The organism is Lactobacillus panisapium (assembly GCF_019469265.1).
Lineage (GTDB): Bacteria > Bacillota > Bacilli > Lactobacillales > Lactobacillaceae > Lactobacillus > Lactobacillus panisapium.
The window spans coordinates 815,471-1,046,156 of sequence record NZ_CP048268.1; the positions used below are offsets into that span (position 1 = coordinate 815,471).

Genomic DNA, 230,686 nt, shown 5'->3' on the forward strand with positions numbered 1-230,686 from the left:
CGAGGCCAATAACCGTACAAAAGGCCATCAAGGTCAGTACGGGCCACGAGATAAATTTCTGATTAGAATTTATTTCCTCCACAAAAGTTCTCTCCTTTAAATTAAACTAACGTTTCCATTTTACTAATTAAAAGTGAGAATGACTAGGGTAAATCACGAAATTATTGCAGGCTATCCTTCTAAAAATGCGTAATTATATAAATTAAAGAAAAAATTTCCTTAACTAGTTGCTAGTATTGAATTTTCCGTGTCTGTGCGGTAAGATTATATCGTTAATAATTTACCAAAAGAAAGAAGGATTCTTATGTCAGGACATTCAAAATGGCACAATATTCAAGGCCGCAAGAATGCGCAAGACGCAAAGAGAGGTAAAATTTTCCAAAAATTATCTCGTGAAATATATATGGCTGCAAAGAATGGTGGTCCTGATCCCTCTGGGAATCCTAACTTGCGAATGGTGATGGACAAGGCTCGGGCCAACAACATGCCTAAGACAAATATTGATCGGGCTCTTAAGAAGGCTGAAGGAAATTCAGACGAGCATTATGACGAGATTACCTATGAAGGTTATGCTCCTGGTGGTATTGCTGTTTTTGTTGAGGCTTTGACCGATAACAAGAACCGGACCGCTTCAGCTGTTCGAGTTGCTTTTACTCGTAATGGTGGTTCACTTGGTGCTACTGGATCAGTTGCCTATATGTTTGATCGCAAAGGTTACATTGTTATTGATCGGACAACAACAGATGCTGATGAAGATCAGATGTTGTTAGACGTAATGGACGCCGGTGGTGATGATTTGCAAACCAGTGACGATGCCTTTGAAATTTACACAGATCCAAAGCAATTCGCTCAAGTTCGTGATGCACTGGAAAAGGCTGGTTACAAGCTTGCTAATGCTGAACTTACAATGATTCCAGAGAACACGACGCCAGTTCCAGAAGAAAAGAAAGATCAATTTGCTAACCTAGTTGATGCACTTGAAGACGATGACGATGTCCAAAACGTCTACACTGCAGCAGCTGACGAAGATTAGTACTATGTTGATTTTTGCTTTGATTTTAAAACAAAAAAATATTTAAAATTAACCCTTTAGATTAGTTTGAAACTTTTCTAAAGGGTTTTTATTTTAGCTGATTTTTCAACGTGTAGTGCAAATTAATGATGAATAACGAATATTTTTTACTAAAAATAGATATATTTTACGTGATTTTTAGAATATAATTTGAAATAAGTACTAGATTGATGGTCTTACTACCATAAATTACGTACTATTAATTTTCATCATAAACTTATTGATTTGAGCCATAGGAGGATATGGTAATGAGTAAACCCATTATTTTAAGTACGGATCCCGGTATCGATGATGCCGTTGCTTTGGCAATCTTATTGTTTGATCGTCAGGTTGACGTCAAACTAATTGCAGCCGCTGCCGGAAATGTCGGAATTGAGCAGACTCTAACAAATGTTTTAAAACTAGAAAAATTTTTGAATAAAAAGGTTCCAGTTGTTCAAGGATGTAAAAGGGCCATCGTCAAAAAGCCAATCGACGCGGCCAGTGTTCATGGCAAGTCGGGAATGGACGGTTATAAGTTCCCAGAGCCAGATAACAGCCTTCTTTTAGAAAATCAAGTTGCACCGGAAGCAATTCATCAAGTTGTTGCTAATTCACCGGAAAAAGTGACTTTGGTTGGCATAGCACCACTGACGGATTTTGCCATGTATATTCGGCTTTATCCCGCTGATCTAGCTAATATCGAGGAACTGGTAATGATGGGTGGCTGTATCGGAAGAGGAAATTACGGCGTTTTATCAGAATTCAATATTGCGGGTGATCCCGAGGCTGCTAAGATAGTGTTTGAAAGTGGCTTAAAAATTCGTGTGGCTCCGTTAGAATTAGGCTTTCAAGCAAAAATCAAACCTGAAGTAAGTGAACAAATCAAGTCTTTAGGTAAAGTAGGTGATATGTTTTATAGCTTGTTTAAACGATACCGGGGTGGTAGTTTCAATACTGGTCTTAAAATTTATGACGCGTTGGCTGCTGGTATCTTACTTAAGCCAGAAATGTTTGAGTTTGAAGAAACGCATGTCGAAATAATAACAGATAGTGGCTATACTTACGGTGCTTCCTTGATGGATTTCAATGATAAATTGCACCAATCTCCTAATGCAATAATTGGTAAATCAGTCAATGTCGCAGAATTTGTTGAATGGTTCGTTAGCGCTATTAAACAGGCTAGCTAAACAGAAAGAAGTATTTTAAATGAGTCAAACAATCGCAATAATTCTTACATTGCTTTCCGTAGGCATTTTAGTTTATATGTTATCGAAAAAGATGGATATTAAAATCGTCTTATTTGCCTTAGGCTTGTTGCTGCTATATTGTGCCGTTTTTATGGGCAATAAAGTGACCGTATTGCAGCCTGTCTCCAGCCAATTTTTAAAACCAATTCAAGTAATGATCGATCAGTTCACGACGACATTGTCGCAAGCTGGTTTTGTAATTTTATTATTGGCAGGCTACAGCGCTTATATGAGTCACATCGGTGCAAATGACATTACGGTTACCGGACTAACTTCTTCAATGAAGGGGATTAAGTCGGTATATTTATTAGTCCCAATTGTCTTTTTGATGGATAACATATTATCATTAGTAGTTCCGAGCGCTTCAAACTTAGCAATTATCTTGCTAGCGACTTTATATCCAGTCTTGCGTTCAACGGGAATGAGCAGACTAACCTCAGCGGCTTTAATTGCCACATCGGCAACAATTATCCCTACGCCACTTGGCTCCGATAATGTTGCGATGGCAAATGCATTGCACATGTCAACCACCCAGTATGTCTTTAATTATCACGCCTTAATTTCTATTCCAACTTTATTATTAATGGCGTTAGTGCAGTATTTTTGGCAAAAACATGAAGATAAAAAAGATGGTCCAGAAATTAGTTATGAGCAAGAACTAAAAGAATATGGCATTGAAGATGAAAGTGCTAAAACGACAAAAGCGATTAATGGCAAATTTATGCGCTTTATTTATGGTGTATTACCGTTAATGCCAATCATTATTCTTATCGTCAATTTTATCTTTAATATTGCTCAAGGAAACGACTCAACAATGAGTGTTCAGGCAGTAACACTAATTAGTTGGATAATCGCAATCATTATTGAGCTAATTAATTGTAGGGATGCAAAGCAAGTTTTAAAGGATACCAACGTCTTTATTAAAGGAATGGGCAATGCAATGGGAATAGTTGTTTTGTTAATTGCTGCTCAAACTTATGTCCAAGGATTAAATGCGATTGGTATCATGTCAATGATCCAGAATGCGATGCTTCATGTTAAAGGAGCAGGAATATTGCTACCATTAATTATGGTTGCCTTTACTGCAGTAATTGTTATTCTTAGTGGTAGTGGAATTGCTCTAATTTTTGCGATGATCCCATTAATTGTTCCGTTAGCTAAATCGGCGGGCATTGCACCACAGCAATTATCAGTCCCAATCCAACTGGCTGGCAATTTATTAAGAGCCGTCTCACCAGTAGCTGCTGTCGTATTAATTGTATCTGAGGCCACACACGTGGAGCCTGGACAGATTATTAAGCGAACCACGGTACCGATGATTAGTGGTGTAGTAATAATGTTAATTTTGTCATTCATTTTGCTTTAATGCAGGATATAAAGTAACAATCTTTAATTAAAATAAAAAAACAAAAAGGTCCTAAGTAATCCTCTGAATTAGTAATAAGCTATTATCAGAGCTAAGCTTAGGCTTTTTGTTTTGTGGTAATGTTCTTTTAAATATAAATTGATTATTTAGTTGTGTTAGTGCTTGTCTTTTGGGCTCTTTTCATGAATATCTTCTTCCATGAGAAAGCCAAGCATTTTAATGTATTTATCTGGAATAGGATGACCTTGATAAAATAACGGCATAGTTGTATCCGCTAGATCTATCCCTTTATTGTTATCCTGTCCGAGTAAAAAATCCGTCGAAACGTGAAGAACTTTAGCTACTTTAGTTAAAGATTCAATCGAAGGTTTAATTACTTTCCAGCGATAAATACTATTTTCCCCAATATGGGCTTTTTTTGCTACTTCTTTAACGGACATTCCGTGCTTTTTGGCAGTTTTATAAATACGAGTATAGACATTCATGGCAACTCTTTCCTTAAAAAAAGTATCACAAATGATTGTCTTTTTCGCTTGACCGCTATCAAAGGTGGTATTATAATAAAACCATCCACAAGATGGACTGCGTAAAGACTTTTCATATTGTGTAACGTTTGAATTAAGTAGTCATTATTTGGGATTGGCTACTTTTTTGCTATATCTAAATAGTATCACTAGTGATAGCAAAAAAAACAATATTTTGTATTATGTTACGTCCACAAAAGTGTCCGTGTATTATTAACTAACAGCATAATGTGCCAAAATTTGGCAAGGACCATAAAAATATTCATTACTACGTTTTGTATTATTATATGAATTTATTTTTGTAAGTCAATTATTTTATTCTAAATACAAAATTGCTTAAAGATAGTTAAGCGTATTACTATTCGTGAATAGTGATATGGGTATAGTATTTGTTTAGTAAAACAATAAATCTTGTAAAATCAGTGATATTTGTAGATTACTTAAGAGGGTTTAGTGTATACTCATAAATTGACTTAAAAATAATACTGATATTTCGAACAGTTGACTGAATTATAAAAAGTTAAATAATTATTTTATTTTTTTAGCATACGACCAGAAAGGAGAGTGATGCCTTGGGAGTAGACGCATTAAATACTAATCAAATCGGAGCAAAAGAGTTAAATTCGTTTAAGTTTCCTAACAGAACACCTATTCGACAAATACAGCAAATCTCTTATGCAAACAGATGAGTAAGAGGAAAACATACTAAATTTATTCTTTTCTAGGGATTTTATTAATTACATAATATTCTATACAAATCTATACAAATACAAACATTATCTTTTAGAGTGAGAGACTGTTTTCCACCCCTTCTAAGCGAGCTTGATTGGGGCGATTGGTATTTAAGCGCAAAAAGGGCAGCATGCAAATGCTGCTCTTTTTGTTTGCTAAAAATTTTTCTTTTTAAAAAATAAAATCGTTTTTTTGCGTAACTAATACTGGTGACAAAAATAAGGGGGTATTTATGCGAGTTAAAGAAACGGTTAATTCACTGATTGAACAAGCGATTCAAAAACATGCAAGTGATATTTTCTTTTTAATTCAGAATCAAGAACTGATTATCAACTTGCGCACAATAGCTGGTATTAAACGGCAAAGATCATTTTCTGTAAATGAAGGAAGGGAAGTAATTAATTTTTTGAAATTTGCGGCACAAATGGACATTGCCGAACATCGCCGGCCGCAAGTTGGAGCGCTTGAATATCAATTTAACCACGAAAAATATTATTTACGTTTATCAAGTATTGGTGACTATAACGATAATGAATCACTTGTTATCAGGATAATTTATCGAATTGGTGCAAGTAAGTTTTTTTACAGTAAACAACTGCAGCGTTTAGAAAAATTAACGCAAAAAAGAGGGCTTATTCTAACAAGCGGTCCCACTGGTTCGGGAAAAACAACTACGATGTACAAATTGGCTAAGCGCATGAGCAAGAGCCAAATGGTGATGACAATTGAAGATCCAGTGGAAATCCAGGAAAAGTCATTTTTACAAACACAGGTTAATTTTGAGGCTGGCATCACATACACTAAACTTCTTGAAGCTGCAATGCGCCATCGCCCAGATATTTTAATTATTGGTGAAATACGAAACAGCGCGACTGCACGGCTGGCAGTTGATGCTGCTTTAAGTGGCCATTTGGTTTTCGCCACTGTGCATGCAAAAAGTACACTGCAGACACTATCAAGGTTAGAAAGTCTTCATGTTAATGCCAATGAGTTAAGTAATTGCCTTACCGCTATTTGCTATCAACGGTTATTACCGACTGTAAATGGTTCGTCCTGCTTAATGGATATTGCAGCAGAAGACGATCTAACAAATGCACTTAGTCAGAGTATCCGTTCAGATTTTATTAACTGGCCCAGTAACTTAACTAAATTATGTGAGGGAGGACAGATCAGTGCGCAGGTATATGAACGGTTTAAAAAAGGATAAACTGACTAATCAAGAGCGGCTTAATTTTTTAGATTATTTACAAAATAGTTTAGCAAATGGTTTTTCGCTCAGTGTTAGCTTGGAATTAATGCCAATTTTATGGCCCAAGCGAAAAGATTTACTCGTTCAAGTAAATAAAAATATTCAAACTGGTACCAGTTTGAACAGTTTAATGTTGACATTAGGTTTTTCAAAAACAATTGCAACACAAGTTGCATTAGCTCTGAGGCAAGGTAATTTAGTTGAATGCTTATCGCAACTGGCAACTTTAAACCGGTTAAAAAATGATCAAATTAAAAAACTAAAAGCAGAAATGTCTTATCCGTTTGTTTTAGCGCTAATGATGATCTTTTTATTGTTTTTTATGCAAACCTTTGTTTCCAATCAATTTGCTGATACTAATGAGCACACGGGCGATATCATGTTACTCATTTTATTATTTTTGAGTCTATTAGTTTTATATTATCTGGTTAAGATAATGAACCTGCTAAAATTGCAGGATTACCATTCACTAAATAAATTAGCTCATTTCCCTGTTATCGGAAACTTGATTAGTTTGTACGTTAAATATTTGTTGATATACGATATCGGAATGCTGCTTGCGAGTGGCTTTTCATTACAGAAAATGTGTGAATATGCCGCAATTCAAGAAAAAGGTTCGCTGCAACAATTTATCGGTGAAAAAATTAGGCAACAATTACTAGCTGGAAAGAGTTTAGAGGAAATTATCAAACATGAGTATTTTTTGCCGAATGAATTACTACTTTTAGTTAAAGCGGGTTCCAAAAAAGAAGATCTCAGTAAAAGATGTTTGCTATTAGGTCGGACACTTTTTACTGATTTGACCAATAGAATTACTAAGCTGATTGTTAATGTCCAGCCGGTTTGTTTTATTTTAATAGGATTATGCATTATTGGGATGTATCTTAAGTTGCTACTACCAATGTATGCAATGATGCAAAGCATCTAGAAGAAGGAAAAATGAACAAGAATTTAATTACGAAAAATATTAAAAAGAAAAAAGCAAAAGGATTTACCTTAATTGAAATGGTTATCGTTGTAGCAATTATTGTTATGCTCCTAGTGATAATTGCACCGAACTTAGCTAAGCAAAAACAAAGTGCCAATGAAAAAACAAATGATGCTTTTAAAACCACATTACAGACACAGGCCAACTTATATGAGGATGACAAAGACCGTGACGGTAAGGAGATTAACTTTAAAAATATGTTTGATGATGGTTATTTGACTAAAAAGCAGCTTGAAAAGGCTAAAGGTTATACGGTTGTAGACGGTGTTGTTCAAAAAGCTACCGAATAAACTAAAAAAATCGGGCTTTACTCTTATTGAAATGATGATTACTTTAACCATTTCAATTAGTCTGGTGATGCTTGGAACAGTCTACCTAAAAAAATATGATGAAAAGTTAATTTTGGATAATACTGCTAGAGAAGTTAAAAGCTCAATTGAGCAGGCTGCAAGAATATCAACTATTGAGCATGAGCCAACCATAATCAGTTTTTATCCAGAATCGAAATACTTATCTATTAAAAGAAGTCATGATTACCGCAAGATTAAAATCAACTCTCAAATCGAGATATATAATCTTGCCAACTTTAAAATATCTGCCAAAGGTTCAATGGCACCGCATACGGTCGTTATTACTAATCATCATGAAACAAGACGAATTCGATTACAAATGATGTGGGGACGTGCAATAAATGGTAAAGACTAAGCTAACAGGATTTTTAATAGTAGAAAGCATTGTAGCATTGCTGATAACTATTTCTGGGGTTGTAATTATGGCGCTAATCGTTGGTCAAAGTCGTGCCTTGGAGCAAAAAATGGAAGAAAAAACTGATCGTGTTTACGCCTGGCATGTCATGAAAAAATGCGATTTAGCTCAGATTACAGTTCATAGTCACGTTTATCAATTAGTAGGTAATAAAAAAGTTTATGACACAAAAGATAAAAAAACTTATCAGATCACGAAATAACGGTTTTTTAATAGCAGAAGCCATCTATTCAGTTATGGTGACACTTTTAATTGTAGTAACTCTGCAAGGGTTAATAAAAACAATTACTGTGTCTAATCATTTGCAGCATCATACCGATGATATTGTCTTCAGTTATGTTCAATTTAATCAGTTTTTAGCGGATGAAGATGTTAAGACGGTCTTCGCATTTCCAGAGGCGTCAAATTCACGGCAAGCCGCTGTTGAAAAAGTTACTAAAGACGGCGAATCAAATATTTATCTTTTGACGCATTACAAAAATATGATTCGTGTCACTACCCCCGAGGGCGGGCACATGCCACTTCTTTTAAATATTAAAAGAGCCTTTTTTGTCACTAAAAATCGGCAAATTAAAATAACGATAACTGAAGAAGATGGTCGTAAGTCAGAAATTTATTTTAAGCTTGATCCTATTCCGAAAAAGAAGGAAAAAAATGCTAATAAAAAGATTCACCAAGTTTAAAGCAAGTGCATTACTTAGTAGTGTGTTAGTTTTAAGTACTTGTTTAATTTTTGTCCAATTTTACCAGTTGATCTTTCGTGATTGCATGCAAAATAATTTATTACTAATCCAATACCTACTAAATAATTGATTTGCTTGCTTGAATTGCCTTCTTTCTATTAAAATGTTTAATGAAATAGAAGGGGACACGAGATGAACAATATAGAAGAACTGTTTAATAAATTTTTAGATTGTATTAATTGCTTGCAAGAGGCATTGAATGTCTCTTTTGGTGAAGCTCTAACAGAAACATTTGATAATTTGGAAAACAACCAGATCAAGGTTGAATTAGGAGCACCTGATAAGGAAACTGTGGCTAAATTAAGTAAAAAATACGCTGATCTGCATTATGATGAGCTGACTCAACAAGTTAAAGTTCAGCTGTTTACGTATTTAACACTTAAGGCGATTAATGAAGATGGACTAGATCCTAATCAAATGCCAACACCACCAATTATCGCAACAATTATTGCAATGTTTATGCAAAAACTTTTGCCAGATAAAAAACAGGTAATTGTGGATCCGGCCATTGGATCAGGCAATTTATTATTTTCAATAATTAACCAACTAAAAAAAGCTAATCATTCACGGAGCAATTTTCAATTATTTGGAATTGATAATGATGAAGAAATGCTCAATTTTGCGGATATCAGTGCACATTTGAATAAGATTGATATTGAGTTATTCTGTCAGGATGCTCTTACACCTTGGCTTTTTGCCAAGCCAGATATTGTTGTAAGCGATATTCCAATTGGCTACTATCCAGACGATGACAATGCTGCAAATTTTGCTACTGAAGCTGAAAAAGGCCATTCATTTGCTCACTTCTTATTTATTGAACAAATTATTAAAAGTTTGCGGCCAGATGGCTATGCTTTTTTGGTTGTACCGCAAGCAATACTTTCTGGTAAAGGTGGAAGTGACTTTATGCCTTGGTTGTCGGAGAAAGTATATCTCCGGGCAATAATTGAGCTACCCGATAATCTCTTTCAAAATAAGTTTAACCAAAAGTCAGTGTTAGTATTTCAAAACCACGGAGAGCAAGCAAAAAATTGTGAAGTATTTCTCACAAAGTTGGACTCTTTTAAAAACGAAGAAGACCTAATCAAGCTTAATGTTAAACTAAATGAGTGGTATACTAAAAATATTCATTAATTTGTGAAAAAGTCTAAATTATGTGTATGGAGGAATATCATTTATGAAAAAAGTTTTAGCAATTAACTCAGGCAGCTCTTCTTTTAAATATAAATTGTTTGCTATCCCAGAAGAAAAAGTGTTAGCAGAAGGAATTGCCGATCGAGTTGGAATTGATGGCTCTTCTTTTGAAATTAAATTAGCAAACGGCGAAAAGCATACGCAAGAAATTGCTATTCCAGATCAAGAAACTGCTGTTAATCTGCTATTAAAGGCTTTAAAAGACTACCATGTAGTTGACGATTTAAGTGAAATTGTCGGAGTAGGTCATCGAATAGTTGCAGGGGGAGAAGATTTTACTGATTCTGCCATCATTGATCAAGCAAAATTGCAAAAGATTTATGATTTAAAAGAATACGCACCGTTACATAATCCGGCTGAAGGTAAGGGAATTGAAGCTTTCATGAAATTACTACCTGATGTACCGGAAGTTGGTGTCTTCGATACTTCTTTCCATCAAACTTTAGATCCAGAGCATTACATTTATTCAATTCCTTACGAATACTATGAAAAATATGGTATTCGTAAGTATGGTGCTCATGGTACTTCAGTTCGTTATATTGTTGGCCGTGCCGGTCAAATGCTTAAAAAAGATGTCGAAGACTTAAAGTTAATTGTTTGCCATCTTGGCTCTGGTGCGTCAGTAACGGCTGTAAAAAACGGCAAGTCATACGATACATCAATGGGCTTTACCCCATTAGCTGGAATCACCATGGGTACTCGTTCAGGTGATGTTGACCCATCTGTTTTACAATACATTATGAATAAAGATCATCTTGATATTAATGAAATGATTGATATCTTAAATGATAAATCAGGCTTATTAGGAATTTCAGGAATTTCTTCTGATATGCGCGATCTTGAAAACAATTCTGCGCAAAGAGCAGCACTTGCACGTAAAATTTTTGTTAACCGGGTAAGACAATATGTTGGATCTTATATTGTTGAACTTAAAGGCGTTGATGCCATTATCTTTACTGCTGGAGTTGGCGAGCATGATGCTGGTATTCGAGAAGAAGTAATGAAGTCATTTGAATTTATGGGCTTAGAGCCTGATTATGAGGCTAATAAGTCCAATGGAGAAAAATTTATTTCAAAACCAGACTCGAAGATTAAAGCACTCGTCATTCCAACTGATGAGGAATTGATGATTGAACGTGATGTCGTTCGTTTGGCACATTTAAATTAAACTTCGGAAAAACCGTTAAGAAAAAATCTTAGCGGTTTTTTTGTATAATTTTTGTTATGATAAATGAATAGGTTAAAAGGGAGATAATATGAGGGATTGGCGTGATGACAGAATTGGTTCTGCAATTAATGGCACTAATTCAATGGTTATGACCAAATTACCTGGAGGATTTGTAGCTTTCGGTGACACACAGTTTTTACCAGGGTATCTTATTGCCTAAAAGAAAAGTTTCTCCTTTAAACGACCTAAAAATGTAAGAAAGAGTGGCTTTTTTACATGATATGAGCATAGTAGGAGAAGTGCTTTTAAAAGTTTGTTCTTGTCAAAGAATAAATTATGATATTTTGGGCAATACTAAGCAATTCTTGCATGCCCATATTTTTCAACGTTATCAATTGGAAGAATCAGTAAAAATACTCAAACCAATTGGGCTTTATGATTCTTCTTATTGGACTAACGCGAAATATCAATATGAAGTAGGAAAGCATAGAAAGTTGAGAAAAGCGATTACCAAACAGTTAAATAAAATCGCTAATGAGGAGAAATAGATGATTAAACTTGTCGCAATTGATGTTGATGATACTTTATTAAATAGTAATGGAAAGTTATTAGAATCAACAATCACCACTATTAAAAAAGCAGTAAGCCAACAAGTAAAAGTGGTTTTGTGCTCAGGACGGCCTTTGGCGGGAGTTAAGCACTTTTTACATGAATTAGATATTGTAACTGATGACCAATATGTGATTACTTTTAATGGTGCTGTGATTGAGTCGGTTACAGGTAAATTAATAAAAAAAGCAGGGCTAGATTTTGCCACTTATCAGAAAATTGATCAATATTCATATGATCACAATGTTTCATACAATATTGTGGATGCTGATAGCAATATTATTACCAGTAACTTGGATGTCAATTGGATTACGGTGGTTCAGGCATGGGAAAATAGTGCTGGGGTCTTGGTAAGAAAGCCAGCAGAATTGACTAAAGATCACCAGATTATTAAAGCTGTTTTTGGTGATGAAAAAGAAAAATTAGACCAGATTGAGGATGATGTCATTAAAGAATTTGGTCAAAATAACTATGTAGTTCGAGCACATCCTTATTTTTTAGAAGTTATGCATCAAAATGTTAATAAGGGCGCAGCTTTAGAGTTCTTGGCCGAAAAACTAGGAATTAAGACTAGTGAGATTTTGGCGATTGGTGACGAGCAAAACGATATTCCGATGTTTAATGTTGCCGGAACCGCTGTAGTAATGGGTAATGGATCCGATGCTGCCAAAAAACACGCCGATTATGTTACATCAACCAATGATGATGATGGTATTAAGCAGGCGTTTGACAAATTCGTTTTTTAAAATAGTAAAATTGCTGATAATAGCTGCCAGTAGTAATGCAATCACCTTTATGCTATAATAATGTCGTCTTAAACGGGGATGTTTTGGGATTCGACAGGCGTAGATTCGCATTGACTGCGGTTCGTAGGTCACGTCTACGTAAAAACGTCACAGTTTTATAACTGCAAATAAAGAAAATTCTTACGCATTAGCTGCTTAATTTAAGCGCATGTGTTGCTTGTTACCGAATTACTCACGTTTGGTTTCAAGTATCAACTTAGTGAGTTACGTTTAACTACCTCATCTGAATAGTTAAAAAGAGTCATTACAGGTTAGCTAGTCCATTCTAGCCCTGTTATATGGCGTTTTGGGCTAGTGAAGTTCAAATAATATAACTATAATCGTAGATGTCAGTGACGGGATGCGTTTGGACAGGGGTTCAATTCCCCTCATCTCCATATTAAAAAGCTTGTAACAGCAATTGTTACAAGCTTTTTTATTTTCTTACGGTAAACGCACGGCATAAATAATTTTTTTGAATAATTATTAGATTAAGTAGTGATATTATTACTTATTTCGCGGTTATACTTTGACTTAGAATACGGGTAATTGCCGGATCTTTATAAATAGCGACAACATCATATTGAAGGAGGGGCAAATTGGGTAAATATCTTATGTTTTGATCATTAATACCGGGAATTGCCAGTTCTTTAGGGTAAATTGCCATTCCTTGGTTTAATAAGACATTCGAAAGTGCACCATCAAAGCTATTGAGGTAGATAATATCGCTATAGTCAATTTTCATCTTGGCCAAGATTTGGAGAATTTTTGTTTGCACATCATTGTCTTCTGTTGCAGTCCATTTTTGTAAAAAAAGTGGCTGCTTTTTTGTTTCTTCCTTTTTAACTTCTCCGCGTTCATTTAAACAGTTTTGATTGACTAAAATACTAAAGTTGGCTGTTCCAATCTTTTGAGAATGAATATTTTTAATTTTACTAAGAGCCGTTGAGAAGCTCACCAAAATATCATAGTCGCCCTGGTCTAACTTGGTAATACTCTCTGAAAAGTTTTCGGTGTCTAGTTGTAAAGCCAGAGAAGCATGATGTGTTTTTAAAAGCTTGGCTAAGTTAATTGCCCAATAGTTAAACCCCCGTAAATAATGGATACGCAGAGTGTGGTAAGAGTTGTCCAGCTGGCTTACTTGAGCATTGAATTCATAGTAATTATTCAAAATCTGGATAACATAGTGATAGAGCTTTTCGCCAGCAAAAGTTACTTTAAAGTGTGAAGTAGAGCGGTCAATCAGTTTGACATTTAACTCTTTTTCCAGGTTTTTGATGGAATTGCTAATAGCTGTTTGGGAAACAAAATTTCTTTTCGCTGCCGGAGTAAAACCCTGAGTCTCAACGACATCAACAAAATACTTGAATGATAATAAATTATATTTCATTAAAAAGCTTCCTTTGCTTATAACTTCAAGTGATAAGTTATCACCATTATATGTTAGCGCTTACTAAAAAGCGAGGGTAAAATTTAATTGTAACGATCGTTATTTTCCTAAGACAAATACTAAAAAAGGAGTAGTGGACAATGCCTAAGAAATATATTTTGGCAATTGATGAAGGTACAACCAGTACCCGGGCGATCATTTTTGATCATGCAGGGAAAAAAGTGATTGACTCGCGTAAAGAGTTTAACCAATATTTTCCTAAACCTGGTTGGGTAGAACATGATGCAAATGAAATCTGGAACTCAGTTTTATCAACGATTGCTAACTCATTCATCAATTCAGGAATTAAGCCAGACCAAATTGCCGGAATTGGAATCACTAATCAACGTGAGACAACGGTCATCTGGGACAAAAAAACCGGGTTACCTATTTATCATGCAATTGTTTGGCAATCGCGGCAAACTTCTGCAATAGCAGACAAGTTAAAAGCTGGTGGCTATCAGGAAATGATTCATGAAAAAACCGGGCTAATACCAGATGCTTATTTTTCCGCTACTAAGATTCGGTGGATTTTAGATCACGTTGAAAATGCCCAGCAACGTGCTGAAGATGGTGAGCTCTTATTCGGAACAATTGATTCTTGGCTGGTGTGGAAGCTAACTGGGGGCAAGGTTCATGTAACGGATTATACTAATGCTAGCCGTACGATGTTGTTCAATATTACTAAATTGGATTGGGACGACGATATTTTAAAGCTGCTTAACATTCCACGTAAATTGCTTCCTGAAATTAGAACTAATTCGGAGGTATATGGTAAAACTGCTGAATATCATTTTTACGGTAGTCAGGTGCCAATTGCTGGCATGGCAGGTGATCAACAAGCAGCCCTAATTGGCCAATTGGCGTTTGAGCCAGGAATGGTCAAAAACACTTATGGTACTGGTGCTTTTGCCGTCATGAACACGGGCGAAAAGCCCAAATTTTCGGCAAATAATTTGTTGACTACAGTTGCATACGGTCTTAATGGCAAAATAAATTATGCTCTTGAAGGAAGCGTCTATGTTGCTGGTTCCGCAATCCAATGGTTACGTGATCAGTTGGGAATAATTGAGGATGCACCGCAATCTGAAGAAGAGGCCCGGAAGTCGAAAGACCATAATGAAGTATTTGTTGTTCCAGCTTTTACCGGTCTAGGCGCGCCATATTGGGATTCAGACGTGAGAGGCGCTGTTTTTGGCTTAACTAGAGGAACAACCAGCGCAGATTTTACTAAAGCTACGCTTCAATCGCTGGGTTACCAAAGCCGTGATGTTATTGATACGATGCATGCAGACACTAAAATTAAAATTCCTAAACTTAAAGTTGATGGTGGGGCTGCCAATAATGATTATCTAATGCAGTTTCAAGCAGATATTCTTGGTATAGAAATTGAACGGGCAGCTAATTTGGAAACCACTGCACTTGGAGCAGCCTTTTTAGCTGGCTTGGCGATTGGCTTCTGGGAAAACCTTGGTGAGATTAAAAAAATTCAGAAAAACGGGCGCATTTTTAAGCCGCAGATGTCAACGGCTGAACGTGAGTCCCTGTATTCCGGATGGAAGTCGGCGGTTAAGGCAGCGCAAAGTTTTTCTTACGTTCCTTTTCAAAAGAAGTCCAACTAAAAAGAAAGGAGCTAGAAAATGACATTCTCGCTTGCAAGTAGAAAAGATGAAATTGAACGGTTAAAAAATGAACAACTTGATTTGCTAGTCATTGGCGGAGGGATAACGGGAGCGGGAGTAGCGCTCCAAGCTGCTGCAGCAAAAATGAAAACTGGTTTAATTGACATGCAGGATTTTGGTGCAGGGACTTCCTCACGTTCAACTAGGTTAGTCCATGGCGGTATTCGCTACCTAAAAACCTTTGATGTGCAAGTCGTTTCAGATACAGTTAAGGAGCGTGCAATCATCCAGCACATTGCCCCGCATATGACACGTCCTGATCCGATGATGTTACCGATTTATGATGAACCGGATACCACGTTTACAATGTTTTCGGTCAAAGTTGCAATGGACCTTTATGATCATTTGGCTGGAATTGAGGGTGATTCTCCCTTGAAAAAGTATGCAAATTACACCATCGATAAGAAAGAGGCATTAAGACGAGAGCCACAGCTAAATTCGCAAAACTTGCTAGGTGCGGGCATTTATCTGGATTATCAGAATAATGATTCTCGGCTGGTGCTGGAAAATGTTAAAAAAGCTCATGAGCTGGGATGCTTAGCAGTTAGTCATCTAAAGAGCGTAAAAATCCTTCATGACAAAGCAAAGCGTGTTAATGGCGCCCGCGTCCATGACAATTTAACCGGTGAAGAATTTGATATTCACGCCAATGTAGTAATCAATACTTCTGGTCCATGGTCTGACATTGTCCGGCAAGAAGACAAAGCTAGTTACCGGAAACCTCGCTTACGGCCAACAAAGGGCGTTCACTTAGTTGTCGATCAAACACGCTTAAAAGTTCCCCAACCAACTTATTTTGGTTCCGGAACAGCAGATGGCCGGATGATTTTTACCATCCCAAGAGAAGGTAAGACCTATTTTGGGACGACAGATACTGATTTTACTGGTAACCTTGCCGATCCAAAAGTAGAGAAAGGAGATGTTGATTATCTACTAAATATTATTAATAAAAAATATCCGAGCGCTCATTTGAAAATAGCCGATATTGAGGCTAGTTGGGCAGGTGTTCGTCCGCTAATTGAAGTTGACGTCGAAAAAAACCAAAGTGCGGCTGCTGATGCAACAACTGGAGCAAGTGTTTCCGATAGTACTTCTGCACCTTCAGCGGTTTCTCGTGGCAGTTCTTTAACACAAGCAGAAGATGGCTTAATTACCTTGGCTGGTGGAAAATTAACTGATTACCGCATTATGGCAGATGGTGCAATCGCTAAAATTAGGGCCGTTTTAAAAGATCGGTTTAACAGAGATTTTACGCTGCAAGATTCAGCTACTATCAAAGTGACAGGAGGTGATTTTAATTCCGATAATGCCGAAGAGGAGTTGGCAAAAATCGCTGACTACGGAATTGCGGCTGGGTTGACGAAAGACGATGCCACAGAAATCGCACACTTATTTGGTTCTGAAGCCGTTAAAATATATGATCATGCTAAAGAAATTGAACCGGAGGATGGTCTGAGTTTAGGCGAAACAGCGGCCCTTGATTATTCAATGGCAGAAGAGATGACTTTAACTCCTGTAGACTATCTATTACGCAGAACTTATCATATTTTATTTAAAAATGATACTTTAGACCGAGTTAAGGTTGGCGTAATAAATCATATGGCGAAGTTTTATGGCTGGGAGCGAGATAAAAAAGATGAATATGTACATGATTTAAATCAAGAAATTTCGGAATCACGATTAGAATATTTAAAAAAATAAAAGTAAGAATTTGAACTAAAGTAGTAAATTATTTCCCAAAAAAAATCTATCAGAGCATATTCTGATAGGTTTTTTGTCTGTAATCATTTAAAATAAAAGAGACCGGTCTTTTAAATGGTAATTAAAAAATGAATATTTAATAACCTGTTAGATCTGGTTTTAGATCAAGTTTTCATATTTGAAAAAATGGTTTTAATTTTAGAGAGTAAAAGTTTAAACTTATATATGAGGTGAGACAGATGGAACCAATTTTTTTAACACCATACTTTAGACCCAAAATTTGGGGTGGCCGTAAGTTAAAGACTATTTTTAATTACGATATTCCTGAGGGCCAGATTGGTGAAGCATGGGTGATATCAGGCTATAAGGATGATGCTTCAACCGTTGAGACAGGTGATTTAAAAAACAAGAGCTTACGGACAGTTTATCATGAACATCCTGAACTTTTTGGTAATCCCAAAAGTAAAGAATTTCCATTATTAGTAAAATTTTTGGACGCTAATGATAATCTTTCGGTACAGGTTCACCCTGACGATGAGTATGCTCGCAAAGTCGAAAATGATAGTGGCAAAACCGAAAGCTGGTATGTCTTACAAGCTGATCCAGGTTCTTACCTAATCTATGGTCATAACGCAAAATCACGCGCTGAATTAGCCGATATGATTAATAAAGGTGAATGGGATAAACTCCTTCGCAAAGTACCTGTTAAAAAAGGCGATTTCTTTTATGTACCTGCTGGAACAATTCATGCCCTAACAAAGGGGATTGTTGTTATTGAGACGCAACAATCGAGTGATGTAACTTATCGTTTATATGATTATGACCGAGTAGATCAAAAAACTGGTCAAAAACGAGAGTTACACACGCAAAAGTCAATTGATGTTACAACGGTACCGCATGTTGACCCTAAGCTTAATGTTCAGGTTAAAAAAGAACAAGATGCTGTCATTAAAACCTTGGTTTGTCCGCCTGTTTCACCTCACTTTTACCTCTGGCAAATTACTCTAGATGGTAAATGGGAGACTGGCTTAAATGATAAACCTTATTTACTGGTAACAGTTATTGAGGGCTCAGGAAAGCTTGAAGTTAATTCGAAGATTTACGATTTAAATATTGGTACCAATTTGATTATTCCTAATCAGATGAAGAATTTTACATTCACTGGTAAAATGAAAATGGTTATTTCTGCACCAGGAAATGACGACTAATTTTTTCTGTTAAAAAGGGGAGACAGTATGATTTATATAGCTTGTGGGTCGATTATTTTAGTTGTGGGTATCTTATGGTTAATTAACCCACCTAAAAAACCTTGCCCATTTTATGGTTATTATTCATACTTAGCTCAGGTTAATAAAGCCAGTTTTAGATTTGCTCAAAAAAAGGCAAGCCTTTACTTTATTATTTTTGGCGGAATTCAGTTAGTATTAGGAATTGGGATTCATTCTTTAAATTGGGATCGCTATTTTTTGCTTTGGCTACTTACATTTTATCTTTTTCTTTTGTTTCCAATTATGGCGACAGAAAAAAGTTTGAAGCAGTTTTTGCTTGAACGTCATGAATTACCGCGCGATTACACGGATCCTGACAAAATAAAAAGGGTAAAAACTAAAGGATTTAGGGACCGAAAATGAAACCAGAAAAAAATTTGAGAATTTTAATGGTTGAGGATGATAAATCAGTTGCTGAAATGATGGACATGTTTATTAAAAAAGAAGGATGGACCATGGATGTGGCTACTGATGGTGATCAGGCTGTCAAAATGTTTGCCAAAAATCCTGACCAATATGATTTGATCACTTTAGATTTAAATTTGCCTAAAAAAGATGGTATTCAAGTTGCTAAAGAAGTTTGTGCCATCTCACCGACAATTCCAATTATTATGTTAACTGCCAGGAGTAGTGAGGCTGAACAGATCTTAGGACTGGGAGTTGGGGCAGATGATTATGTCTCAAAGCCATTTAGTCCGCTTGCCCTGATTGCTCGCATTAAAGCGTTGCAACGCAGGATTATGATTGAAGATAATCAAAGCAAGGCTATTTCGGATAAACGTGACGAGACTTTTGATGTTGAAACCCAACATATGAAAATCTCGAAAAAAAGACGAGAAGTATTATTTGATAATAAAGAAGTCGACTACATTACTCCAAAAGAGTTTAATTTACTGTATACAATGGCTCAAAAGCCAAAACAAGTATTTTCACGTGGACAATTACTTGAATCTGTTTGGGGCTATGATTATTTTGGCGAAGAGAGAACCGTTGACGCCCACATTAAAAAACTAAGACAAAAGTTAGAAAAGGTTGGCGCTAATGTCATTCAAACCGTGTGGGGCGTCGGCTATAAATTTGATGATTCGCAGGTTTAAAGTTACGATATGAAATTAATTTATCAGCACATGCTCAGCTTTTTGCTGATTATTCTGACCACAGTAGCGATTATTGGGTATTCTGAAATTTTATATGTTACCAATCAATCTTATTCTCAAAATTACCAACGAATGGAAGATTATGCGTCTGCTCTGGGGTCACTTGCAACTACTGATAAGAAAAATGGCACTTATTTGCTCAATTCCGAATTTTTGCATCAACTAGAGTTTATTTTGCATGGAGATGATCTCCATATTCGCGTTTTTGATTCAAAAAGTAAGCAAATATACCCTAAGACTTCTGAAGATTTACATTTAGCCTCAGACGTTTTAGGAATCCTGAAACAGGGACAAGAAATTCGCATTAAAAATAACAATGATTCGCATACTTACTTAGGTCATACTAAAGATTCATGTACTGGCGTATTGGTTCCTTGGATTAGTGATCATCAGTTTATTGGTGCTGTTTGGATTGGTGCACGTGTCAAAAATGTTGAGAAGCCCATTACGATGGCGAAACAAAACTTGGTCAATGCCTTAATCATTGCACTAATGGTCGGACTAGGGCTAAGTTTCGCTTTAGCATATTACACCACGAATAAAATTAAGCGCTTAACACGTGCTACGCAAAAAGTGGCTGCTGGCAATTTTGAAGTTCAATTAGAATACACTGGTCATGATGAAATTGATCAACTAGCTGCTAATTTTAATCAAATGGTCCGAACATTGAAACAATCAGATAACGAGATTAAAAAGCAGGAAAAAAGACGTGATCAATTTTTGGCTGATGCGGCTCACGAAATGCGCACGCCACTGACAACAATTAATGGTATTCTAGAAGGATTACAGTATAATGCTATTCCTGAGGAGTCAAAACCGAAGTCAATTGAATTAATGCAGCGTGAAACCAAGCGCTTGATCAGATTAGTTAACGAAAATCTTGATTTTGAAAAAATCAGAAATAATCAGATTCTTTTGACTAAGACGGAATTTAACGCGACGCAGATCTTAAATGATGTGTCCATTCAACTTTCGCATAATGCCGAAAAAGTAAATGATAGAATCAAGGTTAGCGCTCCAAGTGACTTACCAATCTATGCCGATCAAGATCGTTTTACCCAAATAATCGTTAATCTCGTTCAGAATGCTATTCAATTTACTAAGAAGGGTAAAATCATGATTTGCGGTAAAAGAGTAGATCATGGAACAGAAATTAGTGTTAGTGATAACGGGATTGGAATGAGTGATGAGCAGATGAAATATATTTTTGAAAGATTTTTCAAGGCAGATCCTTCTCGTGTTCGTGACGGGTCGGGAGAATCAGGTCTTGGCTTGTCCATTGTTTCTTCACTCATTAAGCAGCACGGAGGTAAGATTACGGTTAAGTCTCACCCAAATCAAGGAGCAATATTTACAATTACGATTTTTGATAAGGGTTACGAGCAATACATTACTGACTAACGAAAAAAGACGCTTTTGATTAAGGCGTCTTTTTTGTTTACTAATTTATCGTTTATAGTAGATTATTCGTTCTCAATCGATTTATTCCAAACTTTAGCAGTTGCTGGAATTGAACCCAAATTGGTCATATCGTCTTTATCAACTACAATCATGTTGTTAGGACCTGTGGCAAGCTTATTGAAACTATCCAAACTCTGATTTTTAAAGTAGCCGTCACTGGCTGCAGCTAAGCTACTTTGCAATTTACTAATTCTGTATGCCTCAGCATCGGCTTCGGTTTTAACGGCCTCAGCTTTTGCTTTCGCCGTAGCAATTAAAGCATCGTTTTTAGCTTTTGTAGTCAACTCAATATTTTTAGCTTCACCTTCAGCTTTTTCAATAGCAGCAATTTTTTCACGATCGGCAGTCAATTGCTTATCCATGGCTTTCTGAATTTCAGCACTTGGTAGCAACTCATCGATATTGACCCGTACAACCCGGATGCCATAAATATCGGTTAAATCACCGATAGCCTCAGATAATTGGGTATTAATTTTACTGGTTGATCCAAGGGCTTCATTTAAGTCCATTCGACCAATGATGTCACGCAGGTGCCCTCTAATTAGTTCTACCATCGATTTAACTGAATCAGTATTATTGTAAAAGTATTTATAAGAATCAGTTACCAAATAGTTTAAGGTTAAGCTGGTGGTAATCTCAGCATTATCTTTGGTAATGATAGAATATTTTGAAATTTCTGCCGGAAACATCGCTAAAGAAACGCGCCGCATTTTCTGAATAATTGGAATGATAACAACTAGACCGGCTTTAACGGTTCTAGAATACTTGCCCAGAGTCTCAATAAGTCCTTCGTTATTTTGCGGTACAACGCGAAAAGATGATAATACTAGTAGAATAACCAGGATAGCAATTATTGCTTTAAACATAATTAAGGTAACCTCCATTCAAATTGAAATTTTTCTGATATCCTTAATTTTTAATTATAAAACTTTCTGCTTTTTTTACTAGGCTTATTTTTCTTTTCAACTAAGTGATTACCCGAAACCGAATCTGGAATATCCGTGATTTCTTCATGCCGGCCTGACAATTCGGCGGCATCTGTTTTGTACAAACTAGTAGTGGATTTATGGTGTTTAGTTATTAGGGCGGTTGAATGTCCTTTTAACTTTTCTCTTATTTCTTCCATTTGCTGAAAATTGGTTAAATAATCGAATTGTCCCGGATCAACCGGCTTGAAGCCAGTTGGGGTGTAAAAGCGCAAAAGATTATGATTGTTTAATAGGTCAGAATACTTAAGCGATAATTTACCTTTTTTGGCTAAAGCAGCAATCTCAATTTTTTCTTGTTGGGTAAAATTGATAATTTGCTTGCCAGATTGACGGTCGTAAACAACACCTTTTTGCCCCTTGCCACCAATGATGACGTATTTTTGACTAACGATAGTGCCATTGCGGAAGACAATCCAAGGCTTATATTTGGGTGATAATAAGTCATTTCCGAATTGAACATAATGGCGATTAGAAATACCTAATAAATGAAGTAAAGTTGGTAAAACATCAATTTCACCGGCTACTTCGTGTTTGATTGCTCCCTTTATTTTAGGTGAATAAATCATGAAGGGAACTCGCTGCATTTGGACATTGTTATAACTGTTCCAAGTATCTGAACTTTCTCCAACAATTGGAGCCAAGGTTTCATTTTCCGAATTGCTTAAACCATAATGATCACCATATATGACAACCATCGTATTTTTACTTAAGCCAGAACGATCTAAGTAGTTAAAAAATTCGCGGACGGCTTGATCAAGATAATGGGCAGTTTCAAAGTAATTATTAATTGATTTATCCGTCGTGTCAGCAGTTTTGAAAGATGGATCTAAGTCTTCTTCGTCCATATCAAAGGGAGTGTGATTAGTTACGGTAATAAACTTGGTATAAAATGGCTGCTGCATTCTTTCCAAGTACTTAACACTTTCCGCAAACATAATTTTGTCTTTAATACCATAACCGATTCGATCACTGCGGTCATAACTGAAGTAATTTTGATCAAAAAAGTAGTTATAGCCCATATTTTTGTAAACATCGTCACGATTCCAAAATGAGCCCACATTACCATGAAATACGGCAGACGTGTAATTGCCGTGTTCACGTAAGATTTGTGGTGCGGCTTGAAAGGTATTAGAACTACCAAGGGCAGTAAATAAAGAGCCATCAGAAATACCGAAGGTACTGGTTTCAAGCATATTTTCCGCATCACTAGTCCGACCAATGCCAACTTGATGGTAGAAATTAGCGAAGCTAAGTGAATGCCGGTTATGATAGATTGAATTGAGAAATGGCGTGACTTCCTTGCCGTTAACCTTTAAATCAATTAAAAATTGCTGGAAGCTCTCTAAATGGATTACAATCACATTCTTGCCCTTGGCTACACCATAATATTGGGGATTAACCGTTAATTTGCCTTTTTTGGTATAAGCCAAAATTTTATTTAAATCGGCAGTATTTGCGTTGCGGTTAACTTGCTCAGTTTGCTCGTTTTTTACGCCATCATAGATCGTAAATGTATTAATACCAAGGTATTTGACAATGTATGATCGATCAAAAGTTGTCCCTAACAAGCGTGGCCGAGAAGATTCAGCCATGAACACGTTTAGTGACAAAACCACTGCACCAAAAGAAGTGATGGCAAACGGTGTTAGCAGGCCATAAGATTTTTGATCAATTTTAATTTTGCGTGCAAGTAATAAGCCGATAATTACTATTAGATCAAGCCAAAGAAATAGATCGGAAAACTGTAAGAGGGCGACAGCACTTTTACCAAGTCCGGGTGCAACTTTACCGGCATTAGCGATTGTTTTTACCGTAATAAAATCGGAAAATTGCCGATAATTAAGAATATTGGCAAAAAGCAAGCCGGTATCGGCAAAATCCATCAATAGCATCACACAATACGAAACTATTGGTTTAGGAAAATAAAATCCAATGCCGATTAACAAAATTGTCGTGCCAATCGGGCTCAACCACATAATAATATGTTGGTAAGGATCAGAAATGCCCAGGTTAAAATCGTGATACGCTGCGAAAATGTATTTCAGTGTGAATAACACCACTAAAAGGCAGAAAAAGCCTGTTCTTGTCTGAATGAACTTAATCAGATTCTTTTTTTTCAAAGTGAACTCTCCTTATTTAATTATTTTAAGATTTTCAGCAGTTTTAGACAATCTTTTCTGCATTGTTAGTCCTTTTTTAAGAATTAACTGGTCAAGATTGAGTATAATTTAAATGAATACTATTATGGGACTGAACAAAAATGATATTTTTAGGACCGCTATATAACCTAATTGCTCAAATGTATGCAACACAAATTAACCATTTTGCCTTGATCAAGTTAATTGTGCTAGCGTTTGATAAAACTATTTTTTACTTTTTAGTTTTTATGGTGCTGCGTTTGTTGTGGCTAATGGCGATAAGGCGACGTCGAACAATCAAATCCGAAGCCTCTGTGTGGCTGTTTGCATTTTACCTAATCTTAGTGTTAATGCTAACAACCTTTCGGGGAACATACTTTCCGTGGCAGCTTTCTTTTAACTTTCACCGGCCGTTAAGCGACATTAACTTGGTATTTATGAAAGAAACTTGGAAAATGTTTTATGCGCAAAGCCGCTTAGATTTTGTCTATAATTCTTTTGGTAATATTGTTTGTTTTCTGCCTTTTGGCTTTTTGGCACCATTTGTTTTTTCAAAAAAGCAAACATTTATTAGGGTATTACTAAGCGGAATGATGTTTTCGATATTTATAGAGGCAATGCAATTTTTACTAGCAACTGGCGTGAGTGATATTGACGATGTCTTTTTTAATAGTTGTGGTACAGCCTTGGGGTACCTGCTTTACTGGCTAGTGCAAAGAGTTCGGCAAAAGTTATAAAACTATTCAAAAAGCTCTGGTATTTATAAAATAAGATTGCTAAAATGGTTTTGTGAAATAGATATTTAATTCAATAAGGGGAGCGTATTGTATGAATTTAATTAAATTCGATAGCACTAAATTAACACCGTTTGTTCATGAAAATGAATTAGGCGAAATGCAGGCCATGGTTGACGCTGCGGCTAAGGAATTAAAAGACGGAACCGGTGCAGGTAGCGATTTCCTCGGCTGGGTTGATTTACCAGTTAATTATGATAAAGATGAATTCGACCGAATTAAAAAAGCTGCTAAGAAGATTCAAGACGATTCTGAGGTATTAATCTGTATTGGAATTGGTGGATCTTACCTTGGCGCACAAGCAGCAGTTGAATTCTTAAATGGTGCATTTTACGGAAAGGGCAAAGAAAAGTATCCTACAATTGTCTTTTGTGGTAACTCACTTTCTGGCTCATATCTTCATGATTTGATTGAATGGCTTGGTGACAAGGACTTTAGTGTCAATGTTATTTCTAAGTCAGGAACAACGACTGAACCGGCTGTTGCTTTCCGCATTTTCAAAGATAAGTTGATTCAAAAATATGGCAAAGAAGAAGCACAAAAACGCATTTTCGCTACAACTGACCGAGCAAAGGGTGCTTTGAAGACTGAAGCAGATGCTGAAGGATACGAAGAATTTGTTGTTCCTGATGATATCGGTGGTCGTTTTAGTGTTCTTTCAGCCGTAGGTTTATTGCCAATTGCTGTTTCTGGTGCTGACATTGATCAATTGATGAAGGGTGCAGCCGATGCACGCAGTGATTACCAAGATACTGATGTTACTAAGGCTACGCCATATCAATACGCTGCTTTGCGCAATATTTTATACCGTAAAGGTTACACGACAGAAATTGTTGAAAACTATGAACCAACATTAAGAATGTTTAGTGAATGGTGCAAACAATTGATGGGTGAATCTGAAGGTAAGGACAACAAGGGAATTTGGCCAGCAAGTGCTAACTTCACTACTGATCTGCACTCACTTGGGCAATATATCCAAGAAGGACTTCGAAACTTATTTGAAACTGTTATTAGAGTCGAGAATCCTGCAAATGATGTTGAAATTCCAACAGATGACCGTAATTTAGATCAATTGAACTTCTTAGCAGGTAAGAGCCTCAATTTTGTTAATGACCGCGCATATGAAGGTGTAGTTTTAGCTCACACTGATGGTGGTGTCCCAGTGATGACTGTTAACATTCCAGATCAAACTGAGCATACCTTAGGCTACTTGATTTACTTCTTTGAATTAGCAATTTCAATCTCCGGTTATTTGAATGGTATTAATCCATTTAACCAACCTGGTGTTGAAGAATACAAGCGCAACATGTTTGGTCTTTTAAACAAACCTGGTTATGAAGACTTACACGATGATCTTTCAGCTCGCTTTGAAAAAGAATAAGACTATTTATTTAAAAGCTAATTGCGTTTTTTGCGAAAAAGCAATAAAATAGTTTAAGTGTATTTACTAACATTATCTTTAATAGCATTGTTTTATCAATCATATTGAGAAATTAGGTAAATTGGAAAAACAAAATTAGTATAGTTCATCCTGTACATGTTAAATTATTGATATTTAGTCAATTATGGAAAGGGTAAAAGTTAATCGCTTTTTACTCTTTTTTTATTATTAAAGATAAGGAGTTTATTATGAAAGAGAAAACAGAAACGCCCAAACACGTTTTGGCAATCATTAGCTGTGCTTTAATGGCCTTTGTCTCAATTTTGACGGAAACTAGTTTAAATGTTACCTTTCCGACGTTAATGAAACAATTTCATATCGGTTTAGGGCTAGTGCAGTGGACAACTACAGGCTATTTGCTAATGATTGCTGTGATTATGGTTTCGAGTTCTTATTTGAATGACCGTTTTTCGGCTAGGCAGTTATTTTTAACTGCTGCCATAGCTTTTATTGGCGGCTCGCTTGTTGCCGGGTTTGCCCAAAATTTCTGGGTTTTACTAGCTGGTCGATTGATTTCATCAGTCGGGGCAGGTTTATCAATTCCATTAATGTTTAATCTGGTTGTTGAATTGATGCCACAAGAAAAGTGGGGCTTTTATATGGGCTTAACGGGCTTGGTCGTCATTTTGGCACCATCACTAGGCCCAACCTTTGGTGGAACAGTTGTATATTACTTTGGCTGGCCATTAATTTTTCATATTGTTTCCGGTATCGCTTTGTTGGTGTTATTACTTGGATTTTTTACGGTTGAACAGTATCATGAAAAAAAGCACCCAAGTTTTGACTGGCTAAGTTACGGTGTTATTGCGGCAGCAATGGTTATCTTTAATATTGGCTTTAACCGCATCAGCAATGGCTTAACTGATCTTGGGTTTTGGCTTAGTATGATTGTTGTCGCAATTCTGGTGTTCATTTTTATTAAATTATCTAAGACGAGCGATAAGAAGCTCATTAATTTAGCTATTTTCAAGAATAAACCATTCATCTTTGCGATGATCTCATACTTGTTATTACAGTTTATTAATATTGGTACAAGTTTTGTTTTACCTAACTACGTTCAGATCGTTAATCATGCTAGTTCTTTGGTCGGCGGCTTGGTCTTATTACCTGGCTGTATTTTAAGTGGTATCTTGAATCCTTGGTTTGGCCATATTTATGATGAAAAAGGCCCAAAGATTCCATTTTTGACGGGAACATTGTTCTGCTTCAGTGCCAGCTTATTATTTACCATTTTTGGCCTAAAAATTTCTACGCTTTTAGTCGGTGTTTTTTACGGCATTATGATTATTGGTCGGCAAATGGCCTTTAATAATACAATGGCGGAGGCTTCGAAACTGCAACCAGATGAACTGCATACTGATGCAACCGCGGTATTTCAAACAGGGCAACAATATGCTGGTTCAATGGGCACGACAGTGATGGCAACAATTATTTCAGCTTGGCAAAAAAGGCCGGGTAATTATGCCGTGTTAACTGCTCAAGGTAGTCAGGTAGCTTTTTTGGTCATGACTGTCATTAGTGTAATTATTTTTCTTAGCTATTTAAATTTATTTAGATTAGAAGCGCAAAAATAGAATAAATTCCTATTTTTAATTATTAAAGTCTTACCGTAAGGTAAGGCTTTTTTGCTTTGTTTTCTACCATATTTGAACTATGAAAAGAGTAATATTAATAAATTATTAATTAATTTATTTACTTTTTCATTTTTAATGTTAAAATATTTAACTATATTTATTTTTAGGAGGAAGAATCATGCAAGAAGTCATTACTAACCAAGATTTGTTGAAAGTCATTTTGAAAGGTAGGGTACATGTAAAGGCAAGAGTAAAAAGTAAAGGAGTATTCTCATGGCAGATGCAACTAACAGCAAATTAACCGTTAAAACCTTTTTTAACAATATTCTAGCAGGAACTGCTACTGGCATTATTGTCGGCTTAATTCCGAACGCCGTAGTGAGTGCCATTTTAAAATTATTTGGTCAAAATCAAGTTACAGCAGGAATAGGTCAGGCACTTTTGATTTTTCAATGTGCCACCCCTTTATTAATTGGTGCCCTCATTGCTATTCAATTCAAGATGGCACCTTTAGATGTAGCGATAGTTGCGGCAGCAGCTTATGTCGGTTCGGGTGTAACCAAATTTGTTCCTCAGATTGTCAATCCAGCAACCAAAGCTCCTGGTGTATTTATTTCCGCAGGAACAGGGGATTTAATTAACACAATGATTACAGCTGGATTGGCTACCAGCCTGATCTTACTCGTTGGCAACCGTTTTGGTTCGGTTAAAATCGTTGCAGCCCCAATTCTAATCGGTGGGGGTGCTGGCTGGATTGGCCTGTTGATATTACCGTACGTAAGTAAAATTACGACGTGGTTAGGGACTGTTATTAATTCCTTTACTAATTTACAACCAATTTTTATGTGTATCTTAATTGCTTGCATGTTTGCAATTTTAATTATTTCTCCTATTTCAACTGTAGCAATTGGAATGGCTATCCAATTAAATGGTCTTTCAGCTGGGGCTGCAGCAATGGGTGTGGCCGCAACAACAATCGTCTTAGTTGTTCACTCATGGCGGACAAATAAATCCGGTATTACCTTGGCAGTGGCTCTGGGGGCTATGAAGATGATGATGCCTAATTTATTTAGACATCCAATTATTTTACTGCCAACCCTGATAACTGCAATTGTTTCTGCCATTCCGGTAGCCTTATTCCATGTTAGCGGAACGCCGGCATCAGCTGGTTTTGGGTTAGTCGGATTAGTTGGTCCGCTTGCTTCAATTGATGCGGGCAAGGCTAGCATTAGCGTCATTCTAGCATTAGTAGTTTGGATTGTTATTCCGGCTGTGGTAGCAATTATTTGCCGCTTTGTTTTTGAAAAAATCTTTCATGTATATGATGAAAAAATTGTTTTCGCATACTTAGGTGAATAAAGCTATTGCCGAAGTTTATATCAAAATAAAAGGATCCAGCCTCAAGTTAAAGAGGTTGAATCCTTTTTTGTTTGTTTAAGTTTTTTTCAATTTCAAAGGGTCGATTAAGCTACTTAAATTCTTCCCAAGCAGATTCTATTTGGTCATAGTTTAGGGCTGAGGTATCAGGAAATAGTAGTTTTGCTTCACTCAACTCATTTTTAGCACCAACGCCAACTGAAAGTGCACCGGCTTTATTAATTGCTTTAATACCGGCAATTGAATCTTCAATTCCAACACAGTCTTTAGGATCGACATTGATTGCAGATGCTGCTGCTAGGAAAATATCCGGAGCAGGTTTACCCGCTGCCACTTTGCTTGGATCAGCAATTGCATCAAAAACAGAATTTAATTGTAGTTTCTCTAAGATATAAGGGCCATTAAGGCTGGCTGAAGCTAGTGATAATTTAACATCATGTTGTTTAAATTGGGAGATTAAATCAGATATTCCTGGAAGAATATTTTGTGGTGTTAAACTGGCAAGTAATTCACGAAAGACTTTATTCTTTTCGTCAGTCATTTCTTGAAAATCCGCATCACTAACTTTGATATCGAGATAGTTTAAGATTGCTGTTAAAGAGTCTTTACGACTAACTCCTTTAGTTTGCTTTTCTAATTCGTCAGGCAAATCGCGGTTAAAATGATCTTTAATTAATTTGCGCCATGCCTGAAAGTGGTAAACGGAGGTATCGGCAATTACGCCGTCAAGATCAAACAGTACGCCTTTCATTTAAGAACTTCCTTTCACTTGCTAATGGTGTTTGTACCATGATTTCTTTGATTTTTGCAAAATCATCATCTGAAATATTAATAAATGGGAGCATCACGTTCATCTCGGTTAAAGAACTACCACCAAAAGTTTCCAGATTCTTAGGATCTTTCAAAAAGCCAAATACGTCATTGATTGGTTCTAATTTTTTAACTAATTCCTGGTCAGCCATAAGTTGCTTGGCAGGCATTGCTAAATTGTAATATTCAATGTAACTAGTTACTGGTTGGTAGCTAATAGCATATTTTCCGCCGGTAAGGGTCAATGGTAGGCTTTCACTTACGCCATTGACTTGCACTTGTCCGTTAGTCCGAGGCAATTTAACCGTTACTGTTTGTCCAAATGGAATAGTTAAGTTAATTTCAATCGTGTGTTTTTCGTCTTTTTCAAGTTGATATTCAATTTGCAGGTCACCATATGAGCTTTCATAATGGCCCTGAACATGTTTAAGACGATAATCAAATTGTGGTGCAAACTCAACTTTTTGGTAGCCGTTTTCTTGATGATGAAGACCGAGAACTTGCTGATAAACCCACTGCATGATTGCTCCGATGGAGTAATGATTTAATGAATTCATTCCTTCAGGGTTCATTGAACCGTCAGGTAAAACTGAGTTCCAACGTTCCCAAATGGTAGTAGCTCCAAGGTTAACGGCATAAAGCCAACTTGGAAAATCTTCGTTTAAGAAAATTTGGGTAGCTAATTTATGCTCACCGTTTTCTGACAATACTTGACAAATTAATGGGGTACCCACGAAACCAGTCTTTAGATGATTATTATCCTTACCAAGGCGTGTCACTAAATCACTTACGACACGCTTTTTCTGTTCTTCAGGAATTAAGTCAAAGCGCAGTGCTAATGCATAAGCAGTCTGGGTGTCAATTGCTAGACGCCCGTTGTTCGTGATATATTCAGCTCTAATAGCCTGCTTGATAGCTTTAGCCTGTTCAGCGTATTTTGCTGCATCTTCTTGATGACCTAAAACTTTAGCAGCGGCAGAAACGATTGAACTTGAATAGTAGTAGTAAACGGAGGCAATGAAGTCTTCATCAGTTTTACCAGTAGGCATTGCTGGATTTTCACCATCAAGTGATAACCAATCACCAAACTGGAAGCATCCTGTCCAAAGATTTGGTGTTGAAGTCGATTGACTAATCCAGTCAACCCAAGCCTTCATACTGGAATAGTTTTGCCTTAAAATTGCTGGATCACCGTATGCTTCATAAACTGTCCACGGAATGACGGTTGCAGCATCACCCCAAATAGCGGCTCCACCACTGTCATTACCCATTGCTGGGGCATACATAGTGAGCATGCCATCGTGATTGTTTTGCTCAATTTGCATGTCACGGGCATACTTCTTAAAGAATGCGTATGCATCCATGTTTAAGACAGCAGTACTTGAAAAAATGTCTGCGTCTCCAGACCATCCAAGACGTTCATCACGCTGCGGACAATCTGTTGGTACATCAAAGAAGTTGCTCTTTTGACTCCACATTACGTTAGCTAACAGGCGATTAACCTTGGCATTATCTGTCTTAATAGCCCCAGTAGTTTTCATGTCTGAATAGATCACTGCTGACCTAAAATCTTCCTTAGTTAGTGGTTTAGTATTGCCAGTAACTTTGACATAGCGGTAGCCGTAATAAGTGAAGTGGGGACGAACCCATTTTTGTTCACCATTTGAAGTATAGTGGAATGCTGCCCGAGCCTCTCTCAAATTGTCACGGTAAAAATTACCATTTTGCAGAATTTCGCCAACCTGTAATTTAAGTGTAGTGCCGCTATTTTTCCGGTTAAAGAATTCTGGCCATCCAGCATGATTTTGACCAAAATCTAAGACCGTTTCACCAGCAGGTGTCGTAATTATTTCTTTAACTGGAAGGTATTCGTTAACTTTAAGAGGTAAGCTCAAACGATCATGTAGAATTTCTTTAGGATGATCGAGTACGGTTACCGGCTCCCAGTCAGCTATTACATGAGTATCATCATAATCCTCACCATAATAGATAGCCGACTTAGTGATTTTACCGGAAGTAGTTTTCCAGGAGGAATCACTTAAAATTGTTTCTGTTGAATTATCATCGTATTGAACATGTAATTCAGCAATAGCCATTTGGCGATCGCCATAGATATTGTCTTGGCCGCCATCAAAACCAAAATTGCCTTTATACCAACCATCACCAAGTGAAATTAATAATTCTTGGTCAGAGGATTTTTGAAGAAGTCTGGTTACGTCATAAGTTTGCACTTGAACCAATTGGTCATAGGCGGTTACACCGGGGGCCAATATTTCATTGCCAACTTTTTCCTTATTCAGGTAGGCTTCATAAACTCCTAGACCGGTCATGTAAAGACGAGCACTTTTTACCGGCTTTGTTAACGCAAAGTTCTTTAAAAGCAAAGTATTTTGAAGATCTTTATTAGAATTGCCAATCCAACTTGCAGTGAATGGCTCAGCCATTTTACCCGTTTCAAAGAAACTATTTTTACTGCTTTCATCGTTAGCATTTTTTACCGAAACGGTTAATTCATAGCGCGTTCTAGGCTGCAAGTTAATCGCAAAATCAAAAAAGTTATTCTTGTAATCTTGCCAGTCTGAATCGTAAATTTCTTGATCAGCTTTAACTACGACTCTTTTCTTTGTGTTCTGCATAGCGGCAGAACTAGTAAGATTAAAGTCAACCCGTAAATGATTATCTAAATCATAACCAAGTGGTTCGGTTAAATGATTAATTGTAATCTGATTAATTTCAATCATGATTTTACTCTCTTTCTATAGACGGGTATCGAAGCGACCGCAGAAAGGATCTACTGGGTTTTTACCGAGAAATTCTTCTTGACCCATCATTTTCTTTAATAAAGCATCAATAGTAACATCGTTGCCAGTATATGCATTGACGTAAGTTGAAACCATTGGGATATCAAAGAGGTGGTAAGGGTTGCAAGTGGAAACAAAGACAGTTGGGATGTCCTTCATGAACCATGGTGCATCTGCGGCCATTAAATGAATCCAATCTAATCTAGTGGTGGTTTGGTTACTTGCAGTTTCAACATTGGCAACGTAAAAGGCAAGGTCAAAGCGATCTTTTTCAAATTGGACGCCACCTTCAAAAACTTCTTGGAAGTCTAAGTGCTTTCGGTCAAAGACGGAAACCTGGAATCCTTTTTCCTCAAGTTTTTCTTTAAACTTGGCAGTTACTTTACCACCTTCTTTAAAGCCGCCATCATCCGTATCACCTAAAACGACAAGACGAACTCGTGGATATTTCTTCGGTGTTATTGGCAGTAATTGATCACGATCCTTAACAAGCGTTACTGATTCTTCAGCAACCTTAGCAGCAAGCTTTTCGTGTTCTGCTAGCTTTAAGTCGAAATTACTTGATGAAGGTTCACAAAGTTCACCTGCGGTATTCATTACGCCTTGTGCTACCTTAGTTGCGATAATTCTCGTAACAGCTTCATCAACGCGTGACATTGGAATAGTTCCGTTAGCTACGGCATCAGTAATAAATTGATAATCTTCGTCAATATCTTTATTAAAGAGAATCATGTCAATACCGGCATTGATTGTTGCAGGTAAAGCTTCTGAGCGCTTCATGATTGCGTTATAACCAATCATTGGCGTTGCGTCAGTAATGGTTAAGCCGTTGAAGTTCAAAACTTTCCGAAGTAAGCCGTTAATTAAAAGCTTAGAAGTTGAAGCCGGTCGTAAATCTTTATCTTCAATTCCTGGCTCAAGTCGGCGTTCCCAAGCAGGCTGCATAATATGAGCAATCATGATACTTGGTAAACCATTATCAATTAAGTGATGATAAATTTCTCCGTAGGATTTCATCCATTCATCAGCCGAAAGCGAATTAATCGAACTCAATAAGTGCTGGTCACGTTCATCGACACCATCACCAGGGAAGTGCTTGGCAACAGGAATAACGTGGTTAGCATTTAATCCGGCAATTTGAGCATCAGACATTCTAATTACTCGTTCCTTATCACTCCCATAAGTCCGGACATTCATAATTGGATTACGGAAGTTTTGGTCCAAGTCGACGATTGGTGCAAATGACATGTTGCCACCAACTTGTTTTGCTTCGTAACCAGAGACATCTCCTAAGTTATAAGCGTTTTGAGCATCATCAGTTGCAGCAATCTGTAATGGGCGGCCGAACCATGTACCGCCATTAACAAGTCCATTACCACCAGCTTCAAGGTTAGCTGCGATTAAAAGTGGAATGTCACTTGCTTTTTGTGAAGTTGCAATTTCGTGTTGCAGTTTTTTGGCATCATCGGGACGGTACATAATTCCGCCTGGTTGATATTTTTCGACAAATGCTTTCAAGTCCGTGTTTTCTTCGTCTTCACCGATAACAAAGAAAAGTTGACCGATTTTGGCATCGGTTGACATGCTTGCTACTTTTTGCTTGACAAAGTCAATTTGCGCAGCAGACAAGTTATAAGGTTTTTTAGATAGGTCTGTCATATTTTTCCTCCGTGTGCTATAAATATAAATTGATTTAAGATTTATTCTAATCTAGCGTTAGCGGTTTCGCTATTGCCAAAAGTCATAAATATTGTGTTGATTTCACAGATTTTATTTTTAAACAGAGATTAAAGTTTAAATAAACAGCACACTACCAACAAAAGAAAGGAGTAAGCAGTTTGAAAGAAGAAATATTGCGTCTATTGCGAAAAAATAATTCACCCCGAAATTGGTCGGATGTTCTCGCTACGGTTGAAAAAAACGGTAATCTAACAAAAAAAGTCGGACAAATTGGGGATGAACCAATCTACCGCTTTTTTGACACTTATTCGGATGACCTAACACTTAACAGCAGTTCTATTTCAATTGCAGCACAACCGACTAAGTCTTTTATTCCATATCATATTCATGATTATGTTGAAATAATGATCCCATTAATTGAAGACTGTGTGGTGGTATTAGAGCATTCCGAAATTAAAGTTAAACAAAACAACTTAATTTTTATGGGAAATAGAACTATTCATAAAGTTAAGCCAATAAGTAAAAAAGGAGTGGTTGTTAACATTGCATTACGAAGTTCAGCCTTTTCTTTAAATGAGCTTGACTATTTAAACCACCGCGAAAATGGTTCTAACATTTCCAATATTTTATTTTCCCTTTTATCCAATGAGGAATATGGTGAGGGACGTTATAGCCTATTTGAGGTTAACCATGATGCTAAGATCACTAATTTGATCTATGACATTATTTCAGAATATTACCACCCTGATATTCAGTCCGATCAGTTAATTCGGCTGGAAATGCTCACGTTATTTTCACTGCTAATTAGGCAAGCGGCTAATGCTGAAATCAAGGTGAAGGATTTTCGCAAGAAAAACAATAACTTACTGTCACTTCTTTTATATATTGAAAAACACTACAGTAACATTACATTGCAAAAGATGGCCACCCACTTTGGCTTTAATCCCAATTATTTATCCGACTATCTAAAAAAGCATACTGGTAAGACCTTTATTCAGTTAGTGCATTTACAGCGAATCAATGTTGCAGCTGAATACTTAACCTATACGACAGCGCCAATTGAAAGGATTGCAACTAGGGTAGGTTATGAAAATCCTTCGTATTTTTACAAAATTTTCAAAAAGTATTTTGGGATTTCACCAGCTGAATACCGTCAAAAAAATAGTTAAAAATATGACTAGTAAGACAACTTACTGATCATTTTTATTTTCTTGTTATTTATTAAAAACTGGGAAATGGATATAGTTTCTCTGTTTTTTGAATATGGTCACAACTCCTTCTGGCTAATATACTTTTAAATGAAATTTGAAAGCGAATCCAAGTAAGGAGAAGAATCAATGAATAAAAAACAAATATCTAAAGCAATAGGTATTTTGAGTATGAATCTATTGCTAATGCTGGCTACAGCAGTTACTTCCGCTATTGCGGCAATTGCTAGGTCATTTCCCAAGGAGCCTATTTCTAAAGTACAGTTAATTGGCTCGATTCCACAATTAGGTCAGATTATTGCTACGGCATTATTTGCATATTTAACTTTTAAGATGACCAGAAAAAATTTAGGACTTTTAGCAGTTGCTGTTGTCGGAATTGCCGGCGTTTTACCAGCAATCTATAGTAGCAGCTTAAACTTAATCCTAGCTTGTATGGTGCTAGTTGGTTTTGGTACTGGTACCATTACTAACGTTGTTCCTGTATTATTGCAAGAAAACTTTGAAGGTGAAGCAAGAGCTACAGCAATGGGTTGGGCAACCGGTGTAACTAATATCGGAATGATGATTTTTACTGCTTTAGGTGGTGTTTTAGGTAGCACTAACTGGAGAAACCTTTTCTGGGTTTATGCATTAGCTCTAGTTGTTTTCATCTTGGCATTTATCTTAATTCCACAAGATACCAAACTGCAAAATACTGATAAAAATAAAGATGGCGGCAAGAAAGAAAGCTTTTGGACTCTGTTAAAGCAAATGAACAACCTAGTATATGTTTTATACCTAGTTAACTTCATGCTTTCTTTGGCAATGATGACATTCTTGTCTAACCAATCAATTGTTTTGGCTGCACAAGGAAAAGGAACTGCTTATGTTGCTATGGTAACTGCTTTAGGTAATGTAGGTGGTATTATTACTGCGACATTCTTAACTTACATCAGAAAGTTCACTAAGAAAGATACAATTGCTTGGGGCTTTATTGCCTTTGCACTTTCATTTATTTGTATTGTCTTTTCATCAAATATTGTGATGCACATCATTGGTAATGCCTTTTCAGGAATGGGAATCGTCTTAGTTAATGCCACCGCACCATTTGAAATGTCACTTTTAACAGACCAAAAGCAATTCCCATTAGCAATTTCAATCAACACTTTGTTAGGTTCGATTGCTGGTATGATTGTGCCAATGTTATTAGCAGCTGTTAAAATTGCACCAGGACGTGATTCATATATTGCCGGAATAGTTATTTCTTTAGTAACTGCTGCGTTATTATTTATCACTCGGTTTGGTTCTAGAGTTGAAAAAGAACAAGGTAAAAACAAATAATTTTTAGTAGAGAATAAAAGATTCGGGGATGTATTATGAAGGTTGAACAATATAACTTAGATGAAGATAACCCTAATGTTACTCTGACTACCTATGTTTTGGATGATTCACCAGAAACACTAAAGGGCAAGCCAAGACCAGCAATTATTATTTGTCCTGGTGGTGGTTTCTTTAGTTGTACTGATCGTGAAGCAGAACCCGTCGCAATGTATTTTGCATCAATGGGCTATCATAGTTTTGTACTGCGCTACACAACTTACTTTAGTCATGGCTTAGAAATGCCTGACTTATCCAAGCCTTTGCCATTAAAAAAGGAGACAATATATCCTAAGCAAATTCGACAATTAGGCCAGGCAATGCTTTTGATTAAAAGAAATGCTGAAAAATGGCATGTCAATCCTGATCAAATAGGTGTGTGTGGCTTTTCAGCTGGTGGTCATGTTGCGTCGCTCTATGCTACCAGGTATAACGAGGCTGTTTTAACTGATTATTTGAATGCAAGTAGTGAACAATTGCGACCAGCATTTGCAATTATTGGCTACGCTCTTACTGATTATCATTTGTTAGACCAGCAATTGCGTGCTAAGAAAGATTCACCTGGTGAATATGCCTTTATGAAAGCTTCTAACGTGGCTTATGCTGGTGTTGAGTTTCCAGATAAAGAATTGGAAAGTGAGATCAGTCCAGTTGATCACGTTGATAGTGAAACACCACCATTCTTTATTTGGACAACAGCAACTGATCCATTAATTTCTCCACTTAGTTCATTACATATGGCATCCTGCTTAGCAGAAAATAAAATTCCGTATGAAATTCACGTTTTTGGAGAGGGAACTCATGGCTTAAGCTTGGCAACGCAAGCTGTGGCTGATTCCAAGTCACAAATTGAACCAATTGTTGGCCAATGGACAACTCTATGTACAAAATGGTTAGAAAAACGCTTTGCCTTAGACTTGCCCGCAAAGAGTCCTTTTGAGGAAATGAAGGATAAAGAAGAAAGCAACGCTAAAAATTAAGAAAATTGCTCCCACTAGCTAGTGAGTGTCATAAAAAATAGAATTTTTTCGGATTGCGAAAATAATTCGATGCCACTGCGAAAAACTATGCTAAAAAGCCATATTTGTTCATCACTATCTCGAATTATTTTGTCCACTATTGGATTAACGTCGTAAATTAATGGCTGATTAATAAGATAAAACCAACTTTGAACTGCAGGTCAAAGTTGGTTTTTTATATAATTTTGTAATACCGATAAGAAATTTGGGGTCATATATTAAAAACGTTCATACTTTCTGCGATATGAACTGGGAGTGAGCTTGCATAATTGGCGAAAATTTCTTTCGAAACTGTTAACTGAACTAAAGCCTGTCTGTTCGCTGATGCTACTAATACTGTCATCAGTGTATTTTAATAAATTACAACTTCTTTGTATGCGGTAATAATTGCGCAAATAATTAAAAGAATAACCGGTCTTTTTAGAAATTAACTTTCCTAAGTAGGCTTTATCATAGTTATATCGTCGAGCCAATTCCTTCAATTTGACGGTATCACAGTCCATCTTAATGGTATTAATGATTTTGGAAAAGTTATTAGTATGGACATCATTATAAGTTTTAAAATTATTTGTCTCGCTTAAACTTCTGAGAGCATAGGATAATAAAATAGAAATAAGGTTACAACAAATTTCATTTGATTGTGGTAAGGAAGAATAAGATTCAACAAATATATTTTGAATTATTTGCAATATTTTTTTGGTGATTTGAACGTTAAAGGTTAAATAATTTTCGGTGGAACTATAAAGACATTTATTAAAAAAATCCGCCAGTATGTTATCAGCTTTGATTAAATTAAAAAATGAATCATCAAAAGTACTTTTTTTCATCACAATACAGATAACGATACTTCTCTCAATGACTTCTATTTTATGAGCAGTACCAGGGGAAATTATTACTAAACCGCCTTTTTGTAGGTTACAGACTGAATTATTAGTAAAAAACTTAGTTTCTCCTTCTAAAACAAGATCTATTTCAAAATAATCATGTTCATGAAAGTGTACTAATTCATTTTGAAATTGTAGTAAAATTTTGGCGTCTTTTTCTGCAAACATGAAATAAGACTCTGACACATTTTTGTATATCTGTTGAGGTTTTTGAATAATTGGTGTTACATCAACAGTTAAATTTTGCAAGCCTTGATAGAGTGAAAAACTATCATGAGCCATGGTTAATGAATTTACATTTTTAGGCAATTTATACGAATAATTGCTTTTTTGGTATAAATGAAAAATTGCATCTAACAAAGAAATTTTTTGATGTTTTGTTAAAAAACAGAAAGACAAGTACTTTTGAATTGCATCGTAAGACATATAAATTCGACGATTCATTTTTTCTCCTAACACTAATTTTGTTAAATTTACCACTAAAAAGTATATCTGGTTAGTTTATGAAAGCGCTTATAATTACGCTTGAAAGTAAAAATGGAGGCAAATATGAACGAATCTATTTCATTAAATTATAACTGGAAATTTCATTTTGGTGAAATCCAAAAGCCAAAATTATTGGCAAAAAAGTCTTATGCTTTTGGAGGATTAACGGCACCACTTGAAAATGAAACTGGCAATATTCTACCAATTGGTCCCGGAGGCAATCACTTCTTAAGCTTAATATCTAATGGCGATGTTAATAAGGGCTTACAAAATTTAGCTGGGACGGAATTTGTTAAATCTTTAGATAAAACTTGGCAGGCAATAAACATCCCTGATGATTGGAAGAGACGGGAACCCTATCAAAATGATTCAAGTACTTTGATGACAGGGTCTAAGAATAACGGAATAGCGTATTACCGTAAGACGTTTAACCTAACAAAAGAATCGCTAAAAGAAAAAGAGTATTTGCTACACTTTGATGGCATTATGGGGTCAAGTGATGTTTGGTTTAATGGTTGTTATTTAGGACATAACGATAGTGGTTATGTGGCAATCGATTATGATATTTCAGCAATAATCAAATTTGCGCGTACTGGTGACAATGTTATTCTTGTGCGCACGGATACTACCACTGGTTCAGAAGGATGGTGGTATGAAGGAGCCGGAATTTATAAAAATGTTTGGCTTGAAGTTAGAGATTTAGTCCATTTAGAAAGCGATGAGTTTTACTTTAGGACAGTGGAAATAAATGAGCAAAATGCCAAGATGATGGTCAACTTTGCTGTCAAAAATGATCTGGATCATCCCGTTTCTATCAGGCCAAAAATAAAAATTAATCAAAAGATTCAACTTGATTTTGAAACTGTAACTTTACAATCACGGTCCGCAAGACAGTTTAATAAAATATTTGCGATTAAAGCGCCAAAACTGTGGTCGCCTGAGCATCCCAATTTATACCAAGCAAGATTGGAAATTGAAAATGACTTTTTAGAACGAAGTTTTGGTATTAAAACAGTCAGCTATGATGTCAACGGATTTCATTTAAATGGATGTCTTTATCAATTGAAAGGTGTATGTGAGCATCAGGACTTCGGTGGAGTGGGAGTTGCTTTGAATCAGGACATTATTGATTTTAAGGTCAAAAGGCTTAAGAAAATGGGGGTTAATGCCCTTAGGAGCGCACACCATTTTGCTTCAGAAGAATTGTTAAATGCATGTGACCGCCTAGGAATAGTTTTAATTGATGAAAACCGGCTTCTAGAAGCTACGCCATGGCGATTAAATAATTTAACCAAAATGATAAAGAAAAGTCGTTGCCATGTATCTATCTCATTTTGGTCAATTGCCAATGAAGAAATTATTGGCAACACAGAGTATGGCTGCCGCTCAGTAAAAAAGATTACTGAAATTATTCGTAGTTTATCTCCGGATACTTTATTAATTTCTGCAGAATTGTTAAATCCTGAGGGAAAAGTAAATGACGATTATCTTAAGTATTTTGACATATTAGGTGTTAATTATCCTGAAGCCGGCGTCATGGGCAAAGGAGCTGAACTTATTCATCAAAGTCATCCGGGCTTGCCTATGATGTGTACTGAAAATGCGTCATACTTTTCAACTCGTGGTATTTACAAAGATGATGCTGTAAACTGTCACACTAATAATTTTGGCTCTTTGTACTCAATGGTTTTACCCGGTAAAAGAAAGCCTGGTGATCCGGGAGTAGGGGGCACTGCACGCCCTGAAACTGTGATGTCTTATATACATGAGCATGAATATATGAGTGGGGTATTTTTATGGACTGCTTTTGATTATTATGGCGAACCATCACCTTTTGGCTGGCCGGGGATTAGTTCTCAGTTTGGAATTATGGATTTAGGTGGCTTACCTAAAGATTATTTTTACTATTATCAGGCTCAGTGGCAGCATCAGCCGGTACTTCATTTGATGCCTTCATGGAATAAGACTGATTTAACAATTGAAAATGGTCAAACTAGGGTTAGAGTTTTTTCAAACCTTGATGAAGTCGAACTATTTATCAACCATAAAAGTTTAGGTAAAAAAGTCGTTAAAAACTATGAATGTGATTGGCTAGTTGAATATGAACCGGGAGAGCTTTTAGCCAGGGGATACGTGAAAGATAACGTTTTGCTAGATGATAAAAAAGAAACCAGTGGCAAAATAAGTAAAGTAGATACTAGTGTTTTGTATCATGGTAAAAAATGTACTTTATTTCAATTGAAAGCAATTGATAAACAAAATAACTTTGTTCCTGATGATAATCACTTGTTAAAAATTAAAGCGGAAAATGGACAGATCATCGGATTAGTCAACGGCAATCCTTCAGATATCAGTGAATATTCCTTAAGCAAAATTAAACTTTTTTCTGGTAAAGCAGTTGTAATTGTCAAACATGAAGAAAATGTTTTGCCGCAAGTTTATGTGGAATTTAACTAAGAAATGAAGGTAACTTTGATGACTAAAAGACAAATTTTAAAGGCAATAGGTATATTGAGTATGAACTTGCTGTTAATGTTGGGTACAGCTGTCACGTCAGCAATTGCAGCAATAGCAAGGTCATTTTCTACAGAACCCATTTCTAAAGTACAACTGTTAGGTTCAATACCGCAACTTGGTCAAATTATTTCTACAATATTTTTTGCATATTTAACTTTTAAAATGACCCGTAAAAATCTAGGTTTAATGGCGATTTTATTTGTAACAATTGGTGGCTTAATTCCGGCAATTTATAGTAGCAGTCTTAACTTGATTTTGGCCTGCATGGTCCTAGTTGGCTTTGGTACAGGGACTATTACTAATGTTGTACCAGTTTTATTGCAGGAGAATTTTACAGGAGAAGCACGTGCCACTACCATGGGGTGGGCTACCGGTGTTACGAATGTTGGCATGATGATCTTTACCGCATTGGGTGGCATTTTAGGTAACAGCAATTGGCGCAATCTGTTCTGGATTTATGGTTTAGGCTTGGTAGTTTTTGCTCTTGCATTGTTCTTAATTCCACAAGATCAAAAACTTGCCAGCACTAATCAGAATGAAAGTAATGATGCTAAAAAAATGGGCTTTTGGTCTTTATTAAAACATCTTAGTGGCTATGTTTATGTTTTGTATTTGGTTAATTTTATGCTTTCAATAGCAATGATGACTTTTTTATCCAATCAATCTATTGTTTTAGCAGGACAAAATAAGGGTACTGCTTATGTAGCAATGGTTACGGCGCTAGGTAATATTGGCGGTATCATCACTGCAGCATTTTTAACTTATATTAGAAAGCTTACTAGGGATGATACGATTGCCTGGGGTTTCATTGCATTCGCATTATCTTTCATCTGCATAATATTCTCATCTAACGTTATTTTGCATATTATCGGTAACGCCTTTTCAGGCATGGGAATCGTGTTAGTTAACGCAACTGCGCCATATGAAATGTCAATTTTAACTGATCAAAAACAATTTCCACTAGCAGTCTCTATTAACACCTTAATTGGTTCATTGGCAGGGATGTTTGTGCCAGTGTTACTGGCAGCTGTAAAAATAGCACCGGGCCGCGATTCTTTTTTAGCAGGAATAGCTGTTTCAGTAATTACAGCGTTAGTTTTATTACTGACTAGGTTCGGATCAAGAGTAAAAAAGAGGGCAGAAGATAATAATTGATTTATTGTAGGAGAGAAACAAAATGTTAAATTTTAAAATAAATTCAAATTCAAAAAAATCGTTTTCACATTATTGGGAAATGTGTGTTGGCAGTAGTCACGCTTATACTGCGTTAAGAGCAGATTACCAAGAACAATTAACCAAGGTACACCAAGATATGGGTATAAAATACGTCCGTTTTCACGGCTTATTTGACGATGAAATGAGTGTCTGCGTCGAAAACTTTGATTTTACAGGTAAGTCAGAAGGCATCACCTATAATTTCGTTAATATTGATAAAATTTATGATTTTTTAATCAGAATTGGGATGAAGCCATTTGTAGAATTAAGTTTTATGCCAAGCTGTTTAGCTTCTGAAAAAAATAAAATCTTTCCGTATGGTGGCAATAATTCGATGCCTAAATCTGATGAGTCATGGGAAAAGTTAATTGCCAAATTTATAGAGCATATCCTTGAGCGTTATGGTAAGGATGAGGTTGAATCATGGTACTTTGAAGTATGGAATGAGCCAAATTTATCCCGCTTTTTCTCAGGTACAAAAGAGGATTACTTCCACTTGTATGAAATAACAGTAAGAACGGCTAAGAAGATTGATGAAAAACTGCGCTTTGGCGGACCAGCCACATCTTACAATTCATGGATACCTGATATGATTGACTTTTGTCAGAAAAATAATTTGCCTCTGGACTTTGTTTCGACACATCATTATCCAACAGATGATCCTTTGTGGGAAAGTGGCATGGATATTGATGAATTTTTTAAAAAGACTAATGGCGTTCCACAAGATTATCCTCGAGGAATACTCAAAGTTATGACTTCTAAGACAAGAGATGAAGCCAAAAACTACCCACTATTTTACACAGAGTGGAGTGTTTCAGCGATGGTTGGCGATTCCGCTCATGATACTCCTTATGGAGCAGCGATGGTGGCTAAAACTTTAGCTGACAATGATGGACTAGTTGAAGGATATGATTATTGGGCATTTTCAGATATCTTTGAAGAAGAATCTCAAAAGCCGGGAGTATTTCATGGTGGTTTCGGCATGCAAACAGTTGATGGAATCGAAAAGCCGGTTTATAGGTTGTTTGAAATATTCCACAATCTCGGTAATCAAAGAATAAATGTTGAAGATAATAATAATGCTACTGCTGAAATCTTAGCTGTCCAAAAGGAAAATAACTTACAAATCGTGGCGTATAACCATAATGTACCAAAAGAACCAATTAAAACAGAACAATTGGAAATAGATCTAGATAAAACGATAAGTGGTATATGTGAAATAGAAAGAATTGATGAAGATCATGCTAATCCTAAGAAATTGTGGCAGAAAATGGGAGAACCAACTTATGTTAGTCAAGACCAAGTTAAAGATTTGCGTGTCGCTTCGCAGCTAAAACCTGAAAGTATAAAAATACAAAATGGCAAGATTAACCTAGAACTAATGCCACAATCATGCGCATTGATTACTATTCCTGATTATTTTGAATAACCATAAAAAGAGTCTGGAGAAAAAACTATTCTCTTTGATTAACAAAAAGTGTTGAACTTGATGGTTCAACGCTTTTTAGCATGCGAAAATACGGTTAAGGAAGCATGCAAAAGTCGAAAATAATCTAAAAAAGAAGCTTATAACCTTGAATTTGTAAAGAGTGATAAAGAGCCAGACTTAATAGTCAATTTGGTGAGGTAAGAAGAAAAAGGCAGGTAAAACATCATTTCTGGGGCTTTACTTGCTTTTTTCGTTAAAAGAATTAGTTTCTTCTCGGACTCATTCTGTCTCATATAAATGAAAGATTTAATGATGATTCATTACTTAAAAAATAAGATCTATAAAAACTATATTTCAATTGATTTATTCTTTTGCCTGAACTGCTTAGGTGTTTCACCAAATTCTTTATAAAATTTATTATAGAAGAAAGTAGTATTCTTTATACCTACATTTAACATAATATCTGTAATTGACATTGATGTTTCTTTTAAAAGTAACTTTGCTTTTTCTAACTGTGCACTAATTTTAATTTGTGTAAAGTTTTTACCAGTTGTATTCATCAATAATTTATAAATTGTACTGGTTGAAAAGTGAAATTTATCTGCTAGTTCATTTAGAGAGCAGTTGCCATCACAATACTCAATTTCCTGAAGTATCATTAGAACGTTCTTGTCATTATCGTCAATTATTAAATTCTGGCTAACATCGCTAACCAAACGACTTAAATAAAAAAGCAATACTGAACAGTAGCTTTCAATTACATGGATACTGTTTGCCTTTGGAAAATAATGCTCTCTCAAAATCATGTCAAATACAACAGCAAATTCCGGCATTTTAGAAGTATGAAAGATTAAGAAATTGTCAAAGCACCGTTTTCCTATAACTGCATTTAATAAAAACTCACTTAATACATTCGAACCATTAAATTGCGATAGAAATACTGACGAGAAAAATTCCTTTTTAAAAATAATATTGAAAACAATATCGTCCTTGCTTTTATATTCCGCACTGTTCACAACGTCAGTATCTAAAATGCAAATATCGCCTTTTTTTAAGGTTATCCTCTTACCATTAATTAAAAATGTGCATTTGCCTGAATATACATAATTCATTTCCATATCTTTATGTAGATGAGGAGGAATGATAGTATATCTTGTTTCTCTGATCATACCAACATTACAACCTTTTAGTGTATTAATAAAATCAAAAAAATACACTTTTTTACCATTATAATTTTTAGTTTTCAATGATTTATAAAAGGGACTTAGCTTATTTTTATTCTGTAAATGCCATTTTTCACTATCAGTAGTTTGATAAATTTGTTTATTTAGTATTCTGTTCATAATTCTTTTATTGAATATGATAAGACTCTTAAGCAATTATGATATTTAAAAAGATATTTACTGCTTATATTATAGCATTGTAAGCGTTATATACAATGGATATAGGAAGGGAAAAATATATGATAAAAAGAGATTATGATAAAAGATATTTACTAGGTGGTGCAATTGCATGCTCTCAGGCTGATGGAGGATTTCGAGAAGGAGGTAAAGGAATCTCCACCCAAGATTTACGGTATTTAAATCCAGCATGGACTCCAGAGCAAATTGAAGAAAAGCACCAAAAAGACCCGTTTTCAAAAAAGGAATATGATACTGCTTTAAAAAGCGATGGCACAAAATATTATCCATTCAGACGGGGAATTGATTTCTACCATCATTATAAAGAAGACATCAAACTTTTTGCTGAACTAGGTCTACAAATTTTTAGAACTTCAATTAGTTGGTCACGAATATTTCCAAATGGAGACGATGCTGTGCCTAATGAAGAAGGTATCGAGTATTACCGTGACATGTTTTCAGAATGCCACAAATATGGTATTAAAGTATTTGCAACAATGGTTCATTATGATATTCCGGTTAATTTAGTTGAAAAATATGGTGGTTGGAAAAACAGAAAGATTATCAAATTCTTTGAAAGATATGTAACTGTTTTATACAAACGTCTCGGTGATTTAGTCGATTTCTGGCTTCCATTTAATGAAATTAATGCAGCTAAATTTTCTCCTTGGGATGGCGTCTGTCTTATACCAGGAGAAGAGGAAAATATGGATCAAAAAATTTTTCAGTGTCTGCATCACCAATTTTTATGTAGTGCAAGAGCTGTTCAGTTAGGCAGGAAACTGGTTCCCGGAAAACCAGTTGGTGCAATGATTGCTCGCTTTACAACGTACCCAGCTACATCAAAGCCAGAAGATAACTTACAAGCAATACAAGATGATCAATATTCGAACTGGTTTTATCTAGATGTACTTGCACGCGGTTACTATCCAGAATACATGAAACGGTATTTTGATAAGATTAATGTTCACATTCATTTCGAATCTGGTGATGCCGAACTATTAAAAAGCGGAACCGTGGGATTTGTTTCCTTTTCTTATTATTTTTCACAAGTATCTACAAATGAAGCAAATTGGGAAAAAACAGCCGGTAATTTAATTATGACAAAGAAAAACCCTTATTTAAAGGAATCAGAATGGGGCTGGCAAATAGATCCAATCGGCTTGCGCTTCACCTTAAATCAAATTTATGATCGATATCACTTACCAATTATTGTTGCTGAAAATGGTTTAGGTGCTCATGATGTACTAACTGAAGACCATAAAGTTCATGATGATTACAGAATTGCCTATTTGAAAGCACACATAGATCAGCTTGACGAGGCTGTTAAAGATGGCGTGGATTTAATTGCTTACACAATGTGGGGGATTATTGACATAGTCTCATGTGGGCCTTTAACAATGGACAAACGTTATGGTGTTATATACGTAGACTTAGACAATGCCGGTAATGGAACTGGAAAGCGTTACAAGAAAGACTCTTTTTATTGGTATAAAAATAGAATTAAGCAACACAAGAAAACAAATTTTAATAAGTAAAAAAGAGCAATGGAGGTACTAATATGGAAAAAAGGGAGCTAGCAGAAAAAATTATTGATTTTCTTGGTGGGCCAGAAAATATTAATAATTATTGGCATTGTGTTACCAGATTAAGATTTACAATCAATAATGATGAGAAAGCACAACTATCTGAAATTGAAAAATTACCTGGAGTTTTGGGAACAACAATTAAAAATAATCAATATCAAGTTGTTATCGGTCCCGGCGTGGATACACTATTCTCAGCAATAGAGCAAATTTTAGGTGTTAGTAAAAATGAGGATAACGATTCTAAAAAAGAAACTTCGCATAAAATTAGTGGAAAGTTGATTTTGGATGTTATTTCTGGCGTCTTTCAACCTATTCTGCCCGCATTAGTGGCCGGTGGTATGTTAAAAGGAATTTTAGCAATTGTTTTAGCTATCTCTCCAAGCCTTGAAAAAAATACCACAATGGCATTATTTAACTTAATTGCTGATGTTCCTTTTTACTTTTTACCTTTTCTACTGGCAATTTCTTCATCAAGGAAGTTCAAACTAAATGAATTTTTAGGTATTTGTATGGCGGGGGCACTACTTTATCCAACATTTGTAGCTAAGATAGCTAGCGGAAACTCCGGATTAACACTATTTGGGTTAAAAATTCCAGTTTTTAATTATGCTACATCGGTTTTTCCAGTAATTTTAGGTGTCGGGCTTATGGCCGTAATATATCATTTTATTGATCGCTTCATTCCTGATGTCTTAAAGCTAGTTGTTGTTCCTGCTATCACTTTAATTATAGCTGTTCCGCTTGCAATGTGGATTTTAGCACCATTAGGTGCTTATGGTGGTCTATATTTAGCAAAGGGTATAGTATGGCTGTTTAATAAAGCTGGGTTATTGGCTGGATTCCTATTAGGTTTTTTTATGCCACTGATCGTTTTAACAGGCATGCACCAATCAACTTCACCAATTCAGATACAAAATATTGCAACTCTAGGCTATGATTACTTATTACCTGTTTCTTTCGTGCATAATATGGCTGAGTCTGGAGCAGCATTAGGAACTTCTTTAAGAATGAAGGACAAGGAGTTAAGGGCAGCTGGACTGTCTACTAGTTTTTCTGCGTTTATTGGTATTTCAGAACCGGCCTTATACACAGTGAATGTTGTCCATAAGACATCAATGATAGCAGCAATGTGTGGTTCAGGTTTTGGAGGCATGTTAACAGTCCTATTAGGGGCCAAATGTTATGCTTTTGTTATGCCTGGTATTACTTCTTTACCGGTTTATGTAAAAGCTGGTCAAGGATTCGCAAATGTCTTATTGATGATTGTTTGTTTAGTAGCTTCTTTTTTGGTAAGCGCACTAGTAGCATTAATTTTAGGTGGTAAAGTTGACAAAGAAAATAAAGCAAAATCTGCAAGTAAGAGTCGCGTTGAAATTGTTTCACCTACTTCAGGTATGATCGTGTCACTTGAAGATGTTAATGATCCAGTTTTTTCTAAGAAAACAATGGGTGAGGGCTTTGCTATTAAGCCTACTTCTGATGAAATTTATTCTCCAGTTTCAGGAAAAGTTACTATGCTTGCAGTAACAAAACATGGAATTGGTATTACAACAAGTGAAGGGGTGGAAGTTCTTCTACACTTGGGAATTGATACGGTTGAATTAAAAGGGGAACCTTTTCAATTATTTGTCCATAAAGGTGATCATGTTGCAGCTGGTCAAAAAATTGCATTAATGGACATTAAACAAATAGAAAAAGACGGAAAGGATCCAACCGTTATTTTTGTAATTACTAATTCAAAAGATAAAATCAAAAAAATAGATTTTGAATATACCAAGGGAAATATTTCCTTTGGCAGCAGTGTTATGTCAGCAGAATTAATATAGAATAAAAAGAGTCTGGAGAAAAAACTATTCTCTTTGATTAACAAAAAGCGTTGAACTTGATGGTTCAACGCTTTTTAGCATGCGAAAATACGGTTAAGGAAGCATGCAAAAGTCGAAAATAATCTAAAAAAGAAGCTTATAACCTTGAATTTGTAAAGAGTGATAAGGATTCTGACTTAATAGTCAATTTGGTGAGGTAAGAAGAAAAAGCAAGTAAAACATCATTTCTGGGGCTTTACTTGCTTTTTTTTGTTAAAAAAATTAGTTTCTTCTCGGACTCATTTGTTTACTGTTAGAATTGCTTGCAAAAATAACGGAAAAATGTTGGTCAGAAAACCTGTGAAATCGACATACTTTTTCTGGTTTTTCGCTATAGCAGAGAAAAAATTTAACTCATATACTTAAATTATTGATGTAAGCGTATTAATCGGTGCGATAAAGATAACTTGCATCTTTTTTACTAAGTAATTCAATCTTTGGAACGAAAACAGCAAAGTGAATTTTACTTGGCAAAGGCTACTAATCGCACGTAATTCAATTATTTTGACAAAATTAGAAAGGGCAAAAGTATGCTGAACTTTAAAATAGAGAAAAGTATTCAAACTCCATTTCCGCATTATTGGGAAGTTTGTGTAGGTAGTTGTCACGCTTATACAGCTCTGCGTGAAGATTACCGGCAACAATTAACCAAGGCTCATCAAGAATTAGGGTTCAAATATGTCCGTTTTCATGGTCTGTTTGATGATGAGATGAGTGTTTGCATTGAAAATTTTGACTTTAATGGTCAATCCCAAGGCATTACCTATAATTTTGGTAATATTGATAATATTATCGACTTTTTGTTGCGCATTGGTATGAAGCCATTTCTCGAATTAGGTTTTATGCCAACATGTCTGGCTTCCGGCGAAAATAAAATTTTTGCCTATGGCGGCAATAATACTATGCCTAAATCTGATCAAGCGTGGGAAGAATTAATTGAGAAGTTTATTACTCACATCATTGCCCGCTATGGTAGGGAAGAAGTTGAATCTTGGTTTTTTGAAGTTTGGAACGAACCAAATCTGCCTCTATTCTTTGCCGGCACTCAAAAGGATTATTTTCACCTTTATGAAATAACAGTTAAAACAGCTAAGCAAATTGATGAAAAACTACAATTCGGTGGCCCAGCAACTTCATATAATTCTTGGGTACCAGAAATGATTGCTTTTTGTGAACAAAATAATGTGCCTCTTGACTTCATTTCAACGCATCATTATCCAACAGATGATCCACTATGGCAAAGCGGAATGGATATTGAGGAATTCTTTAAGAAGACTGGCGGTAAAAAGACAGACTATCACCGGGGCATTTTAAAAGAAATGACGAGTAGGACTAAGAAGCAGGCGGGAAAATATCCGCTGTATTATACTGAATGGAATGTTTCAGCCATGCTGGGTGATCATATTCACGATGAGCCTTATGCGGCTGCAATGGTCGCCAAAACCTTAGCAGATAATGATGGTTTAGTTGATGGTTATTCATTTTGGACTTTTAGTGATATTTTTGAAGAGCAATCGCAAAAGCCGGGAGAATTTCACGGTGGCTTCGGTCTTCAAACTGTTGATGGAATCGAAAAACCTGTCTATCGCATTTTTGAAATCTTTCACCAATTAGGAACAAGCCGGGTTAAAATTACTGCCAATCAGGAAAAAACAGCAGAAGTATTGGCTACTAGAAAGGCTAACGACTTGCAACTCGTAGTCTATAACCACAATGTTCCAAGCGGGAAGATTCAAACTGAAAAAGTAGCAATTGATCTTGCTTCTAGCCATTCGGACACTTGTTTAGTGCAGAGAATTGATGATGATAATGCCAATCCAATTAAAGAATGGGTTAAGATGGGAAGTCCGGAATATCTTAAGCAGGATGAAGTAGAACAGCTTAAGCAAGCAGCGCTATTGCAAAATGAACAGCTGACTATTTCAGATGGACGACTGGAACTGGAAATGCCGCCACATTCATGTGCATTTGTCACTGTTAATAATTATTTTAATTAAGAGTAAAAGAGAAGGTCAGACGAAATTTACCTAGTCTGGCTTTTTTGGTGCATTTAATTATTAATAAAAAAAGAATCTGTGAAACCGCCATAGTTTCTCTGGCTTTTGGCTATGGTTATATTACTAAATTGCTAATATACTTGGTAAGAAATGAAAGCGATTAAGCGATTTAAGGAGTATAGAAAATGAAAAATTTTCAAAAGTGGTTAGAGAAATATCTCGTTCCATTTTCAAATAAACTGGGCCAGAATAAGGTTCTGCAGAGTATCTCTTCTGGGATGGTGATGACTCTGCCAGTGACGATTGGAGCCTCTGTGTTTTCAATCTTCGCTAGTTTTCCAATTAAACCAGTAGCGGATTGGTTCAATCAAGTTGGCATCACGCCTTCAATGACGGCGATTGTTAACGGAACAATGAATATCTTGGCTGTTTTCATTGCATTTACAATTGCGTATAATTATGCACAAAAATGTAAAGCTAATGGGGTAGTTGCTGGATTATTCAGTTTGGCAAGTTTCTTTATTTTAATGCCGCAATCTATTCCTGGGAAAAAGCCAGTTAACGCCTTCCAAATTAACTACTTAGGTAGTGAAGGAATTATTGTTGCAATTCTATTGTCAATTTTAATTGGTGTATTCTACGTTAAATTGAGTAGAAATAAAAAGTTAATAATTAAATTACCTGACTCAGTTCCAAGCATGGTTAGCTCATCGATTGAGCCGCTGATTGTTGGTATCATTATTTTTACCGTTGTATTTGTTGTTAGAGCAATCTTTGACTACTCACAATTTGGCAATGTTTTTGACTTTATCAATAAATTAATTACGACGCCATTGATGAACGTGGGTGGTTCACCAATTACCCTAATTTTAATTATGGTTTTATCAAATGTACTGTTTACTTTTGGTATTCACCCAGCAGCTATTCAATCCGTCATTATTCCGATTGTGATCTCAATGATGGTCAGCAGCACTCCTGCCTATCAAGCAGGAAAAACAATTCCATTTTTGAGTAACTTAGTTGTGTTTGCCTTTTCAAATAATGATGCGGCTGGTGCTACTTTGAGTTTAGTGTTAATTGCCCTAATCTTTGGTAAATCCAAGCGTTATAAAGAGTTCTTCAAAGTTTCAGCTTTACCAAACATCTTTAATATTAACGAACCAATTATTTTTGGGATGCCAATTGTTTTAAACCCATTAATGTTTATTCCATTTATTTTATCAAGCTTTGTTTCTAGTGGAGTGGCATTATTAGCTGTTAAAATTGGCTTTATTACCAACTATAATCCTAGCCTTGGAATGGGAATGCCTTGGACAATGCCTAAGTTAATTGCGGACGCAATGATTATGGGTTGGCAAGGTGCTGTCGTTTGGCTAATCAATTTTGCCTTAATGTTTGTCATTTACCTCCCATTCTTTAGAGTAGCCGACAAGCAGGCTTTAGAGGAGGAAAATAGCAAGAATGACTAATCAGTTTCATCTAAAAGAAGATTTTCCGCAAGATTTTTTGTGGGGTGCCAGCACATCTGCTTTTCAAGTAGAAGGAGCTGCTAATGAGGATGGCAAGGGACTAACAGTTGCCGATCTTCGTTCACAAAAAAGCAAGTATTTGGATACTTCAGTCGGTGTGGATCATTATCATCACATTGAAGAAGATGTGGCACTAATGGCAAAACTCGGTCTTAAGAGCTACCGGTTTTCCATTTCGTGGGCCCGAATTTTTCCTAATGGCAATGATCAAGAGCCTAATCAAAAGGGGATTGCTTTTTACAATAAGTTAATTAACCTTTTGGTTGAGAATAAGATTGAACCAATAGTTACCTTATTTCATTTTGATTGTCCGGTTGGCATAATTAAGGAGTATGGTGGCTGGTCCAATAGACAGGCAATTTCTGATTATTATCGTTATGCTAAAACAGTTCTAGAATTATTTGGGGACCGTGTTAAATACTGGCTGACGATTAATGAGCAGTCTCTGATTGCTAATGTGCCAGCGATGAATGGTATAACGGATTCAGATAAGCATCAGCTTCGGCAAAAAGGGGAAAATTCCAATTATTACATGTTTTTGGCTCAGGCTAAAGTTTATGCGTTATGTCATAAATTATATCCTGAAAGTAAAATTGGCCCTGCTGTTTCTTATATGACTAATTTTCCTTATGATCATACGTCTGCCAACGCATTAAAAAGTAAATCAATGGAAGATATGATTTCTTTTATTGATATGGATGTCGCACTACGAGGCGAATTGCCGTCATATTACAAACGCTATTTGCTGGATAGTAATATTGAGCTTGACGTGCAGGATGGCGACGAGCAGATTTTACAAAATGGTAAGGCTAACTTTTTAGGCTTGAATTGGTATTCAACTTCAGTCTTTAAATTGAGCCAAGAACAAAGTCCTAAAATGCTTGATGGGGTCATTTCAAATGTTGAAAAAGTTAGGGATGATCGCCTGATGAATTCTGAATGGGACTTTTCGTATGATCCAGTTGGATTACGTTTTGCTTTGCAAAAAGTTAACGACCGTTATCCTAATATTCCAATTATTATTACTGAATGTGGTTGGCCGGAACGGGAAGAATTAGAAGAGGGCAAGGTTCACGATACCAAGCGAATTAAATATTTAAATGGTCATATTTATGAATTGCGTGAAGCAATTAAAGATGGCGTCAACGTCATTTCCTTTAATCCGTGGTCATTTTTAGATTTATTAAGTGTGAATGATGGTATGGACAAGCGCTATGGCTTAGTTTTCGTTAACCGCGATAATTATGCCGAAAAAGATTTGGTACGTTACCCGAAAGATAGTTATTATTTTTACCAAAAGGTAATTGCAACTAATGCCCAAAATGTTGTGAAGTTAAACATTGATGAAGATAAAGAGGAGATTTAAAAATGGCTGAAAAAACCATTATGCTGTGCTGTTCCGCAGGAATGAGTACAAGTTTATTAGTAACCAAAATGAAAAAAGCTGCAGAAGAACAAGGTAAAGATGTTGAAATCTTTGCTGTTCCAGCAGCTGAAGCAGATGACAAAATTGCGCAGGGCAATATTAATTGCATTTTGCTCGGACCGCAAGTTCGTTATATGGAAAATGAATTCAAGCAAAAAGTAGAAGGGAAAAATATTGGTTTAGCCGTGATTGACATGCAAGCGTATGGCTTAATGGATGGTGCCAAAGTTCTTGCTCAAGCATACCAATTGATGGGTAAATAACGATTTTTTATTCAGTATTGGCGGTAATTAAATTACATAACGATAAAATTGATTAAAATCGACAAATGTAGCCGATTGCTTTTACAAAAAAGTTTGTTAATGCTTACGATTGTAAACATTTTGGAATAATAACAAAATTTCACATTGGATTTTAAAAAAGCTTATTTTTGCAATTAAATAACTTGAAAAAGCCCCATTTTTGGCTTAAAAAACGGTATAATTGGCAGAGAAACGAAGGGAGCTTTTTTACCAATGATGTGTGATAATTTGTTTTTTAAGATTGTTTGGGTAATAGTTTACGGCATTACCGCTTACTTTACATTTACTAACCAGATGATGATGGCAATGTACTGGATGGCTGGAGGCATGTTTGCTCAAGCTGTTGTTGATCTTGTTTATCATTTTTGGCCAAAGCAACGCAAATGCTAAAAAAGACAGTCAGAAGACTGTCTTTTTTTATTGGTCATTTTCTTTTAAAAAACTTTGGATGATTTTTTCTCGCATAGTCAGAAAAATTTGATTATGACCGGTGGGATGAATTCTATTAGTCAATAAAATCAACCCGGATTTGCGCACGCGATCAAGCAAAAGCAAGACGCCTGTAAAGCCAGTGTGCAAAATCAAAGGATAGTGCAATTCAGGATCAAAACGAAGGTCCCAGCCCCAAGAACGGGGCTGAAGTCCTGCAGGATTTTTATTATCAAAGAGCTGGGCAATAACTTCTTGATTAAGCGGTAAGACGTCTCGCTCGATTCCCAAGTAGCCCTGACAAATTTTGATTAAGTCAAGCATTGATGAAAAAAGTCCCGCAGAACCGCAATCACTGCCTAACTGGCGGGCTTTGGGATCATGAGGTACGCCTTGAAGCAATTGATCATTGAGCCAGACGGTTGGCACACAGTTATTTTTAACAGGGGAAAAAGTCGTATCTGGCAAATCCATTGGCGCAATAATTTCTGACATCCCCACATCTTGGACTGGGCGACCGTAGATTTTTTTAACGACCAAGCCTAACAAAATAAAATTGGTATCCGCATAGCGCATCTTATGTTCAAATTCGTTTGTCACTGGAAGATGAATGATTGCATTGAGCAGCTCGTCATGATTTAGCTGATCGCGGTGATCAATCCAACCGCGAATGCCGCTAGTATGTGTTAAGAGGTGAAAGAGCCTAACTCTTGGATCCTTAAATTCGGGAATAAAATCAGTCAATGGCTCGGTAAAATTAAGTTTTCCATTTTGATATAGTTTTAATAAGATGTTTTCAGTAATCAAAACTTTTGTGAGGCTGGCTAAATCGTATTGGGCAAAGGGACTAAGTTGGGTCACTTTGGGATATGTACTAGCAAAACCAATGGTTGAGGTAAATACTTGCTTGTTTTTAATAAAAGCATAGTTGACGCCAGGAACAATTCGCTCCGTGACCATCGATTCAATTAAGCTTTGAGTGGTTGAATAATCAATCATAAAATTTGTCCTTCGGTAAAATGTTTCTCATTCTATTATATACAATTACAAGGCTATTTTATGGTTTAAAGTTATTAAATCTAGGCAAAAAGGTTAAGACTTATATTTGTCTTAAGTTGCTAATTTGTTAGTAAGATTAACCTTAACTTATATATGTTAAAAAAATTGTTTTATGGTGTTTTTGATAAAAGCGCTTGCAGCTGCTTATTGATGATGCTATATTAGCTTTAATAAAAGAAACACGTGATTTTGACGCGTTACTGGTAGAGCAGGCGAGATCAAATGTACGAAAGATAACCATCATTGATGGTGTTATTTTACGTACGTTTGATCTTTTTTATTAGAAAAAAGAAGGGTTAATATGAATGAGCATCAGGTTGCTGAACAAATCCTAAGTGAAGTTGGTGGCAAAAATAATGTGTCTGGACTAACGCACTGTTTTACTCGGCTGAGATTTGTGTTAAAGGACCAGAAAAAAGCGAATAAAGATGCGCTTAGTCAGATTGAAGGGGTAATCCAGGTTGTCGAGGCAGGAGGACAGCTTCAAGTTGTTTTGGGTAATAAAGTCGAACAAGTTTATGACCAATTAATGCCTTTATTAGCTGAACATGTCAATGACGATCAATCTTCGCCAAAAGTTGGTTGGGGCACCAAAATTCTCAACGTGGTCACCGCGATTTTCACCCCGACAGTGCCAGCCATTGCGGCTTCAGGGATGCTTAAAGGTATTCTAGCAGTTGCAGCTTTAATTGGTTTAAATGTATATCATACCGATATCAAAAATTTTAATACCTATATTATCTTAAACGCTGCTTCAGATGCACTTTTCTACTTTATGCCAATTATTTTGGCTCGTTCAGCTGCTAAAGTATTTAAGACAAACGATTATATTGCGATGACTTTAGGTGCTACACTTTGCTATCCAACGATTGTAGCTTTAATGACTGGTAAAACCAATGTGACTCTTTTTGGCATTGGCATTACCAAGGCCAATTATGTTTCGTCTGTTGTTCCCATAATTATCGCCGTTTTTGTCTTATCATATGTCGAAAAATTTATTAAAAAAATTATGCCGGATGTTTTAAAAGTGATTATGGTCCCAACGTTGTCACTTGTAATCATGGTACCGGCAACTTTAATGCTTTTTGGTCCGATTGGGATTTACTTTGGTGACTTCATTAATTGGGCATACCATTGCATTATGAATTTGAGTCCAATCTTACTTGGTGCATTTATTGGTGGTATTTGGTGCATCTTGGTCATTTTTGGCGCACACCGAGCTATTATCCCGATTGGGATTAACGATGTTGCCAAAACTGGTCGCCAGAATCTTTTAGCCTTTGCAGGAGCAGCTAATTTTTCGCAAGCTGGAGCAGCACTGGGCGTGTTTTTAAAAACTAAAAATAAAAATCTGAAAACTGTAGCAGCTTCAGCCACAGTCACGGCTTTGTTTGGCATCACGGAACCAGCTATTTATGGGGCTAATTTACGTTTGAAAAAGCCAATGGTTTATGCTGTTATTAGCGGCGCGCTAGGCGGCGCTCTAATGGGCTGGGGTGGCTCATACGGCAATGCTTTTGCCAACCAAGGAATTTTAACCATTCCTGTCTATGCCGCAGCTGGGACTAAAGCTTTCATTTGTTACGTTTTAGGTTGTTTAATTGCGTTTGGTGGAGCATGTTTAATGACCGTTATTTTTGGCTTTAATGATTTACCGGAAAAAGATCCTGGAAACACAGGTAAACAGGCAATAAATAATCATGAGGAGGCCACAGCAACGAAACAAGAGAAGTTAACAACTATTGATCAACAGCTCGTTTTACAAGATTGCGATTTAAAGATTACTTCACCGGTCCAAGGAAAAGCAATTCCGCTTGCCCAAGTAGCTGACGAAGTATTTGCTTCCGGCGTTATGGGGAAAGGGATTGCGGTGTACCCTGATAAAGGAGAAATAGTTGCCCCCGCGGCCGCAACTATTAGTGTTTTATATCCGACAATGCATGCATTAGGGTTGATGCTAGATAATGGTGTTGAAATGTTAATTCATATTGGAATTGATACGGTTAAGCTGCAAGGTAAGTATTTTAATAAGCATGCTGAAGTGGGTGACCATGTCGAGAAAGGCCAAGTAATTATTACTTTCGATCAAAAAGCAATGGAACGCGAAGGATATGATTTAACAACATCAATCATCATTACTAATTCCAAAAAATACGCTGCAATAGGAGCAACGAAAAAGGATTACTTAAAAGAAGATAGTCCTTTGCTCTATCTCTTAACTAATGATTAACATGCTACAGGTTTTAATTTTAAAAAGGAGAAACGAATGAAAAAATTTGCGAAGGATTTTTTATGGGGCGCATCATCTTCTGCCTTTCAAATTGAAGGTGCCTGGAATGAAGCGGGTAAAGGTGAATCGATTGCCGACTTTAACTCTTTTAAACACTCAACAGAACAAGCAGATACTAAAATTGCTAGTGATTTTTACCATCACTATCGTGAAGACATTAAATTAATGAAGGAATTAGGATTAAATGTTTATCGTTTTTCTATTTCCTGGTCAAGAATCATTCCTGATGGTGATGGCGAAGTGAACCCAGAAGGAATTAACTTTTATAATCAAGTGATCGATTGTTTACTAGAAAATGGTATTACACCTTTTGTTACGCTATACCACTTTGATTTGCCCTATGCGTTAGTTTTAAAGTATAATGGCTGGCAAGATAGGGCGTGTGTTGCCGCATTTAGACGGTATGCCCAGATTTGCTTCAATGCTTTTGGGGACCGAGTAAAAAATTGGCAGGTAATCAACGAGCAGAATTTAATGATTAGGGTTGACGAGCGCATGAACATGGATCATGTTCCGGTTAAAGATAGGGAACGGATTAGGGCGCAAATGGATTATCATATGTTTTTAGCAAATGCATATGCGGTTAATGATTGTCATGCAATCATCCCAAATAGCCAAGTAGGTCCAGCTGTTTCGGCTACCATGACATATCCGATTTCCAGCAAGCCCAAGGATGTATGGGCTGCCAAAATGAATGATAATTTCAAAACTAATTATGCTTTGGAAATGTACTGCTTTGGCCGCTATCCTGGATATTATTTAGAATACTTAAGTAAACTAGACATTTTACCGGACTTTGAAGCTGGGGATCTGGCACTTTTGGAAGAAGCCAAGCCAGATTTTATTGCAGTAAATTATTATCGTACATTAGCTACACGCTATTTTCCAGCTGACGAAAAGCATCCCTTAGGCAGTCGCAAACATGATGTTGACTTTGATTTAGTGGGCTATTTTAAAACTGAGCAGAATCCTAATCTTAAATCAACTGAATATGGCGCACAAATTGATCCATTAGGGCTGAGAATGGTTTTAAACGAATATTATCATCAGTTTCGATTGCCACTAATTATTACTGAAAATGGTTTGGGTACAGGCGATCATTTAAGTGCTGATGGCAAAATTCATGATCAATATCGGATCGCATATTTACGAGATCATATTGCTGCTTGTTACGATGCTATTCAAGATGGCGTAGAGCTAGTTGGGTATTGTCCGTGGTCAGTGATGGATTTATTAAGCTCACATCAAGGATTTAAGAAGCGTTATGGCTTTATTTATGTCAATCGGACTGATGATAACTTAAAAGACATGCAGCGCATTCCTAAAGACAGTTTTTATTGGTACCAAAATGTTATCAAGAATAATGGTTTAACAGACTAAAAAAGATAAGGCGCAAGGTTAATGCAAGTATTGAAAGTCCTGAATAATTCACTTATTTTGGCGCTCGACCGGTCAGGTAATGAATGTATCTTAATGGGAAAAGGAATAGGTTATCATAAGGCCATCGGTTGTCCTATTCAAAAAAAGGAAATTCAAAAAGTTTTTGTTCTTACTGATAATAAGAAGTTAAAAGAATTTGTTCAGTTGGCAAATAATATTCCTGATCAGTATTTGACTTTAGTTAAGGAAATCATTGATTTTGCCGCCAGTCAATATCAGATCAAAGTGCGTGATTACCTCTATTTGTCACTAGCAGATCATCTATCGTTTGTCGTTAAGCGGGTAAAAGCAGGTAAAAGTGGGCCAAATTTTGATTATCCAGATGTAATGGTACACCATCCAGAAGAGTATGAAATTGGCAAGTTTGCTTTAAGCTTAATCAAAAAGAGACTAAAAATTGAATTACCTAAAAGCGAGGCGACAGTTATTGGGCTGCATTTTATTGATGCCGAAATAACTATTTCAAAGTCCAATAAAAATAATAACGTTGCTCAACTAGTGTCCAATTTAGAAAAAATAGTTAAAAGGTCAATTGGTAGACCGATTGACACTGACACAATTACTTACACACGCTTTTTGACTCATCTTAATTATTTTGCCGAGCGAGTTTATGATCATAAATTATTTCCTGACGAAGATCGAGAAAATTTGTACCAAGACCTTGCTAATAAAATGCCGTTAGAAGTTGAAATTATTAATCATATTGCTAGTTTTATTGCGCAAAATTATCATCTGCAAATTACCAAGCAAGAAAAAATTTATTTGTTAATTCATTTGCACAAAATTGTTGCTGAAGAGATAAACGAACAGTAGTTTAATTTTGGCGGGTCATTAAGGCGATTAGTTTTATTGTTTCACTCCAAAATAAGCTGCTTATTTTATTGCGCATTTTGAGATTGGTCAGGGAATGGGGAGAATTTTAAGAAATGACATATTAAAATTAAAAATCATACTTTATACGAGAAAATCTCTTGACATTAGCCTCGCCTTCAAGCATAATAATTAATGTTGATTTTGCCCGTTGGTCAAATGGTTAAGACGCCACCCTCTCAAGGTGGAGTTACGAGTTCAATTCTCGTACGGGTGATTTAACACTGGGATATAGCCAAATGGTAAGGCACAGGTTTCTGGTTCCTGCATGTTTCGGTTCGAGCCCGGATATCCCAATAATTGTGATTTGTCTTAGTTTCAACTAGCTTAAAACGTTGATACTAAGGCATTTTTATTTTCTTAGATTATTCTATTAAGGTTAAAGAAAGTATATTTTAACTTATATAGTTACTTTAAAATAAGATTTTCTGAGTTAACACTATGGCAAATAAATTCTAGGATTAAGAAATAAAAAAATTATATCTAATCTTAAAACAATAATAAGAAGCGTAAAGAAAACAATTTCTAAAATATTGGAATATTTGTTGTAATTATCGGATAAATAAAGCATAAGCGGTAATCCTTAAAATCTATTGTAAACAATAGGATAAGTAATTAGAAAACAAAAGACTAACATCTTCAAAATATCCGAAGTTAGTCTTTTATTATGTATGAGTGTATAAATAAACATAGTCTAGTTTTTAAAATATAAACCACGTTGCTTTAAAGCTTCTGCAGCAACATCATCGGCTGGTCGATAATGTTGTGAAAGTAGATCAGAAATGTACCAATCATTATATTTTACACAGCCTATGATATCAATAATTAATCCAACTATTCCGAAAGTCATGCAGCCGATTACGAAAAATATAAAAAATATAATAAAAAATTTCCAATCAGCTCTGAAAAGTGGAACAAAAAAGCCAAAAAATAAAGCAGTCCAACTAGGTCCAATTTTAACTTGTTTTATAACTCCAGTATCATCATTTCTAAGATTTATTTTCACAAAATTCTCCCCTTTTTTTAAATCATATTTCACCTTAGGTTTATTGTCACTGGTGTGATGGACACATTATAAAAGTTTGTTTTTTAATATTTTGACTGTCTAATTAAAAACAGTAAATTAAAGTCTTTAAAGAAATTTAACTTGTATTATTTGTTTGATAGTTTAAGACATAAAATAAATGAGTAATTTTCTTGGTTAGTAAATTGTATATTAATGACTATCTTTAACTTTTTGTCCACATTGTATTCTAGATTTTTTTAAATAAATGTCAATAAAGTTATTTCTAAAATAATGCAAGATTTACGTCATTGAATTAAAATTCATAGTAAAATAAAAGCGCAAAGTTGTATGTTCATAATTTAATTTGTAAAAAATTTAATAAAAATAATATTTATATGGGTATGCTAATTTATTTAGCTTGGTTTTTATTCCTCCAATATAGATAATAATAAATTCATAGTTTTTTATTATTATCTTAATCAGAAATTTCCGAATTTCATATAGATTACAAGCAAAAAGTGCTATAATATCAACAACAGATTAAGGTTAAGCATTTCCTTAAAAAGTTCATTTTTCTTTTTCTGGTTAGTAATGATTTTTGATATTTCATGGTAAGCAAAGAAGAAAAGGTTTGTTGAAGAGATGTAATAATTTGAAGTAAAAACTTGGAGATGAAATTATGAAAAGAACACAAATTGCAAATAAAAAGATTAAGGCGTTATTAGTCACTGGTATTTCATTTGCAGCATTAACATTCGGCTATGCTAACACGTCTAATGTAGTTAAGGCTGATACTGATACAACTACCACTGCCGCTACAACCTTGGGTAGGTCAACTGTGATTGCTCACTACCAAGATGAAAATGGTAATAAACTTGCGGAAGACCAAGTAATTGATGGTCGGACAGGTGTTGGCTACGGTACAATGCGGAAAGCTATTGATGGCTATACATTAAAGGACTGGCAAGGTCCAACAGAAGGCTACTTCCAAGACCAACCAACAGAAGAAGTAACTTATATTTACTCTAAGGGTAATGTTGCGGTAAATAATGAGCAGACTCCTGTAGTTAATAATGGTGAACAAACTGGTGCGGATAATAACCAACCCGAAGCACCAGCTGGCGATAGTCAAAATGCCGAAAAGCCAGGTGATAATAAACAAAATAATACTGGTAAAATAGATAAACAAGCTCAAGTTGCTTCAAGCAAGACTGAGCAAGGAAAGACTAATGTAGCAGACCCTAATGGTAAAGGTCAGTTACCACAAACTGGTTCTGCTAAAAATGCTTCATTAGGTATGATTTTGTCTGGTGCTACTGCACTATTAATTTCTTTCTTAGGAATGGTTGGTATTCAGAAAAAGCAAAATTAATTATTTGTGCTTAATAAGACTTGACTTATAGTTGAAATAATATAAAATTTATGTAAAGACCAAATTTTTCCTATTGGGCTAGTTCTGTTATGAATGCAGAACTAGCTTTTTTTATCAATTTAACTAACGGCTCTTTTTTGAGTTAGCAAAACCAGTTAATCTGTTTGATTGTGCAGACTAACTGGTTTTTAATTTTAATTTCTTAATTACGTTATTAGCAATAATATTTTTGGATCAATTAAATGATTTTGAGCGACAGTGTCAAAGTAGTAGTTCTATCATCATTTTTGATAACGGGGATAAAACCATATTTTTAGCCATTTTTCTTGTGTTAGCCGAATGCATCCCCCAAAAGAAAATCAATAGAAAAGTTAATTGCTTTTTCTCATGTCAGCCAATGAAAATACCGGATCATCAATAGTTACTTTTTGTTTGGTGGTAAATGTTAAAGCATCGTCAGCTGTATTTAATGATATTAAAAGAACAGTTGGATCATAACCCGCTGCTTTGATTTTGGCAAAATCTACCTGAACTAGTGGATCACCTTTTTGAACATCCTGTCCTTTAGAAATCATGACCTCAAAGCCGTTACCTTTCATGTTAACTGTATCGATACCAATATGAATTAAATATTCAGTGCCTGAAGGTGAAGTAAGACCGATAGCGTGGCCAGTTTTGTATGTCATGGTTATTTTACCAGTAATGGGTGATGTAATTAAATCAGTTGCAGGATTAATTCCGATACCTGATCCAAGCGATTTTGACGCAAAAACCTCATCATTAACTTGATCCAGGGGAATAACCTGGCCGTCTACCGGCGCATAAACAATTTCTGTTGTAGCAGTATGATTGGCATCTTTATCGCCATCTAATGTTTTTGCAATTTGCTTTTCTGGTTGGTCAGTTTTAACAATTAAAAAAGTGAAAACGAAACCAAGGATAAATGCAATGATAGCGGTAATAATTGCATTCATAAAGTTGCCGGGTTTTCCGATAAAGTTAACGATTGTAAAGATACCAGGCGAACCAAAAGAATAACGAACAACTTGCGTAATCCCAGCATAAAAACCAGCAATACCACCAGCTGCCATTACAGCGTAAAGGGCACGTTGATATTTCAGCGTAACACCATAAAGTGCAGGTTCAGTAATTCCAGATAGGGCAGTTACACCTGCAGAAACCGCAATCTGGCGATTTTGTGGTCTTTTTTCTTTTAAAGAAATGGCAAATGCACAACCAGATTGGGCTATATTTGAAGCTAACATTCCGGGGCCAAGAATGTTTTCGCTTCTAGCTGGGCTAGCAAAACCGAGTGATGCAATTGGAGTTAAAGCAACGTGCATGCCGACCATAACTAATAATGGCGAACAAGCGCCCATGATCGTTGGAACTAGCCATGGTGCAACTTTATTAAGTGAATTAATTAAAAGGGCGAGCAGGTCACCAAGCCATGAACCGATTGGTCCAATCAATAGTAGGGCCAACGGAGCCATGATAATAAAGATAAGTAGTGGCTTCAGCATCGTTTTAATGACGTTTGGCGAAACTTTTTCGGCAAATTTTTCAACGTAGGATTGAATCCAGACACAAAGAATAATGGGAATGACAGTACTGCTATATGATGCTAGTGTGATCGGAACGCCAAATAGTGCGACTGGCTTACCAGCTAAAACCATTGCTGCCCAATTAGGATGAAGGAGGACACCGGCAGTTGCAATTGCAAGAAACTTATTAGTCTTAAAGTGTTCAGCAGCGCTTACGGCCAACATCATCGGTAAGAAGTAAAAGACCGCATCGGTCATAAAGCTCAGGATTGCGTAATTTTGCGATTTAACGGATATGAGATTGAAAGTTGTTAAAAGTGAAATAACGACTTTGAACATCCCACCAGCAATTAATGGCGTAATAATCGGTGCCATAATTGCAACGATAATATTGATGAATTTGCGAATTATACCAACGTGGTCGTCATTAGGAGTGGGACTTTCAGTATTATTTGCTGCAATATCGTAATCTTTTTCAATTTGGTTAAAGTATTCACCGACCTTGGCGCCAATAATTACTTGGGATTCATCTCCGGCTTGAACAGCACCCAATATTTCCGGTTGCTGTTTTAAAAATTCAGCATTAAATTTACTTTTATCTTTGAGGGTAAAACGGATACGAGTTGCGCAATGATAAAAACTAATAATATTAGCGGCACAGCCAACATTCTTAATTATCATGTCCGTAACTTCTTTATTACTTCTCATGAAATTCTCCTTCTAAAAATATAACTAATTAAATATTACTGGTTTACTTGTGTCGAGATAAATGGTCAGGACGTGCTCTAAAAGTTTGGAGTCGACTGCTAACATTTGGCACTTTTCTAATTAATTTTTGGATTACTACATAAAAAATGCAGGTAGAGCAACATAAATAACTAAATTGAAAAAACAACAAGTTAGCTATTAGTGTAGTCTTGCCTGCATTACCAGTAACATGCGCTATCATTAACGATTATAAGAATAACAGATTAGGTCTATTTATGCAAGCGCTATCCAAAAGATTCTTGATAAATATCGGAACAAAAAAATTAGCAAGAGCCAAACAATACTTCAGGAATGGCCTCGTTTAAGGGTAATTATTGATATAAAACTGTAAAATTTATTTATAAAAGCTAAAAATGATTACTGCAATAAAAAATTTCCTCAATTGATATTACTAAAATTAGTCTTTTAGTGCAGCAGAATTAAAAAAGCACCAAGGATTAACAGTCTTGGTGCTTTAAAATTGCTAATTAAGCTCGCATTTCTTATTAGGTACAAGTTACATGCCAGCTTTAATGATTTTTTGTTCAGCCATTGTTTTACGCAAAGAAAGCAGTGCGGTATAAGTTGATAAAATATAAACTTTTTCTGTTGGCAATTTAGCGATTTCATTGATGACAGACTCATTGTCAGGGCAGGTAGTCATGATACTTGGGTCAAAACCGGCAACATTAAGACGAAAGCCCATATCGTGCCAGCGCTCGCCCCCAACTAAAATCTTTTTAATTTGCTCATGATTAAGATCCTCAAACTGACCATCCCATATCCAAGAGGTATCGATTCCGTCAGCATGGTTGGCGTTAAGAAGAGTAACAAGTGAGTAATCATCTTTTTCAGTATTTAGCATGTGTAATACTTCATCAAGTCCGACCGGATTTTTTACCAAAATTAAGTTAATCTTTTTTCCGGCGTAATCAATCAGTTCTTGGCGGCCAAAGACGCGTTTGTTTTTAGCAAAAGCATTAGCTACTTCATCATCACTCAAGCCAAAATGTCTGGCAACCGAATAGGCGGTCAACGCATTGTAAATATTATAGGTTCCACCAACATTGATGCTATAATTTTTAGAGCCCATTTTAAATTCTAAATGATTTGGGCTTTGTGCAACGATCTTGTTAACGGAATAAGTTAGTTCTGGACGATGATAGTCGCAGTTGGGGCAGAAAAAATCACCTAAATTAGCGTAAATCCGTTCGTGGTAATGTAAAATATGATCACATTTCGGGCAAAGAACACCATCAGTGTTGACCGGCGCTTTTACATCGTTTTTTGCTTGGTCACTGGCAAGCTTGAAGCCATAAAAAATCTTCGGATTTGGTAAGTCAACGGATGAGAAGATACTTGCATCACCATTAGCGATAATAGTTGCTTGGGGCGCAAGCTTGATTCCAGCAATAATTTTTTCGTAAGTAGTATAAATTTCACCGTAACGATCCATTTGGTCACGAAAAATATTGGTCAAAACAAATACACTTGGATGAACCAGTTGTGTAACCATTTTAACGTTAGCTTCATCAACCTCAAGAACTGCGATTTTCCGGCGTGCTTTTTTATTTTTATGAGCTAAAAAGGCGGTAACAATTCCTTGCTGCATATTAGAGCCGGATGGGTTGGTAAGGACATCACCATATTTTTCCCGCAGTGCTTCAACAATGAGAGCTGTGGTCATGGTTTTACCGTTTGTTCCCGTTACAATTACTGTTTCGTAATCCTTAGCTAACGTGTTCAAAATTTCTGGATCAAGATTCATAGCCAGCTTACCTGGAAAGCTGGTCCCGCCTTTTAAAACATTGTGCAGAAACCAGTAGCTTGATTTTCCGGCAAATTTTGCAATTCCAGATTTTACGTTCATGTTTATCCCTCGCTTTAAAATCATTATCAACTATAGCATAGGGAGCAAATGAAAACGAGTTTTTGACAACGATTTAAATGCATAGAATTTATTTTTCATCTATACTAGATGAGTTAGGTGAATTTAATTAGACAAAGGAGCAAAAATGGCACAATTATTTTTTCACTACGGGACAATGAGTAGTGGCAAAACACTTGAAATTCTCAAGGATGCACATAATTATGAAGCCCAGGGGCGCAAAATTGTGCTGATGACAAGCGGAATTGATAATCGTAGTGGGGTTGGAGTAATTGCTTCGCGAATCGGACTGCACCGCGAGGCAGTTCCAATTGAACGTGAAATGGATGTTTTTGCTTATATTAAAAAGATTAATGTCCAAGAAGAAAAACGTGGTGATGGCCCGATTGCCTGTGTTTTCATTGATGAAGCGCAGTTCTTAGAGCGGCATCATGTTTTTGAATGCGCCAAAATTGTTGATGAATTAGGCATTCCGGTGATGACTTTTGGGTTAAAAAATGACTTTCAGAATAATTTGTTTGAAGGCACTAAGAACTTATTGATTGTAGCTGATAAAATTAATGAGATTAAAACAATTTGCCACTATTGTGGCCGTAAGGCTACAATGAATCTACGGATTCATAATGGCAAGCCTGTTTATGAAGGTGAGCAGGTCCAAATTGGTGGAGATGAAAGCTATTACCCGGTTTGTCGTTTTCATTATTTTCACCCAGATAAGCAAAGATAGAGAGGGATTGAGAAAACATGGATAAGATTATGGCACAGCTTGAAGGGCTTGTGGCTCACTATGATGAGTTGCAGGAAATGATGGCCGATCCAGAAGTTATCAATGATACTAAGCGCTACATGGAGATATCTAAAGAAGAATCTGACTTGCGCGAAGTAGTCGAAAAGTATCGTAAATATAAAGCAGATAAAAAAGAAATTGCTGAAAATAAGGAAATTATCTCCAATGAAAGTGATTCTGACTTAGTTGAAATGGCTAAAGAGGAAAACAGCGACTTAGAAAAAGAAATCTCGGATTTGGAAGACCAGATTAAAATTTTGATGCTGCCCAAAGATCCTAACGATGATAAAGATATCATTATGGAAATTCGGGGCGCTGCTGGTGGAGATGAAGCTTCTTTATTCGCCGGTGACTTACTTAGAATGTATGAAAAGTATGCTGAGCGGCAAAACTGGCAAGTTTCAATTGTTGATAGTGAAGCGACTGAAGTGGGCGGTTATAAGCGCGTCGCAGTTATGATTACTGGTGATAAGGTTTACTCTAAGCTTAAATACGAAAATGGTGCTCATCGGGTACAAAGAATTCCAGTTACTGAGTCCCAAGGTCGTGTTCATACGTCAACTGCCACTGTGGCCGTAATGCCCGAATATGAACAAGTTGATTTCGAACTTGATCCAAAGGATATTCGCGTTGACGTTTACCGTTCAAGTGGTGCCGGTGGTCAGCACATTAACAAGACGTCCAGTGCTGTTCGGATGACGCACTTGCCAACTGGAATCGTAGTTGCGATGCAAGATCAGCGTAGCCAGCAGCAAAACCGGGAAAAGGCAATGCAAATTCTAACTTCTCGTGTCTATGACTATTACGAAAGTCAAAACAGGGATCAATATGATGCCAAAAGAAAAAGCGCTGTTGGGACAGGTGATCGTTCCGAAAGAATTAGGACATATAACTATCCGCAAAATCGGGTGACAGATCATCGCATTGGTCTAACCTTAAATAAATTAGACCGAATTATGAACGGTGAACTTGATGAAATTATTGATGCACTGATTTTATATAATCAAACTAAGCAGTTAGAGGAGCTGGCTGAGCAAAATGTCTAAGATTGTCACTTTAAGTGATTTACGAATCTGGTCTTCTGAAACAGCGCCTGATGAGCGCCCAGAAGATATTGCTTTTCTATTGGCCGAGCGGCTAGGATTGAGCCCCAGTGAATTTCAATTAAAACAGGATTTGCAATTAACTACTGAGCAGATAGCCCAAGCAAAAAAAGATATTACTAAACTGGCCAAAGGTATATCACCGCAATATATCTTGGGTTACTCTTGGTTTTACGGCTATAAAATAATGGTTCAGCGGGGAGTGCTAATTCCGCGCTTTGAAACTGAAGAACTAGTAAGTTGGGCTTTGGCGCATTTAGCAAATGAGCAAACAATTCTTGATTTGGGCACTGGTTCAGGCTGTATTACGGTTGCTTTGGCTAAACAAGCGGAAGAAAAGGGGATTAGTAACCTGAATTTTTATGCTTCAGATGTTACTGATGCTGCCCTTAGAATTAGTGAGGAAAACTTTTTACTTCATGACATCGATGTAACCGTAAGAAAGGCTAATATTTTAATTGGATTAGAAAAATTTGATGTGATTGTTTCTAATCCTCCTTATATTAAGGAAACAGAAAAAGATGTCATGGATCAAAATGTCCTGCAAAATGAGCCAAAAGAAGCGCTGTTTGGTGGTAAAGACGGAATTGTTTTTTATCAAAAATTTGTCAAGCAAGTTCGGCAGCATTTAAATCCTGGTGGAAGATTCTTCTTAGAGTTTGGCTTTAGTGAAAAAAAGCAGCTTGAAGAATTGTTTGCTAAAGAATTGCCTGACTTTACGATTGAATTTAAAAATGATTTGGCTAATAAGCCCCGTATGGTAAGTGGAAAGTGGAATAAGTGATGGAAACAAAGATTTTTGATCAAGAAAAAATCAATGATGCAGTTGAACTTTTAGCTGCTGGGGAACTGGTAGCTTTTCCGACCGAAACGGTTTATGGCTTAGGCGCTTTGGCAACTAATGAAACAGCTGTGAAGAATGTTTATGCTGCCAAAGGTCGCCCTAGCGATAATCCATTAATTGTCACAGTTTCTGATGAAAAAATGATGGCTAAATATGCTAGGGAAATTCCAGAAAGAGCCCAGAAACTGATTAAACATTTTTGGCCGGGTCCATTGACTATTTTGCTTTTTGTCAAACCGGGCAGTTTACCGTCCGCTGTGACTGGCGGTTTGGAAACAGTTGCGTTTCGTTGTCCTGATGATAAATTGACCCATGAACTTATTGCTAAACTGGGAGAGCCAATTGTGGGTCCGTCGGCAAATACTTCGACCAAGCCGAGTCCAACGACTGCCCAACATGTTTACCATGATTTAAATGGCAAAATTGCTGGAATTATTGATGGCGGACCAACAAAGGTCGGTCTTGAGTCAACAATTATTGATTTATCTGTTAAAACACCAGTTGTTTTACGTCCTGGTGAAATAACTCCTGAAGAATTAAGCCAAGTTTTAGGTGAAAAAGTACTGATTAATTCAGGTAAGGTAGCTGAAAAGGGTGTACCCAAAGCTCCTGGAATGAAGTATCGGCATTATGCACCAAGTGCTCCCGTCATTGTGGTTGATCACTCTGAGGATTTTTTGCAAATTGATTTCAATGATACGATTGGGGTTATGGCAGTAGAAGATATACTCGCAAAGATTAAATTACCAGAAGAAAACAAGTTTAATTTAGGTAATTCCTTACAAGAAGCTGATCATAATTTGTTTGGTGGCTTGCGTTATTTTGATGATAAACCACAAATTAAACAAATTTTTGTCCAGGGATTTAGCGGAAGTGAGTCTTCGCTTGCTTACATGAATCGGTTAGACAAAGCCGCTGCGGGGCATCACTATATGACAAAATAAAAAAACGACAGCAAAGGACTTTAAACCCTTTGCTTTTTTGATTAAAATAAGCGAGAAGTATTATTTATTTTGTAGGAGGAAAAAAAGATGGGCAAATTTACGGTTTTAGATCATCCGTTAATTCAACATAAGTTAACAATTATTCGCCGTAAGGAAACAAGTTCCAACGAATTTCGACAAATTGTTGGTGAAATTGGGGGACTAATGACTTATGAAATTACTCGCGATTTACCGTTAAAAGATGTTGAAATTGAAACACCTATTGGCAAAACCACGCAAAAAGAGATTGCTGGCAAAAAGATGACTATTGTCCCAATCTTACGTGCAGGAATCGGGATGCTCAATGGTGTGATGGAAATGATTCCGTCAGCCAAAGTTGGCGTAATTGGAATGTACCGTGACGAAGAAACATTAAAGCCACATGAGTACTTTTGCAAAATGCCAAAGGATATTGCTGAACGTGAATGCCTAGTTGTTGACCCAATGCTGGCAACTGGTGGTTCTGCTAACATGGCCATTGGTGCTTTGAAAAAGCGTGGCGTTAAAACAATTAAGCTAGCAGTTTTAGTTGCTGCTCCTGAAGGTGTTAAAGCAATTCAAGAAGAAAATCCTGACGTTGACATCTATGCGGCTGCTGAAGACGAAAAACTACTGCCAAACGGTTACATCACACCAGGTTTAGGTGATGCTGGTGATCGTTTATTTGGTACAAAATAAGCGTCTTTAAGCAAATAAATCGGTGGAATTCGCTTACAAATTTTCACAAAATTCTTGATTGGTGTTAATATTGTATGAGTGTTCTATAATTTTGAGCACGAGAAGGGAGGTCACGAAGTAATGGAGAGACCATTTGTTTTTAAGTTTTTGGGTTTAAACTTTGATCTTTCAGGGATGATTGGTTCAACTTTAATGGCAGCTGTAGTTCTATTTGTCTGCATCTGGCTTTCGCAAAAAGTTGAAATGAAGCCTAACAAAAAGCAAAATGTGATTGAGTACCTACTTGATTTTACTGATGGAATTGTTAAAGACAATGTCAGTGATTCTGATGCACGTAAGCACCTTTCTTTGTATGCTTTTGTTTTATTTCTATTTATCTTTTGCATGAACCAATTAGGTCTTTTCTTGGAAGTCAAGGCTGGCGATAGCGTTTTCGTTAAGTCCCCAACGGCTGATCCAGTAACGACAATGTCGTTTGCAATGATGACCTTGCTTCTATCATTTACATTTGGAATGCAAAAATTCGGTACTTCTGGTTATTGGCGTAATTACGCCGAACCTGTTAGTTTCCTATTCCCGATTAATATGATTGAGGAAGTAACTAACTTTTTAACTCTATCTTTGCGTCTATATGGTAATATTTATGCAGGTGAAGTTTTATTAACATTAATTGGTAATAGTTTAGCTCCTAGCTTTGGTATTACTACATTAGTCTTAGCAGCACCACTTGCTATGATATGGCAAGGTTTCTCTGTCTTCATTGGCTCTATCCAGGCATATGTTTTCGTAACTTTATCAATGGTATATATTGGTAAAAAGGTTACAAAAGAATAATTTTTCGGAGGTTTAAATATGTCACAAGCATTTAAATATATTTCTGCGGCGATTGTAGCTGGTATTGCTGCTTTAGCTGCTTCTTGGGGTAATGGTAAAGTTATCACAAAGACGGTCGAAAGCATGGCTCGTCAACCTGAAAGTGCCGGCAACTTGAGATCAACAATGTTTATCGGTGTTGGTTTGATCGAAGCCGTTCCTATTTTGGCGATTGTTGTTGCTTTCCTGATTCTCTTCCTTTAATTTTTACTATTAAGTATTTAGGTTAAAAAGAGAGAAGGGCAGTAAATGACATTTCAAACTTTATTTGCAGCCTCTGCAGGTCATATTTATCTCGGTAATACCATTTGGTATTTAATTGTTTTTGCGATTTTGCTTGTTTTAGTAAAACATTATGCTTGGGGACCAGTCTCCGACATGATGGAAAAAAGACGGCAAAAGGTGATTAATGATTTGGATTCGGCTGCTGACAACCGTAAAAAAGCTGAGGTTTTGGCTAATGAACGTGAAGCTGCCTTGAAGAATTCAAGACAAGAGGCAACGCAAATTCTCTCTGATGCAAAGGCAAATGCTCAGAAAACTAGCAGTCAAATTGTTGCTGAAGCAAATGATGATGCTGCTTCTATTCATGAGAAAGCTAAAGCCGATGCTGTTCAAGCTAAAGCTGACGCTTTAAATGAAGCCCGCGCACAGGTCGCAGATATTTCAGTAACAATTGCTGAAAAAGTAATTGCAAAGAACTTGTCTGCAGATGACCAAAAAGATTTAGTCGATCAATTTATTAAGGGGCTGAATGAATAATGGCCTTGACTAGAGAAGAAATTGCTGCACGTTATGGTACTGCACTATTTGATTATGCGCAGGATATGAACGCTTTAGAGGAAGTTCATGCAGACTTACAGGAATTGCGTCAAGCAGTTTCTGCAAATCCAAAGATTTTAAGTGTTTTTAGTGATCCAATTTTTAATAGCACTGAAAAGAAAAAGTCATTATCAATAATTGAAGAGGGCTTTACTAAAGAAGTTCAGACTTTTTTGAATTTGCTGTTAGATTATAACCATTTTTTACAATTAGTTGACATTATTGATTGCTTTAATGAGCTATATAATGACAACAAGAAAATTATGGTTGGTACGGCAGTTACTGCTGTTGAGCTTGATGATGCACAATTAAAAGCTTTAGGACAAAGTTACGCAAAAAAGTACGATTTAACTAGTGTTAATCTAAAAAACGAGGTTGATAAGAGTATAATCGGAGGCGTAATTCTTAAAGTTGGCGATTGCGTTATTGATGGCTCAGTTAAAAACAAACTGAAAAAAATTCGTGCGCAGTTAATTAGTAAAAATTAAAAGAGGTGAAACCATTGAGCATTAAAGCAGAAGAGATTAGCTCTTTAATCAAGCAACAGCTTGAACACTATGATGACAAACTCGACATCAACGAAGTTGGGGTTGTAACTTACATAGGTGATGGTATCGCCCGGGCTCACGGATTGAATAATGTTCTTGCTAACGAACTATTGGAATTTGACAATGGTTCTTATGGTATTGCCCAAAACCTTGAATCTAATGATGTTGGTATCATTATTTTGGGTAACTTTGATGATATTCGTGAAGGTGACCAAGTCAAAAGAACCGGTGAAATTATGAGAGTGCCGGTTGGTGATGAGTTAATTGGTCGGGTCGTAAACCCATTGGGTCAGCCAGTTGATGGCTTAGGCGACATTAAGACCTCAAAGACTCGTCCAATCGAGGCTTCAGCACCGGGTGTTATGCAGCGACAATCAGTTAATCAACCACTGCAAACTGGTATTAAAGCGATTGATGCTTTAGTTCCTATCGGTCGTGGTCAGCGTGAGTTAATCATTGGTGACCGTAAAACCGGTAAAACTAGTCTGGCAGTTGATACAATTTTGAACCAAAAGGGACAAGACGTAATTTGTATTTATGTCTTCATTGGTCAAAAGGAGTCAACTGTTAGAACACAAGTAGAAACATTAAAACGTTTTGGCGCAATGGACTATACCATTGTTGTTGAAGCAGGACCAAGTGAACCAGCACCAATGCTATATATTGCACCATATGCTGGTACAGCTATGGGTGAAGAATTTATGTACAATGGCAAGGACGTTCTGGTGATCTTTGATGATCTATCCAAGCAAGCTGTTGCTTACCGTGAACTTTCTTTGCTACTTCGTCGTCCGCCTGGTCGTGAAGCTTATCCTGGTGATGTTTTCTATTTGCATTCACGTCTGTTGGAGCGTAGTGCAAAGTTGAGTGATGATCTTGGTGGCGGTTCGATGACTGCCATTCCATTTATCCAAACTGAAGCTGGCGATATTTCGGCTTATATTCCAACCAACGTAATTTCTATTACAGATGGTCAGATTTTCTTACAAAGTGATTTGTTCTTTGCGGGAACTCGGCCAGCTATTGATGCTGGTAACTCAGTTTCTCGTGTTGGTGGTAGTGCCCAGATAAAGGCTATGAAGAAGGTTGCTGGTACATTGCGTACAGATTTGGCAGCCTACCATGAATTGGAAAGTTTCGCTCAATTTGGCAGTGATTTGGATCAGGCAACCCAGGCTAAGTTAAACCGTGGACGCAGAGTTGTTGAAGTATTGAAGCAACCTTTGCACGACCCAATTCCAGTCGAAAAGCAAGTTATTTTATTGTATTCATTAACTCACGGCTATATTGATTCTGTTCCTGTTGAAGATATCGCACGGTTTGAAAAAGAACTTTACGATAATTTTGACAGTAATCATGCAGATCTCTTAGATCATATTCGTGAGACTGGAGAACTGCCAGATGAAACTGAGTTGAAATCTGCAATTTCACAATTTGCTGATAGTTTTTCACCAAGTAATAAATAGGAGGTAGCTTATGCCTGCATCTTTACTTGAGTTGAAGAAAAAAATTGCTTCAGTTAAGCAAACCGGTAAAATCACAGAAGCCATGAGAATGGTTTCTGCTTCAAAACTTAATCAAACTGAAAAGCGTGATGAGGGCTACACGATTTATAACGATCATGTAAGACAAACTTTGTCTCGCTTGATGAGTGCAGAAGTCGTTCGACATTTACAAAAAGAAAATGTTACTGTTGACGAAGATAGTATTGGAAAAATCGATTATGAAAATGTTTTTGGCTTAGGAATCGTTTCTGATATGGTTCAAGCAAGAAAGAAGGTCAAATCAACTGGTTATTTAGTTGTAACTGGTGACCGTGGTCTTGTTGGCTCATATAATAGTGCCGTCATTAAAAATATGATGGGTCTTGTTGAAGATTCCAAAGCTGAAAATAAAGATATTAAAATTTTAGCAGTAGGTTCTGTAGGAGCGGACTTTTTTAAAAAGAACAATTTAAATGTTGTGTATGAAAATGCTGCTATTTCTGATGTCCCAACATTTGATGAGGTTTTACCAATCGTCTCAACAGCGATTAAAATGTATTTAAACGGTGTTTATGATGAACTGTATGTTTGTTATACGCACCACATTAACTCTTTGTCTTCTGCATTTAGAGTTGAAAAAATGTTACCGGTTGTCGATATTGATATTGGAATCAAAGAAGCTGAAGCACACAGAGATTTAGAATATGATATTGAACCAGATGTTAACGCAGTTTTAACCACTTTAATTCCACAATATGCTCGTTCAACTATTTACGGAGCTATTTTGGACGCAAAAACAGCAGAGCATGCAAGCTCAATGACTGCTATGCAGAGTGCGACAGACAATGTTAATGACTTGGTTTCAAGTCTGACAACTAAATTAAACCGTGCAAGACAAGCAGAAATTACCACTGAAATCACTGAAATTGTCAGTGGTGCTAATGCTTTGAAATAAATTGAGAAAAGGAGGTAGATGTTTTGAGTGAAGGTGAAGTTGTTCAAGTAATCGGCCCCGTTGTCGATGTTAAATTTCCACTTGATAAAAACCTACCTGATATTGACAATGCTTTGCGTGTAGTTAAATCAGAGGATGAAACTATTGTCCTTGAAGTCACGCTAGAGCTTGGGGATGGCGTTTTAAGAACAATCGCCATGGAATCTACCAATGGTCTCCGTCGCGGAATGAAAGTCGAAGATACCGGCGGTCCAATATCCGTTCCTGTTGGTAACGATACTTTAGGACGTGTGTTTAATGTTCTCGGTGAACCAATCGATAATGGTCCAAAATTTGATAAGGATCATGCTCGTAATAGTATTCACCGTAATGCACCAAAGTATGATGAATTAACAACTAGTCAAGAAATACTTGAAACTGGAATTAAGGTTATTGACCTGCTAGAGCCATATGTTCGTGGTGGTAAAGTTGGGCTATTCGGCGGTGCCGGTGTTGGTAAAACAACTATTATTCAAGAGCTAATCCATAACATTGCGCAAGAACACGGTGGCATTTCCGTTTTCACTGGTGTTGGTGAAAGAACTCGTGAAGGTAACGACCTTTATTTTGAAATGAAAGCATCTGGCGTTTTGAGTAAAACTGCCATGGTTTTCGGACAAATGAATGAGCCGCCTGGTGCCAGAATGCGAGTTGCATTAACTGGATTAACCTTGGCAGAATACTTTAGAGATGTTGAAGGGCAAGATGTGTTGCTCTTTATCGATAACATCTTCCGGTTTACCCAAGCTGGTTCTGAGGTTTCAGCTTTACTTGGTCGAATGCCAAGTGCCGTTGGTTATCAGCCAACTTTGGCAACTGAAATGGGCCAATTGCAGGAAAGAATTACTTCGACAAAGAAGGGTTCAATTACTTCAATTCAAGCCGTTTATGTGCCTGCTGATGACTATACTGACCCAGCACCTGCTACTACTTTTGCTCACTTGGATGCGACTACTAATTTGGAGCGTAGCCTGGTTGAGCAAGGTATCTATCCAGCAGTTGACCCCTTAGAGTCAACATCAAGCGCTTTGGATCCTGAAGTAGTTGGTGAGGAGCATTATGATGTTGCAACTCGTGTACAACATATTTTGCAACGTTACCATGAACTGCAAGATATTATTTCTGTTTTAGGTATGGATGAATTATCTGATGAAGAAAAAGTAATTGTTAGTCGTGCTCGTAAGATTCAGTTCTTCTTGTCACAAAACTTCTTCGTTGCTGAACAATTTACTGGGGTTCCCGGTTCATATGTTCCAATTAAAGAAACAATTAAAGGCTTTAAGATGATTCTAGATGGTCATTTGGATGATCTTCCTGAAGATGCATTTCGTAGTGTAGGCCCAATCGAAGATGTTTTGCAAAAAGCAAAAGATATGGGTGTAACAGCTAGTGATCCTGAAGCTAAAGCATTGTTAGAAAAGTAGGGTGATGTCACATGGCAGATCCAGAAAAGCTTTTTAAGGTTAATGTTGTAACTCCAGATGGGCTAATTTTTTCACATCATTGCAGTATTGTGGAAATGCGAGCAATAGATGGTCAGCGCTCAATTATGTACAATCACTTACCGATTTTAACGCCTCTTGCAATTGGCGAAATCAAAGTGAAACGTAGTCGGCAGATGAATAATGCTGTCAATCATATTGCTGTTAGCGGCGGTTACTTTGAATTTTCGAATAACGTCGCAACCATTATTGCAGATAGTGCAGAGCGTTCTAATAACATTGATGTTTCGCGTGCTGAAGCGGCACGGAAACGTGCGCAAAATGCGATGAAAGAAGCTAAGGCTGCGCATGATCAACGATCATTAGAAAGAGCCCAAGTTGCATTAAGAAGGGCTGTAAACAGAATTAGTGTTTACAATTCAAGTAAATAGTATTAAAGTTTTAACGGACGCACAATTTTGTGCATCCGTTTTTATTTAATTGAAGAAATGTGAGAAGAAGTATGTTTCAACTTGGTGTTCACGCCCTAATTAGTATTGTAATTTACTTGATTACAATAGGCTTATCGTTTCAAATTATGAAAAGCGTTCAAGTAGAGAAAATTATTAGAAAAAACAAAATTTTTGAGGCTCAGCTTTTGCTGATTTTTGCTGCAATTGCTTTAGGCTTCCTAGTTGGCAACTTTTTCATTACTCTAATTGATACATCTTTGCAATTGAGTAATTTCTTTTAAGACTTACTTAAACGAATGAAGCTAACAGCAAACTTGTTATCTTTATGGTAAAATGTACAATGAATATTTATGGAGGATTATTGTGGCACGAGATATAGGAATAGATTTAGGGACAGCCAATGTGCTTATCAATGTTTCTGGTAAAGGAATAGTTTTGAATGAGCCTTCAGTTGTCGCCGTTAATACAAGTACGAATAAAGTTGTAGCCGTTGGTACAGAAGCTTATAAAATGGTTGGACGGACACCTGGTAATATTCGGGTAATTCGACCATTAAAAAATGGTGTCATTGCCGATTTTGATATTACAGAGGCGATGCTGTCTTACTTTATTGAAAAGTTAAATGTCAAAGGCTTTATGTCAAAGCCTAACATACTAATTTGTGCGCCAACAGGAGTTACGTCAATTGAGCAAAAGGCGATAATTCAAGCAGCAGAAAAATCCGGTGGCGGTAAGGTCTATTTAGACTTTGAACCTAAGGTTGCTGCTGTAGGTGCTGGCCTTGATATTTTTAAGCCGCAAGGAAACATTGTGATTGATATTGGTGGTGGAACTACTGATATTGCTGTTTTGTCGATGGGTGAAATTGTGACTAGCCAGTCTCTACGCTATGCCGGCGATCATATGAATCAAGCAGTTGTCTCTTATATTAAAAATAAGCACAATCTTTTGATTGGTTCACGTACAGCTGAACAAATTAAAATTGAAATTGGTAGTGCTTTTGAACCGGATAAAGAAGAAACGATTACAGTTCGTGGTAGAGATGTTGTTGATGGTTTACCAAAACAAGCTACTGTTTCAGCTCCTGAAATTCAAGAGGCTCTTCATGATGGTTTAATGACTATTATTGCAGCTACAAAAGATGTTTTAGAGAAAACACCACCAGAACTATCGGCTGATATTATTGACCGTGGCATAATGCTTACTGGTGGTGGAGCGCTACTTAAAAATATTGATAAGCTTATATCGTATTACCTTAAAGTTCCCGTATTAACTGCTGATCATCCGTTAGAAGCTGTGGCATTGGGAACTGGTATTTTACTTAAAAATATTGAAAAGCATCAACGTCATTAGCAGAAGTAGGAGGTTGACTTGCGTAAGTTACTGATTTTTCTAGTTAAAATTTATCAAAGGGTTATATCACCGGCTTTACCTAGCAGTTGTCGATATTATCCAACATGTTCAACCTATATGATCGATGCACTAAAGAAATTTGGCCCGGTTTTAGGGTTAGTCATGGGAATTTGCCGAATTTTTCGTTGCAATCCATTTGTACGAGGTGGTGTAGATCCCGTGCCAGATAAATTTACTATTTTTCGTAATCCTCATCCAGAAAAATATGAGGATGAAATTATTGCTAAAAAATTTCATCCGTATGTGAAGTAGGAGAAGTTATGTCAAGAAAACCAGAGAATATAAACGTAGAAATAAACGAGTTAAAAGGAAAGGAAAATCCAACTTGGGAAGTCGTAATTCCTAATAAAAAGGCGATTGGCTTGATTGAAAAAATTTCTGGTCGCTATCGCGCCACAACTGGAAAAACTAACAGTGTCTTGTATTCCAAGAGCTTAGAAAGTAGTATCAATGATCTGCTTTCTTACTTTGCTTTACACGAAAAATAGTTAGCAGTATCGGACAGTGATAATTAATGGTAAAAGTACAAAATAAAACAGATCTTTTTGATCAGATAGCATGGAACATTGTGATTCCAGTTTTAATTCTTGCCGCAATTGGACTTTATTCTATCTATTTTGCTGCAGTTGATGATCCTAGTCATATGGGTAGTCCACTAAAGGCCGTATTAATGCAGGGATTATGGTATGTTATCTCGTTAGTAATTGTTGTCTTTGTGATTCAGTTTGACGCAGAGCAATTGTTTAGAATTGCACCATACGTGTATGGCTTTGGGATAATACTTCTCATTGCAGTTTTATTCTTTTATAACCGTAGTATCGCGGCTGATGCGGGGGCAAAGAGCTGGTTTAAGCTCGGACCAATTTCTTTTCAGCCTTCGGAGGTTATGAAGCCAGCATTTATCTTAATGTTGGCACGAGTTGTTCATGAGCATAACCAAAAGATGGCACATACAATAAAAAACGATTGGCTACTCATTGGTAAAATGATTGCCTGGCTTTTTCCAATTGCAATTTTGCTAAAATTACAAAATGACTTTGGAACTATGTTAGTATTTATTGCTATTGTTGGTGGCGTTATACTCGTTTCAGGAATATCGTGGAAAATTATCACGCCCATGTTTGTAGCCGTCTTTATCTTAGGAGCAGTAACTATTTTTATGGTTACTACTGCTGGGGGACAGTCTTTTCTTAGCCATTTCTTTCAGCCGTATCAGTTTAGGCGGATTATGTCTTGGCTTAATCCTTCTACTGATACTTCAAAAGCAGCCTATCAGTTGTGGCAGAGCATGCAGGCAATTGGTTCTGGACAGATTTTTGGCAATGGCTTTGGCAATTTAAGCGTATATGTTCCAGTTCGCGGCTCCGATATGGTTTATTCTGTTATTGGTGAATCCCTTGGCTTTGTAGGTAGTGTTGCAGTTATATTATTATACTTATATTTGATTATTCAAATGGTTCGCATTACTTTTGATACTAAAAATGCTTTTTATTCTTATGTTTCTACAGGGGTGATTATGATGATCTTATTTCACGTCTTTGAGAACATTGGGATGAGCATTGATTTACTGCCCTTAACCGGTATACCTTTACCATTTATTTCGCAGGGAGGATCAGCCTTAATTGGCAACATGATTGGAATTGGAATGATTCTTTCAATGAAATTTCATAATAAGGATTACATGTTCAGCCAGGCTGGTGACTTTTAATTAATTTGTTTATTGCATAAAAAAACACTTCAAAATTTTTTGAAGTGCTTTTTTAGTTTAAATTAAATCTTGATTCTCTTTTGAACGGCAAACAAGAACATCACAGTCAGCAGTTCTAGTAACATATTCGGTAACACTACCAATTAAAATTCGTTCGACTGCATTTAAGCCAGTAGCACCAACGATGATTAGATCAATTTGATGCTTCTTTGGAAATTCGTGAGCGATGATTGATTTTGGAGAGCCAAATTCAATTGAAAAGTGTACTTCTTCAACGCCAGCTTCCTTAGCTTCGTCGTAATATTTTTGCAGTTTGTCTTTAGCGTCATTTGATACCTGTTCGACCATTTCCGAATCAAAACTCGAAACATTTTGAAATGAACGCGTGTCAATGACATGTAAAATTTCAAGTACAGCTTCGTTACGCTTAGCTGCAGCAACAGACTTTTTAAAAGCTAAATCCGCTTCTTTTGACCCATCAACGGCCACCTGAATACGGTGATATTGTTTCATCATATAAAACACCTCTCTTACATCCATTTTAACAAATTTTTGTCAGATTAATCATTCTTTTGATTAATTAAAAGGCTAAAAATTAAAATGGTGACAGAACTGAGGATCAACGTTACCAGGTTTAAATACTTATTTGACTGAAATAACAGATAGCAGCCAAGAATACATTCTATTGTAAGGATGATTGCAGTCCAAGACATGATTTGTGTAAAACCAGTATTACTTTTTTGACTATAAATTAAAAAGTGCCGTTTACGATTACTCCATAAGTAAAGAGCAGTCGCCAATATAATTACAAGGTATACAGCTATAACAAATTTAAGAATCATTAATTTCTCCAAATAAAAAAACGGTCAACAGACCGTTTCGTAATATTCTAAAGAAATCTGAGTCTGCTAAAGTAGCAAAACAATGCTTGTTGAACCCGCAGTGTTCAAAAAAATGAGACGTATCGCAACGAATATGGATCCTATCAAAAGATAGTATTCCGATTCGAAAGTTATTTACAATCTCGCATGTCTTATGTTTGACCGGTCAACTATAAATAATTAAGCCATTAGTCCGACTCAGATCATCTATAATACTACTCAATGACATAATGTTTGTCAAGGATTTAAAAATTAGCAAAAGCTAGAAGAGACGTATCTAATACGCATTTTAATACTATATTAGATTAACATAAGTTGATTGAATCAATTATAATCAAAGTCATATTATTTATAAAGCAAAAGATAATAGTGGCAAATATTATTATTACGAAATTTATTAGTACATGGAATTACCAATTTTTATTTTTGATATTAATGCCACCTTGTTCCTTATAAGAATCAAATTATCAGCTTTAGTGAATAAATTAAATAAGTACTTAAGTAATTGTAATTAACGCTTGTGAAGTATTTATTTTTTAAAAGAAAAATGATTTTTCTACTGCATTAATGAATTGAACTTATTAACTTGAGCATCTATTTTTTGCTAAAGACTAGCAACTAATACTTTGTTCTAGTCAAAATTGTAAGTATTAGCAATTCAACTCATACCAGCTAAAGTATCACTAGGTTATTGCATAGCAATACAGAACTGAAGTGGTGCTTTTTTATTTTGGTTATGGTCTTCATTAATCATGTATGTATAAAAATGCTATTAATATGTATATCTATAATAATATCTTAAAGCGTTTACTGTTATATAATTGATATTTACTAAATTGATTTACCTTTAAATTACAAATTATTTAACTAAAAGATTTCGAAGGCTTCTAGCATGACTAAAATAAAATAGTTTTAAATAATGTAGGAAGCTTATAGGGATTAATTAAAAATAATTGTATTTGGTTTAGTTTAATGGTTAAAGAAAAATCCATCTAATGTGTTATTTTATTTAAGCCAAAACCTTTAGGGGTTTACGGGGAAAAAATTATTAAAGACTAACAAAAACATTTAAAAAAATTCTGATTGAAGTTTTTTATAAAAGCACATAAAAAATAAATTAAATATTGACATTAGTATAATTTGGGACTATCTTATTTTTGTATAGTATTTGTCAATAGGAAAGGATGTTTGTATGTTAGGAAAGAATAATTACAAAGAGCGGTTGAAAAGGATGGAAATGCAATCTAAGCAAGACCATTTTTCAATACGTAAATTAAGTATTGGAGCTGCCTCTGTGTTACTCGGATTTACTTTCTTTGGGTTAAATAGTCAAACGGCAAAAGCTGATACTGTTGATCCAAAACAGGAAGTTAGTGAAAATGTAAACACAAAGTCAGTTCAATCCTCTTCGACTAGTTCTGGTAAAAAAACTGAAACCCAGGACACTCAATCTGACGCTACAAAAGAAAATGACTCCAAGCTGTCTACTTTTACTGGCTTAACTTCATTTTTTAAAGGTACTGATAAGGTAACTGTGAAAAATGCTGATAATAAGACTGTAACTGAGACTGAGCAGAATAAAGCTAATAGTACTTCTGATGAGCCAACAAGCAGCCAGGATTCTTCTACTGCTGATCATGAAAAAACTGATGAATTAATTACAAGTGACAATCAAAGTCTCGCCTCCTCTAATCAAGAGCAAAAAGTTCAGACTAAGGTTAATGCATCAACAGCGCAAGTTTATAACTGGGATGATTTTAAAAAAGCATTTCAAGATGTCAATATTTCAGAAATTGATATTATGAAAGATATTGCTAACCCTAATGGTAACGATCAAGAAACAGGTTTTAACATTCCCGGAAGAACACTATTAATTACATCAGGTGGTAATACTAGGCATATTATTGATTTTAAGGGTTCACATCCTAATTTAACTGGTAGCGAAAAACTCCAGATAACTTATCGTAACTTAACAGTTTGGTGTTCAGATTGGTACGGTATAATTAGAACCTACGAATACAATTATGATGCGGCTAAGCAAAATACAGCGATTATTACACTGGATGATATTGATTTCCATGGTTCCCAAATGTTATATGTTGGTAGCCATAACGAAATTCACTTGAAGAATAACATTACTGCAGAAACAATTAATTATAGTTATACCAGTCCTGTAGATGGCGGCACAGCAGGTGGTAAAGATAATAAACAACAACTATTTGAATTTACTTCTGACTATAATAATATCTATTTCGATAAAGGCTGTACTTTCACAGGTACAACTTATGGCGGTAATGTTATCCAGATGTCACAAGGCAACGGCAATATCCATATTGAACAAGGTGCCACTGTTACATTAAATCCATTAGGTAATGCAGATGGTTCTTTAGGTAACAATCCTGGTGAAACTACTGGTACTACATATGGCATTTACCTAGCTGGTTCAGGAAAGATAGACGTTGAAGGTGCTTTAAACATTAACGTCGGCAAGAGCAAATCTAATGCCCCTCAGGCTATTTATAATGGAACACGAAATGCTGTGCAAGCAAAGGCTATTGGACTTTATGATGCTAATTCATCGTTTAATATTGGATCCGGCGGCAGTGTTAACATTACTACTAACGGTAATATTTCTAATAATACTAATACCAGCTTAATTTTCGACGGCGGTAATTTCATTATTAATCCCAATGGTTCTTTGAAAATAACCGGGGAAGATATGGGCGACTATAGCGGTACATTAGTTGCAATTGCCAGCAGTGCAGACATTGAAAATGGTACTTTTGAAATTCGCTTGAAAAATGGTGGATCGACTAATGCAGGTAATGGAGCCATTACACTAATTGATGCGACTGGTAATTTGACAGTTAATAACCCCGAATCCTTAGTTCTAGATGCACATCTTAACAAGAATCCCGCTACCAGTCTCATCGGCAATAACCAGGTTACCATTACCAACGTACGGCAAAAGTTAAATCTTTCTAGTATTGTTCCTAGTCTCAAAGATCTAACATTGCCACCATATCACCTGTTAAAGGTTAATAAGGACAGTAATGGAAATATCCAAGTTGCTCCAAATGGTATTGAAGTATTAAACGGTCAGCAAGTTTTTGATACAGCTACTCTTCAAAAAATCCAGGATGATAAAGACTTAGGCCCTATATTTAAAAATTTACCAGATAATATTCTAAGTGAATTAAAGCAGCTTGCCGGTAGTGGCAGTGCCACATATGATGATGTCTTTAGTGGAATTATCAATTACGCCTTTAGCGATCCTTCAAACATAGGCTATAACGATATTAGCTTTATTCCAGCCAACCCAAGTGGCTTTTTGGATATTGATCCTGCTAATGTTAAAGTATCGTATAACGAAGATGGCACTAGCACTATCACTGGAGCAATTTTGAATTATACAGAGGCAACAGATGGTGTGAACAGTGACGGCCTATTTAGTAAGATTCTTCCAGGTGGAACCAATGCTTATGTAAGAGCTTATGTCAAAGATTCATCTGGTAAAGAAACAGCTATTAAGGCTAACAGCGGAATAGATGATCCTTATAATCAAACAGCAGATTCCGGTAAGACTTTGTCTCATGACTTTACTGCTATGGCTAAGTATAATGAACAAACTGGCCGTTACGAATTTAGTTTTAACATTCCAGCTGAAACAACCAAAGCCCTGAAAAAAGGCGATAAAATCGAATTATATCCTAATGCTAATTTTATCGAATATAATCCACTGGCAACTAAATTGCCTGAATCAGATTCAAACCACAGACCAATTGCTGTTGACGTTTTAGCAGCGGCTCAAGATACAGCAGCCCAGGAAATCAATGATGAGTTACAAAAGATTAATAATGATCAATCAATAAAACATAATAAAGATTTAGACGATGCTATTGCCAATGCAAAACAGGTTGCTGCTAAGTCAGATTCAAGCAACTATGATTCTGGCAAATCAGTTTATGGTGCTGATAATATTCCAGAAGTAGAAAAGAGAAAGAAAGATGCTTTAAGTGATTTACAAACAGCTTATGAGACGGCCCAGAAGGAGTCGCAAGCTTTAAGTGACCAGGTAAAAGCTTCTAAGACAGCGATTACGAATGCTGCAAAAGAAGCTGAGAATAGAGTACGTAGTACCAGCCTTACTAATGATGAGCAACAAACATATATTGATGCAATTGAAAAGGCCAAGGATGAAGCTTTAGCAACGAAAGATGACGCTAATTTCGATCCTGCGAAGTCGATTTATGGCAGTGACAACGTTGATGACGTTAAGAATAAAGAGACTAAAGCTACTAACATTTTTAACAAGGAAGCTGCCAAAGGTGAACTTGACGGTTTTGCCAAAGACTGTGAAACAACATTAGGCTTAGACTCAACAAATAATAAGGGTGTTGAAGATGCTAAGACAGCTGCAATTACTGCTATTGATAACATATCTGATAGTGCTGTGCCTGCTAGTGATAACACAACAGAAGTAAACAACAGTGAAAATGATGGTAAAACTAATATTTTAGATGCCGTTAAAGCCGCTGCTAAGGATCAGCTATCTAATAGTAATACTTCTGTGCAAGGTGCTATTGGTAAAATTGATGGTCTGTCTGAAAAAGAGAAAGCCGATTATAAAGCTCAAGCAGATGAGCTAGTTACAAACGATAAAAAAACTGGCTATGCAGATTTAATTGATCAAGATCCAACTGCTGCTGATATCAAAGGTCACTTAAATGATGGAATAGCAGCGCTAAATGAACTGGAAACTAAAGCAAAGGCTATTGGCCGTATTAATGACGCTGCAACTAATGCAAAAGCACAGATTGATCAGAATAACGACTTAACTGCTGCGCAAAAAACTAAATATGAAGGTGATATTAGTACTTTAGTTAGCGAAGGAACGCAAGCTGTTAAGAATGCTAAAAGTGCAGATATTGATACTACAGCACAGGAATATATTGATCAAATTAATAATGTTCCGAAAACGGCTGGAAGCGATTTATTAGATGCTCAACGTAATACTGCCAAAGAAGCAGTTGAAGCTGCAGCTAAAAAGGCAAGTGATGCTATTTCTGCAATTTCTGATGATTTACTTGATCCAGCAACAAAGACTAAATACAACAAGCAAATTACAGATGCTGAAAATGCCGCAACATCAGCTATTGATGCCGCTACAACTTCAGACGCAATTACTTCTGAACAAACAAAAGGTATAAACGATATTAACGATATCTACCAAGACGCCTTACTTGCCAAAGAAAAAGCTAGCGCATTAACTGATTTAGCTGCTGCTAAGGATAAAGATCTTGGTCTTATAGACGCTGACCTTAAGGATGGCTCCATTGATGATGAAACAGCACAAAATGCAAAAGCTAATATAAATAGTATTTATACGCAAGCAGTTGTTAAAATCACAACCAAGGATAATGATATCAAGACAGTCGATGATGATAAAAACAAAGCCATCGATGACATGGATAAGATTGCAGAAAACATCAAGGGTAGTCAAGAAGAACAAGATGTAAGAAAAGCAAAAAAGACTGCAATTGATGAACTAGCGGGATTAGCTGATAAAGTTAAGACTGAGATTGCCGCTGATAAGAACTTATCCCAAGTCGAAAAAGATGGCTATACAGATCAAGTTGATCAAGCTTTAGCTGATGCTAAGAATAAAATCAACGCTGCCACAACTACAGATGAAGTTACAAAGAATGAAGCTGCGGGTAAAGCAAATATAACCCAAGTTGAAAATGATGCATCACTTCAATCTGCTAAAGATCTAGGCTTAGCAGATATTCAGAAGGCCAAGAAGGACGCTCTTGATCAAGTTAAGAAATTAACTAATGTTGATGACGATACCAAGAATCAGTTAAATAATGAAATAAATGATGCTTATGATGCAGCTAAAGACAAGATTGAAAGTCCCGACCCAGCAACAGCAGACCAAGTTAATAAGAACGCTCAAGAAGGCGTGACAAACATCAACAACGTGGTTAGTGATCTTAATGTTGCCAAAGCGGCAAATAAACGGAAACTTGCCAAATATGCCGAAAAGGCAATTGATCGCATTGATGCCAATACGGATTTAACTGCTGATGATAAGACAAAAATAGAACAAGCAATTAACGATGCTCGCGATAAGGGCATAACTAATATTGATGCAGTTACAACCACGGTAGCTGATGTTGAGGCAGCAGAAAAAGAAGCTGAGGAAAACATTGATGTTGCGGCAACAGCTGGAGACAATTTATTAAATACTCAACGTAATACAGCAAAACAAGCAGTTGAAGATGCAGCAACAAAGGCCAAGAATGCCATTGAAAACAATAAATTTCTTGATGCTGACAGCAAGACGAAATATGAAGATAAAATTGAGGCTGCTCAGAAAGCCGCAGAAACAGCTATCGATGCCGCTACAACCGCAAACGCAATTACCTCTGCACAAAACACCGGTATTAATAATATTAGTGATGTCTCACTTGCTGCAGAAAAAGCCAGTGCATTAACTGAATTAGTTACTGCTAAGAATAAAGATCTTGATACTGTAAATGCTGCTCATGATAGGGGTTCAGTTGACGATTCAAATTGGAAAGATGCAGTAAATGAGATAAATAGTATTTATGATGCTGCCGTTAAGAAAATTACGAACGATGATGATATTACTACAATCGGTACGGATAAAACCAAAGCCATCGATGACATGGATAAGATTGCAGAAAACATCAATGGCAGTCAGGCAGAACAAGATTTAAGAAAAGCGAAAAAGAATGCAATTGATGATCTAACGGAATCGGCTGATAAAGTTAAGACTGAGATTGCCAATGATAAGAACTTATCCCAAGTCGAAAAAGATGGCTATACAGATCAAGTTGATCAAGCTTTAGCTGATGCTAAGAATAAAATCAACGCTGCCACAACTACAGATGAAGTTACAAAGAATGAAGATGCGGGTAAAGCAAATATAACCCAAGTTGAAAATGATGCATCACTTCAATCCGCTAAAGATTTAGGCTTAGCAGATATTCAGAAGGCCAAGAAGGACGCTCTTGACCAAGTTAAGAAATTAACTAATGTTGATGACGATACCAAGAATCAGCTAAATAGTGAAATAAATGATGCTTATGATGCCGCTAAAGACAAGATTGAAAATCCTGATCCAGCAACAGCAGACCAAGTTAATAAGAACGCTCAAGAAGGCGTGACAAACATCAACAACGTGGTTAGTGATCTTAATGTTGCCAAAGCAGCAAACAAACGGAAACTTGCCAAATATGCCGAAAAGGCAATTGACCGCATTGATGCCAATACGGACTTAGCGGCTGACGATAAGACAAAAATAGAACAAGCAATTAACGATGCTCGTGATAAGGGCATAACTGATATTGATGCAGTTACAACCACGGCAGCTGATGTTGAGGCAGCAGAAAAAGAAGCTGAGGAAAACATTGATGTTGCGGCAACAGTAAGCCTTGATACCAATAAGACTGCTGCAAAACAAGCAGTTGAAGATGCAGCAACAAAGGCCAAGAGTGACATTGATAACAATAAATCTCTTGATGCTGTCAGCAAGAAGAAATATGAAGATAAAATTGAAGCTGCCAAGAAAGCCGCAGAAACAGCTATTGATGCCGCTACAACCGCAACTGCAATTACTTCTGAACAAACAAGAGGTATTAACGATATTAACAATATCTACCAAGACGCCTCGCTTGCTGCAGAAAAAGCCAGTGCATTAACTGAATTAACTGCTGCTAAGAATAAAGATCTTGATACTGTAAATGCTGCTCATGATAAGGGTTCAGTTGACGATCCAAATTGGAAAGATGCAGTAAATGATATAAATAGTATTTATGATGCTGCCGTTAAGAAAATTACGAACGATGATGATGTTACTACAGTCGGTACGGATAAAAATGACGCTATCAGTGCCATGGATAAGATTGCAAATGGCATTGATGGCGATCAGGATGCACAAGATTTAAGATCTGCGAAAAATAAGGCGATTAATGAATTAGCGGGATTAGCTGATCAAGTTAAGAATGAGATTACCAATGATAAGAACTTAACCCAACTTGAAAAAGATGGCTATACAGATCGAGTTGATCAAGCTTTAGCTAATGCTAAGAATGAGATCAACGCTGCTACAAATATAGATGAAGTTACAAAGAATGAGGCTGCGGGTAAAGAAGACATAACCAAAGTTGAAAATGATGCATCACTTCAATCTGCTAAAGATCTAGGCTTAAATAACATCCAACAAGCTAAGAAGGACGCTCTTGACCAAGTTAAGAAATTAACTAATGTTGATGAAGATACCAAGAATCAGCTAAATAGTGAAATAAATGATGCTTATGATGCCGCTAAAGACAAGATTGAAAGTCCTGATCCAGCAACAGCAGACCAAGTTAATAAGAACGCTCAAGAAGGCGTGACAAACATCAACAACGTGGTTAGTGATCTTAATGTTGCCAAAGCAGCAAACAAACGGAAACTTGCCAAATATGCCGAAAAGGCAATCGATCGCATTGATGCCAATACGGATTTAACGGCTGATGATAAGACAAAAATAGAACAAGCAATTAACGATGCTCGCGATAAGGGCATAACTGATATTGATGCAGCTACAACTTCTGCAAACGTTGAGACAGCAGAAAAAGCTGCTGAGAATGCAATTGATGTTGCGGCAACAGTAAACCTTGATACTAATAAGAATTCAGCCAAGAGTGCTTTGGATACTACAGCTGCAAATGCTAAGACTGATCTTAAGAATATTTATGATAAGTTAACTACTGACTATCAAAAGTTAACTGATGATCAAAAAGCAACAGCAAAAGCTGATTATGATAAAGCAACCCAAGCTTATGAGGATGCTACTAAGGATGGTGGTACAATCGATCAGGCTTGTGCTGCTGCAAAAGCAAAAGTTGATTCAGCTAAAAATAAAGATGAATTAAACAAGGTAATAACTGATGGAAACTCCAGCATTTTAAATGAAGAGTCAACAGCTTCCTTGGCAATAATTAAGGCTCAAGCTAAGCAAGACATTCAAAAAGCGGTGGATGAAGCTAAAGCTGAACTTAAGGACAAGAATAATGAAATTAATCTAAGTGATCAGAGTGCCTTAGACGAAGTTCAAAAACTTGGTAATTCAGATATTGATGCAGAAACTAATGCAGAAACCGTTTCAACAATCAGAGATAATACGATTAAGGGCATTAATAACATTGTCACTAATGCTAAGGCAACAAATGCAGATCAAATTAGAAAAGATCGCGACGATGCCATCAAAGAACTTGATAAGGTCCTTAAAGGTGATAAAGATGCTGGCATTTCTGGAGTACTAGACAAGATTGATGCTCTTGAAGATGATACTGGTAAAACCGGCTTAACAGCTGATGAAATAACTAAGTTTAAAGAACAAGCTCAAAAAGCTCATGATGAAGCCGTAGCAGCAATTAGTGGCGCTACTGATGATCAAATCAATGATTTGAAACAAAAGGGAATTGATGCAATAAATCAAGCTTTAATTGATGCACAAATCCAGGCGGCTAAGCGTAAGGGCAATAGTGATCTAGATACTGCTGCCAAAGAAGCTAAAGACAAGATCGCACAATCTAATAATCTTACAGACACTGAAAAAGCTGAAGCCAACCAAGCAATCGATGATGCTACAACTACAGCTAAAAAAGATGTTGATGCAGCTACTAGTGTGGACGAAGTTAATAAGGCTGTTTCTGACGGTAAGGATGCAATCAATGATGCTGTTACAAAGGCAAATAGCGCCAAGGACTTGACTTCTAAAAAGAAAGATGCCAAAGATGCTATTGATGCTGAAGCGGCAGTAATTAAAAAGAGAATTAATAGTGATGCCAACTTATCTAGGTCAGAAAGACTTAGCCAATCTGCAAATGTTGATCTTGAAGCAGGCAAAGCCAAAAATGCAATTGATCGTGCTGATAACGTTGCAGATGTAATTAAGCAACGTGATACTGGTGTAAATGCAATTGATGCGCAATACGTATCTGGTAAGCCACTTGCTGATCAAAAGACTGATGCTATTAAAGAAATCACTAGTGTTGCCACTGAAGCTGCAAATAAGGTTGACAAAGATGACTCGAAGTCAGCTAACGAGAAAGATAAAGAAAAGAAAGCGATTGCTGATGCTGCAGCAGAAGCAAAAGATGCAATTAATAGAGCAAAAGGAGCTGAAGGTGTTAATAAAGCCAAGGTAGATGGTATTGCAAAAATTGAAGCTGCACAAAAACCAGTCATTACTCTTGCTGATCAAAAGAAAACAGCAAAAGATGCAATTGATGATGCTGCTAATAAGGCCAAGAATAAGATTTCTCAAGATCCAGGATTAACTAATGATGAAAAAGCTACTGCTAATAAAGAGATTGATAGTCTAGCAGATGATGCTAAAAATAATATTGATCAAGCAACAAATATTGATGAAGTTGAAAAAGCAGAGGCTGAAGGAACTGCGAATATAACCCAGGTACAGAGTAAAGTTAATATTCAGAAGAAAAAGGATCGCGCCAAGAAGATTATTAATGATGAAGGTATTGACGCTAAGAAAGATATTGATCGTGCTTCTGTAAGTGATAGTGAAAAGCAAGCCGCAAAAGCTAAAGTTGATCAAGCAGTTAAAGATGAACAGGCTAAAGTTGACAAAGCTAATGATGGAGACGAGATCTTAGATATAATTGATGAGTCCCAAGAAATCATTCATTCATTTGTTCCTGAAACAAGTGGCTCCGGCAGCAATGGTTCTGACTCAAACGGTTCAGGCTCGAATGGTTCAGGCAGCAACGGTTCTGGTTCAAACGGTTCAGGCAGCAACGGTTCTGGTTCAAACGGTTCAGGCAGCAATGGCTCCGGATCAAACGGTTCTGACTCAAATGGTTCAGGCAGCAACGGTTCTGGTTCAAACGGTTCTGACTCAAATGGTTCAGGATCAAATGGTTCAGGATCAAATGGCTCCGGCAGCAATGGTTCAGATTCCAATGGCTCCGGCTCTAACGGTTCCGACTCCAATGGTTCCGGCTCAAACGGTTCAGGATCAAACGGTTCAGGATCAAATGGTTCAGGCAGCAACGGCTCTGGCTCAAATGGTTCAGGCAGTAACGGCTCAGGTTCAAATGGTTCAGGCAGCAATGGTTCCGGCTCTAACGGTTCAGGCTCAAATGGCTCCGGCTCTAACGGTTCAGGATCAAATGGCTCAGGCTCTAATGGTTCAGGCAGCAATGGTTCTGGCTCAAATGGTTCCGGCAGCAACGGTTCTGGCTCAAATGGTTCCGGCTCAAATGGTTCCGGCAGCAACGGTTCTGGCTCAAATGGCTCAGGATCCAATGGTTCCGGCAGTAACGGCTCTGGATCAAATGGTTCCGGCAGCAATGGCTCAGGCAGCAATGGTTCAGGCAGCAACGGCTCGGGCTCAAATGGCTCAGGCAGCAATGGTTCCGGCAGCAACGGCTCCGGCTCAAATGGTTCCGGTTCAAATGGTTCAGACTCCAACGGTTCAGGCAGCAATGGTTCCGGTTCAAACGGTTCCGGTAGCAACGGCTCCGGTTCAAACGGTTCTGGCAGCAATGGTTCTGGCTCAAATGGCTCAGGCAGCAATGGTTCCGGCAGCAACGGCTCGGGCTCAAATGGTTCCGGCTCAAATGGCTCAGGCTCTAATGGTTCAGGCAGCAATGGTTCAGGCAGCAATGGCTCTGGATCAAATGGTTCAGGCAGCAATGGCTCTGGATCAAATGGTTCAGGCAGCAACGGCTCAGGTTCAAATGGTTCCGGCTCAAACGGCTCAGGCAGCAATGGTTCTGGCAGCAACGGCTCTGGATCAAATGGCTCCGGCTCGAACGGCTCTGGTTCAAATGGTTCTGGCTCCAACGGTTCCGGCTCCAACGGTTCTGGCTCTAATGGCTCCGGCAGCAACGGTTCAGGCTCCAATGGCTCCGGCAGCAACGGTTCCGGCTCGAACGGCTCCGGCAGCAATGGTTCTGACTCCAATGGCTCAGGCTCCAACGGTTCTGGTTCAAATGGCTCAGGCTCCAACGGTTCAGGCTCAAATGGTTCAGACTCCAACGGTTCCGGCAGCAATGGCTCAGGATCAAATGGATCAGACTCCAACGGTTCCGGCAGCAATGGTTCCGGTTCAAATGGTTCAGACTCCAACGGCTCCGGCTCAAATGGTTCAGGCAGCAACGGCTCCGGCTCCAATGGTTCTGGCTCGAATGGCTCCGGATCAAACGGCTCCGGTTCAAATGGTTCAGGTTCAAACGGCTCAGGCAGCAACGGCTCCGGTAGCAATGGCTCTGGTAGCAATGGCTCAGGCTCCAATGGTTCTGGATCAAACGGCTCCGGCAGCAACGGCTCCGGCTCCAATGGCTCCGGCAGCAACGGTTCCGGCTCGAACGGCTCCGGCTCGAACGGCTCAGGCTCCAATGGTTCCGGCTCGAACGGCTCAGGCAGCAATGGTTCCGGTTCAAACGGCTCCGGCAGCAATGGCTCCGGCAGCAATGGTTCTGGCAGCAACGGCTCAGGCTCGAATGGCTCTGGATCAAATGGTTCCGGCTCGAACGGCTCAGGTTCTAATGGTTCTGGCTCCAACGGTTCCGGCTCGAACGGCTCAGGTTCTAATGGTTCTGGCTCCAACGGTTCCGGCTCGAACGGCTCCGGATCCAACGGTTCTGGCTCGAACGGCTCCGGATCCAACGGTTCTGGCTCGAATGGCTCAGGCTCCAATGGCTCCGGCAGCAACGGTTCCGGCTCGAACGGCTCCGGCAGCAATGGCTCCGGCTCAAATGGCTCAGGCTCAAACGGCTCAGGTAGCAACGGCTCCGGATCAAACGGCTCAGGCTCAAATGGTTCTGGATCAAATGGTTCCGGCTCGAACGGCTCAGGTAGCAACGGTTCCGGTTCAAATGGCTCAGGCAGCAATGGCTCCGGATCAAATGGCTCCGGCAGCAACGGCTCAGGTAGCAATGGCTCCGGCAGCAATGGTTCTGGCTCTAATGGCTCAGGTTCTAATGGCTCAGGCTCCAACGGCTCCGGTTCAAATGGTTCAGGTTCAAACGGCTCAGGCAGCAACGGCTCCGGTAGCAATGGCTCCGGTAGCAATGGCTCAGGCTCCAACGGCTCAGGCAGCAACGGCTCCGGTAGCAATGGCTCAGGCTCCAACAGCTCAGGTTCTAATGGTTCAGGTTCAAACGGCTCTGGCTCGAATGGCTCAGGTAGCAATGGTTCCGGCTCAAACGGCTCAGGCAGCAACGGCTCCGGTAGCAATGGTTCTGGCTCTAACGGTTCCGGCAGCAATGGCTCTGACTCAAATGGTTCAGGCTCCAACGGTTCTGACTCCAATGGCTCAGGCTCGAATGGTTCAGGCTCAAATGGCTCAGGCAGCAATGGTTCAGGATCAAATGGCTCAGGCTCCAACGGTTCTGACTCCAATGGCTCTGACTCCAACGGTTCAGGTTCAAACGGCTCAGGCAGCAACGGCTCCGGTAGCAATGGCTCCGGTAGCAATGGCTCCGGTAGCAATGGCTCCGGCTCCAACGGCTCCGGCAGCAATGGTTCAGGTTCTAATGGCTCCGGCTCAAACGGCTCAGGTTCCAATGGTTCCGGCTCCAACGGCTCCGGCTCCAATGGTTCTGGATCAAACGGCTCAGGCAGCAACGGCTCCGGCTCGAATGGTTCCGGCTCCAACGGCTCCGGTAGCAATGGCTCAGGTAGCAATGGCTCAGGCTCCAACGGCTCAGGCTCCAACGGCTCAGGTTCTAATGGCTCTGGCTCGAATGGCTCAGGTAGCAATGGTTCCGGCTCCAACGGCTCAGGTAGCAATGGTTCCGGCAGCAATGGTTCTGGCTCCAACGGCTCCGGCTCAAACGGCTCCGGCAGCAACGGCTCCGGCAGCAATGGTTCTGGTTCAAATGGCTCCGGCTCAAACGGCTCGGGCTCAAACGGCTCGGGCTCAAACGGCTCAGGTTCTAATGGTTCCGGCTCCAACAGCTCGGGTTCCAATGGTTCCGGTTCAAATGGCTCAGGCAGCAATAGTTCCGATTCTCAGGGCACTGGAACAGCTGGTAATATTGCCGGCAATGGTGACATTAACAGCAATAATGCTACAAATAAGAATCCTGGAACTAGTGGCTCAGAAACTGGAAGTTCAACAGAAAATGTTGATGTTGATTTGAACAACAGCAAAGAAGTAAAATTAATGCACAATGCCTATGTTTACGATATTCATGGTAATCGGGCAAATCAGATTACATTAGGTGCTGGTTCAATTATCAGATTTTATGGCATCAAGAATATTGCTGGTGTAGACTACTATATTGTTGTTGACCAAGGAGAAGATAATGAGAAGCTCTTCGTTAAAGTTGCCAATGCTGAAGCTGCAAAACTGAAGCTAAAGCATAATAGTTATGTTTATAACAAGCATGGCAAACGAGTAAAGAAAGACGGTGTTCTTAAGAAGGGTGTACTTGTTAATATCTACGGTGGCGCAGTTAAAATACGTGGTAAGAAATACTATATTATTGACAGCAATCGTTACATTAAAGCTGCTAACGTTACTGTAAAATCAAGCTCAGCCAAGACTTCTAAAGCTGAGGTAGTACCAGTCAACTTGCCAACTAATACCAATACTCAAAATATCGTTGAAAAGGATATCATTCATAATTCATATTTGTATGATGACAAAGGCAAAAGAGCAAATAAATTAATCTTTTTAGGTGGCTCAATAGTTAATACGACTAGTCAAAGAATGATTGATGGCAAGTTATACTATGAGCTAGATGATGGCCTTTACATCAAGGTAAACAATATTGATGGTAAAAAGAGTAAATTAACCCACAATGCGTTTATCTATAGTAAACACGGTAATAGAATTGGAAAGAAGGTCTTGAAGAAGAATAGTTTGGTAAAAACTTATGGTGCTGCTGTTAAGATTAATCATAAGAAGTTCTATCTTATTGACAAAGATAAATATGTAAAAGAGGCTAATTTCTAATTAGTAATTTTACTTAGTTAAATAAAAAAATGTCACAAGTTATTTTTGTAATAGCTTGTGGCATTTTTTTGTTTAAACTTTATGCATATATATAATTCGCTCTTATTATCTATATAAATATATAAAATAAAAAAGATATAATATATTTTTATTAAATAAACTTAATTTTTTCAAAAATATATTATCTTCTATTTGCTAAATTGATGGTTGGACTTGTTTCCTAGTGTTTTCAGGAAATTAAGTTATTGTGCAAAATTTTTAAAATATAAAAATGATTATTTAAGATAACAATAACTACTGTATTTTTAATATAATAACAAGCAATATATTAGCATTTATTAGCCGTGCCAATAAAATGAAAGATATAAGGTGTCTTTATAGGGAGGCTAATTATGTTAGGAAAAAATAATTTGAACGAAAAGAAAAGAAAAATGAACATGCAAAATAAAAAGGAGCGATTTTCAATTAGGAAATTCACTGTTGGCGCTGCTTCTGTTTTGCTTGGTTTTACTTTTTTTGGAATGAATACTCAATTTGTAAAAGCCGATAATATTAGTTCAGAACAGGAAGAAAAAAAAGAAAATATTGATACAACCCAATCTGATACAACGTTAAATAAGACAGATCAAAATGTAAAGCCGGATTTATCTACATACTCCGGACTGACCTCATTTTTAAAGGCAAGTACTGTTCCTCAAACTGGCTCAACCAAACTTCAAACTAGTTCGTCAGGTTCAACTAGTAGCGAAACAAACAAAGATAATCACGTTAATAATGATCAAAATAGTCAAACACAAAATTCAAATGGCACTAATACTTCAGATCAAACGGACAAATTAAATCAGAATGGTTCGAATTCAGACCAAACGGATAAAACTAATTCAAATGGTTCGAATTCAGATCAAACGGATAAAAATAACTCAAAAGGTTCGAATTCAGATCAATCCTCTGATATTACTGGATCAGGTGATAATAGCAAGGATAATGGTAAACTACCAGATAATTCAAAAGACAATAATGATCCAGCAAATACTGGTGATCAATCAGGAAAAACTCCTGACAGCATTAAGAAAAAAGACACTGACTTAACTGCAAACGATAATAAAACCGGTTATCTGCCAACAATTGTTAATGGTGCAGCTCACGTATATAATTGGGCACAATTTAGAAATGCATATCAAAATAAAACTATTAATGAAATCGATATTATGCAAAATATTGTTGCTGATAATAACATCAACTGGGTTGGATTCGACTTTGATGGTAGAACCCTACTTATTAAGAGTTATGATGCTGATAAAAGAACGGATAAATATACAATCAATTTCAAAGGTAATCACCCTAATTTAAATGGATATACTTCTTTGGACTTAACTTATGAAAACCTGAACATTTGGAGTGCTGACTTTTATGGTATTGCAAGGGCATATGATTTGATAGGTAATAATTATGCTAACATCACTTTTAAAAATGTTGATTTTCATGGTTCTCAGATGATATATACCAACAATAATACGCATATTTTCTTTGTCGGTAATAACACTGCAGAAACAGTTAAGACACCATATGATGTCAATGGTCCTTCCGATGGTAATAACCAGCAATTATTCCAATATACTGGTAATAACAACTCAATTACTTTTTCAGGAACATTTGTTGGTAAAACATATGGCGGTAATGTAATTGAAATGTCTGGTGATTATAACAAGGTCACTATTGATAAAGGAGCAACAGTTAGCTTGTATCCTCGTGGTAATAGTGACGGTACTAGTTGGATTAGTAATCCTGCAGAAACGACTGGAACCATTTTCGCTATTGTTTTAAGAGGTAATAATGAATCCGTTGATGTTAACGGGACGCTTAATATTGTAGTTCAAAATGATAAATATAAAGGGCAATATGATAATAACCAGGCTACTGCCATTTACATAAATGATAGTACAACTTCGACCTTTAATATTTTAAATGACGCCACGGTAAATATAAATACTAACGGCGATATCGCTGATTTTAACTATAGAAGAAATGTTATTTACGATGGTGGTAATTTTAATATTCGGCCAAGAGGGACACTGAATGTTACTGGTCAAAATATGGGTAACTATTCAGATACATTGGTTTATATCAAAGGTAAAGCTGATATCGAAAATGGTGCTTTTAATATCAGATTGTTGGATAATGCGGGTACTGGTGCTATTACTCTAGTTGATGTCCAGGGTGGTACTTTAATTGTTAATAACCCGACTTCTTTAATTTTGGATGCACACTTAAATAAAAACCCTAATACCAGTATTATTGGTTCAATGCCAATAACTATTACTAACGTTAGACAAAAATTTGATTTAAGTGGATTAGGCATTAATATTAATGAGCTTCAGTTGCCACCATTCCATGTTTTAAAGGTTAGGAAGACTAATCAAACAATTTCTGTTGATAATATTGAATTACTGAATGGACTTCGTAAAATTACCCAAAAGGATTTGACTGATTTAAAGGACAAAATGGCCAATTCTGGGATTAAGTTCGAAGCTTTACCACCAGACGTAATCACTTCTTTACAAACGGCTGCAAGTACTAATGCCACTTATGACAGTCTTTTTAAAGATATCATTCAGAAGGCCTTTAATAACCAAAATAATTTCGGTTATAACAACATTAGTTTTATTCCAGCTAATCCAAGTGGATTTTTGGATATTGATCCAAGTAAAGTTGATGTTGTTAGAAATAATGATGGATCCCAAACAATTTCAGGTAAGGCAGGAAGCGTAATTAATTATGATGCTGCCTTGGACGGGCCAGATACTGATTTGCAACATCCAAAAAACATCTTTAGTTTAGTTTTACCTGTGGCTACTAAGGCTTATATCACAGCAAACTTAGTTGACGGTAATAAAAATAAGTCTGTTTGGTCACCAAAAGATGCGAACGGTAATGAACTAATAGCCAATCCGTATGCGGATACAAATGATTCATTACGAGATACAGGCAATAGCTCTCTTGATCCATTACCTACACAATTTGTTGCTGTTGTTAATGATGATGGTTCCTTTGAATTTACGATTCCAGCCGAGCAAGTACTTAAGTTGAATAAAGCATATTCAGTAGAACTATCTCCAAGTGCCAACTTTATTGGCTATGATCAAACCGAAATTAATTCAGGAAGTAGGCCAATTTCTAAGAACTTAAATATTCAAACTCTTAACGAAGCGCGTAATCATGCAGCTCAAGAAATTAACGATGCTATTAATAATGCAAAAACTAATCTACCGAATAATCTGACTCCAGAACAAAATGCAGCATTTAATGATGCCATTGCTAAAGCAGCTGCAGCAGCTTCACAAACAATTACGGATGATAATAAAACTACCTCGGTTTACGATCCAAGTGCAAATACCTATGTTGAAGTTAATAATCGGAAGCAAGCAGCTATAGATATCATTGAGCAAGCACTAAAAAATGCTAAGTCATCTTCAGAAACTGAAACTAATCGTGCAGATGCAATTAATGAGTTAAATGATGCTGCCAATAAACAAATCAGTTCTTATCCATCTCAAACCACTGCAATAAATCAAGCGCGGGATAATGCCATTAACCAAGTTAAAGCTGCAAAAACTCCTGAAGAAATTACCAAGGCAAAGGATACGGGTGTTGATACAATTAATCATGTAGCACAAGAATATAAAAATGCTATTAAGGCAGATTTAAATAATCAAATTAAGCAAGTTAAATCGGCTTTGCAAGGTATTGCAGAAGATACAAATCTAGATCAAAAGCAAAAAGATGATATCTTAGCACTGGCTGATCGACTTAATCGACCGCAGGCAATCATTGCAGATAAGGGTGACATTGATAAAGATGAAGATCAGTCGTCCGTTGAAAGTCATCAAAAAGAGGCACAAGATGCAATTACTGCTTTACAAAATACAATTAATGCAATAACCAAGCTTGAAAATTCTGCTAAGGATCAAATTACAAAGCATACCGATAAAGCTGAACAAATAAAGGATGCACTAAATAAGACGGTTCATGACGTCATAACAGGGGATGATCCTGATGGCTCTAAAGGTCTAGAGGTAATTGATAAGGTATATGCTGACCAAGAAGCAGAAAACATTATTAATGCTGCACAGGCAGCTAAAAAGCGTGTGCAAGAATCAGGGTTATCAGCTGATGATCAAGCTAGCTATTTAGCCGAAATTGATAATGCAGTTAAATTAGCTACAGCACAGCCTGGAACTGATGGTTATGATGCTAATGAATCTATCTATGGCACTTCGGATGAAAATGCTATCAAGCAGAGAATTACCAAGGCACAAAATGCTTTTGCTAAAGCGGCAGCTAAGGCTGAATTGGTAGGATTTGGTCAAACAAGTAACACCAATATCGGTGTTACTACGACTCCTGCAATTGACCAAGCAATTAAAGCTGGCTTGACTGCTATTGATCAAGCAACTGATATTGATGCTGCAGAAGAACAAGCAAAGAAAAATGTTTTGAAAGAAATTTCTAAGAAGAAGTTAAATGATGCTGAATCAGATTTCGAAAATCAACTAGATAATGTTACTGGCTTGACTGCAAAAGATATTGATGATGTCAAAGAGCAGGCAAGAAAATTAATCAATAATGAGCAAAAGCCAGTTGGCTATAATCAAAAGATTGATCAGGCAGATAGTTTAGAAGCAATTGATTCTGTCAGAAACGATGGAATTGACGCTTTAAGCAAATTGCTAGCTGCTCAAACAGAAAAGGGTCAACTTAATAAGCAAATCACTGAAGCTACGCAAAAGCTTCGTCAAAAGCAAGAGCAGGCCAATCAGGCTATCGATAATATTAATTCTTTAACTGACGAACAAAAAGCCGCATATCATAAGCAGGTTAATGATTTAGCCGATCAAGGAGTTAATGATTTAGCAACGACAGAAAGTTCTAAGATTGATGATTTGGTAAATACAGTTAATGGCAACATTGATAACGTGGTAACCAAAGCTCAAGGTAAAGCTAATGAAGTAGTAGAAACTGCTAAAACTTCAGCTAAACAAAAACTTGCAGATGAAGCAACTGCTGCTAAGAATGCAATTGACCAAATTCCTGATAGCCAACTTAGTCAAACAAGTAAGGATTACTACAAGGACTTAATTGATAAGCATGTTAAGGAAGCTACAGATAAAATTGATGCGACTACAGTTGTTGATGCAATAGCTTCAATTCAAAAAGATGGTGAAGCTAATATTAACCGTGATTTGAATGATGCTCAGATTTCGGCTGCTAGGTCAAAAGCTATTAAAGATTTACGTGATGCCAAAGAAGCAGCTAAAAAAGTGCTCAATGACGCGCATGATGCAAAATCAATTAGTGATAGTAGTTGGCAAGATAAGCTTAATCAAATTGATAAATACTATGATCAAGCCACCGAGGCAATAGCTGTAGATTACCAGCTTGGAGATATCACCAATCATGCTACAAAAGGAATAGCAGATATTAAGAGTGTAGCCGATAGTATTTCATCCGATATTGAATCGCAAAAATTAGCACAACAAAAGCAAAATGCGCTTAATGATTTACAAAAAGCGGTAGACAATGTCCGGAATCATATTACAAATGATCCTAATTTATCACCTACAGAAAAGACTAAATATTATAATCAAATTACCGAAAAGTTTAATAATGCTCAATCTGCTATTCAAGCGGCTGGTAAGGATCAAGTACAAGCAGCTTTAAACGATGGTAAAGCGGAATTAAATAAAATTCAAGAAGATGCTGATATTCAATCAGCCAAGGATAAGGCAATTTCTGAATTATTAGCTGAGAAAAACACAATTTACCAAAAGATCGGTAACTTGGATGAAGTCACAAGCGCAAACAAAGATCAGCTGCGGAAAAAAGTTGATGCTGCATATGATGCTGCAATAAGTAAAGTTAATAATCCTTCTCCTGCAACAATTGACCAAATTACCTCGGAAAAAGAGCAAGGTAAAAAGAATATTGACGATGTTATTACAGATTTAAATATCAACAAGATTATTAATCAACAAAAGCTTGATCAGTATGCTGAACAAGCTATTAATCGGATTCAATCTTCAACGGACATTTCGCAAGATCTTAAGAGTCAAACAATTACCGCAATTCAGTCAGCTCGTGACAGTGCGAAAGCAAAAGTAACTAACCAAACTGATATCGCTTCAGCTAATAGTGCTGAAAAAGACGGTGAAAAAGCAATTGATTTGGCTGAGTCACAAGGTAATGGCTTAGATACTCTTAAAAATAATGCAAGTAAGCAAATTGATGATGCCGCTGATTCGGCCATTAAGCGCTTAAATGATTTATATAACTCCTTAAGTGATGAGGCTAAAACTGAACTTAAATCTACTTTTGATGACGTCACTAATAGTATTAATACAACTGCGCAAAATGCAAAAGCTCAGATTAAAAAAGCCACGAACAAGCAGAATGTTTCTGATATTTATAATGACGCAATTAATTCTATTGGAAACGCGGAATCAAAGGCCAACCTGTCAGCAACTAAATCGCAAGCTAAAGAAGCTATTCAAAAAGCAGCAGACGAAGCTAAAAAGAATCTATCTGATCCCAAAGATCAAGATGCTATCGATGTTGTTGCCAAGCTGGGAGTATCTGATGTTGACGCAGCGCAAGATATTGATACTGTAAACAAGATAAAAGGTAATGCTATTGATGGCATTAAGAATATCACATCAATTGCTCAATCAAGTGATGCAGAAAACACTCGGAGATTAAAGCAAGAAGCAATCGATGCTTTAAATCAAAAACTAGGAGACAAGACACAAAATACTGGTGCATTAGGTGATGTTGGCAATCTGATAGACTTAACTGACCAGCAAAAAGCAGACTACCAAAATGCATTGCAACAAGCGCATGATCGTGCAGTTGCAAATGTTGAGGGTGCTACTAAGGAAAATATTGATACTGAAAAGAACACCGGATTAAAGAACATTGATGACATTGTCACAGCGGCAAAATTGCAAGCAGCAAAGAATAGGGCAAAAGCTGATTTGGATCACCTTGCTCAAGATGCTGTTAATAAAGATAAGAAAGATGAAACTACAATTAATGCTGAACGTGACAAGGCAAAAGCAAATGTTGATAAAGCTCAAAACCAAGATGAAGTTAAGACAGCTAAAGATAATGGGACAACCACAATAACTAATATTGTTAATACAGCTGATAACGAACAGCTTACTGCTAATAAAGCAGCAGCTAAATCTAGTTTTGAAGAAGCAGTAAATAAGTTGCAAACTCAGCTTAATAATGATTTAGCGAATAAAAAGATTGGTCAAGATCAGTTTGATGACTTAAAGAGCAAGCTTGACAAGGTACGTAGTGATGGTGAAACCAGAATTACTTCTTCTACAAAGCAAACAGACCTGGATGATGCGATTGCTAAAAATACATCTGATTTGAATGGCATCAGCTCTGCAATCACCAGCGCAGAGAACTTAAATGAAGCACTGGCAAAATTACAAGATGCAGTTAATAAAGCAACTGCTTCCGCTAATAAGATCGCTAACGATGATCCTGATTTAGCTGGAAGAATGAGAGAACAGATTGAACAAGAACGTTCTAAAGCTGCTAAAAATATTCAAGCTGCTAAAAATAGTTCCCAAGATGCTAATGTAGCCATAAATGAGGCAGCGGCTGATGGTGTTAATGCATTAAATCATTTAACCGAACGCTTTGAGCAAAAGAATAAGGTAATTAATGATTTAAAGCAGTATTCTCAATCTGCTAAAACAAGTTTACAAGATCCAAATTTATCTTCGACAGAAGTTGCTACTGGTGAGCAAGCTATCAACCAAGCATTACAACAAGGAATTACTAATATTTATCAAGCAACAGATACTGATGATTTAGCTAAAATCGAAGATACAATTAAGCAAAACATTGATAATGCTAAATTACCAACTAGTTTATTAGCAGAGAAGAATAAGCAGATTAGTGCATTAGATCAATATGTAAAAGATAAGGGCGATATCAATAGTATTGCCAAAGATCTAAGCGATGAGCAAAAGCAAGACTTACAAAATCAGGTTGATCAGGCAATTAAAAAGGCAAAAGAAAAGATTCAGGCAATTAATTTACCTGAAAACGCGCAGGCTGCTGACTTAGAAACTGCAAAGAATAAGCTTTCGAATGCTGAAAAAGGTATTCCAGAAAACGGAGAAACCGCCGACTTTGGTGAAGCAGGTGTTGACAAAGTTTACACTTTGGCAAAGACAAAAGAAGCAATATTCCAAGCTAAACAGGAGGCAATTGCTGAATTACAACAAAATAAAAATGCAGCTAATGAAGCCGTCGAAAAATCAGGGTTGTCTGCCAGCGATCAAGCAAAACAAAAGCAAAAGATTCAAGATATCTTTGACAGCAGTAAGGATAAAATTAATAATATTTCTGATAAAAAGCCAGATGGAACTGATAAGACCGTAGAAGAAGTTATCCAAGAAGCAAAGGCCATTGTTGATGCCGCTTCTAAGGGTTATCAAGGACCAAATGGTGAAAAAATACCAGGATTTGATCAAGTCAAAAATGATGCTGATCTTGCGGGTGCCAAGACTACTGCTGAAGGAATTCTGCAAAATAAACAGACTCAGGCTAAGCAAACAATTGATCAGTCACAGCTGACCCAAGAGCAAAAGACTGCTGCTAAAAATGCAGTAGATACTGCCTATGAAAATGCCAAAACTGAGATTGAAAAGCAAACAGATATTAGTAAAATTCCAACTGATGAAGCACAAATTGGTCAAGAGATTGATAACATTATTAAGAATTCATCTAGTTGGGTTAAAACTGATCAAACCAATGCATTGAATGGTACTGAAGGTATTGATGGTTTGCAAGAGCAATTTGACAAGTTAACTGCCGAACAGAAAGCAAATCCTGAATATAGTGGCAACATTAAGGACATTACTGATAGCATCACTGCAATTAAGCAAGCTGACAACATTCAAGCAATCAGTGCAGCCTATGACAAGGGAATAACTGCCTTGAATAAGCTCAAGGGAATGGAAACTATCAATGAAAGCCTTAATAAAGCTAAAGCTAATATTAATGCTAACAATGATTTGGATCAAGATAAGAAAAATGAGCTTATTCAGAATGCAGAGAATCATGCTAAGGAAGGTAAGCAAAATATCGCTAACGTAACTGCTCCGACTGGTGATCCTGAAGCAAAGAAGAATCAGATTTCGCAGGCAGCTGCCACTGCGGTAAATGATATCCAAAGTGAAGTTAACAAAGCAACTGATGCAAGTAGAACTAAAGCTGATGATGAACTAAAACAAAAGTATCAAGAAGCAATTGACAAGCTTCACAAGGAATACGGTACGCAAGCTATCACGAGTGCAACCGATAGTGCTTGGAATACTCATCAACATGTTACTGGTGATACTCCTGAAGAGATTCAAAAGAGTAAACTCGATGCAGAAAAGGCAATTGCCAAGGGTGCAGTAGATGATGCCGCTGCCAATGCCAAGAACAAGCTTGATAAAGATGAGACCAAGAAACCGGATGGTTCAAAATACACTGACAAAGAAAAGCAGGATATTAAGGATCAGATTGATAAAAATTCTAAGGATGCTAAAGATAAAATAGATCAAACTACAGGTAAGAAAGACGATAAAACCGGTAAAACTGATACTGATGATGCCCGTGATGAAGGAATTACCATTATTGGTGGATCTGAAGTTGGAATTGATAAGGCTGCTGCGCAAACTAAATTTGATCAAGACACTGCTAAATTGCAAAAACAAATTGACGATGATTTAGCTGCTAAGAAGTTAAGTCAAGATCAATATGATCAATTAAAGGAACAGATTAGTCAGGTCAAACAAGATGGTACAAAACGGATTAGCGAGTCGACTACTGCTGAAGAATTAACTAAAGCACAGGAAAACAATCAAGCAGATTTAAGTAATATAAGTTCTGCTATTACTAGAATTGAAGCAATCAATCAAATCAAGCAAAATGCAATTAATGAATTGCAAGTAAATAAAGCTGCTGCTGATCAAGCTATCGAAAAATCAGGATTGTCTGCTAGCGATCAAGCCAAACAAAAGCAAAAGATTCAAGATATCTTTGACAGCAGTAAAAGTAAAATCAACAGTATTTCTGATAAAAAGCCGGATGGAACAGATAAGACGATTGATGAGATAACCCAAGAAGCAAAGGCCATTGTTGATGCCGCTTCTAAGGGCTCTCAAGGATCAAATGGTGAAAAAATACCAGGATTTGATCAAATCAAGAACGATGTTGATCTTGCGGGTGCCAAGACTACTGCTGAAGGAATCTTGCAGAATAAGCAGGCTCAGGCCAAGCAAATAATTGATCAATCACAGTTGACTCAAGTGCAAAAGACAATTGCTAAAAATTTAGTAGATACTGCCTGTGAAAATGCTAAAACTGAGATTGAAAAGCAAACAGATATTAGCCAGATACCAACCGATGAAGCACAAATTGGTCGAGAAATTGACGATATTATTAAAAATTCTTCTAAGTGGGTCACTATTGATAAAAATAATGCGCTGGTTGGTGACGGTGATGTTGCAGGTCTGCAGACGGGTCTTGACGAATTAGCTGATAGACAAAAATCGAATCCAGATTATGCTGCTGATATTAAAGATATTACAGATAGCATTGAAGGAATAAAAAATGCTAGTGAAATGGAAAAGGTCACTGCCGCATACAATAAGGGTATGACAGCCTTGAACAAGCTTAAGGGTAAGGAAACTGTCCAAGTTGCTTCTGATAAAGCAATCAGCGAACTTATTCAAAATGATGATATTGACGAAAACACGAAAAATCAGATGATAGCTGCGATTAAAGACCAAGCCAAAAAAGGTAAGGAAAACATTTCTAACATTTCTAATTCAGCTAGTGATCTAGAAACGATAAAAGGTCAAATTAGCGATGCTGCTAACAATGCGGTAAATGAAATTCAAAGCATAGTTAACAAAGCTACGAATGAAAGTAGAACTAAAGCTGATCAAGAGCTGCAACAAAAGTATCAAGAAGCAATTGATAAACTCCATAAGGAATACGGTGCTCAAGCTATCACGAGTGCAACTGATAGTGCTTGGAATACTCATCAACATGTTACTGGTGATACTTTCGATGAGATTAAAAAGAGTAAGCTCGATGCAGAAAAAGCAATTGCCAAGGGTGCAGTAGATGATACCGCTGCCAATGCCAAGAACAAGCTTGATAAAGATGAGACCAAGAAACCGGATGGTTCAAAATACACTGACAAAGAAAAGCAGGATATTAAGGATCAGATCGATAAAAATTCTAAGGATGCTAAAGATAAAATAGATCAAACTACAGGTAAAAAGGACGATAAAACCGGTAAAACAGATACAGATGATGCTCGTGATGAAGGAACCAAACAAATCAAAGATACTCTGGATAATGGTTCATCTAATAATTCTAATTCGGGTGGCTCTGGAAGTTCATCAGACGGTTCTGGTAATTCACAAGTACCTGTAGCAACTAAGCCAGGAACTGATGGAGATAAGGATGTTGATACCTCTGTAGCCAATGCCGAGGAAGTTACCTTAATGCATAATGCTTATGTTTATGACCTTGACGGCAAGCGGTGCAATAAGATTATTCTTGGAGCCGGGTCAATTGTTAAGACTTATGGTATAGAAAATATTAATGGCAATCAGTACTACATTTTGATTGATCGAGGTGATAATAATAGAAAATACTATTTGGCGATTGGCAATGTTAAGTATTTGGTACAAAAACTAAAGAATGATGCCTCAGTCTATGATAAGTACGGCAATAAGATTAAGAATCAGGGCGTTATTAAGAAAGGTGAGACCGTTCATACTTATGGCGATGTAGTCAACATTCGTGGTGAAAAGTACTTTATCATTGGTACAAACCAATACATTAAGGCAAGCAAGGTTAATATTGAGAAGATTGTTCCTAAGACAGAAAATGCTGAGGTTACGCCAGTAAGCGTTCCTGAAAGCACGAAAGAAAACGCAACTGTCGAAAAAACAATCATGCATAATGCTTATCTATATGATGAAAAAGGTGTGAGATGCAACAAATTGATTTTTGGAGCCGGTTCGATCATTGATACGGTTGGCATTAAGCGCATTAATAATAAGCTCTACTATGGTTTGGCTGATGGAATGTATATAGCTGCTGGCAATATTGATCCGAAGCAATTGAAACTAAAGCATAATGCCTTTATTTACGGTCAATATGGTAATCGCATAAGTAAGAGAATTCTACGCAAGCATAAGAAAGTAAGGACATATGGTGCACCAGTAAAAATTAAAAATAAGCTTTATTACATTGTTGCTAAAAACAAATATGTAAAGAAGGCCAATTTTTAAAAGCTAAATAGATAAAATAAAAGTGGTACAACTTGTTGAAGATACAGGTTGTACCATTTTTTTATATTTGATTTAGTTTTGTCTTATATTATATGTATACATAGATACGTATAAACTAGATTTATTAATAAAAAAATAGGAAAAATAGGCCTATGATGATAATAATTTTAGCGTTCTAATAATTACTTTTACTATAATCTTTTATAAAATATATTAAAAAAGCTTTAAAATTGACTTTAATAATTACAGATATTACGGTATAGATGTATAGGCTATGGTTAATAGAAAGGATATCTGTATGTTAGGTAAAAATAATTTTCAAGAACGATTGAAGCAAATGGAAATGCAAGATAAGCATGACCAGTATTCAATTCGTAAATTGAGTATTGGTGCAGTTTCTGTTTTATTAGGCTTTTCATTTTTCGGTATAAATGCTGAATCTGTTAAGGCAAGCGAAATTAGTCCTGAACAACAAACAAGTCAGGTTGCCACTGATTCGACTACCAAAACGGCAAATAATGTAGTAAAAGAAAATAATCATACTGACTTAAATGAAGAAAAAAGTAATAAGCCAGATTTGACAACATATTCTGGTTTAAGCTTGTTTTTTAAAGAAAGCAATGTAGATCAATCTTCAGCTTCTCAAACAAAGCAGGACAGTAAGGTGTCGAAAGTCACCCAAAAAGCTATTAATGATTCATCTGCTCCTAACCATGAAGAGACAGAAAAGAGCAATTCTTCTACTGAAGTGGCCGACTCTAAGGAAAATAATGATACAAATGACAATGCTTCTGCTAACTCTGGAACTAGTAATAGTAACCAAAAGCAAGATAAGCAAAATAAAGACGACCAAACTAATAATGATTTAGAGCAAAATAAGCTGCCAGATGATTCTTCCAATAAGCAACCGACTAAGCCGGCCAAACAACAACCTAAAGCTAACCAAAATCTAGGCTTGGTGGATATAATAGGTGATACACCGCAAGTAGAAGGCAATGTTGCTAAGGTATATAATTGGCGTCAATTTGTTAATGCCTATCAGCAAAAAAAGATTCCTGCTAATACGACAATTAACGAAATCGATATTATGAATGATATTTCAGCTGACCAAGATAATGGCACTACCGGTTTTGATTTTACAGGAAGAAAATTGCTGATTAAATCGTCTGGTTTGGGTAGACACAAAATTGATTTTAAAGGCAACCATCCTAACTTAACTTCTGCTAATTCTCTAGACTTGACCTATGAAAATTTAGAGTTATACAGTGCTGATTTCTTTGGTGTTATTGATACGGCTAATGTTGGTAATCAAAAAGAAGCAGTAATTACATTTAAAAACGTTCTTTTCCATGGTTCACAGATGGTTTATTCAAGTTCTAGAACGCACATCCATTTTGTTGGTGACCAAAACGTGGCGGAAACAATTCATTGCCCATATCCTGGTACTACTGCTTCCAATGGAGATAACCAGCAATTATTTGAGTTTACCAAATCTGATAACACAATTGATTTTGACGAAGGTAACTTTATCGGCAAAACAATTGCGGGTAACATCATTCAGATGGATGGTAGCAATAATACCGTCAACGTAGCTAAGGGTGCAACAGTCACCTTAGATCCTCGTGGTAACGCCGATGGTATTAATGCGACTAAAGCTAATCCAGCAGAAGGTACTGGAACTGTTTTTGCAATCGTAATGCGAGGCGATAAAGAAACGGTTAATGTTCAAGGCGATTTGAATATTAATATTGGTTCAGGTATCTTTTCAGATTACGATTACAAACAGGCTTCTGCCATTTATATTAATAAAACCACTAAGGGTAACACTTCCGCCTTTAATATTCTAAATGGCGGAAATGTCAAAATTAATACTAATGGTGATATTGCTGCTTTTAATAAGAGAAGAAATTTATTGTATGATGGTGGCGACATTAATATTCGACCAAGAGGTTCTTTAACCATCATTGGCCAGAACATGGGCATATATAACGATACTTTGGTTCTGATTGAAGGAACTGCTACTGTTCAAAATGGTAGTTTTGAAGCTCGACTAGAAGGAGTAGATACTGGTAGAAACGCTATTATCTTGGTGGATACTGGCCAGGGTGGTTCAATTATTGTTAATAACCCTCGTTCCTTAATATTGGATGCACATTTAAATAAGAATCCAGGAACCAGCATTATCGGGAACAATAAGATTTCAATTACTAACGTCCGCCAGGCACTTGATCTAGGTGACTTACTCAATGGGATTGGTCTTACGGGATCAATTGCGCTTCCGCCATACCATGTTTTGCAGGTTCAAAAGGGTAGTGACACACTCAACGTTAATAAAATTGAAATGTTAAATGGTAATACCAAGATTACATCTGATTATGTAAAAGAGTTAGAGAAAAAACCTGTTGTTTCAGCTATTTTAAACCAGATACCGTTCTTAAAGACAATTTTAGAAGATGCAGGTAAACAAAATTCAACTTTTGATACAGTCTTTGCTCAGGTAATTTCTAAGATTTTTGCCAATAGCTTACTTCCCGGATATAACAACGCTCGCTTTATTCCAGCTAATACAAGTGGTTTTTTGGACATAGATCCAACTAAAGTTAGTGTTGTCACCAATGAAGATGGCTCAAGAGAAGTCGTTGGTGCTCCTGGATCTGTGCTAAATTATCAAGAAAGCAAGGATGGACCCGAAAGTGATGGCTTATTCAATAAGATTCTTCCGGGCGGAACTGATGCCTATATTTTAGCTAGCCTAAAGAGTCCTAGTGGCAAAATAACTAGCTGGTTCCCGAAAAACGAACAAAATGGCAATATGATTGAGAGCCCATATGGTAAAACCGCAGATTCCGATGGAAGTCTTAAACAAAAGCAATTTGCTGCCAAAGTCAACAATGACGGTTCCTTTAGGTTAGTTTTACCGACATCAACTACAGCTAATCTTGATGAAAAAACCCAAATTTTATTGACACCGCATGCTAACTTCGTTGAATATGATCCGCTCGCTCTTGATGAAGGATCACGGCCAGTTGCAATTGACTTGAAAATTGCTTCATTAGCTAATGCGCAAAAAGAAGCGGCACAAGCAATCAAAGCAGCAATTACCCAAGCCAAAAATAATTTACCGGCAAGCCTAACTCCAGAGCAGGCCGCTGCTTTCAACCAAGCAATGGCCCAGGCAGATGCTTACACGAAACAACCAACCGAAAAGGGTTATGATGAAAATACTTCTGTATATGGGGCAAAAGATCATTTGTCCGTAAGTAGTAGGCAAAAGAAAGCGCTAGCAATAATTCAAGCGGCAATTGATACGGCTAATGCTCATGATAATTTACAAACCCAAAAGTCTAAGGCAATTGACGAATTACAATCATTAGCTAATGATCAGTCGGCTGCTTATCCATCAATTAAAGACAAAATTAACCAAGCGTTGGTAACTGCTACAAACAATATTAAGTCATCTACTACCACTGCAGATAATTTAGCTGACATTTTGGCTAGTGAAAAAGAGAATATTAACGGAGTTGTAAAATCTTATAAGAATAATTTTAAACAAGAACTGAGTGAGTCGTTAAGCAGTGTTAAAGAAGATTTAAAAGCTGCAGGGGGAGATAATAATTTAACTGAAACGCAGCAAACTGCAATTAATGGATTGATTGATGGCCAAGAAATTACTGCGGTCAAGGATGCTATCAAACGAGACGGTGCCATTGATCTAGCTCAAAATGAAGACCAAGTTAAGACCGCAGATGAACAAGCCAAAGGTAATTTAAAATTAATTCAAGATAAAATTGCGGCTATAAAATTAGTTGAGCAAGAAGCCAATAAGCAAATTGAGCAGCACAGCCAAGATGCTAGTGAGATTAAGGACGCTTTGAATCAAGCTGTTAGTGCAATTCTTGCTGGTAGTGATCACGATGGTTCTGCAGGAAGGGATGCTATTGCCAATGTCCATAATGAAAAGACACTTGCCGCTGCTAAAATCGAAATAGCTAATGCTGCCAGTGCTGCTAAACTGAAATTGCAAAACAGTGGCTTAAACGTTGATGAACAGCAGAAGTACCTAAATGCAATTGATCAAGCTGTTTTAGTTGTGACTGCTCAAAAAGATTCTCCTTCTTTTGATGAAAATAAATCAATTTATGGTAGTAACAATGATCAAGAGATAGCAAATAAAGTTATGCAGGCCAAGAATCTCTTTGAAAAGGAAGTTGCTAAAGCTGAACTTGCCGCTTATGTTAATGAGATTGAGCAGGCATTAGAAACAACTACTGCTGAAAATGACAAAATTAGCACCGAGCAAAAAAATGGTACTGCCAATATAGAATCAGTAAGCGACAAGAATGAGGATGGTTCTATTGCTGATATTGCCGAAAAAGTTTCTGCAGCCAAAGCAACTGCAAAAGAAAATATTTTAAATGAAGTTAAAATTCTCGCAAAAAAGAGACTTGAGGACAAACGTGATACTGTCTTAGATAATATTAGAAATATTTCTGGTTTAACAAGTGAGAATATTGCTAATAACGAAAAAGAAGCTAATAACTTATTAACTTCACAAGACAAAACTGGCTATAGCGATTTAATTGACACTAGTCAAGACTTTAGTGAAATAAAGACGCATATTAGTGAAGGAATTAAAGCATTAGCAGATTTGCAAGCAGCTGCTAATGAAACTGCTCAGCGCAATAATGCCATCAGTAACGCCAATAATGCAATCGTTGCTAAGCAAAATGAAGTCAATAAAAAGATTGACGAGTTAGATGTTTTAAATGATCAAGAAAAGCAGAGCTTTAAAGATCAAATTGCTGCTGCAATTGTTAGTTACAATAATGCGGTAGAAAAAACGCCAACTTCTGCTATCAGTAAGTTAGCAGATGCACTGGTTTCACAAATCGATAACATTCTTCAGGATGCAACTGGAAAAGTTTCTACCGAATTTAAGGCACAAAAAGAAGCTGCATTATCTAGTATTAGTAAGCAGGCACAAGATGCACGTGATCAAATTAGTAAAATTAGTGATGAGCAATTAAGTTCCACTAATAAAGAATATTATAATGACCTAATTAATCAAGCTGAACAGTTGGCAACAACCCAGATTAAGGCCGCACAAAATACTACAGATTTAAATGCGGCTGCAAATCAAGGAAAAGTTGATATTCAGGATGCTCTTACTAAGGCGTTAGTTGAGGCTGCAAGATCAGCAGCAATCAATGATTTGTTAACTGCCAAAAAGAAAAATGTTGCAGTAATTGAGCAAGCTTCAACTGATCATAAGATAAGTAAGGAAAGTGCACAAAAATACATTGATTCAATTACGGGCTATTATGATAAGGCTGTTGGTCTAGTTAAAAATGATACCAGTATTGTTGACATCAATTCAGACAGTACGCTGGGTATTAGTAGCATGAACAATGTTGCTAATAGTATTGCCGATGATGAAGAAGTTCAGCAACTAGCAAAGCATAAGCAAGATGCTTTGGCTGAACTTGACCGGTTGGCTAATTCTACATTAGCCGAAATTAAGGCTAATGCCTCACTGTCTGGCGTAGAAAAAGATCAGTATGAAAGCCAAATTACAGATGCACTTTCTCAAGCTAAAATAGCAATTGAGGCAGAGACTGCTATTGATGGAATTGATCGCCAAAAAGATGTTGCTAAGGCAAAATTAGCTAATATTGGTACGACAGCAGCATTCCAAGGAGCTAAAGAGGAAGCTTGGAACAAGTTAAATACTGCTAAGAGCATTGTGACTGATCAAATTAATAAGCTTGATAGCATTGATCTTCCAACTAAGAATAAGTTTTTGAAAGAGGTTCAAGATAGCTATGATAAGTCATATGCTGCAATAAAGGACCCTAATCCGGAAACGATTGAGCAAATTAAACAAAGTGCCGATGATGGGGTAACAGAGCTTAAAAACATTGTTAGTGATGTCAATGTTGCTATTGCCATCAGTCAGCAGAACTTAAATAATCACGTTGCCAAGGTAATTCAGGAAATTAATAATTCTAGCGCTCTAACAGATGATGCTAAGAAAGAAACAATTGCAAAGATTGAAGATGCTTCGGCAACTGCAATCCAAAATATCGGAAAGGCTACTTCCGAACAAGATGCCAAAAAGGCGGAAACTGACGGAGAAAATGTAATTGATAAAATTGCTGCAGAAAGTTTAGACCTTGCAGGCTCAAAAGAACAGGCGAAAGCTTCAATCGCAACAGCGGCTAATAGTGCTAAGAGCGATCTAAAAACTCAATATGATCAGTTTATTAAAGACTATAATGATTTTATTCAAAATAATCCTAATTTGACTACTGCTGAAAAAGCAGCAATTAAAGAAGATTATGATAATGCAAGTAGTGCTTACGAAAAAGCGACAAATAGCGGACAGTTAATCGATACAGCATTAACAACTGCTACGACAAAAATTGATAAAGCTAAGAATAAGTCTGAAGTAAGCGATGCATTAGTTGATGGCAACCATCAAATTACAACTATTGAACAAGAAGCATCACTAGCAATCAATAAAGCACAGGCAAAACTTAATATCAGAAAGGCCAGCGCTGATGCCCATACTAAATTAACTGATGAAAAAGATATAACTGCTTTAAACGATGTGGTTAACCAAGGTTTGGCTAACATTGATGCTGAAACTGATGCTGGACTTGTTGCTAAAGATGAAAAAAATGCGCTTAATGGCATTAACAACGTTATTTCGATTGCTAATTCTGAAAATACTAAGAAACAGCGAGAAGCTGCTTTAAATGAATTGGCTGCTATTTTAAATGGTGATCCTGAAACTGGCACGGAAGGAATTCTTAAGCAAATTGCTGATCTTTTAGATGAGAATGGAAAACAGGGATTGACTCCTGAACAAGTAGCTGCTTTCCAGCAAAAAGCACAAAATGCTTATGATACTGCAAAAGGTATTATTAGTGGTGCTGATGCAAAAGATATTGCCGGTTTAAAGGCAGAAGCAATCGCAAATATTAATCAAGCATTGATAGATGCTAAGTTGCAAGTTGCTAAAAATAAGGCAATAAATGAGCTCAATAACATTGCCGATCAGGCGCGCGATGATGCTCCCAAGGAGAAGGATGCAATTGAGCAGAGCCTAAAAGATGCAATAGCAACTATCAATCAAGCCACTGATGTCAATTCAGTTGATGCTGCTAAGTCAGCTGGTGAAAAGGCGCTTAACGGTATTGTAGCCCAAGCCAAAGATTCGGCACTGAAAAATGAAAAAGTGGCAGCTAGGGATGACCTGACTAAACAGGCCGGTAAACTCAAAGATCAAATTAGTCAATCGTGGCAAAATCATTTGATTGATCAAACACAATATGATCGCTTAACCAATCAAGTTAACGAAGCACTTACAGCTATCAATTTGGCTCTTGATGGTGCAGGCAGTATTGATGAAGTAAGACTTGCTAAAGGAAATGGGCAGACAAGTTTGGATCAGATTAAGACAGATCTTGATCAATCTGAAGCGTTAAACAAGGCCCTGAGTGATTTGGATAAGGCAAGTCAGAATGCATATCAAATCGTTGATCAGGTGGCAGCTCAAATTGGTAAGACCCCTGAAGAAATAAGTCAAATAGCTAATACAATGAAGGGTCTGATTGACAAGGAGCACGATAAGGCAGTTAACGATGTGAAGACGGCTCAAACCGGCGTAAAGCCAATTTCAACCATGAAGCAAATTGTTAAAGATGCCCAAGATGCTGTTACCAATTTGACTGATGGCTTCCAGCAGAAAAATGAGTTGATTGGCGAGTTAAATAAACATGCGGATGAAATTAAAGCAGCGCTGTCTGATCCGAGTTCCAAACTTGATCCACTTCAAATTACAGCTGGTGAAAATAAGATTGATCAGGCACTGCAAAATGGTATTTCTGCTATTCTAAAAGCAGATAAGACTGCTGATTTGCAATCATTAAAAGATAATGCAATTACAGCAATCGATAATGCTAAATTACCAAGTGATCTTTTGACTGAGAAGAACACTGCGATTGCAGCGATTAATGATTATGCCGTTCAAGCTAAGAAGACCATCGATCAAAATCAAAAATCTGATGAAAATCCGAATGGTTTGGCAAAAGAATTGATTGATTCGCTAAAAGATCAGGTTGAACAGGCTAGAAAGAAGACCATTGATCAGATTAATAACGTTAACTTAACTGCTTTAACTCCAGACAGTTTGAATGACGCCAAAGCTAATATTAGTGCAGCTTTAAACGGTAGTGTACCTGAAGGACAAGTTCCTGATTTTGGTAAAAAGGGAATTGACGTTATTGTTAATTTGACGAAACAAAAAGCAGGAGTTGTACAGGCAAAGCAAGAAGCAATTGCCAAGCTAGAAAATGAAAGAGCTGCTGCTTTAACTGCTATTATTAATTCTAATCTGTTGCCAGATGAGCAAATACCATTTAAGAATAAATTGCAACAATTATATGACAGCAGTAAGCAAGCTATTAATGATCTTACCGATTCAGATGAACAGGAAGTTAAGAAGAAGGCAGATGACATAATTGCTAATGCTGGTTTTGCCGATTTAATATCGCAGGCAAAACAGCAAGGCAATAAGTCAACTGCTCTGCGTGACCTTGTTTCTAAAAAGGCCAAAGCATCTAAAATTATTAATGCTTCTCAACTATCGCCGGATGATAAAAAAGATGCATTAGCAGAAATTGACCAACTATTTACTGCTGCTAGTGATAAGGTTAATGAAGGTAAAGACATACCAGAAGATGTTGGTAAGGAAATTGATGAATTATGGCAAAGTGGTCATAAGCCAAATGACTGGTTTGCCAAAGCAAAAGAAAATGCTCTGAGTGGATCAGATCAGATTGGCGGCTTGCAAACCGAATTTAATAAATTGACTGATGATCAGCGTAATAATGAAGCTTATAAACAATATCTTGCGGATATCAATGACGGTATTAGTGCATTTGGTCAAGCTAATACGATGGAAAACATCAATGACGCTTACGACAAAGGAATGACTGCAATTAACAAGCTTAATGCGCAGGAAGAGATTTCACGGAATCTTGAACGTGCTAAAAATGAAATTAACTCTCATCAAAGCTTGAGTCAGCAGGATAAAGATAAATTAATTGAGAAAGTAAAGGATCATGCAAAAAGCAGCCGGAATGAGATTGATAACATTGTGGCTCCAGTTGGCGATACTACAGGTAAAGCTGAGCAGATTAAATCTGCAATTGATAATTTTAAAGCCAACATTGAAAGTTATATCAATCAAGCTAAGACTCTCGCCAAAAACAATGCTGACCAAGAAATCAAGGAGACGTATCAACATGCATTAGAGCAACTGAATGAAAAGTTTGGTTCACACTCAGTTACTGCAGCTACTGCTAAAGCATATAACGATCATGAACATGTAACAGGTGACACACCTGAAGCAATTGAGGCTGATAAGCTAACTGCAATTAAGGAAATAGCTAATGCAGCAATTACGGACGCAATCAGTAGTGCACAAAAAGTTGTGGCTGAACTCAAGCATAAGGACGGATCTGATTATTCGGCTGCTGACAAGGCAATTCTTACTAAGGAAATTGCTAAGCAAGGAAAAACTTTAACTGATAATCTTGCTTCGATATCCGATCCTGAGCAAATTAAAGCACTAATTACGCAAGCAGTTAGTCATTTATCCTTAATTAGTTCTGACCCTAAGACTATTTCTGAGATTTTGCAAAACAATTATCCAAAAGATAGCAATATTAGTAATCCTGTTGTTAACCCAATAACTAATTCGGATAATAATAATCCTGAGAATAAGACAGAAGAAGTAATGTTAATGCACAATGCATACTTGTATAATGCTAATGGTCAGCGTGATAATCAAATTATTTTAGGTGCTGGCTCAATCGTTACCAGTCATGGCATTACCCGAATTAATGGTCGCGATTTCTACATTTTGGTAGATCAAGGTGCAAAACAGAAGAAGTATTACTTAGCTGTTGGTAATGTGCAATCTACTAGCCGGATTTTACGTCATAATGCATTTGTCTACAATAAGCATGGCAAACGAATTATGAGTGCAGGTATCCGTTATAAGGGCAAGCAAATTAAAACTTACGGCTCTCAAGTTACAATTAAAGGCAAGAAATACTATATTATTGCCCATAACCGCTATGTCAAAGCAGCAAATGTTGGCAGTAAGCTTATTCAAAATGCTCAAACGGCTAATGTTGCCGCATCCAGCGCTTTAACTAGCCAAAATATCATTGAAAAAAGAGTTATGCATAATTCATATCTGTATGATCAAAGTGGTATTCGAGCTAACAGATTAATTGTTTTGGCAGGCTCAAAGCTTAATTTTGAAAAACAAACGACTATCAATGGTCGTCCATTCTATCGTTTGAGTGATGGCTTGTATATTGCTGCCAACAATATTGATGGTCAAAGTGTTGCGTTAAAGCACAATGCATATATTTATAATCAACACGGAGAGCGTCAAACTAGAAGAATGCTAAGAAAGAGTCAGCAGATAAGAGTTTATGGTGATCCAATCAAGATTAATGGTCACAAATATTATATTTGCGATATCAATAAATTCGTGAAAGCTGCTAACTTCTAGTTTTAAATAAGCGATAAAAAAAGAAGTCGTAAACCGATAAAGTCGGTTTACGGCTTCTTTGTATTATAAAAATGCATGACTGGACTTAATTATGAGACTTTTTACGTAAGCCTTCGTCTTGCATTTGTCGTAAAATCTCGTATTGCTTTTTAAGGGCTTTTTCTATTTTTGAATTTCCTTTGGGCGCAAAATATTGTTTACCAGTTAATTTGTCTGGCAGGTATTGCTGAGCCACCCAGTCGCCGGAGTATGAATGCGGGTATACATAGCCAGTGCCATGTCCTAATTTTTTTGCTCCAGAATAGTGTGCATCTTTTAAATCATCAGGGATACTGCCGTAATCAGTACTTCGAACATCGTTTAAAGCGGAATCAATTGCGCTAATCGCACTATTACTTTTGGGCGATAACGACAATTCAATAACCGCACTGGCAAGAGGGATTCTCGCTTCGGGAAAGCCTAAACTTTGCGCAGCTTGAATGGCTGTAATGGCATGTTGGGCAGCAGCGGGGTTAGCAAGACCAATATCTTCATAGGCAATTACGCTAAGCCGGCGGCAGATTGAGATTAAATCGCCAGATTCAATTAAACGCGCTAAATAATGTAAAGCAGCGTCCGTATCAGAGCCGCGAATTGATTTCTGGAAAGCGGAAACTAAATCATAGTGTCCATCACCATGAGCATCAAAATTTTGACTACGCATTTGAATTGAATTAGCCATCTCGTCTTGGTTAATAGTAAAACCTTTTTCGGGATCTTTTTTAGCCATAATGAGTTCTTGCTTTGTAGAACGCACAGCTAATTCAAGTCCATTCAGGGTAGAACGAAGGTCGCCATTTCCTTTTTGAATTAATAATTGCTTGGCATCTGCAGTTAGCTTAACTTTATATTTGCCTAAGCCTTCGGTCTGATTGCTTAAAGCACGGTCAATTGCTTTAGCAACATCAGTTTCAGCAAGCGGTTTAAGTTCAAAAATTTGGCAACGTGACCTAATGGCAGGCGAAATCGAGATATAAGGATTTTCAGTTGTAGCACCAATCAAAATGATTTGACCGGATTCTAATAATGGTAAAAGAAAATCCTGCTTAACTTTGTCTAAACGATGAATCTCATCGAGCAGGAGGATTACTGTTCCGCTCATTTTACCTTCAGCTGCAACTTGTTCAAGCTGTTTTTTACTATCAGTTGCTGCATTAAGTTTACGAAAAGCGTATTTGGTTGAACCAGCAATTGCACTAGCGATACTTGTTTTACCTATGCCTGGTGGCCCATAAAGAATCATTGAGGAAAGAAGTTTGGCCTCAACCATTCGGCGAATTATCTTGCCGGGCCCGGTTAAATGTTGTTGTCCCACAACTTCATCTAAGTTTTGTGGTCGCATTCGATATGCTAAAGGTTTCATTATTTGTCTCCATGAAAAATCCGTTTCCAAAAACCGACTTTTTTAGGTTTAGTTGGTTGGCTCAGCTCCGTTTTAGGTATTTCTGGTGGATAAACTTGCGCAATTTCGATTCGCATTTTATTAATTGCTGTTTGCGCAACTACCAAAATCGCCGTATCATCTGGGCCAGTTTTAGCAGTTTCGTCACTGACAATGGTAAATGGAATGTTATTTTGACTGCATTGGGTTTCTACTTGACTTAAAAAGTCATCATTTACATTGCAGTTAATTAAAAGTGAATATTTAAGATAGTCCTGAAAGTGAGCTAAAAATAGGTCAGTTAATTTTTTATTTTCAACTTCCGCATTTGTCATTCTGACAAAAACCCGCTCACGTAGTGATCCTAAGAAGCGCCTGCGTTCATCAGGCTTTGTCTGGGGGGTGATTCCTTGTGCTGCATTGGCAACTCTGGTATTTAAATCATCGGACATTGTTTGCTTGTTCCTTTCGAGTAACAAAAAACCCTTTCCATGTAGGAAAGGGGATTTGCGGATAAAAAATTAAAGTAACTTGTTGTAGTATTCAACAACTAAAGCTTCATTAATTTCTGGTTCCATTTCATCACGTTCTGGAAGACGTACAAGTGAACCTTCCAATTTGTTGTCATCAAATGAAACAAATGATGGACGGGATGCAGCTGCTTCAAGTGCATCTTTAACTTGTTGTAAGTTCTTTGACTTTTCCTTAAGGCCAATAACTTGACCAACTTTAACTTCGTAAGATGGAATGTCAACACGTTTGCCATCAACAGTAATGTGACCGTGGTTTACTAATTGTCTAGCTTGTTCTCTAGTAGTAGCTAAGCCTAGACGGTAAACAAGACTGTCTAAACGGCATTCAAGTAAAATCATGAAGTTAGTACCGTGCTCACCTTCACGGATTTTACCAGCGCGCTTGAACAAAGTTCTAAATTGACGCTCGTTTAAGCCGTACATCCAGCGCAACTTTTGCTTTTCGTGAAGTTGCTCACCGTATTCTGACAAACGACCACGTGAATTAGGACCGTGTTGACCAGGAGCATAGTTACGACGGCTAAGTTCCTTACCAGTACCTGAAAGTGAAATACCTAATCTTCTTGAACGTTTCCAACTTGGACCTGTATATCTTGACATAAAATCCTCCAATAAAATCTGATAACAGTTTTTGGAGTAAAATATTACGTATAAGTTCAACATTCGTGCATCTTAATTTTCATTTTCGCCTGTTGCAGCGTCGGTTACTCGTTCACTTAAACGTATTAAGATGTTGACGTTCTTGTCACTTATAGCTGCAAATATTTTACAACCCCTACATTATAGCGAGCTGTTCCTACTAAATCAAGAAAAAAGTTAAATGAATACTAATTCTGTAGTAAAGTCGTCAGTACTAAATTTTTACTTGTAACGAAAATAATCGCAAAAAACTATTATATAGGTAAAATTTAGTAAAGAATTAGCTCTGATAATTCATGAACTAGATACTTCTGGCACTTCTTGAAATCAGGTTCCCACACTGGTAAAGAAGTTTGGTATAATTGGAAGTAGTTTTGGAGGAAAAATATGTCATCAACTCAGTCAATTATTGTAATAATTGCAATTTTAATCATCATTCTAATTATAGCATTTATGCTCATCGTTAATCGGAAGCAGCTGCGGGAAATAATTGAGCTTGACGACTTGATTACCAAGATTGAGAAAATGAACTTGGACGCAGACATTATCAAGCTGGATAAAATGGATCTTGCGGGAGAGAGTTTAACGACATTAACTACTTGGCGCAAAAATTATGATCAAACCACAACGAAGAAGATTCCAGAAGTTCAGGATTTGATTGAAAAGGCTGCTGAACAAAACGCTCATTATCAGCTTTTTAAGGCTAAGAAAAATATCAATCAAGCTCAGGAAGTTATGAGACCGACTTTTGATGATGCCAAAAATACTAAGGAAGTCTTTACTGAACTTTTAGAGTCAAATCGTGAAAATCAAATGCAGCTTGATGATTTAAATAAAAATTATCAGGATATGCGCAAGCAGGTTTTGGCTGATTCCTTTGAGTATGGTCAAGCATTGGACCAAATTGAAAGTGAGCTGTCCGCAATAGAAGGTGACTTTACCGAAGCCAAAAGTCTAACTGCACAAGGTGATCAAGTTGAAGCAAAAAGAGTCTTGTCAAAAATCAAGGTTGCATTAACTGGTGTGAAAACTAAATTACCAGAAATCAGACAGGCTCGTCATGAACTTGATACGGTTTTCCAGGATCAACTACGGGAAATTTCTGATTCATACAAAAAGATGATGTCGTCGAAGTATTACATTACCAAGATTGATGTACTAGCAGAAATTAAAAATGTGCGGACTGAAGTTGATGATGCGCGTAAGTTGTTACAAGATCTAAAAATCGATGAACTTAATAAGAAGATTAGTAAAATTCAAAAAGAAATTGCCAACTTATACGATGTCTTAGCGAAAGAATACAAGGCTCGTCCTTTTGTTGAGGAAAATCAGGACAAAATTCAGCGCCTTCTTTCTCACGAACAAGTTGAATCGAAAAAATTAGTTGAGAAGTTGCGTCATATTGATGAAAGTTACGAGTTAACTCACGGTGAATTAGCTGAAAGTCGGCAGTTAGAGCAAGAAGTAAATGACATGAATCGGCAATATACCGTTGATACGCAAAATATTGCTGACGGAAACGGAGTCTATTCCGATATTAAGGCTTCTTGGTTAAGCATGCTTGAGCGGCTGCGCGAAATTTCTGATAAGCAGACCAAGATGGCACAAGACGTTGATGGCTTATATGATTCCGAAAATGTTGCTAACGACTCAATCAATCGCTTTAAGCAAGAAGTTTCATTAGTATACCGCCGCTTGGAGCGGAAAAATCTGCCGGGTAATCCTGATACTTTTGTACAGATGTACACCTTGGTAGTAAATGAAATCGGTCATGTTGCTAAGGAACTTAGCGAAGTAAGAATTAACATGGAAAAAATTTCTAATGAATTAATTCAGATTTCAGATGACGTTGAACGTTTGAAAAGAGAAGCAGACGAAATTATTAACTGTGCCGATTTAGTAGAACTGACCTTGCAATATTCTAATAAGTATTCAAGTAATGAGACAATTAAAAAAGCGCAAACTAAGGCAATGGAATTGTATAGCCAAGAATTTAATTACAAAGATGCTCTTGACACCATCGCCACTGCTCTTGAAAAAGTGGAACCAGGATCATATCAACGCTTAGAAAATGCTTATTATTCAGATAAGAAAAATAACTAACCTTAAATTCGAAAAAGTACTGTATCAATGGCAAAATACGGTACTTTTTTTGTTGGCAAAGTAAAATTTTTGAACTATTCACAAAAATAGTGTTACTATTTTAGAGCAATTTTCCATCTAATATTAAGGAAGTAGCTGTTCTTTCTAACTTATCACTGCAAAAAGAGAATTATAATTTCCTTATCTAAATTGCAATTGAAGCGTTGGGGCTTTTAAGTTACAATTTATTAGTTAACAATAGCTATTTAGAGCTTTTTGAGGGGAGTAAAGTTTGTGATTTATTTTGACAATAGTGCAACGACTAAAATTGATCCGTCTGTTTTAAGTACCTATGATCAAGTTGCGCAAACCATTTGGGGCAATCCGTCAAGTTTGCACAAATTAGGTGATCGGGCGTTTCAATTATTGGAAAGCTCCCGAAAACAAATCGCTAGTTTATTAGGAACACAAACCGAGGAAATCTTTTATACTTCTGGTGGAACTGAATCTAATAATTTGGCGATTAAAGGAACGGCTTTTCAGAAAAGAAAATTTGGCAAACACTTGATAACTTCTAGTGTTGAACATGCGTCTGTCACAAATGCTTTTAATACTTTGGAGTACCTCGGCTTTCGGGTTACGCACTTGCCAGTTGATAAACAAGGGCGGGTTAATGTCAATGACCTTCGCAACGCAATTGATTCAGATACTACCTTAGTTTCAATAATGGGTGTTAATAATGAAATTGGCACTATTCAGCCAATTGATGAGATTAGCGATCTGTTAAGCAATTATCCGACTATCAATTTTCATGTAGATAATGTTCAGGCATTAGGCAAAAATATTTGGTCACGCGTATTCACCCCGCGGGTCGATTTTTCCAGTCTTTCGGCGCATAAATTCCACGGACCACGCGGTATTGGCGTTTTCTATAAAAGAGAAGGTAAGATGCTTGCACCCCTTCACGATGGTGGAGGGCAAGAAAAAGGCATGCGTTCAGGAACCGAAAATTTACCGGCAATCGCGGCAATGGCGAAAGCGATGCGTTTAGTCTTAACTGATGAAAAAGCTAAGGCTGATAAAGAAGCAGCAATTAAAGCTAAGATTGTTGATTATCTGCAGAAAAAGCCAGGAATTAAAATATTTTCACCAGTTAACGATAATTTTGCTCCGCACATTCTATGCTTTTCACTAGAAGGCATTCGGGGCGAAACACTTGTCCATACTTTGGAAGAACATGATATTTATACTTCCACAACCTCTGCTTGTGCTTCAACCAAGGTAGATGAGGCAAGTACTCTTATTGCTATGCATATTGATGATAAAATCGCGACTAGTGCCATTAGGCTGAGCTTTGATGAAACGAATACACTTGAAGAAGCGGATGAATTTATCGCGGTTTTTGACCAGATTTACCGTCACTTTGCTCGAATTAATCATTTAGGAGAATAATTTTTAATGAAATATACTGAAGTTATGGTTCGCTATGGTGAACTTTCAACTAAGGGAAAAAATCGCAAAGATTTTATTGGTCGTTTGGCTGGTAATGTTACCAAAGTATTGCGTGACTATCCACAAGTTGAGATTCACCCTAAACATGACAGAATGCACATTGTATTGAATGGTGCACCGTTTGAAGAAATAGACCAACATTTGAAAAAGGTGTTTGGCATCCAGACATATTCACCGACAATTAAGGTTGATAAAACGCTTGAGGCAATTGAAGAAACTGCTCTTGCCTTGATGAAAGAAACTTACCAAAAAGGCATGACATTTAAAGTCAATACCAAGCGTAGTGATCATCATTTTGCTTATGATACCAATGAATTAAATTTAATGATTGGTGATTATCTTTTTGATCATATGTCTGATTTAAAAGTTGAAATGAAACATCCCGATCTTGTTTTACGTATAGAGGTTCGCCAGGACGCAATCTATCTTTCAAACCAATTATTGCGCGGCGCAGGCGGAATGCCTGTTGGAACAGGTGGGCGTGCTGTTATGATGCTTTCTGGTGGGATTGATTCTCCTGTCGCATCGTATCTTGCCTTAAAACGTGGCGTTGATATTGAAATGGTCCACTTTTACAGTCCGCCTTATACGACAGAGAAGGCTTTGAATAAGGCCAAGGAGTTAACAGGAATTTTGGCTAATTATGCCGGACGAATTAACTTTATTGCTGTTCCGTTTGCGGAAATTCAAGAAATAATTAAAGAAAAAATTCCTGAAGGTTACTTAATGACGGTTCAGCGCCGCTTTATGTTGCGACTGGCTGACCAAATTCGGGCAAAAAGAAAAGACCTAGCAATTTTCAACGGTGAATCTGTTGGTCAAGTTGCTTCGCAAACGCTTGAATCAATGACGGCCATTAATGATGTAACAACGACTCCCGTATTGCGTCCCGTTGCTACGATGGATAAAACAGAGATTATCAGTTTAGCTGAAAAAATTGGAACATTTGATTTATCAATTCAACCATTTGAAGACTGTTGTACAATTTTTGCTCCACCACGTCCTAAAACTAAGCCTAGACTTGATAAGGCACGGGAATATGAAGCTCGGCTTGATGTTGATGGCTTAATTCAGCGTGCGCTTGCTGGTATTAAAGTAACGCCAATTTATCCTGACGAAAAGTTCTTGGCTGATAAAGCCGAAGAAGATACTGCACTACTTTAAAAAACATGTTATAATGCTAGCAAAGCAAAAATCAAGAGGTATTAACCTTATAAATAGAGAAAGGCCCAATGTTGGTGAAAGGCCGAATGAAGGTTAATTGGTAGCTTGATTAAGCTGGTTAGCTGAACTATTAGTAGGCTAATCCGGTAAGTTCACCGTTATCACTTTCAAGAGAAGCAAGTTTTTAACTTGCTTAACCTTAGGTGGTACCGCGGTTAAATTAGATCGTCCTAGACAATTTGTCTAGGATTTTTTTATTGGGAGAAAAATTATGTCAGATTTAGCACCTAAATATGATCCCCATGAGGTTGAAGAAGGCCGGTATCAAGAATGGCTTGATCAAGATCTTTTTAAACCTTCTGGAGATAAAAAAGCTCACCCTTATTCAATTGTTATTCCTCCACCCAATGTTACTGGTAAGTTGCATTTGGGTCATGCTTGGGATACAGCGATTCAAGACACGTTAATAAGATATAAACGAATGCAAGGTTATGACACACTCTATTTGCCCGGAATGGATCATGCCGGAATTGCTACACAGGCTAAAGTTGAGGCAAAACTGCGTAAGCAGGGCAAAGACCGTCATCAGATGGGCAGAGAAGCTTTCGTTAAGCAAGTTTGGGACTGGAAAGATGAATACGCCAATATTATTAAGAGTCAATGGGCAAAGATGGGCTTGTCACTTGACTATTCTCGCGAACGGTTCACTTTAGATGAAGGCTTGTCCAAAGCGGTTCGGCGGGTTTTCGTTCAACTATACAACGAAGGATTAATTTACCGTGGTGAATATATCATTAATTGGGATCCAGAACTGCAAACGGCACTGAGTGATATTGAAGTTATTCACCAAGACGATAAAGGTGCTTTTTATCATATTAAATATCCATTTGCCGATGGTTCTGGGTTTGTTGAAATTGCAACTACTCGTCCAGAAACCATGTTTGGTGATACTGCTGTTGCGGTAGCTCATGGAGATGAACGATACAAAGATATTGTCGGTAAAGAATTGATTTTACCACTTGTTGGCCGTCATATTCCGATTATTGAAGATCAACATGTTGATCCGGAATTTGGAACTGGTTTAGTAAAGATTACACCAGCTCACGACCCGAATGACTTTGCCGTAGGCAATCGTCACAATTTGAAGCGAATTAATGTCATGAATGATGACGGTACGATGAACGAAAATGCTGGTAAATACGAAGGCATGGATCGTTTCGAATGTCGTGAAGCAGTTGTCAAAGATTTAAAAGATCAAGGCTATTTAATTAAAGTTAAGCCAATTGTTCACTCTGTTGGTCATTCAGAGCGTTCTGGTGTTCAAGTTGAGCCTCGTCTGTCTACCCAATGGTTCGTTAAAATGAAGCCGTTAGCAGAAAAGGCATTGCAAAATCAGGAAACTGAAAATAAAGTGACATTTATACCTGAAAGATTTGAGCAGGCTTTTAAACAATGGATGGAGAATGTTCATGATTGGGTAATTTCGCGCCAGTTATGGTGGGGGCACCAAATTCCAGCTTGGTATAACAAAAAAACTGGTGAAATATACGTTGGCGAGCATGAACCAAAGGATAGCGAAAATTGGGAGCAAGACCCAGATGTTTTAGATACTTGGTTTTCAAGCGCATTGTGGCCATTTTCAACGATGGGCTGGCCTGATGAAAATTCTGCGGATTACCAACGCTATTTCCCGACAAATACTCTAGTCACTGGTTACGATATTTTGCCTTTCTGGGTTTCACGTATGATTTTCCAAAGTCTTCATTTTACCAAGAAACGTCCGTTTAAAGATGTTGTTCTCCACGGCTTAATTCGTGATGAACAAGGCAGAAAGATGAGTAAATCGCTCGGTAACGGTGTTGATCCGATGGATATTGTTGATCAATACGGCGCAGATGCTTTAAGATGGTTTTTACTTAATGGAACTGCTCCTGGCCAAGATACACGTTATAACCCTAAGAAGCTTGCTTCGGCATGGAATTTTATTAATAAAATTTGGAATGCCGCACGGTTTGTAATTATGAACTTGCCAGCAAATGCCCAGCCAGCTCATATGCCAGATACTGCCAATTTTGACCTGGCAGACAGTTGGATTTTCGACCGCTTAAATCACACTGTTAGTGAAGTTATTCGGTTGTTTGATGAGTATAAATTTGGTGAGGCTGGCCGAGAATTATACAACTTTATCTGGAATGACTTTTGTGACTGGTATATTGAAATCTCAAAGGTTGCTTTAAACAGTGAAAATGAAGAACTGAAGACAAGAAAGCAAGCTAACCTCGTTTGGATTCTTGACCAAACTTTGCGACTTTTGCACCCAATTATGCCGTTTGTTACTGAAAAGCTTTGGCTGTCAATGCCGCATGATGGTCAGTCAATCATGACTGCTAAATATCCAGAAGTACACCCAGAATTTGCTAATGAAAAAGCAAATCACGATATGGCTTTCTTAATTGAAGTGATCAAGGCTGTTCGGAACATCCGTACTGAAGTTAATGCTCCATTATCATCACCAATTGACATCATGATTCAACTTGAAGATGCCGAAAACGAACAAATTCTGACTGATAATGAAGAGTACGTTAAGAACTTTTTGCACCCAAAGAAGTTGACTATTGCAACTGAACTTGCTGCACCAAAATTAGCTAAGACAGCAGTTATTTCAGGAGCACAAATCTTTGTTCCATTAGCTGATTTGGTTAACATTGACGATGAAATCAAGCGAATGGAAAAAGAAGAAAAAGATCTGGTTAGTGAAGTTGAGCGTTCAACCAAGAAGCTGAACAATCAAGGTTTTGTTGCCCATGCTCCTGAAGCTGTTATCGACAAAGAAAAAGCTAAAAAAGCTGATTATGAAAGCCAACTTGACAGTGTTCGCCAGAGAATTGAAGAATTGAAAAAGAGTGAATAATGTGAATTTTACCAATACTCAAGATGTGATTAGTTATTTATATTCGCTACCGAAGTTTCATGAAAAAGCAGATTTATCATACATTAAAAGAACTTTGGCTGCTTTACACAATCCTCAGGATAAAGTAAAAACCGTTCATGTCACGGGCACTAATGGTAAGGGTTCAACTTGTTATTATTTAAGTAATTTGTTGCAAAAGGCTGGTCAAAAGACCGGTCTTTTTGTTTCACCCTATGTTTTCGAATTTAATGAACGAATTCAGTTAAATGGACAAAACATCAGTGATGACCGTCTCATTGATTTGGCTAATCAGATTGAAAAAGTTCTTAGCAAGATTCGTCAAACTGAACCTGACTTTGCATTAGCGACTTTTGAATATGAAGTGGCGATGGCTTTTCTTTATTTTGCTCAGGAAAAGTGCGACTTTGCCGTGATTGAAGTAGGCATCGGTGGTGAACATGACAAAACTAATGTGATTACCCCAGAAGTAAGTATCATCACAACAGTAGGGCTTGATCACGAACAAATTATTGGCCCAACACTTGAGGATATTGCTCGCGAAAAAAGTGGCATTATCAAGAAAAATCGGCCGGTAGTTTTAGGCAATATTCCCGAAGAAGTATTACAAATTATTTTAGCTAAGGCCAATGACGAAAATGCCCCTGTGAAGCTCTGGAACAAGAATTTTAGAATGGAAACTGAGCAAAATAAGGACATGATATATCGTGACGGAAACAGCACCCTATCTTTTACCGCCCGGCCTAGAGTAGAAGGAATTGATATTTCCGTGGCTGTTCGGGCTTTTAAGTTATTCAATTTGAAGTTAACTGATCTTCAAATTGAAAGAGCAATTAATGAAACTGTTATTCCAGGTCGCTATCAAATTTTGGCGACCAAACCGCTAATTATTCTTGATGGTGCTCATAATATTCAAGCAATGAAAAATCTGTTAACTTTTGCTCACGAGCAGCAGCAAAAACGGCATGGAACAATTAGAATTTTAATCATGATGATGAAAGATAAAGATTTAACAGAAGTTTTTGCTCTATTTAAACCTACTGACCGCGTCATGCTTACGACAATTGACTATCCACGGGCGGCTAAAGAAGCCGATTTTCCACCAGAAGTTCGGGGAAAATACGAATATCATTCGGATTGGCAAAAAACCTATACCCAGATGAGACAAGCTAGCCAGGCAAATGATATACTGCTAGTAACAGGTTCATTTTATTTGGTGGGCAATATCCTGCAAATGGAGGAAAAGAATGAGGATAGAAAACAGCACTGACGAAATTAATGGTGTGCTTTTTGATATGGATGGCTTACTGGTTAATTCAGAAGAATTATACTGGCAGGCGAATATTCAAGCGTCTCATGAAGCCAATTTATCAACTCCAGATGATATGTACTTAAAATTGGTTGGTTCAACTAATAATGATATGCAAAATTTTTATAATGAGTATTTTGAAAGTAATGCTCAACGTGATCAGTTTATTAAAAGAACTGATGAACTGGTGTGGCAATGGACTGACCAGGGTAAGCTGAAGCTGCGTCCGGGAGTGCAAGAAACTTTAGATTTTTTGTATGAGCGTGACATACCGATGGCTATTGTCACTAGTAATACAGAGAATGTGGTAGAGCATAATTTATGGGTGACGGGAACGCGAAATTATTTTCAGTTTCACTTAAATTATGATGACGTTTTAAAAAATTACGTTAGGCCTAAACCAGCACCGGATATTTACTTGTTGGCTGCCAAAAAGATTGGGGTTGCAAAAACTAATTTGCTGGCATTTGAAGATTCTTCACCAGGGCTGCAATCAGCGGTAAATGCTGGAATCAAATGCATGATGGTTCCAGAACTAATACCGGCTAGCAAAAAGGATCATGAAATTGCCACGTGCATTTGTAAAGACTTTTTTGCAGTTTTAAAGCAATTTCGGTGATTTTCTACGTATTTAATAGTGAAAGGAATGATTTAATGAAAATTATGAAGTCCAAGCACTATTTAATTAATACGGATATGGAATTGTTGAGTACTTTATTTGGTCAATTAAAGGAAGAGGGAATTACTGAATTTGAACAACTAATCCAAAAAATAAAAGGATTAGGGTTAAATGATTTTAACGATTTATTTAAATATTTATCGGGCGCAAATTGTCCTGAGAACATAGCTATTATAAGTGAAGATTTGCTTGAAAGATTGCGAATGGCCTCATTTGATCGTGATGATGTGTTGACTTCTAGTAATGAGGTAGGCATGTATCTGACTAATAAATTAGCCAATCGCAAGCAAGAAGAACTGTGGGCTTTTTATATTGATAACAGCAATCATATTATTGCTGAAAAATGTCTGTTTAGGGGAACTTTGGATAAATCTGTTGCACATCCACGTGAGATTTTCCGCTGGGCAGTAATATATCCTTGTGCAGGTATATTCGTAGTTCACAATCATCCCAGTGGTAACTTGATTCCTTCACAAAGTGATTTGGAATTAACCAAAATGTTGCAAAAAGCATCAGAGATGATGCATGTTGATTTTTTAGACCATTTTATTGTAGGAAAAGGGCGTTATTTAAGTATGCGCGAACACCAATTGTTTTAAGTTCGTCTTAAAGTTACACCGCAAATCTTTTTTAAATTGCACTTTATGCTATAATTATTCAAGATTTAGAGACTGCAGGAATAAGGAGAGATTTTCGTGTTTGGATTAGGAGCAAAAAACATTGGCATCGATTTAGGAACCGCCAATACGCTTGTCTATATGGAAGGCAAAGGTATTGTATTAAGGGAGCCTTCCGTTGTTGCCAAAAATACACAAACTAATAAAGTGATTGCTGTCGGTTCAGAAGCAAGAGAAATGATTGGTAGAACACCATCATCAATTGTTGCAATTCGACCAATGAAAGACGGTGTGATTGCGGATTATGATACAACCGCATCGATGCTCAAGTACTTTATTGAAAAAACAGTTGGTAACGCGAAACCTTCAGTAATGATTTGCGTTCCTTCAGGAGTAACTGAAGTAGAAAAGCGGGCTGTCATCGATGCCGCTCGTGTTGCTGGTGCTCGTGAAGCTTATGTAATTGAAGAACCTTTTGCCGCAGCTATTGGTGCCGGTCTTCCAGTAATGGACCCAACTGGCTCAATGGTTGTTGATATTGGTGGGGGAACAACTGATGTTGCTACTATTTCGTTAGGCGGGATAGTTTCTTCAACTTCAATTCGTCAAGCTGGTGATAAGTTTAATGCTGCTATTGTGAATTACGTTCACTCAAACTTTAACTTGCTTATTGGTGAACGGACAGCTGAAGATATTAAAATCCAGATTGGCTCAGCTTCGGTTGATAAAGCAAAGGATATTGAGGCAGTGAATATTCGCGGACGTGATTTAGTCACGGGTCTGCCAAAATCCGTTGATGTAAAAGCTGTCGATGTTTCTGAGGCAATTCAGGATGTTGTCCAAGATATTATTGTTGCAATTAAAGAAACACTTGAGCAAACTTCACCAGAAATTGCTGCTGATGTGATTGATCACGGAATAGTTTTAACTGGTGGTGGCGCACTGCTTAAGAACTTACCAGATGTAATTTCAGAAGCTACTAAAGTTCCTGTCTTTATTGCCCAAGATCCGCTTGACTGTGTTGCAATCGGCACCGGCGAGTCTCTTAAAAATATCGAAGTAATGCGTAGAAGTCGCAGATAATATTAAAAGTCGGCTGTTTATGCCGGCTTTTCTTTAGGGATCAATTCCAGATGAAGAAGTTTCTACAAAACAAAAAATTATTATCAGTTTGTATTGCCGTTATCGTGATTTTTTCAATCATTGGCGGATCTGTAAGCTTGCGGAATAAAAGAAGCACACCATTAGTTGTTCAAAGCTTTGGCAATGATATTGTTGCTGTAGGAGCAAGAATTGTTGATTTTCCAATTGGACTTGTCTCTGGCAGTTTTAACACGGTTCATGACTTACTAAATACACAAAATGAAAATAATTATCTGAAAAGTCGGGTAACAGAGTTAGAACAAACGAAGACACGGAATGCCAGTCTAGAGGCTGAAAATCGTCAATTAAAAGAAGCGTTAAAAGTGAAGAAGACTCTAACCGACTTTGATATGATTAATGCTTCTGTGATTTCTCGTTCACCTGATAGTTGGACAGATTTACTTGTGATTAATAAAGGTGCAACTGCTGGCCTCAAGAAAAATATGGCGGTTATGTCTGGTGGCGGTGTTATCGGTCGGATTATTGAAGTCAGTGCAGCTTCAGCAAAGGTTGAATTGATTACTGCGACTGATAAGTCTGCTAACCGGTTTGCTGTCGAAGCAGAAGCAACCAATGGCAAAAAGGTTCATGGCATAATTACTGTTATTGGCAATAAAACTTTAGCTTTCACTCAAGCAATTGATAGCAAAAAGCTAAAACAGGGGACTAAAATTTATACCAGTGGAATGGGTGGTAATTCTCCTAAGGGATTATTAGTTGGTAAAGTAGCAACTACGACTCATGATTCCTTTGGCTTATCAGATTTAATTAGAATAGACCCAGCTGGTGAATTGAACGATCCGTCTGTTGTAACCGTTATTAAAAGGACGGTGACGGATTAATGCGTTCTTTACGAAAATTTACGCTGGCTCTATGGTTATTTGTGGCCTTAGTTTTAAATGGTAGTCTATCAATGTACTTGCATCCTTTTTTCAACGTGGGTGTAAATCAACTAATGCCGATTGGGATGATGTTGATTGCCTTATTTGATGACACTAATTCCAAAGAATTATGGTTAGCCATAGGAGCAGGTGTAATTAGTGACATTTACTTTTTTGGTGTTTTAGGACTTTATTCTGTTTGCTTGCCTTGTGTGTGCTGGCTATTGCAAAAGGTTGCACGGTTCTTTCCCGAAGTTTTTTGGGTAAGGCTGATAGCAGTCTTACTAGGTACAATATTAATTAATAGTTATAATTGGTTAGTTTTGAACTTAATGGGTATCAGCAACATTTCCGTTTCTGCATTACTTGGCAGTTTTTTGCCAACTATTGGTTGGTCACTTGTATTTGCAGTAGTTACGTATAAAATTTGGGGCAGTCTAGCTGATAATTTTCCATTTATGGTAAAACTCGAAAATTATCAAAATTAAAAAACGTGAGAAATTATTTCTCACGTTTTTTATTCGAAAATTCCCAGGCCCATTAAAACGTTAACTAAAACAGCCGCTAAGGTTATAATTGCCATTAGCCAAGCCATGAAGATAGTTAATCTTTCAAAACCTGATTTTTTCTTTTTGTGTTTCCGTGCCATTACTAGACCTCCTATTTGAACAATATTTTATTCTACTTAATGGTTTTTTTCAAACAGCTATTAAGCTAAAATGGAAATTAAGTAATAGTAGAGGACAAAAATATGCTTTTAATTTTTTTATTACCACTTATTGGGATTTTTTTGGCAGTTTTATTAAATAGGCTTTTTCCAAAAGCACAGTTTCATGGGTATGATATTCTCCCATTTTTCTTAGTGATTGCCTGCCACTTAATTGTGGTTCAGGAAAAAAGACCTGAATTTTTACCATACGGATTTTTGTTGTTTTTTATTTTAGTAATAATAATCGCAATATCCGAGGCAGTTAAAAACAAAAATATTTCTTTGGGCAAAATTTTTCGTGAAATCTGGGACTTTCTCACCATGAACACGATATTCTGGTACATCGGATTATTATTTATGATGATTTAATGGGCTGACGTGACACCAGCAAAATAACCTTAAAGGGTCGAAATCTCGCATGGGATTTCGATCTTTTTTTGCTTTTAAACATGGATAAATAAAAAATGTAAATTTTATACTAAAAAGTGGTAGGAAGTGGTGAAATGTGGTAAATTATTATTTGGAAGGGGGCTAGACCATGTTCATGGGTGAATATCATCACAATCTTGACAGTAAAGGGCGGTTAATTATTCCCGCTCGTTTGCGTACTCAGATTGGTGACAAGATGATTTTTACTCGTGGAATGGAAGGCTGCATTTTTGGCTATACTACTGAAGCATGGCAAAAAATTGAGGCTAAGTTAGCACAACTTCCGTTGACTAAGAGAAATGCGCGTAGTTTTACGCGTTTGTTCTACTCTGGTGCAATGGAATGCGAATTCGATAAGCAGGGACGTGTTAATCTGACCACAACACTGAAGAAACACGCATCCCTGATTAAAGAATGTGTCATTGTTGGCGTTTCAGACCGGATTGAAATTTGGTCAAAAGAACGTTGGGAAGAATTTAGCGACCAAGCTAATGATAACTATGATGACATCGCAGAAGATTTGGACGATATTGAGCTTTAATATGACTATGGAATTCAAACACACCAGTGTACTCTTACATGAAACAATTGAAAATTTAAAACCCCATGATGGTGGTCTTTACGTAGACGCAACTTTCGGTGGTGGCGGACATGCAAAATATTTGCTAAGCAAAATTGATCGAGGAACACTAATTGGTTTCGATCAAGATGAATATGCAATAAAGTCAGCACAGTTAAACTTTGCGGATTTGTTAAATCCTGATAGTGAACCCAAGTTAGAGCTTGTACACGACAATTTTAGTCATTTGAAGGAGAACCTAGTAGATCTTGGTTATCAAAATGGCATTGACGGTATATACTATGATTTGGGGGTTTCATCTCCTCAATTTGATCAAGCAGGACGCGGCTTTTCATACCGTTTCGATGCTAGACTAGATATGAGAATGGATCAAAGCCAAGAACTTGATGCATACCAATTAGTTAACAATTCGAGTCAGAAAGAATTAGCTAATATTTTGTATAAGTTTGGGGATGAAAAATATTCCCGCCAAATTTCTCGCAAAATCGTCGAAAGAAGACAAAAGAAACCAATAGAAACAACTTTTGAATTGGTAGAGGTTATTAAGGAAGCAATTCCTGCGTTTGCACGCCGGACTGGAGGGCATCCTGCAAAGAAGACATTTCAAGCTTTAAGAGTAGCAGTTAACCACGAACTTGATGTTTTGCAGGAATCACTTGAAGAAGCCATTGAGCTTTTGAAGCCAAGCGGTAGAATTAGTGTGATAACTTTTCAGTCTGACGAAGACAAAATCGTAAAAAACATTTTTAAGAAATACTCAGAAGTTGAAGTTCCGAGAGGAATGCCGATGATACCAGATAGTATGAAGCCAACACTTCGCTTGGTTAATCGAAAACCAATCATTGCTTCAGATGAAGAGTTAAAAAACAATAACCGCTCACACAGTGCAAAGTTGCGGGTTGCGGAAAAATTGTGAAGAGGAAATAGCAATGGCTGATAGTTTAGCAAGAAAAGTAGAATTTAATCCTAATAAACAACAAGAGCCCGAGCAACGAAAAAGACAGGTCTTAGATCATAGTCGCGTTGCTTGGAATGGCCTAGAAAAGTTTTTACTTGTTCTAGGAACCATTATTACACTGGGATTAATGACCCTATTAGTTTCTTCAAGCATTTCTGCCACTTCAGCACAACATGAATTAACCAGTGTGCAACGTGCAGTTGCAAAAGGGCAAAATCAAGTTAGTGATTTACATCAAGAATTAGGTGAGTTAACCTCAAGTGCAAGAATGAATAAAATTGCTAAGAGTAAAGGGTTGACTCTAATTGAAAAAAATATTAGGACTATTCGCTAATGAAAAAGCACAATAGTAATTTAAATTCGCAAAAATCCAAAGCTCACAAATACCGTTTTACAGTAGGTAGATTCCTCCAGGTAGCCGTAGCTTTGGTTTTTCTTGTATTTATAGGCAGATTTTTGTATATTGGAATCTCCAAGACTGTTAGTGGAGAAGATTTAACTAAAAAGACAGAACAGCTTTATATGCGTAATCAAGTTCTGAAGGCAACTAGGGGAACGATTTATGATCGAAATGGTTTAGCGGTTGCACAGGACTCGCATCTATATACTGTTTATGCCATCTTGGATAAGTCTTCGATCAATTATAAAAATAAGCCTGAATACGTTGTAAATAAAGAAGAAACGGCTGCCAAGTTAGCTAAGGTGCTGCCATTATCAAGTAGTCAAATACTGCATTATTTGAATCCTGCTCAGCCTGTTTTTCAAGTTCAATTTGGGACTGCGGGAATTGGTTTAACCAAGAAGCAAAAGGATCAAATTGAAAAGATGAAGCTTCCGGGAATTAAATTCTTCGAAACGCAATCGCGCCTATATCCTAACGGTAATTTTGCTTCTCATGTGATTGGGATAGCAAGCCCCGAATATGATAAGAAGAAGCGAACTCAGAACTTAGTCGGTACAATGGGTTTGGAAGCCTGGTATAACGATGAACTATCTGGTAAGGATGGTTATCAAATTTCATCAGTCGATGCGTCTAATTTTCAAACTCCGAATAGTGTTCAAAACTTCCAACCACCCAAGAATGGTAATAATCTTTACCTAACTATTGATTCTCAACTTCAAGAATATCTTGAAAGTCGCTTGTCGTATGTTCAAAATAATTTTGCCCCAGTTTCAATGACGGCTGTGGTTGAAGACATGAAAACGGGTAAGATTTTGGCTGCTTCACAAAGGCCAACTTTTAATCCGCAAACAAAAAAGGGCATAGAACATTCTTACCGTAACATTTTAGTGCAAGATACTTATGAACCGGGTTCAGTTTTCAAGGTATTAACGCTATCTGCGGCAGTTAATAGTGGCAGTTACCATCCAAATCAGTACTACAATTCAGGATCAGTCACGGTTAGTGGTTCTGTAATTCATGACTGGCAACCGCATGGCTGGGGTAGTATTCCATTTTCTCAAGCATTCCCACGTTCCAGTAATACCGGGTTTGTTCACATTGAGCAACAAATGGGTGCAAAAACTTGGCGTAAATATCTGAATAAATTTCATATTGGGCAAAAAACGAATGTAACGTTACCAGGGGAACAACCAGGTTTAATTGCGTTTAAGTCGCCAATTGACCAAGCGGTTACCAGTTTTGGTCAAGGTGTTAACGTCAATGTGATGCAAATGATGCAGGCATTCAGCAGTTTGGCTAATGATGGTCAAATGGTTAAGCCCCAATTCGTTGAGAAAATTACTAATGCGGAAGGCAAAACAATTTCTGGCTACCAAGTAAAAAATGTTGGCCAACCGATTTATTCAAAAGAGACGGCTCAAGTTGTTTTGGCAAATATGCGGCGGGTCTTAAATAAACAAATTGGGACAGGTTCTGTTTACCGCATTAAAGGTGAAAGTATTGCCGTTAAAACTGGTACGGCGCAAATTGCTAATCTTAAAGGTGGAGGCTACCTCAAGGGCGATAACAATTATACTTTTTCAGTTGTCGGTGTGACACCAGCTAAGCATCCGCGGTATTGTATCTATATTACTGTAAAGCAGCCACGTAAAATGACTAAACCAGCAGAAGTAATCTTGTCATCAATTTTTAAGCCAGTGATGAACCGGGTCATTTTAATGTCGAAAAATGAGGTCGATGATTCAACGATTGTTAAAATACCTAACTTCACAGGAATGACTTATTCTGAGGCACAAAAAAAGGCTCGTCAACTGGGCTTAAGGCTTGCCAAGATAGGTAGTGGTGATAAAATAACTGAACAGTCAATTAAACAGAACCAGAAGCAAGAAGCCGGAAAGCGAATGTTTGTTATGACTTCCGGCAAGATTACTTGTCCAAATATGAAAAACTGGACAATTGACGATTTGCACCAGTTTGCTGACTTGACTGGCGCAAAAATTACAATTCAGGGAAGTGGCGTCGTGCAAGAGCAAAGTCGTTCCGTGAATTCAACCATAAAGTCGGGAACAAAAATCAAAGTTAAATTAAAGGAGTAGCACTTTTTATGCTAGTAATCAGCATCATTGCATTAGTTAGTTCATTAGTCTTAACCGGTATTTTTTTACCGTGGATGATTATTTTTATGCGGAGCCATCATGAAGGACAAGAAATTCGAGATGAAGGTCCAAAGTGGCACGAAAAAAAATCAGGAACGCCAACGATGGGTGGTGTTGTTTTTGTTCTTTCGACGGTTATTTCCACCGTATGGGTTGCCTGCTGGCAAAATCAATTAAATAAATTAATCTGGATTTTATTAATCAGTTTATTAGGATACGGTATTATTGGCTTTTTAGACGATGGTATTAAGCTATTTTATAAACGCAATCTTGGATTAAAAGCCTGGCAAAAGTTTGCACTACAGATTTTGATTGCAGTCATTATTATTGGTATTGCAGCAACGGATCACTTTAGTTTTGGTCTATATATTCCCTTTATTGGCACTGTCACTAGCGTTGTTCTATTCACAATTTTTGAAATTTTCTGGCTGGTTGGCTTTTCAAACGCAGTTAACTTGTCAGATGGGTTAGATGGGCTAGCAACAGGGTTATCAATCATTGCATATGCGACATATGCCTATTTGGCTCTTAAGCAAAAGAATTTTGCGGTTCTCATTTTCTGTATGAGTGTTATCGGCGGTTTAATTTCATTTTTTATTTTTAACCATAAACCTGCTAAAATTTTTATGGGTGATGCCGGCTCCTTAGCACTTGGTGGCGGATTAGCTGCTGTTAGTTTATTCTTAAATAGACCGTGGTCATTGCTTTTGATTGGAATTGTTTTTGTTTGCGAAACGGCTAGTGTAATTCTTCAAGTTATTTCTTACCAAACTACAGGCAAAAGAATATTCAAAATGACGCCGATCCATCACCATTTTGAGATGCTTGGCTATTCCGAATGGAAAGTTGATATCATTTTTTGGATTGTTGGTTTAATTGGTAGTATTTTATATTTAATAATTTGGGGTTAAAAAAATAATGAGGCAAATAAAAAAATATGTCGATAAGAATATTTTGGTTTTAGGCCTAGGAAAAAGTGGTTTTGCAGTAAGTATGTTGTTGCTTAAACTTGGTGCAAAGCTGACTTTGAACGACCAGGCAGAACTTGCACAAAACGAGCATGCCCAAAAGCTCAAGGAATTAGGTGTACGCGTAATTGGTGGTCATCATCCAGTTGAACTATTAAGTGACGAGCACTTTGATTATTTAGTCAAAAATCCTGGTATTCCGTATGACAATCCAATGGTAAAAAAAGCTCTTGATTTGTCTATTCCAGTAATTACTGAACCAGAAATTGCCCTAAACGTGAGTGAGGCACCCTATGTTTGTGTCACCGGTTCAAATGGTAAGACTACGACAGTTATGCTGACGCAGCAAATACTTGAGCATCATTTAGCCCCGCAAAATCACCATGCTTATGCTGTTGGGAATATCGGAGTTCCAATTTCTGAGGTGGTCGAAAAAGCTACCAAGGATGACATTCTAGTTGTTGAAATGTCGAGCTTTCAATTATTGGGAGTGACTGACATTGACCCTAAAGTTGCAGCAATCGTTGATATTTATCACAATGTCCACTTGGATTACCACAAGACATTTGCTAATTATGTTAATGCCAAATTAAATGTTACGCGAACGCAAACGTCCCAAGATTATTTTTTGGCTAACTTTGATCAAAAGGAAATTTTAGCAAAAGAAAAAGAAGCAACCAAGGCTAAGGTACTAACCTTTTCTGAGAATGATCAAGCAGCAGATTATTTTATTGCTGATGGTTATTTGCAGAGCCATGAAGGTAAGATTATGAAGACGCAGGACATGAAGCTCCCGGGAATTCATAATCAGCAAAATGCTCTTGTTGCCAGTGCAATTGCGCAGATGATGGGCGCAAATGATGACGATATTCGCAAGGTGTTAACCACATTTACCGGAGCTAAGCACCGATTGCAATATGTTATGACATTAGACGACCGAAAAATATATAATGATTCAAAGTCAACTAATATCGAGGCTGCAACCGTGGCCATACCTTCTTTTAGTGAACCAGAAGTGCTGATTGCTGGCGGTCTTGATCGCGGATTTAATTTTGATTCATTGGTGCCGCTACTAAAAAAGCACGTCAAAGCAATCGTGCTGTATGGTGAGACGCGCTATTTACTGGCTGATGCAGCTAGAAAGGCCGGTATCAAGGAAATTGTTATTGAAAACTCGCTTCAAGAAGCTGTCCCTAAGGCCTATGAGTTAACCAGTCCAGGTGATGTTTTGCTATTTTCACCAGCCTGTGCTTCTTGGGATCAGTTTAGAACCTTTGAAGAACGTGGCGATTATTTTGTAAATTTTGTTAAGGAACTTAAAACGAAGTAAAATGAGGATTATTTTTACAGGTGGCGGTACAGGTGGCCACATTTATCCAATAATGGCATTAATCGAGAGATTAAAAGAAAGAAATATTGCAACAAATGATGAAATTCTGTTTGTTGGGACTAAAAAAGGACTTGAAGCGAAGATAGTTCCTGCAGCAGGGGTTAACTTTCAGACAATTGAAATTCAAGGATTTAGTCGGAAACATTTATTAAGTAATTTTGCCACTGTTAACCTATTTATGAAGGCTACTAAAAAGGCTAAGAAGATTATTACTGATTTTAAGCCTGACGTAGTTGTCGGAACTGGGGGCTATGTTAGTGGAGCAATAGTCTTTGCTGCAGCCAAATTGCATGTTCCCACGATGATTCACGAATCTAATTCAGTTGTCGGTGTGGCAAATAAGTTTTTAGGTCATTATGTTGATAAAATATGTTACACCTTTGACGATGCTGCTAAACAATTTCGGGAAAAGAAAAAGCTGGTTAAAACTGGTAACCCTCGTTCGCAACAAGTTTTAGGTTTGGCTGCCTCGAAGGTGGATTTGCAGAGTAAGTGGGGCTTAAATCCTAAAACTCCTACTGTCCTAGTCTTTGGGGGTTCCCGCGGAGCATTAGCGATTAATCGGATTATGTTAAAATCGTTAACTAAATTGGAAAAGAAGCCTTATCAAATTATTTGGGTAACTGGAACTTATTATTATGACGAAATCCAGAAGAAACTAGCAGGTATTGATTACGGAAAAACAATTAAAATTCTTCCTTATGTCAAAGATATGCCAGCGTTACTACCGAAAATGACGTGTGTAGTTTCAAGATCAGGTGCGACAAGTATAGCGGAATTTACGGCTCTTGGCGTACCGGCAATTTTAATTCCGAGTCCTAATGTGACTCATAATCATCAAATGATTAATGCACTCGACCTTGAGAAAAAGGGTGCGGCAACAGTAATTGCTGAAAACGACCTTAATCCTAATAACTTTATTTCTTCAATCGACCATATTTTGCTTGATAGCAAATATGCAGATGAAATGAGTAATGCTTCTAAAAAGCTTGGCGTTCCAAATGCTTCTGACCAAGTAATAAAGGTAATGCAAGAAATCGCAAAATAATTAAGAGTGGAGGTGAGACAGTTGACAAAAAAGCGGATAACTAAGATTGATCCCAAGGAAAAGCTATCACGCTATTTGGATCATCAATCTAAGCAAAAGAAAAGAAAAAACCAAACTAAAATCTCTGCCTCACTTTCTAAATTGCACAGTGAGCGTAAAAACGCTCTTTTTAAGCGACTAGGCTTAATTGTGGGCATCTCTATTTTATTTATCATTGCCTTGGGCTATTATATTTCACCACTGGCCAACATTCAGAGTGTCAAAATCGAAGGTGGAACAGATTTACCACTTAAGGAAGTAGTTAAAACTTCCGAAATTAGACCGAGTGACAAGGTTATTGATTATTTACTTCATTTAAATGATGTTAATAATAAGTTAACTGATAAATATACCGAGGTAAAAAATGTTAATATTAGCGTAAACCATTTTAATCAACTAGTTTTACAGATTAATGAATATAAAACGATTGGTTATATTAAAAAAGAAAATGGATATTGTAAAATATTATCCCACGGAAAGTTAGGTACGCAATTATTACCTTGGAATAAAGTAAGTCAAGATAAGCCGGTTTTTATTGGCTACAATCATGAGGTTTCGTTGAAAAACAATCTCAAATTATTTAATAGCTTGCCAAGTGACTTTCAGAGTCAGATCAAGCTTTTGAGTGGAAATACCCGTCGTAAATCGCAAGTGATTTTTTTGATGAAAGATGGAAACGTAGTCATCGGCAACGTCTCAACCCTCAAAAGCAAATTAAAGTATTATAATGAAATAAAGACTAAAGTAGGAAAAAACAGTTTGATTGATTTGGAAGTAGGAGCATTTAGTCGCCCACTTACTCCAAATGAAAAGCGGGCTTATGGCTTAACATAAGCTGAATTTATGCTTTTTTTATGTTAAACTTTTTAAAAGAGCATCGACGGGGGGTTAATTTTGGACAATACAAATCTTTTGGTGGGACTGGATATAGGTACTACCAGCGTTAAAGCAGTTGTTGCGGATTCAGGCAAAGTAATAGGTGCGGTGGCAGTTCCGAATAAAGGAATGCGGCATGGTAATATCGTTGATATTGATGAAACAGCGGATGCGATTGGACGAGCATTAAAAGAAATTGCGAATAAGACTAATGCAAAAATTTATCGTGTTGTAACGGGCATTCCGGTAGGAATGTTGCAGCTTGAAACAGCAAGCGATTTAATTAATGTAAGTGACAACGGTCAAGAAGTCGGTAATAACGATGTTAGACGGGTTGTTCGAGCAGCGATTAAATCTGCAGTTAAAAGTGAAAGGGAACCAATCGCCTTTTTACCTAGTCGATTTTTAATCGATGGTAGAACCGAAGTTGACGATCCCCGTAAAATGATTGCACATTCTTTGGCAGTGCAGGGGATTTTGTTAACAGCGCCTGCGAGCCCGTTGCATAATATCAAAAAGGCAGTCGAGCGTGCGGGCTATCAAAATAACTTCTTTATCCCAACCCCTCTTGCTATTGCTAGTGTTGCTCTTGATGAAAGTGAGCGCACATTTGGTTCAATCATTCTTGATTTAGGTGGTGGAGTAACCACTGCAACAGTTATTCATAATGGCCAAATCAAGTACGCAAATATTGACTTTGAAGGCGGTAGTGATATTTCAAATGATGTTTCTGCCGTTTTGAGCACATCTAAGAGTGATGCAGAGCAAATTAAGCTAGATTATGGCTACGCTGATCCAAATTTAGCGTCAGCTAAGAATAAATTTGCGGTTAACAGTGTTGGTTCTAACGGCCAGCAAATGGTTGATGAAGTCTATCTAAGTGAAATTATTAATGCACGAATTTTGCAAATTATCAGTCGAATTGAAAAAGGCTTAGTAAAGCATGACGCACTCAAACTTCCGGGTGGGATTGTGATTACTGGTGGCAATAGTTTGCTTCAGGGAATTGATAATATCATTGCTTCGAAACTGAATATTAAAACGCGGATATATCAACCTGATCAAATTGGGATGCGTAATCCAGTTTATTCGGCTGCTTATGGTATAGTAAACTATGCATATAAAATGTCTGATATTGACTTTTTGGTTATCAGTGCCATTTACGGTAAAGACTTACTGGGAGAACCGGAAGAGCACAACGAAAAAATTGCTAAAAATTCAAAAAGAGCAGTTGCTGGTAATGAAACCAAAGTAAAAGAAGAATATAATAGACATGAGTTGTTAAAGCGAGAGAAGAGATCGCAAGGCAAATCAAAAAATAATACGCAAAATAAAGATAAAAGCATTAAGAATTTCTTTAAAAAGTTCTTTGATTAAAGGTGGTTAATTAGATGGATTTCACATTCGATTCGGACGACAATAAAAATGCTGTCATCAAGGTGATTGGTGTCGGCGGTGCTGGTGGTAATGCTGTTAATCGAATGATCGATGACGGCGTACAAGGAGTTTCTTTTGTAGCTGCGAATACTGATGTTCAGGCTCTTAATAGTAATAAGGCAGAAACTAAAATTCAGCTTGGGCCAAAACTAACTCGTGGTTTAGGTGCAGGTTCACATCCTGAAGTAGGTCAAAAAGCTGCAGAAGAGAGTGAACAAACAATCGAAGATGCACTAAAGGGTGCAGATATGATTTTTATTACCGCAGGAATGGGTGGTGGTACTGGTACCGGTGCCGCACCTGTTGTGGCAAAAATTGCGCGTGAAACTGGTGCCTTAACTGTTGGTGTAGTCACACGACCATTCACATTTGAAGGCCCGAAGCGTTCAAAAAATGCGGCTGAGGGTATTTCGCAATTAAAGCAATATGTTGATACACTTGTTATTATTGCAAATAACCGGTTGCTTGAGATGGTTGACAAGAAGACACCAATGATGGATGCCTTTAAAGAAGCTGATAATGTATTAAAGCAAGGTGTTCAAGGTATTTCAGATTTGATTACTTCAACTGATTACGTTAACCTCGACTTCGCTGACGTTAAGACAGTTATGGCTAATCAAGGCGCTGCTTTAATGGGAATTGGCCGCGCTAGTGGTGAAAATAGAACAGTTGAAGCTACTAAGTTGGCAATTTCTTCACCACTTCTTGAAGTTTCAATTGATGGTGCTCGGCAAGTTCTATTGAACATTACTGGTGGACCTGATTTGACTCTATTTGAAGCACAAGATGCTTCAGAAATAGTTTCGAAGGCCGCTGGTGATGATGTCAACATTATCTTTGGTACTTCAATTAATCCTAATTTAGGAGACGAAGTTGTTGTGACTGTTATTGCAACAGGAATTAGTTCGCAGGCTGAAGAAGAGGCTTCAAAGCAGCTACCTGGCCGCAGTCATCAAGTTAAGGCTCAACCAAGCAAAGAGTCACGCTCACAAGTACCAGAACAAGGTACTGCAAAACCTGCTGCTGAAGAAGAAACGGCGGTTAACCAACAAACACAAGTACAACCAGCACCTAAGCATAAGACTATGGTTGACCCTACAAGTGTTTGGGGCTTAAATAGTGATGACACCCAAGAAACTAGACGTTCGACACCAGCCAGTGTTGAATCTAGTGAAAGACAGACTTCTTTTGATGATGACGACCAAAGCAGTATTTCACAAATTGAAACGAGTGCTATTGACGACGATGATACAGATGATATCCCGTTTTTTAGACACCGTGGTGAAAACTAATAGGAGGCAGTGTAATGGCTTTTAGTAAAATAGGTAAGTTTTTCGGTGTTTCTGATGACGAAGACGAGTTATTAGACGGCGAAGAATATGTTGATGACCAAGAAATAACCGATGAGGATAATATTCCAAATGGTGCGATTGATCATGATAAAGTGGTTTCCATCAAATCTGGAATCAATTCTGCTAAAAGCAAAATTGTTTTGTATGAACCCCGTGTTTATTCAGACGCAAAAGATGTTGCACAAAACTTGCTGAGTAATAAAGCAGTAATTATTAATTTCAGTCGAATGGAAGATGCCTCAGCGCGTCGAATCGTTGACTTTATTACTGGCACTGTTTATGCGTTAAATGGCGAGATTCAACGTATTGGTGACAAAATTTTCTTGGCAACCCCGCCAAAGTTTGTTACTAATGGTAAAATTAGCGATTTAGTAGATAAGAAAGATAATTTGAGTTAATGCTTACAGCAATTTATTACATCCTAAATACTATTAAGTGGATTATTTGGGTATACAGTATTGTTATGGTTATTGATGCAATTATGAGCTGGGTGCCGATGCTACGCGATTCATTTGTAGGTCGACTAATTGATCGTCTAGTTGACCCTTATGTAAATCTGTTCCGCAAAGGACCAATTCAAACTTTAACTAATTCGACTGGTTTGGATATATCGTTTTTAATTGGATTGTTAGTGCTTTATTTTATTCAAGATTACGTATTGGGCTGGATTGCTAATATTTTATTAAGGATCTTTTTATAATGAAGAAACGGCAAGCTAGCAAATTCTATCCATATTTTGATTCAGAAGAAAAATCGGTTATTGATAAAATGACCGGTTTTTTCAATAGCATTGTTTTTAAGCATCAACCTATTTTGACTGATTTTTTAAATCCTGGTGAACGAGATATTTTAAAAACAATTAGTGGTAACGACCTGTTTATTCAAGAATTTGGTGGATACACTAATGCTGAGAAAAAACGGGTTTACATGGCTGAGGACTGGGTCAATTTAACTCCTTGCGCCTATGAAATTACTCCTTGCGAAATAGTGTATCCGCATAAATTCGCCCACTTATCGCATAGTGCGATTTTAGGTAGCATAGCTAATTCCGGAATCGAAACTGATACTTTTGGTGATATCATTACTGACAATGCGGGTCATTGGCAAATCTTTGTAAAAAATGAGTTAGTTACTTTTTTTCAGGAAGAGATTAGCCGAATTGGCCGCTCGCAAGTTAAAATTCGGCCAATTGATGCCAAAGATATTTTGCATGCTGAAGATGATAGTACTGACGCAACGATTATCGCTGCATCGTTAAGAATTGATGCAGTATTATCGGGCATTAGTAAACAGAGTCGTAAAATGATCAAAGACGCAATTACCGCGAATTTAGTGAAATTAAATTGGCATGGAGTGCGAGATTCTAATATAATAGTAAAAGAAACTGATATCATTAGTTTGCGACATTTTGGAAGATGCCAGGTAATGAATATCTCGTCTACGAGAAAAGGTAAATTTAAGGTGGTGCTGAAGCTGTGGCAGACAAGAAAAAACAGACAAAAAAACTAACCCCCATGGACATTCATGATCAAGAATTTAAAAAACGAGGACTAAGTGGCTATGATCGGCACGAAGTTGATGCTTTTCTAGATCGGATTGTTGATGATTATGGAGATGCACTTGATGAAACGGTTGATTTGAAAAATCAAATTACAAAACTAAATCATCAAGTTGAAAAATTACAAGCGGAAGTAACCAGGTTTCATAATAATGAATCAGCAGCCAAGGCTCAATTAGCTGATGCACATGTAAAAGCCCAAGAAATCATTAATACAGCTACACAACAAGCTCATAATGAAACTGCTCAAGCTAAAGTTGATACTGAATACCAGAAGCAGCAATTAGATACAATCAAAGCAGATTATGATCGGGTTAAAAAAGAAGTTGCGGGTTATAGACGTTACATTCAAGAACTTTTGCAACAAGCAATCAAAAATCTTGATGATGAGAAATGGCAAAAGGCCCTTGATAAATATTTTTCGACTGAACGTTTTTACCCACCAGATGGTGCTGAGCCTATCATGTTAACAGATGCAGAAGAAGTTGTTGATGAAGATGACGACGATGATGTTACTGTTGAGGTTGACAATGGCGGAGATGATGAAGTAAACTTTGATGAAGACACCGCAGATGATCCTAAGCCAATGGCTGGAGATAGTCCTAATTCTGAAACGGTGAATTTACGAGAAAATGAAAATGCGCCAATTGTAGAACCAGGTGCGCAAATTATTTTTCCCGATAGTGATAAGAATCATAAATAATAAACAGGCAGTAAAACTTGAAAGCAAGTCAGCGAATTAGCGGTGGTGTAAGGCTAATATAAGAGCTTGATAGTTGATCAGCTGCTAACTAAATTGTTTATTCGGTAATTGCACGTTACGCAATCTATAAGTGGAGCTTAAAAGCTCAATTTAGGTGGTACCACGATGAATAAACCTCGCCCTAATTTTAGGACGAGGTTTTTTGACAGAAAGGAATTTAAATGAGAGTGAAAGATACGCTGAATTTAGGTAAAACTAAGTTCAAAATGCGCGGCAATCTTCCAGTTCGTGAAGCCGAGTGGCAAAAAGAATGGGATGAAAATAAATTATACGAGCAACGGCTAAAATTAAATGAGGGTAAACCACGGTTTGATTTACATGATGGTCCTCCGTTTGCTAACGGCAACATCCACATGGGTCATGCTTTAAATAAGATTTCAAAGGATATTATTGTTCGCTTTAAAAATATGAGCGGTCACTATGCTCCTTATGTTCCTGGCTGGGATACGCACGGCTTGCCAATTGAGCAGCAATTAGCGAAACAGGGCGTTAACCGCAAAGAAATGAGTCGAGCAGATTACCGTCAATTATGTGAAGACTACGCTAAAAAAGAAATCAAAAAGCAAATGGCTGATTTTAAGCGCCTTGGTGTAATGGGCGATTGGGATCATCCTTATATAACGTTGCAGCCGGAATACGAAGCTGAAGAAATTCGTGTTTTTGGTAAGATGTATGAAAAGGGCTACATTTATAAGGGTAAAAAGCCAGTTTATTGGTCACCATCAAGTGAATCCACTTTAGCGGAAGCCGAAGTTGAATATCATGATGTTAAATCACCTTCAATTTTTGTTGCATTTCCGGTTAAAGACGGTAAAAATATTTTAGATCCAAAAGACACTTACTTCTTGATCTGGACAACCACGCCATGGACTATTCCTGCAAACCAAGGTATTACTGTTAATCCAAGCTTTGACTATTCCGTTGTAAAAGTTAATGACAAAAAATATGTCGTTGGAACTGACCGCTTAAAAGCAGTTGCCGAAACTTTAGGTTGGGATAATTATGAGGTAGTTCAGCACCTAGCAGGCTCAGATATGGACCGTATGCTGGCAACTCATCCATTATATGGCCAGGATGTACTGCTGATGAACGCTATGCACGTTACCGCAGAAGATGGTACAGGCTTAGTTCATACAGCTTCGGGCTTTGGTGAAGATGACTATAATGTGGCCCAAAAGTATGGTTTGCCTGTCTTCAGTCCATTGGATAACAAAGGCTGCTTTACGTCTGAAGTACCAGATCCCGATTTAGTGGGCATGTTTTATGATGATGCAAATAAAGTGGTTGCAGAAAAATTGCGCAAATCCGGCAATTTGCTAAAATTGAGTTTCTTTACCCACTCATATCCACATGATTGGCGTACCAAGAAGCCCGTAATTTATCGTGCCACAACTCAATGGTTTGCTTCAATCGAAAAATGTCGTCAACAAATTCTTGATCAAATTGATAAAGTTAACTTCACACCTTCGTGGGGTAAAGTTCGTCTGCATAATATGATTAAGGACCGGGGAGACTGGGTAATTTCGCGTCAACGTGCTTGGGGTGTTCCGTTACCAATTTTCTATGCCGAAGATGATACGCCGATCGTAACGCCAGAAACAATTGAGCATATTGCGCAAATCTTTGCTAAAGAGGGCTCAAATGCTTGGTATAAGCATACTGCCAAAGAATTATTACCTGAAGGCTTTACCTCTGAGCATTCACCAAATGGTGAATTCAGAAAAGAAACTGACATTCTAGATGTTTGGTTTGATTCGGGGTCATCACACCAAGCTGTAATGGCTAAAAGACCAGACTTGCGTTTTCCTGCCGACTTATACCTTGAAGGTAGTGATCAATACCGGGGATGGTTTAACTCAAGTTTAATTACTTCAGTTGCTACTACAGGACAAGCGCCATACCGCAGTATTTTATCTCAAGGGTTCGTCCTTGATGATAAGGGACATAAAATGTCTAAGTCACTTGGTAACGTTATCGCACCAAATGATGTAATCAAACGGATGGGAGCCGAAATTATTCGACTCTGGGTTGCTTCTGTAGATGCAACTTCCGACGTTGCCGTTTCGCAGGATATTTTGCAGCAGACCTCAGAGAGCTACCGGAAGATTAGAAATACATTCCGTTATATGCTTGCCAATACGTCTGACTTTGATCCAGAAAAAGATCGAATTCCGTATGAAGAGTTAAACTCAGTTGATCAATATCTCGAAGTACTTTTGAACCAATTGGTAAAAACTTGCTTAGATAAATACGAGCAATATGATTTTAATACGGTCTATAAGAAGGTCTTTTCATTTATTTCAAATGATTTATCTGCGTTCTACTTGGATTTCGCTAAAGATGTTTTGTATATTGAAGGTCAAGACAGTCATGCTAGACGCTCAATGCAAACTGTTATTTACGATGCAGCAGTCAAATTAGCCAAAGTATTAACGCCAATCTTGCCTCACACGATGGAAGAAATTTGGTCATTTTTAAAAGAAAAAGAAGACTATGTCCAATTAGCTGACATGCCAGAAGTTTCCGAATATCAAAATGAGGCGGAACTACTAGCAGACTGGAAACAATTTATGAGTATGCGTGACGATGTTTTGAAGGCTTTAGAGCAAGCACGTGATAAGAAGTTGATTGGTAAGTCATTTGAAGCTGCAGTAACAATTTATCCTGATAAGGAAACTGAGGCTGTTTTAGCTAAACTTGATGCCAACTTCAGACAAATTTTAATTGTTTCTAAACTAACCATTGCAACTGACCCAGCACCGGCAAATGCCGAAAAATTGACTAATGGGGCATATATTGTTGAACGTGCTGAAGGCGAGGTTTGTCCACGTTGCCGGATGATCAGAACTGATATTGGTGAGGACAAAGATTTGCCACTAATTTGTGGACGTTGTGCTAAGATAGTCAAAAGTGATTATCCAGATATTGTCCAAGAAGGATTAGAGGAATAATGCGTTTAGGTACAGTAAAACAATTTGATCAAAACAGCAGTTTTGGTTTTATTGAAGATAGTGAAAACCATAAATCGTATTTTGTATTTTATACTGCAATTAAAGAAGAGGGCTATCGTCGTCTTCAAGTTGGGCAAAAAGTTAAATATCAACTTGCTCAAGGAAAAAATGGGCTTCAGTGCGTAAATGTTTACTTGGCCCAATCTACAGGAAAGTGAATAAATGGATTTAACAGAAACTGAAATTTCTTCAAAACAGATTTTCTCAGGTCGAATTGTTGACCTCTCGGTTAGAACAGTTAAATTACCTAATGGTGAAACTACTCTTAGAGAAGTGGTTAAGCATCAACCTGCAGCGGCAGCTATTGCCGTAAATGAAAAGCAAGAAATGCTTTTAGTTGAACAATGGCGGGAACCAATTAAGGAACTAACTTTAGAAATTCCTGCTGGTTTGGTTGACGAAACTGATGCGAGTCCTTTGGACGCGATGAAACGGGAACTGAATGAAGAGGGCGGCTACCATGCCGATTATTGGGAAAAAATCACAGATTTTTATTCGTCACCTGGTTTTACCAATGAGAAATTGTATTTATTTTATTGCGATACATTAACAAAATTGACTGATAAACGGCCACTTGATTCTGATGAATTTTTAACTGGCCATTGGTTCAGTTTAGAAGAGTTGAAGAGACTTTCTGCACAGGGTAAAATTGTTGATGCAAAGACATTGTATGCAATGAGCGTATGGGAAAATATGCTTTTAACAGGTGCAAACGCAAAGGATTAAGATGACTGAAAAACGATCAGATTACCGTAAGAAAAATAAGCATAAAAAGAATAAGGGCTTTTTCAATACAATTAAATCGGCATTTGATGGCAATGATGAGGAAGTTGACGTTAACCCTGAATTTACTCGGTCTGAAAATGAGGGTGCGTCAAATATTCAGCAGCCAAACAGGGAAAATACGCGCAAAAAGCGGCGAAAACAAGGCAATTTTAGCCAAAAAACTGCTAATTCGCATATTTCCCCGAATGACCATGCACTTACTAGTGAACAAAAAGGTCTTAGACTAAAGAAAAAATTGAATCGAGCAATTTTTATTATGCTAGTTTTAATTATTTTGGTATTACTGGCGTTATTTCATCTATAAAATTAACGAGGGTAAAAATGAAGATAGCAATTATTGTCCCAATGGAAATTGAGGCAGAATATTATCATAAGTATTTTCACTCTGGTAGCAAAGAAATGTTCGGATCAACGTTATTCGAGCATTTTTGCGTTAACCATAATGATATTTATATTGGTTTGAGTGGAATAGGTAAAGTTCAGGCTGCGATGAACCTAGCTAGCTTGCTAAGCAAAGTGGATATTGACTTAATATTCATGACTGGTTCCGCTGGATCTTTACAGGCGAAAGTGCACAAAGAAGATTTGATACTAGCTAACGCTTTTGCTTATCATGATGCGCATAACACTCTTGCTGGCGATTATGTTGAAGGGCAAATTCCGGGAGAACCCGCAGTTTTTAAACTAGATTCACCTGCTAGAAAACGATTTGCTACTTTTTTAGAGCAACAGAACGTCAAATTTCAAGAAGGTTTAATAGTTACTGGAGATTCTTTTATCGGCTCTGAAGCGCAAAAAGAGGCGATTAAGGCGAACTTTGCAACTGCTTTAGGAGTTGAAATGGAAGGCGCAGCTTTTGCACAGGTTGCCGCTCATTTCAATAAACCATTAGTAGCTATGCGTGCTATTTCAGATAATGGCGATAATGATGCAAATGAAGATTTCGATCATTTTGCGCAAAAGGTAGGGGCAAAGGCTGCTAAGTTAATTTGTGCCTATTTAGAAGAGATGAATTAAATCATGAAACAAATATATCTTGATAATGCAGCTACAACACCGATGTCTCCCAAAGTGATTGATGTGATTACCAAGGAGATGAAGGATGATTTCGGCAATGCTTCTAGCACTTATGAGTTGGGGAGAAAAGCACGGCATGTAATTGATCAGGCTCGTTCAAAAATTGCGGCAGCGATTAATGCCAAAGATAATGAAATCATCTTCACCTCTGGGGGCTCCGAAAGTAATAATACCGCTATTTTAGGCACAGCTCACAGTCGGCAAAACGAAGGTAAGCGTATTATTACGACTAAAATTGAGCATCCTTCTGTTTTAAACCCAATGAAAAAGTTGGAGCAAGAAGGCTTTGATGTAATTTATCTTGATGTAGATGAACATGGTCATATTGCTCTTAATGACCTAAAAAAAGCCTTAACGCCTGAAACGATTCTGGTATCAATCATGGCGGTCAACAATGAAGTCGGGACAATTAATCCATTAAAGGAAATTGGCGCAATTGTAGCTCAAAGCAACGCTTATTTTCATGTTGATGCGGTTCAGGGGCTGGGTAATATTGATTTGGATGTCAAAGAAATGAAGATAGATTTGTTGTCTACTTCAGCCCATAAAATAAATGGTCCCAAATTTCTTGGCTTTTTATATGAAAATAACCAAATTAAGTTACCGCCACTCGTTTACGGTGGAGAGCAAGAAACTAAAAGGCGGGCTGGAACGGAGAATGTTCCTGGTATTGCTGGTTTTGGTGAAGCTGTTACAGAAATTACTGCTATTGATAAGAATGATTTGCAGAATAAATATCAAAAATTACAAAAAATTATTTTAGATAAATTGACTGCAGAAAAAATTGCTTATCAGATTAATGGTGGCGTGGGTGAAAATGTATCACATCACGTTCTAAATTTACGCCTAAATGGTGTTTCAACTACAGTGCTGCAGGCTAATCTTGACCTAGCTGGTTTTGCTGTCTCGGGTGGTTCCGCTTGTACAGCTGGTTCACTTGAGCCGTCGCATGTGTTAATTGCTTGTTTTGGTAAGGATTCTCCTAGAATTTCAGAATCAATCCGAATTTCATTTGGCCGGTATAATACTGAAACAGAAGTAGAGGAATTTGCTGAGCAACTAAGCAAGATCGTTAAAAAAGTCCAACAAAGGGAAAATTAGTTGCTTTTTAAGAAAAATTAACTTATTATTTGTAAGCAAGAGGTGTAATCATGGCAAATACAGTTATAATCAATGGTGATAATCGTAAATTTACGCTTAGTCCAGAACTAAAGCTTTATGCATTAATTGATGCGGGCTTTGTTAAAACAGTTAAAGGGAATTTTAATTACGAACATCCTTTGTACAATGATTCACCTTATAATGCGCCAACCAAGCTTAAGATGACGATTAACAAAGATTTAAACCATTTAACGATGGTCATTACGGATCGTAATGGTTTGCAAAAAGTAAATATTTTTAAAAACAAGCAATTAGCGCCCACGGTTGAACTTTTGAACTATATTTTAAAAGATCTTGAAGAGCGTAATATTATTGTTGCTGTAAAGGATTGATTTAATTGGCTAAAAAGACCAGAGTTGTTGTTGGAATGAGTGGCGGAGTTGATTCCTCTGTATCTGCATTATTGCTTAAAGAGCAGGGCTATGATGTTATCGGTGTTTTCATGAAGAACTGGGATGACACGGATGACGCCGGTGTTTGTACCGTAACTGAAGATTACGAAGATGTTAAAAAAGTTGCAGATCAGATTGGTATTCCATATTATTCAATTAACTTTGAAAAAGAATATTGGCACCGTGTTTTTGAATATTTTTTAAACGAATATCAAAAAGGACGGACGCCTAATCCTGATGTAATGTGTAACAGTCAAATTAAGTTTAAATCGTTTTTAGAATTTGCTTTAAATTTAGATGCCGACTATATTGCTATGGGTCATTATGCTAAGACCGTGACTGATAAAAACGGGATTACTCATATGATGCGTCCAAAAGATGGGAATAAGGATCAAACTTATTTTTTAAGTCAATTGACGCAAGACCAAATAAAGCGGGTAATTTTTCCGTTAGCAAATCTAACCAAACCACAGGTTAGAGAAATCGCCATTAAAAATGGTTTAGTAAATGCTAAAAAGAAGGATTCTACTGGAATTTGCTTTATCGGTGAACGTAATTTCCGAAAGTTTCTGAGTGAGTTTTTGCCAGCACAAGCGGGTAAAATGGTTACTCCTGACGGTAAGATCGTAGGCGAGCATGCTGGTCTGATGTATTACACCATCGGTCAACGTTCAGGTCTAGGACTTGGCTCGACCAAGGAGTCTACTGCACCTTGGTTTGTGGTCGGGAAAAACTTAGCTAAGAATGAACTAATTGTAGAGCAAGGCTATGATAGCAAGTTGCTTTATGCGACTGAGCTTAAGGCAAGCGGGATGACGTTTTTTACTGGTCAGCCTGATCATGACTTAACGCTCCATTGTAGCGCAAAGTTTCGTTACCGTCAGCCAGATGTTGAAGTAACAGTGGATTACCACGCAGCAACCAATACCGCGACGGTTTACTTTGCTGAGCCGGCTCGAGCAGTTACACCTGGTCAGGCACTCGTTTTATATAATGGTGAAGAGTGTCTTGGTGGCGGCAATATTGATTGTGCTTACCAGAATGAGCAAAAATTACAGCTAGTTTAAACAGTAATAACAATTAAGAAAAATGTGTATAGAGCATTTTTCTTTTTTTGTTGGCTTTTTCAAATACAACATAAGATTGTTAGTCTTATTGAATTTTTTGCTTTTTTCAATTGCGTTAATTAAATGATAAACTATGAAGGTAACAATAAGAGGAGATTGATCGATTAGTAATGCAGATTTATTTTATAAGGCATGGAAAAACAGAATGGAACTTAGAACGAAAATTTCAGGGAGCACATGGTGATTCTCCACTCTTACCCCAAAGTTTAATTGATATTCAAAAACTTGGACATTATTTAAGTCAAACGGAGTTTGCTGGTTTTTATTCTAGTCCGATAAATCGTGCATATGAAACTGCCAAAAGATTAAAGTCGAGTATGTCTTCTTCTTTAATAATTAACCGAGACAAGCGTTTACGCGAATTTGACTTGGGTAAAATGGAAGGACTTAATTTTACAGAGGCTGCTAGGCAGTACCCACAGCAAGTCGCGGATATTTGGGATAGCCCTGAAAAGTACGATGGTAAAAGCATCGGCGGAGAAGACTATTCAGACGTAATTCAGCGTGGATGGAGTTTTGCGCAGGAAATTGCTCAAAAATACCCTGATGATAGCGATAAAGTAATTGCTGTAAGTCATGGTGCAGCTTTAAGCGCGATCATGGGCGGACTTTTAGCTTATCCTCTTTATGATATTCGTCATAATGGCGCCCTCAGTAATACTAGTTTAAGTATTTTGGAAACGACCGATCAGGGAAAGAGTTTCCACTTACTCGTTTGGAATGAAACTAAGTTTTTAGGAAGAAAAATATTAGGAACAGATTCACTATGACAAATGACCAAAATAACCAAGCAAAAAATAAGCAGCAATCTGAAAAGCAGATTCATGATCTGATTACTAAAATTGATGCAGACCCGCAAAATACTGAAAATTACCTAAAACTTGCTACTTGTCTAATTGAACAGGGGAGTTTTGACCAAGCAACACAGCTTTTAGAACAAGCAAAACATCTTGTTAAAAATCCGCAGGATTTAGACTATGATTTGGCAGTTTGTCTATATCTACAAGGCGATTTTGCTAAAGCTTTAGAGTTACTAAACCAAATCCCAAATGATGACTTGGTCTTATACCAAAAGGCTCTGGTTTTTCTCAAATTGGGACAAAGACAGAAGGCTTTAGCCCATGCATTAACAATCAAAAATATCGATAATCGGGTTAAAGAATTGCTGGGAGATATTTGGCTAAGCTTAGGTGATTTAACTAGTGCAAAATCGAGTTATCAGCAAATAAACGAAAATCAAAGAAGTGCTAAGGTCAATTTCATGCTAGGCATAACAACTCTTAATGATAATCGCAAGGAAGCTGAAGAATATTTACACAAGGCTAAACAAGAGGATCCTAAATTTTACCAGCAGGCTCAAGAACAATATGATGCAATTTTAAAAATGATTAACGATTCGGAAAAGAAAAATGACTAAGTTTAACGGTAAATTAAATCGAATAGTTTTTGAAAACGATCAGGATCTTTTTAAAATTCTTGATGTAACTATCATTGGTAAACTAGAAGATTATGATCGAGAAGAAATTAAAGTTACTGGTAGTTTTGGCGATATTCAGGAAGGTGGAACTTACACTTTTGACGGCAAGCTAGTCGTACATAATAAATTTGGCTTGCAATTTCGCTGTGACAGCTATAAGCAATCAGTTCCGCAAGAAAAAGGAAGTTTAACACGCTATTTAAGTTCCAGTAAATTTCCGGGAATTGGGAAAAAGGCTGCGGATACTATCATCTCAGCTTTAGGAACAAATGCTTTAACCGTGTTAAAAGATAATCCGGCTAAAGTGGCCACATTGCCATTAACCAAAAAGCAAAAGGACAGTTTGATTTCGGGTGTTAATTCAATGGACTCATACTCAGAGATTGTTCTTAAATTAGCACAATTTGGCTTAAATAAAAAAGTGGCAGCTAGACTGTATCAAATTTATCACGGTGAAACTCTAGCTAAATTGGAGCAAGATCCGTATGCAGCGATTGCAGAAGTTACAGGCTATGCGTTTAAAAGTGCTGATAGAATGGGCAGTAAATTGGGAATTGCTGCCGATGATCCGCGACGTATTAATGGTGCAATTTTCCAAATTTTACTCGATGAACTAAGTAAAGAGGGAAATACCTTTGTAAAGTTGGCGTTACTTCTAACGCAAGCAAGTAAGTTATTACAAATTAAACAATTTGATCCCATTGCTACGTGCGTTAACAATCTCCAGCACCAGGGCAAAATTGTTGTATCTGGTGAAGATGCTGCATTGCAGTCTATTTTTGAGACTGAAAACGAAATTGCTCTCACGATGAAGAATCTGATTGAGCGGAAGAATACCACCAAACCATATAAGGAACGAGCAATTCAAACGGCCATAAAAAATGCTGAGAAGAAATTAAAAATTAGCTATGACGACACCCAAAAGCTGGCCATTAAAAATGCTTTAACTAATCCGATTTCGATTCTGACAGGTGGCCCGGGAACAGGTAAGACAACTATTATTAATGGTATTTTACTTTCATTGCGAGAGCTGGCTGAAATTCCTGCTTCGTCTTTATATAGTAGCGATCCGCCTTTTTTGCTAGCTGCTCCAACAGGTCGGGCTGCTAAAAGAATGGAAGAGATTACCGGTATTACGGCCAAGACCATTCACAGGATGTTGGGATTAGGAATTGGTGAAAACGACGCTACTGATTTAAACGAATTAAACGGCGAAATTTTAATTATCGATGAAATGTCTATGGTTGACATGTTTTTGTTTAAGCAACTGATTTCTAGCATCAATGATACAAAGCATATCGTTTTTGTTGGGGATAAGGACCAATTGCCATCAGTTGGTGCAGGCAATGTCTTTAGTGATTTAATTAAGGCTAATGCTTTTCCTACAACTGTTTTAAAGCAAATCCACCGTCAAGGAGACGACTCGAGTATTATTACGTTGGCTCATGATATTAATGAGGGTGAAGATCAGCAATCTTTGTTTACTAAAACTAAAAATTATTCTTTCATTTCTTGTCCGCCGCATGAAGTTGATCATGTAGTAAGCCAAATAGTTGAAAGAGCTATTGCCCATGGTTTTGCTAAAGATGACATTCAAGTCTTAGGTGCCATGTATCAAGGACCAGGTGGAGTAACCAATCTGAATAATGTTATACAGGAAATTATGAATCCGGCTAAACCTAACAGTAAAATCCTCGAAGTTCATGATGAAGCTTTTCGGATAGGGGATCGGGTTTTACAGTTACAAAATAATCCTGAAAAAGATATATATAATGGTCAAATTGGTAAAATTTTAGCGATTGATGAAAAAAATCCGCAAAAGTGTATGACTGCAGACTTTGATGGGCGGGAAATAAACTTTAGCAAAAAAGATTTATTTGATTTGACCAGAGCTTATGCAATAACAATTCATAAGGCCCAAGGTTCGGAATTTCCACTAGTAATTTTGAGTTTAACAATGCAAAATTATGTTATGTTGAAACGGAATCTGCTGTACACTGCGGTTACGCGTGCCGAAAAAAACTTGGTTTTAATTGGCGATCCTCGGGCGTATGTAATGGCGCTTAATACTTCTGGTAATGATCGGCAAACTGGTTTAAGTCAGAAATTGCAAGGGCAATTAGGCGTTGTTAGTCAGACAATCCCTGAGAAAAAGGTGGAAACACCAAAAGTAGACGAGCAGGTAGAAGAAAAGCCTAAAGATTATTTACTTACTTCTGAATTAATTTACGCTGGTAAAATCGACCCAATGATTGGAATGGCTGATATTAAGCCAGGAATGAAGCATTAACTCAGAATAGGAGAAACTTTTTAAATGAACCAAAATTATTTTGCTAATGAAAGTCAACAATTAAAAAAGGCAATCGGCTCGTGGGTCCAGGACCAGACGCAAATTTGTCAGATCGCAGATAATGCTTGGGAAATTGTTACGTTTGTTCAAGATGCAATGGGTGAGTCAATCTATTGTTTTGTAGAACAAAAAGATAATTATTTCCGGGTTGGCGATGATGGTCGAACTCTTTTTAAAATTGATCCCAGTGCCAGTGACCAAAACTTGCTAGATTCGGCAGAAGAACTAATTTTAGCTGATGGCTTTGAATATGATGCTAATACGGGTGAAATTTGGGCTCAAGCAGATGAAGAAAGCTTAGTTGCGGTCATAATGGAATTAGTCCAACTTGCCGCAGCGATTTCCTACCTAAGTTGATATTGTTACACTTCAATGTTATAATTCATTAATTCTTAAAAATTAATGAAAAGAGGACTTGCCAATGGCGCTAAAATTTGAGCAACTAACAAAAAAATATGGCAAAAAAATGGTTTTAAATCAAATTGATTTAACAATTAATGTTCAGCCAAAAGTTGTAGGCCTAATCGGCCCAAATGGTGTAGGCAAGTCTACACTTTTGCGTCTTATTGCAGGAGTTCTGGAGCCAACGGAAGGCCGAATAACCAATGATCAAGTAGCCCAAGATTATGCTAAATGGGCAAGTTCACACACGTCTTTTATTGCTTCTGGTGAAAGAGGATTAATTAACCGGCTGAATACTTGGGAAAATTGTCAATTTTTTGCCTCAATTAAAGGTGTTGATCCCAAAGTTGCCCAAAAGAGCATTGCCAAATTGGCTGCTGAATTGAATTTTTCTCCAAATATGAAGACAATTTTTCAAGAATTATCGACAGGTCAAAAGAAGAAGGCAGCAGTTCTAGTTGGTGCCGCCATGCAAACGGATTTTGTTCTTCTTGATGAACCATCAAATGGCTTAGATATTTCTGCGCAAAAGGATTTGGCAGACTTCATTTTGGCACTGAAAAATAATCAGCATAAACTAATTTTCGTTTCGTCGCATGATACTCAGATGTTATCGGGGGTCGTTGATCAATATCTCTTTATTAAAGATAAAGTGATTCCGCGTGTAGTTGATCATCATCTCGAAGAAGCTGATTTGTTGGCAATTTACCATAATATATACAGCTAAAGTCAAGGGGTGAATTAAATGAATAAGTTAAAACAGCTGGTAACTTTGTTTGTGGTTCAGCTTAAGCTGCAGCTAAAAATCAAACTGCGTTATCTCAGTGCAACAATCACCGAAATGATCATATATGCTGGTGCTCTGCTACTCATTTTATTCGGAGCAAACGGTAATAATATTGGTCAGCAATATGGGATCAAGGGCAACGTCTTGATAACTCTAATCGGCTATTTGTTCTGGAGCAATGGTGTTTCTGCCTTAAACTCATGTAGTAGTAGTGTCGAAAGCGATGAAATATCGGGAATATTTGAAACTGAGGCGCAATCAGCTCTTCCCTTATGGCTAATCTATTTAGTCCAAACAATTGTTGAAGAACTCTACACCTGGATTTATTTAATCATTATCAGTATTGTCACGAGCTTTTTTGGTCATTTTTCATTGCTTGACTTGTGTATTGCTTTTCTACTAATATTTGTTTTTACCTTGATTTCAAACTTAGGAATGTTTGGTATCGGGATGATTTTTGCCTCTGGTTCAATTCATTATAAGCGAATGGGACAGTGGGCAACAATATTGCAGGCCTTACTGGTAATGTTTTCCAATATCTATCAACCAATGATTACGCCTTATCAGCAGATCATTCCCTATGCCAGTGGTATCGAAATCGTACGGAGCTTATTTATAGGTAAAAGCGTTCCGCTTAATACCTACATAATTTTTGTAGTAGTTAATTTGTTTTGGCTAATTGTTGGCATTGTTATCTTCAATTATTGCTTTAAAAAGGAAAAAAAGAATGGTTCGTTTGATGCATTTTAGATTAATTTTTAGAGAGAAAGAAAGGGTATTATTTTAAAATTTAAACAGGTTAAATGGTTATCTGCTAATTATCGGAAAGTTAAAAAACTATATTTAAGTGCTTTCCCGCAAAATGAGCGATTCCCACTTTGGCAGTTGCAGTTATTGTCCTTAAAAAAAGCAGTTCAATTTGATGGTCTGTATGATCAGGATCAGTTCATTGGTCTCACTTATACTGCGGTTGATGAAAAGGCGGTTTATCTTTTCTATTTAGCAATTGAGCCGGCCAAAAGAGGACACGGGTATGGCAGTCAGGTACTGACTTTACTAAAAGAAAGATATCCCGCTAAGCAGATCTTCTTAGATATTGAGCCCGTTACATCTGAGGCCGACAATTATGAACAGCGACAAAAGCGCTTAGCTTTTTACCAGCACAATGGCTTTAATTTGACTAAGCATCGATTAATTGACGATGGTGGAATTTATGATATTTGTACTACTGGTAGCCATGTCAATCTTCAAGAATTAAACAAACTTACACGTAAAATGAATATTTTTGCTCAATCCAAAATCGTATAGTCTTTATCAAATTTAAAGCAAAAAAAGAATCATGAAGATAAATTCTTCATGATTCTTTTTGTTTTTACCGGTACAGTCTAAATTGATCAACAGCAAATTCAAGTTTAAAGGGCTGTCTTTTTATTTTCTCGCCATCAACTTGGACGAATTCTTTTTGATTAGTTATAACCGTAATTTTATCTGCTTCAATATAATGAAATTGCGGGTCATTAAGATGAGAACCATCTTTTAATAGATCTAGAAAAAGCTTAACTAATTTTTTTAAGCTATCCTTTTCAACAATGACCGTGTCAATTTTATGACTATCAATTTTAGCGCAAGGTAAAAGTGGAATGCCACCACCAAGATATGGGTGATTGGTGGTAGTTACTAAAAAGGCATCGTTATAATGCCATCTTTTACCGTTAGCCTCCAGATCAACGTGAAAGGTATCCTGCTTGTACAAGGCCGATAAAATATGAAGACCATAGATTAACTTGCCTTCATTTAGTTTATTCAAAAGTTTTTTTAGGTTAGAAATATTGCTAAGGTGGTTCACATATGCGTCAAAGCCAATCCCAAAACTATTCGCAAAATAATAAGTTTGCTCACTAAATTCAGGAAGTCTAAAGGAGCCGCAATCGGTTAGGGTGGGGGTAAAGACGTGCTGTTTTATATTGTCAAGAAGCTCTTGCGGATCACTCGGAAGATTAGCAGCACGGCCAAAGTCATTTCCGGTTCCGGCCGGTAAGTAGGCGAACGGGGTTAACGGATTCTGCGATCTTTTGATACCGTTTAATACTTCGTTTAGTGATCCATCACCGCCAATAATAATTAAAACTTCGTTATTCAAATGCTGCTTGTCAGCATATGTTTGTGCTAACCGAATGGCTTCACCGGCAAATGCACTCTTTTTAACATCAAAAGTTATTTTTTCCTTTATCAGCAATAAAACCATGCGATCTAATATCTTTTTTGCACGACCATTACCAGCAGTTTCATTGACGAGTAGGTGTATTTTTAAATTAGAATTCATTTTGTTTTTTACTTTAAATAAAAAAGCCCGTTTGGGGCTTCAATTATTTTTTCTCAACTATCATCGGCAAAATCATTGGCCTTCTTTTAGTTTTGGAATATAAGAAATCCGCTAAATTCTCAATAATTGCCTTGCGAACAACGCTATCTTTAGGCGTTTCTACCTTATCCATTTCGCTTTTGATAATGTGATAAATGTGTTTTTGCGCTTGATTGATTAATTCTGTTGACTCCCGCATATAGACAAAACCACGACTTAAAACATCGGGGCCAGCCAATACTCGTTTATGCTTGTAGTCAACTGTTGCAACTACCACGACTAAGCCGTCTTCTGATAACACTTGGCGATCATGCACAACCACATTGCCCACATCTGCAGTTCCGGACGTATCAACATAAACATCGCCTGCAGGAACATGACCTGCAATTCTTGAACCTTCTGGGCTAAAGCAGAGGACTTCACCATTTTCTAAGACAAAGGTGTGATCTTCCGGTACTCCAGCAGCTTGTGCCAATTCCGTATGTACAACTTGCATTCTATATTCACCGTGCACAGGAATCATATATTTTGGCTTAGTCAATCTGACCATCATCTTCAGCTCTTCCTGACCACCATGTCCAGATGTGTGAACGTTATTGATGCGGCCATGAATAACGTTTGCGCCACCTTCCATTAGTTTATTAATGAGGTGGTTAACACTTAAAGTGTTACCTGGTATTGGATTGGAAGAAAAGATTACGGTATCGCCCGGCTGCAAACTAATTTGCCGGTGCGTACCATTGGCTATGCGAGAAAGAGCGGCTAATGGTTCTCCCTGAGACCCAGTACAAAGAATCATTGCTTGTTCAGCTGGAGTATGGTTAATTTCATTAGCGTCAACGATTAAACCTTCAGGTACATTTAAATAGCCGAGGTCAATTCCGTTTTGGACGCCATTTTCCATACTTCTACCAAAAATCGCAACCTTTCTTCCGGTATCAATTGCCGCTTCGATTGCTGTTGATACCCGGTAGAGGTTGGAGGCAAAGGTGGCAAAAATAATTCTGCCATGAATGCCTGTGATTATATCATGCAGTGAGTGGGCAACGAATCTTTCCGATTTAGTAAATTGCGAAACTTCGGCATTAGTCGAATCCGAAAGAAGGGCCAGCACGCCCTCGTTACCAAGTTTAGCCATTCTCTGAAAATCTGGTGCAGGTTGGTTCATTACTGGAGTTAGGTCAAATTTAAAATCACCAGTAAAAACAACCGCACCCAGTGGTGTGTGAACCGCGATTCCGAGTGTATCAGGAATTGAGTGAGTAGTTCTAAAGAAGGTAACAGTTAATTTCTTAAATTTCAGAACCGTATCTTCATGTTCTTCATGAAGTTCAGTTGTCCGCAAAATACCATGTTCTTCAAGCTTTCCCTTAATTAATGCAAGTGCAAAAGGTGTAGCATATACGGGAATTTCAGGTATTTTTTCTAAAAGAAATGGAATCCCGCCAATGTGGTCTTCGTGTCCGTGGCTAACTACCAAGGCTTTGATTTTTTTCCGATTCTTAATTAAATAAGAATAATCGGAAATAACATAATTAATACCAAGAAGGTCATCCTCGGGGAATTTAATTCCACAATCCATGATGATAATTTCATCTTGGTATTGAACACAATACATATTTTTGCCGATTTCGTGCAACCCCCCGATTGCAACGACAGCGACTTCATTATTTTTAATACGCACTTAAATTACTTCTTACTCTCGAAAGACGTCAATTTAAAATCAGCGTGCTCTTTTTCATATTCGAGTGAATTTCCAGCTAATTCTTGGATGAGTTCAATGTTGTAGGGGGTATTTTCCTCAACCAAAGTTCTAGCTGTGACTAAATTTTCAGCCTCTAAGTAAAGAGTCTGAGTAGTTTCACGACGAGGGTTAACTACCTTATCTTTTTGATACAAAACTTTGTAGATCATATTTGTATTCTCCTTATTCAGTTAATAAAACGTTCTTGTTTGGGTAACTTAAAGTACCCAATAGCTAGTAAAATTTTACCATAATTGTTATTTCAAGTATAGAATCGAGTTCTAATAGTTTAATAAAAAAACCGTCAAACACCAGCTGACGGTTTAATTTCGGGTATACTCAATTAATAAATAACAACAGTATCATCATCTAATTGGAACGGATTTTGTTTGTTAATCCGGTCATAAAAGAGGTGACCACGTAAGTGCTCAATTTCGTGTGAAGCAACAATGGCAGGGTAGTCTTTAAGCCGAATTGTTTTTTCTTCACCATCGACTGTATAATAATGAATTTTTAATTTATCTGGTCGTGGTACATAACCATCAATCACTTTATCAACACTTAAACAGCCTTCGCCTTCGCTGAGACATGCTTGACGAACGGATTCAGATAAAATTTCTGGGTTAACAATTGTTTCTTTAAAAATAATTTCGTTTTTATCGTTGGGTACGAGTAAGGATGCCATTTGGACGCTTTCGCCAACCTGCGGTGCTGCAAGTCCCACACCGGCACGCAATTGGTGCTTCTTAGCGATTTCTGGATCTTGTGAGTTAATTAAGTATTCCATCATTTCATCAGCAAGATGGCGATAATGGTCGCTTAAAGGAAAAGTTAGCGGTTTTGCTACTTGTCGTAACACAGGATTACCGTCGCGGGTAATATCTTTCATTAAAATCAATTACATTCACTCTTTCATAAAAAGTTATATCTATATTTTTACCATAAGTTAGGCTAATTTGTCTGCTTTTTATTCTATACTAAATTTTTAATTTGAAAAAGAGGGATAAACGTTGACCAGTATATAGTTAGGTGTTAAAATCAATGAGCGTAAATATACAGATATGAAACACTTCGATTAGCATGTTTTTGACGTGCCGCCGAAACTGTGACATTGTCACAGTTTTTTTATTGAGGAGTGGAGGAGGAATACTTTTGTCAGAAAAAAGAAGAGACGATATTAGGAATATAGCTATCATAGCTCACGTTGACCATGGTAAGACAACCTTGGTTAACCAATTATTGAAACAATCCGACACTCTGCCCGAACATATGGCTCTGGAAGATCGTGCAATGGATTCTAATGATATTGAACGTGAACGTGGTATTACTATTTTATCTAAGAATACTGCGGTTAAATATGGTGATACTACCATCAATATTTTGGATACGCCTGGACACGCCGACTTCGGTGGTGAAGTTGAACGTATCATGCACATGGTTGATGGGGCTTTGCTATTGGTGGACGCCTATGAAGGTACAATGCCACAGACTCGTTTCGTGTTGAAGAAGGCGTTAGAAGCTGGTGTTAAACCAATCGTTGTGATTAACAAGATTGATCGTCCTGGTGCTCGTCCTAAAGAAGTTCTTGATGAAGTTCTGGAATTATTCATTGAATTAGGAGCAAATGATGAACAACTTGACTTCCCAGTTGTTTATGCTTCAGCATTGAATGGTACTTCCTCATATGATCCGGATCCAGCAACTCAAAAAGAAACAATGGACCCAATTTTCGACACAATCATTAAAGCTATTCCAGCTCCACTTGATAATGCTGATGAGCCACTTCAATTCCAAATTACAATGCTTGACTGGGATGATTATGTTGGCCGTATCGGTGTTGGTCGTATTTACCGTGGTAGTGTAAAAGTTGGCGACAACATTACAGTTATGAAACGTGATGGTTCACAACAAAACTTCCGGGTTACTAAATTATTTGGTTTCTTTGGTTTGAAGAGAAATGAGATCACAGAAGCTAAGGCTGGTGACATCATTGCAATCAGTGGTATCAACGATATCTTTGTCGGTGAAACTATTGCTTCTGCTGAAGATCCTGAAGCATTGCCATTTCTTAAGATTGACCCACCAACTTTGCAAATGGACTTTGTTGCTAGTGACTCACCATTTGCCGGTCGTGAAGGAGACAAGGTTACCCCAAAGAAATTGGAAGACCGTTTAATTAAGCAAACGCGGACAGATGTTTCTTTGAAGGTAGAACCAACTGACCAAATTAATGCGTGGACAGTATCTGGTCGTGGTGAATTACACTTATCAATTTTAGTTGAAGAACTTCGGCGTGAAGGTTTTGAATTGCAGCTTTCGCGTCCAAAAGTAATTTACCGGGAAATTGATGGTCAAATGTGCGAGCCTTACGAAGCTGTGCAAGTTGATACGCCAGATGAATATGTGGGTTCGGTTATCGATACGCTTTCTCAACGTAAAGGTGAAATGAAGAACATGGAATCAACTGGTAATAACCAGACTCGCCTTGACTTCTTAGTTCCTTCACGTGGATTAATTGGTTATAACAATGAATTTATGTCTCAAACTGGTGGTTATGGTATTTTGAACCATAGTTTTGACTGCTATAAACCAGTTGTTAAGAACTGGGAACCTGGTCGTCAAAATGGCGCATTGGTTTCAATTAGTCAGGGTAAATCAACTACGTATTCATTACAAACTGTTGAACAACGTGGAGAACTATTTATCGGTGCCGGTGTTGAAGTTTATGAAGGAATGATTGTCGGTCAATCATCTCGTGACCGTGATATTGCAGTCAATGTTATTAAGGGTAAAAACTTAACTAACACACGTGCTGCTGGTAAGGATCACGCTGCCGCAATCAGAACGCCAAAAACTTTAACTTTGGAAGAAGCTATTGAGTTCTTAAATGATGACGAATATTGTGAGGTAACACCTGAATCAATTCGGTTACGTAAGAAGATCTTAAACACTTCTGAACGGCAAAAAGCTGATAAGAAACGTAACAAAAAGTAAATAATATCCACAAGAACGGCACTCACTGATGAAGTGGTGCCATTTTTGTTTTATAATAAGGGATAATAATTTACAAAAAAGGAGGGCTACTTTTGCGACAGAAATTTCAACATCTGGACTATAAAATTTTAGTTCCTTATCTGTTACTGGTTGTATTTGGCATTATCATGGTCTATTCAGCTAGTTCTGATATTTTGCTCGTAAATGGTTTTAAGCCGGCAACATATGGAATCAAACAAGCAATATATGCTGTGTTTGCTGTCTTCCTTTTTGCGGCAGTAACTTTCTTATTAAGGCTCGAAATCTTCAAAAATACTAAGTTTGTGGCTTGGTTTTTAGGTATCAGTATGATGCTATTGCTATATTTGATTATCCTGAAGATTTTTAAAGGTTCTGACGCAGCAGTTAACGGAGCGGTAGGTTGGATTGATCTGAAAGTCATCAAAATACAGCCGCTCGAAATTGCTAAGTTAGCACTGGTGCTTTATTTAGCTTATTATCTTGATCGTCATGACGGTTCTTTTAATCAAGGATATATTATTCAAAATCTGTCTAGACCAGCAATTTTAGCCGGCGTAATGATGTTTTTGGTTGTTCTTGAGCCCGATTTAGGGGGAACAGCGATTTTGGCAATGATCGTAATAGTGATGTTTTCTGTCTCTGGAGTTCCAGCAAAGAAAGCAGTCCTTTGCTTGTTAGCAATTGCTATTGGTGTTTTTTTTCTTGTTTTTTTAATCATTAAATGGAACCCCAAGTTTTTACAAGATAGTTACCAATATCGGCGACTCATGTCATTTATGCATCCCTTTGAGCTTGAGCAAAAAGGCGGTGCCCAATTGGTCAACTCCTATTATGCTATCCATAATGGTGGGCTGTTTGGTGTCGGCTTAGGAAATAGCATGCAAAAGCGGGGCTATTTACCTGAACCATATACTGATTTTATTTTAGCTGTGGCGGCTGAAGAAATTGGAGTAATTGGGGCTTTAGCCGTTTTAGCGCTGTTGTTTTACTTGATGTGGAGCATTATGGATGTTGGTATTCATGCCGAATCACAGTTTGATGCGTTAGTTTGTTTTGGTGTTACAACCATTATTTTTACAGAAACTTTATTTAATGTTGGGGCTGTTCTAGGTTTACTACCGATTACTGGTGTTACTCTGCCATTTATTTCCTATGGTGGATCTTCCTTAATCGTGCTTTCGACTTCAATCGGACTAGTCTTGAATATCGCTGCAAATGAACGAATTAGAAAAGAGGAAGAGGCTATTAATGAGCATTAACCATGATTTAGTAGCTAGTAATGTAACTAAGAGGCAAGGCTTAATCGTTTACCTGAATTCTGTCAGCAATCAATATAAATTGAGACGCTTTGGCGATATCGTTTATTTTTCGAAAAAAATGAACTATTGCGTCTTATACGTTGATCAAAAAGATGCTGATAAAACTATTGCTGTTTTGAACTCACTCGATTTTGTTAATGGTGTTGACCGATCCAACGGTGAAAATATTGATTTATCAAGTACACATATTGAACAGCAGATTAAAGATTTAGCCAGTGAAGCAGAAGAACAGTTGCTTGAAGAACAAGAAAAAAATACGGAACAGTTATCATGAGAATTATTGCAGGTAAATATGCTAAGCGGAATTTATTGACGCTTAAAAGCCAGAAAACTAGGCCAACAAGTGATAAAGTCAAAGAATCGCTTTTTAATAGCTTAGGGCAATTTTTTGCGGGGGGCCAGGTTCTTGATTTATACGGAGGCAGCGGTGCACTAGCAATCGAGGCGGTTTCACGAGGATTAGAGCATGCCACAATTGTTGATATCAATTACCAAGCCGTTGAAATCATCCGTAAGAATGTCGCATTAACTAAAGAAGAGGATCGGTTTACTGTATATAAAATGTCTAGTAATGCTGCTTTAAAAAAATTGGCAAGTGAAAAGCAAAAATTTGATTTAGTCTTCTTAGATCCCCCTTATGCTAAGCAAAAAATTGCAGCTGATATGAAGAAAATGCTTGAAAAAGATTTGTTAACTAATGCGGCAATTGTGGTTGCAGAAACAGATGATGAAACCAGTATTGGTGAAGTTGAAGGTTTTTCTTTAACGAAAAAGCATCATTTGGGTAAGACAATTGTTCGTTTTTATCGAAAGGAAGATAAATGAGTTTCGCACTTTTTCCGGGTAGCTTTGATCCCATTACTAATGGTCATGTCGATGTGATTAACAAAGCCGTTAAAATTTTTGATAAGGTTTACGTTGTGGTAATGACTAATACTTCAAAAAAATATCTTTTTGATGTTGATAAACGGGTTAGTCTTGTGCAAGATGCCACCGAAGGTCAAGCAAAAGTCGAGGTTTTAAAACGACCTGATAAATTAACTGTTAATGTTGCGCAAGAGTTAGGTGCGTCAGTAATTATCCGGGGCGTACGTAATAGTGAAGATTTTTTGTATGAACAGGAAATCGCAGCCATGAATCACGATTTAAATCCTAAAATCGAAACGGTTTTATTTTTTACGGAACCTAATAATAGTTATGTCGCTTCAAGTGTTATCAAGGAGGTTGCACAGTTTGGTGGAAATATTAGCAGCTTTTTACCAGCAAGCTCGGCAGCGGCTTTAAAAGAGAAGTTGAGGAAGGGCTAATGAGCGATCATCCAAAACCACAAGGTAAAAAGACTAACAAAAAACGTAACTGGCTACTCGCCATTTTGGCAGTTTTATTAGTTGCCATCGGGTTAAGCTGGCCAACTGATTACTATATTGAAATGCCAGGAGAAGCTGTTCCCATTAACCTATTTATGAAGAGTAAAAACAAGAAGCCCAATAATTTTTACTTAGTAACGGTTAGTGAAACTACGCGTCCCGCCTCGGTTTTGCGGTACCTATTAAGTTATACGCAAAAGTTTTATACGCGGGTTCCCAAGGAACAATTACTCGGCGATGCCACTAGCAGCCAATACCAAGAATTACAAAATTGGTATATGGAAACAAGTCAGCAAAATGCGATTTACTATGCAGCCAAAAAGGCTGGATTAAAGCCTAAATTGAATTATGAGGGCGTTTATGTCATGCAGGTTCAAAAAAATTCCAGCTTTAAGAGCAAGCTGCAGATTGGAGATACCGTCCTCGGAGCTAATGGCAAAAGATTTCACTCTACTGAGGAAATGATCGCTTATTTTCAAAAAATGCAAATCGGTTCGAATGTCGTTATTAATGTCCTACGCAACGGTCGCGAACGTAAATTTACTGGTAAGATCGTGAAAGTTGCTGGGACGAATAAGCCAGGAATCGGAATCCAATTAATTGAACACGTTAAAATCACGACTAAGCCCAAACTAAGTATTAATGCTGGAGCAATTGGCGGCCCTTCAGCGGGATTAATGTTTACCCTAGCTAGCTATGAAACTTTTACCCAGCAAAACCTGGCAAAAGGTCATAAAATAGCCGGTACGGGAACAATTTCTGTTAAAGGCCAAGTTGGTGCGATTGGCGGCGTAGACAAAAAAGTTGTGGCCGCAGATAAGGCTGGCGCAGAGGTCTTTTTCGCACCAACTGATACCACGGTTTTAAAAAAGAGTGAAAGTAACTACGCGGTTGCTTGTAAAACTGCTAAAGAAATTAAAACTAAGATGAAAATTGTTCCTGTTGGAACCTTTGAAGATGCTTTAAATTATTTAAATAAACATTACCGCTAAAAAGTTCAGAAAAAATTTCTGGGCTTTTTTTCGTACTTATTATTAGAGGTGATAAGTATGAATTGGAAAAAAATCAAAGATTTCCTTCTGGAAAACAAAAAATATGTCTTGATTGCTGGAGTTGCTATTATCGCTTTCTTTTTATATTTACACCAAAGCCAAGGTGAGCAAGAAAGTGCCAACAATATTGTCAAAAGTGAACCCAAAGTGGTTAATTCAACGTCTTCTGTCAAGCAAGATTTAGATGATAAAAAGCAAAAGGAATCAACTTCAGTTAATCAAAAAACAAGTGAGGTAACTTGTGATATTGGGGGAGCAGTTAAAAATGAAGGAGTTTATACTTTAAAAAATGGTGCTCGCTTGAATGAATTGATTATGGCAGCAGGTGGTTTAAGTAGGAATGCTCAATTAAAAAATGTTAACCGGGCATTAATTCTAAAAGATCAAGACAAGATCCACATTCCATATCGCGGAGAAAAAGTGAGAGGCAATCAGATTGTTTTATCAGTTAATGAAAGTTCTAATTCTTCCGCCAATAATGCAAGCAGCGAAGAGACACCAGATGCGAAAGAACAAGAAAAAAGCAGCAAGGTCAATATTAATACAGCCAATGCTCAAGAATTACAAAAGCTAAACGGGATTGGCGAGAAAAAGGCAGAATTAATTGTGGCTTACCGCCAGAAAAACGGCCAGTTTGCTAGTATCGAAGACATAAAGCAGATTTCTGGAATTGGAGACAAGACATTTGCGGCGCTTAAAGATCAACTCGAAGTTTGATGTCCTTGAGCCTGGTCTCTTCTTAGTTGCCGCCTTATTACTAGTTGATTGCAGTTTTTTGCTTTACCAATGTACGACTATCATAGCTAAAGTAGTTACTGTTTTATTAGCTATCTATTTATGCGGATTGGCCATAGCGAAATATCGCAAACTTGTATTTGTCCTTTTATTGCTTTTAACCAGTTTCTTGCTTGCAAACTGGTTTACTGCTCGTCCCAGCTCTTTATCTCTTACTAAAAATTCGGTGATTAAACTTTACCCTGATGAAACTAAACTCAGCGAGGACTGGCTTTCAGGCCAAGGAACATTAAATGGTAAAAAAGTCTTAGTGACGGCAAAATTAAGTCAAAAACAAATTTGGCAAGCAAAACAAGGAAAAACAATCTGGCTAAGTGACTTGCAAGGTGAAATAAATTCAATTGAGCCGGCAACAAATTATGGTCAATTCGATGCGCAAAAATTCTATGCCACTAAGAAAATTTGGCAAAAAGTTAATTTAAAAGCATGCAGAATATCCTTTAAAAGAACTGGTTTAATTGATTACTTGCATCACTTGCGCTACCAATTACAAAGGTATTTTCAAAGAATGCCGCAAATTTTAGGATTTTTTAGCAGTGAACTAATTTTAGGAGAAAATCCTAATTCAGCTAATCAAATTATCTTAAATAATTATCGAGATCTGGGAATTATTCATATTCTAAGTATTTCTGGACTTCATGTTGGCATTTACACCATAGTAATTACAGCAATTTGTTCCTTTCTTAAGATGACCGAAAAGGAAAGTTTTGTTAGTTGTTTGCTAGTATTAGTTATTGGGATTTTTCTAAGCAAAGGCCAGGCCGGCTTTATTCGAGCTAGTTTAACTTTTGTTTTAAAGCAAATCTTCAAATTTAAGAAAATTCCAATCGCACAATATGACATCTTGGGGCTCGCCTGCATAATTCACTTACTATTTGATCCGCGATTAATGAGTGGAGTAGGTGCTTTATTGAGTTATGTATTGGCACTAGGATTAGAACTGACCAATAAAATGTCCAGTATTAAACGGTCAATAGCTTTAAATGCTTTGCTATTGCCATTATTACTGTTTTACTTTTTTCAGTTTAATTTTTTAACCGTTATTTTTAACATTTTCGCGGTACCATATTTTAACTGGATTGTAATGCCGTTAACTTTTTTAAACTTATTCATTTTTGCCAAACTACCAACAATATCTGGTTTTTTTGAATTCATCTTAGAAACCGGTGAAAGGATGATTGGTCAGATTTCGACTACACAATTGGGCTTATTGTCGTTTGGTAAGATTAATTGGTGGCAATGTGGGGGATTGCTTTTAGTGACGGGTGGAATAATAGTTTGTCTGAATGACGGTGTTTTACTTAAGAAAATTAAATTTATTGGCGGACTTGGTCTCTTGTATGGGTTACTTTTTTGTACGATTCACTTTCCTTTAACGGGACAAGTAAGTTTCATTGATGTTGGGCAGGGAGACAGTATCTTAATCACTACGCCTTTTCCGCGAAAGGTCTACCTTATCGACGTCGGTGGCAAACTTAATTTTGGCAAACGAAAATTTACCCCGCAGGTCAATAAAATTACACTTCCATTATTAAAAGCATTAGGAATAAATCAAATTGATGGCATTTTTGTTACTCACCAAGATGCAGATCATGTTGGTGATTTGGGTCCGCTATTAAGTCAAATTAAAGTAAAAAAGCTGTATATGGCTGCCGGACTCATTAAAAACCCATCATTTGCCAAAAGAATTGCGGGGCATCTTACTACTGACCAATTAGTGGAGCTTATTGCCGGTGATCAAGTAATTGAGCCTCAGATTAGTTTTAATGTTGTTTATCCTTTTAAGCCCGGTCCAGGGAAAAACGAGGATTCTTTGTCGTTAACTTTTAAATTAAAAAATAAAAGATGGCTTTTCACGGGAGATCTAGGTCAAGAAGGCGAAAAAGAGATTATGGCCAATTTTCATCTAAGAGCTAATTATTTTAAACTAGGCCATCATGGCAGTAAAACCGCTTCGAATCCCATTTTCTTAAAGCAATTGCAACCGGAAATGGTCTTTATTTCTGCCGGAAGAAATAATCATTTCGGGCATCCTCATCCAGAAACAATTGCAACATTAAGAATGCAGCATATTCCTTATGCGTCTACACAAGACTGTGGAATGATTACTTGGACTTATAGCAGGTTTGCAAGTTCGAAGTTCTCTAGTTTTTTACCAGTAAAAGCAAAATAAAAAAGCCTAATGCAGAAAGCAATAGGCTTTAATAGCTAGAAGGTAGGTCGGATAAAGTGAGGTATCTGGGAAACTAAAGTTAGTTCTTGGAATGTGATATGATTATTACTGTTTATAAAACTAATAGCTTTAAGGTGAAGAAACAAATGACACTACTTTCCTTATTTAAAAATACCGCCAGCAATAATCCGCAGACGATACTGGTTGGTGAAGATAGCTTTTTAAATGACTATCTTTCCCGTTCGTTGATGCATGAAGAGCGCTTTTCTTCCTATGAAAAAGTGATAATAGATTGTGAAACTGATGGTTTGGATAATCTAATTGCCGATATCACGGAATCTAGTTTATTTAGTCAAAAAAAGATGATAATCGTGAAGAATCCTTTTTTCCTGACTGCCAAGGTTCCCAAAAAGTACCAAAAGCAAGTAAATCAATTGCAACAGATTTTTACTAATATGGATCAATTGGATGATGTTCTGGTATTAGTAGCCTCGTATGAGAAATTAGACCGCCGAAAAAAATTAACGAAAACAGTTTTAAAACAGTTTAATGTCATAGAGACAAAAGTTAAGACCTATGAAATTAGTAAAATAACCAAATCATTAATTACGGCCGAAGGTTATCAAATTTCAAAGTCTGCTTTACAGTTGTTGCTTGAACGAAGCGACCAAATTTTAGATACGATTTTAAGCAACTTTAATAAATTGAAAGTTGCTGCGGTCGATCAAAAAATTACTGAAACACTAATTAAGCAGAATGTTGATCTATCTTTTGCCCAGAATGTTTTTGCAATACTTGAAACGGCGTTAAAACATCATTATCGTGAAGCGTTAGATCGGCTAGATAATCAGTTGCGCGAAGGTAGCAGTCCCGTTCAATTATTAGCCGTTTTTGAAAATCAATTAGAATTGATTTTAGTAGCTAAGATTTTGAAAAGTCGGGGTAGGAGTGAGCCAGAAATAGTTCGAGAGCTTGCTGTTCATCCATACCGGATTAAATTGGCGTTAAACAATAATTTGGAAATCACGCAACTGGCTAGTTTACTAAATGAGGCAATAAGGTTAGATTATAATTATAAAAATGGCCAATATCGTGAAGATAATTTTTTAAAGCTATTTATTTTAAGCGTCTAAAAAAGGCAGGGATGATTATCCCTGCCTTTTTAAAATTGATAGTTTAGTCAAATTTATTTAGCTAACTTAGCTAAGCGACTCTTGTCACGGCTAGCCTTGTTTTTATGAATAAGACCTTTTGAAGCAGCCTTGTCCAAAGCACGAGCAGCAGCAACATGTAATTCGGAGGCGTTTTCAGCACCAGCGGCTTGAGCAGTCTTGAACTTCTTAACAGCAGTTCTTAATTCTGACATTTGAGCAGCATTGCGCTTTCTAGCAGCGTCTTGAGTTTTAACACGCTTAATAGCTGATTTGATTTGTGGCATAAAATTCACCTCCATTGACCGTAATTTTACTTAATAGATTATACTGAAGAATAAATGCAGATGCAAGACAAATTATGCTTGCTTTTTAAAAAAATAATCTGTATTATACTATTGTTGTGAACCGTTAACGCTGTTTGCTCGCTCACACCTGACGGTTAACGTTGTTAACGGCAATTTATTTTATTGAAAGGTGAAAATTATGGCAATTTCTAAAGCAGAAAAAGATGAAATTATTAAGCAATTTGCTACTCACGAAGGTGACACTGGTTCAACCGAAGTACAAGTTGCTATCCTAACTAAAGATATTAACAATTTAACTGAACACATGAGACAACACTCTCATGACCACCACTCATACGTTGGTTTGCTCAAGAAGATTGGTCACCGTCGTAATTTACTTCGTTATTTACAAGACAACGATATTAATCGTTACCGTGAATTAATCAAGAAGTTAGGTTTGCGTCGTTAATCGCAAAAATAATTATTAAGAAGTCAGTTCTATAAAAGAACTGGCTTTTTATTTTTGTCATAAATGCATTTTATGCTAGAATAAAAAAAGATACTTTTTACGTTGTGATCACGCTGATCCATAAATTAACAACTGAATAGCAAAAAAAGAGAAGGAAATAAAATGACTGATCAAGTTAAGATAATGATTTTGAGCGGTGTTCGTGAGCAAGGAAAAGACATGTTCGCCGTTCAAGTTAATGACGAAATTTTTGTTCTTGATGCCGGCCTAAAATACCCTGATAGTTCATTATTTGGAATAGATTTGGTAATTCCAGATCTTGATTTTTTTGAACAATATGGTGATCAGGTTGTCGGCATTTTTTTAACCCATGGACACGCAGATTCAATTGGTGCGTTGCCATATATTTTACGCAAATATGATATACCTGTTTTTGGTTCGCAATTAACAATCGAGCTCGCAAAGATTACGGTTAAGCGGGAAAATAAACGGCTGAAAAATAGTCTGTTTCATGTTATTGATGCTGAAACTGAAATCGAGTTTAAAAATGCTAATATTTCATTTTTCCATACAACTCATTCAATTCCAGATTCACTCGGTATTGATGTTCATACGCCAGCTGGCGAGGTTGTATATACCGGCGACTTTAAATTTGATCCATCTGCGACACCGAAATATCGAACAGATTTGGATCGTTTAGCTGAGATTTCACAAAAGAAGGTTTTGGCACTACTCAGTGATTCTTCTAACGCAGAAGCATCATTTCCTAATGTTTCCGAGCAAGAAATTGGCGATTATGTCACTAATGTTTTTCGTAATGCTAAGGGACGCGTCATTGTTGCTGCTAAGGCATCTAATTTAATCAGAATACAAGAAGTTTTAAATGGCGCCCATAAAACTGGTAGACATGTTCTTTTAACAGGACGTGATGTTGCCAAAATAGTTAGAACTGCCATGGACTTAGGGTATCTAAAAGTACCGAAGAATCTCTTAATTCGGGTAAAAGATTTAAAGACTACGCCGGATGATAAAGTTGTCATTCTTGAAACTGGTCAAATGGGTGAACCGCTAAACTCATTACAGAAGATGGCTAAAAAGCGGCATAGCATGATTACGATTCATGAAGGCGACTTAGTCTTTATTGCTACGACGCCTTCACATTCTGTCGAAACAGTTGTAGCTCAAACTAGTGATTTGGTTTATCGCGCTGGCGGAACAGTCATTGAACTTGGAAGAGCTAAGCATACCAGTGGACATGCAACTGGACGCGACTTGCAAATGCTAATTGATATTTTGAAGCCGCAATTCTTGATCCCAGTTATAGGTGAATACCGCTTAATGGAAGTTCATAAAAACTTGGCAATTAGAGCTGGAATTGCCAAAGAAAATATTTTGATTACTAAAAATGGCGATTGTTTAGACTATGACTTTAAGCAGCACAAATTCCATCTAACAAACCCAGTGCCGGGAGAAGACATCATGATTGATGGCTCGGGAATTGGTGATGTTGGCAATATTGTTTTGCGTGACCGTGAAGTGTTATCTGATGATGGCATCTTTATTGCCGTAGTTACAATTGATCGGCGTAAAAAGAAAATTATTGCGCAGCCACAAGTCACTAGCAGGGGATTTGTTTACATTAAAGCAAATCATAAGCTAATGCATGACAGTATTGAACTGATTAAGACCACTATCAAAAATAATTTTGAACACAAAAAGTTTGACTGGACGGAAATTAAGCAAGATGTTAGGAACGATCTTGAAAAGTTCTTATACAAAAAGACTAATCGTCGTCCGGTAGTTTTACCAGTTGTTATGGAGGTTAACCAAAATCGCCATCGAGCTATGCAAAAACGTGGCAATAAAAATGAGAATGGTAAAACCAAGGAGCATCATCCCGTTGATGTCAATAAAACTGGTCAAAGAATAGTTAAGAAAGATTAACGATGACGACGTTAAGCCAAAAAAATTTGCTAAAGTTAGCGAAAAAGAATGAAGCTGAAGGTAACTTTTCATTAGCTATTCAAAATTGTGAAGAAGCTTTACGAGCTGGCGATAGTCAAGAAGTAATTCTGCAGCTGTGTGACTTATACTTGAAGGACAAACAAGAATATTCTGCTTACACGCTCATTAAAGAAGAAAAGGATTTATTTTCAAATCAGGCGATCTTTGATGAGTACAGCAAAATTTTGCGAGCCAATCATTTTCTAATTGAAGCTCTCCAAGTCCAAAAATTAAGTCAGGGCGAGTGGATTATTGAAGTAGAGCCCATTTCTGAAACTGAGCAGCAACAAGTAATGCAGCAATTCAGACAAAAGAACCAGCCAACTAAATTTGATTATGAACAATTATTTAAGCTGAATCTTGAGCATTTTACGACTTTCGCGCAAAGCTTATTGCTTGATCCGAGTTTAAACTTCGCCGTTCGTTTGGTTTTGTGCGAAGATTTAGCCCGGCTGCAGCTTAAAACGGAATTTACGGTTTTAGTGCTAGGTCAACAAGAAAAATTTGTTCCTGCTAAAATCAATTTATTGGAAAAAGATCCGATATACCGTGAAGTTGTTTCGGGGATTGGCTCACGGTATTATCATCGTCCTAGCCAATTGCCAGCCGTTTTAGGCGAGGTCAATCTAATTTTAGGTAGCTTATATCCGGTATTGCCGAAATATATTACAGAGCCTGACAGTTTCGCTAGTGACTTAGCTTCTTATATTGATCATCATGATGGGCGCGCAAACCAAGACCTGTTCGTGCGAATCGATAATAGTTTGCCAAAATAATTTAGATAAAAAGTCTTTACTTTTTTTTCGTATTTAGTATAATATCAAAGGACGTTTTCATTAGGCATGGCTCTATGCATTAAAATACTAGGCATTTGCCAATGAAAGTAGTACAATATTCAACAGAGAACTATCCGTTACTTACTCAACGGACTTCTTGCAAATTTACAGGAGGGTCATTTTAATGGCAGAAAAAGAACATTACGTTAGAACAAAGCCACACGTAAACATTGGTACCATCGGTCACGTTGACCATGGTAAGACCACTTTAACAGCGGCTATTACTAAAGTTTTATCAGAAAAGGGCTTGGCAAAGGCTGAAGATTATTCAGAAATCGATGCAGCTCCAGAAGAAAAAGAACGTGGTATTACTATCAATACCGCTCACGTAGAGTACGAAACTGAAAAACGTCACTACGCTCACATGGATGCTCCAGGTCACGCTGACTACATCAAGAACATGATTACTGGTGCCGCACAAATGGATGGTGCTATCTTAGTTGTTGCTGCAACTGATGGTCCTATGCCTCAAACTCGTGAACACATTTTACTTGCTCGTCAAGTTGGTGTTAACTACATCGTTGTCTTCTTAAACAAGACTGACTTAGTTGACGATCCAGAATTGATCGACTTAGTTGAAATGGAAGTTCGTGACTTGTTGACTGAATACGATTACCCAGGTGATGATATTCCTGTAATCCGTGGTTCAGCATTGAAAGCTTTACAAGGCGACAAGGAACAACAAGAAGTTATCATGAAGTTAATGGACACAGTTGATGAATACATTCCAACTCCAGAACGTCAAACTGATAAGCCATTCTTAATGCCAGTTGAAGATGTCTTCACTATTACTGGTCGTGGTACTGTTGCTTCAGGTCGTATCGACCGTGGTACTGTTAAAGTCGGCGACGAAGTTGAAATCGTTGGTTTAGTTGACAAAGTTCTTAAGTCAGTTGTTACTGGTTTGGAAATGTTCCACAAGACTTTGGATTCTGGTGAAGCCGGCGATAACGTTGGTGTATTGCTTCGTGGTATCGACCGTGATCAAGTTGTTCGTGGACAAGTTTTGGCCGCACCTGGCTCAATTCAAACTCACCGCGAATTCAAGGGTCAAGTTTATGTCTTGAAGAAGGAAGAAGGCGGACGTCACACTCCATTCTTCTCAGACTACCGTCCACAATTCTATTTCCACACTACTGATATTACTGGTGAAATCGAATTGCCAGAGGGTACTGAAATGGTTATGCCTGGTGATAACACAGAATTTACTGTTAAGTTAATCAAACCAGCAGCCATTGAAAAGGGTACTAAGTTCACTATCCGTGAAGGTGGTCGTACTGTTGGTGCTGGTCAGGTTACTGAAATCCTCGACTAGTTCGAAAAAGACAGTTTAAAAAGATGTACTTCTTCATAGAAGTGCATCTTTTTTTGCCTAAATTTGTTTTTTGCGAGCGTTTAATGTAAGATAATTTAGTATGCAACGATGCAGTTTAACTTGACATTGGAGGTATTTAATTAATGTCTGTAAAATGGAATAAAACCGGTAAAACTACTGGCGAACTTACTTTTGATATTTCTCAAGCTGAGGTGAAGCTTGGATTAGATCAAGCATTCAAAAGAGTAAAAAAGAATTTGCGTGTTCCTGGCTTTAGAAAGGGTCACGTATCCCGTGTTATTTTTGATCAATACTATGGTGAAGAAGCTTTATACGAAGACGCTTTGAACCTTGTTTTGCCAAACGCATATGCAGCTGCTATCAAAGAAGCTGGTATTTCTGCTGTTGGCCAACCTCAAATTATTCCTGATTCAATGGAAAAGGGCAAGGACTGGACGATGAAAGCCACAGTTACTGTTGAACCAGAAGTTGAATTAGGCGATTACAAGGGAATTGAAGTACCTAAGCAAAACACTCGTGTTTACGCTAAAGACATTGATGCTGAGCTTAACAAGGAACGTGAAAAGAATGCTGAACTTGTTCTTAAGAAGAGTGCAGCAGCTAAGGGTGACACCGTAACTATTGACTACAAGGGTACTATTGATGATAAGGCCTTTGATGGTGGTTCTGCAGAAGATTATGCTCTTGAACTTGGCTCAAATACCTTTATCCCTGGCTTTGAAGATCAATTGATTGGTCACAAGGCTGGCGATGAAGTAGATGTTGTTGTTACCTTCCCAGAAGATTATGGTGCAAAAGATTTAGCCGGTAAAGAAGCTCACTTTGCTACCAAGATTCATGAAGTTAAATCTAAGCAATTGCCTAAACTTGATGATGAATTTGCTAAAGACGTTGACGACTCAGTTGACACTCTCGATGACTTGAAGGAAAAGATTAAGAAAGACTTGAAGTCTAAGAAAGAAGAAGCTGCTAAGGATGCAATTGAACAAGCTGCAATTGAAGGTGCGGTAAAGAACGCTAAAATTGATGAAATTCCTGATGCAATGATTCAAGAAGATGTTAATACTCAAATGAATCAATACTTGGGTAATATGCAACGTCAAGGTATTGACCCACAAACTTATTACAAGCTTACTAATACTACTGAGGACCAATTACGTGCTCAATTTAGTAAGGATGCAGCTGAAAGAGTTAAGACCAACTTAGTTCTTGAAGCAATTGTTAAGAAAGAGGATATCAAGGCTTCTAAAGAAGAAATTGATAACGAAATCAAAGATCTTGCTGGCGAATACAATATGGATGAAAAGACAGTTCGCAACACATTAACTGATGATATGCTTTCTCATGATATCAACGTTCGCAAAGCCATCGATCTTGTAGCTGATAGTGCAAAACAAGTTGCTAAATCCAAGAGCAAAAAAGATGATAAAAAATCTGAAAAATGATAGGATTTAAAATCTAGGTAAAAAGGTGGTCGTTGAACTGCCTTTTTATTTTTCTACAAGCAAATTATTCAAGCAATACTCTCGATGTATGATACTCTTATTCTTGTAGATATGAGGAGGAATATAATGGCATCACAGTTTACTGATCAGGAAGAAATTAAATGTTCTTTTTGTGATAAAACACAAGATCAAGTTAAAAAAATGATTGCTGGTAACGGGGTTTATATTTGTAATGAATGTGTCGACTTGTCAAAGAAAATTATTGATGATGAGTTAAAGTCAGATTCATTAAAAAAGGCTAGAGACCTTCCGAAACCAATGGAAATAAAAAAGCAACTTGATCAATATGTAATTGGACAAGAAAGCGCTAAAAAAGTTTTATCAGTAGCCGTTTATAATCATTACAAACGAATTAGTCAGATGGATGTTGATTCTTCAACTGAGCTGCAAAAATCAAATATTGCGCTCATTGGGCCAACTGGCTCTGGTAAAACTTATCTGGCACAAACTTTAGCCCGAATTTTAGATGTTCCGTTTGCCATTGCTGACGCTACCACCTTGACTGAAGCTGGTTATGTCGGTGAAGATGTCGAAAACATCTTGCTGAAATTGTTGCAAAATGCAGATTATGATATTGAACGTGCTGAACGGGGAATCGTTTATATCGATGAAATTGATAAAATTTCGAAAAAATCAGAAAATGTCTCGATTACGCGCGATGTTTCTGGTGAAGGTGTTCAGCAATCACTTCTAAAGATTTTAGAAGGCACTGTTGCTTCAGTTCCACCACAAGGTGGACGTAAGCACCCACAACAAGAATTAATTCAAATTGATACCACCAATATTTTATTTATCGTTGGTGGAGCTTTTGATGGCATTGAACAGATTGTTAAAGACCGCATGGGTAAAAAGATTATTGGTTTTAGTGCTGAAAACAAGTTGAACAAAACTAAAGATGATTCTTGGACGAAGCATTTAACTACTGGTGATTTAGTTAAATTTGGAATGATTCCAGAATTTGTTGGCCGAATCCCAATTATTACAACCTTAGATAAATTAAATCAAAAAGACTTAGTTAGAATATTGACTGAGCCTAAGAATGCATTGGTAAAGCAATACAAGAAGTTATTGTCGCTTGACCAAGTTGAGCTCGACTTTTCTGATAGCGCACTGAGTGCCATCGCCGATTTAGCAATCGAACGAAATATGGGTGCGCGTGGACTGAGAACAATTATTGAAAATGCGATGATGAGCATTATGTATCAGACACCTAGTGATCCGGATATTGAAAAAGTCGAAGTGACTAAGGATGTAATTACTAAAAACGCAGAACCACGAGTAACTCGGAGAGCTAGCGAGGACACCCAAGAAGTTAAGGCAGCAAATGATCATTAAAAGTAGCGATTATGCAATTAGTGCAGTAAAAGAAGAACAATACCCTAAAGATAATTTGCCTGAGATTGCCTTGGCAGGAAGGTCAAATGTGGGTAAGTCTAGCTTGATTAATTCACTATTAGGTCGCAAAAATTTGGCAAGAACATCATCACAGCCAGGTAAAACCCAGACGCTAAACTTTTACGTTGTCAATCAGGATTTTTATTTAGTTGATGTGCCGGGATATGGCTATGCGAAAGTTTCGCAGGTGCAACGACAAAAGTTTGGTGAGATGATTCAGGACTACTTGGAAACAAGGGAAAACCTTCAGGGGTTAATTCTTTTAACTGATTCACGTCATGAACCAACAAAAGATGATGTTGCAATGTATAATTATGCTTTATACTTGAATTTACCAATTTTAGTTATTTGTACCAAAATTGATAAAGTTAAAAAGAGCCAGGAAAACAAGGTAATAGCTAATTTGAACAAAAAGCTAGATTTAGCTTATGACAATGTTAGTGTACTTACTTATAGTGCAGTTAAAAAGACCCATGTAAAAGAAGTATGGGATTGGATCGAGCAAAATTTATAAAATAAAAATGACTCTCCTTCTTAGAGAGTCATTTTTATTTACTCTTTTCTTTGCCGTCTTTCTTACTAAGCTTTTTCTTTTTATCCTTAGGAACAGTTGCAAATTTATCGAATAACTTTTCTAATTCATCTTGTTTTTTAAATGTTAAGCCCATATTTTCGTTCCTTTCATTAATTATCATCATTATAATAAATAAGCGGTTAACAAGCCAGTAATAATGTAGTTCGATTTAACCGTCATTTTATTACCCAGTCTTAGACTGTAGTCATTAAAAAATCATTAGTTCGCATTTTGTGGTAAAATTGATAGAGCAAATTTTGGGAAGGGGTGATTTTTTGGCATCAGAATTAATTGAAAATAAATTGAAACTTCTCCCAGCAAAGCCCGGCTGTTATTTAATGAAAGATATTAATGGTAAGGTCATCTATGTTGGCAAGTCAAAAAATCTGAAAAACCGGGTACGGTCTTATTTTAAAAGTAAGCAAGTAGGTAGACGAGCTGAGCTGGTTAGAGAAATTCGTGACTATGATATAATCACGGTTTCAACTGACAAGGAATCTTTTCTGCTTGAAGTTACTTTAATTAAAAAATACCAACCATATTATAATGTGCAATTAAAACAGGGAACAGGCTATCCTTACATTGAAATTACCAATGAACGTGATCCACAGACTAAGCTGACAAGTATTGTCAGAAAAGATGGCGGTTATTATTTTGGACCATACCCTAATGTATACGCGGCGCAAGCAACATTGAAGTTTATTCAGAAAGTTTATCCTTTAAGACGCTGCAATGGGCGGCAGAAACGACCGTGCCTTTATTATCATATGGGTCAATGCCTAGGTGCATGTTTTAAGACCGTTCCTAAGTCAGTTTATAGCGCCCAAATTAAAAAAATTAAGAGCTTTTTAAATGGTGATATCGGGCGTGTTAAACAAGAATTGAATCAAAGAATGGTTGCAGCATCACAGAACCTTGAATTTGAGCGTGCTGCGGAAATTCGTGATCAATTGAAATACATTGAAGAAACAGTTGAAAAACAAAAAATCATCTCCAATGATAATACACAGCGTGATATCTTTAATTTTTATGTCGATAAATCTTGGATTTCAATTCAGATCTTTTTCCTCCGGCAAGCAAAGCTGCTTCGAAGAGAAACTAGAATGTATCCTTTGACAGACACTGGGGATCCGGAAGACACTTTTACCTCATTTATTGTTCAATTCTATGGCCAAAAAAATCGTGTTCTTCCCAAAGAGGTTTTAGTTCCTGCTGGAATTGATAATGAGGCACTCAGCGAAGTGCTTAAGGTTCCTGTTAGGACACCCAAAAGGGGACAAAAGCGGTCTTTATTATCAATGGCAAAAGAAAATGCCAAGTTGAAATTAGACGACAAGTTCCGTTTGTTAGAATTAGGCAATCGTAAAACTAAGGGAGCACAAAAAGAGATTTTTGCTGCTCTAGGGTTGCCATACGGACATGTGATTGAAAGTTTTGACCACTCACATATTCAAGGAACCGATCCAGTTTCAGCGTTAGTTGTATTCAAAGACGGCGAGCCCGATAAGAATTCATACCGTAAGTATAAGTTAAAGGGTGAAGTTGAACACCAAAATGGGGGCGACGAAGTTCGCAATACGCGTGAAGTTGTGCGAAGACGCTATAGTCGGCTTTTACGTGAGCATAAACCAATGCCTGATTTGATCCTAATGGATGGTGGGCAAATTCAAGTTGATGCGTGTGAAGATATTTTACGTAACGAACTTAATCTTAATATTCCCGTTGCGGGGATGGTAAAGGATGACAAGCACCGGACCAACCACTTGCTTTATGGGGATCCCATTAATGGGGTACCGATGAAATTAATTCCGATGGATCCAAAGTCACAGGGATTTTATTTGATGACCCGGATTCAGGATGAAGTTCACCGCTTTGCGATTACATTTCATCGCCGAACACATGCTAAAAACGCACTATCAAGTAAACTTGATTCAATTAAAGGCATCGGACCTAAGAGTCGTAATAAATTATTGCGCACTTTCGGTTCATTGAAAAAAATTAAAGAGGCATCGGTTGAACAGTTATGTGATGCTGGTTTAACTCTGCCCCAAGCACAGACGGTTAAATTGACATTATAACCGGTAATTTTCCCACGAAAAATAAGCCTTTTGTGGTATAGTATTTAAAGTTAGAGCAGACGGAAGGAGAATTTGCATGCCTACATTTGTCGATCAAACCAAGATTGAAGTCCAAGCCGGTAAAGGCGGGGATGGCATGGTTGCTTTCCGCCATGAAAAGTACGTTCCAAATGGCGGACCCGCTGGTGGAGACGGTGGCCGTGGCGGTAGTATCATTTTTGTAGCTGATAGTGGCTTAAGAACCCTAATGGATTTTCGCTATCGGCGTAAGTTTAAAGCTGAGAGCGGTGAAAATGGCCGTATTAAGTCACAATATGGTCGCGGTGCCAAAGATTTATATCTTCGTGTTCCTGTCGGAACTACCGTATATGATTTTAATACCAATGAAGAAATTGGCGATTTGACTAAAAATAAGCAAGAGCTTGTTGTTGCCCGCGGTGGTCGTGGTGGTCGTGGCAATATTCATTTTGCTACGAGTGTAAATACTGCACCAGAAATTGCTGAAAATGGTGAACCGGGTGAAGACCGAGTTTTGCGGTTAGAACTAAAGGTTTTAGCTGATGTTGGTCTTGTCGGTTTTCCTTCAGTTGGAAAGTCAACGCTGCTTTCAGTAGTTACTAAGGCAAAGCCTAAGATTGCAGCTTATTCGTTCACTACTTTAACTCCTAATTTGGGTATGGTGATTTTGCCAGATGGCCGTGATTTTTCAATGGCTGATTTGCCAGGATTAATTGAGGGTGCTAGTCAGGGAGTTGGCCTTGGAATTCAATTCTTACGTCACATTGAAAGAACCAAAGTAATTTTACACTTGGTTTCAATGGATCCTGAAAATGGCCGAGATCCTTTAGAGGATTACCAAAAGATCCGTAAAGAATTATTGCTTTACGACCAAAGCCTAAAGGAAAAGCGTGAGTTAATTGTTGCAACTCAACTGGATTTGCCTAATTCGGCTGAAAAATTGGCGGAGTTTAAAAAAGAACTTAGCCAAGCTGGAATTGACCAGCCTGTTTATGCAATTTCAAGCGTAACTCATCAGGGCGTTAGCCAATTAATGCAAGATACTGCAACGGTAGTGGCGGAAGTAGAAAGCAAGCAGGCTGAAAAGGAAGTCAAGCCGGCAGCTGGCGTAAAGGAATACAAATACCAGGCGCCTAAGAAAAACGAATTTACGATTACTAAACTTGAAGATCATGTTTTTGAAATTAAAGGTGAGAGTTTAGAACGACTAGTTGAACGAACGAACCTTGATTACCAAGATGGTGTCTTACGTTTAGCACGCAAATTGAAGAACCTGGGTGTAGATGAAGCATTGCGTGAAAAAGGAGCCGTTGACGGCGACGATGTAATAATTGGCACGTTCAATTTTGAATTTGTCCAATAATAATTAAAAAGAAAAGTAGAAATATGGCAAAAAATCGGTTTATTACAGGATATTCTGGACTTAGGGCGTTAGCAGTTATTGGGGTGATTTTATATCATCTTGATCCTAATACTTTTGTTGGTGGTTATCTTGGGGTACCGATTTTTTTTGTATTATCAGGATACTTAGTTACCTGCCAAATGCTTAAGGCATATGATGATCACGGCTTTTTTGATAACAAGAATTTTTATTTAAAAAGGCTGAAAAAGCTTTATCCGACTTTAATTGCGCTATTATGGCTTTGTGCCGCTTATATTTTTGTCTTTCAGCGAAATTTATTGGCTAAGTTGAGTCAGATTGTGATAACGAATCTGTTAAATGTTTATAATTTTTGGCAGATTTTAAATGGTCAGAGTTATTTTGAGCGTTTTGCCGCCAATGAATCGCCTTTCGTGCATTTATGGACAATGTCGATTAACGGACAATTCTATTTCTTGTGGCCATTAGTGATCTTTTTGCTGGTTAAATTTAGTAAAAAACGGGAAAACACTTTTTGGATTCTATTTAGCGTCTCAATGTTATCGGCACTAGAAATGGCAATCATGTATAAAACCGGTGTCGATTTAAACCGGATCTATTATGGCACTGATACAAGATTCTTTTCACTGGGACTTGGTGCCAGTTTAGCTGTAATCTGGCCAATGGATAAATTAAAGGCTAAAATCGAGCGAATTGATGCTAATTTGCTCGACGTTAGTGGACTAATCTCGCTTCTTGCTATGATCTTTTTATTTTTTAGTCCGTTGATGAATCCGGAAAATGCTTTTCCTTATTATGGTGGGATGCTCTTATTTACTGTTTTTACGGTTTTATTGGTTGGAATTATCGCACATCCTTGTAGCCATTGGAATAACTGGCTAACTAATCCACTTTTTAACTGGATTGGCTCTAGGAGTTACGGTATTTATCTTTACCAATTTCCCGTAATGATCTTTTTTGAAGATAAAGTAACTAATATGGCAGATCATGTTTTGCTGTACCATCTAATTGAAATTTGCTTAATTTTGATTTTGAGTGAAATGTCCTACCGTGTGATTGAAAAGCCATTGAGTAAGGTGACGTGGGCAAAAACTAAGAATTACTTAGATAGTCTTTTTGATAAAACAAGAGAAAGTAATGCCCCTCGAATTAAAGCCGTTATTGCCTGCTTAATTTTTGTAATTGGTAGCGTCGCAATTCTTGTTTCGCCAACAGCAAGAGCCGAAGATTATAATAAATCACAGTTAGCACAGCGAATTAGTGCTAATCAGCAACGGCAAAGCAGGGAAAATAAGACCTTAATTGCTAAACTGAAGAAATCAAATACTAAGGGGCCGAGGGCTGCTAAGCTGATTGCTCAGGCTAAACGTTCAGCTAAGAAGCACCCGGTAAATAAATCATTCAAAAAGTTCGGCATTAGTCAGGTTGATTTACAATTGGCTCATCAGGTGCCATTGACTGCAATTGGTGATTCAGTGATGGCAGGCTCAAGTAATGATTTAGCTAAATTAATGCCTAAAGCCGTCATTGATGCGGCCGTTTCCAGGCAATTATCGGTGGCGTTTGGGCTAATTAACCAATATAAATTGCAAAAAGTTTTAGCTAATAATGTCTTAATTGCCTTAGGGACAAATGGCCCATTTCCAATGTCAGATTTAGATCATTTGATGACTGAAATTGGTCCAAAAAGACAAGTATTTTGGGTGAATACTCATGTTCCAAATAAGCCTTGGCAAAATCAGGTAAACAAAACTTTGCAAACTGCAGCTAAGCGCTACCACAATTTAACAGTTATTAACTGGTATAATCATTCGCAAGCGCATTCTAACTGGTTTTATGAAGATCAAACCCACCCAACGCCGGTAGGATCGAAGTATTACAGTGCTTTCATTGTCAAAACAATTGTTGAGCACGCTAAATTTTAGAATAGGAATTATATGGAATTACAATTTTTAGGTACAGGGGCAGGCCAACCATCAAAACAGCGTAACGTCTCAAGCATTGCGCTTAAAATGTTAGATGAAATTAATGAAATTTGGTTATTTGATGTTGGTGAAGCAACACAACACCAAATTTTACGGACTAATATTCGTTTACGGAAGGTCACTAAAATTTTCATCTCCCATAATCACGGTGATCATATTTTTGGCTTGCCAGGGTTACTCGCAACTAGATCATTTCAGGGTGATGTCGGCCCGATAACAATCTATGGTCCTCCTGGTTTAGAGCAATTTGTAAGAACCGCTTTAAAAATTTCGCGGACAAAAGTTTCATACCCCATAAAGTTTGTTGCCTTAGAGGAGGGCGGTTTAATTTATCAAGGACAAGGGTTTAAGGTTTATGCCGAAAAATTAGCCCATCGCGTCCCCAGTTTTGGTTACCGGGTTGTCGAGGATGCACATCAAGGCGAACTTTTAATGGACAAATTAACGCAATATAATATACCTAATGGGCCATTACTTGGTAAACTAAAGAATGGCGAGACTATTACCTTGGATGATGGGACAATATTAGATGGAAATGACTTTTTAGGTCCAAATAAAGCTGGTAGAATAGTTACTATAATCTATGATACGCGTTCAACTCCTGTGATTGCCCAACTCGCCAAAAATGCTGATGTACTGGTCCATGAATCGACTTTTGCTGGCCATGAAGCTGATTTAGCTCGTTCTTATTATCATTCAACAGCAGTTGAAGCTGCAAAGATTGCGCGCGATAATGGAGTAAAGCGGTTGTATTTGGACCATATCTCTGCTAGATATCTAGGTGCTAAAGCCAAAAAACTAGAGAATCAGGCTGTAAAAATATTTCCTAATACCAAGCTAGCAAATGATTTTGATCGAGTTATAATTCCGATGAAAGGTGAGAAGAAATGAGTGATTCATTAAGAAATAAAGTTGTTGTTGTTACCGGTGCTTCTAGTGGAATTGGACATTCAATTGCTTTAGAAAGTGCCGGTCGCGGCGCTACTGTTATCTTAATTGCCAGAAATAAAAATAAACTGGAGAAAGTAGCCGCTGAGGCACATGAATTATCAGGTGCTCCTACCTATATTTTTGCTACTGATATGGGTGAAAGTGAGCAAATCGATGCTGCTTTTAATAATATCGTTAAGGTAACAAAACATGTTGATTACTTGGTAAATTGTGCTGGTTTTGGCAAGTTCGAGAATTTCGTCGAAATGGATCGGCGTGAAGTAACTGCAATGTTCCAGGTCAATGTATTAGGTTTAATGTACTTCACTAGACTGATTGGCAGGCTAATGATGGATCAAAAAACTGGTCAAATAATCAACTTTGGCTCAATGGCTGGTAAAATGCCAACCGTTAAATCTGCTGCTTATAGTGCATCAAAAGCTGCCGTTATTCAGTTTTCTAATGTTTTACGGCTTGAACTAAAGCCTTTTGGCGTTAAAGTAATGACGGTTAACCCGGGACCGGTTTACACTAATTTCTTTAATATTGCTGATAAGAGTGGTAATTACGTTAAAAATGTTGAACGCTATATGCTTGATCCCGATGATGTGGCCTGGCAAGTTGTCCATTTCTTTGGCAGCAATAAACGCGAATTGAATTTGCCGCTAAGTCTTGCATTTTTAGCTAAACTTTATAATCTGTTTCCAGCAATTGGAGATGAGTTATCGCTTAAGTTTGCATCAAGAAAGTAGTGCAGAACAATGAAAGATAAAACTCGACAAATTAAAATGGTATTGATTTTAATCCTTTGCCTTTTGGCAGTGATCTTTGTTGTTCTCAATACCAACAATGTGGCCATCAATTTTGGCTTATTTAATGTGAAAGTGCCATTGATAATTATTTTGGTTATCATGATTATTATTGGTGTCCTCATTGGTTGGTTTTGTGGTTCAAACGGACATAATCAAGATAAGAATAACTAATATATCTTGATTTATTTAAGATACAATAGTATCATTAACAAACGTGAAGTGTTTTAGGCACTCTTTTATTAGTGACCTAAAAACGTAATTCTACAATAAAGGAGATCAAATAAATGGCAGTTCCTAAGAGACATACTTCTAAGCAAAAGAAACGTTCACGTCGTGGCCATATCAAGTTAGCTGTTCCAGCAATGCACTATGATGCAACTACTGGTGAATATCGTTTAAGCCACCGCGTTTCACCTAAAGGTTATTACAAGGGTCGTCAAGTTGTTAGTGAAACTAACGCAAGCGACAACAACTAATTAAAAAGGGCACCTATTATGTGGTGTCTTTTTTTTACCTAAAATTATTTAATTGCCACGGGAAAGGTAAATAATGAAACTAGTATTTTTGAGTTCAAGCGATATTCATGGTTATATTTTGCCAACTGATTATCAAAACCAGCATGACACTGATGCACCAATTGGGTTAGCTAGGGTGAGTGCAATCTTTAAAGCCGAGCAAGCTCGTTATGGGAAAGAAAATGTCATTCTAACGGATGCGGGTGATTACTTACAAGGATCACCACTTGCCTCTTATGTTCATTCGGTTAAGAATTACCGTGCTTTGTCTAAGTACGTAGCTTTTGACCAAGCAATTGGCTATGATGCCCGTTGTCTAGGGAATCACGATTTTAACTATGGGCTTGATTATCTCAAATATTTTCTTAGTCATAATTCCAGTCCGATCGTGAATAGTAACATCTTGGATCAGACGACTAACCAACCGGCTTTTGGCAATGATTATTTGATTATTGAAAAAAATGGGCTAAAAATCGGACTGATTGGTTTGACAACGCAAAAGGTCCCTAGCTGGGAACCGGCAGCGCATGTCGCTGGCTTACGGTTTGCTTCTGCCTATGAGCAGGCAAGTTATTATGCGCAATTATTGCGGCCTCAAGTTGATGTCTTAGCAGTTTTATATCATGGCGGTTTTGAAAAGGATCCAGAATCAGGTCAGATAACTGAACCAGCAACAGGGGAGAATGAAGGTTACCAAATATTAACGCAAATTCCAGAAATCGATATCATGTTAACTGGGCACCAGCATCGCCGAATGAGCCTAGTAGCTCATGATACCGCGATTGTACAACCAGGCTATCGCGGAGAAGCAGTGGGAAAAGTTGTTCTTGAAATTGATGAGCAAACAAGAAAAATTAAGACAAAAACGGCTTCGTTGATTGATGCTAAAGACTTTGCTCCTGATCCAGAAATGATCAAACTAGCGGCGACCTTGAATAAAGAAACGCAAATTTGGCTAGATCAACCTGTTGCTGAGCTTGCTCAACCGGCACCGATTAATAATGCCGAGCAAGCTCGCATCAAAGGAGCACCATTTGTCAACCTTCTGCAGCAAATGCAACTATATTTTACTCACGCTGATGTTTCTGCGACTGCTGTTATGAGCGATACAGCTAAGGGCTTTGGCAAAAGTGTCACCATGCGTGATATTTTATTAAATTACCCGTACGCAAACCAGTTATGCAAAGTTAAGCTTACTGGCCAAGAACTACGTGAGATTATTGAATATAGCTTATCTTTTTTAACAAAAGACGCTATGGGACAAGTGACTTTTCTACCTGCTAAGCGTGATCAATTATTTAATTTTGATATCTTTTATCCCATTAATTATCAGGCAGACATTAAGAAAAAACTGGGCCACCGATTGACTAAGCTTGAATTAAATGGTCAACCAATTGAAGATAGAAAAACGTATTATTTAGCTGTTAATAATTACCGCGCAATGGGCGGAGGATTTTATCCAGGTTATGCTCCCGAAAAAATCACATCAATTCTTGCTAAAGATTATGTTCAAATGTTTCAAGAATTTTTGACTAAAGCTAAACCTCAAGTCGATTGCAAACCAAACTTTTTATTGCAATAAGAAAAGCCATTAACGCATTTGCGTTAATGGCTTTTACTATTTATCTATTTTATTTAAGCTTAGAATACTTGCTCTTATCTTTACTTGAGTGGGCGGTAATAGTTGGAATAATGGCAGCGAATAACACTCCAAAAATTAAACCAACAATCGCAGCTTCGCCTAAGTTAAAAACATTTTGTGTTAAAGGTGCGGCAATAAAACCGACGATTAACATATAAACAATGCTCCAGCAAATTGTTACGATATAACGACTCATAGCAGTTCCCTCTTTCATAGAAGAATTTTAGCAAAGTTTGTGCAGGTTTTCAAACTAAAAGAGAGGTTTTTGGTATACTAAATTTAAAATAAAGGAGGAGTCCAGATGAAAGTTGCGGCACTGCAAAATATTAGTTCATTTACATTGTTAGAAAGCCCAATTAAAATTAGGGACTTATTGAGTGCGGCCAAAAAGGCTGACTATGAAGCAGTTGCGTTAACCGATATTAACGTTACTTATGGTCTGGTCAACTTTTATGAAATTGCGCAAGAACTTGGTATTAAGCCACTGCTAGGGATGCAGCTTAGGCTAAACGGATTGATTGATAGCGCACACCACTATGATTTGATTGCTCTAGCTAAGACGGATGAAGGCTACCGCAATATTTTACGAATTTCGAGCAGAATTAATCTGTTAACTGAAAATGGGACAAAAAAGGCAGTTTTAACTTTAAAAGAAGTCCAAAAAGATTTGCATGATATTGTCCTTATTGTTCCAGCTAACACGCATAGCGAGCTTTTACAGTTGCAAAAGCAAGATGAACAACTCGGCAATGATTTATTACGTCAATTATTGGCATTAGTGGACGATAGCGACTCAGTTTATTTAGGGGTTTATGGCTCAGAAAAGCAGCAGACTTATATCAATTATGTTAGAGCATTGTCTAAACAATTTAAGATACCACTTGTTAGTGTTGAAGATACGCAATATTTGCAACCTCACGATCAATTTCTTGCTAAAACATTACGAGCAGTAAAAAAAGGCGAGGTGCTACAAGACATTGATGAACTAGCAAAACAAAAGGGTTCACACTATTTGCCTTCTGCCCAAGAACTTAGCAACAGATATCATGAATTGGATTTGGATGATGCCTTAAAGAATACGCACAAGCTTGCACAAGAATGTAATGCTAAAGTTATTTTTCAAACCCCTGTCTTACCCAAATACAAGCAAACTAAGTTTAAAACGTCGAAAGAATATCTTTACTACTTAGCACAAAAAGGATTACAGGAGTGCTTTAATGGTGGGCAAGCACCGAAAAAATACCAAAAGCAGCTTGATTACGAACTCCAAGTAATCGATCAGATGGGATTTAATGATTACTTTTTAATTGTGTGGGATGTAATCAATTATTGTCATCGAGCCGGAATTGTCACGGGGCCAGGACGAGGTTCTGCTTGTGGTTCGTTAGTTTCATATTCTTTGCGAATTACGGAAGTTGACCCGATCGAATATCAGCTGCTCTTTGAACGTTTTTTAAATCCTGCTCGGCATGAAATGCCGGATATTGATTTAGATATTCCTGATAATCGCAGAGATGACGTAATTAAATACATGTTCGAAAAATACGGAATGGATCATGCAGCGCAAATCTTGACTTTTGGAACATTGGCCGCAAAGCAAGTACTGCGTGATACGGGACGCGCTTTTGGCTTAAAAGAACCGGAAATGGCAAAATGGTCGCAGAGTGTGCCTTATTCTAAGACTAAAATTTCACTACCAGAAGCTTACGAGAATTCGTCTAAGATGCGGTTACTGGTTGGAGCTAATACTAAAAACAAATTATTGTTTGAAACAGCTAAGAAGCTTGAGGGATTACCGCGGCATTATTCAATTCATGCTGCTGGCTTAGTCCTCAGTGATAATTCAATCGCAGCTATTTCTGGCTTGCAGGCAGGGCAGCTTGGCATCCCGATTACCCAGCAAACCAAAAAATATGTTGAAGCGCTTGGACTTTTAAAAATCGACTTTTTGGGATTACGAAATCTAACCATTTTAGGCGATACCGTTGACATGATTCACAGTCAAGGAAAAAGAATTGATGTCAATCAGATTCCGTTAGATGATCCAGCGACGATGAAAATGTTTCAGGAAGGAAAGACTGACCTTGTTTTCCAATTTGAATCAGGTGGGATTAGAGGAGTTTTGCGCGAATTGCACCCCGATAACTTTGAAGATTTAGTAGCCGTCAACGCCCTTTATCGTCCAGGTCCGATGCAAAATATCCATTCTTTTATTGCCAGAAAAAGGGGAAAGGAAAAAGTTACTTACCCCGATCCTAGTTTGAAGCAGATTCTGGCGCCCACGTATGGTATCTTGGTTTATCAAGAGCAAGTTATGCAGACGGCCCAGATTTTAGCTGGCTTTTCGTTAGGAGAAGCCGATATCTTGCGGCGGGCAATGTCAAAAAAGAATCAGAAAGTAATTGAGCAAAAGCGGGCCGAATTTATTAATGGCACGGTCAAAAATGGTCGTTCACGTGAGGTGGGACAAAAGGTTTATAGCTACATTGAGCAATTTGCCAATTATGGCTTTAACCGATCACATGCAGTCGCGTACACCAAGATAGCCTTTTGGCTTGCCTACCTTAAGGTGCATTTCCCTGCTGAATTCTACGGTGCCATGTTAAATTCTAATAGTGGCAATCATTTCAAAGTTAGTGATTACATCATGCGGGCACAAGGCGCTGGGGTTAAAATCTTACCACCGGATATTAATAAAAGCGCACTAAGCTATCAAATTGTTAATGGCCAAATTTTAGTTGGTTTGCGGGCAGTTAAAGGTCTGAGAAATGACTTTCTGACTCAAATTATTAAGCAGCGTAACAATAAGCTCTTTGATTCGTTTGATGATTTTTTACGGCGGATCAATTCAAATTACTTGAAGATTAAAATGATTCAACCTATGATCAAGGCTGGTTGCTTTGATAACCTGAATGCCAACCGAAATGAATTATTGGAAAATAGTCCAGAAATTATTGAAAATATTCAGTTAACTGGTAATAATCAGGCACTATCTGAAAGTCTCGGTGGGGTACCAATTAAGCAGGCTCCTGAACCAACTAGCGCGGAAAAAGCAGATATGGAGCAAGAAGCTTTAGGCTTTTCCACGATGACTTCGCCTCTTGTTGCTGTTCAAAAGTATGCTGAAAAATTTAAGGCTAGGCCACTAGAGCAATATGAAATTAATGATTCGGGAGTTGCCGTGGGAAAACTGATGTCCCTAAAACTGATCAAAACCAAAAAAAATACTACGATGGCTTTTGGTAATTTTGTTGATTCGACTAGTCGCCAAGATATTGTAATTTTTCCTAATATGTACGAAAAAAATCAATCTATTTTAAAAGAAGGTAACATTTATTTATTGGGAATAAGAGTTCAAAATGACCGTTTTGATTCAAGTAAAAAGCAGTATGTTTTGACTAATTTACGGGTGGTTAATTACAAATAAGCATTTTTTGCGCATACTTGAGCAATTTCTGACTGATAGCGCTAACAAGCAAAAAGACTGGTAAATCAAGAAAATATCTCATTTTTTGTGAGATTTTTTTGGCAAAGAATGTTAAAATTTAGTGGATGTGAGAAATTACACAATAAATCTTAATGAGGTGAATTCATGAAACGAATTGGTATTTTAACGAGCGGCGGCGATGCTCCTGGTATGAATGCAGCCGTTAGAGCTGTTACCAAGACTGCTATTCATAACGGGCTTGGTGTCGTTGGTATTCGTTATGGCTTTGCCGGGTTAGTTGCGGGTGACTTTGTTACGCTAACTGCTGAAAAAGTTGACCACATGATAAGTTTAGGCGGCACTTTTCTTTACAGTGCACGTTTCCCAGAATTTGCACAAGAAGAAGTGCAAAAAAAGGGCGTCGAACAGTTAAAGAAACATGACATTGATACTGTTATCGTTATTGGTGGTGACGGTTCTTATCACGGTGCTTTGGCATTAACCCGTCTTGGCATTAACTCGATTGGTCTGCCAGGAACCATTGATAACGATATTCCTTGCACTGATTACACCATTGGCCTTGATACAGCCTGCAATACAGCTTTAGAAGCAATCGATAAGATTCGTGATACTGCTAGCAGCCATCACCGCGTTTTCATTGTTAACGTAATGGGACGTGGCTGTGGTGATATTGCAATGCGCGTAGGTCTAGCCAGTGGTGCAGACGCGATTGTTGTTCCTGAACGTCCTTATGATATTAAGGAAATTGCTCAGACACTAACACGTGGCTTTGCAGAAGGCAAGGATCATGGTATTATCGTATTGGCTGAAGGCGTAATGGATGCCGATGAATTTAGAACTGAACTTCTAAAATACGGCGATTTTGACGCCAGAGCTAATATCTTAGGTCACATGCAACGTGGTGGTTCACCAACTGTTTTGGATAGAATCAATGCGACAAAAATGGGTAATTATGCTGTTAAGTTACTTCTCGATGGTAAAGGCGGTTTAGCTGTCGGCATGGAGAATGGCCAATTAGAAACACATGATATTCTCGATTTGTTTGATGATACCCACCGCAGTGATGAGACGTTATTAGATATAAATGATGAAATGACTAAATAATTTAGTCGATTTTGGGGAGATTTTTACATAATGAAGAAAACTAAAATTGTTAGTACCTTAGGGCCAGCATCGAATGATATTGAAACTATTACTGCTCTAGCAAAATCTGGAGTAAATGTATTTCGTTTCAACTTTTCACACGGTGACCATGCTGAACACCTTTCACGGATGAAGATGGTTCGCCAAGTCGAAAAAGAAACTGGTTTAGTTCTTGGTATTGCTTTAGATACTAAAGGTGCTGAAATTAGAACCACTGATCAAGAAGGTGGCAAGTTCACTCTCAACACTGGTGATAAGATCCGCGTTTCAATGGATGCAACTAAGCCAGGTAACAAGGACATGATTCATGTTACTTACGACGGACTTTATGATGATACTCATGTTGGTGGTCATGTTTTAATTGATGATGGTTTAGTTGATTTATTAATTAAAGAAAAAGATGATGCTAACAGAGAATTAGTCTGTGAAGCACAAAATACCGGTGTAATCGGTTCTAAGAAGGGTGTTAATGCACCTGGCGTTGAAATTCGCCTTCCAGGAATCACTGAAAAAGATACTGATGACATTAAATTTGGTTTAGAGCACGGAATTAACTTTATTTTCGCTTCATTTGCTCGTAAAGCCCAAGATATTCTTGATATCCGTAAGCTTTGTGAAGAAGCTGGTTGTGATTACGTTAAGATTTATCCTAAGATTGAATCACAAGAAGGTATTGACAATGCCGATGAAATCTTACAAGTTTCAGATGGTTTGATGGTTGCTCGTGGAGACATGGGTGTTGAAATTCCATTCATCGATGTACCATTTGTTCAAAAAGATTTAATCAAGAGAGCTAATGCCCTTGGCAAGCCAGTTATTACTGCTACACAAATGCTTGATTCAATGCAAGAAAACCCACGTCCTACTCGTGCTGAAGTTTCTGACGTTGCTAATGCTGTTCTTGATGGAACCGATGCAACAATGCTTTCAGGTGAATCAGCAAATGGTTTGTACCCAGTTAAGGCTGTTAGTGCAATGGCTGAAATTGACGAAAGAACTGAGCAAGAACTTCTTAAGCGCAATACTTTAGCTTTACAAAGATTTGAAGAATACAAGGGTTCAAACGTAACCGAAGCAATTGGTGAATCTGTTGTTCGGACTGCTCAAGAATTAGGTGTCAAGACTATTATTACTGCAACTAATTCTGGTTACACTGCAAGAATGATTTCTAAGTACCGTCCAAATGCCAACATCTTGGCTTTGACCTTTGACGAAAAGATCCAACACTCACTCGGCATTTGCTGGGGCGTTCAACCAATGCTCACTGAAAAGCCTGAATCAACTGACGATATGTTTGAAGTAGCTGCTAAAGTTGCTAAGGAACAAGGTTATGTTAAAGATGGTGATTTAGTAATTATCGTTGCCGGTGTTCCTGTTGGTGATTCTGGTACAACTAACTTGATGAAATTACAAATCATTGGTAGCAAGTTAGCTCAAGGCTTAGGCGTTGGTAATGGTTCAGTTGTTGGCAAGACTGTTGTTGTTAACAGTGCTGAAGAAGCTATTAGCAAGACTAAGGAAGGCGACATCTTAGTTGCTAAGACTACAGACCCTGACTACATGCCTGCTATTAAGAAGGCTTCTGGCTTGGTTGTAGAAGCTTCTGGTTTAACTTCACATGCTGCTGTTGTTGGACTTTCACTTGGTATTCCAGTTGTTGTTGGTGTAACCGATGCAACTGAGAAGATTGCTGGTGACACAACTATTACAGTTGATGCACGTCGTGGTGCAATTTACCAAGGCGAAGTTTCAAACCTTTAATTTTGTGAACCAATATTAATGAAAAAGTTAGCAGGGATGCTAGCTTTTTTGTTTTTTCAAGAATCTAATACTCATTTTACAGGGGGCTACTGCTCGCTAATTAAATAAGATTAGCGATTGTCAAATTCTTTCGGTAAAATGGTATACTTGGTAAAGATGAAATATGTAAAATTAGGGGAGAAGTTTATGCTCGGCACGATTGCAAAAGGAAAAATTATTGACCAAAATGATGAAGCTTATTATGTTCAAATTGAGGGACTGACTTACGAATTAAAGCGCAAGGAGATTACTCAGGAACAGCAGCCTAAGCTTGGCGATGAGATAAAGGGCTTTTTATATGACGACAAGCAGCATAACCGGGAGATGACACAATTTCTACCTTTTGCGCAACAAGACCAGTACGGTTGGGGTAAAGTAACCGATGTAAAATTCGATTTAGGCGTTTTTGTTGATATTGGCTTACCGGATAAGGATGTCGTTTTATCAGTTGATGATTTGCCCTTTGCCAAAGAGAGGTGGCCCCGTAAAGATGATCAATTGTTAGTTCACCTTGAAACAGATGATAAAGAGCGAATTTGGGCCAAGTTGGCTGATGAAAATATTTTTGAGCAATTGGCAGCCCACTTTCCTAACGATATGAAAAATAAGGATGTTTTTGGAACAGTCTATTCTAGTCGAGAAATTGGCGCTTTTGTGATTACTACTGATTATTATTTAGCTTTTGTTCATGCCTCCCAAATGAGTCGTCCGCTACGTTTAGGTGAGCAGTTTAAAGGTCGTGTAATCGGCATTAGTCAATATGGCAGGTTGAATTTGAGTAGCTTGCCACGTGCTTTTGAAGAAATAGATGATGATGCCCAAATGATTTTAATGAGTTTGCGGCGAAAGAATACTAAAACATTACCGTTTTACGACAAATCTGATGCGCAAGAAATTAAGAATTATTTTGGCATTTCAAAAGCGGCCTTTAAACGGGCTCTGGGCCATTTGCTTAAAGCACGTTATATTTCGGAAGATAAAACTGCCGGTACAATTAGTTTGATTAATGATCCAGAAGACGAGCAAGATGCATAAACTGCGAGAAGATGTTGAAGATTATTTAAGATACAGCCAAATTGAGCGCGGACTCAGTGACAATACCATCACTGCATATCGGCAAGACTTAATGGATTTTTTGACTTTTTTAAAAAACGAGGGTTTTACGTCTTGGCCAACAAAAGCAGTTGACATCGATGCCTTTTTAGCTGGTCAAAAGGACTTAAATAAGGCAACTAGTTCAATTAGCCGCATGATTTCGAGTTTGCGGAAATTTTATCAATGGCTTGTTCGTCAGAATATCCAAAAACTTAATCCAATGCTTGAAGTTGACTCACCAAAAAAAGAGCATAGATTGCCGGTAGCGTTAAGTGTCGCTGAAGTTAATAATTTATTGCAGCAGCCTGATGTAAAGAAAAAACTTGGTTTACGTGATCGAGCTTTGCTCGAAACTCTATATGCAACGGGAATTCGTGTGAGTGAGTTAATTAACCTTAAATTTAATGATTTGCATGAAGAATTAAAATTATTGAAAGTATTCGGTAAAGGTTCGAAGGAGCGCTTGATTCCGATTAGTGACGTGGCAATTTCTTGGATTAACAGCTATCAGGAAAAAGTCCGTGATCCTTTATTACTAAAAGTAGGTAAGAATACTGACTTTATTTTTCTCAATAATCGTGGCGGTGCTTTAACTAGACAGGCAGTTTGGCAAATTATTAAACGTTATTGCCAGATGGCGGGGATAACCAAAAATGTTACACCGCATACCTTGCGTCATACTTTTGCGACCCATTTACTAGAAAATGGTGCAGATTTACGCGTAGTGCAGGAAATTTTGGGCCATTCTGACATTAGTACAACGCAGATTTATACCAATCTATCCCAAAAGCATATTTTAGAAGTTTATGCAAAAACACATCCGCGATTTTAGGTGAACATATGTTAATTGAATGCAAAAATGATAAAGAAAAAGTAGCGATGGGCTTATTGTCCTACCTCCCAGACTTTAAAAATTTAGCTAATCTAAAAGATGAAATCCGGCTTAATAAAAACAGTAAGGAATTTCGGTTATTTTTGTATCGCGACCATAATCCCAACTTTGTTGGCGTAATTGGCACTCAGTGGGATGAACAATTTATTGTCATACGCTACATTTCCCTTGCTCCAGATTACCGTAAGAAAAAATATGAAGAGCAGGCAATTTGTGAATTAGCGGCTGGCAATCCCCAGAAAAAAATAACCACTGTCCCAGAATACGTTTATTTGATGAAATATTTAAAACAGAAATAGAACTATGACCAGTAACTTAACTTTAGAATTGCCCAATTTTGAGGGGCCGCTTGATTTACTTCTTCACTTAATCAAATCACAAAAAATTGATATCTATGATATTCCAATTGCTCAGATCACCAGCCAATATTTGTCTTATTTGCATGAGATGCAGAAACTAAACTTGCAAATTGCTGGCGAGTATTTTGTCATGTCGTCAATGCTGTTGAGGATCAAGTCCCAATCACTTTTGCCTCAAAATGATTTTACCGAAAATGATGAACCCGAAGAAGATCCTAGAGATGAGTTGGTACAACAGTTAGTTCAGTATTCCGTTTTTAAAAAAGTATCGGCTTATTTTAAGCAGCGAAATAATGAAGTACCTATTACAGCAGCTAAAGAAGAAAGTGTACCAGCTACCAAAAAGGTGCAACCGTTACCTTTGGGCCAAATCACCTCTTCAGAATTAGCTAATACTTTCATCGTTGTACTTCAAAGATTAAAACTCCGCCAGCCCGATATTGTTTCCGTTAATGTGAAAGAAACGCCAATTAATGATATGATTGACTTCTTACGCACCAAAATGGCTAAGCAGAAAAAAATTAGCTTTTTCTCCTGTAGCGACAAGATGACTAGCTTATCAGATGTAATTGGCTTGTTTTTAGCATTATTAGAATTATGTAAAAAACAAGAGATTAAGGTCAAGCAGTCGCGAATTTTCGGTGATCTGGAATTAGAAAGAATTGATAAAGATGGTAAGTAAAATTGCACAATTGGAGGCATTGCTATATGTAGCAGGCGATAATGGCATTCCAAGTGAAAATTTGTGTGAGTTAATGCAAGTTGAGCATTCCGCATTGCGCGAATTAGCCAAAAATTTGGCAGCTAAGCTTAAGCAAAATCAAGATTCTGGTTTGCAGGTGATACACATCAACCATAACTATAAATTGACTACTAGACCAGAAGTTAGTGAAGTAGTGGCTAATTTTTTTCAAAAAGATTTGTCAAAGTCGTTAAGTCAATCGGCACTAGAAATTTTATCAATTATTGCTTATCGTCAGCCCATTACGCGCATTGAAATCGATGAAATTCGTGGAGTAAATTCGTCAGGGGCTCTCCAAACTTTAATTTGGCGTGGACTTATTAAAGCAGATGGTAAAAAGGATGCACCAGGACACCCCAATTTGTATGTCACCAGTGATTATTTCTTACAGTATTTTGGCTATCAAAGTCTAGCTGACTTACCTCTGATAGAAGACTTTGAAGATGAAAGTATTAACTCTGAGGGTGAAATCGACTTATTCTCAGCTAATGGAAAAGCAGATAAAAATATTGCTGAAGCACAAAAAGGAGAAAAAGAATGAGTTTACAACGTTTACAAAAGGTAATCGCTGAGGCGGGAATTGCCTCTCGTCGTAAGGCTGAAAAAATGATTGAAGAAGGCAGAGTAACAGTTGACGGCGAGATTATTACCAAACTTGGAACCAAGGTAGATACTTTTAGCAATATTACGGTTGATGGGGAACCAATTGAGCGTGAAAGTCTGCATACTTATCTTTTTTATAAACCACGCGGCGTCGTTTCAACAGCAAATGATGACAAGGGAAGAAAGACCGTAGTAGATTATTTTTCCGATTTGCCATATCGGCTGTACCCAATTGGCCGGCTTGATTATGATACTTCAGGTTTGTTATTAATGACTAATGATGGTGAACTGGCTAATTTAATGATGCATCCTCGCAATAAGGTTGCTAAGGTCTATGTAGCAAAGATTGAGGGTCAACTGACACCAGAGGAAATTCATCGTTTATCTCATGGAGTCAGAATTGATCGTCATCGAAGTGCACCAGCTAAAGTAAAAATTATTCGGAGCGATAAAAAGAAGAATAGCCAAATTGTGCAGTTAACTATTCATGAAGGACATTATCATCAAGTCAAAAGAATGTTTAAAGCCGTAGGCCATCAGGTAAAGAAATTATCCCGTGAACGATACTCCTTTTTGACTTTGGGGAATCTTGTTTCTGGCAAATACAGGGAACTTACCCACAGTGAAGTTGACAGATTAAAACAGGTAGACTAGTATTTACTTGTAGTTAAATATCAGTTTGTTGTCTTCATGGCAGGGTGAAAATCCCGACCGGTGGTGAAAGTCCACGACCCACTTTTGTGGTGGAACCAATTATGGTACCGATAGTTAAAGTCTAGATGAAAGAAGACAGGCTCAACTAAAAGTTAAGACTTATTTTTGAATACTTACTTTTATTAGGTCTGTTGCTAGGAGCAACAGACCTATTCTTTTTGGAGGTAAGTATTGTGAAAAGAAGAAATATCACAAATCTAACTAATATAATTGCTTATGTACTAATTGGAACCATTTCATTTATCTTAATGGAATTGGCTTTTCCTCTCCCAGTAGCTAGCTTTTTAAAATTCGACTTTTCTGATGTTATTGTTACAATTGGGACCTTTTTATTCGGTCCAGTACCTGGTCTTATTATTGCCGCTGTTCGAATGTTAATTGACTTGATTTATAAAGGATTTGCATTGCCAAGTGTCATTGGCCAATTAGCTGCTTTAGCCGCCTCTATGTCTTTTGCACTGCCATTTTATTATATTGCTAAGGATGTTTCGGCTGGCGAAAAAAATGCCAAAAAACTTTATGTTAAACCAATTATCGGAATTATTTTGGGCATAATAGCGATGACAATTGTTTTATCCTTGTTAAATGCCTTAATCTTGACGCCAATATATGCAGTGACTACGGTTACGAATTTACCAGCAATTCACGGCTATACTGGACTGCTTAACTTTACGGAGAAAGTTTATCTTGGTCAACTTCTCCATATTCCGTCAATGTCTACGTATATTTTTGGCATAATCGTCCCATTTAACTTATTAAAAGGAGCAATTAATGGGGTAGTGGTTTATTTCCTATTTGAAGTTGTTTTGCGCAGCTTAAAGCCATTCGTAAGAAAGCATTTTAATTTAAAGAATTAACTTAATCTTGGGATATTAATTTTAAAATATGATTAGGAAAACAGTTCTCGTTCAAGAACTGTTTTTTATTTACCACTTTTTGCCCTATCATTTTAAAGTTGAAAAAACGAGTAAAAATTGATTTTATTTTTGGTAAAAGTGGTGCTAATTCCGGCATTGCTTAAGTATTATTGACTTAATTAATGCGTATCAAAACATATTAAGTGGTATAATATTTATGCATTTATGATTAACTTTATCTATTAAAAATACTAGATTTTTAATGTTTAAGTCAGCCATAGGTGTTTATGGAAATAAAAATGGGTACTAGTAAGCACTTGAAGTCGTTTGATTAGGTTAATTGAACGATAAAGTAATTACTTATTTACTAAGAAGGAGAAAAAATGGCAAATAGACGTAAGAAAATTAATTTGAGCAAAAAGCTGTTAGTTAGTTCCGCAATTGCCGGAATTATTGGCGGGACCGCGGTCACGCTTTTTCCCACGCAAGCGGGCTATATCCAGACCGTGCAGGCTAAAAAGAAGAAACCGCACTATAGTTCAATAATTAATATTAGTAGATTTTCTGAAAACAATGACTGCCTTCTAAAATATGATGTGACAACTAAGACTTTGCATATTAAAGAAGGGGCTAACAGCAATACGTTAGGGAGGACCCCAATTTATCGGGCAGTTTACGATGCGAAAAAGCATATCTCTAAAAGAAATATGTTTAAGCCTACTGATATTGAACACATCAGTATTGATAGTCAGATTAAATTACCAAGAAATTCTAGCCTTTTGTTTGGTAGATTATACAAGCTGCAAGATATTAGCGGTCTTGATAAAGTAGATACCGGTGATGTTGATAGTTTTGAGAAATTATTTTATAAAGATAAAAGTTTACAAAGCTTAGATTTGAGTTCATGGGACATAAGTTCTATAGGCTATGCTGGAGCTAGCGAAATGTTTTCCGGCGCAAAGTCATTAACTCAGATTAATCTAACCAATTGGGATGATATCCCAGATACTGACATGCTTTCTGGTCTTGATACCACCAAAGTCAAGATTATCGGCTTTGATGATGAAGATTAATCGTAAAAAGTGATACATTCTTTTGGTAAAATATCGCAAATCATATTTTTAGGCATTAAGCTACAAGGTAACTTGATGCTTTTTTCATGACTAAGATTTTGCGGCCTTATAGCCAGTTAAATTAGTAGAATTGCAGTGACCATAAATTTTGCATTCAGTTAACCGCCCCAATATTAATCACTTCTTCCTTAAGAATTACAAGTCCAAGCATTTCTTGTTGTTTTATTATTTACATGTAGTACAATTAAACTTGTCAAAAATAAAACAACAAATTATGAATTCTGAAAGGTAAGAATAAAAATGAAATACGCTGTTACAGCTGCAACCGGAAATTTTGGCCAACTGGCTGTGAAATACTTAAGTCAATTAACTAGTTCAAAAGATATTGTCGTCGTTGCCAGAAATCGGGAGAAAGCCGAGAAGCTTTTTCCTAACTTTGAAATAAGAATTGGTGACTATGATAAACAAACATCAATTACCAAAGCATTGCAGGGAATTGATCGGGTCTTATTTATTTCTTCTCAACCTGGCGGAAAAGTTGACCGCAAAGTGCAGCACCAAAATGTAGTTAACGCGATTCAGGCAAATCATGTTAGCTTTGTGGCCTATACTAGTTTTGCTCATGCTCAAAGTTCACCTACACCGCTAGCTCAAGATCACAAGCTAACTGAAGACATGATTATTAAAACCAATATTGCGCACTCGTTTTTGCGTAACAACTGGTATTTAGAAAATGAAGCAGGATTTTTTGCAAGTGCTAAAGAAGCACAAAAAGCTGTTTACTGGGCAGACAATTGTGCCGGCTGGGCTTTAGAAAGTGAATATGCACAGGCAGCTGCTAATGTTTTAACTTCTTCAGAGCCACGTGAAGTCTACGAATTTACGGGCAAGCCAATTACTTACCAAGAGCTAGGACAAGCTACAAGCGAAGCATTGGGCAAAAAATGTTCAATTTTGCAGGTCTCTCGTGAAAATTATATTGCTGACCTGGAAAATAAGGGGTTGGATCACTCAACGGCAACTCTTTATGCCTCTTTCCAAGAGCCAATTGCTAGCGGTTCCTTAAACGAAACCAGTTCAGATTTACCATTAGTGTTAGGACACCCATTGACTGATTTAAGTACAGCAATCAAGAAAATTGTTTTATAAAAGGAGAACAAAATTAAATACTCTTATAAATTAAGTGATGCTATTCATGTTTTAGCTTATTTATTACTTTGCCCAGATTCTGACCATTCAAGCAAAGCAATTGCAGCAAGCGTAGAAGCTAATCCTAGTGTAATTAGAAGCTTAATGAGTGACTTACGCAAAGCTAATTTACTTTCTAGTCATCAAGGTTCAGTTAAACCAACTTTAGTTAAGCCGCCTTCCGAAATCAGTCTATTCGATATCTATCAAGCTCTTAATGTTAATCACCATCTTTTCCATGTCGATCCTGATACCAATCAAAATTGTATTGTGGGCAGAAATATTCAACCAGTTCTTCAAAATGTTTATGGTGAAATTGAAAAAGATGCAGAAAAGAAAATGATGGAAATATCTTTGGAAGATATCGTAAAGCAAATTAACCAACAAATTGCGGACCATGCTTCTTCAAACGAAAATACTAACTAAAAACAGTTTCTAAATTCAACTTGATTCAATATTATTTTTATCCATTTTACCTATTAAATATGCTAAAATTAAGCAAGTTAGGTGAAGGAGGTTTTCAAATTGAATCAGAACCCGCAAGGACCGTTTAAGCATTATGAACGCCCTCATAATTCTAGGACGATGATTAATAAGTCAGGCTCAAAATACTGGATGATCTTAATGGTTCTTATAGTTATTATTATTGTTGCTCTTGTACCGGTTGTGCATCATTTGGCTGCAAATAGTGAAACCAGCAACCGGGTAGTTGAATTGCAAAAAGCGACTAAGAAGCGCAAACGGGTAACAGAAAAGAAGACTTCCAAGACTCAAATTAATGCGAAGGTTAAAGACAAGGCAAAGAAAAAAACATTATCCAAGCCTAAAGTTCAGGCACAGGATAAGCCAGTTGAAACAAAAGTTAAACAATATACAGTTCAAAGCGGCGATTCTTTAACTAGCATTGCAGATAAATTTAACCTAACGGTTAATGATTTGGCACAACTTAATCAACTTAATCCAGAAGATCAAGTAAACGCCGGTCAGAAGCTGAGAGTAAAGTAGTTAATAGAAAGGGCAGGGACTTCAAGTCCCTTTTTTAATGGCATGCAGATAGCAATTGATGGACCAGCTTCAGCTGGTAAAAGTACAGTCGCAAAAATTATTGCGCAAAAATTGGGTTTTACTTACATTGATACTGGGGCAATGTATCGTGCCTGCACGGTAATAGCACAAGAAAATCAGCTTGATTATGGTGACGAAGAGGCGATCCTAGCCGCAGTTGATCAAAATCAAATTGAATTAAAAGTAGTTGATGGTGAACAAAAAGTTTTTACAGGTAAAAATGATGTTACGCAGGCAATTCGGATGCCTGAAGTTTCAGCAAATGTTTCCCAGGTTTCAGCACTTTCCGGTGTTAGGGAAAAAATGGTCAGTCTTCAGCGGCAAATGGCAGGTAAGATGAATGTCGTAATGGATGGTCGTGATATCGGCACAACAGTTTTACCTCACGCAGAAGTGAAAATTTTTTTGGTAGCTTCAGCAAAGTCTCGTGCCCAAAGAAGAATGCTTGACTTAAAGCAGCGCGGAATAAAAAGTAGTCAAACATTGGCAGAGATTGAAGAAAGTATTAAGCAACGTGATTACAAGGATTCTCATCGCAAAATTTCACCGTTAAAAAAGGCGCCAGATGCGGTTGAAATTGATACGACTAAGATGAGTATTGAACAAGTTGTTGACGCAATTTTGGCTGAAATTGCTAAAAGTCAAAAAAATATTTAAAAAAGGTGCTAAAACAGTAGAAAAATATCTCACTTTCATTTAAAATTAGATTATGATATTGGGAGGTAAATAATGTCAGAAAACAGTAATCAATTTTTAGATGCATTAAAGCAAATGCAAGGAGTTGAGGTCGGCGATATTGTAGATGTTGAAGTATTAGACGTTGAAGAAGGTCAAATCGATGTTGGTGTTGAAAATGCTGGTGTCGAAGGTGTGATTCCACGTCGTGAATTCACTTCAGATCGCAACGTTGATCTACGCGAAGCCGTTAAGCCAGGAGACAAGTTTAAAGCTTTAGTCTTGAGAAAAGCTGGTGGAGACAAGGAGAACGGTGAGTTCTTCTTCTCAGTAACTCGTCTTAAGGAAAGAGAAGCTTACGACGAATTGCAAAAAGACTTTGAAGCAGGTAAAACAATCGAAGGTACTGTTACTTCATCAGTACGTGGTGGTTTATTAGTTGATGTTGGTACAAGAGGATTTTTACCAGCTTCACTTATTTCTAACCGCTATGTTTCTGATCTTAAACCATACATTGGCAAGACAATGAAGCTTAAGATTACAGAAATTGATCCAAGCAAGAACCGTCTGATTCTTTCTCACAAGGATTTAATTGAAGAAGAACGTGAAGAAGCCTTTGATAAAGTAGCATCACAATTAGTTGTTGGTGATGTAGTAGAAGGCAAAGTTTCTCGTTTGACCAACTTTGGTGCTTTTGTTGATGTTGGTGGTGTAGACGGTTTAGTTCACATCTCTGAAATTTCTTACAAGCACGTTGACAAGCCTAGTGATGTATTAAAGGCTGGTCAAGATGTTAAAGTTAAAGTTATTGGTATTGATGATGACAGACACCGCATCTCCCTTTCAATCAAGCAAACTGAACCTTCCCCATTTGAACAAGCTACAGCTGAATTACACGAAGGCGACATTTTTGAAGGTGAAGTTAAGTCTTTAACTAACTTTGGTGCCTTTGTAGAAGTTGCTGATGGCATTCAAGGCTTGGTCCACGTTTCTGAAATATCATATAAACACGTAGACAAACCTAGTGATGTTCTTGAAGTTGGACAAACAGTTAAGGTTAAAGTTTTGAACATTGACCCTAATGAACGTAGAATTTCACTTTCAATGAAGGCTGCTGATTCTAAAGGTTCTGAAAATGAAGGATCTCATTCGCACAGTTCATACAACAGAAACTCTGTTAACAAGAAATACATGAACAACGATGACAGTGGCTTTGCTTTAGGTGACATTATTGGTGACCAATTGAAAGATCGTCGTTAGTTGTAAATTTAATGAGCCGACTTTTTAAGTCGGCTTTTTTTATTATTAAAAGGAGGCTGAAAATATGGTTTTACCTGTAGTTGCAATTGTAGGACAACCAAATGTTGGTAAATCTACTCTTTTCAACCGGATTATTAATGAACGTTTGGCAATTGTAGAAGATAAGCCCGGCGTTACCCGTGACCGTAATTATGCCCAAGCTGAATGGATGGGACATAAATTTGACTTAATTGATACTGGCGGTATTACTTGGGAAAATGGCCGAATCGAAGATGAGATTCGTGCCCAAGCCGAAATAGCTATTGAAGAGGCAGATGTGATTGTAATTTTAACTAGTGTTACTAATCACTTAACCGATTTAGATGAGCGTATTTCGCAAATGCTTTATCAAACAAAAAAGCCGGTTATATTAGCGGTTAATAAAGCAGATAATCCTGAACAAAGAATGGATATTTATGATTTTTACAGTTTAGGTTTCGGGGATCCAATTCCCATTTCTAGTGTTCACGGAACGGGAATTGGTGATTTGCTTGACCGAATTGTTAGTGAACTACCAAAAGATCTAGCTAAAGATGATGATGACCAGATTTCGTTCAGTGTAATCGGGCGACCAAACGTTGGTAAATCATCGATTGTCAATAGTTTACTCGGACAAAAGCGGGTAATTGTCAATAATGAAGAGGGAACAACTCGTGATGCTGTAGATACCCCTTTTATTAGCGAAGATGGTACAAAATACCGAATTGTTGATACAGCTGGAATCAGACGACGAGGCAAAGTCTATGAAAAGACTGAAAAGTATTCGGTAATGCGTGCAATGAGTGCGATCGAGCATTCCAATATCGTCTGCTTGGTTCTTGATGCTAGTACCGGTATTAGGGAACAAGATAAACATGTTGCTGGGTACGCACATGAGGCTGGACGCGGCATTATTATTGTCGTCAACAAATGGGATTTACCGAAGAAGAATAGCAATAGTGGTAAAGATTTTGAACGAGTTATTCGTGAAGAATTCCAGTATCTAGACTATGCGCCTATTTTATTCGTTTCAGCAAAAACGGGCCAAAACTTGGAGCAAATTCCGAAGATGGTTAAGCAAGTTCACCAAAACCAGACTCAAAGAATTAAATCCAGTGTTTTAAATGATCTCCTGCTCGAAGCCAGCAAGTTGGTACCAACACCAATGGTACGAGGAAAACGCCTTAGAGTTTATTATATGACTCAGGTGTCTACAAATCCGCCCACTTTTGTGGTGTTTGTAAATGATCCAGAATTAATGCATTTTTCCTATGAGCGATTTTTAATAAATCAATTACGTGATAACTTTGATTTTACTGGCACACCAATTAAGGTTATTGCACGTAAAAGAAAATAGTTTGTATCTAGCAAATAGATAAAAATGACAATTTTCGGCTAAATTGCTTGTTGTACTATGGCTTTTGTGCTATTTTGAAACAAGGAAAGAATGATTAGTCATGATCATTGTTCCTTGTTTCTCTGATGAGGAATAAGTAAAGAATCTCTGTTATGAGATTCATTTTTGGGAGGTGAATTTTCTATGGCAAATAAAGCAGAATTAGTTACTGAAGTTGCTTCAAAAACTAAGTTAACTAAAAAGGATGCAGCTACAGCTGTTGATGCAATTTTCAGTTCGATCCAAGAGGATCTTTCAAAAGGTAAAAAAGTTCAATTGATTGGCTTTGGTACTTTTGAAGTGCGTAAGCGTGCAGCTAGAAAAGGACGTAACCCACAAACTGGTGATGAAATTGAAATTCCAGCTAGTGTTGTTCCTGCATTTAGACCTGGTAAAGCTCTTAAAGAAGCTGTTAAATAAGCTGATTAGTTTTATCCAAAAAGATGGTGGCCATAATGCCATCATCTTTTTGTTTGTACTTTTATCTAAAATGAACACGATGAATCTGAGACAGGAAGGAAAATTATGAGCTATTCAGAAGAATTGCTAGATTCAATTCAAAAACAAGATTTTTCCAAAGAAAAAATTTTATTAAAAAAGGCTCTAGATGAAGATGAACCAGAAATTTTGGCTTCCTTAGCCGAAAATTTAACTGGCTTAGGTTTTACTGACATAGCCAAAGAAGTTTACCGTAGTTTAATTGCGCGTTTTCCAAAAGAAGACCTTTTCAAAATTTACCTCGCTGAAATTCTGTTGAACGATGGTAAAGACGATGATGGACTGTCACTTCTTTATGCAATTCCAGAAGACTCATCCGCTTATTTGGATAGCCTATTAGTTCAAGCGGATTACTATCAAACTAATGGCTTGCTTGAGACGGCGTATAGCAAGCTCCTAAAGGCCGCTAAAGTGGCACCTGAAGAAGATGTCGTAAAGTTTGGATTAGCTGAACTAGACTATCTTAGTGGCCGTTATGAGCAAGCCTTAGATTTGTATCAGGATTTATTAAAAAGACACAAAAACTTTAGTGAGATTAACCTAAATGACCGTCTGTTTCAGACTCTAGCTAAGTTGGGCCGCTATGAAGAAGCAAGTGAAGTAATTGAAAAACACGCGAGTGAACTGTTAGACATTGACAGTAAGTACCAAGCAGCCTTAGTTATGTTAGCGGTCAATAAAGACGATCAGGCAATCAAATACCTAGATGAAGTGATTGACCAAAGTCCTGATTACGTGAATGCATATCGGCTGTTGGCGTCTGCTTATGAACACAAAAATGATAATGACCAAGTTTTACGGTCAGCACAAGCAGGAATCGCATATAACGAGCTTGATGCATCTTTATACGCAATTGGGGCAAAAGCTGCTGTTAAGCTTAATGAATTTGACACCGCTGAGGAATTGCTCAAAAAGGGCTTGAAATTTTTACCTGAAAACGTTGATTTACGTTTACAACTATCAGATTTATATTTAAAGGAAAATAAGCACCAAGAAAACTTAGAATTATTTAGTAAAATACCTGATAATGAATTAGAGCCACAAGCACATTGGAACATGGCTCTTTCTTACGAGGCTCTTGAGCAGACTGAAAAGGCTAAAAGTGAGTTTTTACTTGTTTATCCCGAATTTCAGGATAATACCGCTTTTTTACGACAAATGATTCTCTTTTTTAATGCTGAACCTAATTCAACTACCATTGTTCAAGAATTATTAAATCGTTATTTGAAACTTGAACCAGAGGATACAGAAATGCAGGATTTAGCTAATAATTTACTTGATTAGCAGAACTAAAAAAGATCGCATTGATATGAACCCCAAAATTAGGACAGTTTAATAAATTTTAACTAAGGACTAATGCCCGATATTCAAGCGGACTTAGTCCTTTTAGTTTTACTTTGATTCTTTGCTGGTTATAGTAACTGATATATTTTTGGATTGCTTCTTCCAGTTCGTTTAAATTCTTAAACTGGGTTTCGAAGCCATAGAACATTTCCCGTTTGAGTATGCCAAAGAACCCTTCCATTAATCCGTCATCTAAGGAATTGCCCTTACGCGACATAGACTGTTCGATTCCATGGTCTTTTAGCCAGGCTTGGAATTTAGGATGCTGGTACTGCCAGCCTTGATCTGTATGAAAAATCAGACCATTTAATGCTGGATGCTTGCGCCAAGCCTGTTTTAGCATGTCCATAATCTGTTTAAGGTTAGGACTGCGGGAAATGGAGTAGGCAATCACCTCTTGCGTGCAGCCATCAACAATGGGTGACAGGTAGGTCTTCTGACCGTTGAGTTTGAACTCGGTCACGTCTGAATACCACTTGTGTTCCGGGTAAACTGCGCTAAAATTACGTTTAATCAAGTCGTTCTTAATTGGACCCTGGTTGCCGCGATAGCTATTATACTTATGCCAGCGTTTACTGACGATACCAAAGAGTTTCAGCTTGTTCATCAAGCGTTGTACTTTTTTGTGATTGACTAGCCAACCACGTCGCCTAAGTTCCAGAGTAATGCGCCGATAGCCATAGCGATGCCGGTGTTCTTCATAAATGGCTTTGATTTCAGCCATCACCTGCTGGTTGCCACGATCCTTATCCTTTTTCTGCAAATTGTAGTAATAATTACTGCGGGATAGATGCGGGAGATTGGGATTAGCATTAATAACAGCAAGAATAAAAGTTACGCTGACCTTGAGTTCACGCCTCAGCTGGGTAACTGCCCGGGCTATTTCCGCGGCTTGCGGTTCTTGGTCCGCTGGTCGACTAAGGCGGTCAATTTTTTTATAAATTCGTTCTCGACGGTCAGCTTCAAGTTCTGCTGGCGTAAGTGCTCGTTTTCTTGCTTCAGACGTTTGATTTCTGGATCTTGTTTGGGCATGGGGTGATCGTCCTTTTTGTTTGATAACGACATTATACCCGTTTTCACGATAGCTGCGAAGCCAATTAGCCAACATACCGTTACTTTTTAGGCCAAGATCAATTGCCACCTGATAAGCTGGTTCATGCTTGACTAGTACTCGTATAATAGCCTGCTTTTTAAACTCAAGTGAATATTCAGTATAGGGCTGGTCTAAAATAGCTAGGCCGTGACGTTGAATAAGAGCAAGCAAATACTTAATGTTAGCAGGATTAATGCCATAACGTCGACCCAATTCACTAGGTCTAATGTTATAATTCCGCCAAAGATTGAAGATTTCAATTTTATCTTGTTTGGATAATTTAGCCATAATAAAAACCTCGAAGTTGTCCTAACTTCGGGGTTCATATCACATATCAGAATGCGATCTTTTTATTTGCGGATAATAAAGTGACGTTGCTTTTGTTTGTAAGTAAAGCCTTCTCCCAGTGCTTCGTGAACTTCAATTACGCTCACAAATGCTTTGGGGTCTTCGGCGCTAATTAATTCTTTCACGGCAGGAATTTCACGTGGCGAAACGACTAAATAGATTACAGGACGATTAACTTTACTATAGCCACCCCGAGCTTCGAAATAGGTAAAACCGCGATCAAGTTTTAAATCAATCATCTGCGCGATTTGCTGGTACTTATCTGATATTATTAGTAAACCACGAGCGGAGTAGGCTCCTTGTTGGACAGCATCCATTACGCGTGAAAGGATAAATGATGCCACCAGCGTATACATAATGTGCTTTAAGTCTAAATAAGTTAGTGACGCAAACAAGACCAGCGCATCGCAGAATAAAAGCACCTTGCCAGAGGACATGCCGTATTTTAATTGACAAATTCGGGCAATGATATCAGTCCCGCCTGAAGTGCCATTATACCTAAATACTAATCCTAGACCTATTCCAGATAGGGTTCCCGCTAAAATCGCTGACAAGAAGAGGTCGTGTTCCAAGTTTAATTGATATATAATAGGTATCAAGCGCCAAAACCATAGGAAAAAAGAGAGCCAAAGAGTTCCCCAAATTGTGTAAGTCAAGAGTCGCTTACCCATAAAGCGATATCCCAAAAATATTAGTGGGATATTTAAAATAAGCGAGGAAAGCCCCATATTGATGCCCCAAAAGTGTCTAAGAAGCAAAGTAATACCGCTGATACCGCCATCTGTTAACTGATTAGGTGCGGAAATCATGTCTAAACTTAAGCCATAAATGGCGCAACCTAGCATGATCATAAATAGTTCTAGAATGTTTCTTCTAGTAATTTTTTGCATGATGATTATTATCTTTCTATTCAATCTTTGACGCTATAAACTTACCACATTTTCTAATGAAAAACACTATACAAATGAGTTGATTATCTGATGAAAAAAATAAATGATTTACCCCAAATTTTTGTTGCTGCAATTCCCGTACTTGAAAAGCTTGAAGAAGCGGGTTTTGAAGCATACTTTGTTGGTGGTTCAATTCGTGATTTGCTTTTAAAACGACATATTCATGATATTGATATTGCCAGCAGTGCATATCCTGAAGAAGTTAAACGATTATTTCCTAAAACAATCGATACTGGCATTAAGCATGGTACTGTAACTGTCTTATACAATGGTAGTAGTTATGAAATAACAACGTTTCGAACCGAATCAGGTTACCAGGATTTTCGCCGCCCTGATCATGTTACCTTTGTTAGAAGTCTCAAAGAGGACTTAAAGCGGCGTGATTTTACTATCAATGCGTTAGCAATGAATACTAAAGGCGAAATTGTTGATCTATTCAATGGCTTAGATGATTTACACCACCATCTAATTAAAGCCGTTGGTGATCCTTTAGAACGCTTTCACGAGGACGCATTGCGCATGATGCGGGCAGTCCGCTTTATGAGTCAATTACAATTCGACCTGGAAGAGCAAACTGAAGAGGCTATTCGACAACTCCATTATTTGTTACCTAAAATTTCGGTTGAACGAATCCGTGACGAGTTTGTCAAAATGGGGACTGGACCAAATTCAAGAAAGGCATTTGCGGTCTTCTTGGATACAGAATTAAGCGAAGGAGCTCCCGATTTTGCTGGCAAGAAAGATTTACTAGCAATTTACCCCAGTTTGAAGTTTGATCCTATTTTAGAATCAAGTCTTTGGGCCGTGATTATCATTTTACTGAAAATAGCTAACAATGAAATTGGTCAATTTATGCGCGATTGGAAAAATTCCAATGCAATGACCAGCAAAGTAGAAAAAATTGTTGATTTGTTTGACCTGCTTTCAGAACGTGCCCCAACGGATTATGAACTTTTTGAAGCAGGAAAAGAAACGTTATTGAATACAATTGATGTTGCGCAAATTTTGGGGCAGCCAATTAATTCTGAGGCTTTAGTTGACCGCTATATGGCGTTACCAATTAAGTCTTCTTCTGAACTAGTTATTGATGGTCGCTTTCTAATCGCTGCCGGCGTTAATCCGGGCCCTAAACTAGGTGAACTACTTACAGACATTAAGAAAAAAGTGATTGCCGGTGAATTGGAAAATTCACGTGAGGCAATCACCGCATTTTTAGGTAATGAATTTTAAACATAAAATAAAACAGCAAAATACATCAAAGCTGAACCGAGAAGAACAAACAGATGCCAGACAACATGAATAAAGGGAACGTTTTTCATGGTATAAAGCAGTGCCCCAACGGTATAAGCAATTCCGCCGCCAACGAGGAGCCAAAAGCCGTTAGGACTCAAGCGGACATATAGGTATTTTCCAGCTAAAATAACCAGCCACCCCATACCAACATATAAAACCGTATCCAAAATGACATGCTTGCCCCGGTTAAAAATATAGTAGATGATTCCAAAGATTGCGATTAGCCAAATGAGGCTAAACAGTAGCCAGCCCCATTTGCCCCCGATAGCTACTAGTGCAAAGGGCGTATACGAGCCACCGATTAAAAGGTAGATAGAGGAATGGTCAAAAATTTGGAATACATTTCGTGCTTTGGTAAAAATTAAGCTATGAAATAACGTCGAAAATAAATATAAAATCAATAAGCAGCTGCCATAAATGGCAAAGGTAAAAAGCCTTATGGTGCTATGCATTGATACTGCCTTTAAAATTAATAAAATTAAGCCAACAATTGCTAAGCAAAAACCGATTCCGTGGGTAACCGCACTAAGCGTGTTATCTAATACGTAATAGTTTTTGCTTTTTTTAGTTGGCTCCTGCCAAAGTTCTTTTAATTTCATTATGAAAAAAGATATTCACTTTCTTTTTTTTGTTATAATAATTTATAATTGATACAATTCACATTCTATCATACAATGTGAACAGCAATTCAGAATTGAGGTCGAGTAGGTTGTCAGAAATAAAAATTTTGACCGATTCTTCTGCACAGTTAACGCCAGAAGAAATTGAAAAATATCATATAACAGTTGTACCATTATCCGTAACAGTTGGTGGAAAGACATATCTTGATGGCGTTGAAATCACCAGGCAGGAATTTGTTGAAAAAATGAGTCAGGCAGAAGATCTGCCTAAAACAAGTCAACCACCAATCGGCAGATTAGTAGATACAATTAAGGACTTAACGGCTGATGGGAGTGAAGTCGTTGGCATCTTTTTGGCTAAAGCACTTAGCGGAACGGTTGATGCTGCCAGACAAGCAGTCGAATTAAGTGGCAAGTCGGATCTAGTTCATGTTGTTGACTCTGAACTGACTGATCGGGCTGAAGGCTTGCAAGTTTTGGCTGCCGCTCGCGATGTTGCAGCTGGGAAACAAGTTCCAGAAATTTTAACTCACCTTGAAAATATCAAGAAAACTCAGCGTTTGCGAATGATGATTGTCAACCTTGAAAATGTGATTAAAGGTGGACGGTTAGGGCCAATCTCAGGTAAGATTGCTAATTTGCTGAATATTAGAATCGAGTTACAAATGCCGCACGGTGAATTAAAAGTAGCCAAAAAAGGGCGCGGCAAGAAATTCACGATGGCATTTGACCAGCGTGTCCTAGATGATATTGAGGCTAATAAAGAAAAAATTAAAGAAGTTGGTATTTCCTACGTATCACTCAATGGTGTACCACAGCGTTTGCTTGATTTTGCCCAAAAAATTAAGGACATTAATTCTAAAATTGATGTGTTGGTACGCGAAACTAGCCCAATAATTGCTACACACGCGGGCATGGATGCATACGCAATTTTATATTATACGGAGTAATTAATTGGCATATCGAGAAAGTTTTTACCGTTACTTAATGACGTTACGGGATGCAGATTCCACCGATCCTGTCGTGCAATTTGCAAATAATGCACAAAATGATCAAACTTTTCCTAAGCAAGAGCAAAATTACGAAAAGCTATCGGAGTATCTTGAGCTAAATGCGGGCTATTTACCGAGCATGAGCATTTTTGATCAAGCTTATCAGATGTATCACGATAAAATGATGTATTAACAAAGGCTCCTTCTTGGGGCCTTTTTAGTGTAAAGAAGGCAAAAACAATGGCTAAAATTCAATGGTATCCTGGTCACATGAACAAGGCTCGCAATCAACTTGAGGACAAAATGGGATTAATTGATGTTCTGGTTGAAGTACTTGATGCGAGAATTCCTGAGTCATCTAGAAATCCGATGATTGAAGACTTAGTTGGCGATAAACCGCACTTAATTATTTTAAATAAAGCTGACTTGGCCGACCCGGTAATGACTAAAATCTGGCAGAAAAAATTGAGTGGCAAAGGCAAGGTGGTAATGGCACTGGACTCTTTGCATAATACTAACATGCAGGTTTTAGTTCGGATGGTGAAAAAAGCAGCAAGCGCTAAAATTGCTAAATTGGAAGCAAAAGGTGCAGCCAATCCGGTTATTCGCATTGCTCTGGCCGGCATCCCTAACTGTGGTAAGTCGACCATTATTAATCGTTTGGTTGGCCGCAATGTAGCGGCTGTGGGTAATAAGCCTGGTGTAACCAAGGGCCAAACTTGGTTGAAGACGCAATCTAATATTCAGATTTTAGATACTCCCGGAATTTTATGGCCTAAGTTTGAAGATCAGGACGTTGGCTATAAGCTTGCCGCCTTTGGCGCAATTAAAGATAGTATTTTTAGTGCTGATGATGTTGCGCTATTTTTACTTGCCAGGTTGCGTGAACATTATTTGGGCGATGTGGCGAAGTTTGCGCGAACAACTAAGGAACAAGTAGGCCGAATCAATGATACAGATTTGCTTTTGGCCCTTACCGAAGAATACGGGATGCGTGACGACTATGATCGCTTTTCTTTGTATCTTCTCCAACGCCTGCGTAAAGGCAAAGTAGGAAGGATCACATTAGATCGACCATGACAATCAATGAAATAAAAACTTTATTAACTCAAGAAAAACTTCCCACAGAAACAATCACCCAGTTGGCGCAAGATCCAAGAGCAGGCGTTCAAAAATTACTGGTTAGCTATCAAAAGCGTCAGGCTAAATTAGCAAGTAAAAAAGCAGCATTTGAAAAGCGGTTTGATTATGAGCGCCAATTTTGGGCTAAAAAGCAAGTAGTGGCCGGTGTCGATGAAGTTGGTCGTGGACCTTTGGCTGGTCCGGTGGTGACAGCTGCCGTCGTTATTGACCAGGATTTTGATCTGATCGACGTGAATGATTCGAAAAAACTGAGTGCTAAAAAAAGATGCGAACTTTATCCTAAAATTTCAGAAGAAGCAGTCAGTGTCGCTGTCGGCGTCAAAGACGCTGAGGTAATAGACAAAGTAAATATTTATGAAGCAGACCGATTGGCTATGGCACAGGCCGTCAATAATTTAGATTGTTCCGTTGATGCTTTGCTTGTTGATGCGATGGATGTGCCGGTAGCTCTTCCGCAAGTGAAGTTAATTAAAGGGGATGCAAAGTCTAATTCGATTGCTGCCGCTTCAATTGTTGCCAAGGTTTTTCGTGATAAGCTAATGGCAGATTATGCTAAAATCTATCCCGAATATCACTTTGAAGTCAATGCCGGCTATGGTACTAAAGAGCATTTGGCCGCTATCAGGCAGTATGGCCCATCACCAATTCACCGTAAAACATTTGCACCTGTCAGTGAGTTTTATCAATAAAAAATTTCCCTCCTTTTTTACGTATATGTAGATAGGGAGGTTTTTTATGAAAACAACAAATTTTCTTTTGCGTTTAAAATTACAAAAAGGAATTGGTTATGTTAAGATGTTAAAAATTGCTAGTCAACTAGATACAGCTGATGTCAATCTTAAAGCGCTGATGAAAATGGACTTGCCTAGCAATTTAAAAAGAGCGAGTTTAGCTGCTTATAATGATGATCAGGCGGAAATTTACGTAAAACGAATCAAGAAGCAGTGTCAGGTTATTAGCTTTTTTGACGATGTGTATCCGGAGCAATTGCGCCAAATTTACCGGCCGCCGTTAGTTTTGTTTGCTCAGGGAGATGTTAATCTCTTACAGCAAAAAATTGTGACAATAGTGGGTTCACGCATGGCAACGTCATATAGTCGTTCAGTTTTGACCAAATTGGTTCCCCATCTTGTTAAAAAAGGCTGGGTGATTGCTAGTGGCTTGGCTAAGGGCGTTGACGTGATGGCGCACAAGGCAGCACTAACTAGTGAAGGTAAAACAATCGCGGTAGTTGGTAATGGCTTAAATCATTTTTATCCGCTCAGTAATTATCACGTTCAAGAACAAATTATCCGCCGTGGCCTAATTCTTAGCGAGTATTTGCCTGACACGCCGCCAAGACCCTTTCGTTTTCCGCAAAGAAATCGGATATTAGCTGGTATTGCCCAAAAAGTAGTTGTTACCGAGGCGCAGGAAAAATCCGGTTCACTGATTACAGCGAACCTGGCATTACAGGAAAATCGCGATATTTATGCGGTTCCGGGGCCAATTGACAATGAGCTTTCTGCTGGGCCAAACAAGCTGATTGCCGCGGGGGCGATTCCGATAACTGATTATCAGTTATAACTTGAAAGATTTGACAATTTGCGGGTAAATATACTATTGTCAGACTAGTATTTTAAAAAAGAATTTAATGAGGAGGCTTTTGATGCCAACAAAATCAAAGCCAAAAAAACGTAAAAAAACATTAGTGATCGTTGAGTCGCCGGCTAAGGCTAAGACTATTGAAAAATATCTCGGACGTAATTATCGCGTCATTGCATCGAAAGGCCATATTCGTGATTTACCTAAGTCACAAATGGGAATTGATTTTGATCATGATTACAAACCGAAATATATTTCGATTCGGGGTAAAGGCGACACGATTAAAGAATTAAAATCTGAGGCTAAGAAAGCTAAAGATGTTTACCTAGCATCTGACCCCGATCGTGAAGGAGAAGCAATTGCGTGGCATGTGGCTCATGCCTTAAATCTGGATGATACGGCTAAGAACCGGGTTACTTTTAACGAAGTTACCAAGGATGCTGTTAAAAACAGTTTTAAAAATCCCCGTGCCATTGATATGGATACGGTAAATGCTCAGCAGGCCAGAAGAATCCTAGATCGAATTGTAGGATATTCTTTATCGCCAATTCTATGGGATAAGGTGAAAAAAGGACTTAGTGCAGGACGTGTTCAGTCTGTTGCTCTTAAGTTGGTAATTGACCGCGAAAAGGAAATTAAAAACTTTAAGCCCGAAGAATACTGGACAATTGATGCCGAGTTCAAAAAGAAAACTAAGGCGTTTAAGGCACAATTCTGGGGCGTCGATGGCAAAAAGCAGGATTTGCCGAATAATGAAGCCGTGCAAAAAGTTCTAGCAAAAATTGATAAAAAGCAGGCTTTTCAAGTTAATAATGTCGTTAAGCGTGAACGTCGGCGGCAACCTGCTGCACCGTTTACGACTTCAACTATGCAGCAAGAAGCTAATAAGCGTCTAAATTATCGGACGCGCAGAACCATGAGTATTGCACAGCAGTTATATGAAGGTATTAGTCTGGGCAAACAGGGCACAGTCGGTCTAATCACCTATATGAGAACGGACTCTAAAAGGACATCCCCAATTGCTCAAGCTGAAGCATCTAAGTTCCTAAATGAAAAATACGGCAAAGAATATGCTGCCAAAGGTGCAAGACACTTTAAAAATCAGGAAGATGCGCAGGATGCCCATGAAGCAATTCGGCCTACAAGTGTTTACCGGACACCCGAATCTTTAAAGGATGTTTTAACTACCGAACAATATCGTCTTTACAAACTGATTTGGTCCCGCTTTTTAGCCAGTGAAATGACGCCTGCTGTTTACGATACCGTAAGAGCTGACATTGAACAAAATGGGGTAATTTTCCGGACGACTGGTTCGAAAATGAAGTTTGCTGGTTTCACCAAGGTTTATGATAATTTGCAGGAAAAAAATGTAGAATTACCTGAACTAGATGATGGTGATCAAGTTAAGTTAGCAAAATCCGATAACAAGCAGCATTTTACGTTGCCGCCTGCACGCTACACGGAAGCCAGTTTAGTTCATACACTGGAAGAAAATGGTGTCGGGCGTCCGTCAACCTACGCGCCAACGATCGATACGATTCAGCGTCGCTATTATGTCAAGCTTGAGGGTAAAGCAATAGTACCTACTGAATTAGGAGAGATTGTCGATAACTTAATCGAAAAATTCTTCCCGGATATTGTTAACATTGATTTTACCGCCCAATTAGAAAGCGACCTCGATAGCATTGAGGCAGGGAAGAAAAATTGGGTCAAGGTAATTGACGAATATTATCACCCGTTTAAAAAGGAATTAGATAAAGCCGAGTCAGGCATTCAAAAAGTTCAGATTAAGGATGAACCTGCTGGTTTTAACTGCGATATCTGTGGTGCGCCGATGGTGATCAAGATGGGACGCTATGGTAAGTTCTACGCCTGCTCACGTTTTCCTGATTGCCGCAACACTAAGGCAATTGTGAAAAAGGTCGGTGTAATCTGTCCGAAATGCGGTAAAGGTGATGTAGTTGAGAAGAAGTCTAAGCGCAACCGCAAATTCTATGGCTGCTCTCGCTACCCTGACTGTGATTTTGTTTCCTGGGACAAGCCGATTAACCGTGTCTGCCCTAATGACGGTCATTTCTTAGTGGAAAAGAAAAACAAAAAAGGTCTGGTTATTTTATGTCCAAATGGTGACTATAAAGAAGAGCCTAAGGAAGAACAGACCGCAAAATAACATTAAATTTAATTAAATATCATCAAATCACTTAGATTTGATGATATTCTTTTTATATAAGTAAATAAAAATTAGTAAAGGAATATAAATATGCCAAAAACTGTAACTGTTGTCGGTGGAGGCTTGGCGGGTAGTGAAGCCGCTTGGCAATTAGCCAAACGAGGGATTTCGGTTGATCTATATGAAATGAGACCAACTAAAATGACGCCAGCTCATAAAACCGGCGAATTAGCAGAGCTTGTTTGTACCAATTCAATGCGGTCTAATCAGCTGTCCAATGCTGTCGGGTTACTGAAAGAAGAGATGCGTCAATTGGATTCGCTTGTTTTAAAAGCGGCTGATAAAACTCAGGTTCCAGCTGGCGGAGCTCTTGCTGTTGACCGGGATGAATTTAGTGCTTACATCACCAAGACACTCCATGAACTGCCCAATATTACGTTTCATGATGAAGAAATTACTGAATTGCCCCAAGATGGCATTGCCATTATTGCAACTGGTCCCTTAACCAGTGATAAGTTGGCTGCTAAAATTCAGGAATTTTCGGGAACTGAAAGTCTGCACTTTTTTGATGCAGCAGCGCCAATTGTTGCCGCCGATTCGATTGATTTAGATATTGTTTATAAAAAATCACGCTATGATCGCGGGGATGCGGCTTACCTTAACTGCCCGATGACGCAGGAAGAATACGAGAAATTCACTCAAGAATTGGTTAATGCGGAAACAGCACAAATGCATGATTTTGAAAAAGATGATGTTTTTGAGGGATGCATGCCAATTGAAGTAATGGCTTCGCGGGGAGAAAAGACGATGTTGTTTGGCCCTCTTAAACCCGTTGGTTTAGAAGATCCTCATACTGGCAAGACACCGTATGCGGTAGTTCAATTACGCCAAGATAACGCCGCCGCTTCAATGTACAACATTGTTGGCTTTCAAACGCACTTGAAATATGGTGAACAAAAACGAGTCTTTTCAATGATTCCTGGTTTAGCCAATGCGCGTTTCATCCGCTACGGGAAAATGCACCGTAATACTTATATGGCTTCGCCCGAAGTTTTGACTGCCAGTTATGAAGCGAAAAAACAACCGGGGTTATTTTTCGCAGGTCAAATGACTGGCGTTGAAGGTTACGTTGAAAGTGCTGGTAGTGGCTTAGTTGCCGGTATTAATGCGGCCAAGGAAGCTCTTGATGAGCCTACTGTAATTTTTCCTAAAATGACCGCTCTTGGCTCGATGGCAAATTATGTGACCACAACCAGCGTCAAACACTTTCAACCAATGAATGCCAGTTTTGCTTTGATCCCCGGGCTTGAAGGGAAAAAGATTCGGAACAAACGGGAACGGCATGAAAAAATTAGTGAGCGTAGTTTAGAAAAACTTCAAGAATTTAAGCAAAAAGAGTTGGATTAACAATGGCTGCTTTAGAAAATAGTGATGAACTAGATCTGTTTCTGTCTTATCTAAAAAACGAACGACATTATAGTCAGAAGACCATTAAGTCTTACCAAACGGATTTGCTCGAGGCAAAGTCTTTTTGGAAAAGTAATGGCGGTTTTGCTGGCTGGAAAAAGATTGAACGCCGTGATGTTGAGATTTTTTTACAAAATCTGGCAGAACGTAAGTTAGCTCGTTCAACTCAATCCCGTAAAATGTCTAGTTTAAGATCTTTTTATCGCTTTTTAACTAAGCGTAAAATTGTTAAAATAGACCCGACGCAGGCAATTGTTCTGCGGGCAAAAGAGCACAAACTGCCGCAGTTTTTTTATGCACCCGAGATGAAACAGGTTTTTGCATCGCTCAATGGCAGTGACCCGTTAACTAGGCGGAACTTAGCCATGTTTGAGTTGTTTTATACAACCGGCATGCGTGTTAGCGAAGTTAGCAATTTAACGCTTGAGCAAGTTGATTTAGATTTAAAAATTATTCTCGTGCACGGAAAGGGAAACAAAGATCGTTATGTTGCTTTTGATAAGCAAACTAAAGAGGCCTTGGCAAATTATCTGACTGATGCCCGGCCCGAGCTCATCAAAGATCACGATTGTCCTTTTGTTTTTGTCAATCATCAAGGTAAACAATTGACAACCAGGGGCATAGAATATGTTATGCAAAAAGTATTTAATGGTGCGGGGATTAACGGTAAAGTTCATCCCCATGAATTGCGACACAGCTTTGCGACAGCAATGCTGAATAATGGTGCGGATTTGCGTAGCGTACAGGAGTTATTGGGGCACATTAATTTATCAACTACCCAAATATATACGCATGTAACAATGAGTCATTTACAGGAAAATTATGAACAATTTTTTACCCGTAATGATAAGAAAGATGAGGCAAAATAATGACAACGATTTGTTCAGTTAAATATAACGGAAAAACAGCAATTGCTGGTGACGGCCAAGTAACCTTAGGCGAAAAGGTCATTGCTAAGGCAACGGCTAAAAAAATAAGACGCATATACCATGATCGCGTCGTCATCGGCTTTGCTGGTGGTGTGGCCGATGCAGTTAGCTTGCAGGAAATGCTTGAAGGAAAGTTAGAAGCATTTGGTGGTGATTTACGGCGTGCGGCGGTTGAAATGGCCCAAGCTTGGCGTAAGGATGCTACCTTACAAAAATTAGATGCAATGCTGATTGCCTTTAACGAAAAGGATTTATTGCTTATTTCAGGTAATGGTGAAGTGCTTGAGCCTGATGAAAATGTTGTAGCAATCGGTTCGGGTGGTAATTTTGCCCAGGCTGCTGCTATCGCGATGACGCGCCATTCTTCGGGGATGTCTGCCAGTGAAATTGCTCATGAAGCAGTTGAGATTGCTTCCGGTATCGATATTTTTACTGATGATCAGATTCATACAGATGAACTTTAAAAGTAGGTGAAATTAGTTATGGAAACAAAAACGCCAAAACAAATCGTTAGTTTATTAGACGAATATATTATCGGTCAAGACGAGGCCAAGAAGGCAGTGGCTGTTGCTTTGTACAACCGTTATCGAAGAATGCAGCTACCTAAAAAGATGCAGGAAGACATCACTCCGAAAAACTTGCTTATGGCAGGTCCAACCGGGGTAGGTAAAACCGAAATAGCTAGAAGACTTGCTCTGATTGTCAATGCTCCGTTTGTTAAGGTGGAAGCAACCAAATTTACGGAAGTCGGTTATGTTGGACGGGACGTTGAATCGATGGTACGCGACCTAGTAACTGAAGCAGTTCGAATGGAAGAAAAAGAGCAGTTTGATCGTGTACGTGTGCAGGCAGCTAAAGAAGCCAATAAGACATTGGTTCGGTTGTTAGTTCCTGGCATTAAGCACGAAAAACGGCAAAATCAAATGCAAGAATTCCAGGACATGATGTCAATGCTGATGACCAATGGTCAAAATAATGATCAAGCAGCCGATACTGATCAAGATGAAGTAACTGACGAAATTAGGAATGAACGTTTGTCAGTTGCTGAACAGCTAAATAAGGGATTGTTAGAAGATCGGGACGTCACGATTGAAGTAGAACAAGCTCCTAAAGTTAATCCAATGAATGATATGATGAGTCAAATGGGAATGGACATGAGTTCCGTACTTAATGGCTTAGTCCCTAAAAAGCGGGTTAAACGGACGCTACCGGTCAAAGATGCCCGTGAAGTCTTGATTCAAGAAGAATCTAGAAAAATGGTTGACTACGATACAATTTACCAAAAAGCAATTGAACGGACAGCCAACAACGGAATTATTTTTATTGATGAAATTGATAAAATTACTGCTGGCAACAAAAAGACTTCGGGTGAGGTATCTCGTGAAGGTGTACAGCGTGATATTTTGCCAATCGTTGAAGGATCGACTGTCCAGACAAAGTACGGTCCGGTTTCAACTGACCATATTTTGTTCATTGCTGCAGGGGCTTTTTCTGAGTCAAAGCCAAGCGATTTGATTCCAGAACTGCAAGGACGTTTCCCAATTCGGGTTGAACTTAATGCTCTTTCAAAAGATGATTTTGTAAAAATTCTGAAGGATCCAGCTGATTCCCTACTTGAGCAATATGTTGCTTTGATGAAAGCAGATGGCATCAAGCTAATCTTTACTAAAGAAGCAGTTGACCGTATTGCACAAATTGCTTATGACGTTAACCAGGGAACAGATAATATTGGGGCTAGAAGACTGTCAACTATTCTCGAAAAGCTGCTTGAAGATGTCCTTTATGAAGGACCTGATATGACCATGGGTGAAATAACTGTAACCCAAGCATATGTTGATGAAAAACTTAGTGATATAATAACTAATAAGGATTTAACTAAGTTTATTCTGTAAAAAGGCGATGTATTATCATGGATTACACTATCAAGAACAGTATTTTACAAGTCGTCATATCAAGTACTGGCGCTGAAATTCAAAGCGTGAAGAGCCAACACAGCGGATATGAGTATATATGGCAAGCTGACCCTAATGTTTGGCAGCGCCATGCACCGGTTTTATTTCCCATCGTTGGCAAATTGCAAGATGATGAGTATACCTATCAAGGTAAAACCTATCATATGACCCAGCATGGTTTTGCCCGGGATATGGAGTTTACTGTTGAACATCAGACCGCTGAAAGTATCACTTTTTTGTTAACTGATACGCCAGAGACATTAGCGATTTACCCGTTCAAGTTTGAACTACGGGTAAATTACAATTTGCTTAATAACTTGTTGGAAGAAAATTTCAGTGTGACCAACCGGTCTGATGGCGAAATGATTTTTGGTATTGGTGGTCATCCAGGGTTTAATATTCCAACAGATGAAAAGGTAGCAAAAGAAGATTTTTACTTTAGTACCAAACCTTCGCGGGCCCGGGTTCAAATTCCGCTAAAAGGGGCATATTTGGAC

185 protein-coding genes, 2 tRNA genes, 1 other RNA gene, 1 pseudogene and 1 riboswitch (2 of these 190 cut by a window edge) are annotated in these 230,686 nt (G+C 37.4%); of the genes and pseudogenes, 160 read left to right on the forward strand and 29 right to left on the reverse strand.

Annotated elements, in window-relative coordinates:
* Window positions 1-82, reverse strand: the start of a protein-coding gene (locus GYM71_RS04020) for an APC family permease (protein ID WP_220221007.1). The gene continues 1,580 nt to the left of window position 1, outside the view; the window shows 82 of its 1,662 coding nt (coding positions 1-82); the start codon lies at window positions 80-82; its stop codon lies off the left edge, out of view.
* A gap of 222 nt (window positions 83-304) precedes the next feature.
* Here GYM71_RS04020 and GYM71_RS04025 point away from each other — a divergent pair, with 222 nt between their 5' ends.
* From GYM71_RS04025 to dcuC, 3 genes are all read left to right on the forward strand, one after another.
* The gene (locus GYM71_RS04025; protein WP_103752170.1) at window positions 305-1,033 is read left to right on the forward strand and encodes a YebC/PmpR family DNA-binding transcriptional regulator; all 729 of its coding nucleotides are present in this window, start codon (window positions 305-307) and stop codon (window positions 1,031-1,033) included.
* A 287-nt stretch (window positions 1,034-1,320) separates the two neighbouring features.
* Window positions 1,321-2,241 (forward strand): nucleoside hydrolase, encoded by a 921-nt coding sequence (locus GYM71_RS04030; protein ID WP_220221008.1) that lies wholly within the window; start codon window positions 1,321-1,323, stop codon window positions 2,239-2,241.
* 19 nt (window positions 2,242-2,260) lie between these two features.
* Window positions 2,261-3,667 (forward strand): C4-dicarboxylate transporter DcuC, encoded by a 1,407-nt coding sequence (dcuC, locus tag GYM71_RS04035; protein ID WP_220221009.1) that lies wholly within the window; start codon window positions 2,261-2,263, stop codon window positions 3,665-3,667.
* 155 nt (window positions 3,668-3,822) lie between these two features.
* Here the strand turns inward: dcuC and GYM71_RS04040 are convergent, their stop codons facing one another.
* Window positions 3,823-4,152 carry a helix-turn-helix domain-containing protein gene (locus GYM71_RS04040; protein WP_220221010.1) on the reverse strand — a complete coding sequence of 110 codons (330 nt, stop codon included), beginning with the start codon at window positions 4,150-4,152 and terminating at the stop codon, window positions 3,823-3,825.
* Between the two features lie 1,003 nt (window positions 4,153-5,155).
* Here GYM71_RS04040 and comGA point away from each other — a divergent pair.
* The 11 genes and pseudogenes from comGA (at window position 5,156) to ssrA (ending at window position 12,825) form a co-directional block, all read left to right on the forward strand.
* Window positions 5,156-6,130 (forward strand): competence type IV pilus ATPase ComGA, encoded by a 975-nt coding sequence (gene comGA / locus GYM71_RS04045; RefSeq protein WP_103752174.1) that lies wholly within the window; start codon window positions 5,156-5,158, stop codon window positions 6,128-6,130.
* Window positions 6,108-7,100, forward strand: coding sequence for a type II secretion system F family protein (locus GYM71_RS04050; RefSeq protein ID WP_220221176.1), 993 nt, complete (start codon window positions 6,108-6,110; stop codon window positions 7,098-7,100). The genes comGA and GYM71_RS04050 overlap by 23 nt, the downstream gene beginning before the upstream one ends.
* A gap of 11 nt (window positions 7,101-7,111) precedes the next feature.
* Entirely contained in the window at window positions 7,112-7,450 is a 339-nt protein-coding gene (gene comGC, locus GYM71_RS04055) for a competence type IV pilus major pilin ComGC (RefSeq protein ID WP_103752176.1), read from the forward strand.
* Window positions 7,425-7,865 carry a prepilin-type N-terminal cleavage/methylation domain-containing protein gene (locus GYM71_RS04060; RefSeq protein WP_220221011.1) on the forward strand — a complete coding sequence of 147 codons (441 nt, stop codon included), beginning with the start codon at window positions 7,425-7,427 and terminating at the stop codon, window positions 7,863-7,865. The genes comGC and GYM71_RS04060 overlap by 26 nt, the downstream gene beginning before the upstream one ends.
* A complete protein-coding gene (locus GYM71_RS04065) occupies window positions 7,852-8,127 on the forward strand; it encodes a hypothetical protein (protein WP_220221012.1) in 276 nt (91 codons plus the stop codon). Before GYM71_RS04060 ends, GYM71_RS04065 begins: the two co-directional genes overlap by 14 nt.
* A 34-nt stretch (window positions 8,128-8,161) precedes the next feature.
* Entirely contained in the window at window positions 8,162-8,608 is a 447-nt protein-coding gene (locus tag GYM71_RS04070; RefSeq protein ID WP_220221013.1) for a ComGF family competence protein, read from the forward strand.
* 192 nt (window positions 8,609-8,800) lie between these two features.
* Window positions 8,801-9,802: a class I SAM-dependent methyltransferase gene (locus GYM71_RS04075; RefSeq protein WP_220221014.1), complete on the forward strand. Its 1,002-nt coding sequence runs from the start codon at window positions 8,801-8,803 to the stop codon at window positions 9,800-9,802.
* A gap of 43 nt (window positions 9,803-9,845) precedes the next feature.
* Window positions 9,846-11,030 (forward strand): acetate/propionate family kinase, encoded by a 1,185-nt coding sequence (locus tag GYM71_RS04080; RefSeq protein ID WP_220221015.1) that lies wholly within the window; start codon window positions 9,846-9,848, stop codon window positions 11,028-11,030.
* An 88-nt stretch (window positions 11,031-11,118) separates the two neighbouring features.
* Window positions 11,119-11,578 (forward strand): annotated as a pseudogene (locus GYM71_RS04085) (hypothetical protein).
* Window positions 11,579-12,385 (forward strand): Cof-type HAD-IIB family hydrolase, encoded by an 807-nt coding sequence (locus tag GYM71_RS04090; protein ID WP_220221016.1) that lies wholly within the window; start codon window positions 11,579-11,581, stop codon window positions 12,383-12,385. It begins immediately after the preceding pseudogene.
* A gap of 74 nt (window positions 12,386-12,459) precedes the next feature.
* Window positions 12,460-12,825, forward strand: a transfer-messenger RNA (tmRNA) gene (ssrA, locus tag GYM71_RS04095).
* 110 nt (window positions 12,826-12,935) lie between these two features.
* Here ssrA and GYM71_RS04100 read toward each other — a convergent pair.
* Window positions 12,936-13,814 carry a LysR family transcriptional regulator gene (locus GYM71_RS04100; protein WP_220221017.1) on the reverse strand — a complete coding sequence of 293 codons (879 nt, stop codon included), beginning with the start codon at window positions 13,812-13,814 and terminating at the stop codon, window positions 12,936-12,938.
* A 140-nt stretch (window positions 13,815-13,954) separates the two neighbouring features.
* Here GYM71_RS04100 and glpK point away from each other — a divergent pair, with 140 nt between their 5' ends.
* From glpK to GYM71_RS04130, 6 genes are all read left to right on the forward strand, one after another.
* Window positions 13,955-15,475, forward strand: a complete 1,521-nt coding sequence (gene glpK, locus GYM71_RS04105) for a glycerol kinase GlpK (RefSeq protein ID WP_220221018.1) — start codon at window positions 13,955-13,957, stop codon at window positions 15,473-15,475.
* A gap of 18 nt (window positions 15,476-15,493) precedes the next feature.
* Window positions 15,494-17,236 carry an FAD-dependent oxidoreductase gene (locus tag GYM71_RS04110; RefSeq protein ID WP_220221019.1) on the forward strand — a complete coding sequence of 581 codons (1,743 nt, stop codon included), beginning with the start codon at window positions 15,494-15,496 and terminating at the stop codon, window positions 17,234-17,236.
* Window positions 17,237-17,475: 239 nt separating this feature from the next.
* On the forward strand, window positions 17,476-18,444 hold the full coding sequence (manA, locus tag GYM71_RS04115; RefSeq protein ID WP_103752186.1) for a mannose-6-phosphate isomerase, class I: 969 nt from the start codon (window positions 17,476-17,478) through the stop codon (window positions 18,442-18,444).
* 27 nt (window positions 18,445-18,471) lie between these two features.
* The gene (locus GYM71_RS04120; RefSeq protein ID WP_103752187.1) at window positions 18,472-18,867 is read left to right on the forward strand and encodes an SdpI family protein; all 396 of its coding nucleotides are present in this window, start codon (window positions 18,472-18,474) and stop codon (window positions 18,865-18,867) included.
* Window positions 18,864-19,601, forward strand: a complete 738-nt coding sequence (locus GYM71_RS04125; protein WP_244986846.1) for a response regulator transcription factor — start codon at window positions 18,864-18,866, stop codon at window positions 19,599-19,601. Before GYM71_RS04120 ends, GYM71_RS04125 begins: the two co-directional genes overlap by 4 nt.
* A 9-nt stretch (window positions 19,602-19,610) precedes the next feature.
* Window positions 19,611-21,062: a sensor histidine kinase gene (locus GYM71_RS04130; RefSeq protein WP_220221020.1), complete on the forward strand. Its 1,452-nt coding sequence runs from the start codon at window positions 19,611-19,613 to the stop codon at window positions 21,060-21,062.
* Window positions 21,063-21,124: 62 nt separating this feature from the next.
* Here the strand turns inward: GYM71_RS04130 and GYM71_RS04135 are convergent, their stop codons facing one another.
* Window positions 21,125-21,988 carry an SPFH domain-containing protein gene (locus GYM71_RS04135; RefSeq protein WP_244986847.1) on the reverse strand — a complete coding sequence of 288 codons (864 nt, stop codon included), beginning with the start codon at window positions 21,986-21,988 and terminating at the stop codon, window positions 21,125-21,127.
* Window positions 21,989-22,038: 50 nt separating this feature from the next.
* Entirely contained in the window at window positions 22,039-24,231 is a 2,193-nt protein-coding gene (locus GYM71_RS04140; RefSeq protein WP_220221022.1) for an LTA synthase family protein, read from the reverse strand.
* Between the two features lie 140 nt (window positions 24,232-24,371).
* Between GYM71_RS04140 and GYM71_RS04145 the strand changes: the two genes are divergently transcribed.
* From GYM71_RS04145 to GYM71_RS04160, 5 genes are all read left to right on the forward strand, one after another.
* On the forward strand, window positions 24,372-24,986 hold the full coding sequence (locus tag GYM71_RS04145; protein ID WP_103752192.1) for a VanZ family protein: 615 nt from the start codon (window positions 24,372-24,374) through the stop codon (window positions 24,984-24,986).
* Between the two features lie 91 nt (window positions 24,987-25,077).
* A complete protein-coding gene (locus GYM71_RS04150; RefSeq protein ID WP_103752193.1) occupies window positions 25,078-26,424 on the forward strand; it encodes a glucose-6-phosphate isomerase in 1,347 nt (448 codons plus the stop codon).
* A gap of 248 nt (window positions 26,425-26,672) precedes the next feature.
* Complete coding sequence (locus GYM71_RS04155) at window positions 26,673-28,058, forward strand: MFS transporter (protein ID WP_220221023.1); 1,386 nt, start codon at window positions 26,673-26,675, stop codon at window positions 28,056-28,058.
* Between the two features lie 178 nt (window positions 28,059-28,236).
* Complete coding sequence (locus GYM71_RS10420; protein ID WP_258566335.1) at window positions 28,237-28,359, forward strand: hypothetical protein; 123 nt, start codon at window positions 28,237-28,239, stop codon at window positions 28,357-28,359.
* Window positions 28,332-29,417, forward strand: a complete 1,086-nt coding sequence (locus tag GYM71_RS04160; protein WP_220221024.1) for a PTS sugar transporter subunit IIC — start codon at window positions 28,332-28,334, stop codon at window positions 29,415-29,417. Before GYM71_RS10420 ends, GYM71_RS04160 begins: the two co-directional genes overlap by 28 nt.
* A gap of 109 nt (window positions 29,418-29,526) precedes the next feature.
* Here GYM71_RS04160 and pgmB read toward each other — a convergent pair whose 3' ends face one another.
* The 3 genes from pgmB to GYM71_RS04175 are packed head-to-tail and all read right to left on the reverse strand — an operon-like array spanning window position 29,527 to window position 34,705.
* Window positions 29,527-30,186 carry a beta-phosphoglucomutase gene (gene pgmB, locus GYM71_RS04165; protein WP_103752196.1) on the reverse strand — a complete coding sequence of 220 codons (660 nt, stop codon included), beginning with the start codon at window positions 30,184-30,186 and terminating at the stop codon, window positions 29,527-29,529.
* On the reverse strand, window positions 30,167-32,983 hold the full coding sequence (locus GYM71_RS04170; RefSeq protein WP_220221178.1) for an alpha-L-rhamnosidase: 2,817 nt from the start codon (window positions 32,981-32,983) through the stop codon (window positions 30,167-30,169). The genes pgmB and GYM71_RS04170 overlap by 20 nt, the downstream gene beginning before the upstream one ends.
* Before the next feature lie 18 nt (window positions 32,984-33,001).
* Window positions 33,002-34,705 carry a glycoside hydrolase family 3 protein gene (locus GYM71_RS04175; RefSeq protein WP_103752197.1) on the reverse strand — a complete coding sequence of 568 codons (1,704 nt, stop codon included), beginning with the start codon at window positions 34,703-34,705 and terminating at the stop codon, window positions 33,002-33,004.
* Window positions 34,706-34,884: 179 nt separating this feature from the next.
* Between GYM71_RS04175 and GYM71_RS04180 the strand changes: the two genes are divergently transcribed.
* From GYM71_RS04180 to GYM71_RS04190, 3 genes are all read left to right on the forward strand, one after another.
* The gene (locus tag GYM71_RS04180) at window positions 34,885-35,895 is read left to right on the forward strand and encodes an AraC family transcriptional regulator (RefSeq protein ID WP_220221025.1); all 1,011 of its coding nucleotides are present in this window, start codon (window positions 34,885-34,887) and stop codon (window positions 35,893-35,895) included.
* Window positions 35,896-36,063: 168 nt separating this feature from the next.
* Window positions 36,064-37,257, forward strand: coding sequence for an MFS transporter (locus GYM71_RS04185; RefSeq protein WP_220221026.1), 1,194 nt, complete (start codon window positions 36,064-36,066; stop codon window positions 37,255-37,257).
* Between the two features lie 35 nt (window positions 37,258-37,292).
* Window positions 37,293-38,273, forward strand: a complete 981-nt coding sequence (locus GYM71_RS04190) for an alpha/beta hydrolase (protein ID WP_220221027.1) — start codon at window positions 37,293-37,295, stop codon at window positions 38,271-38,273.
* 257 nt (window positions 38,274-38,530) lie between these two features.
* Here GYM71_RS04190 and GYM71_RS04195 read toward each other — a convergent pair whose 3' ends face one another.
* Window positions 38,531-39,640 (reverse strand): helix-turn-helix domain-containing protein, encoded by a 1,110-nt coding sequence (locus tag GYM71_RS04195; protein ID WP_220221028.1) that lies wholly within the window; start codon window positions 39,638-39,640, stop codon window positions 38,531-38,533.
* A 105-nt stretch (window positions 39,641-39,745) separates the two neighbouring features.
* Here GYM71_RS04195 and GYM71_RS04200 point away from each other — a divergent pair, with 105 nt between their 5' ends.
* The 3 genes from GYM71_RS04200 to GYM71_RS04210 are packed head-to-tail and all read left to right on the forward strand — an operon-like array spanning window position 39,746 to window position 44,843.
* A complete protein-coding gene (locus GYM71_RS04200) occupies window positions 39,746-42,139 on the forward strand; it encodes a DUF4982 domain-containing protein (RefSeq protein ID WP_220221029.1) in 2,394 nt (797 codons plus the stop codon).
* Window positions 42,140-42,157: 18 nt separating this feature from the next.
* Entirely contained in the window at window positions 42,158-43,354 is a 1,197-nt protein-coding gene (locus GYM71_RS04205; RefSeq protein WP_220221030.1) for an MFS transporter, read from the forward strand.
* 22 nt (window positions 43,355-43,376) lie between these two features.
* Complete coding sequence (locus GYM71_RS04210) at window positions 43,377-44,843, forward strand: GH39 family glycosyl hydrolase (RefSeq protein ID WP_220221031.1); 1,467 nt, start codon at window positions 43,377-43,379, stop codon at window positions 44,841-44,843.
* A 347-nt stretch (window positions 44,844-45,190) separates the two neighbouring features.
* Here the strand turns inward: GYM71_RS04210 and GYM71_RS10520 are convergent, their stop codons facing one another.
* A complete protein-coding gene (locus GYM71_RS10520) occupies window positions 45,191-46,186 on the reverse strand; it encodes an AraC family transcriptional regulator (protein ID WP_220221032.1) in 996 nt (331 codons plus the stop codon).
* A 119-nt stretch (window positions 46,187-46,305) separates the two neighbouring features.
* On the opposite strand from GYM71_RS10520, the gene GYM71_RS04220 reads away from it, so the two are divergent.
* The 7 genes from GYM71_RS04220 (at window position 46,306) to GYM71_RS04250 (ending at window position 55,341) form a co-directional block, all read left to right on the forward strand.
* Window positions 46,306-47,781, forward strand: a complete 1,476-nt coding sequence (locus GYM71_RS04220; RefSeq protein WP_220221033.1) for a glycoside hydrolase family 1 protein — start codon at window positions 46,306-46,308, stop codon at window positions 47,779-47,781.
* A gap of 23 nt (window positions 47,782-47,804) precedes the next feature.
* Window positions 47,805-49,658, forward strand: coding sequence for a glucose PTS transporter subunit IIA (locus GYM71_RS04225; protein WP_220221034.1), 1,854 nt, complete (start codon window positions 47,805-47,807; stop codon window positions 49,656-49,658).
* A 569-nt stretch (window positions 49,659-50,227) separates the two neighbouring features.
* The gene (locus GYM71_RS04230) at window positions 50,228-51,694 is read left to right on the forward strand and encodes a GH39 family glycosyl hydrolase (protein WP_220221035.1); all 1,467 of its coding nucleotides are present in this window, start codon (window positions 50,228-50,230) and stop codon (window positions 51,692-51,694) included.
* Window positions 51,695-51,879: 185 nt separating this feature from the next.
* Window positions 51,880-53,163 carry a PTS sugar transporter subunit IIC gene (locus GYM71_RS04235; RefSeq protein ID WP_220221036.1) on the forward strand — a complete coding sequence of 428 codons (1,284 nt, stop codon included), beginning with the start codon at window positions 51,880-51,882 and terminating at the stop codon, window positions 53,161-53,163.
* Window positions 53,156-54,589 (forward strand): glycoside hydrolase family 1 protein, encoded by a 1,434-nt coding sequence (locus tag GYM71_RS04240; RefSeq protein WP_220221037.1) that lies wholly within the window; start codon window positions 53,156-53,158, stop codon window positions 54,587-54,589. Before GYM71_RS04235 ends, GYM71_RS04240 begins: the two co-directional genes overlap by 8 nt.
* A gap of 2 nt (window positions 54,590-54,591) precedes the next feature.
* Window positions 54,592-54,912 carry a PTS sugar transporter subunit IIB gene (locus GYM71_RS04245; RefSeq protein ID WP_220221038.1) on the forward strand — a complete coding sequence of 107 codons (321 nt, stop codon included), beginning with the start codon at window positions 54,592-54,594 and terminating at the stop codon, window positions 54,910-54,912.
* A 252-nt stretch (window positions 54,913-55,164) separates the two neighbouring features.
* Complete coding sequence (locus GYM71_RS04250) at window positions 55,165-55,341, forward strand: hypothetical protein (protein ID WP_164715370.1); 177 nt, start codon at window positions 55,165-55,167, stop codon at window positions 55,339-55,341.
* A 27-nt stretch (window positions 55,342-55,368) separates the two neighbouring features.
* Here GYM71_RS04250 and GYM71_RS04255 read toward each other — a convergent pair whose 3' ends face one another.
* Window positions 55,369-56,379, reverse strand: coding sequence for a serine hydrolase domain-containing protein (locus GYM71_RS04255; RefSeq protein ID WP_220221039.1), 1,011 nt, complete (start codon window positions 56,377-56,379; stop codon window positions 55,369-55,371).
* Between the two features lie 361 nt (window positions 56,380-56,740).
* Here GYM71_RS04255 and GYM71_RS04260 point away from each other — a divergent pair, with 361 nt between their 5' ends.
* The 5 genes from GYM71_RS04260 to GYM71_RS04280 all read left to right on the forward strand — a co-directional run bounded on the left by GYM71_RS04260 (window position 56,741) and on the right by GYM71_RS04280 (window position 61,336).
* Window positions 56,741-58,669 (forward strand): beta-glucoside-specific PTS transporter subunit IIABC, encoded by a 1,929-nt coding sequence (locus GYM71_RS04260; protein ID WP_220221040.1) that lies wholly within the window; start codon window positions 56,741-56,743, stop codon window positions 58,667-58,669.
* Window positions 58,670-58,705: 36 nt separating this feature from the next.
* Window positions 58,706-60,109 (forward strand): glycoside hydrolase family 1 protein, encoded by a 1,404-nt coding sequence (locus tag GYM71_RS04265; protein ID WP_220221041.1) that lies wholly within the window; start codon window positions 58,706-58,708, stop codon window positions 60,107-60,109.
* Between the two features lie 21 nt (window positions 60,110-60,130).
* Entirely contained in the window at window positions 60,131-60,982 is an 852-nt protein-coding gene (locus tag GYM71_RS04270) for a PRD domain-containing protein (RefSeq protein WP_220221042.1), read from the forward strand.
* A gap of 202 nt (window positions 60,983-61,184) precedes the next feature.
* Window positions 61,185-61,256 (forward strand) — tRNA-Glu (locus tag GYM71_RS04275).
* 8 nt (window positions 61,257-61,264) lie between these two features.
* A tRNA-Gln gene (locus tag GYM71_RS04280) sits at window positions 61,265-61,336 on the forward strand.
* Window positions 61,337-61,733: 397 nt separating this feature from the next.
* On the opposite strand, the gene GYM71_RS04285 is transcribed toward GYM71_RS04280, so the two are convergent.
* Window positions 61,734-62,045 carry a DUF2628 domain-containing protein gene (locus GYM71_RS04285; RefSeq protein ID WP_220221043.1) on the reverse strand — a complete coding sequence of 104 codons (312 nt, stop codon included), beginning with the start codon at window positions 62,043-62,045 and terminating at the stop codon, window positions 61,734-61,736.
* A 679-nt stretch (window positions 62,046-62,724) separates the two neighbouring features.
* Here GYM71_RS04285 and GYM71_RS04290 point away from each other — a divergent pair.
* On the forward strand, window positions 62,725-63,417 hold the full coding sequence (locus GYM71_RS04290) for a MucBP domain-containing protein (protein ID WP_220221044.1): 693 nt from the start codon (window positions 62,725-62,727) through the stop codon (window positions 63,415-63,417).
* 371 nt (window positions 63,418-63,788) lie between these two features.
* On the opposite strand, the gene GYM71_RS04295 is transcribed toward GYM71_RS04290, so the two are convergent.
* A complete protein-coding gene (locus tag GYM71_RS04295; RefSeq protein WP_220221045.1) occupies window positions 63,789-65,669 on the reverse strand; it encodes a beta-glucoside-specific PTS transporter subunit IIABC in 1,881 nt (626 codons plus the stop codon).
* A 556-nt stretch (window positions 65,670-66,225) separates the two neighbouring features.
* The gene (locus tag GYM71_RS04300; protein ID WP_220221046.1) at window positions 66,226-67,578 is read right to left on the reverse strand and encodes a Mur ligase family protein; all 1,353 of its coding nucleotides are present in this window, start codon (window positions 67,576-67,578) and stop codon (window positions 66,226-66,228) included.
* A 145-nt stretch (window positions 67,579-67,723) separates the two neighbouring features.
* Between GYM71_RS04300 and GYM71_RS04305 the strand changes: the two genes are divergently transcribed.
* The 18 genes from GYM71_RS04305 to GYM71_RS04390 all read left to right on the forward strand — a co-directional run bounded on the left by GYM71_RS04305 (window position 67,724) and on the right by GYM71_RS04390 (window position 81,727).
* Window positions 67,724-68,323: a thymidine kinase gene (locus GYM71_RS04305; protein WP_103752223.1), complete on the forward strand. Its 600-nt coding sequence runs from the start codon at window positions 67,724-67,726 to the stop codon at window positions 68,321-68,323.
* Between the two features lie 17 nt (window positions 68,324-68,340).
* On the forward strand, window positions 68,341-69,429 hold the full coding sequence (gene prfA, locus GYM71_RS04310; protein ID WP_103752224.1) for a peptide chain release factor 1: 1,089 nt from the start codon (window positions 68,341-68,343) through the stop codon (window positions 69,427-69,429).
* Entirely contained in the window at window positions 69,422-70,270 is an 849-nt protein-coding gene (gene prmC / locus GYM71_RS04315; protein ID WP_103752225.1) for a peptide chain release factor N(5)-glutamine methyltransferase, read from the forward strand. The genes prfA and prmC overlap by 8 nt, the downstream gene beginning before the upstream one ends.
* Window positions 70,270-71,274, forward strand: coding sequence for an L-threonylcarbamoyladenylate synthase (locus tag GYM71_RS04320; RefSeq protein WP_103752226.1), 1,005 nt, complete (start codon window positions 70,270-70,272; stop codon window positions 71,272-71,274). Before prmC ends, GYM71_RS04320 begins: the two co-directional genes overlap by 1 nt.
* An 87-nt stretch (window positions 71,275-71,361) precedes the next feature.
* Complete coding sequence (gene upp / locus GYM71_RS04325; protein WP_220221047.1) at window positions 71,362-71,991, forward strand: uracil phosphoribosyltransferase; 630 nt, start codon at window positions 71,362-71,364, stop codon at window positions 71,989-71,991.
* Between the two features lie 120 nt (window positions 71,992-72,111).
* Window positions 72,112-72,825 carry a F0F1 ATP synthase subunit A gene (atpB, locus tag GYM71_RS04330; protein WP_220221048.1) on the forward strand — a complete coding sequence of 238 codons (714 nt, stop codon included), beginning with the start codon at window positions 72,112-72,114 and terminating at the stop codon, window positions 72,823-72,825.
* Window positions 72,826-72,843: 18 nt separating this feature from the next.
* Window positions 72,844-73,068 (forward strand): F0F1 ATP synthase subunit C, encoded by a 225-nt coding sequence (atpE, locus tag GYM71_RS04335; protein WP_220221049.1) that lies wholly within the window; start codon window positions 72,844-72,846, stop codon window positions 73,066-73,068.
* 45 nt (window positions 73,069-73,113) lie between these two features.
* A complete protein-coding gene (gene atpF / locus GYM71_RS04340) occupies window positions 73,114-73,626 on the forward strand; it encodes a F0F1 ATP synthase subunit B (protein WP_220221050.1) in 513 nt (170 codons plus the stop codon).
* Window positions 73,626-74,174: an ATP synthase F1 subunit delta gene (gene atpH, locus GYM71_RS04345; protein ID WP_220221051.1), complete on the forward strand. Its 549-nt coding sequence runs from the start codon at window positions 73,626-73,628 to the stop codon at window positions 74,172-74,174. The genes atpF and atpH overlap by 1 nt, the downstream gene beginning before the upstream one ends.
* 14 nt (window positions 74,175-74,188) lie before the next feature.
* Entirely contained in the window at window positions 74,189-75,700 is a 1,512-nt protein-coding gene (atpA, locus tag GYM71_RS04350) for a F0F1 ATP synthase subunit alpha (RefSeq protein WP_103752232.1), read from the forward strand.
* Between the two features lie 10 nt (window positions 75,701-75,710).
* The gene (locus tag GYM71_RS04355) at window positions 75,711-76,673 is read left to right on the forward strand and encodes a F0F1 ATP synthase subunit gamma (protein WP_220221052.1); all 963 of its coding nucleotides are present in this window, start codon (window positions 75,711-75,713) and stop codon (window positions 76,671-76,673) included.
* Between the two features lie 23 nt (window positions 76,674-76,696).
* Complete coding sequence (atpD, locus tag GYM71_RS04360; protein ID WP_220221053.1) at window positions 76,697-78,136, forward strand: F0F1 ATP synthase subunit beta; 1,440 nt, start codon at window positions 76,697-76,699, stop codon at window positions 78,134-78,136.
* Window positions 78,137-78,147: 11 nt separating this feature from the next.
* Window positions 78,148-78,585: a F0F1 ATP synthase subunit epsilon gene (locus tag GYM71_RS04365; protein ID WP_103752235.1), complete on the forward strand. Its 438-nt coding sequence runs from the start codon at window positions 78,148-78,150 to the stop codon at window positions 78,583-78,585.
* Between the two features lie 71 nt (window positions 78,586-78,656).
* Window positions 78,657-78,887, forward strand: coding sequence for a DUF1146 family protein (locus tag GYM71_RS04370; protein ID WP_220221054.1), 231 nt, complete (start codon window positions 78,657-78,659; stop codon window positions 78,885-78,887).
* Between the two features lie 82 nt (window positions 78,888-78,969).
* Complete coding sequence (mreB, locus tag GYM71_RS04375; RefSeq protein ID WP_220221055.1) at window positions 78,970-79,959, forward strand: rod shape-determining protein; 990 nt, start codon at window positions 78,970-78,972, stop codon at window positions 79,957-79,959.
* Between the two features lie 18 nt (window positions 79,960-79,977).
* A complete protein-coding gene (gene yidD / locus GYM71_RS04380; RefSeq protein WP_220221056.1) occupies window positions 79,978-80,271 on the forward strand; it encodes a membrane protein insertion efficiency factor YidD in 294 nt (97 codons plus the stop codon).
* Window positions 80,272-80,279: 8 nt separating this feature from the next.
* A complete protein-coding gene (locus GYM71_RS04385; RefSeq protein ID WP_220221057.1) occupies window positions 80,280-80,507 on the forward strand; it encodes a DUF2969 domain-containing protein in 228 nt (75 codons plus the stop codon).
* A gap of 26 nt (window positions 80,508-80,533) precedes the next feature.
* Window positions 80,534-81,727: an FtsW/RodA/SpoVE family cell cycle protein gene (locus GYM71_RS04390; RefSeq protein ID WP_220221058.1), complete on the forward strand. Its 1,194-nt coding sequence runs from the start codon at window positions 80,534-80,536 to the stop codon at window positions 81,725-81,727.
* A gap of 57 nt (window positions 81,728-81,784) precedes the next feature.
* Here the strand turns inward: GYM71_RS04390 and GYM71_RS04395 are convergent, their stop codons facing one another.
* Entirely contained in the window at window positions 81,785-82,243 is a 459-nt protein-coding gene (locus GYM71_RS04395; protein ID WP_220221059.1) for a universal stress protein, read from the reverse strand.
* Window positions 82,244-83,839: 1,596 nt separating this feature from the next.
* Between GYM71_RS04395 and GYM71_RS04400 the strand changes: the two genes are divergently transcribed.
* From GYM71_RS04400 to GYM71_RS04410, 3 genes are all read left to right on the forward strand, one after another.
* Window positions 83,840-97,615 (forward strand): DUF1542 domain-containing protein, encoded by a 13,776-nt coding sequence (locus tag GYM71_RS04400; RefSeq protein WP_220221060.1) that lies wholly within the window; start codon window positions 83,840-83,842, stop codon window positions 97,613-97,615.
* Window positions 97,616-98,007: 392 nt separating this feature from the next.
* Window positions 98,008-109,995, forward strand: coding sequence for an SLAP domain-containing protein (locus GYM71_RS04405; RefSeq protein WP_220221061.1), 11,988 nt, complete (start codon window positions 98,008-98,010; stop codon window positions 109,993-109,995).
* A 274-nt stretch (window positions 109,996-110,269) separates the two neighbouring features.
* Window positions 110,270-120,589: an SLAP domain-containing protein gene (locus GYM71_RS04410; RefSeq protein WP_220221062.1), complete on the forward strand. Its 10,320-nt coding sequence runs from the start codon at window positions 110,270-110,272 to the stop codon at window positions 120,587-120,589.
* An 85-nt stretch (window positions 120,590-120,674) separates the two neighbouring features.
* Here GYM71_RS04410 and GYM71_RS04415 read toward each other — a convergent pair whose 3' ends face one another.
* From GYM71_RS04415 to rpsD, 3 genes are all read right to left on the reverse strand, one after another.
* Window positions 120,675-121,991, reverse strand: coding sequence for a replication-associated recombination protein A (locus GYM71_RS04415; protein WP_220221063.1), 1,317 nt, complete (start codon window positions 121,989-121,991; stop codon window positions 120,675-120,677).
* Window positions 121,991-122,461 carry a YueI family protein gene (locus GYM71_RS04420; RefSeq protein WP_220221064.1) on the reverse strand — a complete coding sequence of 157 codons (471 nt, stop codon included), beginning with the start codon at window positions 122,459-122,461 and terminating at the stop codon, window positions 121,991-121,993. The genes GYM71_RS04415 and GYM71_RS04420 overlap by 1 nt, the downstream gene beginning before the upstream one ends.
* A 69-nt stretch (window positions 122,462-122,530) precedes the next feature.
* A complete protein-coding gene (rpsD, locus tag GYM71_RS04425; protein WP_103751508.1) occupies window positions 122,531-123,142 on the reverse strand; it encodes a 30S ribosomal protein S4 in 612 nt (203 codons plus the stop codon).
* A gap of 426 nt (window positions 123,143-123,568) precedes the next feature.
* On the opposite strand from rpsD, the gene ezrA reads away from it, so the two are divergent.
* From ezrA to mreD, 10 genes are all read left to right on the forward strand, one after another.
* Complete coding sequence (ezrA, locus tag GYM71_RS04430; RefSeq protein ID WP_220221065.1) at window positions 123,569-125,284, forward strand: septation ring formation regulator EzrA; 1,716 nt, start codon at window positions 123,569-123,571, stop codon at window positions 125,282-125,284.
* A 273-nt stretch (window positions 125,285-125,557) separates the two neighbouring features.
* Window positions 125,558-126,715: a cysteine desulfurase family protein gene (locus tag GYM71_RS04435; protein ID WP_220221066.1), complete on the forward strand. Its 1,158-nt coding sequence runs from the start codon at window positions 125,558-125,560 to the stop codon at window positions 126,713-126,715.
* A gap of 6 nt (window positions 126,716-126,721) precedes the next feature.
* On the forward strand, window positions 126,722-127,939 hold the full coding sequence (gene thiI / locus GYM71_RS04440; RefSeq protein WP_220221067.1) for a tRNA uracil 4-sulfurtransferase ThiI: 1,218 nt from the start codon (window positions 126,722-126,724) through the stop codon (window positions 127,937-127,939).
* Between the two features lie 271 nt (window positions 127,940-128,210).
* Window positions 128,211-130,850, forward strand: a complete 2,640-nt coding sequence (locus tag GYM71_RS04445) for a valine--tRNA ligase (RefSeq protein WP_220221068.1) — start codon at window positions 128,211-128,213, stop codon at window positions 130,848-130,850.
* Window position 130,851: 1 nt separating this feature from the next.
* The gene (locus tag GYM71_RS04450; RefSeq protein WP_220221069.1) at window positions 130,852-132,138 is read left to right on the forward strand and encodes a bifunctional folylpolyglutamate synthase/dihydrofolate synthase; all 1,287 of its coding nucleotides are present in this window, start codon (window positions 130,852-130,854) and stop codon (window positions 132,136-132,138) included.
* Window positions 132,116-132,796, forward strand: a complete 681-nt coding sequence (locus GYM71_RS04455; protein ID WP_220221070.1) for an HAD family hydrolase — start codon at window positions 132,116-132,118, stop codon at window positions 132,794-132,796. Before GYM71_RS04450 ends, GYM71_RS04455 begins: the two co-directional genes overlap by 23 nt.
* A 35-nt stretch (window positions 132,797-132,831) precedes the next feature.
* Window positions 132,832-133,455: a JAB domain-containing protein gene (locus GYM71_RS04460; protein WP_103751515.1), complete on the forward strand. Its 624-nt coding sequence runs from the start codon at window positions 132,832-132,834 to the stop codon at window positions 133,453-133,455.
* A 96-nt stretch (window positions 133,456-133,551) separates the two neighbouring features.
* Window positions 133,552-134,556 (forward strand): rod shape-determining protein, encoded by a 1,005-nt coding sequence (locus GYM71_RS04465; RefSeq protein ID WP_103751516.1) that lies wholly within the window; start codon window positions 133,552-133,554, stop codon window positions 134,554-134,556.
* A 50-nt stretch (window positions 134,557-134,606) separates the two neighbouring features.
* Window positions 134,607-135,458, forward strand: coding sequence for a rod shape-determining protein MreC (mreC, locus tag GYM71_RS04470; protein WP_220221071.1), 852 nt, complete (start codon window positions 134,607-134,609; stop codon window positions 135,456-135,458).
* Window positions 135,458-135,985, forward strand: coding sequence for a rod shape-determining protein MreD (gene mreD / locus GYM71_RS04475; RefSeq protein WP_220221072.1), 528 nt, complete (start codon window positions 135,458-135,460; stop codon window positions 135,983-135,985). Before mreC ends, mreD begins: the two co-directional genes overlap by 1 nt.
* A 29-nt stretch (window positions 135,986-136,014) precedes the next feature.
* On the opposite strand, the gene GYM71_RS04480 is transcribed toward mreD, so the two are convergent.
* A complete protein-coding gene (locus GYM71_RS04480) occupies window positions 136,015-136,146 on the reverse strand; it encodes a DUF4044 domain-containing protein (protein WP_103751519.1) in 132 nt (43 codons plus the stop codon).
* Window positions 136,147-136,248: 102 nt separating this feature from the next.
* Here GYM71_RS04480 and GYM71_RS04485 point away from each other — a divergent pair, with 102 nt between their 5' ends.
* The 30 genes from GYM71_RS04485 to GYM71_RS04630 all read left to right on the forward strand — a co-directional run bounded on the left by GYM71_RS04485 (window position 136,249) and on the right by GYM71_RS04630 (window position 164,041).
* Window positions 136,249-136,575, forward strand: coding sequence for a DUF3397 domain-containing protein (locus GYM71_RS04485; RefSeq protein WP_103751520.1), 327 nt, complete (start codon window positions 136,249-136,251; stop codon window positions 136,573-136,575).
* A 169-nt stretch (window positions 136,576-136,744) separates the two neighbouring features.
* On the forward strand, window positions 136,745-137,176 hold the full coding sequence (gene mraZ / locus GYM71_RS04490; RefSeq protein WP_103751521.1) for a division/cell wall cluster transcriptional repressor MraZ: 432 nt from the start codon (window positions 136,745-136,747) through the stop codon (window positions 137,174-137,176).
* A gap of 7 nt (window positions 137,177-137,183) precedes the next feature.
* The gene (gene rsmH / locus GYM71_RS04495) at window positions 137,184-138,131 is read left to right on the forward strand and encodes a 16S rRNA (cytosine(1402)-N(4))-methyltransferase RsmH (RefSeq protein ID WP_220221073.1); all 948 of its coding nucleotides are present in this window, start codon (window positions 137,184-137,186) and stop codon (window positions 138,129-138,131) included.
* A gap of 13 nt (window positions 138,132-138,144) precedes the next feature.
* Window positions 138,145-138,507 carry a cell division protein FtsL gene (gene ftsL, locus GYM71_RS04500; RefSeq protein ID WP_103751522.1) on the forward strand — a complete coding sequence of 121 codons (363 nt, stop codon included), beginning with the start codon at window positions 138,145-138,147 and terminating at the stop codon, window positions 138,505-138,507.
* Entirely contained in the window at window positions 138,507-140,672 is a 2,166-nt protein-coding gene (locus GYM71_RS04505) for a penicillin-binding protein (RefSeq protein WP_220221074.1), read from the forward strand. Before ftsL ends, GYM71_RS04505 begins: the two co-directional genes overlap by 1 nt.
* 8 nt (window positions 140,673-140,680) lie before the next feature.
* Entirely contained in the window at window positions 140,681-141,643 is a 963-nt protein-coding gene (gene mraY / locus GYM71_RS04510; protein WP_220221075.1) for a phospho-N-acetylmuramoyl-pentapeptide-transferase, read from the forward strand.
* Between the two features lie 7 nt (window positions 141,644-141,650).
* Window positions 141,651-143,030: a UDP-N-acetylmuramoyl-L-alanine--D-glutamate ligase gene (gene murD / locus GYM71_RS04515; protein WP_220221076.1), complete on the forward strand. Its 1,380-nt coding sequence runs from the start codon at window positions 141,651-141,653 to the stop codon at window positions 143,028-143,030.
* A gap of 1 nt (window position 143,031) precedes the next feature.
* Window positions 143,032-144,138, forward strand: coding sequence for an undecaprenyldiphospho-muramoylpentapeptide beta-N-acetylglucosaminyltransferase (gene murG, locus GYM71_RS04520; protein WP_220221077.1), 1,107 nt, complete (start codon window positions 143,032-143,034; stop codon window positions 144,136-144,138).
* 21 nt (window positions 144,139-144,159) lie between these two features.
* The gene (locus GYM71_RS04525; RefSeq protein ID WP_220221078.1) at window positions 144,160-145,011 is read left to right on the forward strand and encodes a cell division protein FtsQ/DivIB; all 852 of its coding nucleotides are present in this window, start codon (window positions 144,160-144,162) and stop codon (window positions 145,009-145,011) included.
* A gap of 60 nt (window positions 145,012-145,071) precedes the next feature.
* Window positions 145,072-146,430, forward strand: a complete 1,359-nt coding sequence (gene ftsA, locus GYM71_RS04530) for a cell division protein FtsA (RefSeq protein WP_220221079.1) — start codon at window positions 145,072-145,074, stop codon at window positions 146,428-146,430.
* A gap of 14 nt (window positions 146,431-146,444) precedes the next feature.
* A complete protein-coding gene (gene ftsZ / locus GYM71_RS04535; RefSeq protein WP_220221080.1) occupies window positions 146,445-147,782 on the forward strand; it encodes a cell division protein FtsZ in 1,338 nt (445 codons plus the stop codon).
* Between the two features lie 14 nt (window positions 147,783-147,796).
* Window positions 147,797-148,240 carry a cell division protein SepF gene (locus GYM71_RS04540; RefSeq protein ID WP_220221081.1) on the forward strand — a complete coding sequence of 148 codons (444 nt, stop codon included), beginning with the start codon at window positions 147,797-147,799 and terminating at the stop codon, window positions 148,238-148,240.
* Window positions 148,240-148,542 (forward strand): YggT family protein, encoded by a 303-nt coding sequence (locus GYM71_RS04545; protein ID WP_103751531.1) that lies wholly within the window; start codon window positions 148,240-148,242, stop codon window positions 148,540-148,542. Before GYM71_RS04540 ends, GYM71_RS04545 begins: the two co-directional genes overlap by 1 nt.
* A complete protein-coding gene (locus tag GYM71_RS04550) occupies window positions 148,542-149,351 on the forward strand; it encodes a YlmH family RNA-binding protein (RefSeq protein ID WP_220221082.1) in 810 nt (269 codons plus the stop codon). Before GYM71_RS04545 ends, GYM71_RS04550 begins: the two co-directional genes overlap by 1 nt.
* Window positions 149,318-150,103: a DivIVA domain-containing protein gene (locus GYM71_RS04555; RefSeq protein ID WP_220221083.1), complete on the forward strand. Its 786-nt coding sequence runs from the start codon at window positions 149,318-149,320 to the stop codon at window positions 150,101-150,103. Before GYM71_RS04550 ends, GYM71_RS04555 begins: the two co-directional genes overlap by 34 nt.
* A gap of 221 nt (window positions 150,104-150,324) precedes the next feature.
* Entirely contained in the window at window positions 150,325-153,114 is a 2,790-nt protein-coding gene (gene ileS / locus GYM71_RS04560) for an isoleucine--tRNA ligase (protein ID WP_220221084.1), read from the forward strand.
* Window positions 153,114-153,332, forward strand: coding sequence for a cold-shock protein (locus tag GYM71_RS04565; protein WP_103751535.1), 219 nt, complete (start codon window positions 153,114-153,116; stop codon window positions 153,330-153,332). The genes ileS and GYM71_RS04565 overlap by 1 nt, the downstream gene beginning before the upstream one ends.
* 4 nt (window positions 153,333-153,336) lie before the next feature.
* Window positions 153,337-153,900 (forward strand): NUDIX hydrolase, encoded by a 564-nt coding sequence (locus tag GYM71_RS04570; protein ID WP_220221085.1) that lies wholly within the window; start codon window positions 153,337-153,339, stop codon window positions 153,898-153,900.
* Window position 153,901: 1 nt separating this feature from the next.
* Window positions 153,902-154,264, forward strand: a complete 363-nt coding sequence (locus tag GYM71_RS04575) for a hypothetical protein (protein ID WP_220221086.1) — start codon at window positions 153,902-153,904, stop codon at window positions 154,262-154,264.
* Between the two features lie 17 nt (window positions 154,265-154,281).
* A complete protein-coding gene (locus tag GYM71_RS04580; RefSeq protein WP_103751538.1) occupies window positions 154,282-154,977 on the forward strand; it encodes a 5'-methylthioadenosine/adenosylhomocysteine nucleosidase in 696 nt (231 codons plus the stop codon).
* Between the two features lie 3 nt (window positions 154,978-154,980).
* On the forward strand, window positions 154,981-156,138 hold the full coding sequence (locus GYM71_RS04585) for a cysteine desulfurase family protein (protein ID WP_220221087.1): 1,158 nt from the start codon (window positions 154,981-154,983) through the stop codon (window positions 156,136-156,138).
* Window positions 156,139-156,188: 50 nt separating this feature from the next.
* A complete protein-coding gene (locus tag GYM71_RS04590) occupies window positions 156,189-156,530 on the forward strand; it encodes a DUF1831 domain-containing protein (RefSeq protein WP_103751540.1) in 342 nt (113 codons plus the stop codon).
* Between the two features lie 5 nt (window positions 156,531-156,535).
* Window positions 156,536-157,657 (forward strand): tRNA 2-thiouridine(34) synthase MnmA, encoded by a 1,122-nt coding sequence (gene mnmA / locus GYM71_RS04595; protein ID WP_267413583.1) that lies wholly within the window; start codon window positions 156,536-156,538, stop codon window positions 157,655-157,657.
* A 170-nt stretch (window positions 157,658-157,827) separates the two neighbouring features.
* Window positions 157,828-158,487 carry a histidine phosphatase family protein gene (locus GYM71_RS04600; RefSeq protein ID WP_220221088.1) on the forward strand — a complete coding sequence of 220 codons (660 nt, stop codon included), beginning with the start codon at window positions 157,828-157,830 and terminating at the stop codon, window positions 158,485-158,487.
* A complete protein-coding gene (locus GYM71_RS04605) occupies window positions 158,484-159,134 on the forward strand; it encodes a tetratricopeptide repeat protein (protein ID WP_220221089.1) in 651 nt (216 codons plus the stop codon). Before GYM71_RS04600 ends, GYM71_RS04605 begins: the two co-directional genes overlap by 4 nt.
* Complete coding sequence (gene recD2 / locus GYM71_RS04610; RefSeq protein WP_220221090.1) at window positions 159,127-161,484, forward strand: SF1B family DNA helicase RecD2; 2,358 nt, start codon at window positions 159,127-159,129, stop codon at window positions 161,482-161,484. The genes GYM71_RS04605 and recD2 overlap by 8 nt, the downstream gene beginning before the upstream one ends.
* A 24-nt stretch (window positions 161,485-161,508) precedes the next feature.
* The gene (locus GYM71_RS04615) at window positions 161,509-161,901 is read left to right on the forward strand and encodes a DUF1828 domain-containing protein (RefSeq protein ID WP_220221091.1); all 393 of its coding nucleotides are present in this window, start codon (window positions 161,509-161,511) and stop codon (window positions 161,899-161,901) included.
* Between the two features lie 64 nt (window positions 161,902-161,965).
* Complete coding sequence (locus GYM71_RS04620; RefSeq protein ID WP_103751545.1) at window positions 161,966-162,673, forward strand: ATP-binding cassette domain-containing protein; 708 nt, start codon at window positions 161,966-161,968, stop codon at window positions 162,671-162,673.
* Window positions 162,674-162,691: 18 nt separating this feature from the next.
* On the forward strand, window positions 162,692-163,483 hold the full coding sequence (locus GYM71_RS04625) for an ABC transporter permease (protein WP_220221092.1): 792 nt from the start codon (window positions 162,692-162,694) through the stop codon (window positions 163,481-163,483).
* Between the two features lie 144 nt (window positions 163,484-163,627).
* Window positions 163,628-164,041, forward strand: a complete 414-nt coding sequence (locus GYM71_RS04630; protein WP_220221093.1) for a GNAT family N-acetyltransferase — start codon at window positions 163,628-163,630, stop codon at window positions 164,039-164,041.
* Between the two features lie 64 nt (window positions 164,042-164,105).
* On the opposite strand, the gene GYM71_RS04635 is transcribed toward GYM71_RS04630, so the two are convergent.
* From GYM71_RS04635 to def, 4 genes are all read right to left on the reverse strand, one after another.
* Window positions 164,106-165,056, reverse strand: a complete 951-nt coding sequence (locus tag GYM71_RS04635; RefSeq protein WP_220221094.1) for a diacylglycerol/lipid kinase family protein — start codon at window positions 165,054-165,056, stop codon at window positions 164,106-164,108.
* A gap of 43 nt (window positions 165,057-165,099) precedes the next feature.
* Window positions 165,100-166,779 carry a ribonuclease J1 gene (gene rnjA, locus GYM71_RS04640; RefSeq protein WP_220221095.1) on the reverse strand — a complete coding sequence of 560 codons (1,680 nt, stop codon included), beginning with the start codon at window positions 166,777-166,779 and terminating at the stop codon, window positions 165,100-165,102.
* A gap of 5 nt (window positions 166,780-166,784) precedes the next feature.
* Window positions 166,785-167,009, reverse strand: a complete 225-nt coding sequence (locus GYM71_RS04645) for a DNA-dependent RNA polymerase subunit epsilon (RefSeq protein WP_103751550.1) — start codon at window positions 167,007-167,009, stop codon at window positions 166,785-166,787.
* A gap of 173 nt (window positions 167,010-167,182) precedes the next feature.
* Complete coding sequence (def, locus tag GYM71_RS04650; protein WP_220221096.1) at window positions 167,183-167,737, reverse strand: peptide deformylase; 555 nt, start codon at window positions 167,735-167,737, stop codon at window positions 167,183-167,185.
* A gap of 254 nt (window positions 167,738-167,991) precedes the next feature.
* On the opposite strand from def, the gene typA reads away from it, so the two are divergent.
* The 9 genes from typA to holA all read left to right on the forward strand — a co-directional run bounded on the left by typA (window position 167,992) and on the right by holA (window position 177,693).
* Window positions 167,992-169,833: a translational GTPase TypA gene (typA, locus tag GYM71_RS04655; RefSeq protein WP_103751552.1), complete on the forward strand. Its 1,842-nt coding sequence runs from the start codon at window positions 167,992-167,994 to the stop codon at window positions 169,831-169,833.
* A gap of 92 nt (window positions 169,834-169,925) precedes the next feature.
* Window positions 169,926-171,113, forward strand: coding sequence for an FtsW/RodA/SpoVE family cell cycle protein (locus GYM71_RS04660; protein WP_220221097.1), 1,188 nt, complete (start codon window positions 169,926-169,928; stop codon window positions 171,111-171,113).
* Window positions 171,103-171,447 carry a YlbG family protein gene (locus GYM71_RS04665; RefSeq protein WP_103751554.1) on the forward strand — a complete coding sequence of 115 codons (345 nt, stop codon included), beginning with the start codon at window positions 171,103-171,105 and terminating at the stop codon, window positions 171,445-171,447. The genes GYM71_RS04660 and GYM71_RS04665 overlap by 11 nt, the downstream gene beginning before the upstream one ends.
* Window positions 171,444-171,998 (forward strand): 16S rRNA (guanine(966)-N(2))-methyltransferase RsmD, encoded by a 555-nt coding sequence (rsmD, locus tag GYM71_RS04670; protein WP_103751555.1) that lies wholly within the window; start codon window positions 171,444-171,446, stop codon window positions 171,996-171,998. Before GYM71_RS04665 ends, rsmD begins: the two co-directional genes overlap by 4 nt.
* On the forward strand, window positions 171,995-172,480 hold the full coding sequence (coaD, locus tag GYM71_RS04675; RefSeq protein WP_103751556.1) for a pantetheine-phosphate adenylyltransferase: 486 nt from the start codon (window positions 171,995-171,997) through the stop codon (window positions 172,478-172,480). Before rsmD ends, coaD begins: the two co-directional genes overlap by 4 nt.
* Entirely contained in the window at window positions 172,480-173,532 is a 1,053-nt protein-coding gene (locus tag GYM71_RS04680; RefSeq protein WP_103751557.1) for a SepM family pheromone-processing serine protease, read from the forward strand. Before coaD ends, GYM71_RS04680 begins: the two co-directional genes overlap by 1 nt.
* A 57-nt stretch (window positions 173,533-173,589) precedes the next feature.
* Window positions 173,590-174,309 (forward strand): ComEA family DNA-binding protein, encoded by a 720-nt coding sequence (locus tag GYM71_RS04685; RefSeq protein WP_220221098.1) that lies wholly within the window; start codon window positions 173,590-173,592, stop codon window positions 174,307-174,309.
* Complete coding sequence (locus GYM71_RS04690; RefSeq protein ID WP_220221099.1) at window positions 174,278-176,560, forward strand: DNA internalization-related competence protein ComEC/Rec2; 2,283 nt, start codon at window positions 174,278-174,280, stop codon at window positions 176,558-176,560. Before GYM71_RS04685 ends, GYM71_RS04690 begins: the two co-directional genes overlap by 32 nt.
* A gap of 146 nt (window positions 176,561-176,706) precedes the next feature.
* The gene (gene holA, locus GYM71_RS04695; protein WP_220221100.1) at window positions 176,707-177,693 is read left to right on the forward strand and encodes a DNA polymerase III subunit delta; all 987 of its coding nucleotides are present in this window, start codon (window positions 176,707-176,709) and stop codon (window positions 177,691-177,693) included.
* Between the two features lie 53 nt (window positions 177,694-177,746).
* Here holA and rpsT read toward each other — a convergent pair whose 3' ends face one another.
* The gene (gene rpsT / locus GYM71_RS04700) at window positions 177,747-177,998 is read right to left on the reverse strand and encodes a 30S ribosomal protein S20 (protein ID WP_103751560.1); all 252 of its coding nucleotides are present in this window, start codon (window positions 177,996-177,998) and stop codon (window positions 177,747-177,749) included.
* A 199-nt stretch (window positions 177,999-178,197) separates the two neighbouring features.
* Between rpsT and rpsO the strand changes: the two genes are divergently transcribed.
* The 7 genes from rpsO to yihA all read left to right on the forward strand — a co-directional run bounded on the left by rpsO (window position 178,198) and on the right by yihA (window position 186,057).
* Window positions 178,198-178,467 carry a 30S ribosomal protein S15 gene (gene rpsO / locus GYM71_RS04705; RefSeq protein WP_046306781.1) on the forward strand — a complete coding sequence of 90 codons (270 nt, stop codon included), beginning with the start codon at window positions 178,198-178,200 and terminating at the stop codon, window positions 178,465-178,467.
* A gap of 162 nt (window positions 178,468-178,629) precedes the next feature.
* Complete coding sequence (locus GYM71_RS04710; protein ID WP_220221101.1) at window positions 178,630-180,411, forward strand: ribonuclease J; 1,782 nt, start codon at window positions 178,630-178,632, stop codon at window positions 180,409-180,411.
* Window positions 180,412-180,413: 2 nt separating this feature from the next.
* Entirely contained in the window at window positions 180,414-181,247 is an 834-nt protein-coding gene (locus GYM71_RS04715) for a tetratricopeptide repeat protein (protein ID WP_220221102.1), read from the forward strand.
* Window positions 181,248-181,431: 184 nt separating this feature from the next.
* The gene (tuf, locus tag GYM71_RS04720; protein WP_103751563.1) at window positions 181,432-182,622 is read left to right on the forward strand and encodes an elongation factor Tu; all 1,191 of its coding nucleotides are present in this window, start codon (window positions 181,432-181,434) and stop codon (window positions 182,620-182,622) included.
* A gap of 143 nt (window positions 182,623-182,765) precedes the next feature.
* The gene (tig, locus tag GYM71_RS04725) at window positions 182,766-184,088 is read left to right on the forward strand and encodes a trigger factor (protein WP_220221103.1); all 1,323 of its coding nucleotides are present in this window, start codon (window positions 182,766-182,768) and stop codon (window positions 184,086-184,088) included.
* Window positions 184,089-184,214: 126 nt separating this feature from the next.
* Window positions 184,215-185,483, forward strand: a complete 1,269-nt coding sequence (clpX, locus tag GYM71_RS04730) for an ATP-dependent Clp protease ATP-binding subunit ClpX (protein WP_220221104.1) — start codon at window positions 184,215-184,217, stop codon at window positions 185,481-185,483.
* Window positions 185,473-186,057 (forward strand): ribosome biogenesis GTP-binding protein YihA/YsxC, encoded by a 585-nt coding sequence (gene yihA, locus GYM71_RS04735; protein WP_103751566.1) that lies wholly within the window; start codon window positions 185,473-185,475, stop codon window positions 186,055-186,057. Before clpX ends, yihA begins: the two co-directional genes overlap by 11 nt.
* 34 nt (window positions 186,058-186,091) lie before the next feature.
* Here the strand turns inward: yihA and GYM71_RS10425 are convergent, their stop codons facing one another.
* The gene (locus GYM71_RS10425) at window positions 186,092-186,211 is read right to left on the reverse strand and encodes an SPJ_0845 family protein (protein WP_258566339.1); all 120 of its coding nucleotides are present in this window, start codon (window positions 186,209-186,211) and stop codon (window positions 186,092-186,094) included.
* Between the two features lie 181 nt (window positions 186,212-186,392).
* Between GYM71_RS10425 and uvrC the strand changes: the two genes are divergently transcribed.
* From uvrC to GYM71_RS04775, 8 genes are all read left to right on the forward strand, one after another.
* The gene (gene uvrC / locus GYM71_RS04740) at window positions 186,393-188,195 is read left to right on the forward strand and encodes an excinuclease ABC subunit UvrC (RefSeq protein ID WP_103751567.1); all 1,803 of its coding nucleotides are present in this window, start codon (window positions 186,393-186,395) and stop codon (window positions 188,193-188,195) included.
* A 76-nt stretch (window positions 188,196-188,271) separates the two neighbouring features.
* Window positions 188,272-189,576 carry a GTPase ObgE gene (obgE, locus tag GYM71_RS04745; RefSeq protein WP_220221105.1) on the forward strand — a complete coding sequence of 435 codons (1,305 nt, stop codon included), beginning with the start codon at window positions 188,272-188,274 and terminating at the stop codon, window positions 189,574-189,576.
* 23 nt (window positions 189,577-189,599) lie between these two features.
* A complete protein-coding gene (locus tag GYM71_RS04750; protein WP_220221106.1) occupies window positions 189,600-191,519 on the forward strand; it encodes an acyltransferase family protein in 1,920 nt (639 codons plus the stop codon).
* Window positions 191,520-191,531: 12 nt separating this feature from the next.
* The gene (gene rnz, locus GYM71_RS04755) at window positions 191,532-192,470 is read left to right on the forward strand and encodes a ribonuclease Z (RefSeq protein ID WP_103751570.1); all 939 of its coding nucleotides are present in this window, start codon (window positions 191,532-191,534) and stop codon (window positions 192,468-192,470) included.
* A complete protein-coding gene (locus tag GYM71_RS04760) occupies window positions 192,467-193,261 on the forward strand; it encodes an SDR family NAD(P)-dependent oxidoreductase (protein ID WP_103751571.1) in 795 nt (264 codons plus the stop codon). The genes rnz and GYM71_RS04760 overlap by 4 nt, the downstream gene beginning before the upstream one ends.
* Before the next feature lie 9 nt (window positions 193,262-193,270).
* Complete coding sequence (locus GYM71_RS04765) at window positions 193,271-193,492, forward strand: lipopolysaccharide assembly protein LapA domain-containing protein (protein WP_103751572.1); 222 nt, start codon at window positions 193,271-193,273, stop codon at window positions 193,490-193,492.
* A gap of 113 nt (window positions 193,493-193,605) precedes the next feature.
* A complete protein-coding gene (gene rpmF / locus GYM71_RS04770; RefSeq protein ID WP_046306801.1) occupies window positions 193,606-193,797 on the forward strand; it encodes a 50S ribosomal protein L32 in 192 nt (63 codons plus the stop codon).
* 73 nt (window positions 193,798-193,870) lie between these two features.
* The gene (locus tag GYM71_RS04775) at window positions 193,871-195,418 is read left to right on the forward strand and encodes a bifunctional metallophosphatase/5'-nucleotidase (RefSeq protein ID WP_220221107.1); all 1,548 of its coding nucleotides are present in this window, start codon (window positions 193,871-193,873) and stop codon (window positions 195,416-195,418) included.
* Between the two features lie 49 nt (window positions 195,419-195,467).
* Here the strand turns inward: GYM71_RS04775 and GYM71_RS04780 are convergent, their stop codons facing one another.
* Window positions 195,468-195,674 (reverse strand): DUF2929 family protein, encoded by a 207-nt coding sequence (locus GYM71_RS04780; RefSeq protein ID WP_103751574.1) that lies wholly within the window; start codon window positions 195,672-195,674, stop codon window positions 195,468-195,470.
* A 105-nt stretch (window positions 195,675-195,779) separates the two neighbouring features.
* Between GYM71_RS04780 and GYM71_RS04785 the strand changes: the two genes are divergently transcribed.
* The 19 genes from GYM71_RS04785 to GYM71_RS04875 all read left to right on the forward strand — a co-directional run bounded on the left by GYM71_RS04785 (window position 195,780) and on the right by GYM71_RS04875 (window position 215,588).
* A complete protein-coding gene (locus GYM71_RS04785; protein WP_220221108.1) occupies window positions 195,780-198,905 on the forward strand; it encodes a DNA polymerase III subunit alpha in 3,126 nt (1,041 codons plus the stop codon).
* A gap of 165 nt (window positions 198,906-199,070) precedes the next feature.
* Window positions 199,071-200,030, forward strand: a complete 960-nt coding sequence (gene pfkA, locus GYM71_RS04790) for a 6-phosphofructokinase (protein ID WP_220221109.1) — start codon at window positions 199,071-199,073, stop codon at window positions 200,028-200,030.
* 30 nt (window positions 200,031-200,060) lie between these two features.
* A complete protein-coding gene (pyk, locus tag GYM71_RS04795; RefSeq protein ID WP_103751577.1) occupies window positions 200,061-201,830 on the forward strand; it encodes a pyruvate kinase in 1,770 nt (589 codons plus the stop codon).
* 186 nt (window positions 201,831-202,016) lie between these two features.
* The gene (locus GYM71_RS04800; RefSeq protein ID WP_103751578.1) at window positions 202,017-202,904 is read left to right on the forward strand and encodes a CvfB family protein; all 888 of its coding nucleotides are present in this window, start codon (window positions 202,017-202,019) and stop codon (window positions 202,902-202,904) included.
* Entirely contained in the window at window positions 202,897-203,796 is a 900-nt protein-coding gene (gene xerD / locus GYM71_RS04805) for a site-specific tyrosine recombinase XerD (protein WP_103751579.1), read from the forward strand. The genes GYM71_RS04800 and xerD overlap by 8 nt, the downstream gene beginning before the upstream one ends.
* An 8-nt stretch (window positions 203,797-203,804) precedes the next feature.
* Window positions 203,805-204,155, forward strand: a complete 351-nt coding sequence (locus GYM71_RS04810; protein ID WP_103751580.1) for a reductase — start codon at window positions 203,805-203,807, stop codon at window positions 204,153-204,155.
* Between the two features lie 4 nt (window positions 204,156-204,159).
* Entirely contained in the window at window positions 204,160-204,897 is a 738-nt protein-coding gene (locus tag GYM71_RS04815; RefSeq protein ID WP_220221110.1) for a segregation and condensation protein A, read from the forward strand.
* The gene (gene scpB, locus GYM71_RS04820; RefSeq protein ID WP_220221111.1) at window positions 204,887-205,498 is read left to right on the forward strand and encodes an SMC-Scp complex subunit ScpB; all 612 of its coding nucleotides are present in this window, start codon (window positions 204,887-204,889) and stop codon (window positions 205,496-205,498) included. The genes GYM71_RS04815 and scpB overlap by 11 nt, the downstream gene beginning before the upstream one ends.
* The gene (locus tag GYM71_RS04825; protein ID WP_103751583.1) at window positions 205,495-206,214 is read left to right on the forward strand and encodes a pseudouridine synthase; all 720 of its coding nucleotides are present in this window, start codon (window positions 205,495-205,497) and stop codon (window positions 206,212-206,214) included. The genes scpB and GYM71_RS04825 overlap by 4 nt, the downstream gene beginning before the upstream one ends.
* A 26-nt stretch (window positions 206,215-206,240) precedes the next feature.
* Window positions 206,241-206,355: riboswitch (FMN riboswitch) on the forward strand.
* 92 nt (window positions 206,356-206,447) lie between these two features.
* Entirely contained in the window at window positions 206,448-207,131 is a 684-nt protein-coding gene (locus GYM71_RS04830; protein ID WP_220221112.1) for an ECF transporter S component, read from the forward strand.
* A 383-nt stretch (window positions 207,132-207,514) separates the two neighbouring features.
* Window positions 207,515-208,204: a BspA family leucine-rich repeat surface protein gene (locus tag GYM71_RS04835; protein WP_220221113.1), complete on the forward strand. Its 690-nt coding sequence runs from the start codon at window positions 207,515-207,517 to the stop codon at window positions 208,202-208,204.
* A gap of 300 nt (window positions 208,205-208,504) precedes the next feature.
* The gene (locus GYM71_RS04840; RefSeq protein WP_220221114.1) at window positions 208,505-209,353 is read left to right on the forward strand and encodes an NAD(P)H-binding protein; all 849 of its coding nucleotides are present in this window, start codon (window positions 208,505-208,507) and stop codon (window positions 209,351-209,353) included.
* Between the two features lie 12 nt (window positions 209,354-209,365).
* Window positions 209,366-209,818 carry an Rrf2 family transcriptional regulator gene (locus GYM71_RS04845; protein WP_220221180.1) on the forward strand — a complete coding sequence of 151 codons (453 nt, stop codon included), beginning with the start codon at window positions 209,366-209,368 and terminating at the stop codon, window positions 209,816-209,818.
* Between the two features lie 99 nt (window positions 209,819-209,917).
* Entirely contained in the window at window positions 209,918-210,397 is a 480-nt protein-coding gene (locus GYM71_RS04850; protein WP_220221115.1) for a LysM peptidoglycan-binding domain-containing protein, read from the forward strand.
* Between the two features lie 42 nt (window positions 210,398-210,439).
* A complete protein-coding gene (cmk, locus tag GYM71_RS04855) occupies window positions 210,440-211,114 on the forward strand; it encodes a (d)CMP kinase (protein ID WP_220221116.1) in 675 nt (224 codons plus the stop codon).
* Window positions 211,115-211,186: 72 nt separating this feature from the next.
* A complete protein-coding gene (rpsA, locus tag GYM71_RS04860) occupies window positions 211,187-212,392 on the forward strand; it encodes a 30S ribosomal protein S1 (RefSeq protein WP_103751587.1) in 1,206 nt (401 codons plus the stop codon).
* Between the two features lie 64 nt (window positions 212,393-212,456).
* A complete protein-coding gene (der, locus tag GYM71_RS04865; RefSeq protein ID WP_220221117.1) occupies window positions 212,457-213,767 on the forward strand; it encodes a ribosome biogenesis GTPase Der in 1,311 nt (436 codons plus the stop codon).
* Between the two features lie 183 nt (window positions 213,768-213,950).
* Window positions 213,951-214,226, forward strand: a complete 276-nt coding sequence (locus GYM71_RS04870; RefSeq protein ID WP_103751589.1) for an HU family DNA-binding protein — start codon at window positions 213,951-213,953, stop codon at window positions 214,224-214,226.
* Window positions 214,227-214,331: 105 nt separating this feature from the next.
* Window positions 214,332-215,588 (forward strand): tetratricopeptide repeat protein, encoded by a 1,257-nt coding sequence (locus tag GYM71_RS04875; protein WP_103751590.1) that lies wholly within the window; start codon window positions 214,332-214,334, stop codon window positions 215,586-215,588.
* A 58-nt stretch (window positions 215,589-215,646) separates the two neighbouring features.
* Here GYM71_RS04875 and GYM71_RS04880 read toward each other — a convergent pair whose 3' ends face one another.
* Entirely contained in the window at window positions 215,647-217,029 is a 1,383-nt protein-coding gene (locus GYM71_RS04880) for an IS3 family transposase (RefSeq protein ID WP_336511429.1), read from the reverse strand.
* Window positions 217,030-217,091: 62 nt separating this feature from the next.
* Entirely contained in the window at window positions 217,092-217,979 is an 888-nt protein-coding gene (locus tag GYM71_RS04885; RefSeq protein WP_220221118.1) for a YitT family protein, read from the reverse strand.
* A gap of 90 nt (window positions 217,980-218,069) precedes the next feature.
* On the opposite strand from GYM71_RS04885, the gene GYM71_RS04890 reads away from it, so the two are divergent.
* The gene (locus GYM71_RS04890) at window positions 218,070-219,269 is read left to right on the forward strand and encodes a CCA tRNA nucleotidyltransferase (RefSeq protein ID WP_103751592.1); all 1,200 of its coding nucleotides are present in this window, start codon (window positions 218,070-218,072) and stop codon (window positions 219,267-219,269) included.
* On the opposite strand, the gene trhA is transcribed toward GYM71_RS04890, so the two are convergent.
* Window positions 219,266-219,931 carry a PAQR family membrane homeostasis protein TrhA gene (trhA, locus tag GYM71_RS04895; protein WP_220221119.1) on the reverse strand — a complete coding sequence of 222 codons (666 nt, stop codon included), beginning with the start codon at window positions 219,929-219,931 and terminating at the stop codon, window positions 219,266-219,268. The two genes, GYM71_RS04890 and trhA, sit on opposite strands and share 4 nt — an antisense overlap.
* Before the next feature lie 110 nt (window positions 219,932-220,041).
* Here trhA and GYM71_RS04900 point away from each other — a divergent pair, with 110 nt between their 5' ends.
* The 11 genes from GYM71_RS04900 to GYM71_RS04950 form a co-directional block, all read left to right on the forward strand.
* Window positions 220,042-220,902 carry a DegV family protein gene (locus GYM71_RS04900; protein WP_220221120.1) on the forward strand — a complete coding sequence of 287 codons (861 nt, stop codon included), beginning with the start codon at window positions 220,042-220,044 and terminating at the stop codon, window positions 220,900-220,902.
* Between the two features lie 4 nt (window positions 220,903-220,906).
* Window positions 220,907-221,137 (forward strand): YozE family protein, encoded by a 231-nt coding sequence (locus GYM71_RS04905; RefSeq protein ID WP_103751595.1) that lies wholly within the window; start codon window positions 220,907-220,909, stop codon window positions 221,135-221,137.
* A gap of 47 nt (window positions 221,138-221,184) precedes the next feature.
* Window positions 221,185-222,024 carry a ribosome biogenesis GTPase YlqF gene (gene ylqF / locus GYM71_RS04910; RefSeq protein ID WP_220221121.1) on the forward strand — a complete coding sequence of 280 codons (840 nt, stop codon included), beginning with the start codon at window positions 221,185-221,187 and terminating at the stop codon, window positions 222,022-222,024.
* A complete protein-coding gene (locus GYM71_RS04915; protein WP_220221122.1) occupies window positions 222,021-222,776 on the forward strand; it encodes a ribonuclease HII in 756 nt (251 codons plus the stop codon). Before ylqF ends, GYM71_RS04915 begins: the two co-directional genes overlap by 4 nt.
* A gap of 46 nt (window positions 222,777-222,822) precedes the next feature.
* Entirely contained in the window at window positions 222,823-223,653 is an 831-nt protein-coding gene (gene dprA / locus GYM71_RS04920) for a DNA-processing protein DprA (RefSeq protein WP_220221123.1), read from the forward strand.
* Window positions 223,654-223,735: 82 nt separating this feature from the next.
* Window positions 223,736-225,841, forward strand: coding sequence for a type I DNA topoisomerase (gene topA / locus GYM71_RS04925; protein WP_103751599.1), 2,106 nt, complete (start codon window positions 223,736-223,738; stop codon window positions 225,839-225,841).
* 90 nt (window positions 225,842-225,931) lie between these two features.
* Window positions 225,932-227,248, forward strand: a complete 1,317-nt coding sequence (trmFO, locus tag GYM71_RS04930) for a methylenetetrahydrofolate--tRNA-(uracil(54)-C(5))-methyltransferase (FADH(2)-oxidizing) TrmFO (RefSeq protein ID WP_220221124.1) — start codon at window positions 225,932-225,934, stop codon at window positions 227,246-227,248.
* A gap of 2 nt (window positions 227,249-227,250) precedes the next feature.
* On the forward strand, window positions 227,251-228,177 hold the full coding sequence (gene xerC, locus GYM71_RS04935; protein WP_220221125.1) for a tyrosine recombinase XerC: 927 nt from the start codon (window positions 227,251-227,253) through the stop codon (window positions 228,175-228,177).
* Window positions 228,177-228,701 carry an HslVU peptidase proteolytic subunit gene (gene hslV, locus GYM71_RS04940; protein ID WP_103751602.1) on the forward strand — a complete coding sequence of 175 codons (525 nt, stop codon included), beginning with the start codon at window positions 228,177-228,179 and terminating at the stop codon, window positions 228,699-228,701. The genes xerC and hslV overlap by 1 nt, the downstream gene beginning before the upstream one ends.
* 18 nt (window positions 228,702-228,719) lie before the next feature.
* On the forward strand, window positions 228,720-230,129 hold the full coding sequence (gene hslU, locus GYM71_RS04945) for an ATP-dependent protease ATPase subunit HslU (protein ID WP_220221126.1): 1,410 nt from the start codon (window positions 228,720-228,722) through the stop codon (window positions 230,127-230,129).
* A gap of 17 nt (window positions 230,130-230,146) precedes the next feature.
* Window positions 230,147-230,686, forward strand: the 5' portion of a protein-coding gene (locus GYM71_RS04950; protein WP_103751604.1) for an aldose 1-epimerase family protein. 348 nt of this gene lie beyond the right edge of the window; 540 of the gene's 888 nt are visible here — the first part of the coding sequence; it begins with the start codon at window positions 230,147-230,149; its stop codon lies beyond the right edge, outside the window.

Bases quoted from the DNA above. Each gene is read 5' to 3' on its own strand.
- GYM71_RS04025 (WP_103752170.1), top strand. From the start codon at position 305: ATGTCAGGACATTCAAAATGGCACAATATTCAAGGCCGCAAGAATGCG.
- GYM71_RS04030 (WP_220221008.1), top strand. From the start codon at position 1,321: ATGAGTAAACCCATTATTTTAAGTACGGATCCCGGTATCGATGATGCC.
- dcuC (WP_220221009.1), top strand. From the start codon at position 2,261: ATGAGTCAAACAATCGCAATAATTCTTACATTGCTTTCCGTAGGCATT.
- GYM71_RS04040 (WP_220221010.1), bottom strand. From the start codon at position 4,152: ATGAATGTCTATACTCGTATTTATAAAACTGCCAAAAAGCACGGAATG.
- comGA (WP_103752174.1), top strand. From the start codon at position 5,156: ATGCGAGTTAAAGAAACGGTTAATTCACTGATTGAACAAGCGATTCAA.
- GYM71_RS04050 (WP_220221176.1), top strand. From the start codon at position 6,108: ATGAACGGTTTAAAAAAGGATAAACTGACTAATCAAGAGCGGCTTAAT.
- comGC (WP_103752176.1), top strand. From the start codon at position 7,112: ATGAACAAGAATTTAATTACGAAAAATATTAAAAAGAAAAAAGCAAAA.
- GYM71_RS04065 (WP_220221012.1), top strand. From the start codon at position 7,852: ATGGTAAAGACTAAGCTAACAGGATTTTTAATAGTAGAAAGCATTGTA.
- GYM71_RS04070 (WP_220221013.1), top strand. From the start codon at position 8,162: ATGGTGACACTTTTAATTGTAGTAACTCTGCAAGGGTTAATAAAAACA.
- GYM71_RS04075 (WP_220221014.1), top strand. From the start codon at position 8,801: ATGAACAATATAGAAGAACTGTTTAATAAATTTTTAGATTGTATTAAT.
- GYM71_RS04080 (WP_220221015.1), top strand. From the start codon at position 9,846: ATGAAAAAAGTTTTAGCAATTAACTCAGGCAGCTCTTCTTTTAAATAT.
- GYM71_RS04090 (WP_220221016.1), top strand. From the start codon at position 11,579: ATGATTAAACTTGTCGCAATTGATGTTGATGATACTTTATTAAATAGT.
- GYM71_RS04100 (WP_220221017.1), bottom strand. From the start codon at position 13,814: ATGAAATATAATTTATTATCATTCAAGTATTTTGTTGATGTCGTTGAG.
- glpK (WP_220221018.1), top strand. From the start codon at position 13,955: ATGCCTAAGAAATATATTTTGGCAATTGATGAAGGTACAACCAGTACC.
- GYM71_RS04110 (WP_220221019.1), top strand. From the start codon at position 15,494: ATGACATTCTCGCTTGCAAGTAGAAAAGATGAAATTGAACGGTTAAAA.
- manA (WP_103752186.1), top strand. From the start codon at position 17,476: ATGGAACCAATTTTTTTAACACCATACTTTAGACCCAAAATTTGGGGT.
- GYM71_RS04120 (WP_103752187.1), top strand. From the start codon at position 18,472: ATGATTTATATAGCTTGTGGGTCGATTATTTTAGTTGTGGGTATCTTA.
- GYM71_RS04125 (WP_244986846.1), top strand. From the start codon at position 18,864: ATGAAACCAGAAAAAAATTTGAGAATTTTAATGGTTGAGGATGATAAA.
- GYM71_RS04130 (WP_220221020.1), top strand. From the start codon at position 19,611: ATGAAATTAATTTATCAGCACATGCTCAGCTTTTTGCTGATTATTCTG.
- GYM71_RS04135 (WP_244986847.1), bottom strand. From the start codon at position 21,988: ATGTTTAAAGCAATAATTGCTATCCTGGTTATTCTACTAGTATTATCA.
- GYM71_RS04145 (WP_103752192.1), top strand. From the start codon at position 24,372: ATGATATTTTTAGGACCGCTATATAACCTAATTGCTCAAATGTATGCA.
- GYM71_RS04150 (WP_103752193.1), top strand. From the start codon at position 25,078: ATGAATTTAATTAAATTCGATAGCACTAAATTAACACCGTTTGTTCAT.
- GYM71_RS04155 (WP_220221023.1), top strand. From the start codon at position 26,673: ATGAAAGAGAAAACAGAAACGCCCAAACACGTTTTGGCAATCATTAGC.
- GYM71_RS10420 (WP_258566335.1), top strand. From the start codon at position 28,237: ATGCAAGAAGTCATTACTAACCAAGATTTGTTGAAAGTCATTTTGAAA.
- GYM71_RS04160 (WP_220221024.1), top strand. From the start codon at position 28,332: ATGGCAGATGCAACTAACAGCAAATTAACCGTTAAAACCTTTTTTAAC.
- pgmB (WP_103752196.1), bottom strand. From the start codon at position 30,186: ATGAAAGGCGTACTGTTTGATCTTGACGGCGTAATTGCCGATACCTCC.
- GYM71_RS04175 (WP_103752197.1), bottom strand. From the start codon at position 34,705: ATGACAGACCTATCTAAAAAACCTTATAACTTGTCTGCTGCGCAAATT.
- GYM71_RS04185 (WP_220221026.1), top strand. From the start codon at position 36,064: ATGAATAAAAAACAAATATCTAAAGCAATAGGTATTTTGAGTATGAAT.
- GYM71_RS04190 (WP_220221027.1), top strand. From the start codon at position 37,293: ATGAAGGTTGAACAATATAACTTAGATGAAGATAACCCTAATGTTACT.
- GYM71_RS04195 (WP_220221028.1), bottom strand. From the start codon at position 39,640: ATGAATCGTCGAATTTATATGTCTTACGATGCAATTCAAAAGTACTTG.
- GYM71_RS04200 (WP_220221029.1), top strand. From the start codon at position 39,746: ATGAACGAATCTATTTCATTAAATTATAACTGGAAATTTCATTTTGGT.
- GYM71_RS04205 (WP_220221030.1), top strand. From the start codon at position 42,158: ATGACTAAAAGACAAATTTTAAAGGCAATAGGTATATTGAGTATGAAC.
- GYM71_RS04210 (WP_220221031.1), top strand. From the start codon at position 43,377: ATGTTAAATTTTAAAATAAATTCAAATTCAAAAAAATCGTTTTCACAT.
- GYM71_RS10520 (WP_220221032.1), bottom strand. From the start codon at position 46,186: ATGAACAGAATACTAAATAAACAAATTTATCAAACTACTGATAGTGAA.
- GYM71_RS04220 (WP_220221033.1), top strand. From the start codon at position 46,306: ATGATAAAAAGAGATTATGATAAAAGATATTTACTAGGTGGTGCAATT.
- GYM71_RS04225 (WP_220221034.1), top strand. From the start codon at position 47,805: ATGGAAAAAAGGGAGCTAGCAGAAAAAATTATTGATTTTCTTGGTGGG.
- GYM71_RS04230 (WP_220221035.1), top strand. From the start codon at position 50,228: ATGCTGAACTTTAAAATAGAGAAAAGTATTCAAACTCCATTTCCGCAT.
- GYM71_RS04235 (WP_220221036.1), top strand. From the start codon at position 51,880: ATGAAAAATTTTCAAAAGTGGTTAGAGAAATATCTCGTTCCATTTTCA.
- GYM71_RS04240 (WP_220221037.1), top strand. From the start codon at position 53,156: ATGACTAATCAGTTTCATCTAAAAGAAGATTTTCCGCAAGATTTTTTG.
- GYM71_RS04245 (WP_220221038.1), top strand. From the start codon at position 54,592: ATGGCTGAAAAAACCATTATGCTGTGCTGTTCCGCAGGAATGAGTACA.
- GYM71_RS04250 (WP_164715370.1), top strand. From the start codon at position 55,165: ATGATGTGTGATAATTTGTTTTTTAAGATTGTTTGGGTAATAGTTTAC.
- GYM71_RS04255 (WP_220221039.1), bottom strand. From the start codon at position 56,379: ATGATTGATTATTCAACCACTCAAAGCTTAATTGAATCGATGGTCACG.
- GYM71_RS04260 (WP_220221040.1), top strand. From the start codon at position 56,741: ATGAATGAGCATCAGGTTGCTGAACAAATCCTAAGTGAAGTTGGTGGC.
- GYM71_RS04265 (WP_220221041.1), top strand. From the start codon at position 58,706: ATGAAAAAATTTGCGAAGGATTTTTTATGGGGCGCATCATCTTCTGCC.
- GYM71_RS04270 (WP_220221042.1), top strand. From the start codon at position 60,131: ATGCAAGTATTGAAAGTCCTGAATAATTCACTTATTTTGGCGCTCGAC.
- GYM71_RS04290 (WP_220221044.1), top strand. From the start codon at position 62,725: ATGAAAAGAACACAAATTGCAAATAAAAAGATTAAGGCGTTATTAGTC.
- GYM71_RS04295 (WP_220221045.1), bottom strand. From the start codon at position 65,669: ATGAGAAGTAATAAAGAAGTTACGGACATGATAATTAAGAATGTTGGC.
- GYM71_RS04300 (WP_220221046.1), bottom strand. From the start codon at position 67,578: ATGAACGTAAAATCTGGAATTGCAAAATTTGCCGGAAAATCAAGCTAC.
- GYM71_RS04305 (WP_103752223.1), top strand. From the start codon at position 67,724: ATGGCACAATTATTTTTTCACTACGGGACAATGAGTAGTGGCAAAACA.
- prfA (WP_103752224.1), top strand. From the start codon at position 68,341: ATGGATAAGATTATGGCACAGCTTGAAGGGCTTGTGGCTCACTATGAT.
- prmC (WP_103752225.1), top strand. From the start codon at position 69,422: ATGTCTAAGATTGTCACTTTAAGTGATTTACGAATCTGGTCTTCTGAA.
- GYM71_RS04320 (WP_103752226.1), top strand. From the start codon at position 70,270: ATGGAAACAAAGATTTTTGATCAAGAAAAAATCAATGATGCAGTTGAA.
- upp (WP_220221047.1), top strand. From the start codon at position 71,362: ATGGGCAAATTTACGGTTTTAGATCATCCGTTAATTCAACATAAGTTA.
- atpB (WP_220221048.1), top strand. From the start codon at position 72,112: ATGGAGAGACCATTTGTTTTTAAGTTTTTGGGTTTAAACTTTGATCTT.
- atpE (WP_220221049.1), top strand. From the start codon at position 72,844: ATGTCACAAGCATTTAAATATATTTCTGCGGCGATTGTAGCTGGTATT.
- atpF (WP_220221050.1), top strand. From the start codon at position 73,114: ATGACATTTCAAACTTTATTTGCAGCCTCTGCAGGTCATATTTATCTC.
- atpH (WP_220221051.1), top strand. From the start codon at position 73,626: ATGGCCTTGACTAGAGAAGAAATTGCTGCACGTTATGGTACTGCACTA.
- GYM71_RS04355 (WP_220221052.1), top strand. From the start codon at position 75,711: ATGCCTGCATCTTTACTTGAGTTGAAGAAAAAAATTGCTTCAGTTAAG.
- GYM71_RS04365 (WP_103752235.1), top strand. From the start codon at position 78,148: ATGGCAGATCCAGAAAAGCTTTTTAAGGTTAATGTTGTAACTCCAGAT.
- GYM71_RS04370 (WP_220221054.1), top strand. From the start codon at position 78,657: ATGTTTCAACTTGGTGTTCACGCCCTAATTAGTATTGTAATTTACTTG.
- GYM71_RS04385 (WP_220221057.1), top strand. From the start codon at position 80,280: ATGTCAAGAAAACCAGAGAATATAAACGTAGAAATAAACGAGTTAAAA.
- GYM71_RS04390 (WP_220221058.1), top strand. From the start codon at position 80,534: ATGGTAAAAGTACAAAATAAAACAGATCTTTTTGATCAGATAGCATGG.
- GYM71_RS04395 (WP_220221059.1), bottom strand. From the start codon at position 82,243: ATGATGAAACAATATCACCGTATTCAGGTGGCCGTTGATGGGTCAAAA.
- GYM71_RS04400 (WP_220221060.1), top strand. From the start codon at position 83,840: ATGGAAATGCAATCTAAGCAAGACCATTTTTCAATACGTAAATTAAGT.
- GYM71_RS04405 (WP_220221061.1), top strand. From the start codon at position 98,008: ATGTTAGGAAAAAATAATTTGAACGAAAAGAAAAGAAAAATGAACATG.
- GYM71_RS04410 (WP_220221062.1), top strand. From the start codon at position 110,270: ATGGTTAATAGAAAGGATATCTGTATGTTAGGTAAAAATAATTTTCAA.
- GYM71_RS04415 (WP_220221063.1), bottom strand. From the start codon at position 121,991: ATGAAACCTTTAGCATATCGAATGCGACCACAAAACTTAGATGAAGTT.
- GYM71_RS04420 (WP_220221064.1), bottom strand. From the start codon at position 122,461: ATGTCCGATGATTTAAATACCAGAGTTGCCAATGCAGCACAAGGAATC.
- rpsD (WP_103751508.1), bottom strand. From the start codon at position 123,142: ATGTCAAGATATACAGGTCCAAGTTGGAAACGTTCAAGAAGATTAGGT.
- ezrA (WP_220221065.1), top strand. From the start codon at position 123,569: ATGTCATCAACTCAGTCAATTATTGTAATAATTGCAATTTTAATCATC.
- thiI (WP_220221067.1), top strand. From the start codon at position 126,722: ATGAAATATACTGAAGTTATGGTTCGCTATGGTGAACTTTCAACTAAG.
- GYM71_RS04445 (WP_220221068.1), top strand. From the start codon at position 128,211: ATGTCAGATTTAGCACCTAAATATGATCCCCATGAGGTTGAAGAAGGC.
- GYM71_RS04455 (WP_220221070.1), top strand. From the start codon at position 132,116: ATGAGGATAGAAAACAGCACTGACGAAATTAATGGTGTGCTTTTTGAT.
- GYM71_RS04460 (WP_103751515.1), top strand. From the start codon at position 132,832: ATGAAAATTATGAAGTCCAAGCACTATTTAATTAATACGGATATGGAA.
- mreC (WP_220221071.1), top strand. From the start codon at position 134,607: ATGAAGAAGTTTCTACAAAACAAAAAATTATTATCAGTTTGTATTGCC.
- mreD (WP_220221072.1), top strand. From the start codon at position 135,458: ATGCGTTCTTTACGAAAATTTACGCTGGCTCTATGGTTATTTGTGGCC.
- GYM71_RS04480 (WP_103751519.1), bottom strand. From the start codon at position 136,146: ATGGCACGGAAACACAAAAAGAAAAAATCAGGTTTTGAAAGATTAACT.
- GYM71_RS04485 (WP_103751520.1), top strand. From the start codon at position 136,249: ATGCTTTTAATTTTTTTATTACCACTTATTGGGATTTTTTTGGCAGTT.
- mraZ (WP_103751521.1), top strand. From the start codon at position 136,745: ATGTTCATGGGTGAATATCATCACAATCTTGACAGTAAAGGGCGGTTA.
- rsmH (WP_220221073.1), top strand. From the start codon at position 137,184: ATGGAATTCAAACACACCAGTGTACTCTTACATGAAACAATTGAAAAT.
- ftsL (WP_103751522.1), top strand. From the start codon at position 138,145: ATGGCTGATAGTTTAGCAAGAAAAGTAGAATTTAATCCTAATAAACAA.
- GYM71_RS04505 (WP_220221074.1), top strand. From the start codon at position 138,507: ATGAAAAAGCACAATAGTAATTTAAATTCGCAAAAATCCAAAGCTCAC.
- mraY (WP_220221075.1), top strand. From the start codon at position 140,681: ATGCTAGTAATCAGCATCATTGCATTAGTTAGTTCATTAGTCTTAACC.
- murD (WP_220221076.1), top strand. From the start codon at position 141,651: ATGAGGCAAATAAAAAAATATGTCGATAAGAATATTTTGGTTTTAGGC.
- murG (WP_220221077.1), top strand. From the start codon at position 143,032: ATGAGGATTATTTTTACAGGTGGCGGTACAGGTGGCCACATTTATCCA.
- ftsZ (WP_220221080.1), top strand. From the start codon at position 146,445: ATGGATTTCACATTCGATTCGGACGACAATAAAAATGCTGTCATCAAG.
- GYM71_RS04540 (WP_220221081.1), top strand. From the start codon at position 147,797: ATGGCTTTTAGTAAAATAGGTAAGTTTTTCGGTGTTTCTGATGACGAA.
- GYM71_RS04545 (WP_103751531.1), top strand. From the start codon at position 148,240: ATGCTTACAGCAATTTATTACATCCTAAATACTATTAAGTGGATTATT.
- GYM71_RS04550 (WP_220221082.1), top strand. From the start codon at position 148,542: ATGAAGAAACGGCAAGCTAGCAAATTCTATCCATATTTTGATTCAGAA.
- ileS (WP_220221084.1), top strand. From the start codon at position 150,325: ATGAGAGTGAAAGATACGCTGAATTTAGGTAAAACTAAGTTCAAAATG.
- GYM71_RS04565 (WP_103751535.1), top strand. From the start codon at position 153,114: ATGCGTTTAGGTACAGTAAAACAATTTGATCAAAACAGCAGTTTTGGT.
- GYM71_RS04570 (WP_220221085.1), top strand. From the start codon at position 153,337: ATGGATTTAACAGAAACTGAAATTTCTTCAAAACAGATTTTCTCAGGT.
- GYM71_RS04575 (WP_220221086.1), top strand. From the start codon at position 153,902: ATGACTGAAAAACGATCAGATTACCGTAAGAAAAATAAGCATAAAAAG.
- GYM71_RS04580 (WP_103751538.1), top strand. From the start codon at position 154,282: ATGAAGATAGCAATTATTGTCCCAATGGAAATTGAGGCAGAATATTAT.
- GYM71_RS04585 (WP_220221087.1), top strand. From the start codon at position 154,981: ATGAAACAAATATATCTTGATAATGCAGCTACAACACCGATGTCTCCC.
- GYM71_RS04590 (WP_103751540.1), top strand. From the start codon at position 156,189: ATGGCAAATACAGTTATAATCAATGGTGATAATCGTAAATTTACGCTT.
- GYM71_RS04600 (WP_220221088.1), top strand. From the start codon at position 157,828: ATGCAGATTTATTTTATAAGGCATGGAAAAACAGAATGGAACTTAGAA.
- GYM71_RS04605 (WP_220221089.1), top strand. From the start codon at position 158,484: ATGACAAATGACCAAAATAACCAAGCAAAAAATAAGCAGCAATCTGAA.
- recD2 (WP_220221090.1), top strand. From the start codon at position 159,127: ATGACTAAGTTTAACGGTAAATTAAATCGAATAGTTTTTGAAAACGAT.
- GYM71_RS04615 (WP_220221091.1), top strand. From the start codon at position 161,509: ATGAACCAAAATTATTTTGCTAATGAAAGTCAACAATTAAAAAAGGCA.
- GYM71_RS04620 (WP_103751545.1), top strand. From the start codon at position 161,966: ATGGCGCTAAAATTTGAGCAACTAACAAAAAAATATGGCAAAAAAATG.
- GYM71_RS04625 (WP_220221092.1), top strand. From the start codon at position 162,692: ATGAATAAGTTAAAACAGCTGGTAACTTTGTTTGTGGTTCAGCTTAAG.
- GYM71_RS04635 (WP_220221094.1), bottom strand. From the start codon at position 165,056: ATGAATTCTAATTTAAAAATACACCTACTCGTCAATGAAACTGCTGGT.
- GYM71_RS04645 (WP_103751550.1), bottom strand. From the start codon at position 167,009: ATGATCTACAAAGTTTTGTATCAAAAAGATAAGGTAGTTAACCCTCGT.
- GYM71_RS04665 (WP_103751554.1), top strand. From the start codon at position 171,103: ATGAGCATTAACCATGATTTAGTAGCTAGTAATGTAACTAAGAGGCAA.
- rsmD (WP_103751555.1), top strand. From the start codon at position 171,444: ATGAGAATTATTGCAGGTAAATATGCTAAGCGGAATTTATTGACGCTT.
- coaD (WP_103751556.1), top strand. From the start codon at position 171,995: ATGAGTTTCGCACTTTTTCCGGGTAGCTTTGATCCCATTACTAATGGT.
- GYM71_RS04680 (WP_103751557.1), top strand. From the start codon at position 172,480: ATGAGCGATCATCCAAAACCACAAGGTAAAAAGACTAACAAAAAACGT.
- GYM71_RS04685 (WP_220221098.1), top strand. From the start codon at position 173,590: ATGAATTGGAAAAAAATCAAAGATTTCCTTCTGGAAAACAAAAAATAT.
- holA (WP_220221100.1), top strand. From the start codon at position 176,707: ATGACACTACTTTCCTTATTTAAAAATACCGCCAGCAATAATCCGCAG.
- rpsT (WP_103751560.1), bottom strand. From the start codon at position 177,998: ATGCCACAAATCAAATCAGCTATTAAGCGTGTTAAAACTCAAGACGCT.
- rpsO (WP_046306781.1), top strand. From the start codon at position 178,198: ATGGCAATTTCTAAAGCAGAAAAAGATGAAATTATTAAGCAATTTGCT.
- GYM71_RS04710 (WP_220221101.1), top strand. From the start codon at position 178,630: ATGACTGATCAAGTTAAGATAATGATTTTGAGCGGTGTTCGTGAGCAA.
- GYM71_RS04715 (WP_220221102.1), top strand. From the start codon at position 180,414: ATGACGACGTTAAGCCAAAAAAATTTGCTAAAGTTAGCGAAAAAGAAT.
- tuf (WP_103751563.1), top strand. From the start codon at position 181,432: ATGGCAGAAAAAGAACATTACGTTAGAACAAAGCCACACGTAAACATT.
- tig (WP_220221103.1), top strand. From the start codon at position 182,766: ATGTCTGTAAAATGGAATAAAACCGGTAAAACTACTGGCGAACTTACT.
- clpX (WP_220221104.1), top strand. From the start codon at position 184,215: ATGGCATCACAGTTTACTGATCAGGAAGAAATTAAATGTTCTTTTTGT.
- yihA (WP_103751566.1), top strand. From the start codon at position 185,473: ATGATCATTAAAAGTAGCGATTATGCAATTAGTGCAGTAAAAGAAGAA.
- GYM71_RS10425 (WP_258566339.1), bottom strand. From the start codon at position 186,211: ATGGGCTTAACATTTAAAAAACAAGATGAATTAGAAAAGTTATTCGAT.
- obgE (WP_220221105.1), top strand. From the start codon at position 188,272: ATGCCTACATTTGTCGATCAAACCAAGATTGAAGTCCAAGCCGGTAAA.
- GYM71_RS04750 (WP_220221106.1), top strand. From the start codon at position 189,600: ATGGCAAAAAATCGGTTTATTACAGGATATTCTGGACTTAGGGCGTTA.
- rnz (WP_103751570.1), top strand. From the start codon at position 191,532: ATGGAATTACAATTTTTAGGTACAGGGGCAGGCCAACCATCAAAACAG.
- GYM71_RS04760 (WP_103751571.1), top strand. From the start codon at position 192,467: ATGAGTGATTCATTAAGAAATAAAGTTGTTGTTGTTACCGGTGCTTCT.
- GYM71_RS04765 (WP_103751572.1), top strand. From the start codon at position 193,271: ATGAAAGATAAAACTCGACAAATTAAAATGGTATTGATTTTAATCCTT.
- rpmF (WP_046306801.1), top strand. From the start codon at position 193,606: ATGGCAGTTCCTAAGAGACATACTTCTAAGCAAAAGAAACGTTCACGT.
- GYM71_RS04775 (WP_220221107.1), top strand. From the start codon at position 193,871: ATGAAACTAGTATTTTTGAGTTCAAGCGATATTCATGGTTATATTTTG.
- GYM71_RS04780 (WP_103751574.1), bottom strand. From the start codon at position 195,674: ATGAGTCGTTATATCGTAACAATTTGCTGGAGCATTGTTTATATGTTA.
- GYM71_RS04785 (WP_220221108.1), top strand. From the start codon at position 195,780: ATGAAAGTTGCGGCACTGCAAAATATTAGTTCATTTACATTGTTAGAA.
- pfkA (WP_220221109.1), top strand. From the start codon at position 199,071: ATGAAACGAATTGGTATTTTAACGAGCGGCGGCGATGCTCCTGGTATG.
- pyk (WP_103751577.1), top strand. From the start codon at position 200,061: ATGAAGAAAACTAAAATTGTTAGTACCTTAGGGCCAGCATCGAATGAT.
- GYM71_RS04800 (WP_103751578.1), top strand. From the start codon at position 202,017: ATGCTCGGCACGATTGCAAAAGGAAAAATTATTGACCAAAATGATGAA.
- xerD (WP_103751579.1), top strand. From the start codon at position 202,897: ATGCATAAACTGCGAGAAGATGTTGAAGATTATTTAAGATACAGCCAA.
- GYM71_RS04810 (WP_103751580.1), top strand. From the start codon at position 203,805: ATGTTAATTGAATGCAAAAATGATAAAGAAAAAGTAGCGATGGGCTTA.
- GYM71_RS04815 (WP_220221110.1), top strand. From the start codon at position 204,160: ATGACCAGTAACTTAACTTTAGAATTGCCCAATTTTGAGGGGCCGCTT.
- scpB (WP_220221111.1), top strand. From the start codon at position 204,887: ATGGTAAGTAAAATTGCACAATTGGAGGCATTGCTATATGTAGCAGGC.
- GYM71_RS04825 (WP_103751583.1), top strand. From the start codon at position 205,495: ATGAGTTTACAACGTTTACAAAAGGTAATCGCTGAGGCGGGAATTGCC.
- GYM71_RS04835 (WP_220221113.1), top strand. From the start codon at position 207,515: ATGGCAAATAGACGTAAGAAAATTAATTTGAGCAAAAAGCTGTTAGTT.
- GYM71_RS04840 (WP_220221114.1), top strand. From the start codon at position 208,505: ATGAAATACGCTGTTACAGCTGCAACCGGAAATTTTGGCCAACTGGCT.
- cmk (WP_220221116.1), top strand. From the start codon at position 210,440: ATGCAGATAGCAATTGATGGACCAGCTTCAGCTGGTAAAAGTACAGTC.
- rpsA (WP_103751587.1), top strand. From the start codon at position 211,187: ATGTCAGAAAACAGTAATCAATTTTTAGATGCATTAAAGCAAATGCAA.
- der (WP_220221117.1), top strand. From the start codon at position 212,457: ATGGTTTTACCTGTAGTTGCAATTGTAGGACAACCAAATGTTGGTAAA.
- GYM71_RS04870 (WP_103751589.1), top strand. From the start codon at position 213,951: ATGGCAAATAAAGCAGAATTAGTTACTGAAGTTGCTTCAAAAACTAAG.
- GYM71_RS04875 (WP_103751590.1), top strand. From the start codon at position 214,332: ATGAGCTATTCAGAAGAATTGCTAGATTCAATTCAAAAACAAGATTTT.
- GYM71_RS04880 (WP_336511429.1), bottom strand. From the start codon at position 217,029: ATGGCTAAATTATCCAAACAAGATAAAATTGAAATCTTCAATCTTTGG.
- GYM71_RS04885 (WP_220221118.1), bottom strand. From the start codon at position 217,979: ATGCAAAAAATTACTAGAAGAAACATTCTAGAACTATTTATGATCATG.
- GYM71_RS04890 (WP_103751592.1), top strand. From the start codon at position 218,070: ATGAAAAAAATAAATGATTTACCCCAAATTTTTGTTGCTGCAATTCCC.
- trhA (WP_220221119.1), bottom strand. From the start codon at position 219,931: ATGAAATTAAAAGAACTTTGGCAGGAGCCAACTAAAAAAAGCAAAAAC.
- ylqF (WP_220221121.1), top strand. From the start codon at position 221,185: ATGGCTAAAATTCAATGGTATCCTGGTCACATGAACAAGGCTCGCAAT.
- GYM71_RS04915 (WP_220221122.1), top strand. From the start codon at position 222,021: ATGACAATCAATGAAATAAAAACTTTATTAACTCAAGAAAAACTTCCC.
- dprA (WP_220221123.1), top strand. From the start codon at position 222,823: ATGAAAACAACAAATTTTCTTTTGCGTTTAAAATTACAAAAAGGAATT.
- topA (WP_103751599.1), top strand. From the start codon at position 223,736: ATGCCAACAAAATCAAAGCCAAAAAAACGTAAAAAAACATTAGTGATC.
- trmFO (WP_220221124.1), top strand. From the start codon at position 225,932: ATGCCAAAAACTGTAACTGTTGTCGGTGGAGGCTTGGCGGGTAGTGAA.
- xerC (WP_220221125.1), top strand. From the start codon at position 227,251: ATGGCTGCTTTAGAAAATAGTGATGAACTAGATCTGTTTCTGTCTTAT.
- hslV (WP_103751602.1), top strand. From the start codon at position 228,177: ATGACAACGATTTGTTCAGTTAAATATAACGGAAAAACAGCAATTGCT.
- hslU (WP_220221126.1), top strand. From the start codon at position 228,720: ATGGAAACAAAAACGCCAAAACAAATCGTTAGTTTATTAGACGAATAT.